Source organism: Sphingobacterium sp. R2 (assembly GCF_040760075.1).
In the GTDB taxonomy this organism is placed as follows: domain Bacteria; phylum Bacteroidota; class Bacteroidia; order Sphingobacteriales; family Sphingobacteriaceae; genus Sphingobacterium.
This window is the reverse complement of record NZ_CP142884.1, coordinates 2,537,544-2,768,229: the sequence shown is the minus strand read 5'-3', so window position 1 is coordinate 2,768,229 and position 230,686 is coordinate 2,537,544. Positions and strand designations below refer to the sequence as shown.

The window sequence follows — 230,686 nt, the reverse complement described above, 5'->3', positions numbered from 1 at the left end:
CCTTTCCATTCAATTTCGCCGACTGAATGTATTTGTTTCTTGCCGATGCATTCTTGCCGATAATAACAAAAGACTTACCATTAGGAAGCTGTATGCTCACCTTCTGGAAAAATGGAGATCCGATGCTGTAGGACGTCAAACCCGGTGTAACCGGATAGAAGCCCATTTGGGAAAAGACCACAAAAGCAGACATTCCACCACCGTCTTCATCTCCCGGCACCCCCATTAAATCGTTTCTAAACCATTCCCCGATCAGCTTGCGTATCCTTTTCTGTGTCATCCAAGGTTGTCCAGCATAGTTATATAGATAAGGAATATGCAAAGCCGGCTCGTTTGCCATCGAAAATTGTCCGACATTTCCCGTGTGATCTGGAAGCTGTGCATAAAAGTCAAACTTTGAACGCCCCAAAGGCTGCTGGAACATCTCATCAAGGTACTTGACAAAAGATTCGTTCCCACCCATCAGTTTGATCAGATCAGGAATATTATGCTGCACATCCCAGCGGTAGATCCAGGCATTGTTTTCACCGTAATATTCCCGTGCTCCCTGTCCGCCAGAAAACACATAATCAAAAGGCATGATAAAATTTCCTTTGTCATCTTTGGGATGGAAAAATTTGGTCTGTTCGTTGAAAAGATTTCTATAATTGAAAGATTGCTTCATAAAGAGATCATAATCAGCCTGAATACCCAATTCTTGAGCAAGCTGTGCCAAGCACCATAAATCGTAAGAGGTACCCAAGGTTACTGCGACCGGTTGTCTCCGTTCAAAACCGTTTACTTCTGGTATCGTTTCTTTCTCTCCTGGGTACAATGCTGGAATATAGCCTTTCTCCTTAAAAAATTCGTCTAATTTTCCTGCCGGTTTACCCGACCATGGAGCCAAAGTCTTTTCTGTAATTGCACCTTTTGCCGCCAGATAAGCTTTCTTGATATCAAAATTGCGCACTCCCTTGCGGTAAGCATCCAATAAAGTTGCTACGCCATGATTGGAATTCATCCGTCTACTGTCGCCGGTAATCTCGGGAAAAGTAGGCAACCAAGGCTGCTCCATTTGCTCGGACATCCGGACAAAAGAATTGAGGATCATGGATTCTGTGTTGGGATCCAAGAGTACCCGTAATGGGTGATGTGCCCGGTAAGAGTCCCAGATCCAGTCATCTGTAAAGAAAGGTTTACCTTCGTCCTGATGTACCTTTCCGTCGAACGCGCTGTAATAACGACCATCTTCAGAAATATTGACAGGGCGTTCGTAGCAACGGTATAAAGACGTATAAAAAACGTGCTTATTAGATTCATTTCCGTCTTCCACAGCAATTTTACCTAAGGCATCGTTCCATATTTTACGTCCTATATCAGCAAGCTTTTGCCGATCAAAATCGCTGATCTCACGCTTTAAATTGGCTTTCGCTTGCGCGACATCAATAAATGAAACACCATATTTCATGCGCAAGCTAGTGCCGGCCTGACGAAACTCCAATATCATACACGAATTCTTACCGGCAGCTTCGGTTGCATTTTCCAGTTGTTGGCCCTGCAGTCGCTTCACCGCAATCGGATTGGACTCGGGAATGGCATAAATATATACACGGGTACCATTTCCAATATCCTGTACCCCCGAAAGTCCCTTGCCATCCCATTGAAGTTTTCCCTGCTGCGAGTTGAACTGAAGATATTTTTTTGAGGTGTTGGGAAAAGTAAAGGTATAAAGTCCCGACTGGTGCGACAGCGCATAGTCTACCTGAATTTGCTCTTGATCCAAGAACACAGAATAGGCATACGGATGGATTTCCTCTTGATCGTAACTATAAAGTTGTACCGGTTTCAAACGATCGGGCAATTTAACCAGTGCACTAAGGTTGAAAGCCGATTTGCCACGATGGCTGGTGACGATCAGTGGCAAACCATATAGGCGATCTGACGTATAGTCTCCTCGCTCGGGATACACGCGCAAAAGGCTGTTTGGCAAGTGAACCGTTGGGTAGGTTGGTACCAATAAATGACTGATTTTCCCCATGTATGGATTGACATAGTCCACATAGTCTTTCGTCATTTTACCTTGGGAAAAACCTTTTAGCATACTGACCGAAAGAAGAGAACAGCAACAGATTGTGCGTAACAATGTATTGGTTTTACGTTTGATATTCTTCGTTAGCATTTTAAACAATTAAGTGTTCGATGGTTTAAGGGCGAAACAATTGTTCCGCCTTTAAAGTTAATTTTTTTTGGCAACATATCGTCTTCGTGCCCATCGATTATTTGCGGCCTATCGACAAACGACTATGTTCACTTTTAAATTGTCATGACATTTTAAATTCGAAAGGTGGGTATAAAAACAGAATTTTTATTGTAATCTATTGAAAAAACTATGTAATATTCAGCCAACCGATACAGATAAATGCTTATTTAATAATTTATTCGAAAAATTGAATGTGGATTTTATTTTAGTTTTATTCAACCTAATTTTGATAGCAATACAAACTAAAGACCAATTTGTTATGAATGTAAACCCTCCTAAGCATGTCATTTGCTTTAACCATCATTGTTGATGTTACTGATAAAAACTTAAAAAGGCAGCTCTTTGTGTTAAAAAAATCTGATCGCGAAAGTATATTAAAGGCTTTAAAGCACTCCAACTAATGGTCAATAAATTGATTATAACTAAGTAAAAAATACCGATACACCTTGTCCTTATTTAATTAAATGAGTATAATTGAAAAAAGTAAATTCCTTTAAAAGGTATATAGCTTGGAGGAAGTCGGCTTCACACTTCAAATATCATGAAAAACGATAAATATGCATCTCAAAACGACGAAAGCTTACTGATTGGGCTTGGAGAAGGCGATTTAGCGGCTTTCAACATTTTATATGATAAGTATTGGTCAGTACTGTTAGATGAATCGTATAAACGGCTTGAGGACCTAGCTTCCTGTGAGGAAATTGTACAAGACATATTTATCGACCTTTGGAAACACGGCTCTAAGAGAGACATCCACAATGTGGAAGCCTACCTTTTTACCTGCATGAAATACAAAGTTTTCGAAACATATAAAAAAAATAGACGAAGAACAGCACTTATTGAAGAAAATTCCTCATACTACCAAAAACAAAATAATACAGCGGGAGACCTGTACGACGAAAAGGATCTAAAATCTTTGATTGAACAATGGGTAGCCAATCTTCCACAAAAAAGAAAAGAAATCTTTAAAATGCGGTATCTGGACGGACTCACCACAAAAGAAATCAGCGATCTAACGGAAACATCCCAAAATACAGTCCAAAATCATCTTGGTGTGTCAATACACAAACTGAAGAAACTTGTTATCCAGCATTTCCTGACTCTTCTTTTAATTTTATTCAACTGTAAATAAGCAATTTACAAATAAAATAAGTTTTGCACTAGTACATATTCCCCCCTCAGGGACACTATTGTAGTGAACATTGTACTCATCCTATGCAATATCCTAACCAAGAGCTTGAAAAGCTCATTGACAAATACTTAAAGGGCGAAGCCAATTCGCAAGAGATCGACACCGTAGAGCGATTTTTCGATTCATTCTCATCACGGCCGAGTTTGCTCAAAACACTTCCTGAAGAAGTGCAGCACGCCTTAAAAAATCGTATCCATAGCGGTATCATGGCTAGATTATCGGTTGGAAAGAAACGCTCTTTCAGTTTATCCCAAATTGCCGCCGCCGCTGCCGTCTTGTGTATAGCATTTGCTGGCGTATATTTATACAAAACAAAAGCGCCCAACAATCAAGAGATCACCCTATCGGATGGACAACAGCGTCAAATTGTATTACAAGACGGAACAAAAGTTACACTCAATGCCTCCAGCAAAATAATATATCCTGCTTCATTCAAAGACTCAAGCACACGCGAAGTGACTTTAATCGGGGAAGCATTTTTTGATGTCAAAAAAGATCCTGCTAAACCTTTCCTTATTCATACACCGAGAATGGAAATTAGTGTCTTAGGGACTGCCTTCAATGTACGTGATTATGCGGGAGAAAATGAGGCCGAAACAGCTTTAGTGCGTGGAAAAGTATCGATCTGGAAAACAGGAGCCAACGCTCAGAAATTCATCTTAAAGCCCAAACAAAAATTTGTGATCACAAAAACAGCTGAATCTAAAGAGGCATCGCCCTCCAGCGTCCATCAATCTGCAGCATCTTCGATGTCTGTAGCTATACAGCCATTCGTTATCGCTGAAAACGATGGTTCTGCTTTAGAAACTGAATGGTTATTAAATCGTATGACAATCCAAGAAGAGAGATTACTTGATATCGCATTGAAACTGGAACGCATGTACGGGGTGGAGATCAAAATTACAAATCAAGCGATAGCCAGCAAACGCTACTCAGCGGTATTCGAAAACGAACAACTCGAAAATATTCTTAAAGCATTACAAACTGTCAACTACTTTCAAATTAAAAAAACGGGGAAAAATCAATTCGAATTATTTTAAAAATATCAACCTATATAACTCACATGATCAAAACAAAACCCAAATTTAGAAAAGAGTCGCGATTAGCGCTACTGCTCGTTTGCCTAAGCACCTTGCACGTACAAAGCTTTGCCTATTCGCAAACTGAAAAAATCGATGTTTCCATCCAGGGCGGAAAGCTGGAAGATGTTTTTCAAACAATCAACGCGAAGAGCAAATACAAAATGTTCTTTAGCAAATCGATCTTACCTGACGCCAAGGTCAATATTGTCGGGAAGAAAATCAGTGTGAAAGATATTCTTTCCCAATCGCTTGCCGGAAGCAACTTAACATGGGAACTATTGGACAACAATATTATCGCTGTAAAGGAAAAACAACAAAATCAACGACAAATAGCAGGACAAGTAGTCAACGAAAATGGAACGCCACTAGCAGGTGTCTCTGTGATCATTAAAGACTGGCAAAAAGCAGAATACCGCACCATGCAAACGAGTACAGCGACCGATGTTAATGGACAATGGGGACTGCGTATCCCGAATGACGATGTTATTATTACTTTTTCTTTTATAGGGTATCAAAAGGTCGAAATTCCAGCAAAACAGCTTATTGCGAGTCCTACACCGATCAAACTTAAGCCTGAAGAAGGTAGTTTGGAAGAAGTCGTTGTGATTGGCTATGGCACAACAACACGCAGACTGAATACCGGCTCGGTTGCCTCAATCACAGCGAAAGATATTACCTCGCAACCGGTAAGTAATCCACTCGCAGCCCTATCCGGAAGATTGTCCGGGGTATTAATCGCTCAAAACAACGGTGTACCTGGAAGTGCCGTTCAGATCCAGATCAGAAATCAGGCCTCACTAAGTGGTACGACCTCTGGATCCATTCCGCTGTACGTTATTGATGGGGTTCCATTTACCAACTTTAACGGCGGACAACCTGCTACGGACAACCTCAATTCCTTTGGAATATCGGCCTCTTCGGGGGGATTAAGTCCGTTCAGTATGATTAACCCCGCGGATATCGAGCGAATTGATGTGCTGAAAGATGCCGATGCCACCGCGATCTACGGTAGTCGGGGCGCCAATGGTGTGGTCTTGATTACAACAAAAAAGGGATCTGCAGGCCGCACCCGTATTGGTGTCAACTTCAATACGGGATTTACTGAGGTCAACCGCTTTATCCCCATGTTAAATCTAGAACAATATCTGACCTTAAGAAAAGAGGCTTTCGCCAATGCTGGCGTGACACCTACTACAGACAATGCCCCCGATCTTATGTTATGGGATCAAAACAAATCGACGGATTGGCAGAAAATGCTGATTGGAAATAAAGGCCATATCACCGACGTTCAAGCGAATATGTCTGGCGGAAACGAATCCACCCGCTTTTTCTTCAACTCCGGATATAGACGAGAAAGTACCGTATTTTATGGTGACAGTAAAAATAGCCGCTTTACCTCCCGCCTAAATCTGGATCACACCTCTTCTGACAAAAAGTTTAATGCCGCTTTATCGGTTAGCTATGCCAATGATAATTCCGATATGCCTTCGTCGGATGTGACATCACTCTACAATCTGGCGCCCAATTATCCCATTTATGGCGACAATGGAAAATACTACTGGTTACCACCAACGACATTTATTGATAATCCGATCGCCCTGCTCGAACGGAAGTACTTTGGCAATACCAATAACCTGATCTCCAATGCCAACTTGAGTTATAAAATCATACCTGGATTAACGGCAAAAGCAAATTTTGGTTATACCATTACCCAATTGAACCAAAATAATCAACGCCCAATCACGTCCTTAAATAATACCGTCACTAACCCGCTTGGTGCTTCCAGCTTCTCCAATACAAAGGCCGAAAATTGGATTATTGAGCCGACACTGGATTATGTGAAAAATATGGGTGAAGGTAAATTGACGGCATTGATCGGAACAAGCTTTCAACAGAACTCGTCCCGCTCACAGACCACTAATGGTACCAATTATTCAAACGATGCACTGTTAGGCTCGCTTGGAGCCGCAGGACAATTTTCCGCAAGTAACAACCTCGTTTATTATAAATATAATGCCGTATTCGGAAAAGTAAATTACGACTGGAAAGAGAAATATTTGTTTAACGGAACTTTCAGAAGGGACGGTTCATCTCGCTTCGGCCCTAAAAATAGATTCGGAAATTTCGGCGCAATTGGATTAGGTTGGGTTTTTGGAAAAGAGGACTTCGTGCAGGATAACCTGCAATTTTTAAGTTTTGGTAAGTTGAGAGCAAGCTATGGATCAACCGGTAACGACCAGATTTCAAATTACCTGTACCTCCCACTATACTCATCAGCAACGGCCTACCTTAACAATCCTTCCATGAACATGGGATCGCTTCCGAATGAATACATTAAATGGGAAACGACCAAAAAATTGGAGTTTGCAATCGATCTGGGTTTCTTAAATGATCGAATTTTGTTTACAGGAAACTTCTTCAGGAATCGCTCTTCCGACCAAATCACCGATTTAGTTTTGAGCACCCAAACAGGTTACAATAGTTACAAAGAAAACCTGCCAGCTTTGATCCAAAATACGGGTTTGGAATTGGAACTGAATACCACCAACGTAACCAATGAAAATTTTACATGGAAAACATCGGCAAACTTTACATTTTATAAAAATAAACTGGTCGAATTTCCTGGAATTGAAAACACCTTCTATGCAAGTAGTTTCTTGGTGGGTGAGCCGCTCAATATGATCCGTTTGTACCACTATCAAGGTGTCGATCCGGCAACAGGAAGAGCTTTATACGAAGATCGCAATGGTGATGGAGCAATTACGGGTGATGACCGCTATGTTGCTGACTTAGGTACGCCATTCTATGGTGGATTTAACAATACCTTTTCTTACAAAGGCTTTGAACTTGGCGTATTCTTTCAATTTAATCACCGGTTTGGCTTAACCAAAATCCTCAATTCAAGACCTGGGGCTTTGGTCAACCAAAACGATTACTGGCTGGACCGATGGACACCAACGAATACCAATACAACTATCCCGGGCGCTATTCTCCCAGCAACTCAAGGAGCTTCAGCGGATGGAGCTGCTTTAAGCAATTCTTATAATCTGTATACCAACTCCGACGCAGTCTATGGTGACGCTTCTTATATTAAATTAAGGTCGGTCAATTTATCTTACAACTTACCGAAAAGCTGGACTTCCAAACTGAAGATGTCCAATTGCAATGTCTTTATGCAAGGTCAAAACCTCTTTACCTGGGCCAAGAACAAATATGTTCTGGATACCGAAACAACCGTTCAAGGCGGGCCTCCGGGTTTAGGAACTGGAACGATTGCTCAAGTACTGCCACCATTGCGTACGATTGTATTTGGATTTAACTGTCAATTTTAAAACTAGAAATCATGAAATTAAACATCAATAACAATATATTATTATTCGCCATCACCAGTGCAACGCTGCTTGTTAGCTCCTGTTCAAAATTTGTGGAGTTGGGTGCTCCTCCAAATCAGGTGCTAGCGGGTGAAGCGTTCGCTACAGACGCTTCTGCAAATAGCGTGATCAGAGGGTTGTATACCACAACATTAAGCATTAATCTTCCTGGAACGTCAACGTTCTATACTGGGGTAGCAGCCGACGACCTTCAGTACAATTCGGCCGACCCCAATACCTCCGAATTCGCGAGTAATAATCTGCTGAATACAAATTATAATGTTGCCAACTTTTGGTACAATACCTATCAGCTTATCAAAAATGCGAATAACGCGATATCCGGTCTCGAAGCATCCACCTCCCTTACCCCAAGTGTAAAGGATCAACTCCTGGGAGAAGCAAAATTTTTTAGAGCTTATGCCTATTTCTATCTCGTCAATCTGTATGGTGATGTGCCGTTACAATTGCGCGATGACCTGCATGCATTTGAAGACGCTGTACTACCGCGGACGCCCGCACAGCAAGTGTACGATCAGATTATTGCAGATCTTAAAGATGCGGAGAGCAAAATGGCACCAACTTATGATGCTACTGCCAGTCCAAGAGGGCGCGCCAATAAGGCTGCCGCCAGCGCTTTACTGGCCAGAGTATATCTTTACCAAAAAGATTATCAAAATGCCGAATCTTATGCAACTAAAGTTTTGCAGTCAACCGATTACGGTATGCCCACACCTGATAAAAACTTTGTAAACTCGAGCAATGAGGTTATTCTTCAACTTGGCAATCAGACTGGAGTAACCACATTCGGTGCTAATTATATAACGACAGCTACAGTGACTCCGGGATACACCCTGCCAGATGCCGTATACAACAGTTTTGAAACCTTGCCAACACCTGATTTAAGAAAGATCAATTGGACAAGTTCAAAGACGGTATCCAATAAAACCTATTATGCCATAACCAAATATAAAGCGTCCTCAGGCGCAGGATCCGAATACCACGTTATGCTACGTTTAGCTGAACAATATCTTATCCGTGCAGAAGCTAGGGCCAAGCTCGGAAAATTAACAGAAGCACGGACGGATCTAGATGCCGTACGCAGTCGTGCGGGCCTTGCGGGACTTAACACAAGCTTAAACCAATCCCAGTTATTGTCTGCTATAGAGACCGAACGTCTCCATGAATTTTTTGGTGAGTTTGGCCATCGCTGGCTCGATCTTAAGCGCACCGACCGCGCTAACGCCGTATTGGCCCCAATCAAATCAAACTGGCAAACGACGGATGTCTTATTTCCGATTCCACAAGCGCAGATTTTAATCAATAGAAACTTGACACAAAATCCAGGATACGAAAATTAAGGAACTAAAAAATCATATATATAATGAAAAGAAAAATCTTGACGGCTGCTTTCGCGTTTGCGCTAACAGCAGCATTTGCCCAACAACCCACAAAAAACAAATACCAACACTATCTGCCTATTATAGAAAAAGGGACGATGGAGCAAAAGGATTCGCTCGCAAATGTATTAATGAGCGAGCTAAAGACTTATAAGTCTGAAGAAGACTACCGCACGACAATCAATATTCTGTGCGCTTTAGGCAAAGAAGATCTGCAAACATCGGTCGAGGCAGTGGCAAAGAAAAAATACCCAAAAGGATCACTAACCCGCGATGCCTTTATAACCAATGTTTTTTACACGGCCAATACACCATTGGCAAAAGAGAAAGCGTATAATGAACTTATAAAAAAGTGGCCGGTTAAGAACTTCAGTGAAGAGCCCCTCACCTACGATTACGTAGTGGCTACTTTAGCACAGAGTTTTGCCAACGACGGAAATGCACAAAAAGCTGTGCATTATTTAGGCGAACTGAAAGAACGATTCTGGCGCGGAAACGGCTATATCCCTGTGGGGCAAATTTTGTTGAGTGCGGGCGACACGGCAACTGCTGCACCGCTCTTAAAAACTGCTATGGATGATAGCTATTATTATTTAACGCTTCCAGAGAATGAAAAAGATAACAAAGCCCGTTTTGCAGGCATGGGCTATGCGAGCTCCATGTCGGCTTATGTCAATATCCTCGTTGCACAGAAAAAATATGCCGAAGCGCTCAATTATATAGAGAATGCTTTAAAAGTTGCTCCAGAACAAGCGGATGGACTTGCAATGGTCTATTACAAATCACTAATGGGTACTGGAAGAAAGCTCGAGGCCTATAATATTCTCACCAAATTATATGCTAAAGGACAGTTCGCCGTCGAAAATGATCTTAAGAAATTGTATACCGAGTTGAACGGTTCTGATCAAGGCTACGAACGTTTTAACGCTTCCCTAAAAACGGAATTAACGCAGAACATCCGCAATCATATCAAGGAAATGGCAGTCTTTAAACCCGCACCTGATTTTGAGTTGCTTAATATGAAAGGTGAGAAAGTCTCCTTGAGCAGCTTAAAAGGAAAAGTAGTGGTATTAGATTTTTGGGCAACCTGGTGTCAACCCTGTGTCCGCTCATTTCCAGGAATGAAAGCTGCACAAGAATCGTATGCAAATGATAAAGATGTTCAATTTCTATTCATGAATACCTGGGAACGCGATAAGAATTACAAAGAAAATGTGGTCTCCTTTATCACTAAAAACAATTATCCGTTTGAAGTGCTTTACGATGATCAAAAAGATCCGCAAACTGGAGAAGTCATGGCGGCGAAATTTGGTGTTAAAGGTATTCCGGCAAAATTTATCATCGACAAAGAAGGCAATATTCGTTACTTTTTGACAGGATCTACACCAAACGTAGACTATATCAAATTAGAAATGAAAGAACTTATTGAGGCGGCTAAGAAACCTTATAAGGGCTAAAAACAAGTCTGCCTCCACTGCGGGGGCAGACATCTTTTACGATCAATACTCTGGTGCTAGACGCCGGTATGTGAGCCATACAGCACATAAAATTGAGCCATCAGCAAAAATAGATCTCGCTCTGCTGCCTTATCTTTGTTGCTATACACTAAGCAGATGAGAATAAGAAAAAACAGCAATAAGTGGCTTCGATTTTTGAAAAGAATAATCCTAGGACTCGCCGTTTTCATCGCTTTCATCGGATTATACATTATGATGCATCCACAATTTGGCAAAAGGCCTTCGGGCGAAAGACTGCAGCGCATACAGCTATCTAAGCAATTTAAAAACGGAAAATTCCGTAATACGAGTCCAACGCCCATGCTCTCACAGCCTTGGACTGTAGCGCTATATGATTATTTTTTTAAGCGTTCGAACGAAACAAGTCCCCAATATAATATACCCACAGTACATGTCGACTGGAAGAAACTACTCGAGCAGTCTCATGGGCTTGTTTGGTTTGGCCACTCCTCCTACTTGCTACATGTAGATGGCAAAAATATCCTTGTAGACCCTGTCTTTAGCGGCAGCGCCTCTCCAATTCCCGGCAGTGTAAAGGCTTTTAAAGGCACGGATGTGTCGATTGTATCGGACCTACCGGCAATCGACTTCCTATTTATATCGCACGACCATTACGATCATATGGACTACAAAACACTAAAGGCATTGCAGCCCCGGGTTGGAAAGGTCATTGTTGGTCTTGGTGTCGGCGCTCACCTTGAATATTGGGGATATCGTCCTGAACAGATTATCGAAAAAGATTGGTGGGATGAGGTTGACCTGGGGGACGGTTTTCAGGTAACAGTCGCTCCAGCACGACATTTCTCAGGCCGTGGTATCTTTACGGCTAATACATTATGGGCTTCCTACGCGCTCAAGACGCCCACAAAGAAACTCTATTTAGGAGGGGACAGTGGGTATGATAGCCACTTTAAAGAAATCGGAAACCAATTGGGACCTTTTGACTTGGCTATCTTGGAAAATGGCCAATATGACCTCAGCTGGAAACATATCCACATGATGCCAGAAGAGGTTGTTCAAGCAGCACATGACCTCAAAGCTTCCGTACTATTTCCTGTTCATTCCTCCAAGTTTGTACTGGCCAATCACGCCTGGTATGAACCTTTAGAACGCATTTCCAAGGAAGCAATACGACAACAACAGCCTTTGCTTACCCCCATGATCGGTCAGGTCATTGACCTCGATCAGCCCCCTTTAACACCTAGCTATTGGTGGAAAAAATAGTACTAAACGACTGAATTGACAGTGGCTGGAGTGATCCCAAACTTTTCCTTGAAAGAGGCATAAAAATGAGAAAGGTTTTCGAAACCGAGATCAAGATAAAAATCAGCAGGCTTTTGACGCCTGCTTTTAATCAGATAATAGGCCTCGGAAAGACGCTTTTCCTGTAGCCATTTTCGGGGTGAAGTCTGAAATATCTTTTCAAAATCACGCTTAAAACTGGCCAAACTGCGTCCTGTCAGCTTGGCAAAGTTTTCAAGAGGTACATTGTACCTGTAATTTTTGACCATAAACTGTTCAAGATCTATCTTATGGGGCTCCGAAAAGTCAAACAGGAGCTCCTTAAGCTGCGGGTAACTCTCCAATAGTAAAGTAATTAATTCATAGATCTTGATCTGTTCCATTTGATGGCTCACACGGTCGCCTGCCTCGGCATAGGGCGTCAGTGATTCAAAATAACTTTTGATAAACAAGTTGCTTTCGAGTACACTGTTAGGCTCGCCCGCATACTTTCTATCCGAATTTAGATGATGATCCATCGCATACTGCTTCAGGCGATTGGCTTGCAAAACTACCGAAACAGATTTATAGATATCATTTTTCGCGGGATACTTAAAAGCTTTGGCCAATTGGTTTTTGCGCGCGACAACGATCTGTCCTTCAGTGGCGACCATTTTGCCTTTCTGATGGTCAAGATGCGTTTCACCGGAAATCTGAAAAAAAACGACGTGTTCGGGAATGAACTGTTCATGACCAAATACTTTCTCAAAATAACAGGAATACAAAAAAGCATTCCCAAAATCACTGTCTTTTATACTCATTTCTACTGATTTAAATCGGCTATATAAAAGGGTTCATACACATCCAATAGGAGCCTAAGCCTAAAGGTAGCAAATATTCAACACGTTTTAAAAAATACGATTGCCGAGAAGCTCAATTTTTATATCCTATAAAGCTCAAGACTAAAACAACCTCAATATTTAAACACGTTAAACTATATCCGAATAGATTGAGCCACTAGAAACATAGCTGCTTCTATTTCTTTGCAGCAAGCCGTTTGCGTATAATACTGACAAATTCGGGCGAGACCCCCAGATAGGATGCAATATAGTATTGCGGCACCCTTTGGGAAATAGTCGGGTATAGTTCAATAAATTCGAGGTATCGATCCGCTGCAGGTTTGGCCATCGTATGGATCAACCTGTTCTGCAAAACGGCTAGCCGGCGCTGAACCAGCATACGAAATACACGTTCAAATTTTGGAATAGTCTCTAATAATCTCTCTTTAGTATCCGGTGTCAGCATTAAAAATTCGCTGTCTTCCAATGTTTCCATATAGAGACTGGAAGGTGTATGATAATGAAAGGATGCAATATCGCTGATCCACCAGTCTTCCACCGCAAAGGCTAAGGTTACTTCAAAGCCATTTTCATCCAAGTAGTAGATCCGCACACAGCCTTTTTGCACATAACCTTCAAACTGACAGATTTCTCCCTCATTCAATAACATGGTCTTCTTGGGGACCTTTTTTGTTGTGAGTATACCCGTGAACTGCGCGATCTCTTCCGCGGTCAACGTAATGCACTTAGACACATTTTTTAGAATATTTTCGTATATCATTGTATTGTTTTTCGTGTAAAAGGCAGTCAGACATATTCACGTAATCAAACATCTTCATGTAATATATAACCTGCACCATAGATACTTTCGATGTGGAGTTTACGATCCATTTGCAACAACTTGCGAAGTCGGGAGATAAAAACTTCCAAACTTTTACCATTAAAGAAGTCTGTATTGCCCCAAAACTTTAAGAGTAAATCTTTTTTGCTGACCAACATATTTTTATTCAAAATCAAGTAATGCAGCAGTTCTGCTTCCCTTACGGTGAGCTTTTGCACCTTTTTCACTTCATTTCCCAGCGTAAACCGCTCCATATTGAGTCTCAAACTGCCAATCTCCAATTCTAGCTGTAAAACCGGATCTTTTTCGGAAGCAGAAGCTACTTTCAATAGATTGCGGATCTTGAGCAATATTTCATCCATATCGAAAGGTTTGGCTATATAATCAACGGCGCCTAAAGAAAGCCCCTTTAATCGGGAGTTGCGCTCGTGAAGTGCTGTCAAAAAGAAAATAGGCTGTCCCGGATTGCTAGCAATTATCCGTTGCGCAAGATCAAAACCGTTACCATCGGGCAGCTGGACATCGATGATCAGGAGTTTGACAGAAACACGCTGAAAATTTGCCCAGCCACCTTCAGCGGTACTTTCCCAAAACACCGTAAGTCCTTTGTAGCGCAGATAGCGCGAAAAAACCTCCCCCAAATCGGGTTCGTCTTCGATCAAAAGAATATCAATCTTGTCTTTTGCCATTGGATGCTGCATTGCCCATGTAAATATAAAAAATCGTACCCGCACTTGCCCGCTCTTCCATATGAATTGCCCATCCCAAACGGTCCAAACAGGATTTGATGTAATATAGTCCCAATCCAAGCCCCGGTTTATTTCCTGATAATCTTCCCCGATAAAATGCTGTAAATACTTTAGCCCGTTCATCAGGGCTTATACCAGAACCATTATCTGCTATTTTAAGACAGTATTGGTCTTCCGTGAACTGCCAGGTAAACCGAATGTACTTTTCATTACTGTCATTAAATTTGATGGCATTGGATACGAGGTTATCTAAGATCGAAAAATAATAATCTTCGTCTAGCTTCATTTCAATGTCAGACATTAATGCTTCGTATCGGAGTTCGATCTCATCATGATACCGCAAGCGAAGCTCATCCAGCAGCTGCTCTGTGAGCCCGTTCAGCGGAAGCTGAACGATCTTTGGCTGTCGTTCCTGTAAGGCCACAGATCCCATAACCTGTTCAAAATAAGCTTTGAGTCGTTTGGCTTGCCTTTCTACGATGCGCCCAATTTGTGCCACCTCCTTATCGTCTTTCCCTGTTTCACGATCGATCAAACTGTGTGCACTGATGAGGATTGTCGTCAGCGGGGTATTGAATTCATGGCGCATATGGTTCAGAAAACTTGTTTTGAGATCGGCAAGCTTGCGCTGGCTGATCCAATTGCTATAAGTCCGGTAACTAAGCAGAACAATGACCGCAATACAGGTCAAAGACAGCAAAAATACGGGTGCCATCTGTTGTACAATCCGCCAGCCCCGATTCTCATAATCTACATATAGGCTATAGGTAAACCGATAGGGACTTGGACTTTTATCACTCACAGACAGTTCAAATACCCGATTATTAACCCCCGTATTTTCTAGCCGACCAGCTATGGCGCCAGCAGGATTATCACGTACCGTTTCATACAACACTTTCCAAACCTTAGCTGTGGAATCGTAAACTTCCAATTTATCAAAATGAAACAGATAAACAAGATCTTTATCAAGTTGCTGTTGCTGTATGATCTGCTGAAAGATACTATCCAGTGATTGTTCTTGCCGCAAGTGTTTGAGAAAAGGTTCCATACATTGCTGAGCAAATTTAGCGGAATCAAATGTACCAGCAGGCACCTTGCTAGACCAAAGCGAAAGACAGGGCACCAATGAAGTCTGAAATATCGTATTCCCACCGGGGAATATCTTATCATCCATTACTGCAGCACCATAGGCATTCTGGATTTGTCCGAGCTGTCCGATCTGGTAATTTCGATCTTCAAGCTTATAGGTATTGAAGATCAGAAAACCGATCAGCAGGGTCAAGATCAGGAAGCTCATACCAAATGCCCAGGGATATATATTTCTATTGGCGCTGTTCATGGGTTAAAAATAACATCTATTTATTGATCCGTGATACCATTAGGCTTTTATTAGGCTTTCATTAGGTTTCTGTTAAACACAAGATACTTCTTGTTGCCTTATCTTTACAGCCTAACAAATTAGCAAATTATGTCCAAAATTTCCCAGACGCTACTCGGTCTATATTGCCTCCTGCTGGGCCACAGCCTGTTTGCGCAAACCAGTTTTTCGAAAAAAATACTTGAGCAGAGCCAGCTCGATTTTGTCAATCTAGGATTTGGTATGTTTATCCATTACGGGATGCCAACTTTTATGGAACAGGACTGGTCCGACCCCAATGCTGCTCTTGAATTGTTTAAATCACCCAAACTCAACGCAGACCAATGGGCCAAAGCGGCCAAATCGGCAAATATGAGTTATGGCTGCCTGACAACCAAGCATCACAGTGGTTTCCCGATCTGGAACACCAAAACTACAGATTATAATGTCATGAATACACCTTTACATCGTGATGTTGTTAAAGAGTTTACTGAAGCCTTTCGCAAAAATGGTCTTCGGGTAATGCTGTATTATTCGATCCTGGATATGCACCAAGGTATACGGCCGCACACCATTACCAAAGCCCATATCCAGCTGATCAAAGATCAGCTGACGGAATTGCTCACCCAATATGGAGAAATCGACGCTTTGGTGATTGATGGCTGGGATGCACCTTGGTCACGCATTTCGTACGACGATGTTCCTTTCGATGACATCTATTATCTTGTCAAATCACTCCAACCAAAATGTTTGTTGATGGATCTCAATTCGGCAAAATACCCCGGTGATGCGTTGTTTTACACCGATATCAAATCGTACGAACAAGGCGCGGGTCAATTTATCTCCAAGGAGCATAACAGATTGCCGGCAATGGCCTGTCTTCCCTTACAGCAAAATTGGTTCTGGAAAACATCGTTTCCGAACACCCCAGTTAAAAACGTCAATGAATTGGTCGAGAAATTTGTAATTCCGTACAACAACGCGTATTGCAACTTTATGCTCAATGTAGCACCAAATAGTGATGGTCTGATGGATCAAAATGCGCTAGAAGCCTTGAAAAAAATCGGCACATTATACAAAAATAAACCCAGCTACAGTTCATTACCAAGTTACCAGGCACCAATAGTCGACCACAATATGGCCAAACAAGTAGCTTCATACAGCAGCTGGAGCGACGATATGAATATCATGGATTTTGCCAACGACGATAACTTTGGCAGCGCCTGGGTCTCCAATCCTGCAGTCAAAGGTGAAGTATGGTATGAATTGGATTTTGAACGTAGTAAAGCTTTCAATAGTGTGGTTATTACCGAAGGAAAAGACAATCCTTCCCAGTATAACTTATCCTATCTAAAAGATGGAAAATGGCATCCTATCGCGGTTACAGCGGTACAACAGGGCCGCATCAAGATCTTCCGCTTTGATGAATTACTGGGACAAAAATTACGCTTCAGCATTAAACCTGAAAAAAGTCATGCGGTCGTGAACGAAATTGGCGTTTATCAGGAGCGTCGACAGCAATAGTAAAACCCGATAATGCTGATTTATATCAGTTTAATATTTTCACCGAACTCATTCAGGAAACGCTAATCATAAAGCCCCATGCCATACTGCAAGGGGCTTTATGATTAGCGAACGGATCAAATAATGCTTATTTACTCCAACCCGGATTCTGTGTCAGATTTCCGTTCAGCACAATCGCTGCAGACGGAATTGGGTAAAGGTATTGCTTGTTGTTGTCATCCCAAGTACGCTTCACAGCCTTAAACCATTCTAGATGATTGTCTGCAGTCATGGTCTGGAAATTGGTACTTTTGCCCCCGATAGCCACTTTGGCTACTCCTGCCGGGACAGTGATCGAAGGCGCAGATTTACTGCCGTCATAAAACACAACATCAGGCGTACCGTTATGATCGATATCGATCAATTTATCCAGCGCTGGAATATAAATACCTGTCCAAGGCAAATTGGCCATCAATGGTCCAAGTTTCCATCGCTTCAAATCATTGAAACGGAAGCCCTCCAGGGCTAATTCCACTTGTCTTTCACGACGGATTTCCAAAAGCACGGGACTATTGACTTCGGGGAAGAATGTATTTTTCAAGTAGGTATCCACTTTGGTCGGCAGTGTATTCGTTCCACTTGTTATTCCAGCCCTTGAACGTAATGCTCCAATAGTTTTCGACCAATCCGCATCATTGAAAGTACCTAGTTCCTGTTTCGCTTCAGCATAGTTTAATAATATTTCCGCATAACGCATTAAAGGAACTGCATTGGTATTGTAACCACCATTGTCGTAATAGGGATCGTCTAAAGTATACTTAATCGGTTGATATCCTGTATAGGTAAAACTTGCAAAATTTGGGGGAGCAGGCTGTCCATTACGGGAATATCCTGGCGTCCGGATCAACTGCGCCAAGCGCAAGTCGCGATTTTGACACTCCTCATAGAATTCCTCCGTCTGAAAGTTCGGTCTATCCGTATAAGGAGTACCGTCAACATTCAAAAAACTATTGATAAAAGGCCTTACTAAACTTAAACGTGGACCGTAGGTCGCTGAGGTCCACCACCAGTTGGCGTCGTTCAAAAGCGCAAGATCTTTACTGAAAGTTACGGCCAACATGACCTCTTTTGTCACTGGCGTATTACTGGTAAACAACTGTCGCTGTGATGTTTTAGGATCTGCGGAGATATTAAGGCCATAAGGCCCATTTTCCATTAAAATCTTGCCAGCGTCTACCGCCATGTGGAAGAATACTTCCGGCTGTGTAGCCAAATTGAGCTTTTGGTATTTACGAAATGTTCCTTCGAACAGCGCGATTCGGGTCTTCAAACCAAGTGCTGTCCATTTATTAACCGTACTACCGTCGCCCCCCGTATTTGTGATATTGGCGTAGGCAAAGTCTAAATCTTCCATGATGTGCTTCATGACCACTTCGCGCGAATCCCGTGGTGCTTTAAGAATATCCGTCTCATCAACAGCCAAAGGGTGATCTACCCAAGGCACATCGCCAAAACGAACTACCTTCTCATAATAGAACCAAGCTCTGAAAAAGCGGGCTAAGCCGATATAGTTATTTTTGATGGCATCGCTCAATTTCGGACTATTACATTTAGCTATCAATTGGTTGATATTGCGTAAAGTCGTCCACGACCAGCCCGAACTGATTTCTGCGCTATACGCACCACCGACCATAAAATCATTGAGGCTATTTACGGCCGAATAATCGGCCATTGCATCGCCCTTATATGCGTCACTTCCTGAAGTGATATTCCGATAGAAGGAGTTACTGTAATTTTTCAACCCACTTTCACTGCCAAAGATATCTTCTTCGGTTGCTCCTGCCTTTGGCAGCTCATTCAGTTCACAAGAACTGAATAAAAGTGCAACAACGGGTATATAAAACAATTTTTTCATGTTAATATAAAACTATAATCCAATAGATAAATTAAAACTGATGCTCTTCATGATCGGATAATTAAATCCGTCACCGGAGCCTGTTCCGATTTCCGGGTCCGATTTGCCCAAGTTGCCGACATCGAGATCCTTCGTCTTTTTGTAAAGCGGTGACCAGGTCCATAGGTTCTCACCCGATAGGCCTGCACGAAGGCTACTGATCTTTAATCGGTTTGTCACAGACTTAGGAAAGCTATACCCAATCTGTAAGTTTTTCATCCGAATATAGGCCACATTTTGTAAGTATCTCGTTTGGGGGGTGGTTTTAATAGACTCGTTATAACCGGCATAACGTGGGAAATAGCCATTCGGATTATCTGCTGTCCAATAATTATTGAGATGCCATTCCGGTAAATTGTTATAAGGTCTATTGTACTGTCCCCAGAAAATCGACTCATTGCTCGGATACCAGTTCTGCTTCCCTACGCCTTGGAAAAATGAAGAAAGGTAGATCCCCTTCCAATCCAAATTAAGGTTAAAGCTATAGATATACCGTGGATCGGCATTACCGATGACCGTTCTATCGCCATGGCTGTAGATCGTATTGTTTCCATAATCAATCACACCGTCGCCATTGAGATCCGTAAAACGGACATCCCCCGGATAGATCGTCCCATTGTTGGACGATTTGATCAGTTTTTGTTTTGCTGCTCCGTCAATCTCCGTCTGGTTCTGGAATAATCCCTGGGTTACATAACCCCAGATCTCACCAATCCGCTGTCCTTCGTAATAGGAACCGTCCTTAATTAAGCCTTCCTTATTCTCATAACGGTCTATATTGGATCTATAATCAGCCAAAGTACCCCTAACGGACCAATTGAAAGGACTACCGTTCAGATCGAATCTATCCTTATAAGTCAAGCTCAGCTCAAAACCTTTGGTAGTCATATCCGCATAGTTCCCTTTTGGTGACTCCGCTCCAAAAATATCCGGCATCGCCACACCAAGGGTATACATATTGAGGGTCTTGCGCTGATAGATATCTCCGGTAAAGGTTAATTTCCCATTTAACGAAGATAGATCGAGACCTAGATTGGCCGTGCGTGCAGTTTCCCAAGTTAAGTTATCCGGAATAACTTTAGGCACCGAGGTATAGGAAGGTTTCTGACCATTTATCACCCGGTCCATAATCTTGATTTCATAGATATCCAGATAGGAATAGGGATCCACATTACCATTACCCAAAGAACCATAGGAGGCCCTTAGCTTCAGATCAGACAGCGCCTTTTTATCCACCTGGAAGAAAGGCTCTTCCGATATACGCCAGCCTACGGATGCAGACGGGAACAATCCCCATCGTTGGTTTGTCGGAAATTTGGACGAACCATCATAGCGGCCATTAAATTCAAAAAGATAACGGTCTTTGAAGATATAATTGGCACGCATAAATACCCCGACATTGCGGTATTTATTATATCCCGCGGTTGCTGTGGTATTCTGCCCTACGGCCAGGTTGATATTTTCTACGTCGTCATTAAGCAGACCGGTCTTGGTGATATACGTTGAATGATAAGTCCGCTGCTCATAATTATAGCCGAGCAAACCTTTAAAGTAATGGTCACCTATTGTACGTTCATATTCACTGTAAAGATTTCCGAACAAGTAACGGTAGCGTTGGTCTACCTGATAAATATTATCATTCATGCTTGTTTCCAACCGCAGCATTTTTCCCTCCTGGGTACTATACGGGACAGGCACACGAACCCTTACTGAATTAAAATCACGATTTCTGAAAGTCAGATCCCCCTTTACGCGGAACGTATTGTTGAAAAACTTAGTCTCGAAAGAAGTAGTGTTGCGGAGATCCTGATTGGCCGTATTCGTACCATTCTTACCGTAGATAAAATCCCCTACTGTATAGGCTGCAGAAAAGCTCAAAGATCCATCAGGGTTAAAGATCGGCGAAGAAGGGTGCCCTTCATCGGCAATATTGCGCCAGATATTTCCACCTTCACCAGCAGTCGATGGGTCTCTATATTTGGCATAATTAAAATCGATGTTGTTGCTGATCCGCAACCAGTCGGTCACCTGAAGGCCGGCTTTTGCACGCGTATTATAGGTTTTATATTTATCGCTATTATAGCGGTACATACCGTTATAATCGTAAGCACGACCAGAAATGTAGTAATCCATTTTTTCGGAATTACCGCTGATAGAGAGGTTATGATCCTGGACAAAGGTATTGTCCTTGATCAACGTACCGTAATAATCTTCATTACCGTAGTAAACATAATTACCCTTATCATCTACCGTTACTTGCTCTGTAATTCCCTGTTCTTTTCTTCTCTTAAATTCTTCCAGCCAATCTGTTGTAAAGATCTGTGTCTTGTTGAGCTTGCTCGGAATCGAAGAATAATTGTTCCAGGCATTATAGGCTGTAAAGAAATGCGAAGCATATTCGTAGCCATCCGTCACAAATTTGGGTAAAGCGATCGGTTTCTGAAAAGAACCACTTCCTGAATAGCTAATAGAAGTTTTTCCGGACTTGGCACGTTTGGTTGTGACAAGTACAACACCAAACGTTCCCCGCGAACCATAGATTGCCGATGAAGCAGCATCCTTCAGTGTGGTTACACTTTCAATATCATTGGGATTGATCGCTGAAAGATCACCCTCAACACCATCGATAAGGACAAGTGCACTCCCCCCCTGACCAATGGAAGTTGTACCACGGATATTGAAACTTGGCGCCCGATTGGGTTTACCATCTGCCGGGGTTACATTTAAGTTGGGAATGACCCCTTGGAGCATCTGGCTTGCGTTGCCCAGCACGCGTCCCTCAAAAGCTTCTGCCCCCACCTGGTCTACAGCACCGGTCAGATTCACTTTTTTCTGCGTACCATAACCGACCACCACGACTTCTTCAAGCGCAGTGTCTTTGGATTCCATGGTGACGTCGATCTGTCCACCTGTCACACCGACGATTTTTTCACTGTAGCCTATGCCTGTCAATTTGAGTTTTTGCCCTACACTGGCTTCGATCACAAACTGACCTGCACCATTTGTTGAGGTGGTTTTTTGGGTAGTTAAATTGGTGACAGTAACTCCGGACAACACGATTCCATCTTTGCCTTTGACCACCCCTCTTACGGTCATCTGAACTGCAACATCTTGCGCTTCTTTAGCCAATTTGACATGATTACGCTCTACGTTAGCCCATGTGGGATAAGATAGACCCAATGCCATACTGATTAGTAATGTCTTCTGCATTTTTTGTCTGGTTTAGAATTTTGCACCAAAGTTGGTACTTTGACTTGGTTTATAATTTACGTTAATGTTAATAAATATTTAATTAATATCACCAATATCAACTGCTAAACAGATTATGCAGAGAAATATTTCACATAAATTTAGTTTTTAGGTAATACAAACGAAAAAGAACTGCCCATTTGCGAGCAGTTCTTACTGTTTATATCCATACCTTTCGGCCAGGAAAGTATATTGATTTAATTTTCTTGAATAAAAGCCAGGATATCTTTATTGATGGTTTCTGCTTCTGTCGTAGGCATTCCATGTGGAAAACCCGGATAGGTTATTAAAGTACCATTTTTTACAAGCTGTGCAGCCCTTTTACCTGTTATATCGATCGGTACGATCTGGTCATCCTCACCATGCAGGACAAGTACAGGAATTTCTAAGTTTTTCATTTCCTCAGTAAAGTCGGTTTCAGAAAACGCTTTGACACAATCATATTGAGCATTTATACCTCCCATCATTCCTTGTCGCCACCAGTTGTCCATTACGCCTTGTTTTACATCCGCCCCGTCCCGGTTATAGCCATAAAAAGCAAGGGTAAAGTCCTGAAAATATTGTTGCCTATGTTTGGCAGTATTCGCTCTTATTTCATCGAAGACTTCCATAGGTACACCGTCGGGGTTTGACGCACTCTTGGCCATCGTAGGTGTAACCGAACTGATCAAAACAGCTTTTGAAACACGCTTTGTACCATAATTGGTGAGGTAGCGAACAACTTCTCCTCCGCCCGTCGAATGGCCGATATGGATCGCATCCTTTAGATCTAACGCTTCCACCAATTGTGCAACGTCCGATGCGTAAGTATCCATCTCGTGCCCATCTGCCGTCTGTGTCGAACGCCCGTGCCCACGGCGATCATGCGCAATTACACGGTATCCGTTATGGAGGAAAAACATCAGCTGCGCATCCCAATCGTCACTGGATAAAGGCCAACCATGATGAAATACAATGGGTTGTCCTGTACCCCAGTCTTTATAATAAATTTCTGTTCCGTCTTTAATTTTTAATACTGCCATAATGCGTAATTTATTTATGTTCTTGTTTATATAATCTCTTACTGTTCCCGTAGCACCTGTACCAGATCTTCCGCTCCTCCGTCAAATTTTTGGCCATTAACAAAAAAGGTTGGCGTCCCATTCACCCCACTCATCATACCACTTTCAAAATCTCCTTCCACACGGTCTACTATTGACTCGTCGTTTAGATCCGATCTGAATTTGTCCATGTCTAATTCCAGCTGCTGGGCCATATCCAGTAGCCATTGGTCATTGAGTGAATTTTGATTTTCGAAAATAGCATCATGCATTTCCCAGAATTTACCCTGAAGCGCAGCTGCTTCGGCCGCCAGTGCCGCAGATTTGGCATAAGGATGCATTTCTGATAAGGGAAAATTGCGAAAGACAAACCGGATCTGACTTCCGAGTTCGGCCATCATCTCTTTTATAACGGGGTGAGCTTTTCCACAATGTGGACATTGATAGTCGCCGTATTCGACAATGGTGAGATCTGCCTGACCGTTGCCCAGTATATGATCAGCCTCGCTGACGTTTGGTTTTAATGACATAATTAATTCGTTTTAAGATTTTCCAACGCCTCGATTATACCGTCAGCACCTGGGTTGACAGCGGTTGGCGACAAGTAGCTCCAGGCAATGACACCTTCTTTATCGATTACAAAGAGCGCGCGTTTGCACTCACCCTCTTCTTCGTCGTAAACACCATACTGCTTAGCGACCTCACCTTTGCCTTCAAAATCAGCTAAGAGCGGAAAATGCAGCTTACGCGACTCTGCAAATGCCATGTGGCACCATTTACTGTCGACCGAGATACCCATGATCTCGGCATCATATTTCTTAAAATACTTATGCATTTCATTGTACAGGGCCATTTGATCGCTACAGACCGGACTCCAGTCTGCCGGATAAAATGCCAGTATCACATTACGTCCTTTAAATTCCGATAATTTAATTTTTTGATCCGGTGTTGCATACAAGGTAAAATCGGGTGCAACATCATTTTTTTGTAACATATCAACTTTTTTAGAATTCAACCATTTTTTGAGATACCAGTCTTGATAGTATTGATATCACTCCTAAATAAAGCACGCTAAAGCAAAAATTGTTTTAAAGAAAAAAAAACACCTCATCCCCGATATGGCTACAACATTCGTTGATCTGCCTACATCTGTCGTGCAGCGATTCACCACCTTTGTACTATTCTTTTATTTAAAAACAGAAACACATGAAATCACAAAAAGTATGGTTTGTCACCGGTGCCTCTAAGGGGTTAGGTCTCAATTTAGTTAAAGAGCTGCTTGCGCAAGATTACCTTGTCGTTGCCACATCGCGGACAAAAAAGGCGCTGGAAAATGAAATTGGTGAAGCGGAAAACTTTCTACCGCTGGAAGTAGACATTACGGATGACAAAGATGTTGCCCGCGCGGTACTTTCGGCCATTGATTATTTCGGAAGAATTGATGTGCTCGTCAATAATGCTGGCTATGGTCAGACCGGCGCACTTGAAGAACTGAGCGAATCAGAAACCCGCCGCAACTTTGAGGTCAATGTTTTTGGATCACTAAATGTCATCCGCCACATTGCGCCCCATATGCGCCGTCAGCAATCGGGACACATTTTCAATATAGCCTCGATCGGCGGTCTGGTTGGTAATTACCCAGCCTTTGGTGTATACTGTTCCACGAAATTCGCAGTAGCTGGTTTTAGCGAAGCCCTAGCGACCGAAATGAAACCTTTTGGTGTACATACAACTGTAGTTTACCCAGGATACTTCAGAACCGACTTTCTATCCGAAGGCTCCCTACAAACCGCAGCCAATCCAATTGCAGCGTACATTACCGCCCGCGAAAGCGAAGCCACACACCAACACGAGATTAATGGAAATCAGGTTAACGATCCACAGAGAGCCGCAACACTATTGATCGAGGTGAGCAAACTGCAAGAACCTCCTGTCCATTTACTGATGGGCCAGGATGCGTATGAACTGGCAAAAAATAAAATCAACATGTTGACAGCGGAGATTGAAAAGTGGAAAAGCTATACCGTATCAACCGGTTTTGACAAATCGGCCGAATAAGACATCGCACTTTGGGTATAAAAAGGAAATTAGTGCCAATAAAAAAAGAAAATAAGTAAATTTACACCTATGGAGAATACATTTCGCTTTCATTCCTTGTCGGAATTTCACAGCTTTTGCGGTCTGCCCAAACCAGAGCATCCGTTAATCAGCTTAGTGGACTATAGTCAGGTACATTACCCTGTAAATGACAAAAAATTGAATTGGATACAACATTTTTATTCGATCGGTTTAAAGAGAAATGTGAATGCCCGATTTAACTATGGTCAGCAGCACTATGACTTTGATTCGGGCGTTCTTTCCTTTGTATCACCCTTACAATTTTTAAAAGTGGAAATCAATCAGGAAGTAGAGGCGAAACCCAGTGGATGGATCCTGTTGATCCATCCCGATTTCCTGTGGAACAGCGAATTGGCAAAATATATTCACCAGTACGATTTCTTTCAATATCAAGTCAATGAAGCACTTTTTCTTTCCGACAAAGAAGAATCCGTAATCGTCGACATTCTACAGAATATTGAAAAGGAATATCAATCTAACATTGACAAATTCAGCCGCGAACTGATTCTAAAACAGGTTGAGCGCCTGCTTATTTATGCAGAGCGATTCTATGAGCGGCAATTTATTACCCGAAAGCGATCCACGCAGGAGCTGGTCACCAAATTTGAGCAGTTGCTCGCAGCACATTTCAAACAGGATATGCTACAACAACATGGGGTTCCAACGGTTGGCTTTCTGGCACAACAGCTCAATCTATCGCCAAACTATCTTGGCAGCCTGCTCCGCATCTATACACAACAAAACACCCAGCAGCATATTCAGCAAAAAATGATCGAGTATGCCAAATTGCGCTTGAGCACCAGCTCCCAGTCCATCAGTGAAATTGCCTATGAATTAGGTTTCGAGCATCCGCAGTCATTCAGCAAAGTCTTTAAAAAGAATACACAGCATAGTCCTCTGGAGTTTAGGCAATTTTTTCAATAAATTACTTCAATTTAATCTGCGTAATATCCCGCTACTCCAATGCCGATTGTCCAAAAGAATTTTGATTTTTCAAGATCCTCCAATAGCATATCCGCATTATCTTCGTATTCGCCATCGGCTTTGATTTCCTCAATCTCCTCCTGAACATCCTCTTCAGTAATCTGTCGCCAGACACCAACAGAGCTATTTAAAAATGTATAGCAGTATCCCGCTTCGGCATCATCAACCTCACCCTGGTTTTTATCCGTTAAGATCGTTACAAGTTCAGTCGCTTCCAGCTGAAATGGATTAACACCGTAGATACTGATCTCCGTTTTTTCCGGATTGGGTCCATTGATGCTTTCTATAAATTCCAATGTTCCCTGATCATTAAAATCAAGTCTCAATTCGAGTTCATCATAATAATATTGGTCGTCCAGCGCATCTGAAGGAGTACCAAGTACACTTTGAACTTCAGCACGGCCCGCACCGAGATTAACCGGACCAATACCTTCAATTTGAATCCCAACAAGTGGGACTAGTTCGATCTTTTTCATGTGTATTCAGTAATTTAAAACAGTGTACCTGCATGATTAACAATTTAAAACATGCTATCGTTTTATCTGAAGGAAATATACCTACAGCTTTATGGTGAAATAAATTAAATGATTCTATATGCCTTTTTTTTATAAAAGGTAATATAGGAATTTAAGCGAATAGGTAATACCTTTGGACCGACAAAATACCGTCTCACTATACAAATTAGATTTTGATGAAATCGAAAAAAGTAAATACCTGCGACCACTCCTGCCTTATGTGCCGTTATGTCTTACAAGACTGGCTCGGACAGATCGACCTTCATCGGAAGAATATCAAATTAAAAAAAGGTGAACAGTTTATCACCGAAGGGCAATCGGTTCAGGGTATTTATTTTGTCCAGTCTGGACTCGTCAAAGTCCATCGCAATCTCGGGGATAAAGAAACCATTGTACGATTTGCAAAAAAAGGAGATATCGTCGGTCATCGTGGGGTCAGTACCGAACAAAATGTGTACCCTATTTCTGCAACAACCCTGAAAGTGTCACAGCTCTGCTTCGTGGAGATGCCGTTCTTCCTGTCCACACTACGCATAAATCCTGAGCTGAGTTACCGGTTGATGTTGTTTTTTGCCGACGAACTACATCTTTCTGAACAAAAGATGACCCAACTGACCCAACTTCCTGTTAAAAATCGCCTTGCCTGGAGCCTATTGTTACTTCACCGTATTTTCAGCGAGGAACATAAGGATGGATATATTGGGTTATCCCTAAGCAAAAAAGACTTAGCATCCTACGTAGGCGCTACGTACGAGACCGTATATCGTACACTGAGCGAACTTATCGAATTAGGAGCCATCATGATGGACAAAAAAGATATTTTTATTAAAAACCTCCAGCTTCTACAGGATCTATCTGAAGAAAAATAGGGGAGCGAAACCGTCCATGACGGCTAACGACTCCCCAAATCATATATTCCCTTAAAAATACATCACCTTAAAATTTATACCCCATACCGACTCCCAACCTCCATTTACCATCAGCAGCACTCGTTTTTGCGGTATAGAATGCTGGCAACTGAATGGCAATATGTCGGAATACAGCTGTTAAACCAAATCCCAGAGAGGGCGTAATCCAGGAGTTCTTTGGCTTCCCCGGATCAACCTTATCTTCTTTCAGCTTTAAGCTAGGCAATAAACCGACCAATAGGCAGCTCTTGGGTGCGAATGTATATTTCAACGCTGGCCCCGTACAATTGATGTAGGCACCATGGTCAGCATATCCTGCCACAACAATTCCTTCAAATAGACTGCCTTTTACTATTTTTTCCTGACCATACATCTGACTGCTAATCATTAACAGCAAGCATACCGTCAACAGTTTTTTCATCTGATCCATAAAATTTAAGTTTGCGAAGTCGACACTTTTTCTTTTTGATGATACGTGTAATAAATGGCCATCCCAGTAAAGAGCAGTCCACCGACAATGTTCCCAGCCGTAACAATCAGCTGATTGCACAGCCACCAGTCGGAAATCGTTACTTTTGCTCCAAACATCATTCCTGCGGGAATCACAAACATATTGACCACAGCATGCTCATAACCTAAAGCAAAGAATATAAAGATCGGAATACCTGCCGCCAATATCTTTCCAAGCGTAGACTTCGATGTCATGGACATCACCACACCCATACACACCATCCAATTACATAGAATGGCTTTGACAAAAGCCGAAAACAAACCCGCAGCACCATGGGCGCTGTATCCAAGTGTTTTCTTTTCACTAATTAGCATCAGACTATGTTCGATGTTTCCAAGCTGGCTCAATTGACCAGTCTCCGTGCTCGCAGCCCAAAACAAAATCGCAAAGAGTACACTACCCAGTAAATTACCTAGAAAAACCCAGAAAAGATTTGAGACCATCGCTTTAAAATTGATCTTTCCTTCAAACCACGCCAATGGTACCAAGGAAAAACTTCCCGTCACCAGTTCGAGACCGAGGATGACAATAATCACAAATCCTACTGGAAAAACAAATGCACCAACTAAACCCAACCCGGTCTGGGAAGTAGCCAATAGGGCAAGAGTAACTGAAATTGCCAGTAAGGCACCTGACAGCGCTCCCCGTATCAAGAGGTCTTTGATCGGAAGCGAAGATTTGTAGATAGCGGTGTTCATCATCGCACTTGCTACCTCTTTGGGGCTGATATAATCCATCGTATTTTGTTTAATAAGATTTTCGATTAACTTTTTTTTACCTAAGCGGTCATTCCGATAAACACACTCCCGTTCTCCACCTTTACCGGATAGGTCTTTATTGCGCATTCTTCTCCCGAAAGACATTCACCTGTATCTAAGGCAAAGGTTTTTTTATGAAACGGACAAGCGACTTTAGGCGTTTCTCCCAAAGACCCCAGCATTCCGCGACTTAAAATCATCTGCCGCTTGTGCGGGCATTCATTCTGTGTAGCATACCACTCGTTGCGACGGGCGAAATAGAATAGTGCGACCTGCTCGTTGTTTAATTTAAGACAGACTCCACCGTTTTCAATGGCATCTTCTATCCGGCAAGCCTTCAGCCATTGCATGTCAATTTTCGTACTCATATGATTTCATTAAAAAGTTTAGCGATTCGCTATTTAATAAGTCCTAATGTTCCAATCGGCGGCTTTCTTCTGTCCGCGAAAACTTTCAAAGCGAACAGTATCGTCCTTCTCATCAGGTGCATTTACAAAATGAACAAAGCGTTTTCGAATTTCAGGATCTTCGACAGCTGCTTTCCATTCGCAGCGATAACTGTCGACGAGTAGCTGCATATCCTGCTCCCACGTATCACCCATCCCCAGACTATCCCCTACCACAACATTCCTGAGATAATCTATTCCGCCTTCCATTTTGTTGAGCCAGGTAGCCGTTCGTGTCAGCGGGTCTGCAGTGCGGATATAGAACATCAGAAAACGGTCTATATAACGAATACACGTTTCGCTATCAATATCCGATGCCAATAATAACGCGTGCTGCGGCTTACTACCGCCATTGCCGCAAACATAGAGGTTCCATCCTTTTTCGGTCGCAATGATTCCAAAATCCTTACTCTGAGCCTCGGCACACTCACGTATACAGCCGCTAACGGCTGATTTGATCTTATGTGGCGCGCGGAGCCCACGGTAACGTTCCTCTATCCTTATCGCAAAAGAAACGCTGTCGTGCAGCCCAAACCTACACCAGGTACTTCCAACGCAGCTTTTAACGGTCCGAAGCGCCTTACCATAAGCATGTCCACTCTCAAAACCTGCAGTAATGAGCTCTTCCCAGATAAAGGGCAAATCATTGAGATGTGCACCAAATAGGTCGATGCGCTGTCCACCAGTAATTTTTGTATACAGATTGTATTTCTTAGCCACCTCCCCGATTACAATCAGTTTATCGGGAGTAATTTCACCTCCTGGAATACGCGGAACAACTGAATACGTCCCGCCCTTCTGTAAGTTGGCCAGGTAACGGTCATTGCTGTCCTGAGCCACATCATTGCCCTTTCCCAAAATCATTTCATTCCAGAGACTGGCAAGCAAGGAAGAGATTAAAGGTTTACAGACTTCGCATCCATGCCCATGTCCCAGTGCATCCAACACCCGATCGTAACTTTTCAGTTCGTGGATCTTGATCAGGTCATAAAGTTCCTGGCGACTCAGGTCGAAATGCTCGCAGATGGTACTCCGAATATATTTTCCTTGCTGTTTCATGGTGTAGTTGACCAGGTCTTTGACCATAGGCACACAACCTCCACATCCCGACCCCGCTCTGGTACATTTCTTCACTGCATCCGCATTTTCACAATCTCTTGTGGCCACCGCGTTGCAGATTGCGGCTTTGGTGACACCTTCGCAACTGCAGATCAATGCATCATCCGGAAGAGCTTCCAGACCAGAAGAAGGCGCTTTACTGTCACGCTGTTGCCCAAAAAGGAGAAGTTCTGGGTGTTCTGCCAACGGCAAACTATTATTAACCGTCTGAAGCAACATGTTATAACTTGCAGCTTCTCCGACGAGTATCCCGCCCAGTAGGCGCGTGCCGTCTGTACTGATATTCAATCGCTTATAAATCCCCTTATTGCGATCCTCCAGTACGATCGTATGCGCATAAGGTTCGCTGATAAAAGGATCTCCGAAACTCGCTACATCAACTCCCATCAATTTTAGCTTGGTACTCATATCAAACCCCTTAAAGGATTTGATATCACCTACGATATGAGCCGCCGCAATTTCAGCCATCTCATAACCCGGTGCAACCAGTCCATAGACCATATCTTCCACCAAGGCACATTCGCCGATTGCATAAATCGCAGGATCCGAGGTCTGCATCTGTGCGTTAACTCGTATTCCGCCACGCTCGCCGACCGCAAGGCCTATTTTCTTGGCAAGCTCATCACGGGGACGTATACCAGCAGATATTACCAATAGATCTGTCTCCAGCGAGGTCCCGTCGTTAAAAGCGATTCCAGTGAGATGATGATCACCCAACAGCTGGCTTGTGGATTTTTGCAAGAAGCAAGTCAAACCCAATGCTGCTAACTTATGCTGCAAAAGTTTACTGGCATTATCGTCAATCTGACGGGGCATCAGACGCGGGGCAAATTCAATCACAGCCGTTTCTTTAAGACCAAGGTCTACCAATGCTTTAGCCGCTTCCAGTCCTAAAAGTCCCCCGCCCATAACTGCACCTGTCTTGACTTTAGCCGCATATGCTTTAATCAATTCCAGGTCTTCAATTGTACGGTAGAGGAATACACCTTCTTTGTCGATACCAGGTATTGGAGGAACAAAAGGTGCAGAACCTGTTGCAAAAACTAAATAATCATATTTCACGGTAATCCCCTTTAGAGATGCAACTTCTTTTTCTATAACATTTATACCGACAACGGGATCACCTAGATGGATTTCTATATTATTTTCAGTGTACCACTCATTTTTCAACAAAAAAAGTTCTGTAACTGAAGAATATTTAAAATAATCAGTCAAATGCACACGATCATAGGCTCGAATTTGCTCTTCCGAGAAGACAACGATATCTAAATCATTCGATTTCTGCTTTAATTTTTCACAAATCTTATTACCGACCATCCCATTTCCGACAATAACAACCTTTTTTTTATCCATGACCCTGCTTTTATTATATAATAATCAATTTCTAGTTTCAACAAGACTAATTTATGGAATAAAAAATTAAAAAATCAAAATAAATATGATTTTTATAACACTTTTTCATGAAAAACATATTAAAAATATATTAAAACATGATTTTTATCATATTTTTTATTATTTTTATAGATATAAACGGTTGAAAAATAAATAAAATGGAGAATTTAAAGCAAAAAACCCTATTTATAGTAGGATCCGGACCTGGAGATCCAGAATTATTGACAATAAAAGCTTATAAAGCGATAAAAAATGCTCAAGTACTCTTATATGACAACTTAATTAATAGGGAAATCCTACAAATAGCAGACAAAAACTGTAAAATACACTATGTTGGAAAACATCCTTATGGAAAATACGTCCCACAGCAGGATATAAATGAACTTATCTTATATTATTGTAGCAAATTCGAACGAGTGGTACGACTTAAGGGCGGAGATCCCTATCTTTTTGGACGTGGTTTTGAAGAATGGCTTACCGTACAACACCGATCTATTAACATCAGCTACATTCCGGGCATCAGCAGCATGCAAGGCGCTGGACTCAACGACATTCCGCTAACACACCGTGGTGTAAGTGAAGGGGTATGGGCATTGACGGGTATGAAAAAAGATGGAACACTTTCTGCCGATCTGCCGCTCGCCGTTCAAAGCAGATCGACCGTAGTCATTTATATGGGAATGCGTAAACTCGACGAAATCGCACGCACCTACGTACTATACGGAAAAGGGGAAACACCAGCTGCCATTATACAGCATGCAAGTTTGCCACAGCAAAAACAAGTATGCTGCAAAGTCAAAGATCTTGTCATGATAAGCAAAGTACATAACATGGGGCATCCGGCGATAATCGTCATCGGAGCGGTTGTAGACTTGCAGCATACATTGGCGGTAGCTGCCGAGCAACGGCACATCATCTAGCGCTATTGCTCTGTCAATTTCAGCACGTCATAACTTTACAAAAATAACGATGTCACATACCAGCAGATATATAATATATTTTAATCTTTATAATATACAGCTATAACGCTTTCTTTACAATAGGGTTGATCCAGTAATCTTCATGATTAGTATGGGAGAAATATTCCATCGGCGTTACGTGGCAATCTATGGTTTCATTGAGACCATTTTCTGTATACATAAACACTTCTTCTGAAGGGAGTACCATGCCGTTGATAATAGCGCCATAGTCCAGACAATGGAGATCGGATAGCAGCACATTGACATAATTTGACACTACCCATTGTTCCATTTCTTCCTTAGTCACCCGTTTTACGCGATCAGCCAAAAACTTGACTTCCTCCATGTCTTTTTCGACACTATCGACAAAAAATAGTTTCAAAAAGGCGTTATATTTATCAAATTCTTTATTTCGGATCGCTTCATTACGAAGAAACAACTTCTCGCCCATCTGCCCGTACTGATCGACATATTTTTTCAGCTCCATCTGCGCAAGCTCGCCGTCCGACCATTTCGCCAGTTCAGAAAGTGCATATACATCGGTACCATGGCCATCGCACTCATTGAGATACGCCCAGATATCACCTTCCACAACTTTAGGTTTACGATGATCCAGTACATTGTAGCCTTGCGCGATCCATGCTTCTATTTGTTCTCTTCTCATAGCTGTTGTTTTAAAATTAAACAACAGCGAAACTGTAATCGTTTTCCTTTTTTCTAACTGAGATTTCTGGATTTCAATTCTGCGTCCACAGCTTTTTCATTTTTACCAAAATATTTATAGGCAATTACAGCTAATAGCAGTGGGAAAATGGTTGGCCAGGTCAAGCCGGCAACGACCATGCTATACACAGCAATACCCACACAAAAGCCAATGATCGAAGCATTGATTACTTTAGTGGATTTGGATTTCTTTTTGAGAACCAACAACTCTTCATTGGTCAATTCATTTAATTTCTTTTCTTCCATGTGGTTTATTCGATCTTCTTAGGTTAGTCACGCGATCTCTTTGATGCGAATATAATTATTTTAACGGACAACTTTTACCTAAATTTTGTCAGTAAAAATGCAAAAATTTCAGTTTTTATGAAAAAATTTCAGCTTTTTCACACTGGTATTTTTTTTGCGATTATTCAGATACAGTCGGCCGGCTGATAATTTTAATAAGTTGTTTTCACTTAATTAAAAGGAGGTTTATCATGAAATTAGCAAAAAGAAACTGGAACAATTTATCGATGTTCTCGCCCATGTTTGATGATTTTAACCGTGAACTTTTAAACTGGGGCAACAAAAACTACTCGCCTACCAGCACCACGGTCCCCGCAGTAAACATCAAGGAAAATGGCGACAACTTTGAAGTTGAAGTGGCAGCACCAGGAATGGCCAAAGAAGATTTTAAGATTACGCTTGATGGCAATCTTCTAACCATTTCCTCCGCCAAGGAAGAACAGCATGAAGAACAAAAAGACAATTATACGCGTCGGGAATTCAGCTATCAATCTTTCCAACGGAGTTTCGAGCTGCAAAAAGATGTGGTGGATCAGGATAACATCGAGGCGCATTATGAAAATGGTATGCTCAAACTGACAATTCCTAAAAAAGAGGAAGCCAAACAAAAGGAACCTCGAACAATTTACATATCCTAAGTCCTATAATACCAACTAGTATGCTGTTGGTCTCCAGAACGGGGACCAACTTCTTTGTTTTCCAAACGTACCGAAATCATGAAAAGATTGAACAATTATAGCATCGAAGTGCATATTCCCTGTAAGGATAGTTATCTTAAGCTTGCTACTTTTGACCTTGGCAACTGCCCCAAAATTGCCGACGAACTCTTCAATGAATTGCTCGGTTCGACGGAACATACACCGAACAGATTGTTGCGTATCGACCTGTTACTCCATGAAGAAGCGGATATACAAATTCCGGTCCGATCCATCAATTGTACCTTGGACGAACTTGCAGACAACACCAAAGCGATTATCAAAAAAGCTTTTCGGGCATTGAATCTGGAATAGCACAGGTGAATTCAAACATATTTTTTACAATAAATTTGAAGGAAAACTTGATTTTCTTCCAAGCGATTTATAATTTGGCCACGGTTTTTTCCTGAAGAAATCACAGGAATCCGAACCGGCATTTTTTGAAAGCTATTATTCTATCTTAAAACATAAATTTTAGTTATTGGATCATGTTTACAAAATTACTAATTACAAACCAACGCCCACGTCTATCTTTCAGGCCTTTTTTTGCTGCACTTGTGGTGTTTGCAAACAGTTTTTATCTCTCAGCTCAGGTTGCTGCTCCCAGCAAATCAAGCTTCGAAGCAAGGTTGCTCAATATCGAAGCTCCCAGCAATGAACCATTTCGCTACAGCACCACGCTAACCAACGCAAGTAGCCAGACCCTTATTTACAACTTAGATGCACAGCTACCGCAAGGTTGGCAGATCAGCTACCGTGTAGACGGATCGCTGGTAACTTCCATTCAGATGCAACCGGGTAAAACGCAAGAAATCGGCATCGAAATTAGTTGCCCAATTACTGCTAAACCCGATAAATATAAAATTCCGCTCAAAGCAACTTCACCAATAGACAATTTCCAACTGGAATTGGAAGCTGTCGTAAAGGGTTCTTATGCGCTGGAGATGACTACACCTACCGGCAGGCTCAGTGACGAAGTCGTATCAGGCAGTAACAAAGAAATTGTTCTGCAACTTAAAAACACAGGAACACTTCCCCTCAACACCTTGGAATTGGGATCGCAACTGCCCACCCGCTGGGAAGCCACATTCACCCCGGCTACCATCAAGCAACTTGAAGCGGGGAAATCCGTTGATGTCAAAGTAGATCTTAAAGTTCCGGATAAAACAATCGCTGGTGACTATGCGGCTAAATTCGATGTCAAGTCCGCCAACAGCAATACAGATCTTTCGTTTCGCATTATTGTTAAAACTTCGCTACTCTCTGGCTGGATCGGACTATTGGTCATCTTCGTGGCAATAGGACTGATCTATTACCTCATCCGAAAATATGGAAGAAGATAAATCCTGATTTGATAATCCCAAAGACTCTCAACATGAAGGATCCTATTATTCAATTGTCAAGTTTGACAAAGAGCTATGGCAAAACGAAAGCAGTGGACGCTTTGGACCTAAAGATTTATCCGGGTGAAATCTTTGGACTTCTAGGTCCCAACGGAGCAGGTAAAACGACGAGTATCTTAATGATGCTCGGACTTACCGAGCCGAGCTCTGGTAAAGCCTACGTCTGCGGACATGATGCCACAAGAAATCCTATCGCTGTCAAAAGAAAGGTAGGCTACCTACCCGACAATGTGGGTTTTTATCCCGAAATGACCGCTTTGGAAAACTTAAGTTTTATCGCGGAACTCAATGGGCTAACAAGAGCTCAAGCGCGCATTAAGTCGCAGGAAATGCTCCAAACAGTGGGATTGGCAAACGAAATGCACAAAAAAACCGCAGCCTTTTCGCGTGGAATGAAACAGCGACTCGGCCTAGCGGAAGTGCTCATCAAAGCACCCGCCGTCGCTATCCTCGACGAACCAACTCTGGGTATTGACCCCAAAGGTGTGGACGAATTTTTGGAACTGATCAAACAGCTCAGCAGAGAGCAGAACCTGACCGTACTGCTCTCCTCGCACCATCTTCATCAAGTGCAACGTGTATGCGATCGAGTAGGTATCTTTGTCGGCGGTAAACTGCTGGTCGAAGGTTCCATCGACAGCCTGGCCAACAACCTCCAGCAGCAAGAAGGCGTCAGTACAGTTATCATGCTCGAAAAAAGTGGCGACAGTAAACGTTTTGAAGCGGCGCTCCAAGAACTCCCCGGGCTTCGGACTCTTTCTTTAGAAGGTGACAGTATTAAGCTGAAATCAGAAAAAGACAACACCGCCGAAGCCGTCCGCATCCTGGTACAGCATGGCGCTGCAATTGTCTCCGTACAGCGCAATGATTATGCGCTTGACCAAATCTATCATACGTATTTCGAAAATAGTAAATTATAAAAATGATGAATGTATTGATCAATAAGGAGGTTGCCACACATATCCGCAGCTGGCGCTTTATCGTGCTGATCCTGCTGATTGTACTGACATTTGGCGCATCCCTGTATGTTTCATCTTCAGGACTTAAAGAAGCTGTCGGTAATATGAAAGATCCCGACCAGTCATTCCTTTACCTCAAGCTGCTTACAACGACGGATAACTCGATCCCTCCATTCCATGTGTTTCTGAATTTTTTGGCTCCCCTATTGGGTATAGCCCTTGGCTTTGATGCCATTAATTCAGAGTATAACAGTGGTACTTTAACACGACTTGTGGCACAGCCCATCTACCGCGATAGCCTTTTAATTTCCAAGTTTCTTGCTCCACTGATTGTTGTGAGCACCCTGTTTACCGCACTCGTCTTGCTCATGATCGGGGGAGGACTACTTGGGACAGGTGTGCGGATAGAACCACAGGAACTCCTGCGCATCCTAGGATTCACCCTGATCAGCATACTATATGTTGCCTTTTGGCTCAGTCTGTCGATATTGCTTTCCATTCGTTTTAGGCAGCCGGCAACTTCAGCGTTGACAGCCATCGGCATCTGGCTGTTTTTTACAGTATTTTTTCCGATTTTGGTCAACTTGGCCATACGGCCATTTTTACCCAATCCCAATTACATTTCAGAGCAGGAATACCTGAGCTACAACGAGCTCATTCTTAACCTGCTCCGCCTTTCGCCCAGCCAGCTTTACACCGATGCCACTACGACCTTATTGATGCCATCGGTACGCAGCCTCGGCCCCATTGCCATGGAACAAATGGTTGGCGCCATTCCGGCACCACTTTCCTTTCGCGAGAGTTTCCTGATGGTATGGCCGCAGATCAGTGGGCTTACAGCAGCCATGATGATCTGCTTTGCTTGGTCCTATTTCATTTTTATGCGAAGAGAAATTCGGAATTAGGAAAGTTGATAATCGATTGAATATGTTTAAAAGCTGGATCTAGGCCGGTCAAATTGTCGTGCAATAGATTACAAAAAAATAAAGGTTGTCTGGAATAGCTCCAGCAACCTTTATGCATTTAAGCTGCCCCCTGTGCAGAGGACGCGCCGTAAAACAATGATCTGCTATAGACTGTTCGAATTTATGTATCGCTTGTGCTTTTTAATGCCCATGCTACCAGCACCGGTTGAAAAAATAAGCGTGCCAGACGTTTACCGTCCGTATCCAAACCAAATCCATCACGGCGATCGGTATATTGCGCAATGTTTCCAGGAAATACAGCCGTAAAAAAAGCAGCAGCAATTTTCCCAACCTTCGACCGCTGTTTAGCGGGCGCCAGTATCAGTGCTGCCCCCAGGGCAATTTCAGCGTAGCCAGAATATACAACGGTGTCGTCTTTGGAGATCGGCACCCAATCTGGTACTTGTGCCCGAAATTCTTTACGAGAAAATGTCAGGTGTCCAATTCCCGCCACCACTAAAAATGCACCTAAACCATACCGTGCAATTTTCTGCATTTGCGATTTATCCTTCATCTTTTAAATTTTTATAGAGTACAGCTTTCTTAGTGGAATTGTTTTTCGCTGCTGAAAAAAGAAGTATTCAGTCGAAGAAAAAAGCGGACTATCCGTTATAAGGAAATCCGCTTTAATAGATAGACATAGGGAAATCCGCCACATTGGGCAGCGTCTCCTATAGACCGAATCGATGTCAAGCAGTAAACAGTTCCCGTTACTCAATCGTTTTCAAAGAAATTAATTAAATGCAGTCGGCACTTCTTTAAAACCAAAAACAGCCTATCTGTAGAAGATAGGCTGCCTTTCGAATAGGAATACAAATCGATCAACCTATCCAGATCTGAACTGTTTTCGCTGATTGAAGGTTTTAAATAAATTCATCGTAATTCCTATTGATGTAAATTCTTTACTGGATCACACCACCCAGTGTTGGGTCTACCCCTACCCTAGCATTACTTAGGCCATTTTTAAATGCATCTATCGCATCCTGTCCGTTGGTAAAGCGCCAGTCTGTTTCCTTATTGATATTAAACCATACAAAACTTTTTATTTTTGGAAACTGCGTTTCCAGCTGCACAAACATATCGTTGATCCATGCGGCTTTATCACCGCCCGTCGAAGAACAGCCCATTTCAGCAATAAAAATAGGTTTGTTCGGGAAAGCAGTAGTTAACTTGTTATAAAGTGGACCAAAAACCTGCGCGAAGGACTGCCAGGTAGACCAGCTCTGAGAGGTCCCAAAATTGTATCCGTCCATACCGATCAAATCCACATAATCATCACCCGGGTAGTAGGATTCTACCGATTGCGGATTTTTATTGCCATTGGCATTATTAGGTGCCCAGGCCCAACGTGCATTTGTACCGCCTGCCGCGCGCACTTTATCGTGCACATAGCGAAAGGCTTTGATATACGTAGCTACGGGTACCACCTGATCATTCTGCATGCTCCAGGGATACCAGTCCCCATTAAATTCATGTGCAAATCGCAATACGACCGGCTTACCAAATTTGGCCAATGCTTCCCCATAGCGTTTGATGTCGTTATCGTATTTTCCGGACATCAATTCATCGAGGCCCATCATGGGTTCCCAGGTTACGTGTGGTACATAGCCCGCTGCGGAAGCTTGCTGGCAAAATGCCGAAGGAAATTCGCGACTACCATCCGCAGTCCAGCCATTAAACATCATGGCCATACTCGGATTCTTACCAAAGCCGTTGTAGAAAGACATCGGCGTCCCCGAGTCATCAAAGAATCCCCAGTAAAGCATGCTAGCATCAGTTTTTTGATTGACTTCGAGCGCAACAACATTCGATTTACCACCAAAAGTTAAATTAAAAGATGCTGTCCCCGCCTGTGCCGGGATACCACTTATTTTATACAGCAATGAACCATAGCCTTTTTCCAAACGCCCTTGCTGCAAAGTCGCCGTCAAGCCCAACACACCCGTTGAAGCAATGGACGCTCCATTTTCAAAGGCTGCCCCATTACCACCAGCATACGGAAGATACACCTCTGCCTCGTACGTAGTTCCTGCAACCGCAGCTTTTGACACTTGCATAAATGCCGCATCCAAAGACTGCACCTCAGCAGATCCGTTAATAATTTCGGCATTGTTTTTCGAGCAGCAGCACAGGTAAAAACAAAGTGTTATAAGCAATAAATAAGATTTTTTAGCCATCATTATGTTATAATTTTTATGCGTTAATTTTTATTTTACAAATAGAATGTCATCAAAATAGATTGTTTCATCCTGTGGAACATTCCAGTTATTCAATCGCCATCCAAATTTCCGGAAGGTCGTTCCTTTACTCCACATCGGTTTAGCGGCACCTTTGCCGATTGGAATTTTATAATAGGTCCATTCTTTTGTCACGATGATCCCCACTCCGGCAAAATCATTTCCATAGCCATCCGGCATTCCGTCACCCATTAGAGCCATTTGGATCCCTTCATTCCCAGCACCGGAAGTCGTTCCTTTCGCCCAGAACGTAATGTAGTTATAGCCTTTATCTTCAAAGCCAACCGTATTGACCAGTCCGCCGGGCGAGTAATTATTTGCTGCATATTTAATTGCCAACGAAGAGGTTCCCCGTTTAAAGACGCTGGTGGATATTGATTGACTAGATCCGTAATCGTCGCCATCTTTATTGGCTCCGATATTGGCACCATAAGTATCTGTAAACACCTGCAGGGCAAGATTTAAATTGACCAATTCAAATGCACTCTTTGTTGTTCCAAATGGTGTTACCAAATCGATCGTTGAGCGCGAGATGCCATCCATCTCAGGTACTTTTACCTGTAGACTATTTGCAGACTGTGCAAGGATAGGGATTGCCGTTTCGCTGTTGGAAAACTTCAAAGCGGTCACTTTGTCGAGATTCTGCCCAGCAATGGTGATGGTTGCGCCCGGCGTTACATTGATCTCCGATGTTGTATTTGCAGACGGAAACAGGCCTGCGATATTGATATCCACCACCGTAGTTGCCCGTTTTTGGTCCAAGGTATAACGGCTTGGATTGGCAATCTGTACCGCTACAACCAAATGTTTACCAAAATTATCCGGGTCTGTAATAACACTGTTGTCCACTTCCAGATAAAAGGTTGCAGACCCGTTCTCCGGCACATCCAGTCGATTGGGCAAGCGGTAGTTCTTGGTCGGAAGTACCTTGTAATCCGCACCAAGGGTCCCTTGCTTTAACAGCTGCTCTACGGTATCTGTATTCGCTTTAACGTCAACGCTGAAAGCGCCTTTGGCTGTCCCGGATAGGGATGCACCTAATAGGATCTTTGTTTTGTTGGATTGTTCATCGACGGTATAGTTCATTCCCGTTGGACTGATCCCATTGGATGATCCCGGGACGGGATAGATCGCATTTGATCCCATGGAAAAATTAACGCTCTGCGGCATGTAAATGAGCGAATCGCCATATTCCTTTGCCGAATCATCCTTTTGACAGGCCACCAGAGTCAAGGCCATGGCCCAGACACTGAATATCCTGTACATGTTATTTTTATAATTGAGTAGATTCATCTGTTCACTCCTCTTTTTATTTTTTCAACTAGTTAATAAACTTCCAACCTTGCTTGCTTGCTTGCTTGCTTTTCTATTACCAGCCTGGATTTTGGATTAGTGTCCCGCCGCTGATATGGATTTCCCCTTGCGGAAAAGGATAGAAGTTCATCTTTGGCGCTATGAAAACCCTATTTTGAACTTGTCTCGTTTCGTATTGCAGCGTACCAGAAGTTGTTTTTGTTACGGTAACACCATAGATCGGTTTATTCAATACGGTGGCGGCATCACCCCAACGGATCAAATCCCAATAGCGGTGATTTTCAAAGGCCAACTCCACTTGACGTTCGTGTTTGATCGCTGTACGCAACTCCGCTTTGCCGCTGACCTGCACCGCTGGCATATCGACACCCGGACGGGCTCTTAACTTATTAATTGCCTCGCGGGCAGTAATCCCCCAACCATTGGCTTGATCGGGGCCATAAGCTTCATTCATTGCCTCCGCATAGATCAGCAGCAGATCGCCGTAGCGGAACAGCGGCCAGTTGTGCGGATTGGTAGCGTTATTGACCAGATTGACATTGTCGTTAACAAATTTCTTCAGGTAATACCCCGTCCTACTCGCATTGGCACGTCTCCTATCATCCGTTCCGCCGGCTGTCTGATCGATCGTACGGTTGTTCCACTCACTTCCGTTCACCACGACCGTATAGCCGAGACGTGGATCCCGGTTATCATAAGGCTTACTCGCTGAATAGTTGTCCAGCTTTTCGTAGGCCGACACCAAATTCTCGCTCGGTGTGACTCCACTCAATCCGCCGGGTGTGGCAATCGGATAGTTTGCACGTTCCAGATCGTTGCTAGCCGTGTAGCGGATCGCCATAATGGTTTCGGCACTATTGAGCGTATTGTTGCCAAGAAAATAATTTCTATAATTGTTGTCCAGCGCATTTTTCCCACCCGCATCGTCCATGCGATCGGCAAACTGCAATGCCTCCGCAGCAGCCTTTGCCGCACGCTGCCATTTGGTGATATCGTTACCGGGATTATGCAGCGGACTGGCGGCATAGAGCAGCACACGCGCTTTCAGCATAAGCGCAGCCCCCTGATTAAAGCGGCCGTCCAGATTTGTAAATTGCGAGGTTTTCCAGTTTGGTTGCAGGTCTTTTACGTGGCTATCGACAGATGTCACGATATATTCGACGACCTCCTGAAACGAAGAAGCAGCAATAGCTGGCTTCTCATTCACGCTGAACGTTTTGGTCAATAAAGGCACGCCGCCATAGCGCTTGATCAGCTCAAAATAATAGTATGCCCGAAGCACGTGTGCTTCAGCTATTGACCAGCCCATGGAGGCTACATCGTTGAGATACTTGGTACGCGATTCTTGCGTGATGGTATCGCGGTTGACAGCAAGCAAAGCTTTGTAGTCACCCCCTTTTTTGTCGATGTATTCCAAAAAATAATTTGCGGCATAGATGCCCGAATAATACATATTGTAACGATCGTCGGGGTTATTAAACGCGCCCCAGTTGCCATTATTAAACAGGTAAACGTCTCCTATAGTATTGGTCTGCTGGGCTTCATCGGTAGCCGCAGCAAAGAGATTTCCGTCCAGTGCCGCAAATTCGTTTCGCTGGGACAGATAAGCATAGGGTGTATTGGCCAGCTGCATCAGACTTGTGTAGTTGCCATCGATGTTTTGCTCCGTGGGCTGCGTATCGAGACGCGTATCCAAAAACGACTTCCCACAGCCCGAGAGACTAAGCACTGCTATCGCAATTGCTATTTTGGTGGTTATATGATCACGTAAATACATGGGATAAACAATTAAAAGGTAAATGAAATTCCTAGATTATAAGATTTCAGCGCCGGATAGCCCGCAGGTGTCTCCGGGTCCATTTGGTATTTCCGGTAGAATGAAGACCAGACAAATGGGTTAACAGCGGTCAGGAACACCCTGAACTTCTGCAGGTGCAATTTCTCCGATACAGCGGATGGTAAGGTATACCCGACCTGCAGCGACCTCAACTTGAGGAAGTCTCCATTTTTCATCCAAAAGGTTGAATTGGTATAGTTGTTCGCATTGCTCTGCGTCGTTAACCGCGGAAACGTTGCGTTATTGCGGGTATCAATGCCTTCCGTTGGATAATAAGCCCAAGCATTTCCGGCAATGGGATAAATTGTCGTGTTTCCCACAAAAGGAACCACCTGATTGTAAGCGGCGCCCAATAAATTAATATCCATACCTGCTGCTCCTTGAAATAAAGCCGATAAATCAATGCCTTTGTACGCTAGGCCCAGGTTGAATGCATAATACCATTTAGGATAGGCCGGTTTGCCAATAGCGGTCACATCGCTTTGATCGACGAAGCCATTTTGATCCAGATCTTTGTATTTCAGATCCCCCGGTTGCACCGGACCAAAGCTTGGTTTGGCGAGTCCATCTTTTAGGCTGCCATCGGCGTTAAAATCCTCAAATTGGTAGAAGCCGTCTGCCACCAGCCCCATAGGTGTACCTATAGCACGCCCAGTTGTATTGGAGAAGGCGTTTTTATTGGGTATCTCGGCCTGATAAACGATCTTGTTTTTCGCATAGGTCGCCATCATACCTAGGTTCAGCTGCAGCGCCCCGATCTGCTCCTGATAACTCAGCCCCAGTTCAATCCCTTCATTGTTCACCTTACCAATATTCTGAAGCGGCAACATATCTGCGCCGGTATAGCCCAGGTAGCCCGCTATGAGGTTGTTTCGTGTAATGATGCCCGATCTGCGATCGCTAAACCAAGTCGCCTGAAAATCAAGATTTTTAAGTAGCCGCAAATCCAGTCCCAGTTCGTATTTCATGCTTTGCTCAGCGGTAATATCTGGCGTAGCCAGACGGCCTAATCCCAGTCCACCATTAAAAGACAGACTATTGTTGCCCGTTACACTGCCAGGGAGGAAACGATAATACTGCTGATAGAGGTATCTACCCTGCAGTGTCTGGTCGTTGCCGGTCTTTCCCGCGGCGATGCGCAGCTTGGCATAGTTGATCACCGGATTATCTTTGAGGAAATCCTCTTCCGATAGTACCCAGCTTAAAGATGCTGCAGGATACAATTTCCAGCGGTTTCCCGGTGCATAAGCATCCGATTCGCTGTATCCCCAGCCGAGTTCGGCGAAGTATTTCTCCTGATAAGCATAAGATGCCCTTCCAGAAATCTGCTGATAGTGGTAAGCAATTTTTGACGCATCCTCATTGGCATCGGGGATCATATCGCTTGCATAGTAATTGACCACGGCGTTAATATGATGTTTACCGAACTGCCTTTTATATCCAGCCGAAAGGTTGGACTGCCGCCAGGTCAACTGCCCATAAGGGGTGTTGGTTCCGAAAACTATCGGTGTATTCTGATCGGCGGTCGCCTGTTTACCTTCGTAATAACGGGCATAGGTAGCGGTTTTATTCTGGATCACACGCGACCAGGTGTTAAAAGAAACCGCCTGTTCAAGGTACAAGCCTTCTGTCAGGAAGCTCAGATCTTCGCGCAGGCTAAAGTTTCCCTGTAATGTACGGTCATGCGAAGCATACATACCCAGGGCATTCAGTTCCGCAACCGGATTATTTGGATAAAGTGCATTACCCGACCATTGTCCTGTCAGCGCATCGCGCACGGGATAGATATTATTGGGGTAAGTTGTTAGCCGCTTCCAAAAATTCTGCGCATTGTCGTAGGTGTTGTTGCTAAAGGGCTGGCTATAACTTTCGATACGCCCGCCCAGATCAATCTTTCCAGTAAAGATTTTAAAGAACTTCAGGTCCACATTCGAGCGTAGATTATACCTTTTGAGGCCTGTATTGCGGCTTGCTTCAGCGCCACCCGGGATATTAAAGAGTCCCGTTTGATCCATATAATCCAGGTAGAGGTTATATTTAGCCACCTCCTTCATGCCGCCCTGCATATTGACATAGGTATTGGTGTAGCGGCCGTTATCGCGCAGCGACTCGTTGAGCCAGTCTACATTGGTACCGGATCCATCTTTGTACTGCTGCAAGGCCTGATCGTTGTAGGCCGGAGACCACTGAAAGCGGTTGCCATTGAGCGCATAGGCATCGTTACTGATGGCCTGATTGTATAGATTGGCGTATTGATAAGCGTCGTAAGGCTTCCTGATCTTGACGGCCTGCTGAATGCCAGATATTACCTGCGCATCAATGCGAAACGTATCGGTATTGGCCCGTTTTGTCGTCACCCACAACACGCCATTGGCGCCTTTCATGCCAAATGTGGCTAGACTCACAGGATCTTTCAAGATGGTCACACTTGCGATCTCACCTGCGGCAAGGTATTGAAAATAGAACGATATATCCACCTGAAAACCATCCACGTAACAGACCAGGGCAGCCTGATCGTACGTTGCCCTTCCCCGCATTAGGAGTGTTGCCTGATCATACCCCGGCTGACCATTGGTTTGGCCTACCATCAGTCCGTTGAGCTGTCCATATAAGGTATTGGTTAAGTTTGCCACAGGTATCTTTTCCAGTTCCTGCCCACGTACTGTAGCATAATTTTTCACTTTTTGGCTGTCGGTAGAATCCGGAGCAATCCATTCGCCCGGTTGCTGCGCCATCAAGGACGTACTTCCCGACCACACGGCAAAAAGTAAGGCCGTAGCCTTTTTTATCATTGAATAGGTATTCATAGTTTAAAGTCTTCTAATAGGGTCAGTCTTATCAATTAATAGCCCGGATTCTGGATCAGATAACCTTTGTTTACCTCACCTTGTGGAAAAGGATTTAACAATTGCCTAGGATGCCAAAACCCATTATAACGTACCGCATTTCCAAAATTGGTATTTCCCGAAGGCAAAGCGTCACCACCGTTATTAAAAACCAGAAAACGGATCGGTCCACCGATGATGCCCTTGTCGATCTGGCTATCCTTCCAATGTTTCAGGTCGTTAAACCGGTATTTTTCCTGGATAAACTCAATCGCCCATTCCCGTTGGATAATTTTGCGCAGTTTATCTTTATTGGTCTCGGTAATAGCCGGCAGTCCTGCACGCTGATGGATTACATTAAGGCGGCTGAGTGCTGCGACAGGTTGCCCCATTTCGTTATACGCTTCTGCCGAACTTAAATAATATGCCGCCAGACGGAAAATCGGAAAGTCAAACCATTCACGGCGCCCTGCTTTATAATAAAACTTGGTCGGCTGTCCGGCACCAAAATGGTTGACATCCTTATAATGCTCGTTCATGTGCCAGATGGGATCGCCGGGGTTGTTGTCGGCCTGCATTTCCCAACCGTTGAAATCAGCGCGCATGCGTGGCTCCATCTCCTTAAACTTGGTGAGGTATTCCGAAAACGGAGCGGTTTGACCTACCCCTGGCCAGCTCTGCTCGGTGCCGTCTGCTTTGTAATAATTTTCCAGCATACTGCTCGATAGCACCGCTCCATTGGCCTGATAATGGTAGTTGACCACATTAAAAATATTGTATGGACCAGCACCACCAGAAGATGGAACTTGTTGTTTGAACGCTAAGATCACTTCCCGGTTGCTTGGTGTGGAGGTAGCTGTACCATAGTCAGCCAGCGGATTTCCCGTATTGATGATACGCAATCCCCCTGCCCCTTCGGCTTCTTTGATCAGGGCTTCACTGGCTTCGAGCGCAACATTCCAACGTTGTGGATCATTGTTGCCAAAGCAGATCAGCGCATTGTTTGCGCCCAACTGCAAATAAGGTGTTGCATTGTTGAACAAAGGCCGCGCCGCATAGAGCAAAGCTTTTGCTTTAATTGCCAATGCTGCCGACTTGGTCATCCTGCCCAGCGAATTATCTGCCCAGCGCGAAGGTAAGATGGCCGCAGACTGATCACACCAGCTTACAATACTATCCAATACATTTTTTATCGGCGCGCGCTGGATAGCCAGTTCTTCCAGATTGTTTAAGGAAGTCAGTGGAAAACTTTTGGAGATTATCGGTACCCCACCATACATGATAAACATTTGCGTATAGCGGTAAGCGACCAGCGCCTGCATTTCGGCCTGAACAATTTTCTTATCGGAGTCGCTCATATCAGGCACCCGGCCGATATTTTCCTTGACGAGGTACGCCTTGCGGATGGCCTGAAAATTGTCGGTGTAACCGTCGTTGCCATAACCACCGTTGGATCCCATGTCCTGGCTATTTGAATTGGGGGTAAAACCACCGCCAAGAATAGATACCGCCGCCACACTACCCGGGATCTGCACCCAGAAAGCCTGACTACCCGCCAGCTGATCATCGGTGCTCGGTGAATAATAACCGTTCCAGTTCAGCCCCTGACGCAGAGAGGCAAAATAAGCGCCTGCAATGGCATTGTAAGCGTTGGCGGACTGGTTAAAAATTGTATCCACCGTCGGGTTCCCCCGGGAGGGACCTGCAAAAAATCTTTTTGGCAAGATATACTGCTTCCCAAGATCACCATGGACATGGAAGCAAACAAAGCCTTTTGCCAATAGCGTTGTATTATATCGATCATATCTGTAAGTTTTAAAATGAAATGTTCACCCCCAGGTTGTATGTTCTCACAAGCGGGAATATATAGCCGTTGCTATTCTGACTAGTCGACTCGGGGTCTATCCCTTTCACGAGCTTGGTCCAGGTGACGAGGTTATTACCACTGGCATACACCCGCACGGCGCTTAGCCCGACACGCTGCAAGAGTTTGCTGTCGCGGACGGTATAGCCTACAGAAGCATTTTTCAAACGCAAAAAGTCTGTTGAGCGCAGCCAGAATGTACTCCTTATTTTCGAAGCCTGCGAAACCCCGTCAATAGCATTCAGTGCAGGGTACAAGATCTCCTGGCCACTTTCATATTTTTCCTGCGTCCATCTGCCATTATTGACTTCCTCGACAATACGATTGCCGCCGTAGTAGGTGTTACTGATATCATAAGAGCCTTTTGCAGTACCGATAAATAACGTATTTAAATCCCAGCCTTTGTAGGTGACACCCAAACGGAAGTTGTACGATATCAGCGGAAAAGAAGGATAGCCAATCGGGATCATATCGTTGTTATCGATAATACCATCGCCATTAATGTCCTTATAGCGTAAGTCGCCAACATCCACCAAATTGCTAAAGCTATTGTAAGGACGGTTGGCCAGTTCGGCAGCATTGTTGTAAAACCCATCCGCGACCAATCCCTTTGGCTGGCCAATCATGTATCCCGTTTGGTTCATCCAAGGATATGGGAAAGCCGCTTCGGCCATGTAATCTATTTTATTGCGTGCGTAGGAGAAATTTCCTTTTAAGAAGTAGGTAAAGTCTTCGCTTAACTTATCGTCCCAGCCCAATTCAAACTCCCAGCCGCTATTGCTTACCCGACCAACATTGGAGACCGGGGTACCGGCAACGCCCAGATTTGCTGGAATAATGCTCGGCTGAACGAGGATAGAGGACCGTTTTTCATTAAAATAAGTCCCTGAAAAGGACAATTTATCACGGAAAAATTTCAGGTCAAGCTGTACGTTGCTCTTTTTTGCCCGTTCCCAGGTGACCAGCGGATTTCCGACCGACGCTTCAATCGCTCCCGGAATATGCGGATTGGTTGCCGAGCCATCTGTGCTTCCAAAATAATAGCCATTGTTTTGATCCCCTAAATTCCATGAATTGGCCAAATAGAGGTAACGCATCCCACCGATCTGATCATTACCGACCTCACCATAGGAGGCCCTAATCTTGGCAAAGCTCAAAACGCTGTTGTCTTGCAAGAAAGACTCTTTGGAGATAATCCAGCCCGCAGAGAAAGCCGGAAAGAAGCCAAAACGCTTACCCGGAGCAAACTGTTCGGTCCCATTGTAGGCCATATTCACCTCGGCCAAATAGCGTTCGGCATAGTTATAGGTCGCCCGCCCAACTAAGCTCATCAAACCCGAAGGTGTATTAAAGGCTAGGTTGTTATCAATGTATTTTTGGGCATTCGCCAAGACGAGACCCGATACATTATGCTTTCCAAAGTCGCGGTTGTAGTCTACGCCAGCTTCATAATACATTTTTCTAAAACTGGAATTGAATAGGTAGTCGGTGAGACTGTTGTCGGTACTCACCATACCCCCGATGTAGACGATTTCTGTCGGATTTTGCGGATTTCGGTAAGCCGAATAAGTCGGTACACCTGGTGTGACGGTATATCCTTTTGCATAATTATCGTCATAGGCCACCGTAAAATGGGATTTAAGACCACGCGTCAGATAATCCATTTTATGCTTCAGCACCGTTTGCGCACTGAGGTTGGTTCCCTGTGTGACGCCGTAGCCGCGCGTTACAAGATTGAGCGGATTAATGACCTGGCTTGGGAAGCCCCCATTTCCTCCTCTGACCGTCCCGATGGGGTTCGTTGGGCTGCCATCGGCCCCAAGAAAGTTTAGTACGATTCGGCCATCAACGATTCCGGGCGAAATAAAAGGCCCATGTTTGAGGTCGAGCAATATCGCCTGATAACGAGACGCCAGGTCGGATCCCTGCACGTTACTAAAGTTGTCCGACTTCGGGTTGGCAATTTTATTCTTTAAAAATTGTCCGCTGATGTTGACACTGATATCCAGATTTTTGACGACCTCAATATCGAAATTATTACGGAATGTATACCGGGAGAATTTTGGATCCACATCTGCGCCGGCTATTTTTGTATAGTTCAGAATACTCGTCTGATCAAAATATCCGATCGAACTGGCATATTTAAATCGTTCGCTGCCTCCCGAAACATTTAAGTTGTATTGATTTTGACGTCCTGTGCCATTGAAGAGTTCTTTGTACCAATCGTGACTGGTGTAATACAGTGCCGGACTGTTTTGCAGCTGCTGCTTCTGTTGCTCGTTGAGTGGCATGGCTGCAATTTCTGCTGCTGTATAATCGCGGTTGTTTTTAAACTTCCAAAGCTCATCTTCCGAAAACAACATATTATTATACGAACCGTTCCCTGAAGCATCCAGTTTGCGGATCGATTCATTTCTGCTGGAAGCAAAGTCATGCGAATTGGTCATGCCCATGAGCGATGTTGCGCGCGTAAACCCCGTGTTGGCCGAGAAACTAAAAGCAGGTCTTCCCGAGCGGCCCCGCTTAGTGGTAACGATAATCACGCCATTGGCCCCACGGATACCGTATACCGCTGTCGCAGAGGCATCCTTTAAGATACTGACGTTCTCAATATCGTTGGCATCAATGGCGTTCAACATGGTAAATGGATTTTCCGCAGGCTGCTGCACACCGTCGATAACGACAAGCGGATTGGACCCATTCAAGGTCGATATTCCGCGGATGCGCAAAGTCGTTGCATTCTGCCCTGGTTCGCCGCTGTTCTGTATCCCAGTGATACCCGGCGCCATACCGACCAGCATATTACTGACATTGGCTACAGGCGTTTGTACAAGATCTTTTCCTGCTACCACACTGACAGAACCTGTCACGGTAGGTTGTTTCTGTTTACCATAGCCGACAACCACCACCTGCTCCATCTGAATATTATCTTTATACAATTGGATGTTGATGGCTTTCAGGTCGCCTACGACCCTACGTTGCGGCAAGTAACCGACGAACGTATAGATAAGCGTATCGGTGGGAAGTGCTTTTATCGAATAATCCCCCGTGACATTAGTCAGTGTCACATTATTCGAATTTTTGACGCTGACATTAACGCCAGTCAGCGGACGCCGCTGCTCATCCACCACATTTCCAGAAATGCGGATTTGCGCATGAGCCATGCAGGTGATGGACGCCATAAATATCCCTAAAAAGGCTACCTTTTTAGAAAAATGTACTGTCGAGCGTTCAAGACAAGTCGAATGACTGTCAGTGGACAAACAAATCATATTTATCAGTTCGTTTATAATTTTGAAATTATTTCCCTTACGGTAACCTGAGTGGTCAATCAATAAATTGGTTACAGCATAGCATCAAAATTAGGATATTGGCTATGCTTGAGGGATGAATTTTCGCAGAATATAGGGGGAAAAATGTTTCATTTCACCCGTTTTAAAGCTTCTGGCGGTGTTTTTCCTGATAGGCAGACGGTGTAATCCCGAATTCTTCACGAAATACCTTGGTGAAATATTTGGGATCTGTAAAGCCCACTTGGTAGGCAATTTCAGCGATCGACCACTGTCCGGTTTCGAGCATGTGCTGCGCCCGTTGCAAACGGATGCTGCGGATAAATTCCACTGGTGTTTTGCCGGTCAAGTCAAAAATCCGCCGGTACAAGGTCGCTCTGCCCAAAGCAAATGCCTCACCAAGTCCCTGCACGGAGAGGTTCGAATTGCCCATGTTAGCCTCTACGTAGGCCAGTACTTTTGTGATCCATTCATTATCGAGTGAAGACGTGTCCAGCTCACTGGCAGCTACTGAAACCTGCTTTTGATAAGTTTCCTTAAAGCGATCCTGCTGAGCGAGTAGATTTCTCATTTTTGAAATCAGCATTTCCATACGGAACGGCTTGGTGATATAATCGTTGGCTCCCATTTCGAGGGCATGGAGCTGCCGCTGTTCGGAATTGACCACAGTCAGCAGGATAAAAGGAATAAAAGCCGTCCGTTTGTCTGTCTTAATCTTCTGGCAGAGCTCCGCACCATTCATTTCGGGCATATTGAGATCGCTGACGATCAGATCGGGATGCTCAGCAAGGGCCTTCTGCCAACCTTCCTTTCCGTTTGAGGCCACGATAACCTGAAAATACGGCTGGAGAAATTCCTTCATGTAACTGCGGTAGTCGTCGTTGTCTTCCACCAACAGTACGGTTTTTTGCATCGAAAGAGCGGAGCCTATGTCTTCCGCTAGCACATCATCGGAAATGGCTTCATTCTGTTCTTGGATATCTTGCAACGGCAATTGCAGCACAAATGTACTTCCCTGTCCGACTTCGCTTTCAGCATGCAGGGTACCCTTATGCAGCTTGGCAAACTCCCGGCTGATGGCCAGTCCAATACCACTCCCCTGGTTGATCATATGTTTGGGCAGTTCGTTCTGAAAAAAACGTTCAAAGATCTTTTCCAACCTATCGGCAGCAATACCTATCCCCGTATCGCTGACGCGGATTTCGAGCCGATCACCCGACCGCGTATCGACGGAGAGTGTTACACTGCCTCCCTGAGGTGTAAATTTGAAGGCATTGTTCAACAGGTTGAAGAGTATGCGCTCCATTTTATCCGGATCCAGGGCTGCCCAAACATCCTCGCCTATGGTTTCGAAGGCAAACTGCACCTGACGTTTTTCAGCCAGATCGAGAAATGAATCGTAGACCTCTTTACAAAGCCCAAAAATCCGGAGGTTCTTTTTATGCAGATGCAACTCACCGAGCTCCAGTTTCCGGAAATCCAGCAGCTGATCAACGAAATTGAGCAGTCGCCGAGCATTTCGGTGGATCAATCGGAATTGCCGTTGTTCATTTTCGGGATAAGGCTGATCCAACAATTTTTCTACTGGTGTCAGGATCAAGGACAGCGGAGTTTTAAGCTCATGGCTAACATTGGTAAAAAAGTGGATCTTCATCGCATCCAGCTCCTGCCTACGCAGCTGCTCCTGTTCCTGCTGTTCTTGCTTAAATTTCAGGCGGGTACGGCTGATGATCCGATAACGCCCCCATACTAGTCCCAGTACGATGACTAAGCCATATAAACCATATGCCCAGGTACTCGCCCAAAAAGGAGGCATAATCTCAATATCCAGCTTGGCGTATACTGGATCGGCAGCACCACTTTCTTCGGCACGCACCACGAGCGTATATTTTCCGGGTGCTAATCCCGTAAAACTTATTTTTCGGCTGTTCCCATCCACGCTTACCCACTGGTCATGTAACCCCTGCATCCGGTAGCTGTAGTTTATTTTTCCGGCGTTGACAAAATTGAGCGCTGCAAATTGGATGGCAAACGCATTCTGATCGTATTTTAAAGCCAGTTTATGGGTGGTGGATATACTCTCCGACAGAATCAGGTTACCTTCATATTCCTCCCCCACGCGCACACTGTTATTGAACAACTGCAGATCAGTAAACAGCAACGGATAACGATGCCCCCGAATAGGGTCATTGGGCGGAAAGAACAGGTTAAACCCATTGCTGCCGCCAAAAATCAATTCACCCGCTTTTGTCACAAATGCAGCGTCGTCATTGAACACATTGCCCTGCAATCCATCCGTTTCGTCGTAATTCCGAAAGGATAATTTTAGTCCACCGTTTACATACTGCGGTGAAATCCTGGATAGGCCGTTGGGCGTACTTGCCCAGATGGTGTGCTGATGGTCCATGATCAGGCGCAAGATGGTCTGGTGGGGCAAGCCATCGGCTTTGTGGTATTTGAAAAACTTCTTCTGCTGCGGATCGTAAATCGATAGGCCATCCCGCGTGGCTATCCAAATGAATCCCTTTGCATCCTCGATGACATCCAGTACCGTGGTATTACACAAGCTATTTGCTGCACCTTGCTGATAGCTAAAATGCTGCAATAATTTTCGATTCCGATCATACAGTTCAATACCGGCCGAACCACCTACCCACAGGTTTCCCTTCCGGTCCTCCATGATGGCATTGACCGAAAAGTTAAAGGGATGATTGTAGCGGTAATCCACAAAACTATTCGTTGTCCGGTCTAGAAGCTGCAGTCCCTTGTTTAATGTCCCCACCCATAAGCGTTGTTCGCGATCTTCAAATATCTCCCAAACGTTATCTTCCGATAAACTTCCCGCACGCTTGCTATCGTGTCGATAGTAGGTAAAACGCTGGCCGTCGTAACTATTCAGGCCGCCGAAATAAGTACCGATCCACAGCTTATTATCGCGGTCTACATATAAGCTCGCAATAATATTGCTTGAAGGTCCGCTTCCGTTATCCGCTTGCAGATATTTTGTAAACGTTTTCGCTGCCCGATCGTAATAGAGTAAACCCCGCCCATTCGTACCGATCCATAGATTTCCGCGTTTATCCTCGGCAAAACAATTCACATCGTCAAAAGGTAAACTCTTTAGGTTATTCGGATCGTGACGGTATTGCGGAAACGAAGACTTTGTCTCGCTATAAGAATTAATTCCTGCTTTAAAGGTCCCCATCCAGATTGTTCCTGACGCATCCTTTAGCAACGACTGTATTGCATTTCCCGGCAAAATTTCTTTTGCACCAAAATCATTCGAGATATAGCTAATGGCTCTCTTTTGTTTATCAACGAGGTTAATTCCACCATGATCTGTAGCAATCCATATGTTGCCCCTATCGTCTTGCACGATGCCGTTAACGATATCGTTATTGAGTTGAAGCTGACCGACTTTTCGATCCAGTGTCAGCCATCTGTTATCTGCGGCAGAAAGCCAATAAACTGCATTCGCCTTGCCGGGCACATAGATCCAGGCATCATCCTGTGCATCGATGAAAAGTTGGTACCCTTGCTCGGCATTACTTGCGGGCACATGGAGCCTTCTAACCAATTGATTATCCGAATCCCGTCGTACGTCAACTGTTCCATCGGTATACACTATCCAGCTCTGCTGTCTGGAATCAAATGCAAGAGATGAGACCGCATTGCTGTAAAGCGGTCGGCTGCTGTTTTGCGAATTTAAGAGCTGCGACTTCTTCTCCCGGATGAGGTATTTATAAATCCCTTCACCCGGATAGATAAACCAGAAATTCCCACGGCTATCGGTAACGATTGTTTTGAACCACTCGTGCGGCAAACCGAGCTGGGCGAGCCAACGTTTTGGCCTGGATTCAAATTGTTCCTTGGCTGCATTGTATCTGTTCCAGCCCTTTGGTGTATAGATCCATAACGAATGGAGCGGTCCTTTGACTATTTTATCGATATAATTATCGTTAATACTGGTGCTATCCTGCTCGTTGTGAAGAAAAACCTTGAAGTCATAGCCGTCGAAGCGATTCAATCCTGAAGCCGTACCAAACCATATGAAACCATTTTGGTCTTCGGCCATAGCAATCACCCGACCATTGGAAAGACCGTTTTTGATGCCCCTATTGTTAAAGAAATAGCTTTTTTCCTGCGCATCCGCTTTTGTGCACAGCATAATTGTCGCCAGCGAAAACAAAAGGCGACAGTAAACCATTAAAAAAAAGGATCTTTGTTTCAATTCAGCCAATACTTTTGATAGGGGAAACGCTAATTAATTATTTTCCACATTAGGATTGTCAAAGATACGTTTATTCCCTTACATCGTATAAATTAAACTTTTTTTGGACAACGTGAATGGCTTTACCTCGGAAAGTCCGTTAATCGTCTACCTGTTGTGGATGTAACTGTTGGCCAACAACACTATTTATCAAGAATAAACCGACTTAAATTTATACCTGATTGGGTATAATTGTTACTAAATACAAATAAATATACCCGATTGGGTATACAAAGAAATTGCAAATAATAGCATAAAACAAAGTCTCTACCCAAAAGAACGGATCGAATGTTAGAAAAAAAAGAGCGAATCATAAACCATCGCCATGCGGATATAAATTGGTCGAATAATTGCTTTATCAAGCTGTGCATATTTGCATAAAACACAAAGTCGATCCAACATGAAAAAATATATTATCGTATTCAGCTTATCCTTACTTACGCTAAGCGTTTCAGCACAAAAGAAAAAGAAAAAAGAAGTACCGCCGCCAGTGGTAAACCCCATTCCCGAAGCACAAAGAGTAATCGAACAGGCGGGTAATTCGGAAAGAATGGAATCCGGCATGATAACCATGCCCATGCGGGCGGCCAATCAGGTGCGCATCAAAAAGACAGATGGGCAAGAACTGACGTTGGAGAACTTCGAAGAACTGTTGAATACCGATCTTTCCCAGATCCAAACCTTAGCGCTGAGTTCATCCATCTCAGGAAAGAAGCTCGACAGCGGCATCTTACAGAAGGTGATTGACGAAGGTAGTCAGCTGGAAGAATTGGAAATCAGCAACCTGACTATCATTCGCTTTCCTGAAATCAAAACTGTCCACCCCACGCTGAAAAGAATCACATTAAGCAAAAATGAGCTCAGCACACTGCCGGAAAACATTTCAAACCTGACAGCACTGGAAGAGTTCGACTGCAACAACCCCTTGACGACTTTGCCTTCATCCTTTGCACAACTCAAGAATTTAAAACAATTGGGGTTAAATGGTAATCTATTTACCGCTTTCCCCAAAGAAATTTTTAGTCTTGGCAAACTAAACTTCCTATCCCTTTCTGGCCATTATAAAAGTGAAACTAAGCTAAACGAACTGCCTGATTTATTTGAGCAGTTGCCCGAACTAAAACAAATCGGTATCGAAAACGCGGGGTTGACTACGCTACCAAAATCTATTGCTTCCCTTAAAAATTTAGAGAAGGCCAATTTTTCATTCAACCAGTTTACCAGCTTCCCTGCAGCCCTGCAAAACAATCCCAAACTGGTGTATGTACCGTTTACGAATAATCCCCTTCAATGGGAACCATTCTTGGCTTCTGTAAAAAAAATCAAGTGGAGCGGGCTTTTCTTCTTGAACGATACAGGATTGACAAAAAAACAGTATGAGCAGGTACAGCAGATCCTAAGCAAAACCAATGTTTATTATGATGAAATGAATGACTAAGTTCAATTCTAGCAAAGGAAGCAAACTCTATACAGATAGTTAGACAACCTCACTATCAACCACTTCAATAACAAAAGCAAAGAACGTTTATATTTACGAGGGATTCATAGAAGCTTGCTGTACAAATTTGGGTTTCACGCCAAAATGCTTTTTGAAGCTTGCTGAAAAATGCGCAGGATTGCTATAGCCTAGAAAGCGTGAAATTTCATTTATTGGCCGATCGCCCTTTGCAAGCAGGCGCTTCGCTTTTTGCATCCTACTCGCTGTGACATAGCCATAAATGGTTGTGCCGTAGCATAGCTTGAAATATTTTTTCAAATAGTTTTCATTCGTTCCCAATTCGACAGACAACTGTGCTAATGATGGTGGATCTGTTAATCTGCTCTCGACTATTTCTTTTGCTTTAGTCATCAGCTTTTTCATTTCAGGGCTGAGGTTATTGTCAATTGGAAGCGCAATGCCTTTAACCTTCTGCTGATCAAATGTCCGCGCCAATAGCTCCAGAATCTTACCAAAGCAATACAGTGATTTCCATTCTTTGTCCATCTCCGTATCCAGTAGTTCAGCAATAATTTGCTTCTGTTGCGCACTGATCAATCTAGACTCGTCAAACAGAATGTCCGTTTGTGACTTTTCCGCAAGGCGGCGCAACTTAATCCGTAAAGAGCTATCTACGGGCAAATAGGATTCGAATAAAGAAATCGGTATATTGATTTCAAAAAAGCTTTCCGCTGGGCGGCGATGCCATAAGCCAATAATCTGAGGTGCTGCAAACAGGTAACTCTGAACATATCCCGGTGAAGAACTCCCTAATAGTTCACCGTCCACGTAGTACTGCCGGTCACTATTTAACGCGAAAAAAACATGAATATACGGTACAGCATTGTCAATACAGAGATAGCCATCACTTGTAGATGTGAGTTCCGAATGCATCACATGCATACCCTGTGGCAGGACAATCTCGGAGACATTCATCCGTGAAGAATATTGCTTCATCGTTTTGTTGCGAAATTGGAAAGACTGATGGCTAAATGTGCGGATATCAAACGAGTAATGTGGCGGCGTGTCGGCCATTTCGTGCGCAACTTGCTCATCCAAAGACCATGATTCCTGCAGGTGTGCATTATTGAGAAGTACTTTTTCTAAACCATCCATAGCTAGGGTAAACTTTAAAATTCCCGAATTGCATATTTTTTCTCCGCCAAATATAAGTTTAATCATCGAATTTTGTCTGCTTATTAAGATTAAATTTAAATAAGATGCGAAAAATACCTATGCTTGTCGCAGCCATATGGAGTTTACAACTGCCCCTTAGCCATGCGCAAGAAAAACAGTTATTCAACGGAACAGTTTTGGATGAATACAATGCTCCCCTTGCCGGAGCTACAATTACAGTCCTTAAAACCAACCAGCATACCGCAACCGACCATCATGGACAATTTATATTGCCTACCTTAAGCAAAGGAACCTATGATATCCGAATTAATGCCATCGGTTACAAAACCATTAAACAGAAAGTATTGATCGATCCGACGCATCCCTTTACCATGACATTTCCTATGTTTCGTGCAGAGGAAGCGCTGCAAACGGTGGAAATTTACGGGCGCAAAGAAAAATCCTATCGAAACACACAGTCCTTTATCGGAAGTAAGACCGAAACCAAATTGCGCGACCTCCCGCAATCGGTTTCTTATGCGACCAAAGAGCTTATTGCCGACCAAGGGTTGATGCGTGTAGGCGAAATTGTTAAAAATTTCAGTGGTGTCAATCAGTTTACCTTTTACGACGATATTACGATCCGGGGTTTTCGGATCAATGGTGGGTCCAACACCCAGCTTGTCAACGGGATGCGTACCACAACAGGATTCTGGAAACAGCCGCTGGCCAATTACCTGGAACGGGTAGAAGTATTGAAAGGCCCATCGTCAGCCCTATTTGGGAATGCGAGCCCCGGCGGTATAGTCAATCGTGTCACAAAAAAGCCGCTTGACGAGGCACGCAAATCGCTGCAGTTCTCGGTGGGAAGCTTCAACAACCTCCGTGCCCTGGCGGACTTCACAGGGCCTATGACATCCGATAAAACGTTGCTTTACCGCCTCAACATCGGTTATGAAAACGCGCAGAGTTTTCGGGATCTGCAGTTTGACAAAAACTTGGTGCTGGCACCATCCTTTTCCTTCATTCCATCAGAAAACACCCGTATCAATTTTGATATGGTCTATAACGATTCCAAGTCGAGACTCGACCGCGGACAATCTGTCTTTGCCAACGGTGATCTGTATTCGACCCCTATCAGCCAATCCATGAGTACGGCCAATGATTTTCTGAACGAACAAACCTATATGGTCACTGCATCATTAAACCACCGTTTCACTGATAAATTGAGTTTCAATGCATCTTATATGAAAACAGGCTACGCCGAGGATCTATCAGAACACCGCTCGGCCAATGCATATGCTGTAGATGGCAAAGGAGCCAATATCGAAAATATGGTGGCAAGGCAGGTTTTCATCCGAAACAGAAAACGATTTGTCGATAACATCACCGCTTTCTTCAATTATAACGTTAACACAGGTGTGCTAGCGCACAAACTCATTGCGGGCTATGACTACGCGCAGGAGGTATTACCTGTGGGTGGTTCGCAGCTGACAGCAAGCGGTTACAGAAACAAAGATAACACAGGCAGCATTGCTAAATTTGATCCTAAAAAAATCAATGATTATTTACTTGACAAAAATGGCAACCCAGTGCCCAATGTATCTAGTTTTGAGCTCAGCAACCCCCTGAAAAGTCAACAGTTGCAGGACGAAAGCAAGTATTTTTTTGCACCGGCATCCACTACAGCAGTTGCTCCTACCTATTATCATCTGAATGCATTGTATCTACAGGATCAGCTCACTTTGGGTCCCCTTCAATTATTGCTGGGGTTACGGTATGAAAATTACAAGGATATTGCCAATTATAAAACAGATCAGGCCGAGAATGTACACCAAGATGTCCTTCTGCCACGCTTTGGCGCAGTATATACCATCAATCCGCAGATTAATCTATACGGAACCTACGTCAAAGGCTATAACCCACAAACGGCTTCGGCACTGGCAAATCCAAATGCAGGCGGGCCATTCGATCCGCTCGAAAATGATATGACCGAGTTTGGATTAAAAACTGCCTGGTTGGATGGAAAATTGCAGGCGAGTACAGCCATCTATCGGATCAACCAGAAGAACACCCTCTATCCTGCACCTACGGCCGCAAATGCTGAATTGATGGAACAGATCGGTAAGGAAAGATCCAAAGGGATCGAGTTTGACATTCAGGGTCAGATCCTTCCGTATTGGAGCATTATCGCTTCTTACGCTTACAACGATGCCAGAATTACCGAAGGCGGGAATAACGAAGAACTGAACAAACAAAAGCCTAATGCGCCTCGGAATACCGCGAATATCTGGACCAGATTTTCTATTCCCACCGGCATAGCCAAAGGCCTGGGAATCGGCGTCGGCGCCAACTACGTAGACAAGCGGAACCTGTCGCTTAACCTTAACCAAACAATACCCTCCTACAGTTTATTGAATGCTGCCTTGTACTATTCCATTGGTAAGGTGCGGCTGCAGGCCAACTTCAATAATATCACCAATAAAACCCATTGGGTAGGTGGTTACGATTACATCCGTCTATTTCCAGGTGCACCACGTAATTTCCTATTGACACTCGGCTATACCTTTTAAGGATGACTTTGAAAAAGACGATCTTGTTTTTACACCGCTGGATCGGACTATTGTCCGGTCTGGTGGTTTTTATTGTGAGCATTACAGGCGCTATCTATGTGTTTGAGAAGGAACTATTTGCCCTTTTTCATCCAAGTTATGTGACAGTAACGGAACAGAAAGGCGAGAAAACACTTCCCCTTTCCATCTTGAAGGCAAATGCACAGCGTGTCACCGATCATCCCATTACCCTTATCCGTGTGCCTGCTACAGATGATCAGCGACAAGTTTATCTATTTGAAGCCCTTAAGCGCCGTCCAAAGAACGATATCGTCGGCGTATTCATCAACAAAGAAATCCGCTATTGGGACCGTATTTTTGTAGACCCCTACAGCGGAAAGGTTTTAGGGAAAATAGATGTCGAAACTAATTTCTTTTGGATTGTCAGGCAGATCCATCAATTCTTATATCTGAGGCGCGATGTGGGCAGCACCATCGTAGGTACCAGCGTCTTGCTGTTTATCATTACGTTACTTTCGAGTATTTTCCTTTGGTGGCCCAAAAACCGTAAAGTTGCTGTTAAACGCCTCAAGATTAATTTTAGCGCTAAATGGAAACGCCTAAACTACGACCTTCACCAAGTATTAGGCTTTTACGCTTTCTTCGTTGCTATCGTCATTGCGGCCACAGGTTTAGTCTGGTCCTTCAAATGGTGGGAAACTGGTATTTACTGGTTGCTGGATGGTAAGCGGCCCAATAAGAAACACGAAGAGCCAAAAGCTCCAGAAAATACAATAGATGCCGCCAGTGAGGCCTCGTTAGATCTGATATGGTCTGATGTTGTGAAAAGTTATGGCGCGCATGAAGGTGCTTTGATCAATATCCCGCAAAATGCTTCAGTGGCCAATGTTACTGTCTATAAGAAAGGAAATACCTGGTGGTCGGCTTCCGATACCTATACCTATGATCTTCGTAGTGAAAAGTGCTCTTTCAAGCGGCTGCAAAATGATAAAACATTAGGCATGAAGTGGCGCGATTCCAACTATGATATCCATGTCGGAAAAATTGCCGGGCGTATAGGCATGTGGATCGCATTTGTGACCAGCTTAATCTGTGCCTCTCTGCCGGTAACAGGCTTTTATATCTGGTATGGTAGAAAGTTTAAGAAGAAGAAACAGCGTTGTTAAGTGCTCGGTGTATTATAATTTGAATAAACTTTTAGAACTCGCCGAACACTATCAGTTTAGGTCATTTTGGCACCTGAATATTTTGCAATGTAAAGTAGATTTCATAATCTTTTTATTCACGAACATTAGGTAAACAATATCAAATACTTTACCATGATTAAAAAGTAATATTTTTCTATGTCAATAGCCTTTTAATCTATTGCAGCATTATCAAAATAAATGAAATATCATTTTGATCGTAAAAAGTAATACATGAAATAATATAGGACAAATTAAAATTATGTCAAATATCCTATTTCTGAGCTCCTTTTTGTACTCAATAATGGTAAAAATTGACAAAAGAATTAGCATAACAAAAACTGGGAGAGCCACCTTATTATTAAACTGGTGTTCAACAATCCTTAAACATCGTTCATCTAAATTCTTAGCATTAATTTTAAAACTAATTATAATAATATATAAAATTGGAATCATTATACTTCCAATAGTTGGAAACTTTATCTTTTGCATATTTCTATTTTAAGGTCATCCATTTATCCATAGCCTTGTATCGAGCTTTAATCGCATTTTGATCTCCTTTTGAATCACCTAAATTTTTCCATTCATTAAGATTTGATACTAACCATACTTGCATATAAGTATATCCATTAGCTCTCATACATGCCCCCCATATATACTGTCCCGAATCAGAAGGATTATAAAGTATTTTTGATCCACTTATTCTGAATGGTAAACCTTTAACTTCCATAAATCCCCTTCCAGCTCTTTCTCCCGCCTTGGATTTTAGAGCAAATTGGAGATTATCTTTTAACACTAGTGGAAAATCAGCTTCATTACCCACGCTCGCATTACTAATTGAAAATAAAGCACTAATTCTTCCCAAAAAGCCTTGCTTCTTTAACTTTACTGCTTCAAAACCCGCATTATTTATTAATCCCCAAATATCATTGTTCGTGATTGGCTGATAAACTTGCTCAGCGATAGTAAATTTATACTTTAACATATTATTGTATATTGGAGCAGTAATTTTTAAATCATTTTCGTCAAGCTGAGTAATAATAGTTTCAAAACATAAACCGTATTTGTTATAATATAAAAATTCTATTGCCTTGTGCAAATCCGCTTCATTTAATCCTATAATTCTCGCTATAACATTAATTTTTAGTAACTTTTATCGTAATTTCATATGATTTTCATTTTATAGGAAACGCTGATATAACATCATTATGAATAGTTATTAACCTAATCTTCACTCCTTCATAAACTCCTTCAATTTTAAAATTAACGGGTGCACCTCTCTTTGTAAACATAGATCCAGCTTTTCCTGATTCCTGAATCCACTTGTTGTTCACTATAACATCTGATACTGCATGCATTATTTTACCGTGGCTCCACGTTACAGGAAACATAGTTTAACCCGTTAGCAAATCTATCACTGGTAACCAATGCCCGAAGTTAAAAAAGCAGCCTATTTTCCATATTGCCTTCTACCGTCAGAAAAATTGTATGTTTTTTTGAAAAATTTTTCCCATGGTATAACCAAAACGAATAAAAGAAATAGGGAAAAAAACACCCTAAGTTTTGCCTTCGCTAGACCATCTTTTTTATAAAAAAAATCATGCATTTCATTATAGACTAATTCAATATGAGAACCAACAGGATATTTTAAGCATTCTTCATTTGCCATTCTAACAGCATATAACTTCCCTTTATATTTGACATTGATTGATGAGCTTCCTTTTGAAGTTCGACAATATTGCTCTTCAACCAAAAAATTACGGGCCACGCTGCTCTCCATTTTAACATCTTCCCTATAAAAATAAATATTATACGCTACACCTATAGCAACTGCACCTATTAAGAATATTCTGATTTTTTTTGAATTCATACAATTTATCTTTCAAATCCTATAATTCGGGGGGCTAACTTCCATAATACCTGTTGAACTTGGGAGAACATTAAAGTACAAATCCAATTGTTCTAAAGCTTCCTCGCCACAACACTATTATGCATTATTCACTGTTTCAACTTCTGTGAATGTTGCATTATAATTACTACTCTGTTTACATTATTCCGCCAATTTGGTAAGATTACGTCTCTGAGTACTAAAATTCATCAGCTAGATCCACAACGTTCCAGCTATCAATTTAAGCAATCTTACCCCGTAATCGTACTGTTTGTACTATGTGTCTATTCATGTTTTTCCGTAATTTATTTCATGTCACAATTTTCTCTAACAAATTCAACCTGGTCAATTAAATCGATTATTTCTGAATTGAAAACTTTAAAATACGGTAATAATATAAATCTATCTTTAGACAAAAATTCAATAGTATGCGTAGACGTGTTAATACCATTTGATATGGAAAGAATGGAATCTTTTTCAATTCGATATTTAAATGCCACTTTCTTATTATAAGGAAGATATTCTATCAAGCCAGAATCTCGTCTGAAAGTAAATATCATAGAGATATCCTCTACTTTTCCACGCCATTGACCAACTAATCTGATATTTTTGGAAACTTGATTAGGTATTGAAGAACAAAACAAAACCCCGATTAGAAACACGAATATTATACCTTGCAATTTATATTTTGACATATTAATTTACTTTGAAATTCTCTTAACGAATAATACAAGCCGCACTATAGTATGTAGCATTTTCGCTAATCTTTATTTATATAGCGAATTGTTGTACAATACTAGGGTGATCAAACCGAATTAGAATATTTATTTAGATAGTTCCATGCGATAAATCCGTCATCCATTTTGTTCGTTGCGCTAATAATACGTTTAGCAACTGTATCCCAACCTACGTTAACAACACTATCAATATCATCATATCCTGGCTGAAATACCACTATCCATTTACTTGTATTTTCAATAAGTAGAGATAAAAGAGCATTCAACTCATCTCTATAAACAGCATCTTCTATATCATCAATTTCTTGTCTTAAACCTTCTCTAATAGTAAAGCATTCCCAAATTTCTGTATTAAATTCATTTGGCAAATAGTTTAATACAAAAGTTGGCACATCTGATTTCATAATTTTAAATGATTTATACAACGCCTCCTCAGGACCTTGAGGGTATGCAACCCCTCCCCATTCAAAAAAAGGTTGTTGAAAAGTTAAATTTTGAACATCACTTTCGTTTTTTAAAATGATAATTTCGAATCCTATATCCATGATTTTAAGTTTTAGCACATTCTCAGCGAAACGTCACTATTTCCGCTCTTTCAACTTATTCCTCCTATAAATCAATAATCCTGAGCATACATATACAATAAATACTAATATCAGTATGATTTGAGCACAATCATTCAGAAAAGCCAATTTATCCATCATATTTAGGTTTACTTTTAAGTTCAAATAAATTTTTGACAATCTTAACCGAAAAATAAATGATCAAAATTATATGAAGCAACAGACTCGCAGGGGTCAATTCTAATGCATTCCCTGATTCATACCTCACCACGGTATTCATTTCTGGATTATGCGCCCCAATTCCACCAAAGGGTATAGCTACTTTATAGTTATAGTCTCTCAAGCGAATCAGAGAATCGTAAGATCTAGCATAATGCAATGAATCGTAGTTTTCAATTTGTTTTTCGTCCATATATAGAAATGGCTTCAGTTCTTAAATTATTTAATAAAATTATTTGTACTATCCGGCTTTATTGATAATGGTCTAAAATTGAACGTATCTCGCCTTGCTTCAAGCTTACCCGTTTTGATGTATTTTCGTGAAGTTATGATAAATTGTCCTTCATTTACTACGTATCCTTCATCAATATAAGTTTGATAGGATTCACCAAAAGCAGGTACTTTATAACGTTCAATTATGATATGATTTTGATTTATAGTATAGATGCCCCATATATATGGGATTTTTCTATCATATGAATTATTGAAGTTATCTGTTGCTAAAAAATTGCTATCAACACTATTTATACCAGCACTTACTTCTGAACTGCCCCCGTCGAGGACAATACCATTTTGGTAAAGAACTATCGAATTATAAAGATTATTATCTTTTTTAACATAAAAATAGCCACTAAGCTTTATTTTTCCACTCGTGTTATTTTTCAAAATCAATGTTGGCGCTTGTCGATATACAGAACATCCCACTGCTAGGAAAACACTACCTATTAATAAATACTTTACCATACCGTAAAAGGATTAAGTGTGCGTTTCAGTTAATTTATCAATAAATTTCGAGCTTTAGAAACACTACTTACCAGTTACGCTCTTACACGGTAGGCAACTCCTTTATTCCATTTTGACTACCATCTACAAGATGTATCTCTTGTCTTCGTTTGATGCCAAATCTCGTTCCACTTGTAATATTTTCCTGAGTAGACAGTTAGCCCCCCAATAAACACTTTCATAATTAAAAAATTTCAGCTAATTTAAACTAAATATATAGGTAAGCAGAAAATAGTGCTAGACACATGAAAAACTTCGAAAGAATCGGAAACGAATACAAAATGAAACCCCAGCTAGGAACCTATGTGCCATTGATCGGCATTTTTTCCATTATAATGATAGTGGGATTCGTAAAACTTCCCGAATCCTCTTTTAAATGGTGGATGCTCGGTATTTTGGTCATCCTAATAATTTCCCTGCTGCGATCATACTTTATCATCGATATGGACAAAAGGGAAATGCGTGTACGTAAAGGTCTTGTAGGAAAGGAAGTAACTGTGCCGCTCGATCGCCTAGAAGGGTTTACCATCCACAAACTCAAACAATACGGTCTCATTACTATCAACGTGTCCCTCATAGCACGTTATCGCCACGAGAATGGTAAAGAAAAAAGGGTACAGCTTGCACAGAGTTACTTTACAAAGCCCATTCAGCGGATCTGTAATGAGATCGACGAAATTATCGGGGCGGATGATGGCCGGTAATATTCAAGATCGCTGCCATCACATCATCCCTTAAATTTCGGGCGATCGGAATTTTATATTCCCCCACATGTAACTGATTCCCTGCTATGATTGCTATCTTATTCCTATTGACCAGATAGGATCGGTGGCAAGCAATAAAGTGCTGTGCTGGCAGCATGCTTATCATTTGCTGTAGGCTGCAATAGGTCACTTCACGCGTACCTGAGGTATGCACAACCACGTAGTTGCCCATACTCTGTACAAACAAGATATCCTGAATAAAAATCTTTTTTAATTGTTTGTCCACCTTCAGAAAGATATGCGCCTCCTGTGGATTTGCCAACACCCCTGCCGAAGGAGCAGTGTTGCAGAGTACATCGAATGCCCGATTGGCCGCCTTAAAGAAGCGTTCAAAAGGCACAGGCTTTAACAGATAATCGACTACTTCCAATTCGTACCCGCGCAAAGCATACTTTTCGTAGGCCGACACCACGATAATCTTCGGCGGATTGCTTAAGCTCGCTATATAATCCAAACCCGAAATCTCGGGCATCTCAATATCAAGAAAGATCAGATCAAGGGGATGCAAACGCAGATATTGGCTCAATTCAATCGCATCTTCGCATTCCACAACGAGCTTCAAAAAATCTATTTTTGCTATATAAGATGCAATTCCCTTACGCGCAAAAGGCTCGTCGTCTACGATAGCACATTTGATTTCCATCATCATCACTTATAAATCTAGTTTTAATTCTGCCAAAAAACACGTTCCATCGGTATGCGTGTGCAAGGTATGCCGCTGTGGATAGCGCAGTGCCAACCTCTTTTTCAGGTTGGAAAGTCCAGCCCCCGATTCCGTTCGCTCGGTCCGCGGAATTGCTGACGCATCAGCAGCTGCCCCAGACAAACTATTTGAAATACTGAAATAGATTTTAGTTCCTTCACGCTTGAGGCAAATCGCGATCTCGTATGTTCCTCGCACATATTTAAAGGCATTCTCTATTAAAGGCTGAAACAGTAGAGGATAGATACTGACACCTGACCAATCCTTTTCAATGTCGGTATGCACATGCAATCTTGCCGTCAGCCGCTGCTGCTGAAACGCTATATACGATGTCAGAAATGCAAGTTCGTGCTCCATGGAGACCTCCTCATCCATCGTGTAAATCTGGTACCGCAACAGTTCCGAAAGCTGCTCAACACTTTTTTTTGCTGTTGTATTGGATTCGTCAATCTGAAAATAAACCGTATTGAGTGCATTGAACAGGAAATGTGGATGATATTGACTTTTCAGCAACTGCAATTCGGCATCTAACTTATCCGCTTTAATCTGTTCAACGTAGATGCGATTTTCGGCCATATTCCTGTCGCTGCGCTCGTTCCGCAAAAACATATAGTACAGCAGAAAGAGCGGTACATAAATCGCGTTGACCAAGATATAATCAATATAACCGTCACCCATATATACCCAACCGAGGCGCTCCGACACATACACGGTTGGATTCAACAGGCCCATTATCTGCACCACGGCAACGATATACTCTACCGTTACATTGGTTGTAACGGTAGGCTTTGCAGCAAATATTCTGCCCAGCCGCCGCCGCCACAAGAAGGTGATCACATAACAAAAAATCACCGAGATGAGCAGCCCGACTGAATGGATCTTAACACCGCCAGACCAAAACTCATTTTTCTTCGTTAAATCCGTCACCACACGAAGAATATTGAAAGAAGCGATTCCCCAAAGCGCCGGGCCTAGATAAGGTATGGGATGTACACTTAGTTTTGCAATGCTCGCTCTCATGATATCAATAATTAATCCGGTTACCTTCTTCTAAACGGTCGTTGCCACGCACGCTCTTTAGATTATCTTTCTTTCCGCGGTTTAATCGGTAGGAAAGATTGATCCCCACGGATCTACTGTCGTACAACTCCCGGTAGCTGCCTTCCATAGCGTCACTGCTAAAGGTTATTTGAGGCCTGTTTGTCCGGAAAAGGTCATTGCCATAAATATACAAAGTTAATTTATCTTGCAAGAAGGTTTTGCGTACTCCGGTATTCATAGACCACAGGGAAGCAATGGTAGCCTGCCCCTCGGCAGTAGCGCCATTCCAGAAACCGTTGAGGTCTAAACTGAGTTTAAAAGGCAGACTGATAGTATGCTGCACTTGCAAAGAAGGGACAAGCCGCCTATTTTGCTGCATATTGTTTCCTGTAAGCCATTCAAAACTGCTGTACATCAGGTTTCCATTCAGCTGGATGTTCCACTTTTTGACGGGAGAAATATTGGCGGCATTAAACCGCAGCCCCACCGCCGATGCATGTTTCAGGTTCATCGGCATCACAATAGTCCGCCCGTGTTCGTCCAGGTTGTAGCTCTTGCTGATCGCATTTTGCCGCTGGCTATAGCGGAGCCGCAGTGAATACGAATTTTTAAACAACCAGGTAAGCTCCATGTTGTTGGCAAATTCGGGTTTCAACGTTGGATTTCCCCGCTCGTACAAATAGGGGTCGTTGACCTCCACAAAAGGACTCAGGTCTTTGAAATTTGGACGATTGACCCGCCTATGGTAATTGACGGAAAGCTTTTGCGCTGCATCCAGTGCATAGGTGAGGGTAAGGTTGGGAAAGAAATTGCTATAGGACCTTTGCACGGTAAAAGCTGTATCTGGCTTATGTGCTGTAGTGCTCTTAAAGGCGGCATCCTCAAAACGTAGTCCTAGATCGATCTGAAAAGCGTCAGATGGGTTGTACCGCATTTGCATGAAAAGCGCTTTCAGCTGCTCTTTATGACCGAATGCATTGCTCAGCTCGGGGCGCACTTGCCAATGCTTATCAGCTGCCTGTTGAAATAATGAACGGGTATTCATGTCCACCTGCGTCAATTTTCCTCCAAAGGAAGCCGCCACATTTGGCCGGATGTCAAGCAGGTATTTCGATTGTATGGTTGTAATTGTAACCTTCCCCCCGTCTCACCGCGCAGCTGCTGCTGGGAGGTTATTGCTGATCCGTCAGTGCCAAATTTATCCAGCACTTGATCTTGGGTTTCCGCTTGTCTAAACTGCTGACGGTCAACATAATTTTCCCATTTGGAACCGGTAGCGAGCTGGAGCGTTACATGTGCGCCTGTGCTAAAATTCTTAAAGGTATGCTTTAAGATATTCGCGGTTGCTATGCTGGAATCTAATTGTGAAGCGCTGTAAAAAAATTGAGAGCGGACAGCTTCCTGTTTGGTCCGCTCATGATTGTTGATCAATACGTAGCCCCCTATTTTCACGTTGTCATTGGGCGTATAGTCGAGCGTGCCGTTGTAATAATGATTGTGGTACTTTCTTTTTCTTATGGCATCCATATCCAATCGTAAGGCATTGCTGCCCATTTCCGTCCCTCGGCTGATATACCGGGTGGAATTGACATCTATCAATTCGGTACCTTCCCCATACGAATACGTATGTGACGTTGTCCACTTGGACGTATTGGCGGTCACGGCGATATTTTGATAAGTCCGGCTATATTTCCCCTGTTCGGCATTGGTTGCTACCGATACACTTAGGCCATTGGCCTTACGAATGGCTTGTTTTAGATTGATAAACCGGGCTTCACCGTTGGCATCCAGGGTAGCATCTGGCTGTGTAATAAGTTCGACCACATCAAGCGATGAAGCGGGCATGGAGGCTAGAAAATTGATCAAATTTTCGCCATTCATAAAATTTGTCTTTCCATCCACCAGCAGCTGAATGCCGGCTTGCCCATTTAAACTGATCGTACCATTGGATAAGATAGTCACTCCGGGCATCCTGCGCAGCAACTCCAGCGCGCTCCCCGAAGAACCTGCACTCCCTTTGGTCACCTGATAAGTCAGCTTGCCGGGAGCAATTTTAAGGGGATTTACCCGTCGCGACACTTCAACCTCGCTCAGCCGTATTGACTTAATAGCGCTTGTATCCTGTAAACAAAAATTGGTCTCTCCATACGCCGCACCGCAAGCAAAGAGCACTGCGGCAAACTGCATATAAATAAATTTTGTGGTCATTATTCGTATTTCTTGATTTGATACGAATGTATTGCCCGAATTGCATTTACCTAACTAATTTATTCGAACGGTAAGATCGGCGTGATGAACGGCAAAAAGCCACGACGAGCGGCGCTCGCTTTTGAGTGGTATTACTAGCTTGCTCCTGTATTGCTACACCTTTAATTTCCTGTTTTGGGAGCCATCTCCATGGTATACTTATCGATTCCTTGACCAAAGCCATCCGGCAAAATATCAACAATGGAAAAGCCATTTTTTTCATAAAAGCCCGCCGTATGCTGAGACGTCTCAATTTTTAGCATTTTGTCGGGATACCTTTTCTTTAAAAGAGCTATTCTAAACGCTGTCAATAGCTTACCAATCCCTTTCCTATGGTATAAAACACTGACCATACCCCAAGCCAATCCAGCTTCATTATTTCTTTTATCAAAAAATATCCCACCGCAGGCAACAGGCCGGCCATCAATTAAAACGACGTAATAATCAGCTGGAATGACCTCATCCAAAAACTTGTCAAAAAGTTCCAGTTCGTCCGCAGCAAAAAATTTAGGCAGGTTACTGTGGAAGATTGCAAGACAATCTTCTCTGAAGTCCGGTGTATATGGAACGATTTGCATGAATCCCTTTTAGCTATGCGAATGTAATAAATAAACGCCTGAATTGCTAGGTTCAGGCGTTTTCGTTATTGGCTTTTATTTCCAGTTTTTGATAATTTCGCTTATCTTTTCAAAGGAGGTTTCTCCGCCGCCGGTACTTCGGTACACAATGGTTCCGTTAGGATCCACGAGGATCTTTGTTGGAAATCCAGTGACATTCAGACGCAGTACATAATTGTTGCTTCCTTTGTCGTTCAATATATGCGCCCAGTTGAGGTTGTGCTGTTCGATGGCTTTTCGCCAGCTGTCATTTTTATCGGACGCAATGCCCAGTACACGCAGTTGATCGGGATAGCTGTCTCTCAATTTTTTTAGATCGGGCACATCGGCCATACATGGACCACACCATGAGCCCCAAAAATCGATGAGGTAAAATCTTCCCTTCCAGCTGTTGGAGTCAAACACCTGTCCGTCATATGTATTCCTCGTGTTTATCTGGAATATGGACTTGCCTACATCATATTTACTTCCCGCTACACGGTTCTTTAAAATGGTATAGAACGGGGAGCTTTGGTACGCCTTCGCTACGGTAGGTAATAGCGCCTCCACCGTATCGATCGTCACAATCTCCCTGATCAGCATATCTTCCAGGTAATACAGGCCAGCTATTGACGAAATATTCTTCTTTAAAAAGTCCTTCAAGTATTTTTCGGCTTCGGAATCGATCCGTTCTTGTTCGGCTTCAAGACGTTTTTTGAGCGCTTCTTCTACTGTATCTTTTGCCAGTTTCAGTTCAATGTTTGCCGATTTATTCAACAAGGGGTGATAGCCCTTATTGAGTTTACTGATGACATCATTTTCTTTATCCCCACTCGGATATACTTCAGCAAAATCGGACAGCTTTCCTTTCAGTAATATTTTACCGCCCGGCATGGCGACAAACCAGATGGATTGGCTCTTAACAGGAATGTACCCTCGGTCGACACGCTTATAAAGCGATTCGGTCGGAAGCGTTAGGCGTATGATCAGCGGTACGGAAGTGGTATCCTGATAATATATCTGTCCATTTTTAGTGCTGCCCTTTTTAAAGACGACATCTGAGATCCCATTCCAGATGGTCATGTTGTAGGTACTGTCCTTCAGGTCGGCAATTTTGGAAGTGACTGTAAAGGTTTTGCGCTGTCCGAAGCTATATAGGCAGCACGCTATCAACAGGCTTATTGTGATTACTATATTTTTGAATTTCATGACGTAATGTATAATCGTATTTCACGTTTTAATAAGGATTCTGCTGGATCTGCCCCTTGCTGGCATCGATCTCCACACCGTTGATCGGTACGACCAAATGCTTACTTTCTAAGGTGTAAATTTTAGGTGTAGAGAGGTCGACTCCTGTTCTATTGACTTGGTAAAAGTCTCTCTTTACGGTAATATTATCCGCAGCATAGTCGTTGACACTAAATCGGCGTATATCGTACCATCGCATCACAAAAGGAAGTTCACGCCGTCTTTCAGCCAGCACCTGTTTAATCGCTTCATCCTTGTTAGCTGCCGTAAGTGCACTATAGGTGGACATCCGTTTTTGACGTAGGGTATTGACCGCCACTAAGGCATTCTGAACATCTCCCTGGCGGGCCAGCGCCTCGGCTTTATTAAGAAGCATCTCGGCTCTCGTCGGGCCTGAAACTAAGATGCTCCCGTCGGTAAACATGGTGTACCGATACGCAGCTGGTGTCACGACATTGAAACGTCGGCCGCCATTAGGAATCATCAGATGCTTGTAACGGAGGTCGTTGGTCTGATCGTACAGCGCTACCAGTGCGCTACTCGGCAAATACCATTGTTCACCGGTATATTGATAACGGCTGTAGTAAAGCTCGCTCCAATAGAGATATTTTGCGGCATTCCAGTCGTTTAATTGGCTGTACCGGAGCGTTGCCGCTGGATTGCTGTAGGAGACGCTTCTGCCCGGAAGTATGGTATTATAGTCCACTAAACTTACGGTAGCCGACTCCAGCGCCTTGTTTGATTCGGCTAAGCTCTTATCGTAGTCACCCGTAAATAAATAGTACCGGCTCATGAAAGCTGAAATAGCTTTCTGGCTCACCCGCCAGGTCTTTCGAGGGTCGACATCGGCTTCAGCCACTTTCTTTGCTGCTTCGATGTCTGCCAGAATGAAATCGTAAGTTTCCTGAAGTGTGGCCCGTTTTAGCGACTCTTCGTAATCGACGGTACGCTTTAACGGCAGTCCTAAACTATTCATATTCGCCGCAGCATAAGGCGCACAATAATTATTGACCAGGATCCAATAAGACATCGCGCGGATAAAATGGGCATCCGCTTTAACCCTTTGGCGACTGGCTTCATCACCGCTAACCAGGTCGATGTTTTTTAAAATGACATTTGCGGTGAAAATCTTTTTGAACTCTCCAGTCCACAGCTCGTCAGTAGCGAGGTTTTCAATACCCGCTGTAGCGGATACATAACGCTGAAGACTATTGACTGTAAAAGCCGTGACGTTGTTTTTATACAGCTCCTTGCTGATCTCCGTATCGTCGGTCGAATAAGTAGCCGTAAAGTTAGTTTCTTTCGAAAACTCTGTGGCATTATTGACCAAAGCTTCCAACTGCTCCACGGTTTTGATACTAGCCTGTTTCTTGGGCTCTTCGGATAGGTATTTTTTGCAGCTTGCGGTCATCAGTATGGCAGCGGCAAACCCGATATATAGGAACACTCTCATGTTTTTCTGTTATTAAAATTGAAAATTAATACCGAATGTATAGCTCTGTGCAGGTCGCATCGTACCTGGTAGCCAATCGGGATTGTACCCTTTAGCATTGGCACGCCAGATCAGGCCAAGGTCACGTGCCTGTACAAATAGGTTGACATGGTTTAATCGGATGGCTTCTGTCCACCGGTTAGACAACTTGTATCCCAAACTGAGTTCTTTCAACTCGATATAGGACGACTTTTCCACCTGGCTGCTTAGCGCCTCACTGTAGCGATCCCAAAGGTAGAGGTTAGGCTCATCAGGAAGTGCAAATCCTGGAATATTAGGATTCCCCGCCAGCACTTCATTCACATATTTGTTAACAAAAGTCTTATCAGACCCTACGAGTGCTGCATAGTTAAATACAGGATTACGGTATACACCACCCATCTTGCCCAATAGGATACACATGATGTTAAAGTCACCGAGTTGTAAAGTATTGGTCCAGCCCAGTGTATGTGGTGGTACGCTAGTACCCATATAATGCAGGAATGGAAGTCCCAAACCTCGATTGTACAACGACACATCATTGAAACTCTGCTGACTATTGTTCGGTCCGGCGACATGCGGTACACCATTGATCATACCGATGTAGTCAAAAGCATAAATAGAACCTACGGGGCGGCCTTCAACAAAAGCCCCATTGATCATTTGGTAAGTATACAATGAGGGGTTATAGAGCTGATCTATATTATTTGCGTTATAAGCATAATTGATATTCGTCTGATAAAGTATGTTTTTGCTTATTTCGACACGCGTACCCAGTGCAATTTCGAAGCCTTTATTGGTGATTTCGGCATTATTGAATTTTTGGATTTGCGTTCCAGTTGCTGTAGGCAATGCGATCTGCCCAATGATTCCAGAGCCCTTTTTGCGGTATAGGTCCAACGAACCAAATAGCAGGCCCTTATATAGGGAGAAGTCGACTCCAAGGTTGGTTGACGCTGTCTTTTCCCAACGTAGGCTAGGATTACCATTATCAGCAATGGTTGCGGTAATGGTGCCTGTTGATGTATTTAGACTGCCACCTACATTGAGTAATGTCGCTGTGGAGGTCGAATTTTCCATATTCCCATTTTTACCATAGGTCAGGCGCATTTCAAGTCGGTCTATACCTTCTTGCGAAGTCATAAATTTTTCCTTCGCGACATTCCATTTAGCTCCTATTGACCATAATGGTGACCACCGTAGTTTGGGATCGTCTGTGATGAAATTCGAGGCATCACTTCGTATACTTCCAGACACCGTATAGCGGCTCAGGTAGGTGTAAGCTGCATTTCCGTAGAGTGACACAAATTTGTTTTTTTGCCACTTAAACGTTGTATTACCTCCAGGAATCGTGGTCGGGTAACCTTCAAAATCGGTAAATTGGTCTACCGAACTACCATAGCCGTAAGGTGGTGTAGTCGCCTGAAGCTTGTCCTTGTAATAGCCGTACACGGTCGGATTGATGGTTCCGTTAGTCAAGTATTGCGACACTTCAATACCGGCAATGGCCGAGATCTGATGATCGGAACCGAACGTCCGGTCAAAGTTCAATTGGTTCCTAAAGACAAAACTTTGTATATCCTCCGCCCCCAATTCCTCGTCATTGGAGCCATCTTCATATTGTCTAATGCCACGTCTCAAAATTCCGCCTTTGGGGATATAAGCTTTACCTACGGTCTTTGTATCATCGTCATACTGCGTTTTTTTATTCACCAGACTGCGTACATAGAAGGTACTCTCATCATACATACGTTCCCGGTCTATCTTATTACGCTCGTATTGAAATTTGGTATCGAAGGTAAGCCCAGGAATGATCTTGAGGTTAAGTCCGGTCTGTATACGGGCATTGATGCGTTCGTCAGTAAACTCTCGGCCACGCACTTCCCGCAATAAGTTGTACGACCAGTCGGCATAAGTGAATTTTTCGGTCGGAATCAGACTAAGCTGTTCACGGTTGTAGGTTTTTAGATTGACCCCATAACTACCATCTTCGTTCAAGAGCAGTTCATAAGGCGATAATTGCGCGATCTCCTCAAGGGTAGCGCCTCCGTATTGCTGTTTTTTATATTGTAGGTTGGCGCCTAAGTTAAACTGCAAAAACGAGGTTATCTTAAAATCATTGTTGAAATTCAAATTAAACCGGTCATAACCGTTTTTCTGAAAGGCACCTTTGTTTTTTTCATAGAGAACAGAGGTGTAGTTCCGTACACGCTGATTGCCGGCCTGCAGATTGATATTGTATTGATTCAGCAGGGCATTTTGCGTGAGCAAATCCCGAAGCTGCCCGCGATTATCAATCTTGCTCAATCGGTCTAGCTCGGCGTTCATGTCGGCTGTAGACATTTTACCGTATTGATTGGCATATAATGCTTCCTGCGCTAATGTCAATGAGTTCGCTATGTCACCAAACGAATTCGCATAGGGATAAAAGGCCCAGTTGTTTTCATATGCCTTACGTTCGTAGGCAACATGATCGGCCGAATTGGCTTGTGTAAGGATGTAATTTAGGTCTGGTCTTCGGGCTATCCTAGAAAATGCACTCCCCTGGATACTAAGTTTATTGTCGGTTTTAGCTTTTTTGGTGACAATAACAATAACGCCATTGGCGGCACGTGCTCCCCAGATGGATGCCGCAGCGGCGTCTTTCAGTACAGTGACAGATTCGACGTCATTGGGATTGATATCCGAGAAGTTGCTACTCGATATCGGGAAGCCGTCGACCACGACCAGTGGTTTACTATCGGCATATAGGGTGCTATTGCCCCGGATCAGAAAGTCTACACTACCGTCTTCATTTTCCTTGGCTTGCATACCCGCTACTGTACCTTGCAGTGCACTGGAAAGGTTGGATGCAGGACGCATGGCCAATACCGATTGTCCGACCTGGCTAAAGGCTCCTGTAGCACGCTCTTTCGAAATCGTCTGATAACCTGTACTCACCGTGATATCGACACCTTCCAGTGTTGACAAACTTGCCGTAAGCTGGATTAGCCCCATGGATTCTTTGGCTTTGAGCGTGAGGGGATCATAACCCACGTAAGAAACCAAAATCATTGCATCTTTATCAGATACTTTTAGGCTGAACGTACCGTCTTTGCCTGTCTTTGTCATCACCTCGCTGTGGATTACGCGCACAGACGCATCGGATAGACTTTCACCCCGCTCATTGACCACTCTGCCGCTGATGACGATTTGCTGATTAGCGGCTATACTTTCAGCCTTTGGTTTCAATGCAATAATATCGGTATCAATTCGATACGTAATGTTGGTATTTTTGAAGAGCTGATTTAGGACGTCCACCAGCGGCGCGTCTTTTACGGTGAGGCTGAGACCATTGACTTTTTTGATTAGTGCAGCATCGCCAATAAAATCGTAACCACTTTGTTGACGGATTTTATTGATGATAAGTTCTAAAGAAGCATTTTTTTCCTTTAGCGTTATTTTCTGAGCAAAGCCACTTGCATATACCTGACACAGGCCAACTGTCAGCAGCACAAAAATAAGTTTCATCACGACGAGCGTTTTATAGAGGATATAGACAGGAGTCCCCCTCCATTTTTCAAGGTAAAAATTCATACATTTGAGTAATTTGGGTTAGATGCTATTGTTAGTTGTTGGAATTAATGATTGGGACCCAAAAATTGACCGGATGTGTTCGCAGCACATTCGGTTTTTTTTGTGACCCAATTTTTAGTTTTTCACTAGGGCGGGTGTTTCATGATGTTGGTTTTTCGATAGGTTTAGTTATTATTCTGTTGATCTAGGGGGTGACGGCGATTTTTCGTCCCGTTCGTTTAAATTTAACATCAGCCACGGCCTCCAATGCACGCAGTACGGCGGAAAGGTTGCGTGCTCGGGATACGGCCCCAATATAAGTCTTATTGGACGGCGTCTTCTCATAGGTAAATTCCACATCGTACCAGCGCGCTATCTTATTGAGGATGCTGCCTAAGGTTTCATTATCGAAATTAAAGTAGCCATTCTTCCAGGCTACCGCATGCTCGGTATTGCTCTGGGCAAGCTGGATCTGTTTCGTATCTTCCTTAACGGTACTTTGTTGACCAGGCTTTAGCAAAATCGACTTGCTATCATCAACATTATTTACTTTAACAGCACCTTCTAAAAGTGTGGTTACGGTGGCTTCGGATGTGTAAGCAGATAGATTGAAATGTGTCCCCAGTACCTCTATGGTTTGCTGTTGACTGCGTACTTTAAAGGGTTGTTTTTTATTGTGGGCGACTTCAAAATAGGCTTCACCTGTTAATTCCACCACGCGCTCCTTACCCTCAAATCTGGACGGGAATTTTAAGGAGGAATAGGCATTAAGCCATACCTTGGTACCGTCTGCCAGTACGATATTGTATGTTCCCGTCTTGGGGGTTTGTAGGGTACGAACTGTGGGCGCTTCGGATAAGTAAGAAGTAGGGTCACCCTGAAGCAATTCTGGACCGTCAGCATACCTGATCTGTGCCCCCACGATAATGGTATTCCGATGTTCACTTAACTGGATAGCGCTCCCATCACCGCTCAACAAAACAGCTTTATTACCTCCCGGCTGAATATCAGCCTGCTGCCAAACCGGATGCGCTATAGGTTCCTTAGCAGACTGTCTACTAGAGAAATAGCTAACACCCAATACTAAGATTAAAGACGCTGCAACTGCGCTTATTTTAAACAGCTGATTCTTCCTTCGTATCCGTTTGATATTAGTGTGGATATCGGCTTCTATTCTACTTTTCACCTCGTCTTGGACACGCTTTAAATCCTCCGGATCGACTGTATATCGGCTAGCCCTGAGCTGTTGAAGATGCCAGGTTTCTACCCATGATTTCTCTTCTTCAGAACAGGTGCCCAAACGGTAACGTTCAAGAATTTCTTTTGCGTTTTTACTCTCCATGATAACAAAGGTTAGTACATTGTTTTGTTATAGGTAGGTTAACGCGGAAAAAAGTAGTAGATGAAATTTAAAAAAAAGTAAAAAACAGTGAGGTTAATTTTGAACGCATGATTTTCAAGGCATTACTCACCTGCTTGCGAACCGTATTTAGTGAAACATTGCGTTGTTTTGCAATTTCTTCATAGCTTTTTTCTTCCTGACGGCTCAGGATAAATATCTCCCGCATCTTAGGTGGAAGATTCATGATTTCTTTTTCGATCTGCTGTTGCAATTCTTTTTCGAGGAGGTAGTTGTCGGTCGAGTATTCGCCCTGATCCAAAAAATATTGTAGTGCATCGGCATAGCCCTTTCTCACTTTCTGCTTGTCCATGTAGTCAAATAGCTGGAACCGCACAGCCGCATAGATGTAAGAAGAAAAACTCCTATTTATTGCTAACGGAGTCTTTGACCAGAGGGACACAAATACGTCCTGAAGAAGATCCTTTACCACCTCTTCATCGGCTATGATTTTGCGGGCATAAATAAATAACAGCGGAAAATATCGCTCATATAGGGCGCCAAACGCTTGTTCATCTTTTTCTAAAACAAGCGCAATCAACTCTTTATCCGATAAATCTGCGTAGCAATACATCTGTTATTCAGAACCTGAAATCAAACTTACATTAAAATTGACAAATTACAAATTCTCCCATTATGAATTCATGGGCTGCGAAAAAAGCCACATCTCCCGACGTGGCTTAAACTAAACATAAACATATGAACCACCACCTGATCTCGTGGTTTTAACATACTCTTAATTGATAGTCACATTAAATGTGAAGGTGGCCTGCACGGTTTTCGTACCCTCGTAGGTATATACCATGGCCTGCTTAACGGTATATTTCTTTCCTGCCGCCAGCACCGCCGGATATTGTCCGATCGAGAACGTCAGCGTACTGGCATTAAATTCCGAAAACAAACCCGCCGTGGCCCCCCATGTGGTGACAGCGCCGGCAGGCGTAAACCAATGCCCGTAGCCCGTAGCCGTCATGTTGGGATTTAAACTTCCATTTGGCTCTACCGCATAGAATTTAATTTTGCCGCTGCTCATCAAACCCGCCAGGTCTGCCGAAGCTATGGCAAAGGCTTCGCCCAGCTGAGCGGCGTTGACGCTTACTTGTGTACCCGAATAGTTCTTCGCATCGGCAGCAAAGCTGACATCATAACTGAGTGCAATATCTTTGGGCTGACTGCTCACCGCATTGTAACCGGTAGCGTTTGTGCCCTGAATTTTTATTTCGTAAGGCCATTGCTCATCATTGCTGTCGTTATCATCCCAGGCATGCGGCTGGTAAACCGATGGAGCGCCCGTGACGACAAACCAGAGGTTGCTGCAATTGGCCGGAACAGTAAAGGTTGCTGTATTCTCTGTACCCTCCATCCGATCACCGTATACCCGCGTACCATCTTTCAACAAGGCCACATAGCCGTAGCGCCATCCTGCACGGCTGGCATCCACCGCGTTGAACCCGGCAGCGTTTGGCACGCCTTTAAAAGCCACCGAAACCTTGGTTCCCACGGCAGGCACGTCCAGCGGAATCACATTATACCCCGTCGTACCCGGACAGCGATCGTAACTGACGCGGAGACTTCCATTGGACTGCCGCGTAAATTTGGTTGTCAGCTTACCGATATAATTTTTTCCATAATCCCTGATGCTGTTCAGGTCCCAGGTCACAAAGCGGGTTGCCGCATCGTAAATCTCATTGTTGAACTGCTTCACATCGATACCCGTGATACGCATGTAAGCCTGCACGGGATCTTCGGGTTTTAAAGCCTCGCGCCAGATACGGCCGATCATATCGATGCCATGTTTGCTGGTCCAGTACCAATGAATAAAATAGCTGGCATAGCGATATTTCTCGTGGTGAATATGGCGAAAGTAATTTTCGGTATAGACGGTAAAATCATGTCCGGAGAATGCTTGATCCGGATAGGTCTGAAAGGCCTGCCATTGCGCGGTCTGCTCCCAAAACCCATTCCCACTCGTTCCGCCATAGCCGTAACGAAAGCCATGGTCGCCTTTCAGATCAGCAAATACCTGGTACTGAAAACTGTGCCCGATCTCGTGCGCAATGACAGCACCCACTGGCTTACAGGTGGCCGGATTGATCCACAAGGCCCCGATCAGATCGTCGTAACCGCCACCATAGGCCATCCATTCGGTCGTGTAATGCACAAAAATCATCATCTTATACTTATCCAGATTCGATCGGTTGACCTTGCGTTCTGCAAACTTCAGGGTATTGACATTTAATGCGTAGAACTGCTCAGCTTTGGCCAAAAGATCATCAATATCTACCCGATATTCTTCGGGTACAGTGCTGGCATTGGGATCATTCTTTCCATAACTCGGTTCCCAAAAGACGATAAAATGCTCCGACTGGCGGCTACGCGAGTAGGACCATTTACTGTCCTTATTGTTGTAGTCCATCCCCGCAAATTCTTTGGGCTTATAGATCATCAGCGAATCTGTTCCTACGGGCTTGGGCGGGGTGGTCGTCTCCTCTTCGACAGGAGCTTCTACCTCTTTTTTGCTGCATCCCAGCGACACTAACACCAGTGCTGAGAACAGTGTCAGCAGCAGTCTATTCAATTTTATACTTTTCATCATTTGAACTATTTATAGGTAGAGATCAACTGTGTGTGATGGTCAAAAAACGGAAGCGCACGGTATAGGTACCGCTTCTGTAGTATTTGATGGTCGATACGGGATTGAGGTTACGTCCCAGACTGTTTGCCGTACCGACAATACGGTAATAAGAAATGGGATCGCCCGACCAAAATTGCGTGCCCACATACGTACCATTCATGATGGGGTATACCAAGCCCGAAACATTCGGGTAGCGATACACCAAGCCCGTATCAGTAACTTCCTCCGGATAGTAAGGCGACCAATTTTTAAATGTAGGCCGGTCGCCACGCTTGATGACCTCCCCTTTCTTGGGGTTGAATGCCTTGCCGTTTTTATCTTCCCATACGTAGATGATTTTGTTTTCCCCTTCTGGCTGGTGCTCTACGCTGATCGCATAGTCTGTATAGGGTAAAAAATTGGCCTCGGCACCGTAGTCCGAACTTGTGCACGACTTAAACAAAATATCCTCCTTTTTAGCACCGATGATATTAAAATCGAGGATATTCTTAAATTTTTTCTGTCCGGCAACATTGCTTACCTCCACATCGATCGTGTACTGCCCCGGGGTCACAAATTGGGTTGCCTGTGTAAAGCCTACCCGGCCTCCCGTCGCATTGAGCATCATCGGTGGATATTTAGCCTTCCCAATTTTCGCATTTAATTGATCGAGGGTGGTATCCCGCCAGGTGACCTCGGCAAGGTAGGTGGATATCTCATGCTCTTTAGCAAACTCTGTGGTCAACTCGCCCGTCTCCTTGTTTCGTACGGCCAGCAGATTCACGGTCAGCGGCGTGGTGCTTCCATTGGCCACAATGGCATCCGTGTATACCACAGCCCCCTGATTGACCTGCAGGTTCTCTACATTATAACGCAAATTTTCACTTAAATAACCGACTTGGTCACTCTTGCAGGAATTCAATACCAACACCGATAATCCCGCTATGCCTATGATAAAACTTCGTTTTTTCATCTGTTTTATTTTTTCATTTGTGACAGAACCACCCGGTTGATTCCGCATTGCTCCGGAATCAACCTAGCTGGGTTCATAATTTATTTGATCTTAATGTTGAATACAAAAACAGCATTCAAATCGCCTTTAGTTTTGGACTTGTACACCAGCGATTGGCGGACCGTATAGGTACTTCCCACTGTTGTTTGTCCCGGATACTGCAAAATATTAAAGGTCATTGTTGCGGTTGCCAGTTCCGATACAATGCGCGCATCTTTGCCCCACGAGCAGGTTTTGCCAGTGGCGTCAAACCAGTGTCCCGGTGCGTTGGCCGTACTGTTTGCATTTAGTGTACCATCGGGCTGCACGGCGTAGTAGGTGATATCTTTACCTACCAGCGTAGGTATTGCTCCGCTTTCCACGCCATAAAAGCGCGCTAAACGGGGAAGCAGTACGTCTACTGTGGTACCTGTATAACCCGCTGCATCATATTTGATGCTCAGGTCGTAATTAAAGGTGAGCGTAGAACCCGCTTCCACGATTTTAGGCCCTGTGAGGATACGTGGCGTAAAATCACCGATAAACGTATGGGTATTGGCCAATATATTCAGCGTGGTGCCCGAGGCTGTTTTTATGCCTGTTGTCTGACAGTATACCCGCATATCGGCCTGATCATCTTCTTTTACGGTAACGATACCGTCGGGACTGATCTGATCCGCTTCACCCCGTATTTTGACGTAGTATAAATTATAGACGGGACCCGAAGACCAAAGGGGTTTGGGTTGCTTTTGCCTATGGTAGACAAATCCACTTATATTTGATGCATTCTTGATTGCCGTATACGCTGTGCTGGCCGTTGCCAGATCGTAAGGCGCATCGTTGTAGATGTATGCCCTGACGGAATCTATTGGGATCTCGCTCAGAAACTGGTCAAAAGAATACTGCGCATTTTCATCCACAAACTTTACCGAGTCTGCCTTTTGCTTAAAATAGCGATTGACCGAATAATCCGACGGTGCCCAAAACGTTTTGGCCTTGTTAATTTCATCCTTCAGTTTAAAATGGTCTATCACCAGCAACAAGGTATCAAACATCCCAGCGGGATGAGCGGCCAGGTAGTCGTAAGTAGACAGATTGACTTCGGCTTTATGGAGACCGTCGTCCGTCAGATAAGCCGCTTTCTTGCAACCGATAACTGTCAGTCCAAAAGCCAGCAGCAACGCTAATCGATATAAGGTTTTCATTTTTTTTAAGTTTAGTGGTTTACATATTGACAGTGCCCCAGTATGGTGTCTGAATGAGTGCAGGATTGGCCGACAATAACGAAGGGTCAAATGGCCAAAAGTATTTCTTCGCATTAAACTGCGCCTGGTTCATTTTACTCTCCGGAAATTTATAGATGTTAAAATTCTTGTACAACCGCACCAGATCGTAATAGCGATGGCCTTCCAAAAACAGTTCGCGCGCTCGTTCACTAAAGATGGCCTCTTTAAGCGGTTCTTCGTTTTGATAGACCTGCAGTCCTGCTTGCGTCCGGATCTCATTCAAGATACTTTCAGCAGCACTGTTTTTGCCTGTAGCGGCCAGTCCCTCCGCCATCAGCAGCTTGATGTCTGAATACCGAAAAATGATGATGTTATTTTTAAATATGGCATTGTAATTTGAGGTGTTACCCGAGTACTTTACATTTGCATATTTTGTACACAGTGCATAGTTACCGCTATAAGCCACATCGAATACACTTTGAAAGCGCTTGTCGTTACTGTCTTTAAAAAGCGTTTTAAGGTAATCCTGACTGATTCTTAACATCGGATCTGTAAAATTCCGAAAATAAGGTCCCGCCAGTGAATAGTACCCTATCCCCCTATTGGTCCCTTCGTTTTCACCATTCTGGGCGATCTCGAAGATACCTTCATTGGATTTTCCCTGATAGATACCACGGTAGTTGAGGCTGTCCCGTCCCACAAACGAATATTCGCCGCTTTCCAGTACCGTTTTAGCCGCCGCGATACAGTCGGCATATTCGCCTCTCCAGGCACTCAGGTGCGCCTGTAGGGCAAGTGCTGCACCCGTATTTGCACGCGTTGCAAAATCATTTTGGTCGATATTGCTCCATTTCAATAACGTTAGTGCCTTGGTTAAATCTGCCTGACTCTGATCCAGCACATCGCTCTCTTTGCGGGCGGGCAGATTGACCGCATCGATCGGCGCTACAGATTCGGTTATGATGGGTACCGTACCCCATACCCGCGCCATATAGAAATAAGCAAATGCGCGCACAAAATAAGCTTCGCCGATGTAATAATCGCGTACCGACACGTCGTTAAAAACATTTTCGTCCATCTTGGGCAGCCTTTGGATCACCCGGTTGGCCTGGTCTATGACCTGATAAAAGATATCATAGCGCCGCAGCTGATACACGGGCCGCCAAGTTTCCAACGCCGGTACGGATATATTGAGCTGCATGTTTACAAGCGGATTAATATCGACATCGGTCGAAGAAGATATTTCGTCCGACAGCAGATCGCCATATACATAATAGGCCATCCCATTGCCCTGGTTTAGGGCCTTCCGCAGTAGCGCATACATGGCATTGGTTGCACTATTGGCATCTTCCTGCGTTTTCCAGAAGTTCTCATCTGTTGCCGAACTCACAGGCTCAATGTCCAGAAACTTGGAGCAGCCCGAAGCGAGATACATGAAAGCACTCAGCACTAAAAACAATATTTTTCTTTTCATCTCTAATTAATTTTAAGCCACCGTTATGCGATGGAACTGACACGATTAAAAGGTAACATCCAGGCCTATAGTCCATTTCTTAGGGATCGGATATCCGTTACCCGTTGAATAACCGTTGGCTTCCACCGCTTCAGGATCTGGCACCGTCGACCAAGACTTAACAGCCACATTATCCACCACCCCATACACGCGGAGCATTTTCAATTTAAGCTTCTTTATGATGGCCTGTGGGAACATATAGCTCAGCTGAATATTTTTGAGGCGTACAAAACTGGCATTCTCCACAAATGTGCTGTTGGCGATGTGCCAATTGTCGACCGTATTGTGAAACAGCGATGGGTATTTGGTCTGATCCCCATCTTTCATCCAGAAGTCGCTGGGGTTAAAATCGCCAGCAATGGCCGAATTGGTACCCCAGGTCGAATACAGGTTAGATGAACCCGCATCCTGCAATTTGTCCGACATATAACCGTTCCATAATGAGCGTCCAAACACAAAGCTCACGAGTGTGGACAAGCTAAAATTCTTATAAGAAAACTGGTTGATAAATCCGCCCACGAGGTCAGGATTCGGATTTCCCATATCAATTTTGTCGTTGTGGTCGATGGTGTAATCTCCATTCACATCCCGGCGGCGCGGATCGCCGGCCTGATATAAATTGCCCCTAAAATGCGTGAGTCTTTTTCCTGTCAAAGGATCTACAGGTACATCTGCAGTGGTCGCATATACGCCATCCACATCCCATACTTTAAACGGGAAAATAGGCTGACCTACGTTCAGTGCACGTTGCATCCATACCGGTCCCACCTGTATTTCCTGCCCACCGCCAGGGAGGCTGGTGACATAGTTTTTATTGTAAGCAATATTGAAATTGGTGGTCCACTGGAATTCCGACGACGGAGCCATATTACGTGAGATAAGCGTCATTTCTACCCCACTGTTTCTCACACTGATAAAATTATTGGAAACCGTGCTGTATCCTGAGGTCAATGGCATGTTCAGATCGTAAACCAGCTGTTTGGAGTCGCGCACATAAAAATCGGCCGTCACGGTAACGCGATCGTGCAGGAGGTTCATATCAAAACCGGCATTAAATTGCGGCGAGCGCTCCCATCGGATCGTCGGCGAGGTTGCTGCTGCGCCATAATTAGGCGCTACAGTAGGCTTGCCATTATAAGAGAGTACCGAACCACCAATACCATTTTCCAATACCGAGCCAGCGTATGAAGCATCAAAAGTCAGCCCCGTATAGCGTGCGTAGTATGAGCCCGGATCACGTCCGGTAACACCATAGCTACCCCGTATTTTGAAAAAGGATATTGCATTTTTCACCCCCTGGAAAAAGGGCTCTTGCGAAAGCACCCAGCCAGCAGAGATGGACGGGAAAATACCCCAGCGGTTGTCCTTGCTGTAACGCGACGAAGCATCCATCCGGTAACTGGCAGAAAGCAGGTACTTGTCTTTGTAATCGTACCCAAAACGACCGAATACCGATACACGCGAGCGCTCATTGATGGAAGTGGTGGCGTAAAGATCCGGTCCAGAAGGAATACCCGTTACGGTCTTTACATAATTCCCATTGTCGTTATAGCCATACATATAGTTTGCATTGGACGTATTGCGTTCAATACCGGTACCCAACACGGCACTAAAATTATGCGTATCGCGAATGCTCTTGATGTAGTTAAAATAGGTTTCCCATTCCCAGCGTTTATTCTGGTTCACCCAATTCTGAGCATAGTTTCTATTGCCTGTCAGCAGTTTGGGACGAAAAAGATCACGCGTATTGTTGTTGACATTGAACGAAAACTGCGAGCGCAGGGTCAAGCCATTGATCAGAAATTTCTTCAGCGTTCCGGCAAAGTTACCATTCAGGCTGATCGCGTTATCGCGGTCCATCATGCCATCGTAGCGCCCCGTATAGATCTGTTCGTCCACGTCCGTTATCTGATAGAAAGACGAAGGAAAGCCCCAGGTACTAAATGGATATTTGGTATCGTCCCCCGAGCCATGTTTTGCTTTTGTAAAACCTGCGAACAAGTTGGTCTCAAACTGAAAATTGTCTGTCGGATTGGCCTGCAACATGAGGCGCGGCGTCAGGTTTTCATTTTCATAGCCCATCATTACACCCTGCTCATAGTAGCGCTGTGCCGAGAAACGGTATAAAAACTTCTCCATAGTAGCACCAATACTCATATTGACATTGTTGATGTTGGCCGACTGCAGAAAAAGACCTTGCCAATCTGTATTATTGTTAAAGGCAGGGTTTAAACTATCCGTCAACATCGGACTGATCAAGCCATTGTTGAACCAGTCATACGATCCACCCTGATAAAGCAGATTCATCTTTAGCCTACGTTCGGCTGCTCCGACGGTGATGGGCTTCATGGCCGGACGGCTCGAAACCCCGTTGTATGCCGAGATCCTGATTTCGGGTTTACCCACTGCCGGACGTTTGGTTTTGATGATGATGACCCCATTTGCGGCACGGGCACCATAGATGGCCGATGCCGAGGCATCTTTTAAGATATCGACCGATTCGATATCGTTGGGATTGATAGCCTGCAAGGGGCTCGCATTTCCATAGGCCGCCTGTATATCGCTCACATCGTAAATAATATTGTCGATGACATACAAGGGAGCCTGCAGCTGGTTGTCTGCTAAGCCCAGGTTGCTGGTTCCGCGGATATTGACGATGTTATTGGTACCCGGTTCGCCCGATGTACTCAATACTGTCAGACCCGCCACACGTCCCTGCAACATGGCGTCGAAGGTAGCGTAAGGGGTATTTTCAAAATCCTTACCCTTCACGGTAGTGATGGCCCCCGTTGTTTTGCGCCGCTGCACATCCTGATAGCCCATTACAACGACCTCATCGAGCCCCGTCCCATCTTCTTTCATGGTGATCTGAATGGTGTTGTCGCCATCGCGCAGCTGTTTTTCTTGCCGCACATAGCCGAGGGAACTAAAAATCAAGGTTGGATTTGCCGATTTCAATTTTAAGGTAAATTTCCCATCAGCACTCGTTTTGGTTGCATTGCTGACGCCTTTCTCTAAAACACTGAGATCAGGCAGAGGGGTGCCTTTTTCGTCTTTAACGATCCCCGTGACCGTTCTCTGTTGTTGCGCATACAGCTGTTGACATAGCAACAGCAGCAACATCAAAATACCCGTTAGGCATTTTTTTGGAAGATTTTCATACATAGTCATAATTTCGTTAAGCAGATGTTCAGTTTAGCATACTGGCAATGACACATTAGATCCCTGGGACAAACGCGATCCTTTTCGCAAAAAGGATAGTAGCAGCATGTTAAAAAATTGATTAGTTCTTCTTTCTGTAACAAAAATAGTACTTCGAAATAGTGGATTTCGGTCAAATCTTACCCACTCGTTCTAACATTTTAACAAAAGAAAAAGCTGGGTTCCAAGGCGGTGTAGTTGGGGCAAACCGGGTATAAAAACAATGAATCCGTCTAACTAAGCGATGGATAGATACCTTCGTTAGTTAGACGGATAGGGTTGCAATTAGCAAAGCGCAGCGAAAATGAGGCCGCTGCTGAATACGATAGAATCAAATTGTCAGAAGCGGCTATAAAACCGGCTAATCGTATAAGTAATTTCGGTAGTTGCGCACATATATCTTTGGCGATATGCCCAATATACTGCGAAACACACGATTAAAATTGGTGATGCTATTGAAGCCCGAATCGTAGGCGATCAGCGAGATCGAATCGTGCCGACCCAGCCCCAACAATTTACAGGCTTCACGGATACGCAGTTCATTCAGGTAGGCGATGAATGTTTTTCCCGTGCAATTTTTAAAATAGCGGCAAAAGGCGTGTGGCGTCAGGTTTGCTTTTTCGGCGATTTCATCCAAACTGATATCTTCTTTAAAGTGCTCTTCCAAAAATTGACATAATTTCTCTATCCGGAACGGTTTGGAGATCTCTCTTTTGGGCAATTGTACACCCGAAAGCGGCTCCAGTTCGGTGAATACTTTGCTGAGCGTTTTTAATAAATAAAAGAAATTGACAAGCTGATCTAAGAAATCAGACTTTTGCAGGACTTCGATGTATTGAGATACCTCTGCATGAAGTTTGGGCGGAACCCTAAATCCGCGCTGGCATTTATGCACAAAATCGAGCAGGTTTCGGAGTTCGGGCATCGTCGCCATGGTAGACAACGCACCTTTGGTGCTAAAGAATAAAGAGATCGAGCGCACATGGTCGCCTGCAAAGAAACTTTTAAAAACATGGGCCTGGTTTGTTCCCAATAGAAAAATGTCTCCCGGCTGAAATTCATGTACATTATCGTCCACCAGTAGCTGGCCGATACCTTCCTTGATCCAGATTAATTGATATTCTTCATGACGATGCATGTATGGATAAAATTTATCCAGCACATCTTCTTGAATATAGATAGATTTGTCCTGAGGGGCAGGAACCTTAAATTGAACTGGCTTCATAACAAGTTAGATTAGTTAAATGTCAATATGACATTAAATATAAACAAGCCAATTCACTGTTGCAATACCTAAACCGAAAATGTTAAAATACGGTGATAATAGGTTATAATATGCACACAATAAAAATCACTATCGGCTTGCTACCCAGCCCCGAGCTCTTCGGCCAGCAATTGTAAGCTTTGGTTAGCTTCTTCAAATCGTTTCAGTTCAACCGCATAGGATTCAGTAACCGTTTCGAGCAAGGCAGTTCCTTCTCTAATGTCAAGGTACGCCATCACCGTATCTCCACCCCACATCCAGTCAAAAATAAGGGCATAACCATCCGAATCATGGCCTTCCAGCTGTTTTAAGAGAGCTAGCATCGGCAATATTTCATGATAGTTTTCACTGAAGTTCAGCACGGCAAATGTCCAATGTTGCCTTTCCTCATCATAATGCTCCTTCGCACCATAAAATCGGTCCTTGAGCAGATCATCGAAGACTTCACGAATACACGAATGTGAATAACTTGGGATATTTTCCAAAGCAGTTTTGCTGTACATCTGCCGGCTCTCCCACCATTGCGACCAATTATCATCTTTTTTTGGAGAAATCGGTTTTGAAGCAAAAAATGCATTCAATCTCGATTTTTCAATGTGAATGCTCATGTAAAGGCTATCCAATTCCATATTATCTTTCTACAACATTGTTAACTTTTTTAAACCCTACCGACCAGCCAGTTTTATCTTTCCATCATCACCAAAATCCGCGCTATCCACTACCCTTTTGAGATTGAGCTGCTTTATAGACAAGCCTTCCTGCAGGGGTATACCCGTGGTACTTATCTTAAATAAGGGATAAGATAGTGGCTTTTCAGCCCATTCCAACACAAAATGGTAGCCATCTACAATCTTCTGCTGATCGTCGGTTTTGAGGATTAAGATATTATGGAAAGTTTGCTCCGGTTTGGCAGGATCACTATTCGTTGATATACCCCGAGCTTTATAGGTGGCGATAAACTTATAATAGTGGTACTTCCCATTGACCGGATTAAATATTAATTCCCGACTATTATTTTCAGCAATCAGGTCCGAAAAAGACTGCTCAAAATTGTCCAGTAATTTGTAATTAAAATCGGTATTGAGCTTATTGGCGACCATGACATACGTCTTTGCATCTTTACCGGCGCTATTGCCCTGCGTTTGACTTTGTGCGTGCACCGAATAGCCATAGAAACAGGATAACAATACAATTATTAAATACTTCATACGCTAAAATATTAAATTTTGGGCAGTATTTGCCCAACTGATGATTAAATAGACATTTCTTCAACAATAGATACGTCCATTACAAACCTTCTTCATTCAGCCGACATCTCAAACCAACGCTTAAAATCAGCAGCATCATACCGACTAACCAATACATCTTCTTGCTGGGCGAAAGTATCTTTTAAGTCGATCGTCAGCACCCCATTGGCTGAAGGCTTGTATCCTTGTATAATACTCCGATTGACGATATAACGCCGGTACATCAGATAGTATTGATCGTGATCGAGCACTTTCATGAGGTTGTCGAGACTATAGTTGTGGGTATACTCACGGCTTCCGGTCAAGGTAAGCAGCCTTTTGTCATCTGCCGAACTTTTGATGAGCGCAACCCCATGCAGCGGCACATAATTATCTTCGTAACCATACTTTACTTTCAGACAGGAATCGAGGCTAACCACATCCGAAATATCGTCTGTCCTTTCGGTCTCCGCTTTCAGCTGCAGCTCTTCGTAGGTGACAATCATTTCCCGAAGGGCTGTTTTTTCCAGTTGCGCTTCTAAGTATTGATCTTTCACAAATCGGGCAAACCGCATCACATATATCACCATAAAGAGCAGATTCAAGATGAACATAAACAAAAACAGAAAACCAAATTGGTTCGACATGTAGCGCATAGCGCCCCGCCAACCTTCTTCGTTCAATGGTAAAAACACCAGTATGGCGAAAGTTACCGTAAGCAACGAAGACAATACCAATCCGTAGAGAACCTGCCTGATCAGCCTAGGCTTAAAGTCGGTCAGCCAAGAGAGTTTGCCATCCAGGTACTTGTTAAAAATATGCATACCGCTAAACACCGCCATCGCGATGCCTGCGGAAAGAAGCCAGTATAGATAAAATTTCGGTGCCGAATACCGCGCATCGAAAACAAGAAATGTGCCCGGCGAACAAAAAAAATTACCCAATATCATCGCCAAAAGTAGCTGGAGCCTAATCGGCAAATAATTGACATGGATCTCGGAATGAAAGGTTTCGATAAGCTTTTTAGTCTGCATAAAAATTGAGGAATTGGTTAAGGCAAACTAAAATAACTATTTTATCAAATAAAAAAACAAAACAGCCTAGCATTCTTCGGCAGCATTGCATAAATACGGCCTTATTTCTCTATAAAAATGCAATTCAGGCTACCATTCATCCTATAATTATATTTTTATACCGTGCTAAAAAACACTTCCTAGGCAACGCTAAAGCAAGATTTAAACATTTGTTCTATACCATTCATTCCGATACCAACATTTTACCTTGCCTTCGAGGAAATACCTTGCTAATTTTATGATAGCATAATTAATTATTGAATGAACACTTACAGCAATGCCATTTGGTTCAGGCCGAATGACCATGTATCCTAAAAAAAATAAGTTATGATCCGATCGTTGAACCAACTGGAAGATGCCATTCTTGCTTATGGCATACTGCAGGATAGCCCGAATGGGAATTATATACCAAGCGACGAAGCGATTGTCAGCGCCTGCGATGCACTGATACGCGATTCAGAACAGCTTTATATCAGTCATGCGAAATCGCGCATGGCCAAAGAATCTTTTCGCCGCTATTATACCAAATTCAGGCTGCTATTTGACAAGCTCTATCTGTACAAGGCCCAGCAGCCGGATGATACCATTAAAAAACTGCACGAGAGTATTAGCCAGAGCATTCAGCGCTTTAAAGAGCATATGAATTCGTCGGAAGAGCTGCCCGTATACCACCGACAGCTGCTCAAATCGGGCAGTCTCGCAAAACTTGCTCAATTATCGGTGCACTTACAGGCCAAGCAGCTCGACGAAAAATACCTTTTAGAAATCCAATATGGTCTAAATAGCCTGTTTGACGAGCATAAGCCGCCCAAGCTCCTGTACTACCATGTCGAATGGTTGGAAACTTTCCTGTCGGCGCTAGAAAGCCTTGCCCATGATAAACGTGTGAAGCATTACGCCAAACGTTTTATTGAGTTACTGATCCGCTACAACTTTAACTATCTCGGCTTATGCAACCGGTGGCATGAACAGCTCGAAGGGCAGATCGATGTGCTCCCCCGCTCGGAAAAGCTGTCTACACTGCTGCTTATGGAGAAAGAAATTACCCATTATCACCCCCTGCCGATGCTTTATTACGACATTGAGCAACCCCATCTCAAAACAATGATGAATGAATATATTTGGGCGGAACTGGATTATCTTGAAAAACTGTCGAAACTGGAATCGGTAGAAAATAATTACCGCCCCGGGATTCCCGCATCTTCCAATGGGATCCATACGACGCTGACAGGCGAGGGCCTTACCTGCCTATTCCACTATTGCAGTAAAGTGGGCCTGTTTAAAAATAAGCATAAAAGTGATGCAGCCGTTGGCGTAGCGCAGCATACCGTTACCGATCGCGGCAACCGCATCACGGCCAATCAGCTGGCTAAATTTAACAAATTTGAACATATACTCAGCCTCTATATCATCGAAGATAAGCTTAAAGAAATGCTGCATTGTATAAAAAAAGACATTGAAGAAGTGGAGCGAAGAAAATAATGGCCTTTTCAAAAAAACTTGGGGGATTCCACTTTATCCCCCTCCAGTGCCGGTCCCTCCTAAATAGCCTATTGTCCCCAAAAACAGTACGCTGCATCCTTTGCATGCGCTGTTCCCTCTGCTCTCCGTTGTGATAGAAGTAACACCATTATATCCCCAATTACCTCATCCACCATTGCCCCAGCTGCTTTAAAGGCGGTTTGCTTGGCGAAATCCTTCTATGTAAGATTGCTGCTTATTGTCTTTTCTTTGCTTTAAGACTTACACAGTATGCACCATGAAAGCGAAAAAGATTACTTATCAGATCATCGTCATTACATTGATGACACTTTGGATCCCGATCAGTCTGGACAAGTTTATCGACTATGAACTGTTCAAGTCTGCGATGATACAACAGCCGTTTAGCGACCGTCTGGGAATTTTACTTGCCCATACCTTACCTACAATGGAGCTTACGGTGGGTCTACTGTTTATCGTGCCCAAGATGAGAGTTTGGGCATTTGGACTCTCCGCATTGCTGATGGTCGTTTTTGTGGCCTATGTAAGCCTGGCAATTTTAAATGTATGGGGCAAAATCCCCTGCGGATGCGGCCTTGTATTCCATCACGTGGGCTGGACGGCGCACCTGTGGCTCAATATCGGATTTTTACTGATCAGCCTAATTGGCTTGTACCTGGAGTTATCCGTGTTTAAAAATTATGGTTCAAAAAATAGCCATAATAGCGATAGTGGGGGGCATCATCCCTTACGTATAGCGATAAATTTAGAAGATCAACATATCATAAAATTGAAAACCAGTGCTAGGTTAAAAAAAGAATAGTGTACCCGATTAACAGCGGAACTTGGATTCGAGGCTAATCCAGGTGAAGGGCGCGTCTGCCAAAAGACACTTATGGTGTTCCAGCGCTGCTGTCGATGGCTACGTACAGAAAACCGACGCAGCGAAGGAATAAAAAAGAAATTTAAAAAACTAAAGTAAAAAAACTCAAAAATTAAAGACATGAGAAAATCAGCTAATTTTATTAAAAAACACGGTTTGGCCGTATTTGCCATGGCACTTTTAGTAGGTTATGGAGGTTTTAGTTATGCAAAATCGATGTTTGCGACCAATTGGTATTTAATTCAGAATCAAGGACCAAATCCCGATGACGACACCATTGGTGCTGTAACGATGGATCCAAGCCAAGGCGGGGACTGTGAAAAAAAGACACACCCCGAGCGTTGTGCCATCCAGTTGCAAAATAACAATAACTTTAATCTAGACGGACTGCAGGTTTCAGCTGCTAAAGCCCTTCCCGGTGTATCCGAATTAGATCGCACAAACTACAAACCATAATTTAAATAAAAAAAAAACAGCCCCATATCTAACGATATGGGGCTATTTTTTTAGCGGGGAAATTGAGTAACTCTTGAATTAATAATAACGTTATTGGGTACCAAAAATGTATATTTCAAGTCTTTTGCTTTTAAGGTATACCCTTTACCTGCTAAGGTACGTTGAAGTTCAATATTTCGGTTCTCTATAAAATTAAAGCGCCTTAGATCGATCCATCGAAGTCCTCTTATCAACAATTGCTTACGCCTTTCTAGCAATACCAAATCCAACGCAGCGTTTTTTTCCAAACCTCTGTATTCTTTATAGGTGTTCTTTGCAAAACGTGTTTCCAACAACTCATTTAACTTATCCAAACCCAACTGTACCTGCCCTGCCCTGATCAGACATTCGGCATAAATCAAATACATTTCGTCGAGTGCCAAGCCCGTAAACACCCCTCCGAATCCCAAATATGAACCTTTAAAAGAATACAATCCATCCTGCTCCAATTTAAAAAATAAACTTCTTCGCAGATCGTTCTCTGCATATAATGTCATCAGCTCCATATTTATTCTACCTTTGGCAGGCACTATAGATTCGGTTGAATAGCCCTGGTCATTAAAAATAATCTCTGTATTTCCAACTCCATCACTAGGAAAAGTATAACGCTTGGAGGTTGAAAAATCCTCATACCTTAGTAATTTTTCCTTACCTCCAAAAACATCTTTCACTACTGCCAACGCTTGATTATACTCACCCATGGAAAGATAAATACGAGCCAACAATGCATTAGCTGTACGTTTTGATGGTTGATAAAAATCAGTAAATTCAGTACTCAACAATTGTTGTGTAGCCAGCAGATCGTCAAGGATACTGGCGTAAGTTTCAGCCACAGAACTACGTATTGATACTTCCTGTGGGTCGGCAGACTTGCGTAAGGGCACACCATAAGCCTTATGTTCCTCATCCCCTATGGGAGCTGCGAACTCGCTGGCCAGCTGGAAGTTGGCATTAGCCCGATGGAACAAAGCCTTTCCTTTAACCTGATCGTATACGCTCGCATTAGCGGCAGTACGTTCAATTTTAGCAAGCCCTTCCAAGATAATATTAGCTGATAAAATGCGCTTGTATCCATAGTTCCAATCCGGACATTCCGTCCCGATAAATCTATCATCTTCCCAGCGATAAGCATTTTTTTCACCAAAAGTCGTGAGCAGATCCCAAGCACTTTCACTTAAGGTAAATTCTTCTCCCGCCGCTGTACGCATAGCAGCGCTACTATTACCACTAAAAAGTGTTTCATCACCTAAGAGTAAGTTAAAATCATTCAAAGATTTGGGGATTACCTGCTTGCGGTCTCTCTTTATATCTAAAAAATCTGGATTGCAAGCACTGTTCAAGGCAACGAGCAATCCTAGTATAATTATTTTTTTCATTTTTTTACCATTCTAATTGAAAACCTACTGTATACGTCCGGGGGGTTGGATAAGCGGCAGCGACCGCATCTGGATCCACCCCCACCTTGTTTGCCCTGTATAGGATGCCAACATTACGGACATAGCCGAAAATATTTAATCTCGCCTTTTTGGCCATTGGCAGTTGATAAGATAACCGCACATCCGACAGACGGATAAAATCACCTTTTTCAATCATCAATTCCGAATTTGCATATAACGCATCTCGATACAGATCTACGGCAGCAGGTATTGCCGGAACACTGGTTATCAGTTCGTCACCCGGTGCTTGCCATCGGCTCAAGTAGTCCTGATGTCCGATTCCACTGTAAAAAAGCTTAAAATAGTCGATTGTGTTACGACGAAAATAAAAGCCATTTTTCCACTCCAAGTTGGCACTTAGTTCGAAATTTTTGTACGCGACCTGATGGCGCATAGATCCCTGATAAGGCGGGAAATTTGGACCTATAAACATAATATCATCCAAAGTCGCATTTGTTGCATACTTCATATAATTCTGATCACCATCCGGGGTTATAAGCTGGCCATTTTCAGCACTGATACCGTTAAACTTCCAAGCATACAGCGCATCGCGGCTATAGCTAACACGGGGTTGTGCATTGCTTACCATTTGTGCCATCGTTATAGCATCATTCGCCATATACTTAGTCACTTTGTTTTTCGTCATGCTCCAGAGAAGATTGATATCCCACCTGACTACACCCTGCAACGCTTTTACAGCAAGGGTGAGGTCAACGCCATTTGTACGGAGGTTAGCATAATTGATCCTATTATCAATATAGTAACTCGTTCCTTCGGGTGATATACCCGTACTGGGATCGAGATAATTCGGTCCGATCAGGTCTTTGCCCGACTTAACGTAGTAATCTACCGATCCTGACACCCGTTGCTTAAGCACAGAAAAATCGAGACCAACATTCAAGGTAGTCAGTTTCTCCCACCTCAGATTAGGGTTTCCGGCGCTTGTCAGCTTTGCATATGGTAAACCTGTCGTCAGGTTGGCACTACTGATCCGCATGGAGGGATATGCACTGATCGTATTATTCACATTTCCACTATAACCATAGGTTGTACGTAGGGTAAGTTTATCCAACCAGATCGCATGATCTTTCCATAGGGGCAACAACTGTTCGGACAGGCCAAGTGACCACAGCGGTACACCCCGCTGGTTAGTCTTCACGCCAAAAAGGTTCGAGGCATCCCAGCGGATACTTCCGCTAATACCATGCGTGCTGTTGAGCAGATAGGTTGCATTGGCAAAATAAGAGATAAAGCGATCCACGGTAAAACGTTCTTCAAACGGGGTTGCCGGGATCAAGCTTGCCCCATTAGGCCGCATTGCATACTGTTTGCTGTAATCGATGTTTGTTAGGTATGTTCCATTATCGGCATGATAACCATATAGACGGTACCCAATATCCCGGTTTAGTGTATTTTGGCTGACCTCTGCGCCAGCCAGCGCGACCAATTGATGATCCATACTCCATTGCCGCGTATAGTCTACCTGAATTCTTCCATTATGCCCAATAATCTCGCTGTTTTGCCCATCTTTGATTCCACCGAGTGGGACAACTCGTGTGCCATCTACCTGTGTAAACTGGTTGATCAGATTGCGAGCAAAATAACTATCAGCATCATAAAGATTCTGCTGCTTTACGGCCTGATGCTGGTAACGGTATTTTAAATTCACAGAAAAGCCACTTCCTATCTTATAATTGAACCCTGTACCGAGGGTAAGCTGCTTTGAAAAGGAACTAATATCGCGCCTATTGCGGTCTACAAGTGGGTTAAATGTCCAATCCAATAGTCCTTTACTTTCGGCACCGTCGCGATAGGCGTGGTTAAACTGATAATTTAGGCTTGCGGGCGTGCCGTCTATATTTTGTAAAAACACATAAGGAGACAACCCTGAGCCCGAAGCTGTGAGCTGCTGTAGTCTATAACCATTCTGCTGCTCCTTATCTGCCGCGTAACGCAAATACGTATTAACTGTCAATCGATTACCGATTTTTAAATCGTGATCGATGTTAAAGGTCAGTCTCTGGTCGCTATTGCCAATGATCGATTGTGGATTACGGTCGTAGCTGCCTGAGACAAAGTAGCTGCTCTGTTGGGCACCTCCCCTAGCCTGTATTGCATAGCGCTGGCTTAGCGCATTTCGGTACAATAATTTTTTGGCTTCCTGTCGTATGTCCTGCTGCTGCATACGCGCTTTGATCGTTCCAAAGTCTGCTATTGCGATGTCATTAGCATCGCGTTTAAACAAAAATCCGACATAATCGGGTATATAGAGCGATTCCATGTTGTAATAGTTTCCCTTGCCATACAGGTATTCTTCTACCTCCATCATATCCTTAGCAGGTAGAAACTGTCTACTGTAGAAAAGGTCAGGCTTTTGTGTGAGCTGCCAATTATTTTGGAAAGACAAGCTGAGCGGCGCACCGAGCCTTCCTTTTTTGCTCGTCAGGACGATTACCCCATTTCCCGCTTTTGCTCCCCAGATGGCCGCAGCCGCGGCATCTTTCAATACAGTAACACTTTCAATATCATTTGGATTGATTGCATTGATATCGCCCTCATAGGGAAAATTATCTAATATTACCAAAGGTTCGGTCGAAGATTGAATGGAACTTATTCCCCGCACGCGCAGTGCTTTGGGGAATTTATTTTCACCCACACTCAGACTGCGGTCAAACTGCAGACCACTGGTGACGCCTTCCAAGCGGTCCAGGATATTGCCGGCAGGATTACGCGTGAGCGTTTTCTGATCGACGGTCGCAAAAGATCCCGTCAGCATATTCTTATTCAGCGTGTAATAACCTGTATTGACAATCACCTCGTCCAATTGATTTTCGGCGTATCGCAACTGTATCGTTCCTAGATCCCGCGTCTTTCCTAGCGCTATCGACATTGGAGCGTAGCCCACCATCGTAATCCTGATCTGTTCACTTTTCTTTTTGTCGAAAGAGAAATAACCGGACGAATCCGTTTTGAGCTGTCTTTGATCAGGAAAAGTTGCTATGGTCGCTCCCGGTAGACTTGTACCATGACGACCTATCAGACGACCAAAATAGGTCTGTGCCAGCACAACCTGTGGTGCCACGACAAGAAATAAAATAATATAAATATATCGCATGGCACCTCCCTACTTATTAATAACTAAAACAGGAACGGGCTTTTTCTCTATTTCCACTTTCAGTCCATAGGCATCCAAAAAGGCTTTTAATTCTTGGGGCGTTAGTTTGGACTTGTTAAAATACCATCGCGGCAATTCATATGCATACGGAAAATCCTTTGGTAGCCCTATGCGGTTAAAAGCATTATCCACATCGATTTGATATCCATCTGTTTTGTTCAGCAACGCAGCTATGACAAGCGAGAGCTTATGTTCATTATCTTTTTCCTTGGACGGGTCATATTGTAGGTATTCGTCACCGGCACGTTTCTCGAGCGGACGGCTAAACAGCCTCTTGGTTTCCGAAATGGATTTGCTCGCGCTGATGACCGGATAGTTTATTGGCGGGGTCAGTCCGATGTGCACATTCCAACCTTTCGACTTTTTCAGATACTCGGCCCAATAGTGCTGCAGCAGAGCGAATCCCTTTTCCTTTCCCAAGGATTTTGGGATACGCATTTCATAACTGAACAAGTTTCTTTGAGACCAAGCCTCGTATAGCGAATCTTTAGCATAAGCGGACAATCCTTTCAATTCTTTGGGATCCAATGCGAAATATTTTCTATCACTATCGTTAAGATTATTTTTGATCGCGCCATTATCTATATTGTAAAATGGGAAGATCCTATTTTTAAAAATATCATAGAGCAAGTAATCAACTGTTAAGTTTATGCCATAGAAGACGAGACTGTCTTTAGTCTCCACAAGACCACTTATTTCACTCGCGTATTCTTCAACATACGCTCCGATTTTGAAATATTTTTTAGTGTAAACAACTTCTGTGGGAGCATTATCTTGAACAAAGAGAGATCGACTTGCATCTGGCAATTTTACATTCAATGCATTATATATTTTGGGCATACCACCATCCAACACATTTTTTAAATTCTCAACGGTGACATATTTTGCATAAGGCTTCGCAATTACCCGCCCGTCTTTGATCCATACCATGTGTGGAATGGAACGCTTGGGAAAATACTGCATCAAAAAAGTATCTGCATAGATTGTCTGATGGTTCCATTTAAACCGGTCCATCAAATGCTGGAATTTATTTATAGGTTCGTAATTAACAGGTAAAATCGTAATTTTTGTCGTGTCCAGATCGGGCAGGATTTCATGCAGATGCATAAGCGAACCCAGGCAGGGTCTACACCAGCTAGCCCAAAAATCAAGAATAATCAGCTTATCCCGATCGGCCTCCAGATTGCGCGTAAATGTTTTCTGACTGATCCAATCGATAAAATGGCTCTGATGCGCAAAGAATTCATCAGGTATACGATCACCGATATATAATGATTTGGCATTTGGGACAACCATTGGCCCATCGGCCCCGCTGTCCTTGCGGGGCGTCTGAGCCGATAAACTAAACATAGAAACTAAACATAAAAACAAGCATGTCAAAATGATGCGATAGGCACGCTTATAATCTGCAACAGATAAAAAGTATTTTAAAGCCCGCTGAGCGACTACTTTACTTGTCGCAAGCAAAGTGTCGAGATGCAACGCAAGAGGGCTACACATCGTCTTAAAAGATCTCAAAACAGACCTTTTAGGTTCCACTCTGTTGGTTGACACAGGATCTACTATTAATTTTTCAACCAATACCTGCTCAATAGGTAACCAATTCCCCCCTTTCTCCCAGCGTTGCTCGAATTTTCTTCGGGTGGGCTTCGGGTCTCCTTCGGATAAAATACGAGTAACGGCAAAGCAAAAGCCGAGGCCGACCGCATGAAAGGCGGGAATTGGGGCGAAGTTGGTCAGGAAAAAGTTCCTAGAAGGTGATACCTCTCCCCCTGGTCGGCTGGCCTTCGGCTCGGCTTTGGGATTTCTTCGGGGCATGGTCGAGACAGGCTTGGCATTTCTTCGACTCGGCTTCGGCAGGGCTTCGACAGCGCTTCGGGTAGGAGTCGAAGCGCAGTCGAACAACAGTCGAAGCGTTCCCGAAGAAGAGTCGACGTTGGTACGAAGCAGTGTCGAACGATCCTCAAACAAAAGCCGAAGGCTGCTCGAGCAAACAGTTGTTTTAATTTGATTCTGAATTTCACTATTAAAGCGCTTTTTTAGTCTAACATGCTTACGCAACAGTTGCGTAAATCGCGCTATAGCTGCACTTAAGCAGTGCTTCACAGGAACTTTAAATATATAGATTATACAGCCCATTACAAAGGCTAAAAACTTCAGGATATTCATTATTTAGTTTATTAGTGGTTACTTGGATAACCTACTGAAGAACTCGGCAATTTCTCTGCTCAATTCGATCTCTCTTTTAATGCGCACTTTAGCTTCTGCTGACAGTTGCATTTTACTAGGATCGATATGGCGATAACTGGCAACACAGTATGCGATCAATACACGGTACATGGCAGTTGCAAATTCCTGCATTTCCGCATCTTTAAGGGGTTTATTTTCCTCTAAACCAACATCGAGATACGTGCTCAACAGCTGCAATATATTAGCAGATATAGTCTCTAGCGCATAGTGATTCCAAAAAGATTCAATCTCCTTAATAGGGTCATAGTCATCCTTATGGACATCAAAAATTATCAAATCAAAAGCAAGTTGTAGCGCTAAAATCCCGTTCATTTTTCAGAAAATCTTCGTAACCGAAAGTACATAGCATCCCCTCTCCGATCGAAATCAGCTTTCTGTTGGGAGCCTGATGTTACTCAGTTCACATTAGTAATAATTAATTCATTAAGGAAGCCAGAACGCGTTTGAATGAGGGGTCACAAAGTGTATAATATTGGCGTTACGCATTCCATGGCAAGAGAAACCAAATCTAATTTGGCCAAACCAGCCGAGCTACTCGGGGGCTGTGATGATGTTCTTTGATCTTTGTTTTTTGTTCATAACTCGTTTTATTGGTAACGAGTCTTGTCGGTTAGTCGCCTAATGATAAATGTGGGACTGCACACCGTACCTGAAATAAAGTTTCTGACGCCTTACACACCACGGATTTACAGCAGTACCCACATCTATCTGTTATGCAAATATAGCATAAAAGTATAGACATGGGTGTTTAATCTGCTGTCTTGCGGTGTGGCGTCAGAAAATACAGGCACAAGACTCTTTGATTTAAACACCTAAACTATAGATGACTGATCTAATATTTTACTAAAACAAAGATAGCAAAATGGTTTTAAAAAATCAAATTATTACATATAAACATGATACATATTTTTCTTTACCAACTTGGACAATGGCAAAATCAGTTTTTATCTTTCCCATACAACTCTTCAGTATTAATGCTGTTAGACGTATAAGAATTCATTTCAATTTATCTGCTAGCCAGCTATCCAAAGGCATTGGAAAAAGTTCCAACTATATTGGCACAATGGAAAATGAACAGAATGAAGGAAGCTATAGTGACGAAGTTTTATCAGATATAATACTTTATATCAATAAATTTATAAGTGAAAACCCTAACTTAGAACTAGAGTTTAAAGGCAAAAATCATTATACAATTTATGATTTATATCCTTCAGAAGTAGTAAGCAACGAAAAAGTAGCTAAAAAGGTCGATTCTATTCCTCCTGGATCTGGTCCAACTATTACTTTAAATGCCATAATAGAAGCGACAGATTTTTTTAAAACTTCTCATACGTTAAAAGAAATTGTTGAAGAGTGTAATAGAGTTCAGAACAAGAATTGGGTTTCTCAAGATTTTACTCAGCCTTTGGAAAATGCAGTAAAAGGTAAAAATAAAAGACTGAAGGTAGTGCTTAAAGGCGACCTTAATACATACATCCTTATCAGTAAGCAGAAAAAGGATTAGTATCTTTGCGGTCAAAGAAATGGCCAATTTTATGCAAGCTGATCTTAAATTTGAAATAATTAATATCAATGCCATGCCCCGAATAGAGGTGGAGAAAATGCTCAATATTTTTCTTTTGAGGAAGAAAAGAGGCTATAATCAATTCGAGCTTTCTTTTCTTATGGGCCAACGCGACTTTTATGTTCGTGACGCAGAAGATCCCACCCATACCTTAATTTACTCCGTACCTTTTAATAATATATTTCGTGAGATTTTCGATTGTAGCATTGAGCAAATAGTTCCAGATATAACTCAAACAGATTACACAATTCAAATATCTGTAGCAAGGAATGAATCTGACTCGGTTGTTTATAAAGCTGAAAAACTCTTCAAAGATGGCCGAAAAATAGAACTTGTCGCTATCTTATCTGCTGAACCAAAAGATTTACTACTTGAATCCCCAAGTATAATTATAGAACAATCTGTTAGAGATTGGGTATTGCACCAAATCTCCACAGGATATTTTAGCGAACCTAAAAATGCCTTACAGATTCTCAAAGATTGTGAGAAAGAATTCGATGGTGCAGTACGTCCATTATTTCTTGCAAATTCTTTAAAAACTTGTAATGGAACCAAAGGAACTCCTAAGTTGACGAGCAAGAAAGATGAGAATGGGAGGTTTGTTTTCACATTGGGATAAAAACAGCCATTAATAAAATATTGAATAATTATGGATTTCGTTTATACAGAACAACAAGTACGAGATGTATCAGACTTTCTTCAACTTTATATGAAGAAAAATAACATACCATTTCTAACAGCAGATGAATGTGCCCAAGCTTTAGCTGATGCTAGTATTCTAACTAATACAAAAGGACCTAAAATGGGGTTCAATTTTAGAGAAATGCTTAGACAATGCCGAGATGGCGTGTTCAACAACCAAGTATCTGGAGCATATCAGAGGAAACCGGGTGCGAGATGGAAAATAAGTTATGTGGGTTAACAATCAACGTTAATGGTAGGAAAGTCGAACACCGCAGGAAGACAATTTATTTGTTTTAACGAATAAGATTTGTTTTCCAAAAAAAGTCTATCTATCTTAGAAGAAGCTATTTTTAAAAAGATATACAGCCTATAAATTTTAAACAGTTTTTCTACCGAAGAGCATAATTCAAAGTTCATTGTGCTATATAAATTGTCTTATGAGATTTAAGAATTTATGCCTAAAATTTTAATTACGGGAAACGGTTTCGATTTGAGTTTTGGTTTACCAACAGGATATTCTGATTTTATAAAAATCTGCAAGAAATTGAAGGAAAGTTCCAAATTTGATTGGAATGACCTTCGAGAGGATATTTCTATCTTAAAAATTTCAGATAGTGTCCCTAATTCATCTTTTCAGGATTTTGAAAGGTTCCAAAAACGGTTACAAGACAGTACGTGGTTTAACTATCTATCTAGAATATTCACTATTAATACGTGGATCGATTTCGAAAAATATATAGAAAAAGCATTATCAATTATTCAATCAAGTCTTAATGAAATTAAAAATGAAACCTTTCTAAAAAACGGGAGATATTTCAAATCAGATATTATCTACTATAAAGAAAACTTTCATAAGGAAAACTATGAAATCTATCTGACCCTATTAGACTTTAAAATCTTCTTAAATAATAGTTTTATGGTTCCTCAATTAAATCCTATTTTTTTGAGATCTATCGATGAATTCCATGTTGATTTTGAAAATGACATTTTGTTTTCATCTATATTAAATGATTTAAATACTTTCAGAAATATATTTCAGGAATATTTAAGAGAAATAGTAATACCATTATATGATTTATTAAAATCAGACGATAGGAGAATATTACTGCAAAAGATAACTCACCATTTTACTTTTAATTATACCCCAACTTTTTCTAAATTAGTATCAAACAAGCCAGGCACCTGTTTCCTTCATGGGGAATTAGAAGCTAACAACATTGTCTTAGGTATAAATGAATGGGAAAATATCTCCATTGACGGCCCAAATTTGATTCCATTTACGAAATACTTTCAGAAATTAAATTTTGGCATTGATCTTAAATTTATTAATGAAATAGAGGGACGAGATAAATTATATCAATTCTTTTTTTGGGGGCATTCTCTAGATAAATCTGATGCAATTTATATAAATGAAGTGTTCGATCGAATTGAAGCACTTGAAAAAAAACACTCAAAAGGCAAAATTATCATAGTTTATCATAGCGATTCTTCTCGATTTAGTATTATAAAAAATCTTATCGAAATTAGGGGAAGTAAAGATATAATGAAGAAACAACGCAGTGGAGAATTGCTATTTTTACAAAGTAGCTCGGAAGAACTAAAAAAGGAACTAAAACTAAATATTCCTGCCAGAAGCATAGAAAATATTCGCATTTATTAAATAGATAAGAAGTATGGAGAACTTTAATATTGGAGATGAAATCTACCACAAGTCAAACCCATCAGTAAAATGGGTGATTGAGCAAATTGATGGCAATGAAATACGATGCTTTACCCTATTAAATGACAGCTTAAAGCAAGTAAAAGAAACATTTCTAAAATCCTCAATTGAAAAATGTGGAGATGGTTCCATATTTATAACAAGTGGTCCGAGAAGAAATCATCAATGGTAGTGATCACGGAGGCAATTAGGACATAATCTGCTATTTTTTAGTATATTATTAAAATCTATAAATTCCACGGTTGCAGGAAAGTAAGAAATTGAAAAATGAAGTTTTTATAAACTTCTGAAATTAATTACATTTATTAATTAAATACAAACCCATCTATAATGTCAAAAAACTTTTCAATTGATGCTCGTACTCTCATACACTTGGGAAGAGAAAGTATAAAGGATCATACAACCGCATTACTTGAACTAGTAAAAAATTCTTACGACGCCGATGCTAACGTCGTCGAAATTGAAATCTATAAAAAGGAAACTCAAGATCTAATTAGGATTGCAGATGATGGTGAGGGAATGACGGAAAAGGACATAGATGATAAATGGCTTAGAATTGGCTATTCCCATAAAAAAAATGATAAACAAACATCGAAGAAAAACAGAAGAAAAACAGGTGAGAAAGGAATAGGTCGATTATCCGCTGACCGACTTGGAGAAGTTTTGGAGATTAAAACCATCTCAGAGGGAAATCATCCATATGGTCTAAAAATAGATTGGGAACTATTCAATCAAGACAACTTAGATCTATCGAAAATAGAATTAGAGGAAATTCAGAATCCATTATTAAGACTTCCTACTCAAAAAAAACAAGAGACAGGAACAGAGATGCTAATTTCTAAGTTAAGAACTGACTGGACAGATGAAAATATTCAGAACTTATATACAGAATTATCTATTTTAACATCTCCATTCAAGGAAGTTCAAGACTTCGAAATATACATAAAGAATGATATAGCTCCCGATTTCAATGGTAAGGTAGAACCATCTCCACAAGTTCATCCTGAAATCGAAATTGAACTTGATTATGATGGTGTATCGGAATCGATAGAATATATCATTAAAGATCGGTTTAATAGTGATAAACCATTGAAGTCATCTTCAACATGGCCTCAATTAATGCAAAAAGTGATAGATCCTTTTGATTATCCTTATTCACAAGCTTTAACTTGCGGTCCAGTTAAAATTAAACTTCTGCTCTATCCGAGAACGAAAGCCTTAGCGGAAGGCACAAAATTTACGTTGACAGAATTGAGAGAGTTTGTCAATAAGAATATTGGTATAAAAATCTATCGTGATAACATTAGTGTAAAACCGTATGGTTATTTAAATGTACAATACGGTGGTGACTGGTTGGGACTGGCAGAAAGACATTCTCGAAATCCTGCGGGGTTAGATAGAGAAGATTACAGGGTAGTCGCCAACCAATTGGTTGGCGCCATTTTCGTAGGTAGAGATACCAATCCAGACTTGACTGATAGTGCCTCTCGAGAAGGCTTGATCGAGAACGAGGCATTTTATGATCTCCGTGCTCTGACACTTGGAGCATTAGCATTGCTTGAAAATAGAAGATATCAAATCTATCAATCAAAAAAAGTTCAAGAAGTTGTAAAACCTACTCCCACAGAAAGTTCCGACATTTTCAAGAATAAGATTGAAACTGCGAAGAAAACTATAGAGTCTCTTAAGGAAATGAGCAAATCTTCAATTAAGGCAATTGAAATCGCCAAAAATGTTGAAGATTTTATAAAAGATGCAGAACAAGCATCAGTTTCCTTCGAAGAATTGCTGAAGCATACAAGGGTACTAGCCGGTTTAGCAACTTTAGGTATAGCTGCTGCTGTTTTCGGACACGAAACACAAAATGCTATTACTGAATTTAATGCTGCCGCTGAATTAGCCAACGAATATTTGGAATATTCTCCCGAAGATCTTGAGATAATAAGAAACGAATTAAATAAGGCCATAAAATTTGGAAACCAAGTTGCCGCTTGGGGTGCCTTTTCTTTAACAAGGGTTCAGAAGGAGAAGAGAAAGAAGGAAAATAAAAATGTTGATCAAATAATCTCTAATATTATCGGTGAACTTGAAGTGATTCTAAATAATGTAAGTATTGAACTTGAGTTAAAACTAGACTCAATTGTTGCTAAAGCTTATCCAATGGATATTGAATCCATATTAGTCAACATCTTAACAAATGCTTATACCGCTTGTTTGCAAAAGCCAGTTGGAAGCAGAAAAATAAAAATAGAGTCATACTATGAGGAACATAATAATCAAAAGGGATTTTATTTAAATATTGTAAACTCGGGCCCACCAATTGACGAAACATTGTATGAATGGATTTGGGAACCATTAAATACTTTAAAACAGGACTCTAAAAATAGAGAGACTGGGACTGGACTGGGGTTAACTATCGTTAAATCAATAGTTGATGATTTAAAAGGAAGCTGCACAGTAACCAACAATAAAACTTTCGGTGGTGCTGAGTTTAAAATTTGGTTTCCGTTAAAATAGAAATTATGCCTAAGATTGCCATTGTAGATGATCGAAAAGATTTAAGAGAAACACTAGAGAATAAGATCAAACTCTACTTAAGAAAACTGAAATTAAACTGGGAAGTTGTTGGAATAGCGCCTTTTTTAGAAAAGGATGATTATTTAAATTGGATTAGAGAAAATGATATTGCAGTGTTAATCCTCGATGAAAGACTACAGGAAGTACAAAATAACGGATTGAGTGTAAATTATAACGGAAGTCACCTTATAGAATGTTTACGAAAAACTCTACCGGATTTTCCTGTCTATGCGATAACAGGTTATGAAACTGATTCCGATCTTCAAGATAAATTCCCACTTTTTGATGAAATTTTAAGTAGAGATTCCTTCTTTAAAAGAGCTAATGAATATATCCTAAGATTTACTAGATCCGGTCAGAGGTTTCTAGACACTTATAATTCTCATTTAATTAAAATTTCAAAAATTTCAAATCTTATCGCTGTGGGAAAAGCTACGGAAGAAGATATCAAAGAATTAAATTCAATACAGGAATATTTAAATATTCCTTTTACATCCTATTATTATTTGGATCGAGAGGCATGGCTTAAAGATTATTTGGACAATATAGACGGTCTTAAAAAGATTAGTAATGAAATTCAAGATTTTATTTCAAAAAACAAACAATAATGTGGAAAAGAATACCTAAAGAAAAATCAATTCCGCCTACAATAGGTAAATATTCTGACTGGAAACCACTATTAGCGGTTGAAGGCTATCACCAATGTTTATACTGTACCATTTCTGAAAGTTCATTTGGAGGAATTAGAAATTTTCATGTCGAACATTATCGACCAAAAGGTATTCCACGATTTTCGCATTTAGAAAATGATTATTCAAACTTATATTATGCATGTGCCATTTGTAATACATTTAAATCTGATGATTGGCCAGATGATCCTGACGAAATGCTAACTAAGGCATGTTACCCAGATCCCTCAAAAGTCGATTATGCATTATTATTTGGGGTCGATGGCATAACGGGATTAGCAACAGGGAAAAATTTGACCGGCATATATTTAAGTAATAAGCTATATTTAAATCGCGCTCAGCTAATCATCGAAAGACGTAGTAGAATAGCTAAAAAGAGATATGAAGAATTAATAAATATAATCATTGAACAGAAAAAGGTACTTTTTAACCTAGCTAAATCAGGAAACAAAAATGCTTTAATCCTATTGGAGAATCTTGATCAAAAATTATCCCAAGTGGAAGCTATATTTCATTTAAAAGATTCTACGAATCCCTACAACTCAAACCAAACTAAAAAACTCACAAGCTAATTGCAAGATATTCGCTAACTTCGCATATGAAAAAAATATTCGCTTTTTTAGCATTTCTCGATCCAATCGAAGCGGACCGATTAATTGTATCGGCGTATATTTATGATAATGAAATACTTCCAGAAAACAATCAATTTATACATGAGTATATTATTACGGAAGCATTCGAAGAAGAATACAGGCTATTAGGTGAATTTCGAGAATTACTTGCAGAACAATTTAGTGAAATTACATTAGAAACAGTTATTAAGCTTTTCGAAAATGTTGTTTCTCCTGCAGATCGAATAGTTAATGGAGCGATCTACACCCCTATTAACATACGTGAATATATTGTTAACAAAGCATTTGAGAATCACGCTAATTTAGAAGAAGTTGTTGTTGGCGACATCGCATGTGGATGCGCAAGTTTCTTATACACAGCTGCCAGAGAATTAAAAACCCGTACAAACAGAACATATTTCCAGATCTTTAGCGAGAACCTCTATGGGCTGGATATTCAAGAGTACTCAGCAACAAGGGCTAGGCTTTTATTGACCCTTTTGGCACTTACTGAAGACGAAGATCCAGAAGAGTTTAATTTCAACCTCCATGTTGGCGATGCACTTACGTTCAACTGGGCAGATAATGTTCCTGGATTTGTCGGATTCGCCATTTTGTTGGGTAACCCACCTTATGTTCGTTACCGCAATATGGACGAACAAACACGCCTTAACCTAAGACATTGGGAAGTGGCTCAGGTAGGTCTTACTGATTTGTATATACCGTTTTTTCAAATCGGAATCGAAAACCTGCAGCCAAATGGTGTATTAGGTTTCATCACAATGAATAGCTTTTTTAAAAGCTTAAATGGAAGAGCTTTACGACAGTATTTCTCAGATCATCAACTTGATTTTATAATCGAAGATTTTGGAGCAGAACAAATCTTCAAATCAAAGAACACATATGTATGCATCTGCTTTATATATAATCGTCAAGCCGAAGCAATACGTTATGCAAGCATTACCGGAGAGACTCTGAATGAACCTAGAGAACATCATATACGGCCATATGTCACGTTAAATAACCGAAGTGGTTGGAACTTAAGAAATACAGCGACTGTAACTGCTATCGAGAATACCGGTCGACCGTTTGGAGAAATATACACTACGAGGCATGGCATCGCAACACTTAAAAATGACATCTACATCTTCTCCCCTGCTGATGAAGATGATAATTTCTTTTACTTACAGAACGGACAACGGTTCGAAATTGAACGTGGTATCTGTAAGGAAATCGTTAACTCGAATAAATTGAGCCGTGTAAAGGATATAAATTCTTTGAAAGAAAAGGTTATTTTTCCTTATGAACAAACGGGCAATCGAGTCACGATTATGCCAGAAGAAAAGATTCAAGATCTATATCCTAATGCATATCGTTATCTAAAATATAAAAGGAGTATTCTAGATGAGCGCGACAAAGGAGGAGCAAAAAAATATGACAATTGGTATGCCTATGGCCGGACACAGTCGTTAGAGAGAATGAGACATAAATTGTTCTTTCCAAAATTCTCTGATGTCACTCCATCTTTTCTAGTTGACCATGACGAAAACTTGATGTTTTATAATGGTTTGGCGCTCATAGGTGAGAGTGAACAGGATGTAGAAATCGCTCGTAAGATCATGGAATCAAAAGTGTTCTGGTATTACATAGAATCTACTAGTAAACCTTATTCCAATAAATACTATTCTTTGAATAGCACTTACATCAACAATTTCGGTGTATGTGATTTGTCGGAAGAGGAGCTTGATTTCCTCTTAAATGAGACAAACCAAGCTCATTTAGACGAGTTTTTTGGAGATAAATATGGTGTAACCATATAACGATAAATGATAATTTATGAAAAAAGTATTAATAACAGATTTAGACGACACTATTTGGAATTGGTTTAAAATGTGGTATGAATCGTCTAATAATTTTTATAACAATATAATTGAACATTTGGGTAAAGATCCTGAAAAACTTTATAAAGACTTCCGGGCTGTACATCAAAAATATCACACTAGTGAAGCTTCACATGAAATAGACGAAATTGAATCCTTAACAATTGACGATATAAATTTTATAAGAAATAAGGCATTTATAGGAAATAAAACTATCATGCACAAATATAACTCAGATAGAGTTCACAATCTGATGCTATATCCAAATGTCTTAGAAACATTAGAAGTTTTACGTTCAAAAAATATAAAAATAATTGGCTTTACAGAAAGCAATACTTTTCATACATTAAAAAGAATCAAACAACTAGGACTCGAGTCTTTCTTTGATTCTATCTATGCTCCGATCGATTTAGGGAAAAAAGACATGACAAAACGTTTTTACCAAAAAGATCAATATATTTCAAAATCCATTAAATTAAATGAGCTTCCAAAAGGTACAAAAAAACCCAATAAAGACGTATTATTAACAATATTAAAAGAAAATAATTTCACTGCGGAAGATGCTATTTATGTTGGGGATAAGCTTCAAAAAGACATTGCGATGGCAAATGATGCTAATGTTTTTTCTGTTCACGCTAAATACGGAGATATCCCTATTGACGAAAGTTATAAACTACTTCAAAAAGTATCGCATTGGTCAGAAGAAGATGTCCAATATGAAGCAAAAATAAAAAAACAAACAGAAGGAATAACTATTAAACCAAACTTGGAAATAACAAACTTCAATCAAATACTGAACCTATTTTAAAACATGGAAAATACGGAAAAACAGGATTCTCTAAATTTTATAACGATATGGTCTAAGTGTATTGACATCCAAATGCACTTTAATTCAATAAACTTAACAATAAAGAGTTTAGCAATTACAGGTTTTACATTTTTCATAGCAGGATTAGGATATTTGTATAAAGAAAAGGTTTATCTGGAAGAAATTAATATTCTGATGTGGTTTTCTCTTATGGGAGCACTTATCATTATTCTCTTCTATTTTATAGATAGATTTTGGTATCATCTATTCCTTAAAGCGACATCAACACATATCGATTTTCTTGAAAAGAATAATGAATTACCCTCAGCTCTAAAAGAAGCCTTAAAGGTAAGTGAACGAATAGGCATTGAAAGTAAGAAGCCAATTAATGGTGTTTTAATACTCAATTCGGAAAGAAAAACTAATATATTTTATTCAATACTTATAATACCTTTCATAGTAATTGCAACATATGCATTCTTTGAGCATGGGAAGTCAAAATCAAATGAAGAAATTACAGAATTAGAAAGTAAAATAGAATTAAATAGTTTAGAGATATCGAAATTAAAACGTCTATTTTTGGATTCTACAAAAATGCAAGTGAGGGACACTTCGAATAATAGTCTGCAAAAAGTTAATTGACCTAAGGATGATGAGATTGTATCAATAATTCTTTTAAATAGAGAGTATAAGCTATAATTCAGCACATTTGATGAGATGGTGTATATGTTTTCTTTAATCAAGCTAGCGGATCGTGTTCTTAAAACAGTGGAAACGGAATCGCATCAAAAGGAAGCATTGGAACTGGCATTGAAGACAATTAAATAACCTTAATAGAATAGCGAAATGAGTGTAGACAAATTGGATATGCAATCAGCAAATTTAGTGAATCAGAATATAGAAAAATTAGCGGAGTTGTTTCCGAACTGCGTGACTGAAAGTGGTACAGGAAAGGCTATAGACTTTGATTTATTACGACAAGAATTGAGTCATGCCGTTGTGGAAGGTAACAAAGAACGCTACCGTCTGGAGTGGCCAGGGAAGAAAGAAGCGATAGTAATTGCAAACTCGCCAACAACCAAGACACTTCGTCCTATTCGTGAAGATTCGGTAGATTTTGACAATACCGAAAACATCTATATTGAGGGCGACAATCTGGAAGTGCTTAAGCTATTACAGGAAAGTTACCTTGGTAAAATCAAAATGATTTACATAGACCCTCCATATAATACAGGAAAGGACTTCGTCTATAAAGACAACTTTGCTAAAGATACTCAGGAAGAGCTTTTTGAAAGTGGACAAAAGGATAAGTACAATCAGCGCTTAGTCGTTAACCCGGAAACAGCCGGACGTTACCATTCCAATTGGCTTAGTATGATGTACCCAAGGCTGAAATTGGCTCGAAATCTTCTTAAAGAGGACGGTGTAATTTTTATCTCTATCGATGATAATGAGGTGCATAATTCAAGAAAAATTTGTGACGAAATTTTTGGAGAAGGGAATTTTGTGGCAGAATTAGTATGGGAAAGAGCATATTCACCAAAAAACGATGCGAAGTTCATTTCGAATAGTCATGACTATATTTTAATGTATGCTAAGTCCGTTGATAGTTTCAAGATAGGTCGAATCGAAAGAACTGATGCAGCAAATGCTCGTTATAGAAATTTTGATAATGACCCCAGGGGAGTATGGAAACCTAGTGATATGTCTGTTAAAACCTATAATGCGGATAACGATTACCCAATAACCACTCCTTCTGGGCGGGTTGTAGAACCTCCAGCAGGGCGCTGCTGGAGGCTCTCGAAGAATGCGTTCTTCGAGAGACTCCGTGATAATAGAATTTGGTTTGGTACTGATGGAAATAGTGTGCCGTCAATAAAGCGTTTCTTGACAGATCTAAAGTTCGATGGTATGGCTCCAACTTCAATATTATTTTATAAAGATGTTGGGCATAGTCAAGAAGGAGCTAAAGAGGTGGTTTCACTCTTTGAAGGGAGAGGACATTTCGATGGCCCTAAACCTCAAAGATTAGTGAGTAGGCTTATAACATTAGCAAATACTGATAAAGATTCTATCATCCTCGACTTCTTCTCCGGCTCAGCCACCACTGCTCATTCGGTAATGAAAATGAATGCTGAAAAAAACGATGGTAAATGTAAATACATTATGGTCCAACTTCCTGAATCTACTGATGAAAAAAGTGAAGCTTACAATGCTGGATACAAAAACATCTGTGAGATAGGTAAAGAACGTATTCGTCTTGCCGCCAAGAAAATCAAAGAAGAAACTGGTGCAGAGATAGATTACGGATTTCGTGTGTACCGACTGGATGATAGTAATATGCAGGAAGTATATTATAAACCTCAAGAATATACGCAAGCGAATCTAGACTTGTTTGCAGATAATGTAAAATCTGACCGAACAGCAGATGACCTTCTGGCACAAGTCATGCTCGACTGGGGACTTCCATTGAGTTTGAAGATTGAACGATTGGAAATTGTAGGAAAGGAAGTTTTCCGCGTTGCTGAAGATTCATTATATGCATGTTTCGATAAAGGACTTGATGAGACATTTGCCAAAGAAATAGCAAAAGATAAACCTTTACGTGTGGTCTTTAGGGATAACGGATTTAAGGATGACACAGCGAAGGTCAATGTCAAGCAATTGCTGAAGCAATTGAGTCCAGAAACTGAAATGAAGGTGATCTAATGAAAAATGCAGCAGAATTAATTCAACAGCTCAATCACACCGATGAATGTAATTGGATAGAAGCTAAGCGCGGAAGTGCTATTGATCGATCCATATTGGAAAGCGTGTGTGCCTTCTCCAACGAACCAGGTCTGGGAGGTGGTTACATCTTGTTTGGTGTAGAAAAGGAAGAGTTATCTTTATTCCCAACTTACTATGCCTCTGGGGTAGAACAGTCAGATAAAATACAGCTTGACCTGAGCTCGCAGTGTGCGTCGATGTTTAACCAATCCATTCGCCCTATTATACATGTCGAATCTGTCGACGGAAAAAATGTTATCGTAGCTTATGTGCCAGAGCTTCCGAATGGACAGAAACCAATCTATTTTAAAAGTGAGAAGTTACCTCACGGAGCTTATCGCCGTATAGGATCTTCAGACCAACGCTGTACAGACGATGATCTGTTTGTATTCTTTAATAAAGAAGATAGTTTTGATAGTACTTTGGTAGGCGGTTCTTCTCTCGATGATATTAGTGAAGAAGCTCTTGCATTATATAGACAGCTTCGTAGTAAGGTAAATTCTTTTGCGGAAGAACTGCAGTACAATGACGAAGATTTACTCTATTCATTAGGGTGCATCCGAAAAGAAAAAGGAGAAATCCAACTGACATACGCAGGCTTACTGATTTTTGGAAAACGAGTAGCACATCGCCGGCTGTTGCCTATGGTCCGTGTGGATTATATACGGGTTCCGGGTAATGAATGGATGGAAGATCCCGAAAATAGGTTTACCACTATTGACATGCGTGGTTCGCTTTTAGAGATGGTGCAACGTGTCTTTAGTCAGATTACGGATGACCTTCCTAAAGGCTTTATTCTTCCTGAAGGCGAACTACAAGCCGAAAGTAATGGACTGCCTACTCGTGTCCTTCGTGAGGCTATTGTCAACGCATTGATCCATAGAACTTATCGGGAGAACCAACCTATACAGATTATCCGCTATGGTAACCGCATCGAGATTAAGAACCCTGGCTTTTCCTTAAAACCGGAGGATAATTTGGGAGAACCGGGCTCGAAGAGCCGAAACCCATTTATTGCAGCTGTATTCCATGAAACTAACTTGGCGGAGACCAAAGGTTCGGGAATACGTACGATGAGGGCTTTGATGGAAAAAGCAAACCTTTTACCGCCGACATTCGAAAGTGATCATGGTCGTAACCAATTTACCGTACGTTTACTTCTTCATCACTTTTTGGGAGTGGATGATGTACAATGGCTGTCGACTTTTGAAAATTATTCGCTAAATGAAGATCAGAAACGTGCGTTAATTTTTACTCGTGAAGTCGGTGCTATAGATAATTCTTCGTATAGACAGCTTAACGGTGTAGATATTCTCAAAGCCAGTAGTGATCTTAGGGATATGCGTATTAAAGAATTACTAATTCAAAAAGGTAAAGGTAGAGCTACCTATTATGTTGTCGGTAAAAACTTTATTGCCGGAGATGGAGCAGAAGATAGTAAACCACCTGTAAGCGTTAGTGCACCAGTTGATGATATTGAAATACAAATTCTCGAAGATAGTGAACCAGCTGTAGCTGATATTGAACCACCTGTAGCTGATAGTGAACTACCTCTAGCTGTTAGTGAACTACCTCGTAATGTTGAAGGTACAATATCTGAGGATATTTTAAAGCGCCTGCCTCAAGAACTGATAAATGAAATACCATTGTATAGAAAGCGAATACAAGACAAAACCTTGTTAGCAGATTTTATTTACCGACTTTGTGAGACAGATAGTTTTCAGCTACATGAGCTTTCTACAATACTCAACAAAACAGAAAAATACCTCTTGTCTAATTTTATAAAACCCCTTCGTGAGAAAGGAATACTGGAATACACAATCCCAGACATGCCAAATCATTTCAAACAGGCTTACCGTGCCGCCAAAAAATAAGCTGAAACATGAAATTACAATTTAAAGAACAGGACTTTCAGATTCAGGCGGCCAAAACCGTGGTCGATTGTTTTCAAGGACAACCGTTGAAAACGAATCGATTTACCCTTGAGCGGAGTCGAGAGCTTATCCGAAAAGCAAAACAGGCTGCCAGCGGTGCTATACAGACTTCGGCCTTTGACCATGAAATTCTAGAAGATATTGGTTATCGAAATAGCCTAATTCAGGTAGTAGATAATCAGATTCTCGAAAATATACAGGAGGTACAGCGGGGACAGGGACTGAGCAAAAGCCAAAGCATTGAACGTCCTAAAGGTGTGAAGCTTGGCTATAACCTGACCATAGAAATGGAAACGGGTACAGGTAAGACTTATACCTATATCCGTACCATGTATGAGCTAAACAGACATTATGGATGGAGTAAGTTTATTGTAATCGTGCCAAGCATTGCTATCCGTGAAGGTGTGTATAAATCGTTTCAGGTGACGCAGGATCATTTCCAAGAGCTGTACGGACATAAGATCAATCCATTTATCTATAATTCCGGTAGACCACAAGATATAGAGAGTTTTGCTTCCGACAACCGCATATCAGTTATGATTATTAACACGCAGGCCTTCAACGCTAGTGGTGCGGATGCACGGCGTATCTATATGGAGCTTGATCAATTCGGAACGCGTAAGCCTATCGATATCCTTGCGCAGACAAATCCAATCTTGATCATTGACGAACCTCAATCCGTAGATGGGGAAAAAACACTGAAAAGCATGCAAGATTTCAATCCGCTATTTACCTTACGCTATTCGGCTACGCACAAGGTAGAATATAATAAGGTATTTCGGCTAGATGCTCTCGATGCTTACCACCAAAAGTTGGTCAAAAAAATCCAGGTGAAAGGAATTAACCTAAAAGGTTCGACGGGCACAACGGGCTACCTCTATCTCGAACAAATTAGCCTGAGTACAACGAAGCCGCCATTTGCGGTAGTAGAGTTTGAAGAACGGTCAGGAGATGGAGTGAAAAAAGTTCGCAGAAAATTAGCCGAAGGTGCTAATCTTTACGAACTATCTGGTAACCTTCCCGTCTATAAAAATCATACTATTACAGAGGTAAACGGGTATCTCAATAAAATAGTCGTCAATGGTGAGGATATTTATCCCGGAGATATCGTGAACGACAAAGATGAATTGGCATTCCGCAGGGTACAAATTAGGGAAACGATCTTATCGCATCTTCAAAAAGAAAAACAACTTTTTGATAAGGGAATTAAAGTATTGAGCTTATTCTTCATCGATTCGGTGGAGAAATATCGTATATACGATGGCAATGGTGAAAAAGAACTTGGTGAATATGCCCAAATATTTGAGGAGGAATATAATAAGGTACGTAATGACTTTTTGGACCTATTCCAGCAAGATTATAATGACTACCTAAAAGATACCGATCCAAGTCAGGCACACAAAGGCTATATGCCACCCAACTATTTTGATTATCTACAGCGTGATGATGCAGGCAAGATACATGAGGGCTACTTCTCCATAGATAAGAAAGGAAAATCTATAGACCCATCACTAAAACGTGGCAAAGAAGATTCTGACGATATATCAGCTTACGATCTGATCATGAAGGACAAAGAGCGTTTACTCAGTTTTGAGGAACCCACGCGCTTTATTTTTTCCCACTCCGCATTGAAAGAAGGTTGGGATAATCCCAATGTCTTCCAGATATGCGCTCTAAAGAGTGCAGAAACCGGAAGCCAAACCAGGCGTAGACAAGAAGTTGGACGGGGTATGCGTTTGTGTGTGGATAAACGTGGAGTGCGCCAGGACTTTGAACTTATTGGTGAGCAAGTTCATGAGGTCAACAAACTAACCGTTGTTGCTTCGGAAAGCTATGAAGCCTTTGCTAAAGGCCTACAAACTGAGATAGCAGCTACACTGGCTGATCGTCTACAAAAAGCTGAAATAGAGTATTTCGTTGGTAAGGTGGTCATCAATGAACAAGGTGAATCGCGGCGATTGACTGAAGATGACGGAAAAAAGCTCAACAAACTACTTTATAAGCACGATGTGATTGATGTAGATGATAAGATTACCGCTGAAGGACAAGAACTGATTGAACAAGGCAAAATACCATTACCAGAGCAACTGGAGTCCTATCGAAAATCGATTATCCAATTGCTCCAATCAATTTATACAGGAGAGTCCTTCAAACCTGAAGACGAACGGCAGACGATCGTTTTGCAGACCAACCCGAATTTCAAAAAGAAAGAGTTTCAGGCGCTTTGGGATAAAATTAATCTCAAAACAGTCTACGAAGTTCGCTTTGATACAGAGAGATTAGTTTACGAAAGTAAAACACTGATAAACGCCAAATTGCATATTAGCACGCGAATGTATGAAGTGAAAACCGGAGAACTGGAAGATGGCACCAAAGAACAAATGGCGCAAGGATTATTAATCCGTGAATCAAAACGGCAATATATGAAGTTAGATAATAACTTGTATACAAACGCGCTGTATGACATTGTTGGTGAGATCGAGCAAAAAACAAATCTTACACGGCGTACCATAGTGGATATCCTTAAATCTATCCACGAGGAAAAATTTCTGATGCTCCGCCGAAACCCGGAGGAATTCATTGCGAAATGCAGCAAATTGATCAATGAGGCAAAGGCTAAGTTGATCATCAATAATATCGTGTATCATAAAATAGAGGATAGGCATGATGCGAAAACAGTATTTACAAATGATAAGTCTGCTTTGCGAAATTCGGATCTTCTGAAGAAACATATTTATGATTACCTGACTTCGGACTCTAAAATAGAAGCCGATTTTGCAGAAGCTTTGGAAAACAGCTTAGAAGTAGTTGTGTATGCTAAATTGCCCAAGAGTTTTTATATCTCTACGCCGGTATCAAATTACAGTCCGGACTGGGCAATCGTATTTGATAAAGGCAAGGTACGCCATATTTACTTTGTTGCTGAAACCAAGGGTTCTGATTCGGATATGGATTTGCGCGAAATCGAAAAGCTTAAGATTCATTGCGCCCAGGAACACTTTAAAGAGATCAGTGGCGGTGTTGTGAAATTCGATACAATAAGTAATTACGGTAAATTGTTGGACATAGTTCAGGTTATATAGCCTATGCAACTCATCGATAATATCAACAAACGCCTTGGTGACGACCTACGGCAACAGATTCAACGAGGAAGTAGGTTAAGCATAGCCGCCTCTTCTTTCTCTATCTATGCCTTTGAAGCGCTTCGCAATGAACTGGGCGAAATCGATGAGCTTCGCTTTATATTCAGTTCGCCTACATTCGTAGAAGAAAACTTAAAGAAAGAAGTCCCCAAGTTTTTCATCCCCCATCTACACAAAGAGGCTAACCTTTGTGGTGGAGAATTTGAACTTCGGCTCAAGAATCAGCTTAATCAACGTGCTATTGCACGGGAATGTTCAAAATGGGTAAAAGACAAGGTTCGGTTTAAGTCGAATCGGCATTTTCATCAACCCTTACATGGAATGATACATGTGAAGAACAGTGCAGAGAATTCAGTCAATTATGCCCATATTGGAGGCTTTACGACTGCCGATTTAGGATTTACACATAAAAAAGGCTTCCCTACCCTGATTCAAAAAACAAACTATCCAGATAGTGAAGCTTATCTGGAATGGTTTGATCAGGTGTGGAAAAACGAAGAAGATCTAAAAGAAGTAACCGAGCAAGTGCAAAGCTATTTTGAGACAGCTTATAAAGAGAACAGTCCCGAGTTTATCTATTTCATTACGCTATACAATATTTTTAATGATTTTCTTGAAGACCTTTCCTTGAATACATTGCCTAATGATCAAATTGGTTTTAAAGATACGTTAATATGGAGCAAGCTCTACAATTTTCAACGTGATGCTGTAATAGGTGCCATTAACAAGCTTGAAAAATATAGCGGCTGCATTTTAGCGGATAGTGTAGGCTTGGGCAAAACCTTCTCTGCTTTAGGGGTGATCAAATACTACGAAATGCGGAATAAGGATGTTCTGGTATTGTGTCCAAAAAAATTAGAAGCGAACTGGAATGTCTACCGTCATAATGACAAGAACAATTTTTTGGCAGCGGACCGCTTCCGGTATGATGTATTATTTCATACAGATCTCAGTCGCGACCAAGGTATGAGCAACGGTAGAAGTTTGGAAAATGTCAATTGGGGGAATTATGGTTTGGTGGTCATTGACGAATCTCATAATTTCAGAAATAACAATCCATATTCAGACCGGGAAAATCGATATCAGAAACTATTGCGTAAAGTGATTAAGGAAGGAATCGAGACAAAGGTCCTTATGTTGTCCGCAACACCTGTCAACAACCGTTTTGCGGACTTACGGAATCAATTAGCATTGGCGTACGAGGGGGAAGCCGCCATTATAGATCAAAAATTGGATACCAAAAGCTCCATAGAGCAGGTTTTCAGAAAAGCACAACAAGCTTTCAATACCTGGAGTAAATACGATACGACATATCGTACAACTGAAAATCTATTGGAGATGCTTGACTTTGATTTCTTCGAAATATTGGATTCATTAACCATCGCACGATCGAGAAAGCACATTACTACCTATTACGACATCAGTGCTATCGGTAAGTTTCCGAAGCGAAATGAGCCACTCGCAATTCAAAGCCCTTTAACGGAGGATGGACATATCACCTACGTGCAAATAGCAGAAAGTCTGACACTATTAAATCTTTCGGTCTACACGCCATTGAATTACATTCTCGACAGCAAGTTGGATTATTATCGATCCCTGTACGATAAGGAAGTTCGTGCGGGAGCGAGCAAATTATCACAAAAAGATCGGGACAATAGCTTACGTATTCTCATGCGTATTAACCTTTTAAAGCGGCTAGAGAGCTCTGTTGATTCATTCCGTATCACGCTTCAAGGTATTATCGGTTTAATTGAGAAAACACAAAAGACTATCAAAAATGGTGTAAAATTAGATGATGAAAGTATGCAGGCAAGAATTGAAGATGAAAATTTTGACTGGGACTCCGATTGGGGTGATGAGGAATACTTTATTGGTAAAAAAATCAAAGTCCATGTTGCCGACATAGATGTTTATCGTTGGCAAGAAGATTTGCAGGATGATCTAAAGCTACTACGCAGTATTTGGGATAGCATTGAGCTTGTCCGTGGAAATAACGATTACAAACTTCGTCAGCTTCTTGAATTATTAGAAGGAAAAATAAACCATCCTTTTAATGGTCAGAATAAAAAAGCGATTGTCTTTACCGCTTTTGCAGATACAGCAAATTATCTGTACGAGCATATTGAAACTCATTTTAAAAATAAATATGGCATCAATACAACGCTCATTACTGGATCGAGAAAAATCAGTTCAGCAAAAACTATACCTTCGGATTTGAATCCATTACTCACTTGCTTTTCTCCGATATCAAAAGGAAAATCTCAGTTATATCCACAGATAAATGAAGAGATTGACATTCTGATTGCAACAGACTGCATTTCGGAGGGACAAAACCTACAGGACTGTGATTATCTAGTCAACTATGACATTCATTGGAATCCAGTGCGTATCATTCAACGATTTGGCCGGATCGATCGTATTGGATCTAAAAATGATACGATAACACTTGTCAATTTTTGGCCAGATGTGACGCTGGACGCCTATATCAATCTAAAGCAAAAAGTAGAGAGCCGTATGCTGATTTCGAATATGTCCAGTACGGGAGATGACAACATCTTGAACGCTAGAGAGCAAGATCTAGAGTACAGAAAGATACAGCTTCAAAAGCTGAAAGATGAAGTAATTGATCTCGAAGATCTTCGAGAGGGCGTAGATATAACAGATCTTGGATTAAACGATTTTCGGGTGGATCTTTCCAATTATTTTAAACTGTATGGAACATTAGATCATATTCCCGAAGGACTACATGCTATTGTTCCTTCTGATGACATGTTGCCGGCAGGTACCATATTTGTCCTGAAGAATATAAATTCGTCGGTCAACATCAATAAAGCTAATCGTTTACATCCATACTACCTGGTATATATCTGTTCGGATGGACTACTTCATCTGAGGCACGTAGAATCTAAAAAGATACTCGATGCCATGCGCAAGCTATGCAAAGGTAAAACGGAACCGATAACCGATCTTTGTAAAGAATTGAATGAAGAGACAGATGAATACCACCGCATGGATGACTATTCAAGCTTATTAAAAGATTGTATCAGCTCCATTATCCAAGCAGAAGAAGAAAAAGAAATACATAGTCTATTCCGATCAGGCGGCACCACTACATTGATGGATAAAATAAAGGGATTGGAAGATTTTCAATTAATCACTTTTTTAATTGTCCGCTAATGGTCGATCTTTTTAATTTACCGATCAGTACAGCCTACGGGAAAATTATCCCAAAGAATTCTTTTGACCGCTTTATATCGAATAAGCAAAAACAGTGGTTTACAGAGTTGATCAGTAAAATTTCCTGGACACATAAATTGGCGCCTTCAACAATAAACCTGTCCGGTAAGTATTTCATGGAAATACAGATCATACATATTGAACTAAAACAGGAGAAGCGAATATCAGAATTGCTCGCTGTTATCAACAAAAGTGTTCCTTACGGCGTGATATTTGTCGTGCAATATGGTGACCGATTTTATTTATCCGCCTCAGCCAAACATCCACACCCTACTCGTATTGATTCTTCTGTCTTGGATTGGGAATTCTTTTCAGAATGGTTCTTGGCAGAAGATAGCAACTTCCAGTTGAATTTGAAAGAAAGCCTAGATGCTGTTTTCTTTGATTTTTGTAAGCAGCTATCTCCTTTTGTATCGAAAGAAGTGAATTCTATGACTGAACTTGTCGAAAGGAGTTTGAAACTCTTTAAAATTCGGAAAAAAATTAACATACTACGATCGGCTATATCTTCCTGCGAGCAGTTTAATAAAAAAGTCGAGTTGAATTTACAGCTTAAGAGGTTGGAAGATGAGATGACTGCGATGGTATTTTAATCTTAAGCGGTTAATTATTATTTTCATCCTATACAGGGGATCCTAACATTCAATTTCCAAACTTTATGATAAGCTGAGATTGGTTGCCTTTTTGATTTAATATTTTCTAGTGTCAAATTTTCTACCCAATCAATATCTGGATAGATTATTAGACAATCAATATTACTATCATCATAATCTGAAAGCTCCAGTTTTGCTCTTACCTGTTTCAGCCGAGCATATCCAGCAACCTGTCTAATATCGGCATGGACGTATCCGCCCGACTAACTACATGTCAGTTGATTTTTTGAAGTTCTGTGGAAAAAGTTCCTTTAAGTTTTTGTGGTTTATAGACATGATGTTTTCCAGCGTGTGCTTTAACAACTGGAACGGATTTACCTCGTGCTTTTTGCAGATAGCAAAGAACGAGTAGATCATTGCAGCCCGCTGTGCTGCTTCATGGCTTCCTGCAAAGAGATAGTTTTTTCGTCCCAGGGCAACAGGGCGAATAGTATTCTCGACAAGATTATTATCAATAAGTAGATTTCCATCATAGAGGTATGCTGATAGCGCATCCCATCTAGCGTATGCATAGGCCATTGCTTTTCCGATCTGGCTTTTAGGGAGCGTATTCTTTATCTCTTCAAAGATCCACTTGCCCAGATCATTGATTATAGGTAAGGATCCTTCCAGCCGTAGTTCCTTTATCTTTTCTGGGGAAAGATTATCCTGTTTTGCTTTTCGCTCGATAGCATATAGCTGCTGTATCATCAACAGCGCTTTTTCTGCTCTGGGTCTGTCATTCTCCAAAGCTTTTTCGAACTCGCGGCGCGCGTGTGCCCAGCAGGCCAGGTGTGTCACCTCTTTCTTTTTGGCATACTTTTCATAAACACCATATCCATCCGTCTGGAGATATCCTTTAAAGTTTCCAAGCATGGGCACGGCAGCAGCGCCACCACGGGTGGGACTATAATCAAATAGCACGATACCATCCAATGGAGCGTGATAGACCCAATAATAACCGGTATGGGCAGCTCCTTTTTTATCGCTGTCCAGTACTTTTATCGGTGTCTCATCAACCTGTAAATATCCCTGTGTTTTAGTCTGGAAGATAAGCTGCTCATAAAGGGGGGCTAGTTTTTCGAGTGCCTGTTTTGTCCAACCTTCGATCGTTGATGAGGGGATCTGTATGTTTTCCCTTGCGAAGATCTGCTTTTGGCGGTATAATGGGAGGTGATCCATATACTTATGTGTTAGGATCATAGCCAGCAGGCCTGCCCCGGGGATGCCTTTATCGATTACCCGCTCAGGAAGTTCTGCCATGGATACGTCAGATTTATCTTTGGCCGCATATTTATAACGGATATAACGTTTGATATAGAACTTTGCCGGTTCACACTCCAGCTCTTCGGTGATTTCTTTGCCGATACACACCATTTCAGACAGCTCGCCTTCTGGGTGGATCTCAATTTCTTCCACAGGAAGATGCGCGGGCAATTTCGCACGTCCTTTATGGTTAGGGCGTTTACGTAAGTATTCGATTTTTTCCTTGATTTCTTGCTCTTGCTGCTCTACTTCTGCACATGGAGCTTCAAATGGAAGCATCGTCTGATTGGGATCAGACTCAAAACGTTCGCGCTTCTGACCGAACTGCATACGTTTGTACACGGCAAGTTGCGCTTCCAGATAATCTATCTTTTCGTCTCGCTCGGAAAGAGCGTGGTCACGACTGGAAATGACCTTGAGAAGGTCTTCTTTCGAGAGATTTTCCAGCGCTGTTTCCATACCGTAAAGATACTGAAAAGATACTGAAAAGATACCTTTATTCCTATTTAAAGTGAATTTTTAAGGTAAATAGAATCGTCTTTTTTGAATACTTTTCACCACCTGTATCCCCTCAATCATCAATACCAGATCGCTCCAGGACAATTCTCCATTTTTTACGTTCGGCGGCATGAAGGTGCCGCTCTCCAGACGCTTATAATAAAGTACAAAGCCTCCTTTTTCCCAGTGCAGCAGCTTCATATGCGTACGGCTACGGTTCAAAAATACGAAAACCTCACCGCTGGTTGCCTGACGTTGCATCCCTGAACTGATCAGTCCGCAGAGCCCGTCGAATGATTTTCGCATGTCGCAAAAGCCGTCATAAAGGTAAAAACGGTGCGATGAACCAAGCGCAAACATCAGTATAGACGGATCAGCTGTGACACAAGGGCAACATCGTTTTCGATTTTGATACGCACACCATTGGGATAAATAATCTCAACATCGCTCTTTCCCCGCGCCTTATCAATTGTTATAAAGCTTCCGAGGCCTGCTGTGTCATTTTCTTTACTGCGCGAAAACCAATAATAAAAGGTCGCTTCGTTGATCCCATTTTCCGCGCAGTAAGCTTTCTTACTTTTTCCGCTCCGATGCCACTCTGCTATCATAGACAGCATACGCTCGCGCTTTTCTTCTAAATTGTTCATACAGCAAGCTAAAGCCTAATGCGATCTAAGGCAATATGTACTTCATAGGACGGATACCACGCTACGGTAAGATAAAGGTGAAGGCTATTCAGTTTATCAATGCTTCGTTGTATGAGCTGTTAGATGGAAAGGCGTGATTGTTTTTCTCCTAATCTTTCCCTAAAATATTTATACTTTTCCTTTTGGAACAGGCCCAAGCTTATTCTACGGGCATTATTATAAACCTATTCCCTAAACCTTTCTCTTAATTCTTAAAACTTTAATCTTCCCCAAGTAGCTAAAAAAAACAGTCTAATTGCCGTTTAAAAGAATACTGTACTCGAAGATATTAGGGTGTTATGACAAACGAAAAGATGTTCATGTTGCATGAACATCTTTTTTGAACAGTTATATGTCAAACAGATCAAACACCAAATAGTACCACAAACTTTCTGCGGACGTACTATTGGACTTAGTTACCAGTCCAGTTTCTAAGCACTGTCGGAGTTTTTATTGTTATTTGTCCATTATGATTTCTTTTAACATAAATTTTTAAAATCGAATTCATAGGCCTACTGACATTATCCCGCATCGCAGCTTTCCATTTGGAGGTACCGTCGCCAAAATAGTTCGTATTTTTTTCAGACAATTTCTTTTGCAGCGCTTTAGAATACGAAGATTTACTACCATATACTGGTTCTAGTTCCTCTAAGTCGCCTTTTTTTGATATTTTTACTTTGAATAGAAAAACACTATCTACATCATTTTTTGTCAGCTTAGGACGACTAACTGAACTTAGAATTTTTTCAAGTTCTTTCGTTTCTCCAACATACCTGGCAGAACGCGCCCATATGTTTTCTGTAAGATAATCTCTTGTACCCGAAGAAATGGTAGCACTAAATAATGATAGATGAAGTTTTTTTCTTTCTATAGTAATGGATTTTATCCTCTGAATCTTTTCTATTCCTAGACTGGCATTCCTACTAAACTCGTCCCATTGTAAATCCAATACTTCAATCGAAGGGTATGCTTTTTTTAGAAGCCATAAATCTCCTTCAAATGTCAGGTCAAAGTGCTCAGTCTTGGTGCCTAACGAATCATTCTTAAAATTTAATAAAATGTAATAAGGTTTTAAATCCTTATATCCTATAACAATTGAATTTATTGAATCATGTAATTTAAAAAATGTCTGGTTGGTGGCAATATCGAACTGTATATCATCAGTCCAAAAGGCTGGATCATCGTTACGACTAGTTTGAGCTATACTCGTGGAAGTACAATAGAAACATATTATAATTCCTAATAAGAATGAAGAGAATATTCGTGATGTTTCTTTTAGCATAACTGATTATTTAAAATATTTAATTGAATATCCTGGTCCCCAATAATAGAATCCATTGGGGCCATAAGGCCTTTTAAAGTTTTCTTCACTTGTAATATTGTACACCTCCGAATTGATACCTCCTTTTGCAGAATACGTTCCACTACTAGGATCATAAATACCTGCATGTACAATATCACCCGATTCGTCATAAATAGCAACAATATGGCTATCACTATCTTTGGAAGTTTGTGGTGTGTATAAAGTATTAATAATTGAGCTCAAATTTCCCTCATCAACAGAAGGTGTAGCGGGATTATCTAATATCCAATAATCTCCATCGGCAATAGCATATCCCAAGCAATTAGACATTTCATTGGATAATGGAGGTCGCCTTTCTCCAGTCACAGGATCTAAAACAGATATTACTTTGTATGCTTTTACTTTTTGGTCACCTGCATATAATTCGACTTCCTGCATTAACATATTATTGCCATAGTCATTATAAATAAACTTAACTGAGGACGTTGGTTCCGCTTTTATTTTTCCATTTTCTAATCTATTCCATGGATCACCGTCATTAGGGGCATTATATCCATCATAAGAATATCCACCACCACCTGTATCATTCATGGTAAAATGATGTCCAAAACCAGAGACATAAGCAATAAAATCATCTTTAAATTGTTCCCATCCCAATGAATTATCAATATATCCACTCCGGTATCCAAATACATCCACAGTATTTAGCCTAATGCTTCCTCCAGTCAAGTAATAGCCATTTGCGTCTTCAGAAATCTGCATTCCAAGAGAGGTAAAATAGTTTACTAGTGATTCCATATTAGAGTCACTAATTCCCGAACTATAATCATATCCTCCTAAAATAGAAAATAATTCATCTTGGGAAATGACTGATAGTTCACTTTCAAGTTGTTCAAAAGCCAATTTTAATTTTCTTTTCATAATTGACAATAGTTTAAATTTGTTATTATTACATTAAAAATAAAATTAATATTAGTAAAAATCAATATTAATTTCAATAAGTTAATATTGGGAAATATTTTTACCATATAACTATGTATTTCTTTAAGATTTTATTTTGAATGACCTATATATTTAAGATTATCGAAGAAACGCTCTATTAACCTTCTATCTTTTGTTACAATTTCTGCTGTACCTTTAGCTTCAAATCGAAAGTCTAATTGTGTACCGTAATTAGTTTTTAGACCATTAGGAAATGTCAGGATTACTAAGTAGCTTTCAACGATATCTCCTTCCACTGTGTTTATTTTAGTCGAAACCAAAGCAATATTATGAACTTTCGCTTCAATGAAGCCATATTCCATATAAGGATAATCTGCCATTTTTATAATAACTCTTTGGCCTACCGCGACTTTTCCTGCGCCTTGCACCGGTAAATATACCTTTCCTAAAACAGTATTCTCTTTTGGAACAATAGAAAATATAGGCTCTCCAGCCTGAACAAACTGATTATCGTTCCAAAACTTTAAAAATTGTGCGTGTCCAGGAATAGGCGATGTAATAAGAAATTGCCTTTCCCACACATTAATCTTATCTTTCAAATTATTATATGCTGTTAAAAGTTCCAAATCGAGTTGAAGTTCCCTCTCGCTCTTAACTATCCTATTTTGCTGGATTGAACTTTCTGTATTACTGATTTCTTCTCTAACTGATCCCGAATTGCGCATGGAACTTTTTAATTGGTCTTCTGCGCTTAGATGACTTGCAATTGATTGTTCATATTCTGCCTTACTAATTACCCCTTTAGCCAAAAGGATCGAATCCCGTTCAAGGAATTTGTCAGATATCTTTAGATTTTTATTGCTTAGATTTTCCTTTTCTTTTAATGTTTTGAGAGCCACACTTTGTTCGTATAGCAGTTTAGATAGGGAATGCTCTTGCTTGTCGTACAATTTGTGTTCCTGATAATCAGCCAATTGTTTCAAACTTGATAAAAACGATGAATAAGGAATTGTGAGGTCTCCCAAATTAAGGTTCTTAGGAAGCCCTTGGTAAATCTTATGAGCTTTTGACAGGGGAAGATGAATAGAATCTACATGCTTGCGGATATATTTAATTTGCTTTGGAGCGACAGGATTATCAATCCATCCCAAAATACTATCGGAAGTGATCCAATCTTGTGACCTTATATTATTTAACCGCAACCTACCACTTTGTGCAGCTACAATTTGAAGTGGAGCTTGAACTGTTGAAATTGTGACTTCTCCACCAACAATATCTGGATATTTAATAATGTATCCGAAAAAAAGAATCAAGGAAACAATACAACAAACTAATAGTGTAATGTTTCGAGCAAAGGTGTTGGGCATACGTTCAATGATATCCCTAACCTCTTCGGTTCGTTGAGGAAATACAAATTCCTTTTCTTCAATATTCATATCTAATTTGCCATTATTCTAACCTCGGTCTGACTGTCAACTAATTGAAAATATCGCCCTCTTCTTTCCATCAAACTTTGATGATTGCCAGATTCAATTACTTGTCCATCTTTCATTACAATAATCTGATCCGCCTTACGAATTGTACTTAACCGATGAGCCACTACTATTACTGTCTTGCCATGAAATATATCGTCAAGCGCAGCGGTAATTTTTTGTTCATTTATAGTATCTAATGCATTTGTCGCCTCATCAAAAAACAAGATATCAGGATCTTTGTAAAGAGCCCGAGCAATGAGTACACGTTGTTTTTGCCCGCCGCTCAATCCTCTACCATTCTCGCCCATCTTAGTTTGATAACCCAATGGCAGCTGTTCGATCTCATGGCCGATATTGGCCGTAGTAACTGCTTTGCGTAAACGTTCAATATCCAATTTTTCGTCATCCAAAATAATATTGTTAAGAATTGTATCATTAAAAATTTTACCATCTTGCATCACGACTCCGCATTTGTCACGCCACTGTCTCATACCTATATTATTGATATTCATCCCACCAATTAGGATATCGCCATAACTTGGCTTGTATAGTCTTAAAAGTAATTTCAGTAATGTCGATTTACCGGAACCACTATCCCCCACAACCGCTGTAACCTTACCTTCTGGAATGATAAGATTTATGTTCCGGAGTATTACAGGAGAGATCTGAGTGTACTGAAAAGAAACATTTTTAACAATTATATCACGTCCGAGAGCCAATTCAAGATCATTATTTCCAGTATCATCATCTTCTTCTTTCAAGGTTTGTATTTCGTTTAATCTTAAAAAACTAATTTGAGCGAATTGAAAAGAAACCATAAATATAATGAACTGCTGAACGGGACCGTTTAACATGCCGATAATAAATTGGGTTGAAATCATTACGCCAAAAGTAATGTCACCTGAGATAACTGCTTTAGCACAGAAGAATGTTATGAATAGATTTTTAACATTATCGATAAAACTTGCTCCAAGATTCTGAATATTATTTATACTCAACATTCGCAAGTTTACCTTAAAAAGTCTAGCCTGTATGCTTTCCCACTTCCAACGTTTAGCCTGCTCATAATTATTGATTTTTATATCCTGAATACCACCGATAGTTTCAACCCAATAACTTTGATTCTTAGCTGTCAATTCGAAATAGTCCCAATCTAGCTTTCTCCGCAATCTCAGAAATATCATGACCCAAAATATATATAATATACTTCCGCCAACAAAAATGTAAAATATAGCCGCGTTGTAAATAAGTAGAACAATACTAAAAATGAGAAATGTCAATGTGGAAAATACAAGATTTAGTGAATTATTCATAATGAACGTTCTAATACGTTCATGATCATTTGCCCTTTGCAGAATATCTCCTAACATTTTGTTTTCAAAGAATGAAACAGGAAGTTTCATCAACTTGATCAGGTAATCTGATATCAAAGCAATATTGATTCTTGAAGATAAATGCTGCAAAATCCAATCCCTAACAGCAGAGCTAAGAGTAATACTAATTATAAGTGCCAAATTGGCAATTAAAACAATATTAATAAAACTAATATCTTTCGTTTGTATCCCCACATCGATTACGGCTTTCGCAATAAACGGTAACAGTGCCTGCATCGCTGTAATCAGAAGCATGACAATCCCCAAATAAATAAAACTACGCTTATAGGGTAAAAAATATCCCATGAGATTCTCCAAGTTCCTCCCCCGTTCCGCTTTTTCTGCTACCTGCCGCTGTTTAAAATCAGCCTGTGGTTCCATCAGTAATGCTATGCCCGAATTTAAATTTTCGTTATGTTTAATCCATTTGTTTTCAAATTCATCTTGGCTATAACTAACTCTTCCTTTTGCAGGATCTGCTATATAAAATTTAGATTTACCATTATTTTTATATTTTGTATTGTAAAGTACAACAAAGTGGCTATTGTCCCAATGAATGATTATCGGAAAAGGAACTTTAAACAATAAATCAGAAATGCTACAATGGGCAGCAATAGTACGTATGCCTATGGACTCAGCTCCGTGTGAAATTCCTGCTAACGATACCCCTTCTTTTGTACTTCCACAAAGATCTCTTAAATATTGTAGAGAATAGTATTTACCATAATATTTGGCGACCATTTTCAAACATGCTGGCCCGCAATCCATCATATCAAGCTGTCTATCTATCGGAAAATTTTTCATATAGGGAAACAAAAATAATTACCTGAGGAATGTATCGAAGAGATACTTTTTTATATTTTTTTCAACAGAGATCGAATAATTTAATGTTTGATTGGCGATCCCAACGACTTTATCTATCCATTTAGAAAGCAAATCTATTTTTTGCCTATCATTAAAATACATCCTTCCATAATTATTAGCAATAGCAAGATGTATTTTCAATTCATTTGGGGATGGACTAATTCTTAGTTTCTCTAACATAGTTAACAATAATATTCCGACATTCTCTCTTTGACTATTTTGAAATTCTTTAGATACATTTTTTTGATGGACTCGATAATAAGTTAGGCATTCTGGAATATTCGCTCCTTTGTAAGTTTTTAGAATGTTACACCACAAAATATAATCCTCGATATGTTTATATTCACTTGAATAAGGAAATTCTTTTATAATATGAGCTCTAAACATCACAGACGGATGTGAAAATGGATTTTGAAAAAAAAGCATAAATTTAATCTCTGTGTTTGAAATTGGATATTCCTTAATGCTAATTATACATCCATTTTCATCAACGATGTAATGATAACTACCCACAATATCAATATCCTTATTTTTTTGAAGAAATTGCATTTGCTTACGAAGTCTATCTTTGTGCATCATATCGTCCGCATCCAGCCTAGCAATGTACTCTCCTCCTGCATTGCTTATACCTATATTAAGTGCTTTAACAATACCAAGATTCATCTTATTGTTTATCACCTTAATTCTCCTATCTGAGAAATCTTTAATTACTTCTAAGCTATCATCTGTGGACCCATCGTTAACTATTAATAATTCAAAATTACTATAAGATTGGTTAAGCACACTTTCTATTGCTTCTTTAAGATATTGTCTTCCGTTATAACAAGGAATAATTACTGTAATTAATGCGGCCGGATAATCATCTTTCGAACACTCATATTCTCTATGTGATAAATAGTCGTCATGATATATCGATTCGTATATTTTCCTTGTTTCGCAAACCATCTTTTTTGAAGAGAAGTAGTTTGATACATGCAAAAACGCTCGATCTGAATAATCCATTCTCGTTTGTTTGCTATCAATATAAGCCATAATATGGTTGGATAACATTTTTGTATCTATATAACATGAACTCTCACCATTAATTAATGGTATCTTCAAAGCGCATGATTCTGGAATAATTTCAGATAACCCGTCAACTTCGGAAGCAATCAGAGGTAATTTGAAAGCCATCATTTCCAAGGCTGTAAAACTACATTGTTCAACATAAGATGGTATTACTCCTATATCTGCCATCTGGTAAAACTCTCGTAAAGTTTGTCTATCCAAATTTCCGGTAAAAGTAATAGCGGACCAGTTACTTTTAACCATTGGGAGAATCTCATTGAAATTTCCGTCACCAGCAATTACTAACCTTATATGAGTATTATTTTTCATTAAGCCCGTGACCGATTCAATTAGTTCCTGTATTCCCTTTCTGCCAGTAACAGCTCCGGCAAATAAAATGAGTATTTCGTCTTCTCTAAAGCCATGCTTCATTCTCAATTTATATTTATCTGTAATATATTCTTCAATATTAGGAATGCCATTATAAATTACTTTAATTTTATTCTCAGGAATTCCACAAAGGTAAATTAAGGATCTTTTTGCTAGGTTGGTAACTGCAATAATTTTATCGAAAGAATTGTAGGCTACTACTTCTTTAATTATATTGTTGTCCAAGTATTTGGATGATTTTTTTTGAAATAGAAACCATTCGATTTTTTTAAATTGATAATAATTTGTTGAAATTAAATTTCTCCATGGAACACAATGGTTAGTTAAAACGGTTCGGCAATTTATATGCTTTCTGACCAGTTGAGCAAATTTTCCATGATTTACCCAATTAAAATGAAAAATAAGGTTCTTTTTGTTTCCAAATTGTTTTTTGAGAAATTCTACTATTTTTAGATCGTACTTAGAATGTAAAGTTGAGGCAATATCATGTTCTATAAAATAATAATCTATAGATCCCATTTTTTCTTTCTTAATAATTTTAACATCACTGGCTTTAAGAAAAATTACCGATAGATGGATAGTACTATAATTCTGGAGACTCATTAACAAAATTTCTCGATATGTGTTTATACCATTCGTTTTAAGTCCAAAGTAATCAACAAAACAGATATTTATCATAGCCTGATATTAATTTCTACTTTTCTTTATGATCCGAAGTAAAATCTCTATACACTTTTAAGGGGTGTATATAATTGGGAAATTGTAATTAATTAACGCTGTAATTTAGGTTATTTCAATTCTTACCCTTTTTGGTCAAAAGCAAATTTCAATTTTATTTATAAATAATCGATTAATACGTACTTTTACAGTAAAAAAACACACAGCAAGTTAATAAAAAAAACGATTAAATACATAAAAAACATGAACAACAATATCATTCGGAGTTTTTGGAAAGGAGGTCATCTTTCAAACTTAGAAAAACTTTCGATTGCATCATATATTAATAATGGACATACGTTTGAATTGTTTGTCTATGATGATATTCGAGAAGAAAATCTCCATAGTAAATTAATCATCAGAGATGCAAATGAGATATTGCATCAAAATCTTCTGTTTTTGGATAGCCGTTACTCATATGCTTCTTTTGCTGATTGGTTTAGGTTTAAAATGCTATTTGAACTTGGAGGTTGGTGGACTGACTTAGATTCAGTTTGCATAAAACCGTTAGATTTTACCAACGACTATTGTTTTTCAACTGAAGGAAATCCTAGATTCCCAATAATAAATTGTGGGAATATCAAAACTGTTAAGGAATCTGAATTTCTAGATGAATGTCTTTTTTATATTAATGATTTACGGAAGAATAAAAATCGAACTTGGGGTAAATATGGCATAATGCTTCTTAGAACTGTTTTAAAAAATTATGAAATAGACAAATACAAAAGTAGTCCCAATCACTTCTGTCCAATATTTTATAAAGATATATCCAAGTTAATAGATAGATATCCTCCAAAGATACCCAATGAATCATATGCGATTCATTTTTGGAATGGGATGTGGAATTTACGAAACTGGAACAAAAATTCTCCATATCCAACTTCTTCAATATTTGAAACTCTAAAATCAAAATATCTTAACGATAGCATTTAAATTAAAGATCTTGGTACAAGCAACATTTTATTAACAACTTACCTATGTGCTACGAAAAATTTTCAAGGGATGATATAACAGCTTTTCTTTAATTTCAGATTCCTGAATTTCAGGCCTATACCTCATTGTATTCAAATATAAATTATTATCATCTTTAATATAATACCTATTAATATCCTTTTTCATTACGTACTTACCTTTTCCTCCAAAATCACAAATTGACAAATCATTATTCTTTAGTATTGTTGGCAGAACAACTTCATGGTGCCCACACCATCCTTGAAGTAATTTTTCATGAATTAATCTCAATGCTCTATTCGATATTCTGTATATAGGATTAAACGATCTAATTTTTAATTCATTAGGTATCGATTTGTTTTTATAGGTGATCGCAAACCACCACATCCAAGAAGGTTGATCTACATAATCAATTAGATGGGAGCTAATGAAATCAGTCTTTCTCCTTTTAAACTTATCAAGAAACTCTCGCCAGTTTCCATTATAGAAAACGTCATCTTCAATATACCAATAATAGCAATAGTCATTTTTCTCACAAAAAAAGCTGAGCAGCCCAAAATGGTTACTACCGGGTAAAAGATTCGGAGTTAAAGATTTATATCCAAGTGAATACAATACCGAATCTGAAAATTTAAACACTGGTATGTTTTGATTTAAACTTGGAAAAACATCATCGTTATTATTATGTAAAAGAACAAAAAAGTCATAAGACGACGATTTAAATAAATCCTTATATTGATCCACCATTCCCATAGTTAAAGAATGGGAAGCAAGTAGTACTGCTATTTTGTTTTTATGTTTCATCAAGCGTTCTCCTTCTGTGAATTGGGTTCCACCCATATATCATGACTCTTTTAATAAAAAAGCTTCTTAAAGCATAGTGATCTCGTCTTGATGAAAGGGAGTGTAAATTAGATAACTCTTCTTTGTTTATTAGTCTTTCCCTATCCCCATCAAAAGGAATAAGATAGCATGGCAGGTTTTCATAATGCTTTAAAGCACAACAAAGCAATAAATCATCTTCAATTAATTTGGTTTCATGATAACCTAAAAGCCACTTATATCTTAAAACATTAAATAGATATCTTGTCTTAACAAAGTAAGCTCTGACGATGAAATCTACTTCTCTGAAATCTGCCGATGACGATACATCTTTTGGACGGTATAAATCGTCAGAGCTTAAAACGCGGCCAACTTGTCCAAGAACACCAAAATTTGGAAGTTTTTCCGCCGCTTCTAAAAAACTTTCAATACATTTTGTTCCAGGTAATACATCATCATCTATAAAAAATGTGTACGGTGATGTATAAAACCCCATGGGTATATATCGATTGAAGCCTCCTAAATTTACATTTGAAGAGAAAACTATATCAACCTTTTCTAAGATTTCAGGATTTAACCTATTTTCAGTTGACTTAAAATAATCATAAATAATAATTCGACATTTAACAGTTTGTGCTAATAACGCCTCGATAATTTTTTCGACATTTCTCGGTCTTTTGAAATTTATAATTACCGCATCGACCATATACTATTTTTTTGATTTAAAATTGATATTCCAAGTCCCGAAATACCTCGTTCAAGACTTATATCCATACTGGCAAGATCTCCATCCTTCAAAACTGGATTAACCACTTCAATTTTACTAAGATCAAAATTGTCATGGAAAAACAAGGACCAACGGGCGAGATCATGACAAGTAAGACCATTGGGATGCTCAGATAATAATATTTCCTTTAAGTAATTATATAAGACAATATTGTTTATCGCACTGCTGCCAATCCATAAGACCTGATTTTTCTTTCTTAAAGCTGCTAGACAATTCCGAACTTTTAATTCGTTTACTTTATATGGAGCTATTTCAATTAAAAAATATATAATGGAAAATTCTGTAGGCGTATTTAATTCAGTATTTTCTACCAAGTTTTCAATCTCATCAATCAAATAAATTAAAATATGTTTTAAATACTTTTGATGATAGCTAGATCTATTAACTGAAAATTTACACCGCTCTAGAAAATATAAATAATATCCCGCACCTTCGATCCCTCCTTTAACTAATTCAACCTGATGACCTCGTCGTTCAAACATAATCTTGTCGAGATTCTCAAGAATCAACCCCAATTCACCTTCTAAAAAATTATTTTTATACAAAAACATAAAAGCATATGCTATCCCAGGAAAGCCATACTTAAAGCTTAAAGAAGTATTTAAGTGAAATTTATAACAAATTTCTTCCAGTAAACTTTCTAAAACCCTCAATATCCCATCACTTCTTTTATATTTAGAATATAAAAAATAAAAAATTAATAATCCAGATTTACCAGAGTATAAACTATAATCATTACTATTTTTACATTTTAAAAGAGAGGTCCTGAACAATAAATCAAGTAAGTTATTAAAATCGGTTTGCATATAACTCCATTTTAATACGATATTATATTAAAATTTTAACTAAATAAAGATAATAAAATTAAATAATTCTGATCGGATCTTTTGTCTTAAGCAAACAAAATCTAATTTTTCAACTTACTAAAATAGAAAATGCTTTTCTAATACTTTGGAAAAACTAAGCTGATATTAAATATTTCCAAGGAAATCGATATGGTCATCCATTGCGACGATGTTGATATACAGCAGCTATCCTATTTCTTTGTATGGTATGCGGAGCTTCACATACCACACATGGTATTTGTCCACGGAAATCATGATCTTCCGTTTGAACTGGAACCGCAGTGATGTAAAAAATTGGTGCCGGAGGAATCCCGTGGCTAAACGATACTTCAGTTAAGATCAATGGCATCCAGATTATGGGCATCAGTGGTTTTCCTTTTTTTCAACAAATAGAATCGGAGGTATAAATTGATAAGATGGTATCGCACTATCCGCCATCGAGTATTTTGGAAAATGTTATGGCAGTGAGGAAGAGCATGAGTTTGTTTTAGAACGATCCCCTACGTGCCATATTTTTGGTCATAATCATTCGGGCTATGGTAAGATGAAGGTGAAGGCTGTTCAGTTTAGCAATGCTTCATTGTATGAGCTATTAAAAGAAAGGTGTGATTGACCATATAAAAAGCCACATCTCCCGGCGTGGCCTTAATAAACATATGATTCACTAGTGGTTTGTCTTTTATTACTGGCAAACCACCAGCTGTAAAATCCTATTGATACGAATTCATTGATTTATAAACCTTCCAGCTGTCACCCACGCGCTCCAAGCTAACAACATCAGTCTTGGTGAAATTCTTAAATTTCAAAGTCACTTTAGCCACCATATAGTCTGCCGATTCCTCGATGATATCTGTGCTTACTCTACAGTTTAGCTTTTCGCCTTTTTGCTTTTTCAAGGATTTAACCACTTCGCTACGGCTATTAGACTGCGCATTGGTAGCTTGGATCTTTTGATTAAAATCTTCGGCGAATAACTGCTCTACTCCTGCTGACTCGCCCTCTGTGGTTACCGCAACATAGTGCTCTAAAGCGAAATCTGCGGTGGAAAGGTTAATGTTAGCTTTTATTGCTTTTGCTCCAGGTCCTTCAGCTGCCATAGTGAAAGTGGATAATGTGATTAGATTTGCTGCTGCGAATGTTTTTACTAAAGTTTTTTATCGAAATGATTTGTTTTTTGATTGGTGATAAAGCTATCATGAGTGCCATTTTTAAGCACTCATGATGGTTCATAATGTCTTTTTTATAGTGTTAGTTCTGCTGTTCTTATTTGTTGACTCAAAACTACGACACAATAGGCCCCTAGCCTACGGGCTTAAGACCAACGATTAGGAAAACTAGGTGAATGGCGGAAATGCGGAGGCGGAAGGCCTTAGAATAACGCACTGAATTTTCGATAATCAGACTATAACAGCTATCTTTAATAGCAAAAGCTTCTACAAGTCCAAATGATTGAAATTGCCCATCAACAATATAAAGTATTCATCTATACCGATCATCAATATACAGTTGAATCCGCTGATAATCTCAGACGCTACAACCGGGTATATATCGATGATTCTTGCGATCGACATAGCAACGTATCTAACGTTGCCATTTTAGTAAAGCATGGTCAAGATGAAGTGGCTAGTGCTATTCTTTGTGATATAGGGGTTTTCACAGGATTGAGCGAATCCTCCTTTATAATCGAAGAGCGCATGCTTTATATTTGCGCGGGGAATAAACTTTACTACTTAAATATACCAGACTTAACGCTCAAATGGACAGGACAAGTAGATTACGTAACGAATTTCAGTGTTCAGAAATTAGAAGATGATTTGCTCGTTCATGGTGAAATCGAAATCACAAGAATAACAAAGCTCGGAGAAATAAAATGGCGATTTGGAGGACAGGATATCTGGATAAATACGAATGGCTTTCCTGTGATAACTTTACTGTATGACCGGATTAAACTGGTTGATTTCCAATCAAATTTTTATGCTATCGGATTTGATGGAAATACTATTTCTAAAAAAGCCGAGGATTATACAGCGACAGTCATCTATTCATATGATAAAATCATAGGGTCAGCAAAACTTGAAGCAGGGGATCTTTCCATGGGAGGCTTATATGGAGACTTTAACCCCAATCAAACATATTTGGCGCAGATTCAGCAGCACGCATGGGAATTTCTAAATACAAATGGTCAGAATCTAAATGAATGGCAGGCCTTAAGATTAAATATTCAACTCGAAAATGGACTGTTTTTATTAGCCACAGGAGGTCTAATGATAGAAGATAGTGAGGAATTTCCAGAAGAACCTAAAAAAATCCACCTAGCGGGAGTTGACACTAAAATAATTGAGGATTTTATTATCGAAAATCCTACAAGAGCTTTTGTAGAATATCCTTGGGAAGCAATATCAATTGAGAAAAAATTAGCTTTCGAAGATATGCTGTATAAAGAAATTGATTCATCAGGATCTATAGTCGATTATTTACGGAGCCATTCTACGAACACTATTTTAAAAGGAGCCACAGTTTCAGCCCTTTGCATAAATGTTAATTCATCTCAGGTTCTATTTGAAATACAAAGTAAAAAGATTGATCAACGCTTTGCATTAATAGCATTCAAGCAATCCGATCGAGATGGAACTCGTTTATTAAAAGGTATTAAATTATTTAATGATTTTGATGAATTCAAAGATCTCAAGATGTATCGAGACAGAAACGAATGGGAGAAATAAAATTGAAATGAAAAAGAAAGGCAGCTAATTTTGAAATAGCGGGTAACAATGGAATTTATACAAAAAAGCCACATCTCCCAATGTGGCTCTACAACATATATATTTATTTGAAATCGCTCCTATTTATACGAATTGATCGATTTGGATACTTTCCAGTCATTGCCCACACGCTCCAAGGTAACTAAATCTATTTTGGTGAAGTTCTCAAATTTTAGAGTCGCTTTAGCGACCATATAGTCAGCTGATTCTTCTAAGATGTCGGTGCTTACTGTACAGTTCAGCTTTTCGCCCTTTTGTTTTTTCAAAGATTTAACCACTTCGCTACGGCTGTTAGACTGCGCATTGGTAGCTTGGATCTTTTGATTGAAATCTTCGGCGAATAACTGTTCTACTCCTGCTGATTCTCCCTCCGTAGTTACCGCTACATAGTGCTCTAAAGCGAAATCTGCGGTAGAAAGGTTAACGTTTGCTTTTGTTGCTTTTGCTCCAGGTCCTTCAGCTGCCATAGCGAAAGTAGATATTGCGATTAGGGCTGCTGCTGCGAATGTTTTTACTAGCGTATTCATAATGTCTTTATTTTATTGTGTTAGTTCTGCTGTTCTTACTTGTTGACTCAAAACTACAAAACAATAGGCCCCCAGCCTACTTGCTTTAGACCAACGATCAGCAAAACTCGGTGAATGGCGGGAATGGGGAGGTGAAAGTTATCGTTCGAAATATCGCTTCAATTGATGCTGTGCAAAATAAATATCCTTTCCTATTGGAACAACTTTATCAAAACTATTGATCAGGGCTAATCAAGAGCATTAATGTTTAAATTGAAAAAACAACCGTACCGTGGAAAAATTCGATATTGTCAGATAGGATCTAACACCATGAATAGGTGTTTTAAATGGACTATAATTAGTCTTATACACCTAACATCATTTTGTAAAAATCATAATATAGTTTACCTCCTGCAATGTCCCCAAATTCTTTGGCCATTTGAATGTTCAATTCTACATTCTCATACAAATCTTCTTCAACCGCCCTTCTTTCATGAAAAATAGCGACATTAAAGATGGAATATAAAAAGGATTTATCATTTTGAGCACATTTAAAAAGTAGATTGTCATATCCAGATTCCAACACAACAATGGCCCCAGTAGTAGTATCAATTGCTAAATCATGACCATAAGCCTTTCCAAAGTATATAAAATTGCTAATTTCTTCTGCTTTTTCCTCAAAGGTGACCATTCCAATTTCTAAATGCGAACAGTCATAGTTTTCTACCAATTCAATAATTGGATATTGAGATACAATTGTTCGCTCTTTTGGCATAACGATATACGCTCTTTTTATATGCTCAATATATTCGTCTGACAAGCCTTGTTTTTTTAGTAGACTAGCATCGATATAAATATTTCTCAAACTTTCAACAAATTCGACTGCTTCCATTTGTTTATTTATCTTAAAATAGTTCTTGCAATGAAAAATAGCCCATCTTCAAGAATTAATATGCTTATGGACTTTGACTCTATTATTATTCAAAGAAGGTATATTTCAAATTAAATCGCTTTATTTCTTCATGTGATTGTTCATGCTATCTTCAATTCCTTTGATGCTTTTAAGAAGATCCGCCCATGTAAGACTTTCTCCTACTATCATATTTTCACGCATGGTTTTATAATCCGCCTCCCACTCTTTTATTACCTCGTCAGGCGGAAGGATACTTAACCTCCCTTTTCGATGGTTGGAATAGTCAATCCCCCGAAGTGATGTGACTGTTTTTCGATGCTGGACTATTGTGTTAAATAATTCTTCGTCTTTAATGGCTTCTGTTCCAAAATCAGTATTCATAATCTTATCTATATCATAGAAATGCCTAGTTAGCCTATCTGTCCTGATTTTGTCAATCGGTTTAGAGAACTCTTCATGTAATAAGAGAACCTTTTCTATAAAAGTCCGTGTAGGGATTACAACTTTAACATTAAAAGCTGCTTGAGCAAACCCGGAATCTTTATAATTATCATCTATAAAAGATAGGACCGATTGTGTCTCGAACGGTTCAGTTAGCGATCTGGCCCCCATTTCCAAGAGTACTCTTTGCTGGATATATGCGTGACCGACTGGCGCTATCGGTTGGTAATAAATTTCCAGCGTATTAGGATCGCTAGTATCGTCAACATAAGTATTATAACGAATTTCATAGAAATCCTTAAGAACTCCCAATTTTTCCAATTGAAGAATCAATTCCTCTCTAAACTCATTGATAATAAAACCTCCGGAGGCCTTTCTCAATTTTTTAATCTGGGTTTTTGAATCTAATTCGTCGAAACCTAGTAGGTGTCGGTCGATTATTAAATCGATATCTTCTGAAAAACGGTCTATCAACTGATACGCTTTGCTTAAAGACGTACCGCCTTTAAAAATAATAGACTCTGCATATCTTGTTGCAAAAACAGCCTTCAGAACAATACACACCCACCAATCTTTTTCAATAACAAAAGCTGGCAATCCCATTATATTGCTCAATTGATCCAATACAAGCCTCTTTTGTTCTGTCTTAAGATTTAACCACATAATTTTAGGATTGGTAAAGCTTAGTTATTTCTTTCTGGATCCATACTGGAGCATATTTCAACTGAGAATCAAGAATTTGTTTTTCTATCTTTTTGACTGAATGTTTGATCATGCTTAAGAATTCTTCAGAAAGTCCCTCTTGACCTTGTTCTTTAAAAGCTGAAACAACCAACTGTAATAAATCATCTTTTATCGCAAAGCTTTTGGGTACAGTACGTTTAAATTTGATTGTACGCTTACCTATTTTAATATCCCGCTGTGAACCATCTGTTAAATAAACGGCTTTTAGCGGCACCTGCGTAGTCAGCCCTAATAAATACAACGCTAATACACCTGTCGGAGCAATACGAGCTTTGTCTCGCCTTGCAATTTCTTTTGCAATTTCTTCAACACTAGGATATATTGTACCCAATAAAGGGTCCTTTTTAGGTTTAATATAAATACCATGAGCCAATCTTTCAATAAGTCCATCATTCTCCAGGCGGAAAAGTGTCAACCTGATATTCTCTGGTGTCCCATAATTCTTAAAATCATTTGCGAAAAAAAATTCGCCGCGAGAAGACTTAAAAATCTTCTTTTCTATCTTATTTCTAGATGTTTCTGACATTAAAAATCATTTAATCTGTAACAAATTTAGTAAATATTTGTTACAAAAAAACAATCTATCGTATAGTATTTACCTTCGATTGCGCCAAATTAAGTGGACTATCAACAGATTTACACTTTTAAAACAACTTACCTAATTGTGGCTATATCAAACATGCCATTTCCCCCTCTAGTTTTTCCCCCCTAGTTTTATTGAACCATCCAATAACAATCAATTTGCCCTGTAACACCACCTATGTTATAGTGCAAATTGATTGTTACTAAATTCAACGGTAAAAGCAAATTTAGCGTTACTAACGTTTGGGATGTTGCGATACTATCGTGGTGCCATAAAAAAGATAGGAGAAAATAGTTTTTCACAGAGCTTATCATCCGAAAAAACATGCATATCCATCATGATTTATTTCATCCAACAATAATTGCAGATTAGTACACTCGGGTTTCGGTTCATAAGCCTCCTATTTGCCCGATCCTCGCATCCAATAGAGTTTCCAAATTTTAGCTGCTTTCACAAAGCGAAGCTTTGCAAACGGTAATTCTAAAATATTCGTTGGATCATTCCATTGTGGTCTAATTTCAAACATTAAAGCCGTTTTCCCATCCCTCCAATAATCAAAATCCAATTTTTTGCGCACTTCTGCATCTTTTGGTCTTTTGGAATCTATAAAGCTTTTCAACTGAATTTCAATCATTGAAAGAAGTTCTTTTTTATCCATCATTACAAATTTAAAACTATCGACTTATTCTTCATCTCATACCAATCATCTAACATACTTTTTTGAACTAAAACCTTGATCGGCAATCACGAATAATGCACATTGCATGACAAAACAAAAAAGCCACATCTCTCGATATGGCTCTACAACATATATATTTATTTGAGATGGCTCCTATTTATATGAATTTATTGATGGGGCTTTCAATTATGCTAATATTCCAAATAGCAATACTTGTCACGACATTATCAAAACAAAAAATGAACAGTTCAGACAATAAAGCGACCTAAGGCTTGATATATTCTTGATAACTCTTTTTGATATACAGGATAATATCATAGTCGGACATGTATTTCGCGGTGTCAATATTCGGACGGTACAACTGCATGAAAGTTTGTAGAGAATCACCTTTAAGGCCCGTCAAATTTTGAACCTTACGCTTCGAAAAGGTATTATCGAGATACCGCTCTTCTTCTTCCTTTATCAATTTCTGTTGGAGCTTGGATTGGGGGGTACGATTTTTCCCTAACATAGAAATAACAGAAAGGACATCAACACTTATCAGCGAGGCGGTACTATTACTAGCTTGATTAGGGTGTCCCGGGACATTTGAAGAATAATTTTTGCGGATGAAAATGTCTTTAAACTTGGGTTTGCTATAATTGAAGGTCCTGGCAAATTCTTCCCGAAACTTTAAGGAATCAGCCTTATAATTTCTTAAAGAATTGATCTTGACTTCATCCAACAAGATTGTTGCCTGCTCCATATATATGACCAAATGATCAAGATTGCTATTATCAACTATATATTTAACTTCACGATATCCAATTGAAGAGAAGGTGATTGTATCGCCAAGCTTAACACCTGACACTATAAATTTGCCATAGCCATCGGAATAGGTGCTGCGTGAAGCTACTTTGACCGAAACACCTATAAGAAAATCACCTGAATGCTTATCTTTAGTCGTACCTTTCAGATCTTGTGCAGAAGATAAGTTCGTGATAAAGAGCAATAGAAATAACACCTGTAGTCCATTCACTTTCAATTAGTTTTACAATAAAAATATCATAAAACTAAGCATTTAGCAATGTTATTAACTGTTTTTAACGCATGTCGCTTTGGTAATAACCTCAGGCTAACCAAATAAAAAGCCAGATAAAAAGAGGAAACGATAAGAAATATAAAAATTACTGTACAAATAAACGCTAAGAGAAAAGGTATGATGAGAATCAGGCCCTTTTGACGTAAAAAAGCCACATCTCCCGACGTGGCTTCACAACTTATATATTTGTAAGGTATGGCTCCTATTTATACGAATTGATCGATTTGGATACTTTCCAGTCATTGCCCACACGCTCCAAGGTAACTAAATCTGCTTTGGTGGAGTTTTCAAATTTCAAAGTCACTTTAGCAACCATATAGTCTGCCGATTCTTCTAAAATGTCTGTGCTTACTGTACAGTTCAGCTTCTCGCCTTTTTGCTTTTTCAATAGTTTAACCACTTCGCTACGGCTGTTAGATTGTACATTGGAAGCTTGGATCTTTTGATTGAAATCTTCAGCGAATAATTGCTCTACGCCTGTTGATTCGCCCTCCGTCTTTACTGCAACATAGTGATCCAAAGCCAAGTCTGCTGTAGAAAGGTTAACGTTTGTTTTTGTTGCTTTTGCTCCAGGTCCTTCAGCCGCCATAGCGAAAGTTGATACTGCGATTAAAGCTGCTGCTGTGAATGTTTTACTAATGCTTTCATAATGTCTTTATTTTATTGTATTAGTTTTTTTATCTGTTCTTATTTGTTGACTCAAAACTACGACACAATAGGACCCTAGCCTACGGCCTTTAGACCAACGATCTGGAAAACTCGGTGAATGGCGAGAATGAGAAGGTAAAAATAAATTCGCATGACTTGTAATAATTTAAAGAAATGCGGCCAGTAGGTCTACCAGCCCTATTTTCTTTAAATCACCGGATAACCTACGTTATACGAATTGTTGTTGGCATTGATTTGAATTGTCTGAAATGATAGAAGCCGGTCAGACTTACCAAAGTTGTCGATTGATGGTGCTACAAATGTAGATAGTATTAGTTTTACAAAATCGCCGTCCGGAACAGCTGTAAGCACTGCCGTATCCTCATTGAAATGAGCCTTAGTTGTTGCACCAGTAAAATTCGAATTGATCGGCTTTCCTGCATCGATGTTAAATACACTTCGCAATTTAAACTTATAGTATACATCATCAATTGCTCCCGAACCCATTCCTTCTGATACAGGCATAATTATAAAATCAACAATCGCTAATGTCGCGCCAATTGTGATCATTCCTGATGTTTTAGCTAATAACATGATATGAATTGTTCCGTTCGAAGTCCTCTCTTCCTGTTTAGCCATCAAACTTTTGATTCGGGCAATATTTATGCGGGCTATCACATGGCCATCTGACGATAGATAACTTGAGCTCAATAACTCCTGTCTTTTCCGTTGAAATGAAATGCGACTTTGAGTAGGACTCACCACCGTTCGAGCTCTTGCATACATAACAGCAGTAATTGAATTCCCTTCATAAAATTTAATCCGCGATTGGGGCTCAACCAGAGAATAGGAATTAGAGTTGTTGTTACGGATACTCACATTCCCTAAATATCCAGCATCTGTGGTAAAATTTCCGTCAAACTTGATATCGGAAAACTCCACATCTATCTTCTGATCTTCGTGCGCTTGGAAGTTGTTACTATCAATAGCCAACCCCATGTAATTTGTTGCCGCTCCGAATTTAAAGTACAAATGGGCTTTGTAGGTTTTAATCTCAGGTTGATTATTACCCTCGAAATAATTTCCAGAAATTTTTCCGCCGGCTATTGGTCCGGAATACAAAAAAACTCCACCACTTTCAAATACGTTATCTACAATCCTAGCAACATTTACTGTAGGTTTTCCGTCGATATTTTTAAACCAGATTCCGGATATACAGCCCTCACACATATTATCTTTAAAAGTAAAGTTAAAGCATCGATCAGCATCAACTATCCGTTCAACCTGTTCAAATATATTACCCGTAATCGTAACAGATTGTAAATACCCGTTTTTATAAGCGTCTGTGTCATTGGGTCTCTTTTCTTTATAAGATTTGATAACATGTTTAACCCTAAAAAAAGAACATTTGGTTATAAATACATTATAAATCCGATCCCCATCTACAAATGTTCCGGAGAAAGGTGTCCCATCTATTATGTTTCCAATATCCGCGCCGGCATTTCTTACAACCAAATTATCGATAAAAACCTTGCCTGTGTACAAATTTCCTGTTGAACCGGGATTTAATAACGAAGACTGTGATGTTATCCAGCCGTCATTGACATTATTGGTTAAATGTACCGATCCGCCTTTGCCACTAATCCGATGTGAAGGATATCTTTGTAATGTTGCATCTGGCAGCCCCAAATAGGAATCTACGAGTAATTGGCAGGTAATTTCTATACTCCTATAACCTGAATTAAAAATTTGCTGTATAAAAGGGGTGGCATCGGTATCTAATCCGGCTTTTGCACCAAAGTAAAGCGGGTTAACCGCTTCTAGAAATCTATGTTCTAACTTAATTCCTGCAGCAGCAATGATGCTCCCTCCATCATCGGGATCTGTTGTTGATGACAGATAGTAATTAATCGGACATGGCGTATCTCCAGCTTGATAATAGCCTAGAAGCTGTACACCTGAATAGGTTCCATTTGTTAATGCTGGAATTTCAGCTGCAGATAATGCTCGCATATCTGCCATAGTGTTTTTGATAAGAAATTGATTTGCCATAATGTTGTTGTTTTTAAATCTTACACAAACTTAGACCTCATTCAAGTGCTATTTGAGTGAAAAGTATCCAATGTAAGCGGTAGAATACAACTACCGAAAAGTTGTGCGGATGGGCGACCATAAAACACAAAAAAAGGTACTGTTTTAAATTCCAAATATTTAGACAAAAAAGTATTTTTGTATTCTAAAGAAGTTCAGCTTCTGAACTATCTAGTGTAGTCTCGGTTTTCGGATCGGGACTACTTACTTTATAATTTTCTATAAACACGGTATCATTTTTCCAAAGTGTATACATTAAGATTAATAATTTTCTCTGTACGGCAACCTGTCCGACCATTTTTGACGGCTCTTTCTGGATGATTCTCGTGTAAGCTTCCTTTAGCACAGAATTGTGCCTACAAGCTACCATAGCCGGAAAATACAGCGCATTCCTGATATACCTGTTCCCCTTTTTCGAGATCCTGATTTTTCCTTTTACAGATGTCCCAGATTCCCGCTGAACAACATCGTATCCAGCATAGCTGACAAGTTGTTTGGTGCTACGGAACTGTTCAAAACCCATTGTTTCGGCAAGAATGGTAACCATGGTGATCATTCCGATCCCCTTTATCGTTGCAAGCTTCTCAATTTTTCTATGGAGATCCACATCTGACTTTACCAATCTGTTAATTTCCTTGATACATCTGGCAATCTCCTTATCTATATCAGAAATAAGTTTTTTATTACTTTTTAATATAAAGTTCTGGATATCGTGCGAACAGTCCTTACTATGTTTGATGTTCCCCAATGCAGTTTTCTGCTCTTGCAGCTGAACATGGTATCTGGTCAGATTTCTCAGCTGTAATAAGACCGCTGGAGGCGGACTCCATGCTTTATGAGCCCTTTCTACACCGAATTGACTCAGGATCCTGGCATCAATGGCATCCGTCTTGGTTTTGATATTGAGGCTCGAAAAATAGTGCTTTGACGTATTGGGGAGAACAACATGTACCCTTTTCTTAATCTTGTGCAAATGGTGGGCAAGGTTCTCATAATACACTCCGGTAGCCTCCATGAAAAAACAAGCGCTGCACCTGGCGCAATAACTCCTTTCACCCAACGCAGAAACTGGTTGAATCCTTTGGTATCATTACTGAAATCCAATGTCTTGGAGAACGTTAATACTCCATCATCTGAACGCTGACACAGACATGCTGTAAATGTCGCTTTTGAGATATCTATCCCAATGCATTGTTTGCTAATAGCCATAGCGAAGAATTTAATCGTATCGACTTAATTCTCCTTCGTCTATCCTTTTGTTTTATCCAGGCTCAAAATAGCGGCCTTAAGTACTGTTCAGACTCCTGAGAATATAATCGTGTGGACAATTCCTTTTTTACGGTATAACTATATGTTTACCTGGCCACATCTCGTCTCACACGAAAAGCCAATACATTTTGCATAACAACAATATAATGACCTTTTTGTAATTCTCAGTAAATATAAAAGCCACATCTTTCGACGTGGCTTATAAACTAAACTTAAACATATGATTCACTAGTGGTTTGTCATTTATTTGCCGCAAACCACCAGTTGTAAAATTCTATTTATACGAATTGATTGATTTGGATACTTTCCAATCATTGCCCACACGCTCCAAGGTAACTAGATCAGTCTTGGTGAAGTTCTCAAATTTCAAAGTGACTTTAGCCACCATATAGTCTGCTGATTCTTCTAAGATGTCGGTGCTTACTATACAGTTAAGCTTTTCTCCTTTTTGTTTTTTCAAGGAATTAATCACTTCACTACGGCTATTAGATTGCGCATTGGTAGCTTGGATCTTTTGATTGAAATCTTCTGCGAATAACTGCTCTACTCCTGCTGATTCTCCCTCCGTAGTTACCGCAACATAGTGCTCTAAAGCGAAGTCTGCTCTAGAAAGGTTAAAGTTTGCTTTTGTTGCTTTTGCTCCAGGTCCATCAGCTGCCATAGCAAATGTGGATACGGCAATTAAAGCTGCTGCTGTGAATGTTTTTACTAGCGTTTTCATAATGTCTTTATTTTATAGTGTTAGTTTATCTGTTCTTATTTGTTGACTCAAAACTACAACACAATAGGCCCCTAGCCTAGGGGTTTTAGACTAACGATCGGGAAAACTCGGTGAGTGGCGGAAATGGATAGGTGAAGCGAGTTGTATTTCAGAATAATTTTGCCCATATTCATCTTATATATTAAACGAAAATGTCAGGCAACCTAACCTTTAAAACAGTAAAAATCCTGTACTTTATACTGATGATTGCATATACTAACTCAGTTTATAGCCAAAACATCTTACGGTATACTAGAGACAAAGATTTCACAATTGAAACACTTCCAAATGTCCCAGTAGCAAAAATGGAGAAGGAAACGGTCTTTTATACTTCGAATGGTTCAGAAAAAATAAAAACCACTTATATGTTTAACAAGCACAACCGAGTTGTATCCGAATCCAGACACAATGAGACTAGACAACAAACGTTTTTTTTCGAAAACAAATATCTAAACGATACCGTACTCATGGAAAGAAGAATGGAAGTTAAGCATCCGCTCCTCCCTCTAAAAGTAGAAACCTTATATTATACTAGAGATAGTAAAGGGAATATAACAAAGCAAATTACCCTAAATGATCTTGGGGAATGTACCTGGCAAATAGAGATTGCATACAACGAACAGGGAGATCCTATTCATTATATGGAAAATGATGGTAAGTTTGGTTTTACAAAAGCCGAATATGATTACACAAATGATTTAGTAATAAGCACGCAGTATGATCAACAAGGAACCGCGGTTAAAACAGAAAAAGGATATATCAGCAAAAACGGCAAAATAAGCGATGATAATGTCTATGATACGTACGGTAACTTTCTATCTTCACCTACAGTATTCTATGAATATAAATATGACAAATACGGTAATTGGATATCTGCAACACGATTTCAAAAAAAAGGTAAAGAAAAAAAATCATTGGAAAAGAGAAAAATAACATATTCCAAAATTTAACAAAACTATTTCAAACCGGCTGTTGTTCTTACTATACAAAACGGCTACAAGCTACCTTTCGAAAGAAAGGTTCAACATAAAAATTGGCGTCGTACAGTGAAATCCAATTGTCGTTAAAAACATTGGATGACGAAACAAAAAAGAGGAAACGATAGGAAACATAAAAATTACTGTACAAATGAACGCTAAGAGAAAGGGTCTGATGAGAATCAGGCCCTTTTGACGTAAAAAAAACATAATTTTAGCGGTAGCTTTAAATGAAGATATGATTCATTAGTGATCTGTTGTCTATTAGGAGCAAACCATTAGTTGTAGAGTTCTATTTATACGAATTGACCGATTTGGATACTTTCCGGTCGTCTTGATTACCAAAATTTCACCGAAATACAGCATCCATATACTTGGAGGGCAAAATCGAGACTGCACCACGTGAATCTAGCGTAATGTAGAATTTAATTATACTCTCTCCTGTCACACCCGAAAAAAAAGTGGCAGGATGCCATGTATTTTTGCGATCCCCAAATATTTGTAAGGCTATATCGGAGAAAACAGATTGTTTGCCTACTATCAACTTTAAATCTTCAAGCGGCCTGTTTAAACCTTTTTCTATCCGCCCTTGCAATACGATAATAGAATCAGCCAAATTCGAGATACCCCTCTCGCGGAGCTTTTTGGAAATTTGCATTCCTAAATCCTCATATGATCCATTGAATCGAGCAGCCATCCCGTTCGCCACCACATCCGACTGCTCACCAGTATAGTATTTAATCAAATAAATAATAGAATCTTTATATATAGTTTGCCCTATGGCCCAATGTGTGGGAAAATTAAATTTCTGATTTCCTAACAATTGATCTAATGAAACTTTTGGCGAGGTAAAATGAATTCTTCCATATTTATTCTTTATATCTAAAGAATCACCTTTAAAAGTCATATCATAAAAAGAGTTATCCTTAGGATTGTCACGAATCCAGATAATTGGAGGATTGCTACACGCGAAAGGAGTAGATATTTGTGTCACCTCTGGATGGAGCATAAATATATGGTTATTTGTTGTATCCGCTATCGAAAAGCGCATTGACACTAATAATTTATTGGCACCAGGTTGATACGTAATTTCTTGTGCTTTAACAGAAATAGAATATAAAAAAAGAATATAAATTAAATATTTCATCCCATTGCTTGTTAAATAGTACATATCATGTGTATATTATACAATGATACGCAAAAAATTAAAGCCACATCGCTCGACATGGCCTTAAATAAACATATTGAAAAAAAATCAAATTCTAATTCACCCGCCACCCTCTACAAATTCCAAAATGTCTCCCGGCTGGCATTCTAATACTTTACAGATTACTTCCAATGTGCTAAATCTTATCGCCTTGGCTTTTCCAGTTTTTAATATTGAAAGATTTGAAAGTGAAAGATCAACTTTCTCTGATAGTTCGTTCAATGACATTTTTCTCTTAGCCATCATGACATCTAAATTTACAATTATCGGCATCTTATACGGTTAAATCGTTTTCATTTTGCAATTCAATTCCTCTGCTAAAAATAACAGATATCACATATATTATCGCAGCCATTAAAATAAACGCTCGGCTATCGGTCCAGAATTGATTTAAATTTCCGACTTCGTAGCTTTTTCTTAGAATTCTGCCCACAGTTTCTTGTGCAACATAACTTAACAGGCCGATTGAAAATGTTAAATAACTGATCTGTGTAATCTGTTTGGAAACCAAATTATTGAAAGGTTTATTCAGATCCAATTTGTGCATCATTTCGACCACCAGATAGAATAAATATGCTTTCAATACTACAATGACAATGATAAAAGCATAGATTGTGTAAAAAGACATTTGGCTCTGCCTGTACATCGCTGACAAATCAAGTGTTTGGTAGAATTTTCCAACAAATTCCGGTTTGAAAATACTGAAAATGAAATTAACAATAATAGCTCCCGCTTCAATAGATAATCCAACAAATATGATCCAGGCGATTACGAGTAATCCTTTAAAAACGATGTTGTTCATTTTTTTCATAATTGATAAGCTTTATATTTAATGCAATAATAATAAATATTTAGCGATTATCACTAATTATTTATTTTTTATTATTAAAAAAGACACTTATAATGTTTGATATATCAGGAAGACGAAAGTAAAACTTACTGTATAAGCAAAAGGTTACATAAAGATTCTGAATAATATCATGCTATTTCGACATTAAAAAAGCCATATCTCTCGACATGGCTCCACAACATATATATTTATTTAAGATGGCTCCTATTTATACGAATTGATTGATTTGGATACTTTCCAGTCATTGCCCACACGTTCCAAAGTAACCAGATCAGTCTTGGTGAAGTTTTCAAATTTCAAGGTTACTTTAGCGATCATAAAGTCAGCTGATTCTTCTAAGATGTCGGTGCTTACTGTACAGTTTAGCTTCTCTCCTTTTTGCTTTTTCAATAATTTGACAACTCCGCTACGGCTGTTAGATCCTGTATTGGAAGCTTGGATCTTTTGATTAAAATCAGCTGCAAATAACTGCTCTACGCCTGCTGATTCGCCCTCCGTAGTTACCGCTACATAGTGCCCTAAAGCGAAATCTGCGGTAGAAAGGTTAACGTTTGCTTTTGACGATTTTGCTCTAGGTCCTTCAGCTGCCATAGCGAAAGTAGATACTGCGATTAAAGCTGCTGCTGCGAATGTTTTTACTAATGCTTTCATAATGTCTTTATTTTATTGTGTTAGTTCTGTTGTTCTTATTTGTTGACTCAAAACTACGACACAATAGGCCCCTGGCCTACTCGCTTTAGGCTAAAAGTCGGGAAAACTCGGTGAATGGCGGGAATGGAGAGGTGAAATAAAATAAGAGCATTTTTTACACCTAAACAAAAAACAGGAGTAATTTTTTGTTATTTTTACACTCGTAGCACACACAGAAGTAAAATTTACACTCGAAGAAATGAATAAATTTGACCGAAAAAATCCCTATAACGATTTACCATTATTGCCACCAACCAAGGATATCGAAACAAAAAAAATTCTTCGGAAAACTATTTCTGCAGGTCGTGTGCTGGCCCAACTAAATGGTACTTTATTAAATTTACCAAATCCGACGCTATTTCTTGATACAATTTACTTACAAGAAGCAAAAGCAAGTTCGGAAGTTGAAAATATCATTACAACAAATGATGAATTATACAGATCATTTGTTGCTGACAAGAAAATTGAAAATTTATCAACAAAAGAAGTTTTAAGTTATAAAAAAGCGCTATGGCTAGGTCTTGAAGAACTCAAAGCTAAACCTTTTATTACTACAAACCTTTGCATTAAAATAGTTCAATGTATTAAACAAAATAATGCATCCATTCGGGTTACACCAGGAACAACGCTAAGCAACAATCGTGGTGAAATTATCTACACACCGCCAAGTGGAGAAACAATCATTAGAGAGAAACTCGCTAATTTAGAAAAATTCATCAATGAAGAAAGCAACATTGATCCATTGATCAAAATGGCATTATTACATTACCAGTTTGAAGCAATCCACCCTTTTGTAGATGGAAATGGTAGAACTGGAAGAATTCTACTTTTGCTCTACTTAAAACTTTCCGGACTGTTAGAAGTTCCAGCAATTTATCTAAGCGAATACATCATTCAGAATAAAAATGATTATTATACCAAACTCAGGGGAGTAACAGAAAATGAAAATTGGGAAGATTACATCTTATATATGTTAGATATGATCGAACAAACAGCATCAAAGGGTCTCAAACGATTATATCTAATCACCCAAGCGATAGAGGAAATGAGTATTAACATCAAAACGAAACTTCCTAAAATGTATTCAAAAGATTTAGTTGAGATATTATTTAGATTACCTTATACAAAACGTCAAAATTTGATTGACGACAATTTAGGAAATGCGAAAACTGTTGGAAATTATCTAATCGCATTGGAGCAGAATGGAATTCTTGAATCCGTAAAAGTCGGAAAGGAAAAACTGTACTTAAATCAAAAACTGTTGAAAATTCTTGAAAATCAGTAAACTGCAAAAGCCACATCTCCCGACGTGGCCTTAATAAATAGGTGATTCACTAGTGATCTACCTTATTTTACTGGCAAACCACCAGTTATTGGATACTATTTATACGAATTGATCGATTGGCATACTTTCCAGTCATTACCCACCCGCTCCAAGGTAACGAGATCAGTCTTGGTGAAATTCTCAAATTTCAAGGTTACTTTAGCGACCATAAAGTCAGCTGATTCTTCTAAGATGTCGGTGCTCACTGTACAGTTCAGTTTCTCTCCTTTTTGCTTTTTCAATAATTTAACCACTCCGCTACGGCTGTTAGACTGTGCATTGGAAGATTGGATCTTTTGATTGAAATCTTCAGCGAATAACTGCTCTACGCCTGCTGATTCGCCCTCCGTGGTTACCGCAACATAGTGTTCGAGTGCCAAGTCTGCTGTGAAAAGGTTAACGTTTGATTTTGCTGTTTTTGAACCTGGTCCTTCAGCTGCCATTGTGAAAGTAGATACTGCGATTAAAGCTGCTGCTGCGAATGTTTTTACTAATGCTTTCATAATGTCTTTATTTTATTGTGTTAGTTCTTTTCTTATTTGTTGACTCAAAACTACGACACAATAGGCCCCTGGCCTACTCGCTTTAGACTAACGATCTGGAAAACTCGGTGAGTGGCGGGAATGGGGAGGTGAAGCGAGTTGTATTTCAGAATAATATTGCCCATATTCTTCCTATATATTAAACGACAATGTCAGGCAAACTAACCTTTAAAACAGTAAAAATCCTGTCCCTTATGCTTATGATTGCATATACTAACTCAGTTTATAGCCGAAACATCTTACGGTATACCAGAGACAAAGATTTCACAATTGAAACACTTCCATCATTGGAAAAGAGAAAAATAACATATTCAAGATTTAACATAACTATTTCAGAACGACTATTGTTCTTACTATACAAAACGGCTACAAGCTATCTTTCGAAAGAAAGGTTCAACATAAAAATTGGCGTCGTACAGTGAAAATCCAATAGGATGCAAAAACACATCGGATGACGAGACAAAAAAGAGGAAACGATAGGAAACATAAAAATTACTGTACAAATAAACGCTAAAAGAAAGGGTCTGATGAGAATCAAGCCCTTTTGACGTAAAAAAGCCACGTCTCACGGCGTGGCTATACAACACTTTATATTTTTATTACAGTTCGAATTCTGTCTGGAACATTCCGTTTGTCGACGCATATGCACCGCCAAAAGAAATAGGAACGCCATACACATCCGTAGTATAGACTCCACCATTTATAATGAAGTTCTGAAATTCATCAAACCCTTTAACCGTACGGACAGCATCTTGGCCACTTCCTCCTATGATACAGATCGTGATCTGAGCTTCGGATAGAATCTTTTTTGTATTTGCATCTAAGGATACAGAACCATTTACTATACCTGCTGTAAACGCCGCGCGCACAGCTACAGATAACTCACTGTAATTTACTGATGATTCTACTAGAATTATTCCTTTGCGCCCATAGTTAACTGAATTAACATACACCGGATTCTTTGCTAAAAATCCCTGTCTGGTTGGCTCATCTTTAAAAATATTTCCGTCATCTGGTATATCCATTGATACATTAAAATAAGTCTGGCTAAAATCACAGACTAACGCAGAGGTTTGCAGAATTTTGCCGCTGGCGACTGATGCACTCATTGAAAAAACAGAGGCGATATTTATATTAGCTCCAAAAGCAAGCTTAGCTTCTTTATAGTAATCTATCTGTTTCATTTTGTATGTAAAGACCTGTGATTGTCTTCCGCTGAAATCTTTATCTCCGATAGCATCAATAACCGCATTATTTAGACCTGAACGAGTTGGAGAAATCTCCTTCGACCGTACTGGCAGTGAAAATGAAGCCGTAACCTTCGGCTTTAATAAACTGGTATAACCTACAGGTTCATACAAACCGCTATTGATTGATTGTGCACTAAGTACTGAGCCTAAAAATATGTAATTGGGGGCTAATGTTGCTATCTCATAAAATTGTTCGACATTAGCAGTACTTGCAGAAGCACGAAGTTTAGAATTTGCTGAAGCAGTTATATCAATTTCTTTCCCATCTTTAATGGTATAAACTTTATCCCATTGACCTTTGTCTTTTTTGGCAACCCTTTCTTGGGTTACATGAGCTGTATCAAGATGATTTGCTCCTTCCTTATTACATGAATAAAGGAGAATTGGTACAGCATAAATTAATTTAAAAATCTGTTTCATAATTATATATTTAATTTAATAGATAGTAATAAAAAATGGACTTGACCTTAAGTTATAATTTAATTGATAATCTGTTGCTTCCCAATATCGTCTGGGTTCATCCGGCATGGGTTCGGGGCCATTACTTTCATAAGAGGAGAATTCGGTTCCCACAACCAGTCTGTTTGAAAGATTAATATTTCTTATTTTTAAGAGATCGGAACTACTCTCGCAATCCATCAAAATTTCAGGCCAATTGTTTTGATTGGGCGTATAGATACATTTATTCTCATTTTTTTGCACCTCAAAATAGATGTCAGTGTAGGGATAAGCAGGTTTAGTCTTTTCTCTATCCTTAAAGAAATTTAAAACAATATTGGCGCTAGAACGATAATTGTTGCTCGATGCATCCGGTTCATAGACACTATTCTCTCTGTTTACTTTTACATACAAGGGCTCTACAAATGACGTATTTACAAATTCTGTTTCAACCAATTGATGTGTATTTGCATCTGAAAATGAACACGCAATAGGAACACCAAAACTTGTTTCGGTAAACTTTGAGTTATAGATCAAATTCAGAAAATAAGAATACCCTTTAAAAGTCTGTACCGTATAATCGCTATCCGCTCCCATAATAAGGACTTTAAACGATGTCTCGTCAAAAAATTTCCTTTCCTCTGTTGTTAAAGTTTCTGTTTTGTTATAGAAGATTCTGTCAAATTCTTTTCTTATACACGTTTCGGCAAACTGATACTCCTTATCTGTTTCGATAACTAGTATTCCCATTCTGCCATAAGTAACTGAGTTGACATAAACAGGTGGTTCACCAGAAGTACCTTGGATTGGCTGATCTGCTAGTGGTGCTATATCCATATTTACGGTGAAACTACCCTGAAAGAATTTCACATAAAGTCCGGTAGACTGCAATATTTTGTGAGATTCCGTAGTGCTGTTCTCACTCTTCGAGGAGAACAATCTTTGTGTATTGACGTCGGTACCAAATGCCTCTTTGATCTCATCATAAAAAGTAAAACGCCTATATTGAAACATAAATTTTTCGTTCTGATTAAAACTTCCACCAACAGCCATTTCTTTGACGTAATCATCCAGCTTAGAGTATGTCGGATTTGTAATGATGCGGCTTGTCGGCTTAGGGGTAGTGTGAGTCAAGCTCATTGAAACTGTTATCGGTGTTCTATTCGCTAGGAAAATAGGATTATAGACCTGTTTGGATATACTATTCCCTTCCAAAATCGCCCCTGGAAAAATAAAATTTTTTCCCTGATACAACATCGCTTCAGTACTTTTTACCGTATGTCTTTTTGAGAAAAAAGCTTCGTCCTCAGGTGTCATCCCTGCTATAGTCGCTTTCTTTACAAAAAGAGTGTTACTTTGGTTATTTTTAACATTTGATTCAGAACGGCTACTGTATTCCCGTGCCATAACTTTATATAAAGAATCGCCTTGATAAGCATATGACGAGTCTATTTTGATTTGATATGGCTTGCGTACACTCGCATTCGGCACCTTACTATTCTCGGTATGAATGGATAGATTATCCTTGTTGCATGATGCAATTATGAAAAATATAAGTGCACCACAAAAGGTTCTGAAAACTTTCATGATTAAAAAATAGGTTAAATAAGAAACAAAAAAATGATTAATATGAATTATAAAAAATTTGGTGATTCTTTAAATAAGCGGCCTTATAAGAGATAGGATCTCCGTAATTGTTTACATCCAACGTTGTATCAATATAATTTATTAGTTGCTGCAATAGTGGTCCGGCACTGAAATCTAAATCAGTGTGCCGCCCTCCAAGGAAAGCAACATGATAATTGCAGTTTGCGAGAACAGCTCTTTGTTTATCAGCAAGCTTGTTCCCTTTAAGCTGAGCGGATAACGCTTCTTTGACCAACGTACTAGCTAAGTCCGATTCGACGATAACAACGGCTTTTCTTCCGAAAGAAAGTGTATTGATATAAATGAGGTCATTTATATCGTATTTATTGAGAAGCTCTTTATTTGTGTTAAAAGTCCCTTCGGCAGGTAAGTCCATATCCACTGTAAAAGCAATCTTTTCCATATTTATAGCCAGTAATGTCCGTGGTTTCTTTGCCGTTTCGGTGATGGAGAACCAACTTGCCAGATCAATCTGCTGTCCAAAATAAAAAGAAACATCATTGTAGCCATTCAATTCTTTTATATCAAATGAAAAGCGCCTGTTATCCGAGCGTTTCCCTTGTAGAGCCTCTTCAATTGCTTTGTAAAATGATGTCTTTTCGGTTTTTATGACTTTACTCTTAACATTTAAGCCACCAAAATTGACGATAATATTATCTAATATGACATTCAGAACCGGGGGAATCGGAGAATTGATTGTATGCTGTTCTAATACTGCTCCGACATATAATTCTTCAGGTGATTTAACCGTTATGACGGTTGACTTCTGGTCTTGACCCAAGGCAATCTTTGGAAATCCGGTTCCTAAAAAGAGAAGTAGTGTGATGTATTTAATCATTATTTGGTAGTATTATATAGTAAGTCAATTTTCAGCCAAATAAAATCTGTATTCTCAGCATTTTTAGACAACAGGTGATCATAAGATTTTAGATTATATTCTTGCCCTATCAAAAAATTCTGTGATGACTGAGTAATACTTTTCTTTGAATAAAAGCTCATGCTGAGCACAAAATCTGTTTTGTTCTTTTTCGCACCGATTAGCTTCCACGATGATTCGTCGCTATCCTGGAGATAAAGATCATCCTTCTCCCATTTTGACTTGTAGCGCTCTGTAATACCATATTGTTTAATGAGGATTGTGGAGTCCTTTTCAACGATAATTTCTTTAGGTATTGACAGATCAACACGATCACCAAAGTACTTTTTTATTTCTGATTCCGCCAGAGAAGACGCTAAACTTGAGGAGGTGATTTTTTGAAAATCAAGCATCTCTTTTGAATCAAGCTTCAACTTCAAATCATTCATCTCTATTGGTGGATCTACTGGTGGCTTCACAACACCATTTTCCTTTTTACAGGCGGTAAGCAGTAGAAGAGACGCCATAGCATAAATAATAAAATACTTTACATTACTTTTCATATATATTATTCTATTTTAATAAAATTACTATAAATTATATTTAATTAAAACAACCTACACTGAAAGCAAACATACTACATATTAGATAAAAAACAACATAAAGAGAAATTAACTACACAAAAGTGTTTAAACCGAAGTAAATTAAGCTTCAACACATAAATAATTTCACAATAGTTATCCATTGCATCAAATAACGACAAGAAAATATAATTACTGATAAAATATCAAAGAGAGTAAAAAACTACTTTACATACAAAAGTTGAGGTAAAGCATCTAATTGACGTCAATCCTTTTTGACGTAAAAAAGCCACATCTGCCGACGTGGCCTTAATAAACATATGATTCACTAATGGTTTGTCTTTAATTATTGGCAAACCACCAGTTATTGAATACTACTTATACGAATTAATTGATTTAGATACTTTCCAATCATTGCCTGCTCGTTCCAAAGTAACTAAATCTGTTTTGGTGAAGTTTTCAAATTTCAAGGTTACTTTAGCCACCATATAGTCTGACGATTTCTCGATGATATCAGTGCTTACTGTACAGTTCAGTTTTTCGCCTTTTTGCTTTTTCAATAGTTTAATTAAAGCTTCACGGCCGTGGGTTTGTGCATTTGTAGCTTGGATCTTTTGATTAAAATCTTCAGCGAATAATTGCTCTACGCCTGTTGATTCGCCCTCCGTCTTTACTGCGACATAGTGATCCAAAGCCAAGTCTGCTGTTGAAAGGTTAACGTTTGCTTTTGTTGCTTTTGCTCTTGGTCCTTCAGCTGCCATAGCGAAAGTTGATACTGCGATTAGGGCTGCTGCTGCGAATGTTTTTACTAGCGTTTTTTATCGAAATGATTTGTTTTTTGATTGGTGATAAAGCTATCATAAGTGCCATATTTAAGCACTCATGATGGTTCATAATGTCTTTATTTATTGTGTTAGTTCTGTTATTCTTATTTGTTGACTCAAAACTACAACACAATAGGCCCCTAGCCTACTTGCTTTAGACCAACGATCAGGAAAACTCGGTGAATGGCGGGAATAGGAAGGTAAGTCTGATTCGTATCAGATTCGAACCACGTTCGAATCATCAATAGCTAATGTACAGACACCCAGCTTAACATGTTCAGTCTCTTAACGGGAAAAAACTGTTCAGAGAATAGTCAACAATCGAATCCTATCTTTCGAAATCCGAAGGCTTTACAAAGCAGGTACGAATACAACCCCTAAAAATGATGTTAAACTCATCCCTAATGAGCAGTTTTTATTAATTAATGCCTGAAGCAGTACGGAAATACGTGAGTTTGCGCTAGAGCAATTACCGACAGACGATATTTTGCCGCAAATTTATTTAAATTAGGCTATCAATTTAATGTCACCAATCATGAAAGATCATCAACATATATCAATCGATAAACGAATGGGAGCACCTTATTTTGAAATTTTAGGCATGAATGGAATGATTCGAGATCATTCATCAATTTAGCTATAAGCAACTTTGCTGAAGCTTGTAAATGGGTGGAAAAACTCGATTATAGACGTAATAATAAAAGCAATGAACTGATCGTGTTTGATGAGTTATGCGGAACTTGCAGTACAAAACATGCGCTATTGAAAAGATTAGCCGATGAAAATGGGGAAAGCAGCCTGAGGCTTGTATTAGGCATTTTTACCATAAATAGTAAAAATACTCCTGCGATAAAAGGCCTTCTATCCAACTATGATTTAAAATATATTCCAGAAGCTCACAATTATCTGAGAAATAATAATCACATCTTGGACTTTACTGGAATTGGTGTAAATGTACACGAATTTGAGCTGGATCTTTTAGAGGAAATCGAAATCACCCCTGACCAAATTAATGAATTTAAAGTGCAATATCACAGAAATTACTTACTACGCTGGATCGAGATCAATAAGATTCCATACACTTTAGATGAGCTTTGGGAAATAAGGGAGCAATGTATTGAAGCTATAGCACAGAAATAAAAGATTATTAAGTTCATATCTATAACTAAGCTAATTATACCATCTATTTGTTAGTGCCATTTTGCGTTTAAATAAAACCTACCGCATATAGAGGATAGCGACACTATTCCGGATGAGTTTAAAAAATTCTGGAATATAGAACAAGAAAGCGCATTGCAAAACTTAATCAAAACTGAGAAACTCTTAAAAGAAGATACCGAAAGGCTAATTGAGAACTACCTTTTCACAGAGCGTGAGTCACTTCGTAAAGAAGTTCTTTCTCTTCGTGACGACCGAAGACCTAGCGTTCTAAAATCCAAAGCGATTGGTGATCGTATCTTAAATAAGATTCTTGGGTTTGTGGATACTTTTGTGAATGGGATAACGGGAACTTGACAAAAGTAAATTGTGCATTATTATTTATCCTCTAAAATATGAAACAAACACATTTATTTCATTATATTTGAAACAAACATATTTATTTCACAAATAATGAAACAGTTTATTTTAATGAGTGATATTATTGGAAGTAGCAATCATAATCAGGAACTTCTAATTGAGCGATTCAAACAATGTACTTCTTACATTAATAAAAAATATATTGATCATTTGATTTCGCCTTTAACAATAACATTGGGAGATGAGTTTCAAGGCATTATAGCAAATTTAAAAAGTTCTATCGATGTTATTATTGATCTCGAAGAATTTATTATAAATAATAATTTTTCACTAAAACTACGCTATGTATTGATATATGGTGAGATAGAAACAAATATAAATAATCACATAGCGTTCGAAATGCTTGGTAAAGGTTTAACAAAAGCCAGGAAACTATTAAACAATAATAAATCAAAAGAAGAAAGGTTTTACATAGACATAGATAATGCAAATTGTAATACAATAATCAACAATTCATTTGAAATTTATCAAAACATCGTTGATAAATGGAAATTAGAGAAAGATTATCAGCTAATATCAAGCTTTTTGAAAAATTATGATTATAAGATAGTGGCTGAACATCTTAATAAAAATAGATCATTAATATGGAAAAGAGAGAAAACATTAAATATATCATCATACTTCGCCGTTAAAGAAATATTAAATGTAGCTAAAAACTTAAATTATGAATACTGTTTGTAAAATATTACTAATAATCACCATCGAAATTTTCATAACCTTTATATTTTGGGTTATTGCTCCCAAAAATAAAAAAAACAATCTAATTGATATAAAATCTATCTTAAAAGGTCTATTGGAAAGGGCATTCCTCACCTATAGCCTAATCGCCGGATTTCCACATAGTCTAACTTTATTCGGCGCCCTAAAACTCGGCACGAGATTAAAAAGTCCTGACAATGAAAAAACGGAGGAAGGAAGAAAGGAAGAGAAAGACTATAATGACTATTATTTACTAGGGAATTTCATTTCAGTAACATTAAGTATGATATATTATAAAATAATAGTATAGATTATGCATTGAAGTCTCTTTTATCAAAATAAACACTGTATCGTAAAGTGTGTAAGTTAAAGATGTATTTTTGGATGATATCAGAATACCATCGGATCTGACTTACTATATGCCGAAGGAAGAATAGTCCCATATTGACTAACTAATTGAATCGTTATTCGTAATTATCAAGATTTTGTGGCTTACATATCAAAAAACGGGATTCTGTCAATCATCTCTTTTGATCATGATCTGGGATTAAATGTTGACAGCACAGAAGCGTAGTCGGGTTAGGATGCTGTGAAGTATATTTTTGATTTAATTATTGCAGGAACATCCGGTTTTGCCTCAGGTATTATCTCACTCGCAAAACCCTGTAGGCAAAACAAACATCCTATCCTATTTGCACAATTTTATTAAAAGCATCGATAGAGGTTAACAAAACTTTTAGAGCTCAAATAGAAAGCCCCTGCATTATGATTAAAAAATTAAAATGTCAGATAGGATCTTGAGTCATCAAAAAATACAATCACTTAAGATTTATATTAACGCCTATCCAATATGAGAACAGGCGTTTAAATTATATCTTCAGTCGAAGTGTATTAATACAAGTTATGTACAGCGTCTGAATTCCAAAGTCCTAATCGATTTAATCTTGCATGGTTTTGTCCTTCTACAAGCTGTGAAGCATACCTTACATTGGGTGGTACTGTCATCAATAAAGCATAGCCATTCTTGATCATATTCTCGTTGACAAAAACATCATGAAGATAAGCATAAGCCAAAGTCCTCCCGTAACGATCAAGTGAATCCACATCATATTCCAACCGAATATTCTTATCGAGAATCAAACTGTCTAGATACCTTTTGGAGACGATTCCAAATGGATGTTTCTTTTTATGGAAGGCGTTTCTATCCTCAGGTGCATCTATACCGATCAGTCTAATTTTCACTTTATTCCCCTGACGGTTCCTAACCCAAAATGTGTCGCCGTCTACAACTTTGTAAACCCTGACCTCCTCAATATACGGAAGATTGGTCTTCTCCAAAAAACCTACCGATCTAAACGTGCGTTCGGCATGTGAACAGCTCATCAAAAACACAATTAGAAAGAACAGGGCAATTACGCCCAGTTTGATCATTATATTTACCCATTTTTTCATGTGGCCTATAGTGTTTTAAGAAACTGTTCAAACTCTTGGTAAAACTCCTGTTTGGTATTGACAGCCTGAACAACTTTGACATTGGGCGAACCGCTATCTTTCAGCCATTTTTCCCAAACAACCTTAATAATCTGAAAATCTGTCGGCTGTTCCTTTGCAACACCATATTTATCCAGAGATCGATCAACTAACTCAGCAATAAATATATTGACATCTTTTAAGTTGAAATCTGTCTTATTAAGCGCATAGGCCGAATCAGCTTTAATAAATGCAGCCAGATCAGATTTTCTACTTGCTTTAAAGTCCTGGCGGATCTTAGCAATTAATGCAGGGTCTAAGCGATAGCCCTTTCCCTTATTGGCATTCTCAAGGTAACCATCAGTCAAAAGCAAAACGACATTGTTGTTTTTTTTGTCAACAAGTATATTGTTATCACTTTGTATGCGCTTTGGGGAAGCATCTACCAGGGAGACTTTTACTGTTTCATTGAAGTAATTCCAGACATCGGCGCCCGTCTGATTTTTTAAGGAATAGTCGTATACCCGTTTCACTTCGTCAGAAAACTGCTGTTCGTCAGCTTTCAATCCTTGGCGAATGTATTTGACCCGATCCATTTGGTTGTTTTCAAATCGATTAAAATCAATGGTCATTTTCTTAGGCTCAAATGATGTTCCGTTCAATATCCCTCGGTTGATAAAGTCAATTTTATAAATATCGGCTTGCCCTGAACGACGGGTATTCAAAGTCAGCAGATCACTGCTATGGCCAATTAAACTGCTGATCAGAACCGTGTCATGGATCGGTTTGGGATAAAGCGCCATATTGATCCGGTTGGAGAGATCTGGAGCAATAATAATATTATAGTCTTTGAGCGTCACTTGATTATTGGGCAGCTCCTCCTCTTTGGAGGAACCGTCATTCATACAAGCAACAAAAAATGGTAAAATGGCTAATGGCAAGATGTTAGTTACTTTCATTGGGTGATGGATTAGTTGTTAAAAGCTGTAAGGTCTTCTAAAAGTTCATGTTTGATATCAGATTGCAATCCTAGATTCGACAACCAAGCCTCACATTCCCCTACGGCTTCACGGGTTTTATTTTCGGCTTTAAGAATGGCGTATACTTCATATAAATATTTGCTCCATCCTTCCATATAGATATTGACCCTATTTTCCATCTCGGCTTTGGAAATAGGCAACTTATCATTGTCAATCTGGCTCTTATAAATCTGTCCGATATTGCTAATGCGCTCTTTGAAGGTCAATAATTGATGCTGTAAGCTTCCTACTCGCTCGTTCTGTTGAATGGGCAGCTGCTGCACCTGTGTTATCTTCTCTTCTTTGTTGACCTGCAATGCAAAGAGTTCTGACTGCAATGCATCGTTATCGAGCTGGATCGTATTGATCTGCTCTTGGTATTCTTCGATTTCAGCCTGATGGCTCTGTACGATATGTTTGGTTTTCTGTTGTTGGAAGGACAGATTACGCTCGTTGATCTGAGCCAATAGTTTTTCAAAGAAGAAACCAAATAGAAAAACGCCCAAAGCTCCGAGTATAAATACCAGCCAAAAATTACTGTCCCGGAATACGGTTGACAAGGTAAGATGCTGGTCTGTCTGATTGGTCAACAGCTCGATGTCATTGATGTTTTTTGATACCTTAAAAGCAATAAAAATATCGACAACGACGATGAGAATAATTCCCAAGTTGTCAATAAAGCCACCTTTAATTTTCTGCCAGATACTCCTATTGGATGTTTCTACTTTTTCTTTTGAATCAAATAGGTCTTTAAACACTTTATACATCCCTAATGCCAAGGGAATGGCGACAAAAAGAAAAAGGAATAGTATACCACCCAATCCCTTCTGCCCTATTTTGGAGATCGCATGTGGATTGAATACTTCAGGTGATTCAATATTGGCAGCTCCCATCAAAATCATTTTATTGATATCTTCTTTCGAAAAAACAAAGATGTAGGCTACCGAAGAATAGAATACAAAGATATAGAGGGCAAGCAGCAATGTAGTTGCTATCAGTATGGCCATCACAGGTTTATTGACACTGGGTTTTACAAACTCCACTTCAAGCTCCCTAATCTTTTGCTTCAGTGCTACGATCTTGCTTTCTAAAAATGGTATCTTGGTATTATTGCTGGAGCTGATCTGCAGACGCTTCTCTTCAATTTTTGTTGTCAAGATGTTGATATCCGAATCCAGGTTCTGCTGATCGAAGGTTGTATTGGTTTTGATCTTTTCGACTACCTGTTCGGTCTTAAATTCCATATTGGTCGTACTCACCTTTTGCTGTTCGTCAATACGGACTTTCAAGCGCTCCTTCTTCTCGGCAATGACTTCAATTTCATTGATAAAATTGGAGTAAAGACTGTCCATCGCCTGGTGAAGTATCTGATGATCCCCATTGTTTTCTTTGGCCCGATTATACCCGCTCTGTTTGACTAAATCTTTATCAAAAGCGCCGACCTCCGAAGCTATAATATTATCCAGCACGTCTTTAAACTCTTTTAAGGACTGCTGCTGAAAATTAAGATCTCTGTCCGATGACACCTTGTATCTCGAGGTTTGATTTTCTAATTTCGTCTGCATGGGTATTTCTAGTTTTTCAGATGAGATGATATCTTCCAAAGATTCACCATTATTGATTCGTATGGCCCTCGTGCGGATTCCATGAAAAGTTTCTGTAAGCTCCGAAATGGTCTTCGGGTAATTGGTCACGATGACGCTAACATGGTTGTTACTTTTGGAGTTGTTGCTCCAATTATAGGATCCTGTTATGGCTACGCTCTGATCGATCACGCAGAACTTTTGATTCATAATTCTCCAGCCGACATTCTTGACCTTGGTTACTTCAGCCCCCTGCTTTTCTAAAAGTGAAAAATCAAGCTTTTCATTATCGGGCTGATCGGAGATAATAATAGAAACTTTAACGTGACGATCAAGGCATCCCTGAACTGTGGCAAACAATTCATTATCGGTAAACCAGGCCATTGCTATCAGAACTTCGGATCGAGCTTTAGAAAGTTCTTGCCTAACACGTTCGTAGATGACTCTGCTATCGGAGAGTGTATCTTGGATCAGTTGATCTGTGTTCATAGTGTTTTTCAGTTAAATACGGTTAATTGACTTTTCTGCTATTTGTTGCTTTATCGATTCAAAACTATCAAAAACCGTAACCGAGATTCTACGGTTTCCCGTAAAGACGCCTCAGGAGGTACATCAGATAAAAAAATCTTTAAAACCTAAGGTAATCCAGATAAGAAGGAGAGAATTTCTTGAGAATTTTGATACCTTTAGAAAAATAAAAACCAACAATATATTCATCGGTATGAGCGCAAATGTTCCTATTGTTCGGCAAGTATCCCAGTCTGCTATACTAATCATCATCTTGGTGTGGGCTGTTTTTATAGCATTTTTTACAATTCTATTCCAAAAACATGGAATTTTCATAGGTGTGGTTTTATTTTCTGGGTTATTTATTTTGTTGCAACAGCTTATTCCCTCAAGCCATAACAAAGGAATGAAGGCTATCAAACAGAAGGATTTCAAAGCGGCTTTAGAACATTTTGAGCTGAGTCTTGATTTTTTTACTAGAAACGCATGGGTAGACAAGTATCGTGCATTGACGATGTTGAGTGCCTCAAAAATGTGTTATCGGGAAATGGCACTTTGTAATATCGCATTCTGTTATGTGCAGGTCGGGCAAGCCGAAAAAGCAAAAGCGCTCTACGAAGAAATTCTGAAACAATATCCTGACAATGGGATCGCTTACTATGCACTAAACTCAATAAATACCTTTTCAAATCCGGCTGATTAAAAGTATTGCATTCAGATAGGCCGCTTATAAGCCTAGCCTTCACATATAATCATGAAACAAATAAAGGCTATCCTACGATAGCCTTTTCTCATCATCTTATTGGTTAAAATATGGCATTAAATATCTTGAATGCAGTAGATATCGTTTTCAGCAAATATTCCTACCTCTTTATTTATCTTGCTTTCACAAAGGTAGCACGATACCCTCAAGAGTCTTTACGGAAAACCGTAATGGAAAAAGTTATATCAGCTCAGCATCTCTACAGTGTGCAATTAGCTGGGCATTGTTGGTGAAACCATAAGATTCTTTCATCAGATTAAGGCGCTTCTCGATTGTGCTCAGGCTGGAAGCTTTAGCACCTAACTGTTTGAGTATTTCAGGCATCTGATATTGTGGAATACCTTGATATAATAAATTAACAATCTGTAAGTCAAGCTGGGAGAATTCAAATGCATTTAGATCTTGGACAGCCTTCTTATTATCTGCAGATTGATATGTTCTACCTTGATACACCATCTGGAGGGCTTCTTTTAGATGCTCTCTTCCGCGGCGTGCCTTCAAAACATAACCATCAATTTGTTTTTCCTTGAACATTTCATGGATTACTGTCGTGATTTCTTGCACGGTCATTACAACAACTTTAATATCCTGCTGAATAGCTTTAACTGCTTTAATCAGCGAAAGTCCATCCTGAATCTCCTGATCAGAACCATCATCCTTAAAATTAATGTCGGTAATAAGTAGGTCATATGGTTCTCCGGCACGGATAGCATTCTTAATCCAAGCGAAGGCATGATCACAATAATAAACATATTCGGGATCAACTACTCCCAAGTCTCGCAGTGTTACTTGTACTGCAAAATTTTCTGTATCGTGGTCTTCGGCAATAAGTACTTTTTTAAACATACAACAATCATCTTTATATTAATGGGATATTGACAGTAATGCTGAGCCCTTCTCCCGGTTCACTGACAAAGATAACTCCGCCACCTAGACTTTCAATACGGGAAACCGTATTCGCCATACCTTTTCCCTGAGGTCTTTCTGCTGGTAGGCCAACACCATTATCTTTATAAAAAATTTTAAGCTGTTGGTCAGATTTTTCAATGCGCACGACGACCCGCTCGGCCCCACTATGCTTTTTCATATTGACCATAAACTCTTGTAGTATATGTTTTATTTCTTCTCTAATGCGCTTACTGACATCGGACCATTGCTCAGCATCAATTCCAACGATCGATATACGACGACTGTTCGAGCCATAGGGCTTAAGTAATGTAGAAATTTGCTCATTATATGGAACTTCAACGGTAGGCCGTTGCTCAACGTTATGTGAGATATCCCGCGATTGGTTGTAAATAATTTCTAATTTATCAAGCAGCACTTCACGATCCAGATCATCTCGATATTCAACTTCCGTCATCACATGATAAATGTCGTTTGCTACAACATCATGTACCTTCTTTGAAAGATGAAGCTGCGTTTCTTTAACCCGATTCTGTGCTTCCAGTTCAAGACGTTGCTTGCGTCGTTTGTACCAAAGCGCCCCTCCACCAACAGCTAGTAGGAGTAAAAAGATACTTGCGCCGGTAATGGCGCGCTGTCTAACTAGGCGGTTCTGCTTTTCGGCATTTTCTTTTTCCAGCCGCAGGTTATCGGCTTTATTTTTTTCAACTTCATAACGGATCAGCGCAAATTGGTTTTTGGCGGCTGCTCGGGCCTGTTGGATGCTGTCAGAGATAAGTTTATACTGATTAAAATACAATGTCACGGAATCTGGACTAATGACTTTAATTAATCGTTCTATAGCTTTAATCTGATCATCACCACTATTAATTTGTTTTGCAATCGAGAATTGCTTTCTAGCGTAATATAGAGAGGAATCTAGCTTCCTATCTTGGTAATAATCAGAAAGCCATGCATAACTCGAGTTTTCCCCCCACAAATCCGATTCTTTTTCTCTTATAAGCAGTGCTTTTCGGAGTTCAGGTACGGGATTATAATCTTTTGATCTTTTCCATTTGGCAATAGCTAAATTAGATAATACTCGGGCGTATGATTTGGGATCACTCTTGACCTTTTGAATAACTTTTTGATAGATTTTTACTGCAGAATCAAAATCATCTAACTGCATGTAACTTAATGCCAAATTATTTAAAAAAATGTTAGTGTTTAATGAGTCGTCTGAAAAGATTATTGCAAGATCAAAAAATTCTAATGCACTTTTGTAGTCCTGCAAACTATGAGATGACATAGCTAGATTATTATAATTAGTACTAAGATAAATACGGTTATTAGGTTTGTTTTTGTCCAAATATTTAAGTGCTTCCAATGATGTTTCTTGTGCACCGAATAAATCTCCTTTTTCTCGTTGTGTGATCGCCATATTTACCAAGCATTTTGCAACGCCCAAGCTATCTTTATTGTCTAAAAAGGTTTGCTTTGCTTTTTCGAATAGATAAAATGAAGAGTCCGATTTTCCAGCATCAAGAAGGTCATAAGCTAATTCATAATAAGAATTAACTTTTTTCATACTAGCGTTTTGTTCGGTACGAACACAAGAAAAAAATGAAAACGCTATTAGGAGATATAGATACTTCACATCAGGCTAAATTTATTCGAAAATATTAAAAATCTAATCATTAAGCAACAGATTAATCATAAAAAAGGCAGCGAGATGCTGCCTTTTCAATATTTAAATTAATTATTTTCTAGGGGGGCGAACTGTGCCGCCATCTCCCCCGTTATCTCCTGGATCTACAGGCGGCGTTGCGTCTGCTGTTTGCACTGTTGGTGCGCCAGTGTTCGGTTGTGAATTAGAAGGTTGACCGATTCCAAATAAAAAATATAATATTAAACTCCACATAACTCAAAAAATTAAAAGTCAAAAACTTGGTAGGTCCCGTGCACCATGCACGGGATTGCTACAAATGTTTTCAGAAGGCCTTCTGAATTTTTTGGGAAGTAAGAGTGTCAATCGCGGGAGGCAGAAGCTGCTTCCCAAACCGGCTAAAGACTACCGCGAGATCTTCTCATTGTGAAATCAGATTAGTATCTTAGTTTATATTTTAATCGATCCATCATCTGACTTCGAGAACAAAGTTATGTCCGTTAAAACCCTTTTTATCAAATGATTCCGATAGGTCCGAAAGGTCCGATAAAATGCTAAAGATTCTATGAATTCCGATGTATAAAGAATGGATTGACTTACGGGATTCCGTAAATTCCGTTGTAGAATTAGCTTAATTTTGATGCCATGCCAACGACATTTGCCAAATTTAAAGAAGAGGTTCTTGCCCTATATGAGGCAAAGAAAAACAACCATGAGCTGGATGATTTATTAGTTAATCCTTCTCCCGCCAAGCTAAGAGATTATTGCTTAGTTAGATTATCCGAAGGTTTACCGCCCGAGGATATCGAAATTTTACAAAAGTTCTTTGATCCATATAAAAAAGAAAAGAACTTGGAAGAAGCAATAGCGAAATATAATACTGGGTCATTAAAGGCATTGCAGAAATTTGCCCTTAACATTACGCAAGATCCTGAAGACCGAGTTGTGAAACTACTCGCAATACTCGTAGACTACCAGCCGAGGCCATTCCGATACAGCTATGATAACTCAACATTACATGAGCCTAAAGATACATCGCCAATAGATGAAGATAAAAGCTCATCAATGACTGATAAACTAGATGCCCCCTCAATCCCTATCACCGATAAAGATCCAACACCGGAAGGTTCACAAATGAGTTCTACATTGACGGATGAAAAAAAAGAACTTCAGGATAAGCCGGAAGAAGAAAAAGCTGAAGAATTAATAGACGATCTAGACGTTCAAAACAACTCAAATGAAATGGGGCAAAATCGGGAAATTATTGACAGATTTAAATATCCCCGACCATTTTTCAAAAAAAACAAACTTATATTGAGGTTTTCAGGTGTAGCACTTTTGGTATTGGCAATATTAACTATCGTGCGTTTTCTGACGCCTGAAGAGTGCATGTGCTGGAATGGAGAAAAATATATTGAGATAGATTGTCAGAGTAAGTCACAGCCTTATCAAGTAATAGGCTTAGATAAAAACAAACTTGAGGGATTTGTGAAAATAACAAGACCAGATACCCTAGGTCCCAAGGATGTAGGAAGAGTATGGTATTCAAAAATCAATCATGAGGTGGAATTTTTTACTGGACCGGGTTATCATCCCACAGAATTCGGACGTTCCCTAAAAGCGGCCACCATGCGGATTTTAGATAGCTATGCAGGAGCAAACGCCAAAGGCGATCAAAACAAGAAATATGGTATTATACAAAAACAATAACCTTTCGTTATTTAAATCCAAATTTCCAAACGTAAAAAAAGGCCAGATCTCGCGAACTGGCCTTTAAAATAAACTTAAACATATGATTCACTAATGGTTTGTAGTCTGCCTGAGCTGACAAACCACTAGTTATTGGATACTACTTATACGAATTGATCGATTTGGATACTTTCCAGTCATTGCCCACACGCTCCAAAGTAACCAGATCAGTCTTGGTGAAGTTCTCAAATTTCAAAGTCACTTTAGCGACTATATAGTCTGCCGATTCCTCGATGATAGCTGTGCTTACTGCACAGTTCAAGTGCTCTCCTTTTTGCTTTTTCAATAGCTTGACCACTTCGCTACGGCTATGATTTTGCGCGTTGAATGCTTGGATCTTTTGATTGAAATCAGCTGCAAATAATCGTTCTACACTTGAAGATTCGCCCTCTGTAGTTACTGCAACATAGTGCTCTAAAGCGAAATCTGCAGTAGAAAGGTTAATGTTTACTTTTGTTGCTTTTGCGCCAGGTCCTTCAGCTGCCATTGCAAAAGTTGATACGGCGATTAAAGCTGCTGCTGCGAATGTTTTTGCTAGAGTTTTCATAATGTCTTTATTTTGTTGTGTTAGTTCTGTTGTTCTTATTTGTTGATTCAAAACTACAACACAATACGCCCCTAGCCTATGGTCATTAGACCAACGATCGGGAAAACTCGGTGAATGACGGGAATGTAGAGGTGAATATACAAATAGATTATTTCGTATACTCCATTTTAGAGTAAATCCGATCGATGGTATTGAATCTTCTTACAATACAAAGCGGCTACATGCTAAATTTCGAAAGAAAGTTCAACATAAAAATTGGCGTCGTACAGTAAAAATCCAATAATCTTTATAATCATTGGATGACGAAACAAAAAAGAGGAAACGAAAGGAAACATAAAAATTACTGTACAAATAAACGCTAAGAGAACGGGGTCTGATTAGCATCAGGCCCTTTTCACGTAAAAAAGCCACATCTCGCGATATGGCTTCACAACATATATATCGTGTTATTGAAAGTATTCAATAACACGATAACTACCATCTTGATATTTATCGAGCAGTTCTTTTAAATAATACTTGTGCTGTACTCCAGTCAAGACAACTATTTTTTTTCCACTATACTGATTAGCGTGTTTGATGATATTAATAGCCATTGTATTATTTCTTAAATCCCAAAAATTACACCAAAGCTGATAACCATCTCGGTAAGAAATCTTTTGACCATTTGGCTTTACTACATATTTCTCTTCAAAAATTACTTCGGAATTAGCTATTTTGGGAATCTCATGATGTTGAAGAGTTTGTCTATATCTGTTTAAAGTTTCAAAAGCGACTGAATTCAATGTCTTTATATCTGTTTTTGAAAAGTTTAACAGCGCATTATTCGCTTCTTTATATTTCTCATAGATGGCTTTATTTTTGTCACTTAACTTACCGACAAGATACAAGCTATCGATAAGCTTTACGGTAAGGTAATCAGCCGGCACCATCCCCCTATCTATTCGGTACTGATTTCTACCCTCAAATTCGAATGGCAAATTGCGTGTCTCAGGATATTTTTTAAGATATCTTAATGTAGCAGTCTGCTCGTTGGAAGTTAGACGGATTTCCTTTGCGTAATCTTTCATTTGTTCGCTATCATTTTCTTGCAAAAGTATATCTGGTCTGATCTTATCTATAATTTCAAATAGCATACCCGGGTTCAAAATAGCCGAGGAATCATGCACAGTTCCAATGATATAGAGTTCTGTCTTAATCGAGGTTTGAGCTTGTGCAAAGTTTAAAAACAAAACTGATAGACTTGCAAAAAGATATTTCATTATAAAATTGATATTTAGGCGTTGTTAAAAGTGATACTCCAAATATAAGAAAATCAGTATACGGGAGAAAATTCGCATCCATTCAACGAACAGAGAGATTATCCAAATATTCCCTCTCCGACAGGTGGCCGGCGGAACTTCGAGCACTTCTTCATACACGGTCAAATTCAAATTCAAAAGTTATGCTCGTGTGGAGAATTTTTTGAACAATCTTAAAAATATAATTACTTTTAAAGACATATATAAACCTTGTATGTTGTATAAAAACGAAATTCTAATAAAAAATGGAGTTTAATAACAACTGTGTCATAGGACGCAATGGATTCTTAAATAATTAAAATATATCATGCGCAAAATAATGATCTTATTTATTTTCTTAGCCGTATCAGCCTTTCAGCTTATTGCTACCTGCTTTGCTCAAATCAAATATGTTGTATTTAATCAAGACAAACTAACCGATTCATTGAATGGGCATTTATTCTGCAAAAGAACATATGCAGAAATCGGATCCGACAGTACCAATTTCCCAGATTTGACTATTTATAATTTTCTGTTCAAAAAAAACATAATTACTGATGGTTCAAATCAAAAAGTATTTCAGAATTTTATAAGCTTTGAGCGTGAAGGGAAAAATTTGCCCGTTGATATCTTAGTTACAATAACGCCGCTAACTAGGGCTAAATTTGAGCTAAAAAATATCTCGAAAGCCGTCGCTAACAACGAGATAAACATAATTACTTTGGATAGCCTGTTGCGAACCACAGCAAAAGATATATTTTATGCAACTTATGCACCTTTAGGTATTTTTTCAGAGACGCCATCACTCAACTTGAAAAGAACGGATTATAAAATCGTGATAAAGCAAAAAAATGAATATTTTCTAGTTGACAACGAGACCTTAACTGAATCCTATTTTATTGGTAATGGCTATATGGAGCCTTATAGAACCAATGCAGCGGGAATATATCCGCAGAGTAAGAATTTTTCAAAACAAAATTATCTCTCTACTGAAAAGTTAAATACGATAAAAGGGGGAATAATAAAAGATACTACCATAAATTTAAATAATCAAGGCCGAACTATAGCTATAGATAGATTTTGGATAAATGAACCTTACATTCCTTTTACAAAAAGTGCCGGTTTAAATAAAGGTAATGATTGGTATGCAGTAGAAGGAATTGGAGATTTTGAGTTCCATTGGGACAATGGTATATTAAACGGCAATTTTTTGGACTATTTTAAAAAAGCCAAGTTAAATTATATGCCCGATAAACAGCTCAATACAAAACTGAACCTTTGGTATAAAACAAAGAAAATTAATGGGATACCATTCGAAGCATTTTTTGAAGACAAAGGTTTGAACAACACAAATTTGAAATCGATATTATAGCTAGCAATACCAATTTTTCATTGACGTACACCTTGGAAATTCAATTGTCTTTTAAAGCATTGGATGACGAAACAAAAAGAAGAACCGTTAGGAAATATAAAAATTAATGTACAAAATAAACGATAAGTGAAAGGACCTGATGAGAATCAGGCCCTTTTGACGTAAAAAAGCCACATCTCTCGACGTGGCTTTACAACATTTATATACTTGTAAGGGATGGCTCTTATTTATACGAATTGATCGATTTGGATACTTTCCAGTCATTCCCCGCACGCTCAAAGGTAACTAAATCTGTTTTGGTGAAGTTCTCAAATTTCAACGTTACTTTAGCCACCATATAGTCTGCCGATTCCTCGAGGATATCTGTGCTTACTGCACAATTCAACTTCTCTCCTTTTTGCTTTTTCAATAGTTTGACAACTCCGATACGGCTGTTAGATTGTGTATTGGAAGCTTGGATCTTTTGATTAAAATCTTCAGCGAATAACTGCTCTACCCCTGCTGATTCGCCCGCCGTAGTTACCGCAACATAGTGCGCTAAAGCGAAGTCTGCTGTAGAAAGGTTAACATTTGTTTTTGTTGCTTTTGCTCCAGGTCCTTCAGCTGCCATAGCGAAAGTGGATACGGCGATTAAAGCTGCTGCTGCGAATATTTTTACTGATGCTTTCATAATGTAGTTATTTTATTGTGTTAGTTTTTTTTATCTTTTCTTATTTGTTGATTCAAAACTACAATGCAATAGGCCCCTAACCTATCGGCTTTAGACTAATGACCAGGAAAACTCGGTGAATGGCGGGAATGGGGAGGTGAAAGTTTACGAATATAGAACAGTTCTGATTGTACCATACTTCAGCATCAACAGTATCACAGACCTTTAAGGTCTGGATTATGCTGGCTTCTTTTCCAATCGGGATCTTAGACCGATCATAAAAAAAGCCAACATACCAAATAAAACGGTTATCCAGGGCGTAAACTGTACGCCCTTCGACACAATGATCAAACCACCTACGGTGGTTCCTAGCGTTACGCCTAAGTTGCCAAATGATGTAGCCAAACTATTGGCAAATTCCATCGCCTCTGGTGCAGATGAAATCATATAAGTAGAGGCATTTAAGAAACTTGGAGAATATAGAAAACCCCATAATACGATTACCAGAATTGTAGCCATAGTATTGCCTCCCGAAAAATGCAGGAGTATAGGAACTATTATAGTCCCCGAAAGAAAAAAAACAGTTGTGTGTGTTATGTTCTTGTTTAATAGTTTACCGGCTGTCCAATTAGCAAATACACCGATAATACCGAATACAAACAGCATATAGCTGACCATGGTTCCGCCCATATCTTTGGCTTTATTTAGATAATCGGCAAAGTAACTATAAGTGGAAAACCAAGCCGCAATCATAAAGAAATTCATTAATGTACTTACAATGAACATCGGTTTTTTCAATATTTTTAATTGACTTCCATAAGATTTTTTTGCTCTCACAGGCATTGCCGGCAATACAAAGTGAATAGCCAATAATGCCACAATGCTGATGATAGCCTGTACTATAAACGAATATTCCCAAGAAAAAATGTTGGCAATATAAGTAGCGAACGGAACAGTTGTTACCATTGCAATGGCAACACCGCTGAACACGATAGTCATCAATTCATTTTCGTTCCGTTTATTACCCTGCGAAACCGCTACGGATAAAGCTGTAGCGATATAAATAGGCTGTAAAAATGCTGGTAATATCCTTAAAAGCATTAATAGCCAAAATGGTGGTGAAAATGACGATACAATTCCTGTTAACAGAAAAATAAAAATTGCTATCATCATCACTTTCTTTCGGTCAAATCCTGATAACAACAAGGTCATAAAAGGTCCAGTAAGCGCAATCGCTAACGCAAATCCTCCCAACAGATAGCCAGCCTTATCAATGCCGATTTGGTAATGCTCCGCTATTTGCGGAAAAATACCAATGATACCAAATTCAGTTGTTATAATAGCTAAAAAGCCTAATGCTCCTGTGTATGCGTACTTCTTCATCTTAAAATATTATTTTTCTAAACTTTTGGTTATAAATTCAGCAATTTCTTTCGTTGCTAATTGTGTTTCAGGCAAAAGAATTCCCATATGCATAAAGCCATGAACCATGTCTTTATATAAACTTTTTTCAACGGATACTTCTGAATTTTTCATATTTTGGGCTAATTTCTCGCCCTCATCTCTTAATGGATCATGTTGCGCTAAAATGACCAGAGTTTCTGGAGTTTCTTTGAAATCTTTGATTAAAACTGGAACAGCTAAAGGATTGGTCTTGTCTTCTTTGGATTTTAAATACCAATTCCAGGCCTGTAATCCCCACGCTCTAGTTAAGATTGGACCATTTTTATAATTTATCCAGGAAGCTGTACTTAATGAGTTATCAGAGGCAGGATAAATTAAAACCTGAAATTTTAATTGACTTCCTAATTCGAGAGATAAGGCTGTTGCCAACGCTCCGCCCGCACTGTCGCCAATGACACCGATTTTTTGAACATCAATTCCAAGATTTTTTGCATTATTGATTAACCATGCTGTAGCATCTTTACAATCGTTTAGTCCTGCAGGAAAAGGATTTTCAGGTGCGAGACGGTAATCGACAAAAAGGAGGATTGCTTCCGTTTCATTACTCAATTTTCGAGCGATTGCATCATGAGTTTCATAACCACCAGAAATAAACCATCCTCCATGAATGTAGATAATGGCAGAAGAATTTGATGTTTTGCCTTTAGGGCGGTATAATCTCACAGGAATTTGGTGATTTTTTGAAGGGATATTAAATTCCTCAATGCTGAAAACAGCTTCTTTCGGTCCACTTAATTGTTGAGCCATCGCATCATAACTTTTCCGGCTTATATCTAAAGGGTTTTTGCCTTGAAATACCTGTATTTTTTCTAAATGACTTAAGATTTCTTTAATTTTTGGTGTCAGTTGCATAATCGTTTCCTTTTTGATTGTGCTAGTGGTCTTACATGAAATAGTTCCCAGAATTAGTATCGATAATAAAATTTTTCTCATGTTTATTGATTTTGATGGAACAAAATTAATTTGAAACAATAAATTTGCATAGTATACAGCTAATTGTATGGTACTAACAAATTTGTAAGTAATGGGAAAAAGAAAAGAAAATTCGACTAATTTGATGAATGAGAGTTATATCATGGAAAGCTGTGATCTGACTTATGCCATTTGCAAAATTGGTGGTCGTTGGAAACTGCTTATTCTTTGCAAATTAGAAAATGGGAAATTGCGTTTCAGCGAATTACGCAATCAGATTAATGGAATTACTGAACGAATGCTTACACTCCAATTACGTGAAATGGAAAAGGATGGCTTGGTAAAACGTACCGTTTATGCAGAAGTACCTCCAAGAGTGGATTATGAGTTGACAGAAATTGCCAAAGAACTGGTTCCTATATGGGCAAAATTGAGTAAATGGGGAGCAAAACATAAAGTTCTAGTAAGTGAAAGCCCCATTTAACAGTAAAGTTAAACCAGCCGTTTCGGGTATCCGTAAAAGAGAACAGCAAAGGATGCTGCGAATGTTTACTAGACCCACCTGTACTTCACGAACAGCATAAGTTTCTTAAATTAAAACTACAATTATTAAAAATAATAAAACTATTTTAAGCTGGCTATTGTTCTTCCAATACAAAGCGGCTACAAGCAGCCTTTCGAAAGAAAGGTCCAACATAAAAATTGGCGTCGTACAGTGAAAATCCAATAGTCTTTAAAAACATTGGATGACGAAACAAAAAAGAGGAAACGATAGGAAACATAAAAATTACTGTACAAATAAACGCTAAGAGAAAGGGTCTGATGAGAATCAGGCCCTTTTGACGTAAAAAAGCCACATCTCTCGATATAGCTTTACAAAATAAAGTGACCATTAGGCTGCTCTATTTTTTATTACTGCTCACAGAATCTATAGTTTTTTTGATCAGAGAGCCTTTTTAGATATAATCTTCTTTCGCCATAATAGGTATCAATCCGATTAATTACAGCGATTGGGGAATCAATAGCCATCCTCAGATAGACAGTATCATTCCGCACAAAATTATGCGTATCGTTAAAAACAAGAATATCTTGTAACCCGCTATTATCTCCACAATTTTTCCAAATGGAATTTATTAAACTCTTGTTTTTACAAGAATAAAGAAAAACGCTTAAGCCCAAAATAACAAGGAGAGATTTTAGTTTCATCGTAAAACTACTTTGTATACTATATACAATGGCAATAATAAGTAATTTTTCTAAACTATTTTAATCTCCGCTTTGCAGAAAAGTTTTCTGAAATTGGGCTATATAGCTTTATTCCTTTGGAATCTCTTCAAAATAAGTCCTCATAAATACAAAGGAAAATTACTGCCAATGTTGTGCCACAGGTCAGACTGCGGCACAACATAAATGTTAGTCATTTTTTGCTACGAAAAGATCATCAGCCCCCTCATTGATAGGGATATACAATCTTTCCCAGCTTTTTGAATGAACCATTTGCCAGCTATGCCCAGTACCTTTCAAATCTTCAGCCAAAAGAATTGTTCCGGGTTTGATTAAAAAAGTTGAGCCATCGCTGACTTTAAATCTGATTTTACCTTTCAGCGTAACCACATATTGTCTTCTTGGAGCTGGATGAGCATTTTTTTCCCATTCTTCTGTCTTATTGCTCGTCCAAAATGTACTCGTATTGGCGTGTTTCAGTGTTGGAATAAAGCCTTTTTGAAACGAGCAGGTTCCATCCGGGTTGTTGATTAACCGTACCGCAGGCATTTCACCTTCGGCTTCCACTTTGACCTCTTTAATTTTTCCACGGCCTTCTTGTGCTTTCACGGCGGTTAAGCTTGATGCTGCCAATACGCAAGCAATAGCTAATTTGGATATCATTTTCATTTTGTAATGGTTGAAATTATTATTTTGTTGTTTTAATTTTAGAATTCATAAACCGTATCGTGCACCACCATCCGTTCAAAATAGGGTTTGTATTTAGCGACAAGGGCGAGGTGTCCCGGTAGTTTACCATAAGCCTCTAGTTCCTCCAATGTCGCAAATTCCATGGATGCATTGTAGGTAAACGAGTTGTCCAATACCGCTCTTGGGGAAGAAGCAGCTGGCTTACCATAACGTACATTTTTGACATAAGGAAGCTTTTTAAGACCTTCAAAAAACTGTTTAAACTCTTCTACCTGTTCAGCAGACAAGTCAGGTTTTAGCCAAAAAAGCAAATAGTGGAAATACACTTTTTTTGTTTTCGCTTTTTTCTCTTTTGCTATCAAAGAGGTTGCCGCAAAGCTCATGACACCGGCGGTACCTAGTGTAAGGATAAAATCTTTTCTTTTCATGTTATTGCTATTTAATTAAAATCAATTCGATATTTAAGCACAAATGCCCACTTGTGATCTGTTACCACAGCTTGATCCGCAGCATTTAAATTATAGATCGGACGATTTTGCGCATCAAAAGTCAGCCGGCTGCTATTACCGTGCATCAGTAGCGAAATACCTGCGTCATAAATTAGACTTTTGTCTTTCAATGCCTTGTATTCCCCTACTTGTACAGAAACCGCTGGCTGCAGCTGTAAATTATGTTTGGATGGATTGAAATAAGGGAGTGTACCGCCGACCTGTGCGTAAAATGTATTTCCCGTGCCAGCATTTGGCAAGCTATTTCCCGCACCATTCAGGCTTGCATTGGCCGCATCGATACCTGTCGCAGGGTTGTTTGTACCTGCAAAGCGAAGATAGTTGGGACCATAATCGCTGTGCATAGCCATACCGTAGGCACTAATCGAAGTTCCTTTCTCTTTGTCGAGTGGCGCATCGTAGATAATATCCGCCGCAAAATTGCGCATATCGTCATTTTTGGTCATCTGCTGTTCATCCAGGTGCCAAAGGGCATTGTGCATATACTCAAATCCAGCCCCTATGCTGAGCACATCTTTTTTACCGAGGTACGTACCCGAATTGAATGGCGTTTCGTTACTCTCTTTATCGTGAAAAGCGTAGCGGAAGTAGCCTGACACATCTTTGCGTGCTTCATTTTTGCTGAAGGTGGCTTTATTTAATTTTGGATCAGCACTGGCGGCGGAATATGGATCTGCCAGCACCACCCTATAGTCAAATTTGCCAAGTTGTCCTTTTGCATAAATGCTCATTTCACGCACGACCATATCGGTAGCTCCAGTGTTGGATGTCGCATACAAAGGCAAATCGTAAAGCAGTGTATTGAGTGGCCCTGTTGTAAATCGGGAAAGACCGCGCCAAGTGGAACGACCACCACCGATGGCAAGTTTTGGGTTAAAGCTATATTCGGCATAGGCATCCAATAGATCCATATACGTATTCGTCTTGCTATTGACGTTTACATTGGTCGGCCCCATCTGTAATACAAACAGTAAATTCTCAGTAGGCTTGTAAGTCATCTTTGCCCTAATACGCCGCAAAGAGAGATCAGATACATTCGATACAGACTCATTGTTTACCAAACTCCCCGGATTGAGCTGACTATATCTCGCCCACAGCTCGGCGTACCCGCTGAAGCTGATATAACGTGTATGCTCCTTATTTAAGAAATGAGTAAGTTTTGGATTTCCAAAATCATTGGTTTGCGCCTCGGTGAGCTCTGCGCTACCGAGTCCCAAACTGAGGAACAATGCCAAGGTAAGCTGTTTTCTATTCATGATTCAACCTAATTTTGTTTTTTTGATAAGTCAAAATTAGGCTGAATATGGAGGTGATATTATTAGAAAACCATTAGAATTTCTAGCTTATTCAAGCTCCTTTGGATAGGCAAGTTTAAGTTCGACTATAAATACGGTCCCTACATGGAGCGTTGAATTAACCGCTACGGTACCCTGATGCATCTCAATAATCCGCTGAACAATCGAGAGGCCGATGCCATGTCCCTCTTTTGAAGGCGTACCCGCCACACGGTAAAACAAATCAAAGATATGCGGGATATCCTTGCTGTCTATTCCGATACCATTATCTTTTACCTGTACCTGTGCTATGGTATTATTTCTGGAGAGCAATACCTGAGCAGAATGATTGGCACTATATTTACAGGCATTCTCGATCAGATTAGCAAAGGCCACTTTCAAGAGGTAGGCATTTGCAGAAACCCAGATTTCTTCTTCGTCGATTGCTGCATCTGCATCAAAAGAGATGCTCACGCGATAGTCTTTATTTTTCTCTAAGACGACTATTTTCGCTTCCAGCAGTATTTCGTCGAGTCTGATTTCTTCAAAATTTACCTGCGAACTATCGTAGTTTGCCCGGGCAAAATCCAGCAAGGCTGTCGAAAGTACCGTAGCCTCTTTCGCATCGAGCAATGCCCTATCAATAGAGGTAAAATACTCATCCACATTGGTATTCAGTTGCTGCGCCAATTCCAGGTCGGCGATCATAGCAGCCAAAGGTGTTCTAAACTCGTGGGAAATAATGGCGACAAAATGGCGCTGGTTATTGAAAGATTTTTCCAACCGATTGAACGTATTGTTGAATGTTTCGATAAGTTCTGAGAGTTCGTCTTTCGCATTACTATAGCTGACACGTGTGCTCAAGTTATGTTCGGATACATCCTTTATCTGATGTATAATGTAATTGATTGGCTTCAGAATATAGCGTGCAAATAGGAATGAGGAGAAAAAAATGAAAAACAGGGCAACAATATAGATCGTTATCAAAATATTTTTTAGCCGTTCCATATGCGCAAAGCCTGTGACATCATACGCATGTCCGATTAAGAAAAATGGCTTGCCCTCAAATTTATAGTTCAAGCCCATATACAATTCTTTACCTTGTTCCCAAGTTAAAAAATTAGACCTTTTGATCGATTCTAATCTAACATTTGGATACGCTTGCTCACCGATGTCGGCAAAAACCACCTTATCCTGCTGATCGAAAACCGTTATCTGCGCTTCATTGATCAGTTTCTTGTTTTGTTCGTGAATTTTTCTGATCTGATTTTCCTGTACTTTAGCATCAAAAATAAATTCTGCGCGCCAGATGATCTTATAGCGCAGCCGGTCCACAAATTCTTCCTTTCGATTTAGTTCAGAAAAGAAATAAACCGCATACGCAAATAGAAACAAGATGATAGCCGACGAGAACGTAAATACCAAGGAGGTTCTATTGACAATCTTCATTCTTTATTCGATAAAACAAATCCATGTCCGGATTTCGTATGAATCAATTTTGGTGAAAAATCGCGGTCTATTTTTTTACGTAAATAATTGATATATACGTCTATATAATTCGTTCCAGTATCAAAGTTTTTGCTCCAGACATTACGTGCTATCTCATCCTTACTGAGCATGGTTTCCTTATGCTTCAAAAAGAAGTGGAGGAGATCAAACTCTTTGGGAGTCAGCTTGATAAGCTGTCCCTGACTGCGGACCTGCTTACTCCGCAGATCAATACTGATACGATCATAAGTCAGCAGCCCTCGGATCTCTTCTTCACTGATTTCACGATGGCGCTTAAGCAAGACGGCGATACGTGCAAAAAGTTCGCGTATTTCAAAAGGTTTCACCATATAATCATCGGCTCCCGCGTCAAAACCAGATATTTTTTCATCGATACTGCCCAATGCCGTGAGCATGATGATCGGAATTCTGGGGTAAGCCGCACGCATCTGTTTACTGAGCGCTATGCCATTCATTCTTGGTAACATGATGTCTATGAGAAGTAAATCATAGTCAACAGATTTGGCTTCTTTGATCGCTGATTCCGCATCACCAAAAACATTGACCAGGTAGCCCTGACTTGTTAATCCTTTTTTCACACTCGAAGCAACGCGTTCATTGTCTTCTACGACCATTATTTTCACCATTCTAGCATACTTGTATGTATCTATCGATACTATTGGACAAAGTTAGTTATTTTTCAAAATGGCAGGACAATTCTGTTTCAACTTAATAAAGATAACAGCAGTATAATCAAAATCCTATTCACTGCTCATATCGCGCAGCCTCCATGAACTTTAGAAGACGGTCAGTAAAAAAACGTAAATTTGCCGTTATCGCAATTGCTAAAATGGCATGGTTACCACGCGTGCTTTATATTTACCTTTTTTAATCTCAAATAAAACTGCATACCCACCAGCGCCATCGCCATTAACAGCAGTAATGTATAAAATATCATTTGAGTCATCATAGTAGCATGTAGCAAACTCGTTGTTTACATTAAATAGGCTTTCAATTTCCTTTTCTGGGATCTGAATAAATCTTCCCTTTATAGTAGCTTGAATAGAGGTGTAATGGCTTGTAGGGATCTCGCCATCTGTTCCCCAGACTTGCTGCCCCCTAAATTTGTCTAAAACGGTCTGCTCACCATATTGAGTCGATGAAAAATCACTTTTATTTTTCTCGTAATCGAAACGATCTGAATTTATTTGCACGGATATATCTTTTGACACAAATTTTGTTGTGCCTTCATCAAAAAATATGTTAGGGATTTGCTTATAGGATGCTATATATTTAATTCTTGAATGGTGTATATACCCAGTGATGCTCTTGTTATGGTTGTCGGTATAATCTACAATTACCCAGTCGCCGAACTTTTCATCAGCAAATGCATATACAATTTCATCAGCAGCAATTTTTGAAACGACCGCACTATTAACTGTAGCTCGCTTCCTCAAATTTACATAGCCGTCTTTGTCAATGATTTTCGCAAATTGAGCCGAGGCCGATTGGCATACTGTGAGAAAAAGTAGTACTAAAAAATATCTCGTATTCATTTAATATAAAAAAGCTTTTGATGATATAATACTGTATTCATTTTTTTTTCAATTTATCAAAAAATAATTTACTTCAAAAAAACTATTTGGAAACGGCTACAAGCTACCTTTCAAATGGAAGGTTCAACATAAAAATTGGCGTCGTACGTGAAAATCCAATAGGTTTTAAAAACATTGGATCACGAAACAAAAAAGAGGAAACGACAGGAAAAATAAAAATTACTGTGCAAAAAAACGGTAACAGAAAGGGTCTGATGAGAATCAGGCCCTTTTGACGTAATAATCCACATCGACCTTGACGCAAGATTAGGGATAATTGAGCTAATCTTTGCCCACTGGCCGCGCAACTTCCAGAATAACAGTAAAAGGATAAAAGAACATAAAATGCATTTAGCTAATACCAATAAGAATTGTTCAAATTAAATAGTGACCATCTCATCTTATCTGTGAAATGGCCTTCTATCTATATAAATATATGGTTTCTATTTTAATGTAAATACCGTGGCTACAGCGCGTTCACCTTCATGGTCAAACTTCCCATTGTCAGAAGGGTAGTTAACCACTCCTTCACCTTTCACCCAGGCGGTGGAGGAACCTCCGCCATCATAGTTTAACGCTGAAGTACAGCCCAAAGCGGCCATTAACTCGCCCAGCTGGGGTATCGTCAGTCCCTGCGATTGTGATGAGCGGCCATCGATAACTGCTACAATAAGCTTACTGTCCTTGGTAAGCCCAATTGCTGTGCGGGGATGTCTACTGGTATTGAAATCTACGTTCAACTGCTCCAGTACTTGACCATCCTGCATCAATAGTGGGCCGCCAGCCAATGCAGCTGTAGCGTTCAGGGTACCCCAACCTCCCGCAGGCTTTGGCACAATCTGATAGCTTTGCCCGGTAAAGGTAAATGCACCATTTTCACATTAGCTATTAAATCCATATACCGTCTGGTTGATCACCTGGCCATCGTATTTGAAAAACACGGTTGATCCGCCTGTACTGGTATTAAAGTAACTGCCGTTAAATGCAACCAAAGCTCCCTTAGCCGTGGCGGCGGCACTTGTTTTTAGAAATCCGGTCTTCACATAGGGAATTTCCAACTGCATGCCTTTCTTCAGATCGATCTCAAATACATTGACATATTGTTTGGAGTCAAATATCCGCGGAAATTGGTAATACTTCCACACAACACCATCCGCAACAGTTTTTGTATTCCAGGTTGCCGTATTGATAATATCCGCCAAGTTTTGTTCCTGGGGAATACTGTAATCATAGGGCAGCTGCGTTCCGCCCTCATTTTTCTTGCATGAAATAACAAGAAAAAGCAGCATTAAGCTATATATAAAATTTCTTTTCATCTGTTTTCTACTTTATTTCGCCGATCCACTTTAATTTTAATGGAAACGCTTTTTCAACTGTTTTCTGGTCAATAGTACATACGGCCGATTCCATATTGCGGTAAAAGATGACCTTATTTTCTCCTGGCTGCAATCTTGCAGCACTTACATTGCCCGCCCCCCAGCTATAGGGCCAGTTGACAAAAAAATGTTGCGGCAGGGTTTCCCTGACATACTGAAAGGTCTTTCCTTTTTGCTCCGCCAATAGCATCTTGTCCCTTCCGATCAGTACCAAAGATTTTCCCTGGATATACCCAGTATTGATTTGGCTCCAGTTCAATGTGTCTGGCAGCTTCAACCATTCCTGAATAGGCTGTTCATCCAGTACCTGATAATTCTTTTTTGAAACTTTACGGCAATAGCCATCAAAGAGAATGTACCATGTGGTGGACTCATCGATATATACTGGCGGATTAAACTCTGAGATGCCTTTCAGAAAAGGAAACAGCTTTTCCACAGGACTGACACTATAGCTGCTGTTTGCGGCATCCGTTGTATAGACGATATCCTGTGTAAGATAATAGGTGCTGTCTTTTTTTGCCCATACGGCTTCAGGTGTTAGCCAGGTTCCTTTTAATGTAAAAAAATGATTGTCATCGTATGCGTTAAATATTCCGGCATAATCAAGACGGTCCTCCTTTTTGGGCTGAATAGCGCCTTCAATAAAAAACTTCGCTGTCACCCCATCGTACTTTTGCAGGCGGGCAGCGACAGCAATCGCATGCCAATGGTTGGAAACTACATTTACCGTATCTCCCGGCTGAATGATTTGCTCGCCAGCGTTATTTTTAAGGCGCCTGCTAAAAATATAATTCTGCACGGTCGTCTTGGAGTTTTCCTCCTTAAAGATCAATGCCGCAGGTACCCCTTTGCTGACCAACTGCAGCGCCATGGAAGAAGCTTCACAGATCTTCGACCCATGTGCTCCACATCCTCCCGAAACGATGATAGCATCCATCGGCCGGATACGGTAGAGCTGAACAGCAACATCCACTCGCTGGGTAAGCACTACCGGATCGGCTGAACCTAATAAAAGCAAGATATTCTTGTGCTCTGCCCCATAGCTATTGCCCCATAAAAGAAGGATAAAAATAAATAAGCAGCTTAATTTCTTCATCTTATTTCACTTTTGCACCCATCCAGTTGGACGAGCGTGGATTATTATTAATATCTTTTTGTATACGATTGTCGTCCAATGCCGGCTTGTATTTCTTGGCAAGCTCCAGTAATCCGGAAGAGCTTAAGCCGTTACTCATGGAGGGATTTCCGGCACCGATAGGTAGATAATCTGCATTCAGCATAGTCGAAGGTTCAAAACTTACTTTTGGATCAATGCTTCCATCAGCGCCATACACCGCTTTCGTAACAACAGTGTGCTGGATTAATGGAACGACAGCGATGTTATCTGAATAAGCATCAACATCAGATGAGCTTCCCGCCTGGATATTGCCCGATACGATTGAATTGATCAAAGTCAGGTTGTTGACATTGCTGCGGCGATAGACACCACCGCCGGGACCAACAACGGCATTCTTGGTAATGGTTGTACTGATCACATCTGCCTGACAGTTATCATACAGCATTAGTCCGCCGCCGCCGTTGGCTGATGTGCTCGAATTTTCAGCCAGCAGGCAATTAACGAATACACCTTTTGATTTTTCACGCAGATAAACACCTGCGCCATAGGATGTATTTGAATTTCCGATCACCTCACAATTATAGAGTGTAATCGCCGCATTTGGATAGGCATGTAAGCCCCCTGCGGTGCCTTTGGCACTATTATGATTAAACTGACTATCGTAGGCAATCAGTGACCCGTCAGCGATCCATAGTCCGCCGCCGTTATTTCCACTGTTGCTATTATTGTTGATACGGCAGTTTTCTAACCTGAGCTGGGCCCCTGAAAACGCATATATGCCAGCAGCAAAACCAGCAGTCCCCTTATCTGCAGTCGCTTTATTGTCAACCACATCCACATTTTTGAGCAAGACTTTAGCCATACCGATCAACATACCGCCACCTTGGCCACGGCTGAATTTTACGTTGTCAATCGTTGTACTGGCACTACGGTCGGTGGCATTCCCCCCTTTGATGCTGATATTTTCCAACATAACCTGATTTTCAGGATCCGTGTTTGCCGTCACTGTGACCGTGTGAAACACCGATTTTCCACTGGAAAGCTTGCCTTGAAAGATGGTTTTATACAAAACTGGATTGGGCTGATCTCCAGGTTTGGCGTTGGCCGCATATCCGCCGATAAGGCTTACATTTTTTGCGATCTCTATGGTTTTGTCTGATTCCTCATTTACATCGCCATTGCGAATGGTTTTGCTTGGAACATAGATTCCCTCGGCCAAGAATAGGGTACTGCCTGTCGTTGCTTTTTCGAGTGCCTGATCGAGATCTGTAGCACTGCTCCACGAACTGCCATCCCCCTTACCCGCAGGAGTAACATAAAAAACGGGAACTTTTCCGGATTCTTGCAAGACCAAGATCTCCTGCGATAGATTATCGTTCAGCTTGAGCAGCAAAGTCGCTGAACGTTCGTCTTCCGAATTTTTCGAAACAGAAAACCGGATCTTATTTTTCCCCTTGGGATACACTGTACTATCCAGTTTGATCCAATCTTTGTCGCTACTTACGGTAATCGTTGCATTTGCCAAGATGTCCAACTGATAGGTATCGGCTCTACTGCCTACCTCCATATAATCCCGATCGACCAGGAGCAGCTGCTCACTTTCGATTTTATCTTTTTTACAGCTCTGTATGCCTAAGGCAAACAAAAGAACCATAAAAATATATAACGATTTTTTCATTATCATCAATGTTTTTTGAACCTACTTATTGTTTTGTATTGCTGTAATTTTGCTGCAGCTGACGGTAACATTCCATCAGCTGGGCTGTGGTTTCATAATGACACTCAAACATGAATACACCTTTATATTTAATTTTTTCAAGTGCCGCCAATATGGTATTCCAGCCATTCTGCCCTTTACCATTACAAGGCAGGTAGTGACTTTCCTTCGTTCCATCCCCATCCGCGACGTGCAGCGTCTTGACGCGTGGTCCAAACGCCAAAAGCAGTCGCTCGGGATGCGCAATATGGTTCATATCCACGGCAATGCCGACCTGATGAGGAAAGCGGGCGAAAAGTTCCTGACATTCTTCCACGGTCCGCAGTAGGGGTCGTTCCCGCTCCCCTACCGTCAACGAAGGCCCGAGCATATTTTCGATGACAAGTTGCCCCCCTGCCCCCGATACCGCCGTGTACAACTCATTGACAGAACGTACCAGCTGATCCTTGCGGGGCTCGCGTCTGTTCGGCTCTAGGTAGTAGGATGGGTGAAACAGAATCACCTGCGGATGAAGACGGTAAAGACCTTCCAGTAGCTGCAAGTGCATACGCATCACCTGCTGCCGCTGCTGTTCGTCCAGCGTAGAAATATCTATTTTGGCGGAAAAGGGCATATGGATAGACCATACCTTCACCGCGGCTTTTTTCAGTACAATGGCCAACGAATCGCATTTAAGCAACCATTCAGCCTGCGGGATTTTTAAACTGAGATCTGCATTGACAAAGCTTCCGAGACCTGCTATCTCTATATAATCCATACCAATTGCTTTGTCTTCTTTTAGCTTTTCCAATGTTATCTTCCGGATATCAAGGGAGTAGCCAACGGCATAATCAGGCCGATCTTGTTTTTGGCAGTAGGTATATCTGGGGATCAAAAGATAACAAAAGATCGAAATAAAAATAAGTTGTTTCATGTTATCTGTATAATTTCTCCCATTCAGGATTTTGTTTCAAATTTGGGTTTAACTTGATATCTTCGATTGGGATCGGTGCATAGTAATCACGTTTTTCATCAAACTTACCCCGTTGATAAAATGGATCAAGTGACCCCTTATTGGCATTCTGTGTATTCAAAACTGGATCATAAAGTGTCCGCTGATTGATATTGATCAATGTGGTCACGGTACCCGGTGCACCCGATGTGTTACCTGTATGGACATACACATCCGCCTTGCCATCCCCTGTGAAATCATAAGCTCCGATACCGGGGAAATAAACCCCGACAATAGGCTGATTCAGTTTGGATCCGGCTTTCCAGCGCATTAAGTCATCCCAGCGCTGTCCTTCGTTGAACAATTCGATCCGTCTTTCGCGTCGTATTTCCAAAAGAACTCCCCTGAATGCACCAGCATCGACATTGGGATACATGGCCAGCAGATAAGGGTCAGGATTAGCATTCGCTTCAGCGAGGGATAGCATCGGCATCCCCGCGCGGCTACGTAGCTTATTGACCGTCAGGTCGAGGTCGCTTTGACTGATCCTCCCAAGTTCGGCTTTTGCTTCGGCATTGATCAGCAGTGCCTCTGCATAACGAAATAAGATGACATCAAAATAAGAGGCCGATACGCCCCATTGCAATTTATCCGGCAACGCCTTGATCAGACGGTAGCCTGTCGTGGTGATCGTCAAGTTGACAGGCTCATTCGCTGTTTCGCCGTTAGCACGGAAGTCTGGCCCCGCTGTTGTCTGTGTCAGCCTTGGATCTCTATTTTGCATTTCCTGATAGAATTCCATGGTCTTATAACCCGATCTATCTGTAAAGCGGCTTCCATCCTTCATCAGATAGCTATTGATCATATCTTTGGCGATACCGTACGCCCCCGAAGTTGCTGAGGTAAAAGAATAGCCAAGGCCATGCACACGCATGCCCAGTTCAAAATCAATGGCAAGGATAGTCTCCACCTGATCCTGATTATTTCGGGCAAACAGATTCCGATAGGCTTGATCCGCACCGCCCTGACTGTACAAGGTATAGGCCCCGGTATTCATCAGTTCGGCCGATGCACTAACAGCCTCATTCAGGAATTTTTCATATCCCGCGATCTGATGGTATTTTCTAAACGTTCCTTCAAAGAGTGCCACCCTGGCTTTCAGAAGCAGCGCCGTGTATTTAGTGATCAAGTTAAGCTGTTTTTCAGCTGGTATATTTTCGATCGCATAGTCCAGATCGGCCATAATGGAATCCATCACCAGCTGCCGTGAGTCCCTGGCCTTGAAAAGGTCTTCATCTTTGGCACTCAGCACCTTTCCATACCAAGGCACGTCACCAAAAGTTTTCACCTTATCGTAATAAAAATTTGCTCTAAAAAAACGGGCTATGCCGCCGTATTTCTTTTGTGCCGCAGCGTCGGGAACTTTATGGTAGTTGGCCAGAAAGTAATTGATCTTGCGCAACTGGCTCCAGGACCAACCGCCCGAACCACTTCCCACGGGGACAGTTCGATTGCCCTTGATCCGATCGGCCACCGTGAGGGGGATCATATTGTCCGAACTACCATCATTAGTATACCAAGATTCATTCGGCAAAAAAGTGTAAAAATCATTGGTGGCAACCTCCAGATCCTTTGCTGTATTGAAAAAATACGGTGCTTCCACCTGGTCCTCCGAAGGACGGTCCAAATAATCTTTCTGACAAGCTGCCAGCGAAAGTAAGATCAACAGACCAAGTAATTTATAGGTATTTGTTCTAAGTGTCATTATCATTGCGATGTCAAGTATTAAAGCGTAAGCATTAAACCAAAAGAATACGTTTTACCCATGGGGTAGTCCCGCAGTAGCCCTCGCTCTGAGGAATCTGCAGGATCATTGGCACTTGCGGGCGAATTATAATTGATCATTGCACCAGCCTGTTCGGGATCTATATACTTCGTCAGATTCCCAAAGTTCCAGGTCAACAGATTCTCGCCGCTAAAGTAAAACCGTAATTTTTCGACTTTATAGCGCCGTGTCCATTGCTGTGGCAAGGTGTAACCCAACGTAAAATTTTTCATTCGTAGGAACCCAACATTGGTCAGGTAATAATCGTTCAATTCGTAAAGTGACCTTCCACTCTGTAAGGATGAATATCCCCGATAGATCTGTGGATACTTGTTCCCTTTATTGTCCGGCGTCCATGCATTATCGACCAAGTCTTTACGGACAAAAGAAAGATAGGGCCGCTGATAGGATCCCCAGTATAAATCTCCTGTCGGGTACCAGTCCTGTTTGGCAACACCAGCAAAGGCTGCCGAAAGATCAAAATTATTCCAGGAAGCACCCATATTGACACCAAATGGAAATTTCGGCATGGCATTGCCAATTGGTTTAATATCACCATGGTTGGCAAGCGTATTATCTCCTTTGTCGATGCGTCCATCACCATTGAGATCCACATATTTCACATCGCCGCCGCGCAACATATTCCATTCACTGTTTTGCGATACACTCAGAATATCGTTATATACTTTAGAGAGGGACAATTGCGGATCTTGGAAACTATTCTGATAGCTCAATGCCTCCGCATCAGACTGAAACTGTCCGTCGATATGGTATCCCCAGATCTGCCCCAGCACCTGTCCTTCGTAATAGGAGCTCAACAAGCCTTGTGGATTATTATATTTCGTGATGATGCCTTTAAAATTAGTGGTATTCACGGCAATGTTGAAGCGCAAAGCTGAGCCGGCAAGGTCAAACTTATCCTGATAGGTTATCCCAACCTCAAAACCCTTATTACGCAAAGCCGCGTAGTTTTCGCGCGGTTCATTAGCTCCAAATACCGCTGGAAGTGGTTGGCCCGGAAGATACATGCCTTCAACATCCTTCTGATACCAGTCAAAATTAACATTGAGCTTGTTCTGAATCAGCCCAAGATCAACACCAAAGTCAATGCTTTTGGTCCGTTCCCAGGTGACGACATTGGGTAAAGGTGCCGGCGTACTGGCCCCGATAAGACGGGTACCCCCATTTAGCCAAGCTAACTGCTGCACGGTCATCAATTCCTTAAAGGTATTGACCCCTACAGTCTGGTTGCCGAGTTTGCCATACGACGCTCTGAGCTTTAAGGTGGGTATACTGCCTTTGATCGATTCCCAAAAATGCTCACGGTCCAGCTGCCAACCCAATGAGACGGAGGGAAAAAATCCCCATCGGCTCCCGCTTGGAAACCGTGATGAGCCATCATACCGTGAATTTATTTCCAGCAGGTACTTATTATTGTAGGCATAATTAAAACGGCCAAATACGCCCTGAATAGCCCAATTTTCAGCTGTTCCGCTCAGGCTATACATGGAAGTCCCCAGCGCCAAGTTAGATAGATCTTCGATCAGCAGGTCGTCCATGGCCCCGGCAATACGGTCCCGGTCAAAGGATTCCTGATTGTAGCCTACCAATACTTTGAACTGATGTTTTTGCGCCACATTTTTTTCGTAGGTCGCAAACAGGTTCATCGCATTATACTTGTCTTTCCAGCGGTATTCTGTCAGACGGTTAAGCCCTGCAGTCGCATAATTGAGTTTATTGCCAGAATAATAACTGAAGGGGTTAAGGCGTGTGCTCCGTGAAAAGTTTTCGATACGGTTGCTATAATCAAAATTTACCTGAAGGCCTTTCAATGGCTTGAGCAGCACACGGAAGGTATTGGTAAATTCTTCACTATTGCGCAGCTCCCAGCTCTTTCCTGATTCGAGTCCTGCATTCGCACCTTGACCACCAGTACCTACACCTATATCTGTTGGAATACCGTCTACAAAATTGGGGTAAAAAGGCATCAAATAATACCACGTAGTCGTACTCCAAAGTCCCCCTAGACCATTCGCATATCCACCATATTCTTTATCCTTTTCGTTGATGAACTGTGTATTGTTCGAAATTTCCAACCAGCTGTTGGGTGTGAATACCAAATTGGATTTCATATTCTGACGGTCCATATTGGAATCGTCATTGATATTATTGATTGTTTCTCTTTTGAACATACGTCCCGAAAGATAGGCTTTGAGCTTTTCGCTACCTCCAGAAATGGCAATATTATGGAAATTGGAAGGCTGATATTTTTTAAATAGGTAATCCCACCAATTGGTTTTATAGAAAAACTTGTAAGTTCCATCCGCCTGTTTCTCATGAAAGGGCGCAATCTCACCCGCAGCCACCATTTTGATCGCTTCCCAGTCCATTGGATTGTACCGTGTATAAGAACTGCCATTATACCCATATAGCGCAGCATCTACCGTTTTCCCATAAACATAGGGATCGGAAATATAATCGGTACGTGAGGCCGGTGTCGTCCAAGCAAAATTGTTAACATAATCCACCTTCACTGTTCCTACCTTACCTTTTTTGGTGGTTACTAAGATGACACCAAAAGCACCACGAGCGCCATAAATAGCCGCAGAGGCGGCATCTTTCAGTACAGAAACACTTTCAATGTCATTAGGATTAACGCGGGTAATATTCCCCTCAATCCCATCAATCAATACCAGCGGGCCGCCCTCATTAATGGAATTAAATCCGCGCACATTGATATCAGGTGCCTTGGATGGATCGCCGTTATTGAGCTGGATGTTTAAACCGGGCATAAGTCCCTGAAGCGTACCTGCTATATTCGCACTTGGACGCAACGCGATATCATCGGCATTGACCTGCGACACAGCCCCCGTCAGATTTGCCTTTTTCTGCACGCCATACCCCACGACCACAACTTCTTCCATTGCGTTGACTGAGGGCTTCATGGTTACATTCAATGTTGATTGCTGTGCTAGCGCTATTTCAAGCGGCTCATAACCAACCATGGTAAAGACAAGTATGCCATTACGGCTGTCTACCTGAATTTGAAAACTACCATCCGCACGACTTAAGCTTTTCTCCTTTTTGCCTTTTTCACTAATCGTAACATTATCCAAAGGCCGGCCCTGATCATCTTTAATAAATCCTTTGATCGGGTAACGCTGCGGAGTTTCCGTAACCGATGTTTGGCGAGCAGACTGTTCCACTCTTTTGTTCAGAACTATATTATTATCTGCTTTCACATAAGATAACTGAAGCTGAGTCAACAGATCATTCAGTGCTTGCTCAAATGAGATATTATGGTAGCTCACACTAATACGGTCGTCTTTTGCAATAAGCGACTCGTTGTAAAAAATATTGTATCCACTTTGCTTCTGCAGTTCTTTCAAGACCGCACTCACCTTTACATTGGTCCGCTTCAGATGGACGGTCTGGCCAAAAGAAAATGCATGCAGCTGCAAATTGGCAGCAAATAAGAGAGGAATTGCTATAGACAATTTCATAGAAATTGGTATTTTCTGGGATCGCACCTGCCACAATTGCGGCAATGCGATCAATTTTTTTTTAGTAAATTGCATTCGGTTGAGATAAAATTTCACGGTTTTATTAGTCATCCATGTCGAGAAAAAGACAGAACTTTCAGGGGCGTTGGCGCGCTCCTGATTGTTATATATGCTTCCCTTCTCATTAGCGTTAGTTTAGCACATATATCCTCCTTCCTTTACGTTCGAAATGTACACCACCGGCGAAAGAAATTGTTTTCAATAGTTTATCGATATTCTCATAGCGGGAAATTGTCCCGGAGAAGTGCTGTCCCTGCAACTGATCTTGGTAACTGATCTCAACATCATACCAGCGTGCCACCTCTTCCATGACCGCCTCTATGGATGCATTATCAAAAGCAAAATTTCCATTTTTCCAAGCGAGACTATAGAAGGGATCTACTTGCTCTTTTTTCACACGCTTGCTATTTTGATCGAAAATGACCTGATCATTGGGTGTAAGCAACTGTTCTTTTAAGGTAGCATCGGCAAAAGAAAGCTTGACTTTTCCTTCTACCAATGTGGTAACGATGTGATCCCCAAAACTCCTAATGTTAAAATGTGTTCCAAGAACCTCAAGTGTCTGTGCTCCACTTTGCACGATAAAAGGTACCCGTTTGCCTTTGTTATCCATTTTAGCCACTTCAAAATAGGCTTCACCTTCAAGCTGCACCAACCGCAACTTTGCATCAAATTTTACAGGATATTTGATCTTACTTCCTGCATTGAGCTGCACAAGACTTCCGTCGGCCATCTTTAATGAATATTCTCCACCTCTAGGGGTTACAATCGTATTGTAGACGATATTATTTATTGATGTCAGGTTGTCTTTGAGACTATAACTGATTTGACCTTCATTATCCTTAGTAATCAAATATTCTCCGTGGTCAAGGACCGTATCCGCACGGAGCAAACTGAGGTCGATCTGTTTTCCATTTTCAAGGATGATTATGGCTTTATCAGAACCCGGTACGATCGACACCTTAGACAGCTGCTCTTTCGGCAGCCTATCCCCGGTATAAAAGTTGTAGTAGCCCCATAGCACGGCACCGCAGAACGCAAGAAAGACTGCCGCAACCTGCCACCAACTTCTTCTGAGATTAAAATGACCATCTGTAGTCTTTTGGAGAGTAGATGCCGCTGTTGTAATTCGGGGATCAGCCATTATATTTTCCAACATCCGATGTGGGTCAGGGTACGTTGCGGGCTGTGCGTCATACGAATTCTCCCGCCAGACTTTCTCCCAAGCCTGAAGAAATACGGGATCATCCATTAATCCTACAAGCAGATCCTGTTCTTCTTTGCTGGCTTGATCAGCAAGATATTTACGTATTAATTGGCTGTATTGTTCAATTTGGTTCATTCCTTTCGATCGATTTCACCTACATAATCGCGCGAACCCGAAAAAAGTACCAATGCAAAAGATTATTTTTAGAAAAGGATTATAGATGCCATTTTTTTTTAGTCCCCCGGGGATTGCTAAATGGGCTAATAAAAAATCGATGCACAAGTTGAGGTTCTTATAAAAAAAAGATAGACAGGATTTTGTCCAGCTTGAACCGCACAAATTTCGAGGCGAGGCTGAGGTGATTGCGCACCGTATTTTTGGAGAGCCCTTCCTCATCGGCAATTTCCTGATAAGATTGATCCTCAAATTTGCTCCTTCGGTAAATTGCCTGTTGCTGTGGCGGCAATTGTTCAATAATGGATTCCAGGATGACCTGCAGCTCCTTGCCTTCCAGTTCATCCTGCAGCGAAAAGGAATTTTCAAGCCAGGTATGCTCAAGCGACTGTAGATAATTGGACCGGACCAGCGATTTACGGAAATTGGATATGGCCATTCTTTTTGAAATAGCAAATAGAAAAGGAAAAATGGCTTCCGGACCGGAAAGCTGCATTCTTTTTAAGTAAAATTCGATAAAAACTTCCTGTGTCACTTCCTCTGCATCACTATCATTTTTACAGAGCTGCCGGACTTTAAAATAGATAATCGGCTGATAATAATTAAAAACGACACCAAAAACTGACTGATCTCCAGCTTTTAATAAGACAAAATCGTCCATTGATATGGAAATATTTTTCAGCCCAGCTATCATGAATTTGGTAAATTTAATTGATGCAAATTAACGTAACAGATGTTAATTTCATATAAAATTAACATTAATATCTATAATTTCGAGTTTGCCTGCCTATAAAATCAATAAATCGTACAGCTCGATTGATATTACCAATGCACAATCTCATTGCGAAATACCGCATTTTGAACCTTACATAATTGAACAATCTCAATCGTATATTTATGGTAACTGCATCTGCAGAAACGCTCTCACCAATCTTTTAAACATTACTATTTTCTTTAGTATAACTATAAAATGAATGATAATTTTAATAGATTTGACCTAAAGGTCAATTATCATGAGGAATAGTACAAAGATCACAAATGCAAGCATAGAATCCGCGGGTTTACCAAAGGATGCTAAGCAAGCCATTGCTGAATATATATGGAATGGATTTGATGCTAAAGCCACAGCAGTATCCATCGAAATCAAGAGTAATGAACTTGGCCATATCGAACAGTTTAGTATCAGCGATAATGGAGAAGGTATAACACCGGATACATTAGACTATTCATTTGGCAACTTTCTGGATTCACTCAAGAAAGCGCAACCCAAACGTACTTCCTATACACGGGGCAAAAAGGGAAAAGGGCGATTCTCATTTTCCCTTTTTGCCACCCGTGCCACTTGGCATACTGTGGTAGCGCAGCATCAGGGCCTGATGGCGTACACAATAACCATAGACAGAGATAATAAAGAAACATACGATAGCTCCGAATTGCTGCCATCCCAGTCGGAGCATACAGGAACCACTGTGTTACTCGAAGGATTATTTGGCCTAAATGCTATGACATTCGAATCGGAGGATTTTAAAGATTTTCTAGCACAGGAATTTGGCTGGTTCTTGTATCTAAATAAGGATCTGGGTTACAATATCACCATAAATGGTAATCCGATCGTCTATCAGCAGCTGATTCAGGAGACTGATGAAACCTCAGTTACGATATATAGTCCCCAAGAGAATTCGTTCGTATTTAAGATTAATTATATCCGATGGAAATATTCCATTGGGGACCGTTACTACTATTATTTCCTGAACAGTCATAAAGTGGAGGTAACGAAACTGCTGAGTAGTTTTAACAATAATGCTATTGAATTTCATCATTCGGTTTACGTAGAGTCTGATTTTTTTGACAGTTTCGAAATGTCAGATATGACGCTATCTACTGAAGGAAACTTATTCAGCGAGAAAGAACAACAAGTAGTGTATCGCAAGCTCTTAGCTGAATTACGTGATATGCTGGAAAGAAAACAGAAGAAATATGTCCGCGAAAAAGCCGTGGATCTCAAATTAGAAGAACTCGCACAGAAGAATCTTTTACCCCACTACGGGCATGCTGATGCTGATAGCGGTCGTAAGGCCACCTTGCTCCAGCTGGTGCAAGAGCTTTATATTGCCAATCCACGTGCTTTTGTCGGTATCAAAGATGATTTAATTAGGACATACTTAGGCTTCTTGGATCTCTTGCTACAAACAGATCGTAAAGCACAGATATTACCTATCATTGAGCAGGCTATCCCCCTATCGGATAAAGAACGGGAAAGGATAGGAATGATATTACGATAGCGGCATGAATACATTGTAGTAAACTTCTCATTTTCTTCCAATATGACTTGTCAAGAACTCCTCAAAATTTACAGTAAGATGTGCTATCTTTATCCTCAACTGCTCTCAATATTCGTTTTCGGCATCTTTACATCACAGTCTATTGCTCAGGAAAAGCTAAAAGTCAATTATAAACACCTAACCTATCTCCCTAAAAATTACCATACAGATACGTCCACACATCCATTGGTTATCTATCTTCACGGAGGATCTCAAAAGGGCGATGATCTTGAAAAATTAAAGATCTATGGTTTACCTTATTTAGTAGATCAAGGAAAGGAATTTGATTTTGTAATGGTTGCACCACAATGTCCGGAGGGTAGATATTGGTCTACGGAAAATTGGTTCGACTCGCTTTACAATGAAATAACCTCAAACTACCGCATCGACAAGAGTCGTGTTTATGTGACTGGAATAAGTATGGGTGGATATGGAACCTACGCTGCAGCATTGGATCATCCCGAAAAAATTGCGGCAATTGTCCCATTGTGTGGAGGGGTAAATGATAGCGATACTACTCGCATTTGCATGCTCAGAGACATCCCCATCCTGACCTATCACGGAACGGCGGATGATCAAATCTCCATACATGAAACAGAAAGGATAGTCGAATCTCTAGAGGAATGCAATGGTGAAATTATTTTCCACCGTCTTACAGGAAAAGGTCACAGCATCCAGTACCTCTATGAAACTGAGCCCTGGATTTATGAATGGTTGTTGATGCACCGCAAAGCGATAAATAACGAATAACTTTACATTATAGGTTAGAATAATGTTTTTTGGAAAGGCTAACTAGGGATAATGTGCTATTATAACACGATCAGAAAATTTGGAGAATTAGGAGGTAAATTCCATTACAAAGGGCCCAATGAATATATTAGGCCCTTCATGTTATAAAGCTATTTCTATCAACTTAAATATGAACTTTAAATTCAGCTAGATAAATACATTCTTTGCAAGTTCGAAGAGGTGTGCTTCCGATTCGTAAAAATGCATCATGTAACCTGCTGTGTTGGGAAAAAGGATAAGATCTCCAATTTCCGGATATTTCTGCAGCTTAATTTGTCGTTTGAGAATCAACTCTTGTTCGAGACAATAACTCCCGACAAGATATGCATAACAGGGCTCATCTGAATCATCGACTTGCTGTTTGGGTAGATGCAGAGGATCCAATAAAAAGTCGGCACTCGAACTACGCAACTGTGTACGGTTCATTTCCAACCCCACAAGCAGACGACCCTCGCTATCTTTCTTGCGAAAGGCCACCTTTGCCAACGTACAACCTACTTGATCCAACAATGAACGGCCAGGTTCCATGCGTAATTCCAGCCTCCGATCTGTAAAGAGTCGGTGTATTGGGAGCCCATAGATGCTGGAATGGGCTGTGAGAATATGCTCTAATAATTTTTCCTTATGGATCTCATTGAAATATGGATATACAGTAGGTTCGCCATAAAGCTTATCCTCGATCTTGACCATACCTAAGGCATCATTCTGGTAAGTAAGTTCAGGTCGATTGCCGAGTACGGCTTCACGTAATGCTGTATGAAAGGATAACCATTCTTGGTGCGATTTAAGATAATTCATCAGGATACCTCCGCCAATATCGAGCGATCGCGTGTGTATTCCTAAGTCATGCAATGCATCAATCACCTGTACTGACTGTTCAATGGCAGCAACACGTTCGTCAATTGAATAGCCATTAAGATGAAAATGCAGCCCGTTGTATTTGAGGTGAGGATAGATTTCTGCCAAACCTTCAATGCGTTCTGCAACACTATCGATAGCAAAGCCAAAACGTGTTGGTAATCGTTGGCCATTGACATGAAATCCTCCTACACGTATGTTAATTAGCAAGGTTTTTCCAAACATTGCGGCAACATCCTGTGCTAATTCCAACTCATCTTCGTTATCCAACACAACGGTGACATTATGCTTTAATGCCAATTCAAAGAGCTGTCGATTTTTGACTGCAGCAGTCAGCACGAGTTGCTCACTGGCTATTCCTGCGTCAAGGCATTGCTGAAGTTCCCTAAAGCTTGCGGTATCCACACCTTGGCCGGCATCCGCCACGGCTTGAGCAAGTTGCAGGCATTTATTTGCTTTACGGGCGAAGAATATCTTGTGAATGACATTATACTTATTTAGTACAGTCTGGTAAGCATGTATATTTTCATTTAGAGGCTTAAAGTGATGTATATTGACTGGTGATCCGTATTGTTCAATTCGTTCAAAAAGTTCTTTCGGCTCTTTGGTAAGATGATTTACCCAAGGATGCAGAATGGGTGTTAAGGGAAAAAATGTTGTGTTCATGCTGTATTTCTATAATGTTCGGATTGTATCGTCTACCCAATAACAGGAGGTATCGTTTTTTGTTCGTGACAAGCTGTCGTTGTCGAAGAATACGCCTTCGGTATTCGCGCCATAGCAGTAAATGGGTACCCTGGCTAAGGTATTGCACTTGCCGCGCTTGTCCATGGACAAAGTACCAGGGAAATAAGCTTCATTTTGATGGGGACAAATTAGCCCTTGGCTCAAAAGTGTATCATATAAAGCAGCATTATGCTGATGTAAGGAGGGTCTGCCTATGCGTGCATCGATTAAGGTATTAAAAGATGTAGCTTTTCCATTTTCGTCACAAACGACGAAAACACTCCCCACTTCTTGCCATCGAATGGTCGGCTTTTTTAATGGCAAGAAACGGATGATACCCGCTCTTGCCAAGGCTAATATTTTTTCCATATTGGCAATTGGCGGACCATAGCTTACGCGGTTGAAAGCACCGAAATAATACTGATCCAACTGCTGCTGCGAATTGCCGGTAAACCCTACGGAAGAATATAATTCAGCAATAGATGGACATATCTCAGACCAGACCGAAGCAGCCGCCATTAATGGGCTATTCTGTTCACCTCGTTGTGCCTCCTCAATATTCTCCTCAATATAACGCAATATTTCTTCTTCACTCGTTAAGTTGGGTTTTAAAAGCTTGTGCAATGTAAAACGGTGTTGTAAAGGAATCGCATTTATTAAATTTTGTAGACGTTCGAGGTCGTTCTCGTTGAATTGGACAGCATAATAACGGAGTTGGATTTCCTGCTCGATTATTGGGAGCATATCTTTCTCAAAATCAATTTTCGTAGGCTGTTGCATCCATAATTTAAACTTCGAAGCATTTAATAAATATAGCGGACGTTTTTCTTGATACTGTGGACCACGACAAAGTATAGGTAGGGAAGTTCTTGAAAATGAATAGATCAATGGTTCCTTTCCTGAAGGACAATAATCTCCGTTATCATCAAAGGTGCCGCCGCGTCCTTCAGTAAGAGCCAATGCAATGTCGATGAAAGTAAGTCCCATGCCGGTAATACCTACTTGGGCATCAGAAGTAATATCATCATATTTTGACACCGGATATGGACTTCTGATAAAATTTGCCACTGGGACTTCAGATTCAGTGATTAGCGGCGTGTTATTGTAACAATGTCCTGTAGCGAGCAATATACTTGCAACATCCCAACTACCCGTGTTGGTTTCAATCCTTGCCTTAGAATGCTGTTCCGCTATTGCCACAACGGGTTCTGCGATAAGCTGAAGTTGGACATTTGCGGGGAGCTGCCGCATCGTCTCCTTAGTTACCCACTGCAAATAATAGCCCACCAAAGCTCTCGAAGCAAAGTCAGTTGGCTGGACATCTATATCTATACACTTCACCTTACTGAGCCACTCCATAAAACTTTGTTGATCTTCTTTCTGACTATACTTATCATGAAAAGCATTCAAATGGCCAATACAGTAATTAATTAACAGGTAATCAGGTTGGTGTATGCTATAGTTTGGGCCGCATCCAAATAGCTCATCGTTGTTGAACCATAGCACTTTATAGGATTTTGTAGCTCGGTCTATACGCACACGGTTAACGAAATGATTGAGGCCATACAAGCCCTTCGGCCCACCCCCAACAATGGCAATTGTATTATCCCCGTGTTGCTGCAATTTTTTTTGCTCTCGTTCTTGATAATAGGAATATAGGTCTTGTTGTGGATTAATGTGTTGCGTATTCCAAATCATACCAATACTTCTTTAAATGTCTGCTGTACCCATTCCTCATTGTATATGGTATCGAGATAGCGCTCGCCACTATCAGGGAAAAGTAGCACTACTGAAGAGTTTTTCGGGATCTGTTTTTTTAATTTATGGAGTGCGGCTACTAGCGCTCCAGAAGAACCACCGATGAGCATACCTTCGCGTTCGCGCAATAATTGACAACCTTTTACAGCTTCAAGATCTGAAACTAATGTATAATGATCGATCTGATGTTTTTGCAAAAATGCAGAGGGATGGCTTGCTCCCATTCCCGGAATATTTCTAGCGTTCGGCTTATTTTCAAATAGAATGCTACCCACTGCGTCAACGGCAATCAACTTGGTGGTAGCAGATGCTTTCTCAATCGCGTCGGCAATGCCACGGATCGTACCACATGTACTGGTGGCAACCAGCATATAATCGGGGGCGGCATTGAGTTGACTGGTTACTTCACGAAATATACCTTCATGCGCAATATGCACATTTGGATTACCGTACTGATTCGTCCAATAACTATTGGGAACTTTATCCAAAAGGTCCTGCACTTTTTTTAGACGGTTGCCGAGGTAACCCTGATTCTCATCTTTTTCATTTACCTCGACGATGTTTGCACCGAAAGCATTCAAAAGTTTCCTTGCGTGCTGGTTAATATGCGGGTCTACAACAATGTAAGAATCGAGGCAAAGCAACTTACAGAGCCGCGCTAGTGCAATACCCATATTTCCAGAAGAAGATTCAATAATAGTCGTTTCGTTATTAATATAACCTTTTCGAATGGCTTCAACTAAAATGTTTGTAGCCGACCTATCTTTTACACTACCACTCGGATTACCCATTTCCATCTTCGCATAGATTTGCATACCCAAGCTGGAGCTGAGTGAACATAGCGATGTTAATTGCGTATTTCCTATTCCCAATGCCAGGGTACTTATTCCCTTTACGTCACTTATTTGTAAGCCCATAGTTTTATATCTTCAGTTTTACCCTTAATGGTGACCATACGCTCCAAAAAAAATGCCGCATGCGGTATGAAATCAATATACAGGTAAGTATATTGTGCAAAGGGAGGTTTATACGGAGACCGACAGGTATTTGACCGTGTAGATGGGGTATTACCCTCGCGCTCCAAATTCACTAGGTCAGTCTTGATGATTGTTCAAATTTAAAAATTGATGAGAATCAGGCTGGAATTAGCAAGAGAATACAGAAAACTGAATAGAGAACCAGAATTTCAGAAGGAAACTTCAGCCGTTTCCGAAGGTCTTAATCCGTACAAAAAGGCAATGCTAAATATTTACATCGACAAATATTTACGGTAGCATACAAACCTCAGGCCGCAGACCAGCGATTAGGGAACTCCTTTAATGATGTGTATGGAAAGTTGAATTTATTCTTAATCAGATCATCCGCGATCCAATAGGATCTTTCCCTCCTCACTGATCCGATCCGGCGTCCAAATAGGCTCCCAAACGAGATTGATAACTATGGCTTTATTTGGAAATTGCTGTTGCAATGTGTTTTCAACACCTTGAACGATAGAGTCACCCATTGGGCAATATGCAGAAGATAATGTCATGGTTACGACAATGCAACTCGGATCAGTTAAATCAAGATGATAAATTAAACCCATATCTACGATATTGATTCCCAGTTCGGGATCCATCACAAGCATCAATGCCTGAACAGCTTTTAACTCCTCAAAGGCCTCGGGTTTTGTTAGATCAATTTTCATATTATCTTTCATTCATTATACAAACGGGTGCATACTTTATTTATAGTGTTCTTCGATGAAAAACTACTTTAACGATATTAAGAACATATACAACGGCTAGTGCTACCCAAGTCCAGGCAGCACAATACAGTAGCCACTTTAATTTAAAGGCCACAGCAATGGCCATAACAAAAAGTGCCAATAGGTAAAGGTAATATTGTATCGAAAGCAGCCGCTGACTATAAAGTTCCTTAGGCATAGGTATTTTTTTGGTTCCATTGAGATCTTTATAGTGCCAGTTCCAGATCATAAACGGCAGGGTCTTAAAAGTCATTCCCAAAATAAGGCCTGTTATCCATCCAAGAAATAACCATACGAAATATAAATTAACCCAACTACCAAACTGCTGCTGCACAACCATAGGCAATGTGAAGAAAGCGAAAAGTAAACTCAAAAAGGAAATGAAACTATGTTTCATTGTAATATCCAAAATGTTACGTGCACGGTGTATATAACAGTCTACAACAAAAACAGCCCAGCATATAACTCCCAATAACACAATTACTCCAAAAATAAGAGATCTTAATCCCACAGGATGGGTATAGCCGTCCAATAAAAAAAGGACCAAGCCAAGGTTTATCAAAATGATCGAAACATAGAGCCACTTTGTTTTGGCAGATCGCCCCAAAAGAAACATGGGCAGCATCTTTGCCCCTGCTCCCAGGATCAGTTGCAAAAACCAGCCAACAATACCAACGTGGGCATGTAGCTTTAGAATATCCAGGTGACTTTTAGTTAGAAAGCCATGAAATAAATTAATGGCAAGCAAAAGGCCTAAGGTTGTGGTAAAACAAAGCCAAAAGGCCGATAGCGTAAAGTAAAGGCGTAGTTCAAATAGGTGCTCCACATCTTTAGTAGTCATCCACAGCGTATAGAAGTATAGGTAGGAGCTGAAGGTAATCAATAAACCTCCAAGACACATGAGTAAACCGATCTTGAAATGCCAGAAACTATAAATCAACAAGCAGGTTCCCAATGTCAATAGGATATAAGTGGAAAATGCCAATCGGGAAGAGCTAAGCGGACGTTCGAAAATAACTGGCACCAGCTGATAAGCCGCCCCATAAATGACCATCGTCCCCCACCCAAGTGCTAGACTGTGGACAATAGCCAGCACTTTAGGTTGAAAATGGTGTCCAAAGAGCCCCCTTCCGGTAATGACGATCAGGACCGTGAAAATTAGAAAAAAAATGCCTGAAGTGATAAAAAATGGCAATACGACATATTGTTCAGGTGCTTTATGAATAGAAATATTTGCCATTTTATTTTACGGGATAAATTAACAGATGGACCTCTCCAGGGTGTCGATCATAGATGAAAATACGATAAGATAAATGATCAAGTTCTTCCAGCAGATGGAGCGGAATCTTGCGGTGTTTTATATAAGCCACATCATCGGCTTTCAGTTGGGTAAGGGCCTCAAGAATTAATTCCATCGGCTGTGGCATAGGAAGTTCGCTGACATCCAATGTAACCAGATGAAGCGGAGAAAGGCTCGCTAATTTCTGCTCAAAAAGTTCCTTCGGCACAAATGAAATATAATCGTCCTCAGCAGGCTGAACGGACAGAGCTGTATCATTTTTATAAAAGTAACTTCTGAATTCGCCTTCCGCCCATTCGTGGGTATAGCTTGGTACCTTGCGATCTTCCATTCGCCTGATCAATGGAGTGGGGACAAATGAATTGCTGATGCAAAGAATCCCGCCTGCGGCGAGTGAGCGATACAACTGAAAAATATCTTTTAACGGATCTTGACCCACTTCCAAGAGGGGTCTCACATCTAATATAACCGTCACTGCTGCTTCATCCATCCAACTTGGCCTTTCTACTGCATCGAATAAATTTATGGTTTTCTCGGCTTCATCTGACATCCAAACAAAGCCGAGCGGTACCAGCGCAGCTCGAAAATCTGCAACCGAACATCCGCCAATTTTTGCTGCTTCGCCTATGGAGACCCGAGGGGCCAATATTCGACGCAAGACCGGAATCCGGATCTTGCGCAAGGGTTTGGCAATAGCGGCAATGGCTTCAATGCTCAAGACATTATAGCTGATGAGTTCTGAAATTTTGGTATGCTGGTTTATCCGCATGGCTTTTCTAGTTTTTAATTCACTTGAACACCGTAGCTCGCGAGCAACTTTGGAAATAAAATATTATTCTCCAGATGGATATGCTGCAGAAGATCGGATTCAAATGATTCAATCTGTGAAAATAATGACGTGTAAGAATTACAGGCATTGGCTGGCAATGTATAGTTTTCGGTAATTTTGCGCAGCTGCTGAAGTTCCTTTCCTGAATCCTCGTGTTCTGAAATCAAAAATTGAATGAGCTGATCCACCTGTTTGCTGGTCAATTCTTGTTCATTCTTGATTGCCGGAAAGAGTAGCTTCTCCTCTTTATCCAAATGATGATAGAGTTCATCAAGAAAAGCATCGAGTTCTTTGGACAAGCTGATCAGCTCGGGATGTTGCTGTGCATGCACATCGGCCACTTTATGTGCGAGTTCTTGGATAATCGGTCCTTTCTCTCGGACATACCGATGGTGGACATTCTTAATGTAATCACTTAAAAAATCGATATCCCAATCTTTAAAATTTAACGACGGGCCGGATATAGGAAGATCTTCGGATTGATTAAGCCGTCTGCGCAATTCGATTTCATCAAGACCGATACTGTGAGCAGCCTCCTTAAGCGTCTGCTTGCCACCGCAACAGAAATCTACTCCGAGCTGTTTTAAAACTTGGGCCTTGCGGATATCCGTGGCCGCAATATTGCCAACGGTTTCTAGTGTTTCGCTTTCCAGCGGTTTGCCAAGGCGAACCTGCCAGTATTCAGGGCCCGATTCCAGATAATTCCAAATGATATCCTTTCCACGTTCACCCAGCAACTGATAATAGAGCGGCTTGGGATCATGATCGTTTTTGATAATAAATGACTCACCTGAATCCAGGGCATCGAAATGATCAAATATGGTCGGGTGTTTGAGTCGAGGTTCAATATTGAAAACCTCCAATAAGGGTGATTTAATCATGATGATAGTATTAAATGGTAAATAAATTATTATAAATCCTTTTTCTTAAAATAGCGAATAGATAGCCATAAGGGAATGATGCACCAAAGCAACATGACCAGCAGCGTGACCGTAATTCCAATTGAATTGCCGAAAAAATCTCGAAATATCGCTCCTGTATAGCCCATCATCGCGGAGAGATCTACCTGTAATAAAATAAGGATGCGACTGATATCGATGGGATTGAGCATGGACAGAGCAACCATTCCATGTTCGATGGGATAATCTGCAAACTGAAATAAGATGAATAGTACCAATGCGTCAAAAAGCAGCGTAAAATAAAGCCAAAGCAAAATTGATAATCCTATCCCCTTCGATTTATCCCTGATCAATACAGATGTCCACATCGCTATGGAAACGAAAATTAAGGAAAGTACCAGCCCGCAACCAACCAAAGTAATACCCGAATAGCTAAATGCATAGATAAAAGTTGGTATGCCGACGCCGATAAAAAAAGCTAAACTAAGTGCACCTGCCAGACCCACATACAGGCTGCCCCAAATGCTTTTTCGCTGTAAAGGCTGACTGACAAGGCAATTAATAAACTCGGAACTCTGGTAGATATAGATGCCAGAAAAAACGATGCTCATCAACGGAACTACAAACAAAACAATATTCAGTAGACTGAGTAATCCCTTTTCATAATTGTTCTCCATGGTGTAGACCGTCATGGAAAGCACAAAGAGTAATATGGTGTAGCATAAAATGGTCTTATTACACAAGAGATCCACAAAAACATATCGTATAATTTTATTCATCTTTTTTTAATTAGGCAGGTCACGGTTCTGCATCAAATAAGCGATTGCTTTGGATAGTTTTTCAGTACCTGTATCTTCTTTTAATTGCTGCAGGCTCTTATGAAACTTCAGCTCTCCTTCCTGCAAAAAGACAATCTGTGAGACAAACTCATCGAGATCACTAAGTACATGGGAACTGATGATGATCAGTTTACCGCGTCCGATTTCTTTCTTGATTTTACCCTTGAGAATTTCGGTAGACAGAGGATCTAACCCCGCCGTGGGTTCATCCAGGATGAGTACTTTGGGGTCAAACATAAATGCGATACAGGCACTTACTTTTTGTCTTGTACCACCGGAAAGTGTCGCCATACGTTTTTCCAATAGCTTGTCCACGCCGAAAGCCTGATAAAGATCCGAATCCGTCTGGGGCTGTTTGCGGATATCTTTGATCATATCCAATACCTGCTTGATGGACATGTTCTCAGGATATTGACCTATCTGCGGCATATAGCCGATATGGTTCCGATAAACCCATTGCTGTCCAATGTCTTGTCCTTCAAACGTGATCCGTCCGGCACTCGGCATCACCATCCCCAGGATAGACTTGATCAAGGTGGTCTTACCACTGCCATTGGGGCCTATTAGGGCGACGCATTCGCCACCGTTCAACGTCAGATCGATGCCTTTTAATGCCTTGAATTTGCCAAAGCTTTTCGTTAACTGTTGGATACTAATCATACTTTTATTGATTTCATGCGAGGCTTATCATCTTTAAGCCCCTCGGGTGTTAGACTTGGTAATAGCTTTTCAGTCCGGTCAAACAGCATAGCCATAAAACTTCGAAAAAGTAACATCGCCGAAGGATAGCGCTCAACCATCATCGAGAATAGGCTTACGGGGCGAAAAGGAATATCCCCAAATCCGTCTCGGTCCAGATCATATCCCTCATATTTGTCCCAATAGTTATGCACAAAACTATTGAGTGTAAGCGTGCCATTGGTAGCAACATCAAAGGTATTCTGAAAAAAATTATTGTCTTTAAGCACATTGTCCATACAGCTCGACTGGATCTTGAGCCCCCATCCGTTGCTCTTAAAATTGTTATGTTCAATATGGATTCGGTTCGATCCTTCCATAAAAATACCGGTGGTATTGCGGCTAAACTGATTGTTGATGATCTGACTATCGGAAATATCTTTGAGCAACAATCCATAGGCGGCATCGCCCCAATTTTCTTCGAAATTATTGTTTTCCATATGGACATGTTTGGTATACATAACAGCTACACCAGCACCATTGCTGCGAAAGGTGTTTGAGATGTAGCTGTTCTCATGGGAAAACATAAAATGGAGACCATAGCGCAGATTTTTTTCAGAAAGATTGCCCTCTACCCGAGTATGCGTCACAAACTCAAGATAAATACCGTCCCTGTGTCCAGACACTTTATTATTTTCAATACTTAGACTATCCGATTTCCAAGCATGAATACCGTTACCGATCAGCTGCTCCGCTGTACCAAAAGCTTTGAGAGTATTGCCCCGTATTTCGACATTTTTCGCATTTTGGGCATAGATCCCAAAAAAATTATCCACGAGCTCATTATCAAGTATTTTAATCTGTTCTGTATTATAAATCTTAATCCCGGCAATATCATTCATAGATGAATGTCCGGAATGCTGAATCGAAAAACCCTGAACTGTAACACCTGGCGATTTAATCGAGAGCGGTTCATATTTTTTCTCCCCGTCAAGCACAGGCTTTCCCAATCCTTTTAGGTAGATGGCCTTATCAATAACGATATTTCCCTCCTTGTAGACGCCCGCCGACACTAAAATGGTATCACCAGATTGCGCCTGTGCCAAGCCAGCCTGAATTGTGCTGAAAGGCTGCCCCTTTCCTATCTTAATGGTATTCGCCGAAATGGGCGAACTTACGATCCAAAGACAGGTAATTGCATACCAAAGCGCTAAAGCTAGATTCTTCATCATTATTTATTTATTTCCACAGATCATTCCAAGTCATCACGGTGCCACCAATCTCGGCTTTGACCTTATCCAGCTCACCTCGTTTTTCAAATACAGCAATATTGCCGCGCATCGGACTTTTCAAGGACTCACTTTTGAGATAATAGGCGTCTGCTGCCGGTATGAGATTATGGCTAACATAATCAGACAGATAATAAACCGCAATCTCTTCTTTTTTGACCGAGTTCCCATTGACAAAGGCAATCATACATTGAACGTCATCAAAATTGAAGACCCGACCCTTCTTTGTCTGTAGCTGCGTGCCAAAACGCACGTCCGTTATTGTCATCTTACAGTGGGCACATTGCTCGCTGCCGTATTTAATAGGCTTGGGTTTATTGTTGCCCTGACAGGCCTGCAAACTAAATAGAACCAGCAATATACTGCTGCAGATCAACGCGAATAGTTTATAGTTTCTCATATGATTTTAGTTTTAGGGTTTTATTGTTTTGCCATTCTCTCACGGTACAATAGGCCAAGATAATTCCACAGAGTATAAAGATCCATCCCCCAATATCCGGGATTGAATAGGCACCAAAATTTAAAAGCTGTTTGTATCCGATCAGTGGGGGTTGGTAAGACATTCCCGGAACTTTTATCGGTGCATTTGGATCGAGCTGATGACCATAGTTATATTCCCAGATATAAAAGTCAACCAAGGCCGCAATTCCAAAAAGCAGAAAACAAAAGAATAAGCCATACAGCAGTTTTCTATTCCGCAACAACCCTATGAATAAAAACGCCAGTGCAAAAAATAAGATGATATAAGGTAAAACCGTAAATTCTATAAAATCTTCCGCATGCAGCGTTTTCATCCCGATGTAATGGTTGAGCCCGTTGATAATGTCGACCTGTCCCGCCAATTTGTTGCTATAGATCTGTAACTCTAAGCCTTCTGGGTATTGCGCTGCGTCAAGCTCAATACGCCAGATAGGCAGGAAGATGACCGCTACCAGGGCCAGACCACTTAGGATCAATAGAATCCGATGTACTGCTGACATGTGACTTGTAGTTTTCATCATCATAGGTTGCATTAATTGGTTTTCTCTTGCGGTTGGTTAGTTCCTAAACTATAAATCAGCGGAACGTTGTTTTCTTTTTTTGATATGCGGATATAACCCTGCATCTCTTGATGTAGCGCACTACAAAAATCAGTACAGTAGAAAGGAAACACACCTACTCTATCCGGAATCCATTTCAACGTCTGTGTCTCTCCTGGCATAATGAGCAATTCACCATTCTTTGCACCTTTGACAGCAAAACCATGTGGCATATCCCAGTCCTGTTCAATGTTGGTCACATGGAAATAGACTTCATCGCCAAGCTGTACGCCCTCAATATTATCCGGCATGAAGTGTGAACGGATGGATGTCAGGTATACATGTATCTGATTACCTTTACGCTCGACGCGTGCATCTTTATCTCCTTTGGCGACATATGGGCTGGTGTTTTCTTCAATTTTAAAGATTTTCACACTTTTATCTTTTACCTTCTCAGCCTTAATGGCTTGCGCATAATGCGGTTCCCCAATCGTCGGAAAGTCTAACAACAACTGCATTTTGTCTCCCGAGATATCAAACAATTGGGCGCTCTGCGCCAACTCAGGTCCAGTAGGAAGAAAGCGGTCTTTCGTGATTTTATTATACGCAATAACATATTTGCCGTCTGGATTTTTGGTATCTCCTCCCGGTATCATCAAATGACCTGTTGAGTAAAATGTTGGTGTTCGGTCTAGCACCTTTAAATCTTTAATATTCCATTTGACCAATTCGGAGGACACAAAGAATGAGGTAATTGCATTTCCTTTACCATCGAATTCCGTATGTAGTGGGCCTAAACCAGGCTTTTGTACTTCACCATACAGTGCAGATTCGTATTTTATAATTGGGATCCCACCGAATTTACCTTCAAATTGTTTTTCCTGGATTGCTTTCTGCATTTTAGCAAATGAAAATACAGGTATGACAGCAGCCAATTTACCCGATCCTACGATGTATTCTCCGGTAGGATCAACATCGACACCATGCGGAGATTTAGGACAAGGAATATAGTAGCATAGCCCCTCCAGTTCCTCCGCCTTCAATACGACAGTTTCTGTGTTGAATGTTGTCTTCGCAGTATGGGACTTCTCGTCGTAAGTGTTATGGGCATACTTCAAACCAGTTACCTTTCTCCCCCTTCCGGCTTTCAAATATTCTTCGGCTTTTTTCCAGTTGACGGCTAATATAAAGTCCTTATCATTTTTGGAGGCATTAACTTCCAGCAATGTATTTGCCTGTTCAGTATTGTAGGTGGAGAAGAAAAACCAGCCATGAGAAGTCCCTTTACCGGCTCGGCTCAGGTCATAGTTTACACCGGGTGTCTCAATCTGAAAAGCTAATTCCATGTTGCCATTATCCTTGCTTACGCTGACAAAACTCAATGTTCCGCGAAAATTCTTTTTGAAGGTATTGATAGGTACATCGCCAGACTCGCCGTCAAGCGGTACCGAAAATCGGGTTCCTGCGACAACATATTCGGTGTTTTCAGTTATATAAGGTGAGGAGTGGTTTCCACCGCTATTCGGGAGCTCGAGGACTTCTGCCGTACGAAAAGTTGTCAGATCGATCCGAGCAATACGGGGGGTATTGTTAGCATTGACAAATACCCAACGACCGTCGTAGTTTCCATCTGTTTTGGAAAGCTGCACATGGTGTAAATCATCCCAGGGTACATTGCCATGGGACGTTTCGAGCATCGGTTTAGTCTCTTCACTAAAGCCCCAGCCCTTTTCAGGGTCTAGTGAAAAAACGGGGATTACACGCAGTAATCTGCCGGATGGAAGCCCGTAAACGGAGAGCTGTCCACTAAATCCCCCAGATACAAAATTGTAAAATTCATCGTATTTCCCTGGGGCAACATACACCTTCTCCGCGGCATCGCCACTCACGGCGGATCCCGCTCCTTTGGGTTTACAGGCATGGAAAGTCGACAACATTGCGCTCGCCATTAAGCTCGTCAATATGTATTTTGTAAAAGTCATTCTATTCTTATTTTAAGGTTAATACCTATGCAGCTTTGTTGATTCTTATTCAGCTCTATTATTTTACGCCATCATTTTGTCGCATAAACTCCAATACCTTTCGGGCTTCCTCATCCGTTAGATTCTGGTTGGGCATTCGGACCATACATAATTCAAGTTGTGCCTGTAATTCAGGATCCTTATCGATCATCGGATCAGGGTTCGTGATAAAATTCATGATCCACTGTGGCTTTCTCCGTTGTGTCACGCCTTTCCACCCGGGGCCTACCAGCTTTTCGTCGGTAAGCTTATGACAGGAAGCACATTTTAAATCAACAATCATTTTTCCGGCTGCGGCCATTGGCGCATCCAAATGTTCGCCGATTTCAACCTGGTCAAATTTTCCCTCACCTCGGTGTGGATCATATCCACTGGCGTCATTTGCCGTAGCTCCAGTTTCGTTCGCACTGTTGGCAACTGTTTTTTTCTCGCCATTGTTTGATGAACAGGAGTAGATAAATAATCCCATCAAACAGCATACAATTAGCTTTCTCATCTTATTTTGGTTTTGTGTTCAAACTTGATTGTGTTTTACGTAATCCAAAGGTATAGGGGAAGGTTGTAGCTATTTTATGAGGCAAATCATAAAGTGCTTCAGTTTCAAAAAAACCACCGATAAAAAGACATAAAACACTATATATAAAGCCATTAAAGCGAAATTGATTTTAATCACTCATTCCTGTGACCAACATCAACATCTATTTTTCGATGTTGCTATATCTTTATTCCGTATAGTTAATTTTAACTAATGTCGAACGATGATTCCAAGCGTAATACTTCTCGAAAAGGGAGCGAGCAGCATACATGCCGATGTTGGTGAAATACTTTTCCGCGAGGACAGCATGGCGTTATTTTATTATCAGGTATTAAATGGACGAGTTCGTCTTTCTAATTTCTTGTCCGACGGCCGAGAAGTCCTCCATAACGTGATCTGCGCCAACGAGGGATTTGGTGAAGTGGCCATATTAGACAACGGACTGAATACAGTAACAGCAATTGCAGACAGTTCATGTACTTTGTTGAAGATCAGTTCAAAAAGATTCTTCGAAATCATGCATGAATACGGTCATCTACATCATGTAATTTCACAAAAGATCGCCCGTGAGCTGCACTTTAAACTATTCATGATCAAATTAATTTACAATCGCTCACCTGAAGAAATCCTGTCCAATCTGATTCACAAATTAAATGAAAGCAAAAGACTCGTTTGTCAGGAATGCAACCGACTTATGCTTACGCGCCAACAATTGGCTAATATGACTGGACTACGAGTAGAAACAATCATCCGGACAATGAAGCAAATGGAAAAGGATGATAAATTAAACATTGTCCGCGGAAAAGTCTTTGTTCCCGCCGATGGCATAGATTGAACGCTGAAACAACCATACCGCGTTCTGAAAAAATCAACATATGAATAAAATAATGAACTATTTAAGTATTAAGAAATGGATTGTCATTACCCTATTCAATTTGCTTATCGTCGGTATTTTGGGATTGATTATGCGTTTAAAATTTTTATTTCCCATTCCCTGGATCGACCAGAAAAACATCATGCACGCACATTCGCATTTTGCATTTTCAGGCTGGGTATCCCAAGCGCTGATGATCTTTCTCGTGATGGCCGTTCTGGAAATAAAAGTCAATCAAATTTTATGTAGAAAATATCAGCATATCCTATTGGCCAATTGCTCAGTTTCTGCAGGTATGCTTATTTCCTTTTTATATACTGGTTATAGTATATATTCAATTATATGGTCATTCTTATCAATCCTTGTCTCTTATTGGTTTTGCGCTCAATTATTCAGGGATCTTAAATCATCTATGCTTCCTCCAGCTCTTTCGATTTTAATAAAGGCGGCCCTATTTTTCAATATATTTAGTTCATTTGGAACCTATTTTCTCGCCTATCTCAAAGCGACCCACCAAATGGATCCATTAAAACAACTTGCATCGGTCTATTTCTATCTTCATTTTCAGTACAATGGCTGGTTTTTCTTCGCTTGTGTCGCCCTACTTGCTGGCTGGCTGTATAAACATGGTGGTAAAATACCCATGAGCCCGCGTTTCTCGCTCACCTATGCCATGACTGTTATACCTACCTATTTCCTATCCGTGCTATGGTGGAAGAATCTACCTCTTTGGTTGTATATCATTATCGTTATGACAGTCGGATTGCAATTTGTTCTTTGGGTAACCTTAGCAAAAAGAGTCGTCAGACTGATCCGAAACAATGCTTCACTTCGCTTAAACCAAGACACAGCAAAGATTTGGTTATGTGTCCTAGCGGCTATTTTCCTCAAGCTGTTATTACAGGGTCTGTCCGTCATACCTGCGCTGAGTCAACAAGCTTATGGCTTTCGGCCAATTGTCATTGCTTATCTGCACCTCGTTCTTTTGGTGATCATTACCCTCTTTTTAATTGGTTATGCTTTTCAGATTTGTCTGCTAAAAATCGAAAAAGGCGTTCACTACGGTATTTACGGTCTACTTATTGGAATATTTTTGAATGAATTTGTATTAATGTTACAGGGGATAGGTGGATTTCTGCATTATCCTATCGCTGGAACACATCATGTGCTAGCATTCGCAGCTGTTGTTATTGTTGTAAGCCTCTACAGGATAATGCGAACCCAATTGCGCAAATAATGCAAATGGCATAAGCTTCATGGGCCGGTAAATGCCCCAAATTAACGAGTTTAGTATTCATGAAGTTCTTCAATTTCAACATCAATTTAATAACCGTATAATTTTCTGATGATTAGAGGATGCCTGTACGCAATGCAAAGGTTAGTTTATCCCATTTTTTTTAAGGACTTAACAACTTCGCTACGGCTTTGACTGTAGCTATGGTAAGCCTGATTTTTGCTGACAATCGCATTAACTTCCTGAGAAAAATAAATATCGACTGAGTCGCTGCGAATAATAGATCGTCTCTCGCGAATACTGATCGTTCACCTCACGCAATTTTCTTGTTCTTACTTTTATTAGGAGAGAATTAAAATATGCTCAAAGGGCATACATTATTTAACAAAAAAACTTAAAAACAATGAAAAAGTTAGTGATGAGTGTGATAGCCATAGCTACGCTATCAACTGCAGCTTTCGCCAGCACAGATGCAAACGCACCCAAAGAAAACGTCAATGTAAAAAGAACTGCTTACAAGGTAGCCAAAACCAATGTAGATGCTAAAACCACTGCCAAAACAAAAGATGACAATTCGAGGTTGATTAGATGTGTCTACGTATTAAACGTATACAATAGTAGTGGCGAAGTGGTAGCTACGCATACTTCAGAAACGTATGTAGAAAACTCATGTTCAGGATTCTTCGGAAATTGCAAAACGATCTACAGGCATATGCTAGCCAATGGCGAACTATAGTCTGAGAATTATTTCGTTCGGATTATAAGATTTTATCTAACCTTAGAATCCGTTATGGGATGTCAAATGGGCTGTGCCCCGGCAATGTAAATAAAAAACCACATCAGAAAGGGGCAGTCCTTCAGGACAGCCCCCTTTTTAACTAAAAAACATCTAACAGTTTTGCATTCTAACCTTTATGCAAACTATTACAATATCTGTACCTCCAATAGCTTTAACCATCCAGTGCTGGTCATATCACCGTTCACCGCAAGCCGTATCCCAGGCTGATTATCATTTGTGGTATCTACGATAGCGACAGCCCAGGTATAGTTCCCCGTTGGAAGATCAACAATAGCTTTCAATTCGTAGGTCATCGGGTTATTTTTAAGCCAGGTCGAAGGTTCTCCTTGATCATCTACAAAAACTTTTTTCACCCTGTTTTCTTCATCCAGGAGTGCAAAAGCAACTTTATATTTATAATTCCACTGGGGAATATTATTAGGGAAATATCCCCAGCCCATATTCCGCCAGCGGTGGTTAATTGTCATTTCTGTCCCCGAATTGACTTTCTCCGGTAAGTAAACACGATCAGGATATAAACGATAGCCACCTTCAGAAATAAAACGCTGGCATAAGGTAAAAGATTTGGTGAACCAGCTTTCAATTTCACCGATCCGGAAATCCATCATGTTTACCGCAGCTTCCAAGGAACTGTCAAATTCGCCCTGCCGAACATCTTCGGGATGGTCTTGCCTAAATTTACCGCTGGGATCAGTCCAATAACGGTGGGTACCTGTGGTTATCCAACCGCCCTCCATAATAACGGGACGTTTAAAATTCCACACCTTAGCAAAATTCTTCTCCCAGCTTTGGTAATAGTCTGTCATTCCAAAGGCATCTTGACGCAGACTGTAGCCTTTATTGATCATTTTATTCAATAACTTCTCCGAATTGGGGTTCGCAGCTCCACTACCCGACGGGTCACCAACCAGACGATGATAATTAATCAGTAAGGGTACTTTTGTAAAATTCTTGGAATACACATCAGAAATCCAGTCAACAACTTCTTCTTTAATGACTTCAATATTTTGACCAGATGGCTTATTAGGATCTTCATAAATTACACTATGCCCTTCCCCCCACAAACCGAGTCCATAGGCATCGACAAAAGAGGTTTTATTTAAATCGTTAAAATCCTTCGCTAGTTCTTCAATCACCTTGCTATAATATTTCCTAAAAATAGGATCTTGCAGTACTGGTGTTTTTCTATCGGGAAAAGAAGGATTAGCCAAATAATACTTAGCGCCTGCATCGAAAACAAACTGCGGCGTATTTGCACCTTGGTCGCGACCGTCGACAACGATACGAAACGCGATGGGTAATCCTTTATCTTGTGCTCCTTTGATCATTTTGTAGATTGCTGTGCTAGGATCTCTCCAGGCATACACGCCATCTGCAGGATTAAAGGTTCGCCAGCTGGTACGGATATAACAGGCAGATGCATAATCAATCGCTTTGACCGTTTTACCCAAATCGGGCACATAAAATTGGGTATCCCAATAAGAAGGGTTTCCCGAAGCCGAAGCGTACATCACCCAACCGTTTAATGGATTACGAAACATAGAGCTCCTGTTGTAACTGGGTTTTACCAAGGTTCCGGATATATCTTTTTCGATATCAGCATCATTTTTCTTGCATGAAAATGCTAGAAAGCAAAGCATGACAAGACATGCTTTGAGATAGGCTTTTTTATAGGTTATATTTTTCACTTTTAGAAATGTTGAGGTTAACTTGTATTTTTTACCCGATCTCTTATCGTTTTAGTGCCACAATAGTCATATTTCTTAAATCTAGGATCAACACATTTGTGGTGGCGGGAATGGTGAAATATGAATCGCGATTACCTTTTACCGTCCCCCCTCCCATTTCGGTTACTTTTCCCAAAGTGAGAGACAAAGTTTGCGCGACGCCGTCGGACGTAGGCGGAGCACTAAATGCGTAGGCCAGATTTTTGTTGTTACTGTTATCTCCGGTCACAATAAACTTAGTAGTACCAACTTTACCACCAGTATAGACCAAAATTTGCGGATCGGCCAAACTTACCTGACAATTCATTTTAACAGGCGTTCCCCAACCATTAATACTCCCATGCATCCATAAATCCGTCACGGTGGTCGTATAAGGTTGATCTCCTGTCCATATCACCGTTTTTGCGGAAAGTGCTTTCGCCGGCGAATAGATCGTAGCGGTAGCTTTCTGCATATTGACCACGACACGGTACTCACCAGCAGTTTCTATTTTCCAGGAGAATACTGTTTCTCTCATCTTTATCCCGACCGCATTACCATCGTTTATTGCTGCGCTCCCATCGGCAGTAACCACATAATTCGTCTCTCCATTAAATTCGACCGGAATTTCAAGTTCGCCCGGCTGCAAATTCAATACATAAGCATATTGATCTAAATTTTCCAATGTTTTTGGCAGCTCCACCTTAGTTCCGCCAACGGCGCTACCGCTCAAGAACACTTTATCGGCATCAAAAACAACCGTCTTGATTGGATTTACTGTAATTCTTGCCGTCCTCACCTCAGGTGCTTCAAAAGTACCGCCGCCCTCCCATTGAGCAACTACCCTAAACTCCAGCGTAAAGCTCTTGTTTGTTGGTATACCCCACTTTTCATTGGCCCAATTTTGCAATTGTTCGGAAGTAAAGCTTCTGCTAAATACATTGTCGTCTTCATAGTTAAATATGGCCGTACCCGTACCGAAATTGTTTCCCACCACATCCAACATAGTGCTGTAGCTGACCAAATGATCATCTGACTGTACTCTGGCGGGTTTCCAATTGAATGCGACAATATCTTTGGTCATATTGACCTCGTCAAGCGTAATAATCTCAGCAGAAGGCTGAAGTTCCATTGTCTCATTGACTTTGGGTATATCCTGTATTTCCTGTTTGCAGGATAACTGGCAAAGCACCATGCATAAGAGAAATAAGGTTTTGTATAAATAATTGATAATTTTCATTGATTTATATTTTTGCTAACATTCGGATAGAATCATGCGCTTGACTCGCGCAAATACTTTTTTCATCAGATGGAAAGCTACCGAAAATACGATTAGGATTCGGACAGCCTCCCATAAACATTAATTATAACCCGGGTTCTGAGGGAATGGCGCTCCTGTATTAGCATCCCTAATCACCTGCGGAATTGGCCACAGGATATTGTTATCCGTTATTTTATCCTTTATCGCATTATTATATTTTTTAACACGCTCCACTAGGCTATTGGTACGCACCAAAGTAAAGCGTCTGCTTTCTTCCCCGACTAATTCACGAATACGCTCATCGAGTAGGAAATCCATATTCATCTCAGCGCCCGTAATTTCAGATGCTCCCGCCCTTTTCCGGACCTCATTAACAGCTTGCGCAGCTTTATCAGGCATATTTTGCCCCAAATAGGATTCGGCAAGCAACAGATAGGTTTCAGCCAAACGAAATTTCATACGGTCTTTATAACTACCCGATAGACTTAGATTTTCTGGCCGTCCATAAAAGAATTTTGTAATTGCCGGAAATAAGCTTTTTGTCGTAAACCAAGTTTGCTCAGTAATATTGGCCTTTTTGCCATAAAGTGAGGTCTCGTTTGCGTTGTTATAATACCAGTTGCGTTTTATATTATGGCCTGAATTGCGGATATCATTTGCTTCAAAAATACCGGCCACGTTGCCTGTCGCATTAGTACCCGTGGTGCCAACCCACCATTTCATCGGAACCAGTTGTGCGATACCACGACCGCCCAAGGTATCTGCCAAAACAAATCCTGTAATGGTCGAGTAATTTGGTATCCAAGCCCTACGGGTCCAGTCATCTGAGTTGGTTCCACCACCGATTGTATTGAATTGAAATTGCAATACCCAGATACTTTCTTTGTTACCACTTTTTCTATTTTGATTATTTTCCAAAAATAAATCGCTGAATACATCACCCGGTTTACCGCTATTCACCCCATATCTACTTTTCATAAGGTTATAATAACCACTATTGATAACAGCCAACGCTGCCTTTTCCGCTTCGGAATGATTGCCCTGCAACAGATAAATTTCGCTTAGCAAATGGCTTGCGGCCCATTTGGTCAGCTTACCTTCTTTAACACCGTCCGGATTCGTAGGCAGATTATCCACCGCAAATTTTAGGTCGTCTATCATATGTCCGATGACTTCAGCTTTGGGTGTACGGGTAAAATTAAGCTGAAAATCATATAGAATGGTTTCTACATAAGGTACATCACCATAAAGGTAAATCAAGGTACGATAAGCATAAGCCCGAAAGAAGCGAGCTTCGGCTTGGAAACGTGCTTTATCTTCCGGTGTATCCCAATTGGTGTTTTTCTCGGAATAAACCAGCATTAAGTTAGCAGATGAAATAAGGTTATATGCCCAATTCCAGTAAGTACCCACAAACCGCTCTGACGCGGTAAGCGTGAGGTTAGCAAAAGCCATCAAAGAACCATCACTATTAATTGCGTCGGCGATATCTGTTGATACTTGTAAGGCTTCGTATGGACAGGCGCCATTGTGAATAAAGGCCCCACCTTCACCATAGGTATTGTATTCAGAACGCGTGAGTGCGTATAAACCTGCACTTCCCACTTCGAAACCGTAGGTACTGGTATACGTATTGGATGGTGCCAGTTCAGTTTTTAGCTCTTCTTCCAGGAACTTTTTACAGCCTCCTAAAGTGAACAATACGATAAGCCCTAAACTTGTTGTGATAATATTTTTTATTTTCATGTCCTATTCGATTAGAAATTTATATTTAAGCCAAACATATAAGAACGTGCCGTTGGATAAGAGGCCATCCAGCTATTGTCATAATTGAGCACCTCTCTGATATTTGAAATCGTATTCAGATTGTTGATACTGGCGTTTATATCAATACCACTTACTCCTACCTTTTTAGCAATTTTTTGCGGTAATTTATAGCCGAAGGTGATATTTTTCACCTGCACATAGCTCACCTTTTTATAGTACCCGTGCCCCAATGGATTGAGATAGCCCGGTGAAACAATCGTCGCATTAGAATTCTCAGGTGTCCAATAATTTGCATCGTGTACATAGTTAGTAATTCCGAAAGTCCAGGCCCCCAAATTGGCCATGTGATCGTCACGCCAAACACCAAAGACACCAGTGATTAAAGCAGATGCATAAAAATTATTGTAAGAGAATCGGTTGGCCAGAGAAGCTGTGTAGCGTGGATTTTTAGACCCGATGACCACTCTGTCGCTGGTCTCTATCTTGCCGTTACCATCGCGATCATATAGCTTGGCGGCCCCAGGAGCTGCCCCGTCAACAGTAATGGTTTCTCCATTTTGCCATACACCGATCATTTTATAATCGTAGAATACTCGCAAGGGTTGACCAATAAACCAATTATTAGCAATATCATCTATACCATCCCCTCTTAACTCCACGATTTTGTCTCGATTTAGAGAAAATACAGCAGTCGTATTCCATTGGAAATTTTCGCCTTTAACATTCGCCGAATTTAAAGTGACCTCAATCCCTTTATTTTGAGTTGCACCAATATTGTCCCAAATTCGATTGTACCCATTCATAATAGGTACGGTACGGGTCATCAACAGATCTTTCGTTTTAGAAAGATAGGCATCAATAGTTCCGCCAAACCTGTTGTTAAACAGTTGAAAGTCCAGCCCAAGATTTGTCGAATAGGTCGTTTCCCATTTCAGATTAGGGTTCCCCACACCATCACCAGCCAAATATGCTGTAGTCACCGCAGCGCCATCATCGCCCCAGATATATTTTACATTGGAATATAGGCGGTCTAAAGTGCGATAGGGTGTAATCGCCTGGTTACCGTTGGCCCCATAAGAAAGGCGGATTTTCAGCATGTCCAGCCATTTGACATTATCTTTCAGAAAACGTTCTTCCCCAATTTGCCATGCCGCTGCTGCCACAGGAAAGAATGCATATTTATTGTTGATACCAAATACCGAGGCTCCGTCTGTACGTCCGGTCAAGGTTAATAAATACTTCCCTTTGTAGGCGTAATTTATCCGACCCATATACGACAGCATGGCCGACTCCGACAACGAAGCACTGTTGGAAACAAGACGGCTGGCCGAACCGATCATAAAGTATTCGGTGTCATCGGTTACAAAACCAGCTCCGCTTTGTCCCGTCGACCAGCTTTTTGTTTTTTGCATACTGAATAAGCCGGTTACATCAAAACGATGATCGCCGATCTGCCGCTCATATTTAAGCAAGTTCTCCCAGGTATAATCGTTATAATTAGAATTGTTGATGGAAGCGCTTCCTCCGGCTTGTGTACCCTGATCCCTGCCTTCAAAGGTGTTGCGCCCGTAATAAGTTCCTGTAAATCCATTCCGATAATTATAGCCAAAATTTGATCGTAAGGAAAGACCTTCTATAGGCAACAAAATATTGGCATATCCCGAAAGAAAGAAATTGTTATTATATCTATCCTGAATCGCATTGACGTTACGCATCGGATTGACGATCAATGAGTACTCCATAGGTTCAGGAACATACTTACCAGATTCGTCCTTATAACTACCATAAGGACTTTGCTTAATGGCATGCTCCAAATTTGGTGTAACGCCACCGTCACTTTTTCGGGTATATTGCAACCCTATACCAGTTGTTAGCCATTTATTAAAAGTCTGATCCACATTTGTGGTTATATTTAAACGTGACAACTTGGAATTATACACTACACCTTCTTGATCTAAAGCGGCAAGGGCAGCCATATATTTTGTGTTTTCAGTACCCCCGGAAATGCTCAATTGATGATCCATGGTCAAAGCTTTCCGAAAGACGTAATCTTGCCAATTATTGGTAATGCCTTTCGCATAATTGCCGCGCTCTGTTACGCTAATAATATCCCCGGCGATAGGATCTAATAGCGCTCCAGTATAGCCTTGCCTAATTCGGGCAATGTCTTGTTGGAAGCGGATATATTCATTTGGTCCCATGACATTGATACGCTGCATAGGCTCGGCCATGCCGATCAAACCTTTATAGTTTACTTGCGCTCTACCTAGCGCTCCCCTTTTGGTCTGTATCAAAATAACACCATTTGCTGCTCGAGAACCGTAAATAGCCGATGCGGAAGCATCTTTTAGGATAGAAAGGTTTTCAACGTTATTGGGATCAATATCTGCCAAGGATCCGCTGTAGGGAATACCATCCAAGATAATGAGTGGACTATTATTGGCCGATATTGAATTTTCGCCCCTTATCAACAAGCTTTGTGATGCGCCTGGCGCAGCTTCACCGGTTGTAATGGAGAAACCGGCCACCTGTCCCACCAAGCGATCCATCAGATTGGAGGTTGATACCATACCTAGCTGCTCTTTTCCGACGACAGCTAAGCCTCCTGTTAGATCTTTTTTCTTGGCTGTACCATAACCGACCACAACGACCTGATCCAGCACATTAGTTCCAGACATTTTCACATGAATGACTCCTGATGGATTGACTTTTATTTCCTGGCTATTGAAACCAATATAGGTAAATAGTAGCGTAGCCGTGGGAGCCGCCTGGATAGTAAAATTTCCATTTGAATCGGTCTGTACACCATTTCTCGCTCCCTTAATCATGACCGAAACACCTTTAAGTGCTTCTCCCGCATCGTTAGTCACCTGACCCTTGACTTGCATTTGATCTGCTGCTTGCGAATAAGCGTAATTGGATGCCACCGCCAATAGGGTAGCACTCATTATCCAGCTCCTGAGCCAGATATGTATCTTTTGTATCATTGATTTATAATGGTTAGTTTAAAATTACTTGTGTTCTTTACTGTCCCTTTCTCGTAGAGAACATATATTTGAAATAATTATGCTTCAATAGGCTTGGACTAATTTAACTTCCGCAACGCTTCGATTTCCGACCTATTGACGAAATACAATATTCCAAAAAGTAATGTCATTGGTTTTTGTAAAGTTGGGATTACCCTGCGCGAGCCTGATCACGTGGTCGGGAATAATTTTCATACACATATTTTCCTTTTTAAAATTGGTTAAGACAAAACTATACTGATCACCAATTCATAGGGTTCGTTTTTGTACGAAAATGGTTTGATTTTGTACAAAAGGCAAAAACAGGTGTTTTTGCCTTAAACAAATAAGATTGCGAGCAATTGCATTACTAATTTTTTATTGCCATTACATGATCTAGAACTACCGTATCACTTCGTTGCACATCAATAGCTTCACCCTGCCCTTTATACAGGATGTCTCTGAAACTGGCCTGGGAAATACCGCTGGCTTTTATAGGTTGATGACTGATGACATTCCGCACAAACAAACCTTTCACATGCTCGGCATACTCAACGACTAGGCCTTGCTTTGCCAAGGGACTGATGACCATATTGTCAATAAAAACATCGCTTATCCGGAGTTTACCTACAGGCATAATCCGAATAGAACGGTGTGAAATTGAATAAAAGTCCTGCCAATTCTGGAGATAAATAGTCGAAATATTGTCGATTTCACCCCTGTATATCGAACCACTGACCACATTGACATTTTCTTCTCCAGCGCCCACTCCAGTATCTGTCAAACCGATGTTAATAAAATCGTCTCCACTTCTTCCTCTACAATTTGCAATAAGAATATTTTTACAGCCAAAACGTATGCCCATCCCATCTTGGTTTAAGATCTGTTGGTCAGTTCCATCCACATTCACGGCTTGCCTTACGTTAAAAGTAATATCGCTTATCTTACCATTTGTACAGCGCTCTAGTACCAATCCATGCCCATGATAATCTTTCAATGTAATGCCACTAACCTCAAAAACATCGGTATAAGCCAATATAATGGCGTGATTACGCCAACCACCCTTTTGATTCATGCCGGGTTTGCCAGCATCAGTGCCATAAGATTGGTCAAATCTGCTGGGATTTAGCGATAGTGTTTTATTATGATCTCCGGTAGCTCTTGGATGATCAGCTCCTTCTAGAAGGACATTACCTTTTCCAATGATCTTGATGTTTTTTAATGGAGATATAGTATTGATTCCCAGTCCTGCATTCGCAGAACGAATAAAATTATCCCGACATTTATCAGAAAGCTTAATGGTACAGTTATTCAATTCAAGTTCAAAATCACCAGGAAGTAAAATGGCCTGATCAATGAGCCAAATACTTTTTTTAGCTATGGCGTCATACTTCGGTATGACTACTTTTCCGGTACTATTTTTTGCCGCATTTATAGCCCTCTGTATTCGCTCAGACTGCGTTCCAGTTTTATAATTATTAGGGCTGATATACATTTCATCTACCGCTTGGTTGAGAGCTGCTGTCAACTGCAACACATTACATAAGCAAATAAAATAGCTCAAGAGAAGAACTCTTCTAAAAATTATTATTTTCATCATCGTTAGAATTGGTTGTTTTTTATTTATTCCCGCTGGAAAATTTCTTCTTAAAATCTGAAGGACTTAGTTCAAACTGCTTTTTAAAACAGACACTAAAGTATTTGGCATTGTTAAACCCGGTCTGATAAGCAACTTCCGCAATGGTCAAATCTGATTTCTCCAACAGATAAGCGCTTCTTTTCAAGCGCATATTCAGAATAAACTCTTTGATCGACATGCCCACAATATCGTTTATCTTTTGATATAGAATGGTTCTGCCCACGTTCATGTCAGCCACAAAGTCCTCTACGGAATAACTGGCGTTAGCAATGTTTTCTTCAATGACCTGAATGGCCTTAACTAATAGCTCCTCGTCCATCGAGGTGACGGTAACATTGGACGGATCCACTTGAAAATGTTTGCTGTATTTTTCTTTTAATTCCTGCTGGTTTCTTAAAATGGTTTCTGTTTGTTGCAACAGATAGTCAATATGAAAAGGTTTATCAATAAATACATTTGCACCAAATTCCAATGCTTTTATTTTATGCTGATTGTCATCTCCGGTACCCGAAATCATAATAATGGGAATATGGCTAGTCTTGAAGTTTTGCCTCAGGCTACGACAAACATCCAGACCGCTCCGATTAGGCATGATTAGATCGGTAATAATGAGCTGCGGATAGATTTTTTCAGCTTTTATTAACCCCTCTTCTCCGTCACTTGCCGCATATACATTATATTTTTCAGCCAGACGTTGTTCCAAATAACCCCGGAGTTGTTGGTCATCTTCAATAAGCAGGATATTATCTGTTTTTTTTATGGAGATAGCCCCGGTTTCGGGCGTTGCAATATCCTGTGTGATAATATCGTCAATTTCAGAAACGGTGTAATCGTATACGTTAGGTTGCATGTCGCCTGCCCTGGCCTGTTTTCTTAAAGGTAGGGAAATGGTAAATGAAATTTTATCGGTCTTATTGACCATCCATATTTTACCCTCAAGCACCTCTACCAGTTCTTTCACTATGGCAAGTCCAAGTCCTGAACTTTCTTCAAAAGTTGGCCGATGAGAAGATAGGCGATTGAAAGAAGTGTAAAGCGTCGCTATCTGTTCTTCCGAAAAACAATCGCCGGTATTTATAACTTCAATGGAGATGTATTCGATTTCTGTCGGATCTAAGGAAGAAAACCGTTCTTTTTCTTCGGGCGTGGCGTTATAGATACGTACGCCCACATAACCATTATCGGGTGTATATTTTAGGGCATTTGAGAACAAATTAGTCAATATTTTTTCGATAACATCATAATCAAAGGCAACATATAAATTGTCCTTGTACGCGGAAATATGGGTTTCAACACCTTTTTTATTGGCGTAGAGCTCAAATAGGCTAAATATATCCCTTACAAAATTGATAAAATCACCAACCTGCGGATTGAGCGTAATTTTTTGGCTCTCAATTTCCCGAAAACGCAGCAATTGGCTAATCATGCGTTGTATTCTGGTGACATTCCGCTCTATTAAATCCATGTAAACCAAAGCAGTATCATTGGCCACAATAGTCTCTTTGAGTTGCTTAAGCGGCTGTAATACCAAGGTTAGTGGTGTTTTTAGATCGTGCGAAATATTGGTAAAAAAGTCGATACGTGCCTGATTCAGCTCTTGCATATTGTGTTCTCTTAAACGCTCAAGTGCCAACCGCTCCTTAAAAACTCTTTTATCACTATAATATCGCATAATAAAAAACAGCAATGCAAATGCAAAAGCTGCATAGAAACAATAGGCCCACCAGGACAAGAAAAATGGGGGATCGACGTGGATGTATAATCGTGA

188 protein-coding genes and 1 pseudogene (2 of these 189 only partly in view) are annotated in these 230,686 nt (G+C 40.5%); 55 read left to right on the top strand and 134 right to left on the bottom strand.

The genetic code is table 11. From position 1 onward, the window contains the following. Positions 1-2,158: the 5' portion of a GH92 family glycosyl hydrolase gene (locus VXM68_RS11485; protein WP_367208804.1), read on the bottom strand. Its footprint begins 104 nt before the window's first position; only the first 2,158 of its 2,262 coding nucleotides appear in the window; the start codon lies at positions 2,156-2,158; its stop codon lies off the left edge, out of view. A 622-nt stretch (positions 2,159-2,780) separates the two neighbouring features. Here VXM68_RS11485 and VXM68_RS11480 point away from each other — a divergent pair. From VXM68_RS11480 to VXM68_RS11455, 6 genes are all read left to right on the top strand, one after another. After that, positions 2,781-3,371, top strand: coding sequence for an RNA polymerase sigma factor (locus tag VXM68_RS11480; protein ID WP_367208803.1), 591 nt, complete (start codon positions 2,781-2,783; stop codon positions 3,369-3,371). 83 nt (positions 3,372-3,454) lie between these two features. Continuing rightward, positions 3,455-4,471 (top strand): FecR domain-containing protein, encoded by a 1,017-nt coding sequence (locus VXM68_RS11475; RefSeq protein WP_312332651.1) that lies wholly within the window; start codon positions 3,455-3,457, stop codon positions 4,469-4,471. A gap of 23 nt (positions 4,472-4,494) precedes the next feature. Beyond that, positions 4,495-7,845: a SusC/RagA family TonB-linked outer membrane protein gene (locus VXM68_RS11470; RefSeq protein ID WP_367208802.1), complete on the top strand. Its 3,351-nt coding sequence runs from the start codon at positions 4,495-4,497 to the stop codon at positions 7,843-7,845. A gap of 11 nt (positions 7,846-7,856) precedes the next feature. Beyond that, positions 7,857-9,242, top strand: coding sequence for a RagB/SusD family nutrient uptake outer membrane protein (locus VXM68_RS11465; protein WP_367208801.1), 1,386 nt, complete (start codon positions 7,857-7,859; stop codon positions 9,240-9,242). Positions 9,243-9,265: 23 nt separating this feature from the next. Continuing rightward, the gene (locus VXM68_RS11460; protein ID WP_367208800.1) at positions 9,266-10,738 is read left to right on the top strand and encodes a redoxin domain-containing protein; all 1,473 of its coding nucleotides are present in this window, start codon (positions 9,266-9,268) and stop codon (positions 10,736-10,738) included. 156 nt (positions 10,739-10,894) lie between these two features. Then, entirely contained in the window at positions 10,895-12,022 is a 1,128-nt protein-coding gene (locus VXM68_RS11455; RefSeq protein ID WP_294186829.1) for an MBL fold metallo-hydrolase, read from the top strand. 2 nt (positions 12,023-12,024) lie between these two features. On the opposite strand, the gene VXM68_RS11450 is transcribed toward VXM68_RS11455, so the two are convergent. From VXM68_RS11450 to VXM68_RS11435, 4 genes are all read right to left on the bottom strand, one after another. Next, positions 12,025-12,840 carry a helix-turn-helix domain-containing protein gene (locus VXM68_RS11450; RefSeq protein WP_367208799.1) on the bottom strand — a complete coding sequence of 272 codons (816 nt, stop codon included), beginning with the start codon at positions 12,838-12,840 and terminating at the stop codon, positions 12,025-12,027. 214 nt (positions 12,841-13,054) lie between these two features. Further along, on the bottom strand, positions 13,055-13,639 hold the full coding sequence (locus VXM68_RS11445) for a Crp/Fnr family transcriptional regulator (RefSeq protein WP_293953414.1): 585 nt from the start codon (positions 13,637-13,639) through the stop codon (positions 13,055-13,057). A 44-nt stretch (positions 13,640-13,683) separates the two neighbouring features. Further along, positions 13,684-14,388, bottom strand: coding sequence for a response regulator transcription factor (locus VXM68_RS11440; RefSeq protein WP_367208798.1), 705 nt, complete (start codon positions 14,386-14,388; stop codon positions 13,684-13,686). Then, complete coding sequence (locus tag VXM68_RS11435; RefSeq protein WP_367208797.1) at positions 14,369-15,787, bottom strand: sensor histidine kinase; 1,419 nt, start codon at positions 15,785-15,787, stop codon at positions 14,369-14,371. The genes VXM68_RS11440 and VXM68_RS11435 overlap by 20 nt, the downstream gene beginning before the upstream one ends. 129 nt (positions 15,788-15,916) lie before the next feature. Here VXM68_RS11435 and VXM68_RS11430 point away from each other — a divergent pair, with 129 nt between their 5' ends. After that, a complete protein-coding gene (locus VXM68_RS11430) occupies positions 15,917-17,329 on the top strand; it encodes an alpha-L-fucosidase (protein WP_367208796.1) in 1,413 nt (470 codons plus the stop codon). A 127-nt stretch (positions 17,330-17,456) separates the two neighbouring features. On the opposite strand, the gene VXM68_RS11425 is transcribed toward VXM68_RS11430, so the two are convergent. The 5 genes from VXM68_RS11425 to VXM68_RS11405 form a co-directional block, all read right to left on the bottom strand. Beyond that, positions 17,457-19,223 carry a RagB/SusD family nutrient uptake outer membrane protein gene (locus VXM68_RS11425; protein WP_367208795.1) on the bottom strand — a complete coding sequence of 589 codons (1,767 nt, stop codon included), beginning with the start codon at positions 19,221-19,223 and terminating at the stop codon, positions 17,457-17,459. Positions 19,224-19,235: 12 nt separating this feature from the next. Then, positions 19,236-22,472 carry a SusC/RagA family TonB-linked outer membrane protein gene (locus tag VXM68_RS11420; protein WP_367208794.1) on the bottom strand — a complete coding sequence of 1,079 codons (3,237 nt, stop codon included), beginning with the start codon at positions 22,470-22,472 and terminating at the stop codon, positions 19,236-19,238. Positions 22,473-22,708: 236 nt separating this feature from the next. After that, on the bottom strand, positions 22,709-23,533 hold the full coding sequence (locus VXM68_RS11415; protein ID WP_293953403.1) for an alpha/beta hydrolase: 825 nt from the start codon (positions 23,531-23,533) through the stop codon (positions 22,709-22,711). A gap of 38 nt (positions 23,534-23,571) precedes the next feature. Beyond that, positions 23,572-24,081 (bottom strand): DsbA family protein, encoded by a 510-nt coding sequence (locus tag VXM68_RS11410; protein WP_367208793.1) that lies wholly within the window; start codon positions 24,079-24,081, stop codon positions 23,572-23,574. A 2-nt stretch (positions 24,082-24,083) separates the two neighbouring features. Continuing rightward, a complete protein-coding gene (locus VXM68_RS11405) occupies positions 24,084-24,545 on the bottom strand; it encodes a redoxin domain-containing protein (RefSeq protein ID WP_367208792.1) in 462 nt (153 codons plus the stop codon). Between the two features lie 212 nt (positions 24,546-24,757). On the opposite strand from VXM68_RS11405, the gene VXM68_RS11400 reads away from it, so the two are divergent. Together VXM68_RS11400 and VXM68_RS11395 are read left to right on the top strand one after the other, a co-directional pair. Continuing rightward, positions 24,758-25,609 (top strand): oxidoreductase, encoded by an 852-nt coding sequence (locus tag VXM68_RS11400; protein WP_367208791.1) that lies wholly within the window; start codon positions 24,758-24,760, stop codon positions 25,607-25,609. Between the two features lie 69 nt (positions 25,610-25,678). Then, positions 25,679-26,593: a helix-turn-helix domain-containing protein gene (locus VXM68_RS11395; RefSeq protein ID WP_367208790.1), complete on the top strand. Its 915-nt coding sequence runs from the start codon at positions 25,679-25,681 to the stop codon at positions 26,591-26,593. Between the two features lie 11 nt (positions 26,594-26,604). Here the strand turns inward: VXM68_RS11395 and VXM68_RS11390 are convergent, their stop codons facing one another. Further along, complete coding sequence (locus VXM68_RS11390) at positions 26,605-27,129, bottom strand: hypothetical protein (protein ID WP_293937596.1); 525 nt, start codon at positions 27,127-27,129, stop codon at positions 26,605-26,607. A gap of 215 nt (positions 27,130-27,344) precedes the next feature. Between VXM68_RS11390 and VXM68_RS11385 the strand changes: the two genes are divergently transcribed. Next, positions 27,345-28,037 carry a Crp/Fnr family transcriptional regulator gene (locus tag VXM68_RS11385; protein ID WP_367208789.1) on the top strand — a complete coding sequence of 231 codons (693 nt, stop codon included), beginning with the start codon at positions 27,345-27,347 and terminating at the stop codon, positions 28,035-28,037. A 67-nt stretch (positions 28,038-28,104) separates the two neighbouring features. Here VXM68_RS11385 and VXM68_RS11380 read toward each other — a convergent pair whose 3' ends face one another. Genes VXM68_RS11380 through nirB form a run of 4 tightly spaced genes read right to left on the bottom strand, consistent with a single transcriptional unit; the run spans position 28,105 to position 32,263 of the window. Then, positions 28,105-28,497: a hypothetical protein gene (locus VXM68_RS11380; RefSeq protein WP_312363436.1), complete on the bottom strand. Its 393-nt coding sequence runs from the start codon at positions 28,495-28,497 to the stop codon at positions 28,105-28,107. 14 nt (positions 28,498-28,511) lie between these two features. Continuing rightward, a complete protein-coding gene (locus VXM68_RS11375) occupies positions 28,512-29,324 on the bottom strand; it encodes a formate/nitrite transporter family protein (protein WP_209579006.1) in 813 nt (270 codons plus the stop codon). Between the two features lie 41 nt (positions 29,325-29,365). Continuing rightward, the gene (gene nirD / locus VXM68_RS11370) at positions 29,366-29,713 is read right to left on the bottom strand and encodes a nitrite reductase small subunit NirD (protein ID WP_293953381.1); all 348 of its coding nucleotides are present in this window, start codon (positions 29,711-29,713) and stop codon (positions 29,366-29,368) included. A 33-nt stretch (positions 29,714-29,746) separates the two neighbouring features. Next, positions 29,747-32,263, bottom strand: coding sequence for a nitrite reductase large subunit NirB (gene nirB / locus VXM68_RS11365; protein ID WP_367208788.1), 2,517 nt, complete (start codon positions 32,261-32,263; stop codon positions 29,747-29,749). Positions 32,264-32,460: 197 nt separating this feature from the next. Here nirB and cobA point away from each other — a divergent pair, with 197 nt between their 5' ends. Further along, complete coding sequence (cobA, locus tag VXM68_RS11360) at positions 32,461-33,222, top strand: uroporphyrinogen-III C-methyltransferase (protein WP_293953377.1); 762 nt, start codon at positions 32,461-32,463, stop codon at positions 33,220-33,222. Positions 33,223-33,322: 100 nt separating this feature from the next. On the opposite strand, the gene VXM68_RS11355 is transcribed toward cobA, so the two are convergent. Next, entirely contained in the window at positions 33,323-33,925 is a 603-nt protein-coding gene (locus tag VXM68_RS11355; RefSeq protein WP_367208787.1) for a hypothetical protein, read from the bottom strand. Between the two features lie 53 nt (positions 33,926-33,978). After that, the gene (locus VXM68_RS11350) at positions 33,979-34,230 is read right to left on the bottom strand and encodes a hypothetical protein (protein WP_367208786.1); all 252 of its coding nucleotides are present in this window, start codon (positions 34,228-34,230) and stop codon (positions 33,979-33,981) included. Positions 34,231-34,460: 230 nt separating this feature from the next. Between VXM68_RS11350 and VXM68_RS11345 the strand changes: the two genes are divergently transcribed. From VXM68_RS11345 to VXM68_RS11325, 5 genes are all read left to right on the top strand, one after another. Next, positions 34,461-34,907: an Hsp20/alpha crystallin family protein gene (locus tag VXM68_RS11345; protein WP_293937581.1), complete on the top strand. Its 447-nt coding sequence runs from the start codon at positions 34,461-34,463 to the stop codon at positions 34,905-34,907. A 78-nt stretch (positions 34,908-34,985) separates the two neighbouring features. Further along, positions 34,986-35,279, top strand: a complete 294-nt coding sequence (locus VXM68_RS11340; protein WP_293953370.1) for a hypothetical protein — start codon at positions 34,986-34,988, stop codon at positions 35,277-35,279. A 173-nt stretch (positions 35,280-35,452) separates the two neighbouring features. Beyond that, the gene (locus VXM68_RS11335) at positions 35,453-36,307 is read left to right on the top strand and encodes an NEW3 domain-containing protein (RefSeq protein WP_294186856.1); all 855 of its coding nucleotides are present in this window, start codon (positions 35,453-35,455) and stop codon (positions 36,305-36,307) included. 8 nt (positions 36,308-36,315) lie between these two features. Further along, positions 36,316-37,287 carry an ABC transporter ATP-binding protein gene (locus tag VXM68_RS11330; RefSeq protein WP_367208784.1) on the top strand — a complete coding sequence of 324 codons (972 nt, stop codon included), beginning with the start codon at positions 36,316-36,318 and terminating at the stop codon, positions 37,285-37,287. Positions 37,288-37,289: 2 nt separating this feature from the next. Then, a complete protein-coding gene (locus tag VXM68_RS11325) occupies positions 37,290-38,231 on the top strand; it encodes an ABC transporter permease subunit (protein ID WP_293953364.1) in 942 nt (313 codons plus the stop codon). 181 nt (positions 38,232-38,412) lie between these two features. Here the strand turns inward: VXM68_RS11325 and VXM68_RS11320 are convergent, their stop codons facing one another. From VXM68_RS11320 to VXM68_RS11285, 8 genes are all read right to left on the bottom strand, one after another. Continuing rightward, positions 38,413-38,805, bottom strand: a complete 393-nt coding sequence (locus VXM68_RS11320; protein ID WP_293937567.1) for a hypothetical protein — start codon at positions 38,803-38,805, stop codon at positions 38,413-38,415. Between the two features lie 388 nt (positions 38,806-39,193). After that, the gene (locus VXM68_RS11315; RefSeq protein WP_367208783.1) at positions 39,194-40,471 is read right to left on the bottom strand and encodes a glycoside hydrolase family 26 protein; all 1,278 of its coding nucleotides are present in this window, start codon (positions 40,469-40,471) and stop codon (positions 39,194-39,196) included. A 27-nt stretch (positions 40,472-40,498) separates the two neighbouring features. Then, entirely contained in the window at positions 40,499-41,821 is a 1,323-nt protein-coding gene (locus VXM68_RS11310) for a DUF1735 domain-containing protein (protein WP_367208782.1), read from the bottom strand. A 76-nt stretch (positions 41,822-41,897) separates the two neighbouring features. Then, on the bottom strand, positions 41,898-43,619 hold the full coding sequence (locus VXM68_RS11305) for a RagB/SusD family nutrient uptake outer membrane protein (RefSeq protein WP_367208781.1): 1,722 nt from the start codon (positions 43,617-43,619) through the stop codon (positions 41,898-41,900). Between the two features lie 11 nt (positions 43,620-43,630). Then, positions 43,631-46,486: a SusC/RagA family TonB-linked outer membrane protein gene (locus VXM68_RS11300; RefSeq protein ID WP_367208780.1), complete on the bottom strand. Its 2,856-nt coding sequence runs from the start codon at positions 46,484-46,486 to the stop codon at positions 43,631-43,633. Between the two features lie 35 nt (positions 46,487-46,521). Beyond that, positions 46,522-48,285, bottom strand: a complete 1,764-nt coding sequence (locus VXM68_RS11295) for a RagB/SusD family nutrient uptake outer membrane protein (RefSeq protein WP_367208779.1) — start codon at positions 48,283-48,285, stop codon at positions 46,522-46,524. Between the two features lie 34 nt (positions 48,286-48,319). Continuing rightward, positions 48,320-51,631, bottom strand: coding sequence for a SusC/RagA family TonB-linked outer membrane protein (locus VXM68_RS11290; protein WP_367208778.1), 3,312 nt, complete (start codon positions 51,629-51,631; stop codon positions 48,320-48,322). Between the two features lie 172 nt (positions 51,632-51,803). After that, entirely contained in the window at positions 51,804-55,826 is a 4,023-nt protein-coding gene (locus tag VXM68_RS11285; protein ID WP_367208777.1) for a two-component regulator propeller domain-containing protein, read from the bottom strand. 502 nt (positions 55,827-56,328) lie between these two features. Between VXM68_RS11285 and VXM68_RS11280 the strand changes: the two genes are divergently transcribed. Beyond that, on the top strand, positions 56,329-57,366 hold the full coding sequence (locus VXM68_RS11280) for a leucine-rich repeat domain-containing protein (protein WP_367208776.1): 1,038 nt from the start codon (positions 56,329-56,331) through the stop codon (positions 57,364-57,366). Positions 57,367-57,459: 93 nt separating this feature from the next. On the opposite strand, the gene VXM68_RS11275 is transcribed toward VXM68_RS11280, so the two are convergent. Continuing rightward, positions 57,460-58,587, bottom strand: a complete 1,128-nt coding sequence (locus tag VXM68_RS11275; protein WP_367208775.1) for a helix-turn-helix transcriptional regulator — start codon at positions 58,585-58,587, stop codon at positions 57,460-57,462. Between the two features lie 38 nt (positions 58,588-58,625). Between VXM68_RS11275 and VXM68_RS11270 the strand changes: the two genes are divergently transcribed. Beyond that, the gene (locus VXM68_RS11270; RefSeq protein WP_367208774.1) at positions 58,626-61,094 is read left to right on the top strand and encodes a TonB-dependent siderophore receptor; all 2,469 of its coding nucleotides are present in this window, start codon (positions 58,626-58,628) and stop codon (positions 61,092-61,094) included. 2 nt (positions 61,095-61,096) lie between these two features. After that, on the top strand, positions 61,097-62,260 hold the full coding sequence (locus VXM68_RS11265) for a PepSY-associated TM helix domain-containing protein (RefSeq protein WP_367208773.1): 1,164 nt from the start codon (positions 61,097-61,099) through the stop codon (positions 62,258-62,260). Positions 62,261-62,774: 514 nt separating this feature from the next. On the opposite strand, the gene VXM68_RS11260 is transcribed toward VXM68_RS11265, so the two are convergent. From VXM68_RS11260 to VXM68_RS11230, 7 genes are all read right to left on the bottom strand, one after another. Then, entirely contained in the window at positions 62,775-63,398 is a 624-nt protein-coding gene (locus VXM68_RS11260) for a MafI family immunity protein (protein ID WP_367211299.1), read from the bottom strand. Positions 63,399-63,453: 55 nt separating this feature from the next. Next, entirely contained in the window at positions 63,454-63,669 is a 216-nt protein-coding gene (locus tag VXM68_RS11255; protein ID WP_367113691.1) for an EndoU domain-containing protein, read from the bottom strand. 59 nt (positions 63,670-63,728) lie between these two features. Next, positions 63,729-64,148 carry a hypothetical protein gene (locus tag VXM68_RS11250; protein ID WP_367208772.1) on the bottom strand — a complete coding sequence of 140 codons (420 nt, stop codon included), beginning with the start codon at positions 64,146-64,148 and terminating at the stop codon, positions 63,729-63,731. A gap of 323 nt (positions 64,149-64,471) precedes the next feature. Continuing rightward, positions 64,472-64,861, bottom strand: coding sequence for a hypothetical protein (locus VXM68_RS11245; RefSeq protein WP_307187238.1), 390 nt, complete (start codon positions 64,859-64,861; stop codon positions 64,472-64,474). Positions 64,862-64,971: 110 nt separating this feature from the next. Beyond that, positions 64,972-65,448 (bottom strand): hypothetical protein, encoded by a 477-nt coding sequence (locus tag VXM68_RS11240; RefSeq protein WP_367208771.1) that lies wholly within the window; start codon positions 65,446-65,448, stop codon positions 64,972-64,974. Positions 65,449-65,596: 148 nt separating this feature from the next. Further along, a complete protein-coding gene (locus VXM68_RS11235) occupies positions 65,597-65,878 on the bottom strand; it encodes a hypothetical protein (RefSeq protein ID WP_367208770.1) in 282 nt (93 codons plus the stop codon). Between the two features lie 26 nt (positions 65,879-65,904). Continuing rightward, positions 65,905-66,429 (bottom strand): hypothetical protein, encoded by a 525-nt coding sequence (locus tag VXM68_RS11230; protein ID WP_367208769.1) that lies wholly within the window; start codon positions 66,427-66,429, stop codon positions 65,905-65,907. A 284-nt stretch (positions 66,430-66,713) separates the two neighbouring features. Here VXM68_RS11230 and VXM68_RS11225 point away from each other — a divergent pair, with 284 nt between their 5' ends. Next, positions 66,714-67,172, top strand: coding sequence for a hypothetical protein (locus VXM68_RS11225; RefSeq protein ID WP_367208768.1), 459 nt, complete (start codon positions 66,714-66,716; stop codon positions 67,170-67,172). Here VXM68_RS11225 and VXM68_RS11220 read toward each other — a convergent pair. From VXM68_RS11220 to VXM68_RS11130, 19 genes are all read right to left on the bottom strand, one after another. After that, a complete protein-coding gene (locus VXM68_RS11220; RefSeq protein ID WP_367208767.1) occupies positions 67,147-67,881 on the bottom strand; it encodes a LytR/AlgR family response regulator transcription factor in 735 nt (244 codons plus the stop codon). The two genes, VXM68_RS11225 and VXM68_RS11220, sit on opposite strands and share 26 nt — an antisense overlap. 3 nt (positions 67,882-67,884) lie before the next feature. Further along, positions 67,885-68,955, bottom strand: coding sequence for a sensor histidine kinase (locus VXM68_RS11215; protein ID WP_367208766.1), 1,071 nt, complete (start codon positions 68,953-68,955; stop codon positions 67,885-67,887). Positions 68,956-68,959: 4 nt separating this feature from the next. Continuing rightward, complete coding sequence (locus VXM68_RS11210) at positions 68,960-70,060, bottom strand: outer membrane beta-barrel family protein (RefSeq protein ID WP_367208765.1); 1,101 nt, start codon at positions 70,058-70,060, stop codon at positions 68,960-68,962. After that, a complete protein-coding gene (locus VXM68_RS11205) occupies positions 70,033-71,163 on the bottom strand; it encodes a hypothetical protein (RefSeq protein WP_367208764.1) in 1,131 nt (376 codons plus the stop codon). Before VXM68_RS11205 ends, VXM68_RS11210 begins: the two co-directional genes overlap by 28 nt. Positions 71,164-71,345: 182 nt before the next feature. Continuing rightward, positions 71,346-71,801 (bottom strand): GNAT family N-acetyltransferase, encoded by a 456-nt coding sequence (locus tag VXM68_RS11200; RefSeq protein ID WP_294186906.1) that lies wholly within the window; start codon positions 71,799-71,801, stop codon positions 71,346-71,348. Positions 71,802-71,876: 75 nt separating this feature from the next. Beyond that, positions 71,877-73,028: a thioredoxin-like domain-containing protein gene (locus VXM68_RS11195; RefSeq protein WP_367208763.1), complete on the bottom strand. Its 1,152-nt coding sequence runs from the start codon at positions 73,026-73,028 to the stop codon at positions 71,877-71,879. 28 nt (positions 73,029-73,056) lie between these two features. Continuing rightward, positions 73,057-74,520, bottom strand: a complete 1,464-nt coding sequence (locus VXM68_RS11190; protein WP_367208762.1) for a RagB/SusD family nutrient uptake outer membrane protein — start codon at positions 74,518-74,520, stop codon at positions 73,057-73,059. A gap of 12 nt (positions 74,521-74,532) precedes the next feature. Then, a complete protein-coding gene (locus VXM68_RS11185) occupies positions 74,533-78,114 on the bottom strand; it encodes a SusC/RagA family TonB-linked outer membrane protein (RefSeq protein ID WP_367208761.1) in 3,582 nt (1,193 codons plus the stop codon). 184 nt (positions 78,115-78,298) lie between these two features. Continuing rightward, a complete protein-coding gene (locus VXM68_RS11180; RefSeq protein WP_367208760.1) occupies positions 78,299-79,435 on the bottom strand; it encodes a FecR family protein in 1,137 nt (378 codons plus the stop codon). Between the two features lie 67 nt (positions 79,436-79,502). Then, complete coding sequence (locus VXM68_RS11175; RefSeq protein WP_294186915.1) at positions 79,503-80,066, bottom strand: RNA polymerase sigma factor; 564 nt, start codon at positions 80,064-80,066, stop codon at positions 79,503-79,505. A 162-nt stretch (positions 80,067-80,228) separates the two neighbouring features. After that, the gene (locus tag VXM68_RS11170) at positions 80,229-82,088 is read right to left on the bottom strand and encodes a DUF4859 domain-containing protein (RefSeq protein WP_367208759.1); all 1,860 of its coding nucleotides are present in this window, start codon (positions 82,086-82,088) and stop codon (positions 80,229-80,231) included. A 22-nt stretch (positions 82,089-82,110) separates the two neighbouring features. Beyond that, positions 82,111-83,079, bottom strand: coding sequence for a hypothetical protein (locus VXM68_RS11165; RefSeq protein WP_293955585.1), 969 nt, complete (start codon positions 83,077-83,079; stop codon positions 82,111-82,113). Between the two features lie 80 nt (positions 83,080-83,159). Continuing rightward, positions 83,160-84,302 carry a DUF4859 domain-containing protein gene (locus VXM68_RS11160; protein WP_294186920.1) on the bottom strand — a complete coding sequence of 381 codons (1,143 nt, stop codon included), beginning with the start codon at positions 84,300-84,302 and terminating at the stop codon, positions 83,160-83,162. A gap of 19 nt (positions 84,303-84,321) precedes the next feature. Then, positions 84,322-85,797 (bottom strand): RagB/SusD family nutrient uptake outer membrane protein, encoded by a 1,476-nt coding sequence (locus VXM68_RS11155; RefSeq protein ID WP_367208758.1) that lies wholly within the window; start codon positions 85,795-85,797, stop codon positions 84,322-84,324. Between the two features lie 45 nt (positions 85,798-85,842). Beyond that, positions 85,843-89,001, bottom strand: coding sequence for a SusC/RagA family TonB-linked outer membrane protein (locus tag VXM68_RS11150; protein WP_293955588.1), 3,159 nt, complete (start codon positions 88,999-89,001; stop codon positions 85,843-85,845). 397 nt (positions 89,002-89,398) lie between these two features. Continuing rightward, positions 89,399-90,262: an AraC family transcriptional regulator gene (locus VXM68_RS11145; protein WP_293955589.1), complete on the bottom strand. Its 864-nt coding sequence runs from the start codon at positions 90,260-90,262 to the stop codon at positions 89,399-89,401. A 140-nt stretch (positions 90,263-90,402) separates the two neighbouring features. After that, complete coding sequence (locus VXM68_RS11140) at positions 90,403-90,909, bottom strand: hypothetical protein (protein ID WP_367208757.1); 507 nt, start codon at positions 90,907-90,909, stop codon at positions 90,403-90,405. A gap of 57 nt (positions 90,910-90,966) precedes the next feature. Then, a complete protein-coding gene (locus VXM68_RS11135) occupies positions 90,967-91,509 on the bottom strand; it encodes a hypothetical protein (protein WP_367211288.1) in 543 nt (180 codons plus the stop codon). A gap of 92 nt (positions 91,510-91,601) precedes the next feature. Beyond that, positions 91,602-92,561 carry a LytTR family transcriptional regulator DNA-binding domain-containing protein gene (locus VXM68_RS11130; protein ID WP_367211287.1) on the bottom strand — a complete coding sequence of 320 codons (960 nt, stop codon included), beginning with the start codon at positions 92,559-92,561 and terminating at the stop codon, positions 91,602-91,604. A 366-nt stretch (positions 92,562-92,927) separates the two neighbouring features. On the opposite strand from VXM68_RS11130, the gene VXM68_RS11125 reads away from it, so the two are divergent. The 3 genes from VXM68_RS11125 to VXM68_RS11115 all read left to right on the top strand — a co-directional run bounded on the left by VXM68_RS11125 (position 92,928) and on the right by VXM68_RS11115 (position 95,418). Then, the gene (locus tag VXM68_RS11125) at positions 92,928-94,082 is read left to right on the top strand and encodes a hypothetical protein (protein WP_367211286.1); all 1,155 of its coding nucleotides are present in this window, start codon (positions 92,928-92,930) and stop codon (positions 94,080-94,082) included. 277 nt (positions 94,083-94,359) lie between these two features. Continuing rightward, positions 94,360-94,902, top strand: coding sequence for a MauE/DoxX family redox-associated membrane protein (locus tag VXM68_RS11120; protein ID WP_367211285.1), 543 nt, complete (start codon positions 94,360-94,362; stop codon positions 94,900-94,902). Positions 94,903-95,082: 180 nt separating this feature from the next. After that, positions 95,083-95,418, top strand: coding sequence for a hypothetical protein (locus tag VXM68_RS11115; protein ID WP_367211284.1), 336 nt, complete (start codon positions 95,083-95,085; stop codon positions 95,416-95,418). A gap of 50 nt (positions 95,419-95,468) precedes the next feature. Here the strand turns inward: VXM68_RS11115 and VXM68_RS11110 are convergent, their stop codons facing one another. The 4 genes from VXM68_RS11110 to VXM68_RS11095 form a co-directional block, all read right to left on the bottom strand. Next, complete coding sequence (locus VXM68_RS11110) at positions 95,469-96,833, bottom strand: RagB/SusD family nutrient uptake outer membrane protein (protein ID WP_367211283.1); 1,365 nt, start codon at positions 96,831-96,833, stop codon at positions 95,469-95,471. A 4-nt stretch (positions 96,834-96,837) separates the two neighbouring features. Continuing rightward, complete coding sequence (locus VXM68_RS11105) at positions 96,838-100,008, bottom strand: SusC/RagA family TonB-linked outer membrane protein (protein WP_367211282.1); 3,171 nt, start codon at positions 100,006-100,008, stop codon at positions 96,838-96,840. A 9-nt stretch (positions 100,009-100,017) separates the two neighbouring features. Next, entirely contained in the window at positions 100,018-102,174 is a 2,157-nt protein-coding gene (locus tag VXM68_RS11100) for a TlpA family protein disulfide reductase (RefSeq protein ID WP_367211281.1), read from the bottom strand. An 81-nt stretch (positions 102,175-102,255) separates the two neighbouring features. Continuing rightward, on the bottom strand, positions 102,256-102,630 hold the full coding sequence (locus VXM68_RS11095; RefSeq protein WP_367211280.1) for a hypothetical protein: 375 nt from the start codon (positions 102,628-102,630) through the stop codon (positions 102,256-102,258). 550 nt (positions 102,631-103,180) lie between these two features. Here VXM68_RS11095 and VXM68_RS11090 point away from each other — a divergent pair. The 16 genes from VXM68_RS11090 (at position 103,181) to VXM68_RS11015 (ending at position 124,527) form a co-directional block, all read left to right on the top strand. Then, entirely contained in the window at positions 103,181-103,822 is a 642-nt protein-coding gene (locus VXM68_RS11090; protein ID WP_367211279.1) for a hypothetical protein, read from the top strand. A gap of 19 nt (positions 103,823-103,841) precedes the next feature. Continuing rightward, positions 103,842-104,501, top strand: coding sequence for a hypothetical protein (locus tag VXM68_RS11085; protein ID WP_367211278.1), 660 nt, complete (start codon positions 103,842-103,844; stop codon positions 104,499-104,501). Between the two features lie 30 nt (positions 104,502-104,531). Then, complete coding sequence (locus tag VXM68_RS11080; protein ID WP_367211277.1) at positions 104,532-104,804, top strand: hypothetical protein; 273 nt, start codon at positions 104,532-104,534, stop codon at positions 104,802-104,804. Positions 104,805-105,020: 216 nt separating this feature from the next. Continuing rightward, entirely contained in the window at positions 105,021-106,226 is a 1,206-nt protein-coding gene (locus tag VXM68_RS11075) for an AbiH family protein (protein WP_367211276.1), read from the top strand. 13 nt (positions 106,227-106,239) lie between these two features. Continuing rightward, the gene (locus tag VXM68_RS11070; protein WP_367211275.1) at positions 106,240-106,458 is read left to right on the top strand and encodes a hypothetical protein; all 219 of its coding nucleotides are present in this window, start codon (positions 106,240-106,242) and stop codon (positions 106,456-106,458) included. Positions 106,459-106,616: 158 nt separating this feature from the next. Next, entirely contained in the window at positions 106,617-108,803 is a 2,187-nt protein-coding gene (locus VXM68_RS11065) for an ATP-binding protein (RefSeq protein WP_367211274.1), read from the top strand. A 5-nt stretch (positions 108,804-108,808) separates the two neighbouring features. Beyond that, positions 108,809-109,471: a hypothetical protein gene (locus VXM68_RS11060; protein ID WP_367211273.1), complete on the top strand. Its 663-nt coding sequence runs from the start codon at positions 108,809-108,811 to the stop codon at positions 109,469-109,471. Next, positions 109,471-110,124 carry an HNH endonuclease gene (locus tag VXM68_RS11055; RefSeq protein WP_367211272.1) on the top strand — a complete coding sequence of 218 codons (654 nt, stop codon included), beginning with the start codon at positions 109,471-109,473 and terminating at the stop codon, positions 110,122-110,124. The genes VXM68_RS11060 and VXM68_RS11055 overlap by 1 nt, the downstream gene beginning before the upstream one ends. A 26-nt stretch (positions 110,125-110,150) precedes the next feature. Next, on the top strand, positions 110,151-111,983 hold the full coding sequence (locus tag VXM68_RS11050; RefSeq protein ID WP_367211271.1) for an N-6 DNA methylase: 1,833 nt from the start codon (positions 110,151-110,153) through the stop codon (positions 111,981-111,983). A gap of 16 nt (positions 111,984-111,999) precedes the next feature. Further along, entirely contained in the window at positions 112,000-112,851 is an 852-nt protein-coding gene (locus VXM68_RS11045) for an HAD family hydrolase (protein ID WP_367211270.1), read from the top strand. A 3-nt stretch (positions 112,852-112,854) separates the two neighbouring features. Beyond that, positions 112,855-113,493: a hypothetical protein gene (locus VXM68_RS11040; protein WP_367211269.1), complete on the top strand. Its 639-nt coding sequence runs from the start codon at positions 112,855-112,857 to the stop codon at positions 113,491-113,493. A gap of 204 nt (positions 113,494-113,697) precedes the next feature. Continuing rightward, positions 113,698-115,560: a site-specific DNA-methyltransferase gene (locus tag VXM68_RS11035; RefSeq protein WP_367211268.1), complete on the top strand. Its 1,863-nt coding sequence runs from the start codon at positions 113,698-113,700 to the stop codon at positions 115,558-115,560. Then, entirely contained in the window at positions 115,560-117,494 is a 1,935-nt protein-coding gene (locus tag VXM68_RS11030) for an ATP-binding protein (protein WP_367211267.1), read from the top strand. Before VXM68_RS11035 ends, VXM68_RS11030 begins: the two co-directional genes overlap by 1 nt. 8 nt (positions 117,495-117,502) lie before the next feature. Then, entirely contained in the window at positions 117,503-120,637 is a 3,135-nt protein-coding gene (locus VXM68_RS11025) for a type III restriction-modification system endonuclease (protein WP_367211266.1), read from the top strand. 3 nt (positions 120,638-120,640) lie between these two features. After that, positions 120,641-123,874 carry a helicase-related protein gene (locus VXM68_RS11020; RefSeq protein WP_367211265.1) on the top strand — a complete coding sequence of 1,078 codons (3,234 nt, stop codon included), beginning with the start codon at positions 120,641-120,643 and terminating at the stop codon, positions 123,872-123,874. Continuing rightward, entirely contained in the window at positions 123,874-124,527 is a 654-nt protein-coding gene (locus VXM68_RS11015) for a DUF4391 domain-containing protein (RefSeq protein ID WP_367211264.1), read from the top strand. The genes VXM68_RS11020 and VXM68_RS11015 overlap by 1 nt, the downstream gene beginning before the upstream one ends. Positions 124,528-124,794: 267 nt before the next feature. Here the strand turns inward: VXM68_RS11015 and VXM68_RS11010 are convergent, their stop codons facing one another. The 8 genes from VXM68_RS11010 to VXM68_RS10975 form a co-directional block, all read right to left on the bottom strand. Then, on the bottom strand, positions 124,795-126,291 hold the full coding sequence (locus VXM68_RS11010) for an IS66 family transposase (protein WP_367211263.1): 1,497 nt from the start codon (positions 126,289-126,291) through the stop codon (positions 124,795-124,797). 60 nt (positions 126,292-126,351) lie between these two features. Next, complete coding sequence (gene tnpB / locus VXM68_RS11005) at positions 126,352-126,690, bottom strand: IS66 family insertion sequence element accessory protein TnpB (RefSeq protein ID WP_367211262.1); 339 nt, start codon at positions 126,688-126,690, stop codon at positions 126,352-126,354. Further along, positions 126,690-126,977, bottom strand: coding sequence for an IS66 family insertion sequence element accessory protein TnpB (locus VXM68_RS11000; protein ID WP_237242131.1), 288 nt, complete (start codon positions 126,975-126,977; stop codon positions 126,690-126,692). Before VXM68_RS11000 ends, tnpB begins: the two co-directional genes overlap by 1 nt. Before the next feature lie 451 nt (positions 126,978-127,428). Then, on the bottom strand, positions 127,429-128,298 hold the full coding sequence (locus VXM68_RS10995; protein WP_367211261.1) for a hypothetical protein: 870 nt from the start codon (positions 128,296-128,298) through the stop codon (positions 127,429-127,431). 6 nt (positions 128,299-128,304) lie between these two features. Continuing rightward, complete coding sequence (locus VXM68_RS10990; RefSeq protein WP_312748035.1) at positions 128,305-129,240, bottom strand: hypothetical protein; 936 nt, start codon at positions 129,238-129,240, stop codon at positions 128,305-128,307. Between the two features lie 131 nt (positions 129,241-129,371). Then, entirely contained in the window at positions 129,372-130,697 is a 1,326-nt protein-coding gene (locus VXM68_RS10985) for an HlyD family efflux transporter periplasmic adaptor subunit (RefSeq protein WP_367211260.1), read from the bottom strand. Between the two features lie 2 nt (positions 130,698-130,699). Beyond that, positions 130,700-132,913: a peptidase domain-containing ABC transporter gene (locus tag VXM68_RS10980; RefSeq protein ID WP_367211259.1), complete on the bottom strand. Its 2,214-nt coding sequence runs from the start codon at positions 132,911-132,913 to the stop codon at positions 130,700-130,702. Between the two features lie 18 nt (positions 132,914-132,931). Beyond that, a complete protein-coding gene (locus VXM68_RS10975; protein WP_367211258.1) occupies positions 132,932-135,088 on the bottom strand; it encodes a glycosyltransferase in 2,157 nt (718 codons plus the stop codon). A gap of 243 nt (positions 135,089-135,331) precedes the next feature. Between VXM68_RS10975 and VXM68_RS10970 the strand changes: the two genes are divergently transcribed. Beyond that, on the top strand, positions 135,332-136,060 hold the full coding sequence (locus VXM68_RS10970) for a glycosyltransferase (protein WP_367211257.1): 729 nt from the start codon (positions 135,332-135,334) through the stop codon (positions 136,058-136,060). A gap of 42 nt (positions 136,061-136,102) precedes the next feature. On the opposite strand, the gene VXM68_RS10965 is transcribed toward VXM68_RS10970, so the two are convergent. The 4 genes from VXM68_RS10965 to VXM68_RS10950 all read right to left on the bottom strand — a co-directional run bounded on the left by VXM68_RS10965 (position 136,103) and on the right by VXM68_RS10950 (position 139,629). Further along, on the bottom strand, positions 136,103-136,918 hold the full coding sequence (locus tag VXM68_RS10965; protein WP_367211256.1) for a hypothetical protein: 816 nt from the start codon (positions 136,916-136,918) through the stop codon (positions 136,103-136,105). Further along, complete coding sequence (locus VXM68_RS10960) at positions 136,872-137,606, bottom strand: glycosyltransferase (RefSeq protein WP_367211255.1); 735 nt, start codon at positions 137,604-137,606, stop codon at positions 136,872-136,874. Before VXM68_RS10960 ends, VXM68_RS10965 begins: the two co-directional genes overlap by 47 nt. Further along, on the bottom strand, positions 137,591-138,493 hold the full coding sequence (locus tag VXM68_RS10955; protein ID WP_367211254.1) for a lanthionine synthetase LanC family protein: 903 nt from the start codon (positions 138,491-138,493) through the stop codon (positions 137,591-137,593). Before VXM68_RS10955 ends, VXM68_RS10960 begins: the two co-directional genes overlap by 16 nt. Before the next feature lie 749 nt (positions 138,494-139,242). Then, complete coding sequence (locus VXM68_RS10950) at positions 139,243-139,629, bottom strand: nuclear transport factor 2 family protein (protein WP_367211253.1); 387 nt, start codon at positions 139,627-139,629, stop codon at positions 139,243-139,245. Positions 139,630-139,977: 348 nt separating this feature from the next. On the opposite strand from VXM68_RS10950, the gene VXM68_RS10945 reads away from it, so the two are divergent. Then, positions 139,978-141,255: a hypothetical protein gene (locus VXM68_RS10945; protein WP_367211252.1), complete on the top strand. Its 1,278-nt coding sequence runs from the start codon at positions 139,978-139,980 to the stop codon at positions 141,253-141,255. Between the two features lie 119 nt (positions 141,256-141,374). Here the strand turns inward: VXM68_RS10945 and VXM68_RS10940 are convergent, their stop codons facing one another. From VXM68_RS10940 to VXM68_RS10895, 10 genes and pseudogenes are all read right to left on the bottom strand, one after another. Then, positions 141,375-141,821, bottom strand: a complete 447-nt coding sequence (locus tag VXM68_RS10940) for a hypothetical protein (RefSeq protein ID WP_367211251.1) — start codon at positions 141,819-141,821, stop codon at positions 141,375-141,377. A 343-nt stretch (positions 141,822-142,164) separates the two neighbouring features. Beyond that, positions 142,165-142,692: a hypothetical protein gene (locus VXM68_RS10935; RefSeq protein ID WP_367211250.1), complete on the bottom strand. Its 528-nt coding sequence runs from the start codon at positions 142,690-142,692 to the stop codon at positions 142,165-142,167. Between the two features lie 120 nt (positions 142,693-142,812). Beyond that, complete coding sequence (locus VXM68_RS10930; protein WP_367211249.1) at positions 142,813-143,817, bottom strand: nucleotidyl transferase AbiEii/AbiGii toxin family protein; 1,005 nt, start codon at positions 143,815-143,817, stop codon at positions 142,813-142,815. Between the two features lie 4 nt (positions 143,818-143,821). Beyond that, on the bottom strand, positions 143,822-144,424 hold the full coding sequence (locus VXM68_RS10925) for a DUF6088 family protein (RefSeq protein WP_312365562.1): 603 nt from the start codon (positions 144,422-144,424) through the stop codon (positions 143,822-143,824). A gap of 367 nt (positions 144,425-144,791) precedes the next feature. After that, positions 144,792-145,115, bottom strand: a pseudogene (locus VXM68_RS10920) (DUF3024 domain-containing protein). Positions 145,116-145,425: 310 nt separating this feature from the next. Continuing rightward, positions 145,426-146,178: a carboxypeptidase-like regulatory domain-containing protein gene (locus VXM68_RS10915; protein WP_294185848.1), complete on the bottom strand. Its 753-nt coding sequence runs from the start codon at positions 146,176-146,178 to the stop codon at positions 145,426-145,428. Positions 146,179-146,443: 265 nt separating this feature from the next. Continuing rightward, the gene (locus VXM68_RS10910) at positions 146,444-146,830 is read right to left on the bottom strand and encodes a nuclear transport factor 2 family protein (protein ID WP_367211248.1); all 387 of its coding nucleotides are present in this window, start codon (positions 146,828-146,830) and stop codon (positions 146,444-146,446) included. Positions 146,831-147,096: 266 nt separating this feature from the next. Beyond that, entirely contained in the window at positions 147,097-148,941 is a 1,845-nt protein-coding gene (locus VXM68_RS10905) for a hypothetical protein (RefSeq protein WP_367211247.1), read from the bottom strand. Between the two features lie 184 nt (positions 148,942-149,125). Continuing rightward, positions 149,126-150,040: an IS110 family transposase gene (locus VXM68_RS10900; RefSeq protein WP_367211246.1), complete on the bottom strand. Its 915-nt coding sequence runs from the start codon at positions 150,038-150,040 to the stop codon at positions 149,126-149,128. A 483-nt stretch (positions 150,041-150,523) separates the two neighbouring features. Further along, positions 150,524-150,970 (bottom strand): nuclear transport factor 2 family protein, encoded by a 447-nt coding sequence (locus VXM68_RS10895; protein WP_294185844.1) that lies wholly within the window; start codon positions 150,968-150,970, stop codon positions 150,524-150,526. A 506-nt stretch (positions 150,971-151,476) separates the two neighbouring features. Here VXM68_RS10895 and VXM68_RS10890 point away from each other — a divergent pair. After that, entirely contained in the window at positions 151,477-151,959 is a 483-nt protein-coding gene (locus tag VXM68_RS10890) for a hypothetical protein (protein ID WP_294185843.1), read from the top strand. A 376-nt stretch (positions 151,960-152,335) separates the two neighbouring features. On the opposite strand, the gene VXM68_RS10885 is transcribed toward VXM68_RS10890, so the two are convergent. The 4 genes from VXM68_RS10885 to VXM68_RS10870 all read right to left on the bottom strand — a co-directional run bounded on the left by VXM68_RS10885 (position 152,336) and on the right by VXM68_RS10870 (position 154,694). Then, positions 152,336-153,133, bottom strand: a complete 798-nt coding sequence (locus tag VXM68_RS10885; protein ID WP_294185842.1) for a hypothetical protein — start codon at positions 153,131-153,133, stop codon at positions 152,336-152,338. 120 nt (positions 153,134-153,253) lie between these two features. Then, complete coding sequence (locus VXM68_RS10880; protein ID WP_293955630.1) at positions 153,254-153,466, bottom strand: helix-turn-helix transcriptional regulator; 213 nt, start codon at positions 153,464-153,466, stop codon at positions 153,254-153,256. A 1-nt stretch (position 153,467) separates the two neighbouring features. Then, positions 153,468-154,004 (bottom strand): DUF2975 domain-containing protein, encoded by a 537-nt coding sequence (locus VXM68_RS10875; protein ID WP_293955631.1) that lies wholly within the window; start codon positions 154,002-154,004, stop codon positions 153,468-153,470. Positions 154,005-154,247: 243 nt separating this feature from the next. Next, positions 154,248-154,694 (bottom strand): hypothetical protein, encoded by a 447-nt coding sequence (locus VXM68_RS10870; RefSeq protein WP_367211245.1) that lies wholly within the window; start codon positions 154,692-154,694, stop codon positions 154,248-154,250. 238 nt (positions 154,695-154,932) lie between these two features. Between VXM68_RS10870 and VXM68_RS10865 the strand changes: the two genes are divergently transcribed. Continuing rightward, complete coding sequence (locus VXM68_RS10865) at positions 154,933-156,018, top strand: Fic/DOC family N-terminal domain-containing protein (RefSeq protein ID WP_294185840.1); 1,086 nt, start codon at positions 154,933-154,935, stop codon at positions 156,016-156,018. 95 nt (positions 156,019-156,113) lie between these two features. On the opposite strand, the gene VXM68_RS10860 is transcribed toward VXM68_RS10865, so the two are convergent. From VXM68_RS10860 to VXM68_RS10835, 6 genes are all read right to left on the bottom strand, one after another. After that, the gene (locus tag VXM68_RS10860; RefSeq protein ID WP_312365185.1) at positions 156,114-156,560 is read right to left on the bottom strand and encodes a nuclear transport factor 2 family protein; all 447 of its coding nucleotides are present in this window, start codon (positions 156,558-156,560) and stop codon (positions 156,114-156,116) included. A gap of 638 nt (positions 156,561-157,198) precedes the next feature. Further along, the gene (locus tag VXM68_RS10855; protein WP_367211244.1) at positions 157,199-158,269 is read right to left on the bottom strand and encodes a thiol-activated cytolysin family protein; all 1,071 of its coding nucleotides are present in this window, start codon (positions 158,267-158,269) and stop codon (positions 157,199-157,201) included. A gap of 15 nt (positions 158,270-158,284) precedes the next feature. Then, a complete protein-coding gene (locus VXM68_RS10850) occupies positions 158,285-159,874 on the bottom strand; it encodes a thiol-activated cytolysin family protein (RefSeq protein ID WP_367211243.1) in 1,590 nt (529 codons plus the stop codon). A gap of 37 nt (positions 159,875-159,911) precedes the next feature. Next, positions 159,912-160,772: a thiol-activated cytolysin family protein gene (locus VXM68_RS10845; protein WP_367211242.1), complete on the bottom strand. Its 861-nt coding sequence runs from the start codon at positions 160,770-160,772 to the stop codon at positions 159,912-159,914. Continuing rightward, a complete protein-coding gene (locus tag VXM68_RS10840; protein ID WP_367211241.1) occupies positions 160,772-161,353 on the bottom strand; it encodes a hypothetical protein in 582 nt (193 codons plus the stop codon). The genes VXM68_RS10845 and VXM68_RS10840 overlap by 1 nt, the downstream gene beginning before the upstream one ends. Before the next feature lie 392 nt (positions 161,354-161,745). Continuing rightward, positions 161,746-162,132, bottom strand: coding sequence for a nuclear transport factor 2 family protein (locus VXM68_RS10835; RefSeq protein WP_367211240.1), 387 nt, complete (start codon positions 162,130-162,132; stop codon positions 161,746-161,748). Positions 162,133-162,864: 732 nt separating this feature from the next. On the opposite strand from VXM68_RS10835, the gene VXM68_RS10830 reads away from it, so the two are divergent. The 3 genes from VXM68_RS10830 to VXM68_RS10820 all read left to right on the top strand — a co-directional run bounded on the left by VXM68_RS10830 (position 162,865) and on the right by VXM68_RS10820 (position 164,454). Beyond that, positions 162,865-163,335 (top strand): hypothetical protein, encoded by a 471-nt coding sequence (locus VXM68_RS10830; RefSeq protein ID WP_367211239.1) that lies wholly within the window; start codon positions 162,865-162,867, stop codon positions 163,333-163,335. 87 nt (positions 163,336-163,422) lie between these two features. Further along, entirely contained in the window at positions 163,423-163,710 is a 288-nt protein-coding gene (locus VXM68_RS10825) for a hypothetical protein (protein WP_367211298.1), read from the top strand. A gap of 96 nt (positions 163,711-163,806) precedes the next feature. Next, a complete protein-coding gene (locus tag VXM68_RS10820; protein WP_367211238.1) occupies positions 163,807-164,454 on the top strand; it encodes a SatD family protein in 648 nt (215 codons plus the stop codon). A gap of 909 nt (positions 164,455-165,363) precedes the next feature. Here VXM68_RS10820 and VXM68_RS10815 read toward each other — a convergent pair. The 3 genes from VXM68_RS10815 to VXM68_RS10805 are packed head-to-tail and all read right to left on the bottom strand — an operon-like array spanning position 165,364 to position 169,033. After that, the gene (locus VXM68_RS10815; protein ID WP_312365020.1) at positions 165,364-165,924 is read right to left on the bottom strand and encodes a thermonuclease family protein; all 561 of its coding nucleotides are present in this window, start codon (positions 165,922-165,924) and stop codon (positions 165,364-165,366) included. Between the two features lie 5 nt (positions 165,925-165,929). Beyond that, positions 165,930-166,901, bottom strand: a complete 972-nt coding sequence (locus VXM68_RS10810) for a hypothetical protein (RefSeq protein WP_294185831.1) — start codon at positions 166,899-166,901, stop codon at positions 165,930-165,932. Between the two features lie 11 nt (positions 166,902-166,912). After that, positions 166,913-169,033 (bottom strand): phospholipase D-like domain-containing protein, encoded by a 2,121-nt coding sequence (locus VXM68_RS10805; protein ID WP_367211237.1) that lies wholly within the window; start codon positions 169,031-169,033, stop codon positions 166,913-166,915. Between the two features lie 232 nt (positions 169,034-169,265). On the opposite strand from VXM68_RS10805, the gene VXM68_RS10800 reads away from it, so the two are divergent. Then, on the top strand, positions 169,266-169,754 hold the full coding sequence (locus tag VXM68_RS10800; protein WP_367211236.1) for a tol-pal system YbgF family protein: 489 nt from the start codon (positions 169,266-169,268) through the stop codon (positions 169,752-169,754). A gap of 240 nt (positions 169,755-169,994) precedes the next feature. Here VXM68_RS10800 and VXM68_RS10795 read toward each other — a convergent pair whose 3' ends face one another. The 3 genes from VXM68_RS10795 to VXM68_RS10785 all read right to left on the bottom strand — a co-directional run bounded on the left by VXM68_RS10795 (position 169,995) and on the right by VXM68_RS10785 (position 172,620). Next, positions 169,995-170,660 carry a response regulator gene (locus tag VXM68_RS10795; RefSeq protein ID WP_367211235.1) on the bottom strand — a complete coding sequence of 222 codons (666 nt, stop codon included), beginning with the start codon at positions 170,658-170,660 and terminating at the stop codon, positions 169,995-169,997. Positions 170,661-170,673: 13 nt separating this feature from the next. Beyond that, entirely contained in the window at positions 170,674-172,287 is a 1,614-nt protein-coding gene (locus VXM68_RS10790; protein WP_367211234.1) for an ATP-binding protein, read from the bottom strand. Between the two features lie 171 nt (positions 172,288-172,458). Further along, positions 172,459-172,620 carry a hypothetical protein gene (locus tag VXM68_RS10785; RefSeq protein WP_367211233.1) on the bottom strand — a complete coding sequence of 54 codons (162 nt, stop codon included), beginning with the start codon at positions 172,618-172,620 and terminating at the stop codon, positions 172,459-172,461. 390 nt (positions 172,621-173,010) lie between these two features. On the opposite strand from VXM68_RS10785, the gene VXM68_RS10780 reads away from it, so the two are divergent. Further along, complete coding sequence (locus VXM68_RS10780; RefSeq protein WP_367211232.1) at positions 173,011-174,075, top strand: hypothetical protein; 1,065 nt, start codon at positions 173,011-173,013, stop codon at positions 174,073-174,075. 139 nt (positions 174,076-174,214) lie between these two features. Here VXM68_RS10780 and VXM68_RS10775 read toward each other — a convergent pair whose 3' ends face one another. Both VXM68_RS10775 and VXM68_RS10770 read right to left on the bottom strand, forming a co-directional pair. After that, entirely contained in the window at positions 174,215-174,661 is a 447-nt protein-coding gene (locus VXM68_RS10775) for a nuclear transport factor 2 family protein (protein ID WP_367211231.1), read from the bottom strand. A gap of 446 nt (positions 174,662-175,107) precedes the next feature. After that, on the bottom strand, positions 175,108-175,920 hold the full coding sequence (locus tag VXM68_RS10770) for a hypothetical protein (protein ID WP_293936877.1): 813 nt from the start codon (positions 175,918-175,920) through the stop codon (positions 175,108-175,110). Positions 175,921-176,278: 358 nt separating this feature from the next. Here VXM68_RS10770 and VXM68_RS10765 point away from each other — a divergent pair, with 358 nt between their 5' ends. Next, complete coding sequence (locus tag VXM68_RS10765; protein ID WP_367211230.1) at positions 176,279-177,310, top strand: hypothetical protein; 1,032 nt, start codon at positions 176,279-176,281, stop codon at positions 177,308-177,310. 223 nt (positions 177,311-177,533) lie between these two features. On the opposite strand, the gene VXM68_RS10760 is transcribed toward VXM68_RS10765, so the two are convergent. From VXM68_RS10760 to VXM68_RS10750, 3 genes are all read right to left on the bottom strand, one after another. After that, entirely contained in the window at positions 177,534-177,980 is a 447-nt protein-coding gene (locus VXM68_RS10760) for a hypothetical protein (RefSeq protein ID WP_367211229.1), read from the bottom strand. A 216-nt stretch (positions 177,981-178,196) separates the two neighbouring features. Beyond that, positions 178,197-179,342: an MFS transporter gene (locus tag VXM68_RS10755; protein ID WP_367211228.1), complete on the bottom strand. Its 1,146-nt coding sequence runs from the start codon at positions 179,340-179,342 to the stop codon at positions 178,197-178,199. Positions 179,343-179,351: 9 nt separating this feature from the next. After that, a complete protein-coding gene (locus VXM68_RS10750) occupies positions 179,352-180,356 on the bottom strand; it encodes an alpha/beta hydrolase (RefSeq protein WP_367211227.1) in 1,005 nt (334 codons plus the stop codon). Between the two features lie 91 nt (positions 180,357-180,447). On the opposite strand from VXM68_RS10750, the gene VXM68_RS10745 reads away from it, so the two are divergent. After that, positions 180,448-180,819, top strand: coding sequence for a helix-turn-helix domain-containing protein (locus tag VXM68_RS10745; RefSeq protein ID WP_293936889.1), 372 nt, complete (start codon positions 180,448-180,450; stop codon positions 180,817-180,819). A gap of 929 nt (positions 180,820-181,748) precedes the next feature. On the opposite strand, the gene VXM68_RS10740 is transcribed toward VXM68_RS10745, so the two are convergent. The 15 genes from VXM68_RS10740 to VXM68_RS10670 form a co-directional block, all read right to left on the bottom strand. Continuing rightward, on the bottom strand, positions 181,749-182,228 hold the full coding sequence (locus VXM68_RS10740) for a hypothetical protein (RefSeq protein ID WP_312332218.1): 480 nt from the start codon (positions 182,226-182,228) through the stop codon (positions 181,749-181,751). 38 nt (positions 182,229-182,266) lie between these two features. Next, positions 182,267-182,677 carry a Dabb family protein gene (locus VXM68_RS10735; RefSeq protein WP_293955653.1) on the bottom strand — a complete coding sequence of 137 codons (411 nt, stop codon included), beginning with the start codon at positions 182,675-182,677 and terminating at the stop codon, positions 182,267-182,269. An 11-nt stretch (positions 182,678-182,688) separates the two neighbouring features. Further along, complete coding sequence (locus VXM68_RS10730; protein WP_293955654.1) at positions 182,689-184,014, bottom strand: hypothetical protein; 1,326 nt, start codon at positions 184,012-184,014, stop codon at positions 182,689-182,691. A gap of 87 nt (positions 184,015-184,101) precedes the next feature. Then, a complete protein-coding gene (locus tag VXM68_RS10725) occupies positions 184,102-185,481 on the bottom strand; it encodes an ATP-binding protein (RefSeq protein ID WP_367211226.1) in 1,380 nt (459 codons plus the stop codon). Next, positions 185,478-186,167, bottom strand: coding sequence for a response regulator transcription factor (locus VXM68_RS10720; RefSeq protein ID WP_293955656.1), 690 nt, complete (start codon positions 186,165-186,167; stop codon positions 185,478-185,480). The genes VXM68_RS10725 and VXM68_RS10720 overlap by 4 nt, the downstream gene beginning before the upstream one ends. A gap of 198 nt (positions 186,168-186,365) precedes the next feature. Next, positions 186,366-187,076, bottom strand: a complete 711-nt coding sequence (locus VXM68_RS10715) for a hypothetical protein (protein ID WP_293955657.1) — start codon at positions 187,074-187,076, stop codon at positions 186,366-186,368. 482 nt (positions 187,077-187,558) lie between these two features. After that, entirely contained in the window at positions 187,559-187,951 is a 393-nt protein-coding gene (locus VXM68_RS10710) for a phosphodiester glycosidase family protein (RefSeq protein WP_367211225.1), read from the bottom strand. A gap of 45 nt (positions 187,952-187,996) precedes the next feature. Beyond that, a complete protein-coding gene (locus tag VXM68_RS10705) occupies positions 187,997-188,431 on the bottom strand; it encodes a hypothetical protein (RefSeq protein WP_367211224.1) in 435 nt (144 codons plus the stop codon). Positions 188,432-188,438: 7 nt separating this feature from the next. Then, positions 188,439-189,587 carry a YdcF family protein gene (locus VXM68_RS10700; RefSeq protein WP_367211223.1) on the bottom strand — a complete coding sequence of 383 codons (1,149 nt, stop codon included), beginning with the start codon at positions 189,585-189,587 and terminating at the stop codon, positions 188,439-188,441. Position 189,588: 1 nt separating this feature from the next. Further along, positions 189,589-191,286, bottom strand: a complete 1,698-nt coding sequence (locus VXM68_RS10695; protein WP_367211222.1) for a right-handed parallel beta-helix repeat-containing protein — start codon at positions 191,284-191,286, stop codon at positions 189,589-189,591. A 25-nt stretch (positions 191,287-191,311) separates the two neighbouring features. Next, the gene (locus VXM68_RS10690) at positions 191,312-192,238 is read right to left on the bottom strand and encodes a sugar phosphate isomerase/epimerase family protein (protein WP_367211221.1); all 927 of its coding nucleotides are present in this window, start codon (positions 192,236-192,238) and stop codon (positions 191,312-191,314) included. Position 192,239: 1 nt separating this feature from the next. Continuing rightward, positions 192,240-194,021 carry a RagB/SusD family nutrient uptake outer membrane protein gene (locus VXM68_RS10685; RefSeq protein ID WP_367211220.1) on the bottom strand — a complete coding sequence of 594 codons (1,782 nt, stop codon included), beginning with the start codon at positions 194,019-194,021 and terminating at the stop codon, positions 192,240-192,242. A 20-nt stretch (positions 194,022-194,041) separates the two neighbouring features. After that, positions 194,042-197,584 carry a TonB-dependent receptor gene (locus VXM68_RS10680; RefSeq protein WP_293955663.1) on the bottom strand — a complete coding sequence of 1,181 codons (3,543 nt, stop codon included), beginning with the start codon at positions 197,582-197,584 and terminating at the stop codon, positions 194,042-194,044. 190 nt (positions 197,585-197,774) lie between these two features. Then, the gene (locus VXM68_RS10675; RefSeq protein ID WP_293955664.1) at positions 197,775-198,986 is read right to left on the bottom strand and encodes a FecR domain-containing protein; all 1,212 of its coding nucleotides are present in this window, start codon (positions 198,984-198,986) and stop codon (positions 197,775-197,777) included. 157 nt (positions 198,987-199,143) lie between these two features. Then, positions 199,144-199,686, bottom strand: coding sequence for an RNA polymerase sigma factor (locus VXM68_RS10670; RefSeq protein WP_367211219.1), 543 nt, complete (start codon positions 199,684-199,686; stop codon positions 199,144-199,146). A gap of 352 nt (positions 199,687-200,038) precedes the next feature. On the opposite strand from VXM68_RS10670, the gene VXM68_RS10665 reads away from it, so the two are divergent. Further along, the gene (locus VXM68_RS10665; protein ID WP_367211218.1) at positions 200,039-201,307 is read left to right on the top strand and encodes an ATP-binding protein; all 1,269 of its coding nucleotides are present in this window, start codon (positions 200,039-200,041) and stop codon (positions 201,305-201,307) included. Between the two features lie 78 nt (positions 201,308-201,385). Beyond that, positions 201,386-202,096 (top strand): prolyl oligopeptidase family serine peptidase, encoded by a 711-nt coding sequence (locus VXM68_RS10660; protein WP_367211217.1) that lies wholly within the window; start codon positions 201,386-201,388, stop codon positions 202,094-202,096. A 186-nt stretch (positions 202,097-202,282) separates the two neighbouring features. Here VXM68_RS10660 and VXM68_RS10655 read toward each other — a convergent pair whose 3' ends face one another. From VXM68_RS10655 to VXM68_RS10590, 14 genes are all read right to left on the bottom strand, one after another. Then, entirely contained in the window at positions 202,283-203,659 is a 1,377-nt protein-coding gene (locus tag VXM68_RS10655) for an alanine racemase (RefSeq protein ID WP_367211216.1), read from the bottom strand. 9 nt (positions 203,660-203,668) lie between these two features. After that, positions 203,669-205,417 (bottom strand): FAD/NAD(P)-binding protein, encoded by a 1,749-nt coding sequence (locus VXM68_RS10650; RefSeq protein WP_293955669.1) that lies wholly within the window; start codon positions 205,415-205,417, stop codon positions 203,669-203,671. Next, complete coding sequence (gene sbnA / locus VXM68_RS10645; RefSeq protein ID WP_293955670.1) at positions 205,414-206,394, bottom strand: 2,3-diaminopropionate biosynthesis protein SbnA; 981 nt, start codon at positions 206,392-206,394, stop codon at positions 205,414-205,416. The genes VXM68_RS10650 and sbnA overlap by 4 nt, the downstream gene beginning before the upstream one ends. 440 nt (positions 206,395-206,834) lie before the next feature. Further along, entirely contained in the window at positions 206,835-207,164 is a 330-nt protein-coding gene (locus tag VXM68_RS10640) for a metal-sulfur cluster assembly factor (RefSeq protein ID WP_293885470.1), read from the bottom strand. Positions 207,165-207,204: 40 nt separating this feature from the next. Further along, positions 207,205-208,464 carry a hypothetical protein gene (locus VXM68_RS10635; RefSeq protein WP_367211215.1) on the bottom strand — a complete coding sequence of 420 codons (1,260 nt, stop codon included), beginning with the start codon at positions 208,462-208,464 and terminating at the stop codon, positions 207,205-207,207. 1 nt (position 208,465) lies between these two features. Beyond that, positions 208,466-209,293: a DUF2249 domain-containing protein gene (locus tag VXM68_RS10630; protein WP_293955672.1), complete on the bottom strand. Its 828-nt coding sequence runs from the start codon at positions 209,291-209,293 to the stop codon at positions 208,466-208,468. A gap of 14 nt (positions 209,294-209,307) precedes the next feature. Continuing rightward, positions 209,308-210,234 carry an iron-sulfur cluster repair di-iron protein gene (ric, locus tag VXM68_RS10625; RefSeq protein ID WP_293955673.1) on the bottom strand — a complete coding sequence of 309 codons (927 nt, stop codon included), beginning with the start codon at positions 210,232-210,234 and terminating at the stop codon, positions 209,308-209,310. Between the two features lie 29 nt (positions 210,235-210,263). Next, the gene (locus VXM68_RS10620) at positions 210,264-211,031 is read right to left on the bottom strand and encodes an ABC transporter permease subunit (RefSeq protein WP_367211214.1); all 768 of its coding nucleotides are present in this window, start codon (positions 211,029-211,031) and stop codon (positions 210,264-210,266) included. A 6-nt stretch (positions 211,032-211,037) separates the two neighbouring features. After that, positions 211,038-211,751: an ATP-binding cassette domain-containing protein gene (locus tag VXM68_RS10615; protein ID WP_293955675.1), complete on the bottom strand. Its 714-nt coding sequence runs from the start codon at positions 211,749-211,751 to the stop codon at positions 211,038-211,040. Continuing rightward, the gene (locus tag VXM68_RS10610) at positions 211,748-213,001 is read right to left on the bottom strand and encodes a nitrous oxide reductase family maturation protein NosD (RefSeq protein ID WP_293955676.1); all 1,254 of its coding nucleotides are present in this window, start codon (positions 212,999-213,001) and stop codon (positions 211,748-211,750) included. The genes VXM68_RS10615 and VXM68_RS10610 overlap by 4 nt, the downstream gene beginning before the upstream one ends. A 7-nt stretch (positions 213,002-213,008) precedes the next feature. After that, on the bottom strand, positions 213,009-213,458 hold the full coding sequence (locus VXM68_RS10605) for a nitrous oxide reductase accessory protein NosL (protein ID WP_293955677.1): 450 nt from the start codon (positions 213,456-213,458) through the stop codon (positions 213,009-213,011). Next, positions 213,445-214,038, bottom strand: coding sequence for a hypothetical protein (locus VXM68_RS10600; protein WP_293955678.1), 594 nt, complete (start codon positions 214,036-214,038; stop codon positions 213,445-213,447). The genes VXM68_RS10605 and VXM68_RS10600 overlap by 14 nt, the downstream gene beginning before the upstream one ends. Before the next feature lie 32 nt (positions 214,039-214,070). Then, on the bottom strand, positions 214,071-216,059 hold the full coding sequence (gene nosZ / locus VXM68_RS10595; RefSeq protein ID WP_367211213.1) for a Sec-dependent nitrous-oxide reductase: 1,989 nt from the start codon (positions 216,057-216,059) through the stop codon (positions 214,071-214,073). Positions 216,060-216,117: 58 nt separating this feature from the next. Beyond that, positions 216,118-216,594, bottom strand: a complete 477-nt coding sequence (locus VXM68_RS10590) for a c-type cytochrome (protein ID WP_293955680.1) — start codon at positions 216,592-216,594, stop codon at positions 216,118-216,120. Positions 216,595-216,856: 262 nt separating this feature from the next. On the opposite strand from VXM68_RS10590, the gene VXM68_RS10585 reads away from it, so the two are divergent. The 3 genes from VXM68_RS10585 to VXM68_RS10575 all read left to right on the top strand — a co-directional run bounded on the left by VXM68_RS10585 (position 216,857) and on the right by VXM68_RS10575 (position 219,477). Then, a complete protein-coding gene (locus tag VXM68_RS10585; protein ID WP_293955681.1) occupies positions 216,857-217,468 on the top strand; it encodes a Crp/Fnr family transcriptional regulator in 612 nt (203 codons plus the stop codon). 40 nt (positions 217,469-217,508) lie between these two features. Continuing rightward, positions 217,509-218,744 (top strand): hypothetical protein, encoded by a 1,236-nt coding sequence (locus VXM68_RS10580; protein ID WP_293955682.1) that lies wholly within the window; start codon positions 217,509-217,511, stop codon positions 218,742-218,744. Between the two features lie 400 nt (positions 218,745-219,144). Further along, positions 219,145-219,477, top strand: coding sequence for a hypothetical protein (locus VXM68_RS10575; RefSeq protein ID WP_293955683.1), 333 nt, complete (start codon positions 219,145-219,147; stop codon positions 219,475-219,477). 188 nt (positions 219,478-219,665) lie between these two features. Here VXM68_RS10575 and VXM68_RS10570 read toward each other — a convergent pair whose 3' ends face one another. From VXM68_RS10570 to VXM68_RS10545, 6 genes are all read right to left on the bottom strand, one after another. Continuing rightward, complete coding sequence (locus VXM68_RS10570; protein ID WP_293955684.1) at positions 219,666-221,228, bottom strand: DUF4832 domain-containing protein; 1,563 nt, start codon at positions 221,226-221,228, stop codon at positions 219,666-219,668. Between the two features lie 43 nt (positions 221,229-221,271). Beyond that, a complete protein-coding gene (locus VXM68_RS10565; RefSeq protein ID WP_294347505.1) occupies positions 221,272-222,486 on the bottom strand; it encodes a SusE domain-containing protein in 1,215 nt (404 codons plus the stop codon). A gap of 120 nt (positions 222,487-222,606) precedes the next feature. After that, complete coding sequence (locus tag VXM68_RS10560) at positions 222,607-224,253, bottom strand: RagB/SusD family nutrient uptake outer membrane protein (RefSeq protein ID WP_293955686.1); 1,647 nt, start codon at positions 224,251-224,253, stop codon at positions 222,607-222,609. An 11-nt stretch (positions 224,254-224,264) separates the two neighbouring features. Beyond that, complete coding sequence (locus VXM68_RS10555; RefSeq protein WP_293955687.1) at positions 224,265-227,261, bottom strand: TonB-dependent receptor; 2,997 nt, start codon at positions 227,259-227,261, stop codon at positions 224,265-224,267. A gap of 388 nt (positions 227,262-227,649) precedes the next feature. Continuing rightward, on the bottom strand, positions 227,650-228,879 hold the full coding sequence (locus tag VXM68_RS10550) for a glycosyl hydrolase family 28 protein (RefSeq protein WP_367211212.1): 1,230 nt from the start codon (positions 228,877-228,879) through the stop codon (positions 227,650-227,652). A 19-nt stretch (positions 228,880-228,898) separates the two neighbouring features. Then, positions 228,899-230,686: the 3' portion of a hybrid sensor histidine kinase/response regulator transcription factor gene (locus VXM68_RS10545; RefSeq protein WP_294347511.1), read on the bottom strand. 2,277 nt of this gene lie beyond the right edge of the window; the window shows 1,788 of its 4,065 coding nt (coding positions 2,278-4,065); its start codon lies beyond the right edge, outside the window; its stop codon occupies positions 228,899-228,901.

Excerpts from the sequence above, each read along its gene's own strand:
- VXM68_RS11190 (WP_367208762.1), bottom strand. The coding sequence starts at position 74,520 with ATGAGAGTGTTCCTATATATCGGGTTTGCCGCTGCCATACTGATGACC.
- VXM68_RS10885 (WP_294185842.1), bottom strand. The coding sequence starts at position 153,133 with ATGAAATATTTAATTTATATTCTTTTTTTATATTCTATTTCTGTTAAA.
- VXM68_RS10725 (WP_367211226.1), bottom strand. The coding sequence starts at position 185,481 with ATGAAGATTGTCAATAGAACCTCCTTGGTATTTACGTTCTCGTCGGCT.
- VXM68_RS11040 (WP_367211269.1), top strand. The coding sequence starts at position 112,855 with ATGGAAAATACGGAAAAACAGGATTCTCTAAATTTTATAACGATATGG.
- VXM68_RS11230 (WP_367208769.1), bottom strand. The coding sequence starts at position 66,429 with ATGGTAAAGTATTTATTAATAGGTAGTGTTTTCCTAGCAGTGGGATGT.
- VXM68_RS11110 (WP_367211283.1), bottom strand. The coding sequence starts at position 96,833 with ATGAAAAAAATAATTATACTAGGATTGCTCGTTGCCTTGAACAGTGCT.
- VXM68_RS10560 (WP_293955686.1), bottom strand. The coding sequence starts at position 224,253 with ATGAAAATAAAAAATATTATCACAACAAGTTTAGGGCTTATCGTATTG.
- VXM68_RS10675 (WP_293955664.1), bottom strand. The coding sequence starts at position 198,986 with ATGAACCAAATTGAACAATACAGCCAATTAATACGTAAATATCTTGCT.
- VXM68_RS10940 (WP_367211251.1), bottom strand. The coding sequence starts at position 141,821 with ATGAATACGCTAGTAAAAACATTCGCAGCAGCAGCCCTAATCGCAATA.
- VXM68_RS10760 (WP_367211229.1), bottom strand. The coding sequence starts at position 177,980 with ATGAAAGCATCAGTAAAAATATTCGCAGCAGCAGCTTTAATCGCCGTA.
- VXM68_RS11160 (WP_294186920.1), bottom strand. The coding sequence starts at position 84,302 with ATGAAAACCTTATATCGATTAGCGTTGCTGCTGGCTTTTGGACTGACA.
- tnpB (WP_367211262.1), bottom strand. The coding sequence starts at position 126,690 with ATGTTTGCGCTTGGTTCATCGCACCGTTTTTACCTTTATGACGGCTTT.
- VXM68_RS11345 (WP_293937581.1), top strand. The coding sequence starts at position 34,461 with ATGAAATTAGCAAAAAGAAACTGGAACAATTTATCGATGTTCTCGCCC.
- VXM68_RS10715 (WP_293955657.1), bottom strand. The coding sequence starts at position 187,076 with ATGAATACGAGATATTTTTTAGTACTACTTTTTCTCACAGTATGCCAA.
- VXM68_RS11070 (WP_367211275.1), top strand. The coding sequence starts at position 106,240 with ATGGAGAACTTTAATATTGGAGATGAAATCTACCACAAGTCAAACCCA.
- VXM68_RS10955 (WP_367211254.1), bottom strand. The coding sequence starts at position 138,493 with ATGCAAACCGATTTTAATAACTTACTTGATTTATTGTTCAGGACCTCT.
- VXM68_RS10615 (WP_293955675.1), bottom strand. The coding sequence starts at position 211,751 with ATGATTAGTATCCAACAGTTAACGAAAAGCTTTGGCAAATTCAAGGCA.
- VXM68_RS11165 (WP_293955585.1), bottom strand. The coding sequence starts at position 83,079 with ATGAAAAAACGAAGTTTTATCATAGGCATAGCGGGATTATCGGTGTTG.
- VXM68_RS11180 (WP_367208760.1), bottom strand. The coding sequence starts at position 79,435 with ATGGAGAGTAAAAACGCAAAAGAAATTCTTGAACGTTACCGTTTGGGC.
- VXM68_RS10740 (WP_312332218.1), bottom strand. The coding sequence starts at position 182,228 with ATGAAAATGATATCCAAATTAGCTATTGCTTGCGTATTGGCAGCATCA.
- VXM68_RS10650 (WP_293955669.1), bottom strand. The coding sequence starts at position 205,417 with ATGATTTGGAATACGCAACACATTAATCCACAACAAGACCTATATTCC.
- VXM68_RS11060 (WP_367211273.1), top strand. The coding sequence starts at position 108,809 with ATGCCTAAGATTGCCATTGTAGATGATCGAAAAGATTTAAGAGAAACA.
- VXM68_RS11255 (WP_367113691.1), bottom strand. The coding sequence starts at position 63,669 with ATGTTTCCTGTAACGTGGAGCCACGGTAAAATAATGCATGCAGTATCA.
- VXM68_RS11355 (WP_367208787.1), bottom strand. The coding sequence starts at position 33,925 with ATGAGAAGAGAACAAATAGAAGCATGGATCGCGCAAGGCTACAATGTA.
- VXM68_RS11080 (WP_367211277.1), top strand. The coding sequence starts at position 104,532 with ATGGATTTCGTTTATACAGAACAACAAGTACGAGATGTATCAGACTTT.
- VXM68_RS11350 (WP_367208786.1), bottom strand. The coding sequence starts at position 34,230 with ATGGAAGAAAAGAAATTAAATGAATTGACCAATGAAGAGTTGTTGGTT.
- VXM68_RS11460 (WP_367208800.1), top strand. The coding sequence starts at position 9,266 with ATGAAAAGAAAAATCTTGACGGCTGCTTTCGCGTTTGCGCTAACAGCA.
- VXM68_RS11000 (WP_237242131.1), bottom strand. The coding sequence starts at position 126,977 with ATGAACAATTTAGAAGAAAAGCGCGAGCGTATGCTGTCTATGATAGCA.
- VXM68_RS11075 (WP_367211276.1), top strand. The coding sequence starts at position 105,021 with ATGCCTAAAATTTTAATTACGGGAAACGGTTTCGATTTGAGTTTTGGT.
- VXM68_RS10860 (WP_312365185.1), bottom strand. The coding sequence starts at position 156,560 with ATGAAAGCATTAGTAAAAACATTCGCAGCAGCAGCTTTAATCGCAGTA.
- VXM68_RS10850 (WP_367211243.1), bottom strand. The coding sequence starts at position 159,874 with ATGAAAGTTTTCAGAACCTTTTGTGGTGCACTTATATTTTTCATAATT.
- VXM68_RS10585 (WP_293955681.1), top strand. The coding sequence starts at position 216,857 with ATGATTCCAAGCGTAATACTTCTCGAAAAGGGAGCGAGCAGCATACAT.
- VXM68_RS10990 (WP_312748035.1), bottom strand. The coding sequence starts at position 129,240 with ATGAAAAGAAAATTAAAATTGGCTTTTGAACAACTTGAAAGTGAACTA.
- VXM68_RS10790 (WP_367211234.1), bottom strand. The coding sequence starts at position 172,287 with ATGAAAAAAGTTAATTCTTATTATGAATTAGCTTATGACCTTCTTGAT.
- VXM68_RS10935 (WP_367211250.1), bottom strand. The coding sequence starts at position 142,692 with ATGGAAGCAGTCGAATTTGTTGAAAGTTTGAGAAATATTTATATCGAT.
- VXM68_RS11115 (WP_367211284.1), top strand. The coding sequence starts at position 95,083 with ATGAGAAAATCAGCTAATTTTATTAAAAAACACGGTTTGGCCGTATTT.
- VXM68_RS11390 (WP_293937596.1), bottom strand. The coding sequence starts at position 27,129 with ATGAAAAAGATCGAACTAGTCCCACTTGTTGGGATTCAAATTGAAGGT.
- VXM68_RS11085 (WP_367211278.1), top strand. The coding sequence starts at position 103,842 with ATGGCCAATTTTATGCAAGCTGATCTTAAATTTGAAATAATTAATATC.
- VXM68_RS11175 (WP_294186915.1), bottom strand. The coding sequence starts at position 80,066 with ATGTATTGCTACGCAGATTTATCGGATAAAGAGTTGATTGCGCTTGTT.
- VXM68_RS10895 (WP_294185844.1), bottom strand. The coding sequence starts at position 150,970 with ATGAAAACGCTAGTAAAAACATTCACAGCAGCAGCTTTAATTGCCGTA.
- VXM68_RS10550 (WP_367211212.1), bottom strand. The coding sequence starts at position 228,879 with ATGATGAAAATAATAATTTTTAGAAGAGTTCTTCTCTTGAGCTATTTT.
- VXM68_RS10910 (WP_367211248.1), bottom strand. The coding sequence starts at position 146,830 with ATGGCGGCTGAAGGACCTGGAGCAAAAGCAACAAAAACAAACGTTAAC.
- VXM68_RS11465 (WP_367208801.1), top strand. The coding sequence starts at position 7,857 with ATGAAATTAAACATCAATAACAATATATTATTATTCGCCATCACCAGT.
- VXM68_RS11140 (WP_367208757.1), bottom strand. The coding sequence starts at position 90,909 with ATGAGCATTCACATTGAAAAATCGAGATTGAATGCATTTTTTGCTTCA.
- VXM68_RS10635 (WP_367211215.1), bottom strand. The coding sequence starts at position 208,464 with ATGGCAAATATTTCTATTCATAAAGCACCTGAACAATATGTCGTATTG.
- VXM68_RS11205 (WP_367208764.1), bottom strand. The coding sequence starts at position 71,163 with ATGCAGTTTGCCGCAGTGCTCTTTGCTTGCGGTGCGGCGTATGGAGAG.
- VXM68_RS11055 (WP_367211272.1), top strand. The coding sequence starts at position 109,471 with ATGTGGAAAAGAATACCTAAAGAAAAATCAATTCCGCCTACAATAGGT.
- VXM68_RS11455 (WP_294186829.1), top strand. The coding sequence starts at position 10,895 with ATGAGAATAAGAAAAAACAGCAATAAGTGGCTTCGATTTTTGAAAAGA.
- VXM68_RS10950 (WP_367211253.1), bottom strand. The coding sequence starts at position 139,629 with ATGGCAGCTGAAGGACCTGGAGCAAAAGCAATAAAAGCTAACATTAAC.
- VXM68_RS11285 (WP_367208777.1), bottom strand. The coding sequence starts at position 55,826 with ATGCTGTGCACAAAAGCGGATGCGCAGGAAAAAAGCTATTTCTTTAAC.
- VXM68_RS11435 (WP_367208797.1), bottom strand. The coding sequence starts at position 15,787 with ATGAACAGCGCCAATAGAAATATATATCCCTGGGCATTTGGTATGAGC.
- VXM68_RS11095 (WP_367211280.1), bottom strand. The coding sequence starts at position 102,630 with ATGAACGGGATTTTAGCGCTACAACTTGCTTTTGATTTGATAATTTTT.
- VXM68_RS11025 (WP_367211266.1), top strand. The coding sequence starts at position 117,503 with ATGAAATTACAATTTAAAGAACAGGACTTTCAGATTCAGGCGGCCAAA.
- VXM68_RS10980 (WP_367211259.1), bottom strand. The coding sequence starts at position 132,913 with ATGAAAAATTTTCCGATAGATAGACAGCTTGATATGATGGATTGCGGG.
- VXM68_RS10590 (WP_293955680.1), bottom strand. The coding sequence starts at position 216,594 with ATGAGAAAGCTAATTGTATGCTGTTTGATGGGATTATTTATCTACTCC.
- VXM68_RS11420 (WP_367208794.1), bottom strand. The coding sequence starts at position 22,472 with ATGCAGAAGACATTACTAATCAGTATGGCATTGGGTCTATCTTATCCC.
- VXM68_RS10720 (WP_293955656.1), bottom strand. The coding sequence starts at position 186,167 with ATGGTGAAAATAATGGTCGTAGAAGACAATGAACGCGTTGCTTCGAGT.
- VXM68_RS10985 (WP_367211260.1), bottom strand. The coding sequence starts at position 130,697 with ATGAATATTGAAGAAAAGGAATTTGTATTTCCTCAACGAACCGAAGAG.
- VXM68_RS11480 (WP_367208803.1), top strand. The coding sequence starts at position 2,781 with ATGAAAAACGATAAATATGCATCTCAAAACGACGAAAGCTTACTGATT.
- VXM68_RS11225 (WP_367208768.1), top strand. The coding sequence starts at position 66,714 with ATGAAAAACTTCGAAAGAATCGGAAACGAATACAAAATGAAACCCCAG.
- VXM68_RS11105 (WP_367211282.1), bottom strand. The coding sequence starts at position 100,008 with ATGCGATATATTTATATTATTTTATTTCTTGTCGTGGCACCACAGGTT.
- VXM68_RS10750 (WP_367211227.1), bottom strand. The coding sequence starts at position 180,356 with ATGAGAAAAATTTTATTATCGATACTAATTCTGGGAACTATTTCATGT.
- VXM68_RS10865 (WP_294185840.1), top strand. The coding sequence starts at position 154,933 with ATGAATAAATTTGACCGAAAAAATCCCTATAACGATTTACCATTATTG.
- VXM68_RS11415 (WP_293953403.1), bottom strand. The coding sequence starts at position 23,533 with ATGGCAGTATTAAAAATTAAAGACGGAACAGAAATTTATTATAAAGAC.
- VXM68_RS11135 (WP_367211288.1), bottom strand. The coding sequence starts at position 91,509 with ATGAAGTATTTAATAATTGTATTGTTATCCTGTTTCTATGGCTATTCG.
- VXM68_RS10845 (WP_367211242.1), bottom strand. The coding sequence starts at position 160,772 with ATGATTAAATACATCACACTACTTCTCTTTTTAGGAACCGGATTTCCA.
- VXM68_RS10820 (WP_367211238.1), top strand. The coding sequence starts at position 163,807 with ATGAAACAGTTTATTTTAATGAGTGATATTATTGGAAGTAGCAATCAT.
- VXM68_RS10730 (WP_293955654.1), bottom strand. The coding sequence starts at position 184,014 with ATGAATAGAAAACAGCTTACCTTGGCATTGTTCCTCAGTTTGGGACTC.
- VXM68_RS11265 (WP_367208773.1), top strand. The coding sequence starts at position 61,097 with ATGACTTTGAAAAAGACGATCTTGTTTTTACACCGCTGGATCGGACTA.
- VXM68_RS10695 (WP_367211222.1), bottom strand. The coding sequence starts at position 191,286 with ATGAAAAAATCGTTATATATTTTTATGGTTCTTTTGTTTGCCTTAGGC.
- VXM68_RS11440 (WP_367208798.1), bottom strand. The coding sequence starts at position 14,388 with ATGGCAAAAGACAAGATTGATATTCTTTTGATCGAAGACGAACCCGAT.
- nirD (WP_293953381.1), bottom strand. The coding sequence starts at position 29,713 with ATGAGTACGAAAATTGACATGCAATGGCTGAAGGCTTGCCGGATAGAA.
- VXM68_RS11045 (WP_367211270.1), top strand. The coding sequence starts at position 112,000 with ATGAAAAAAGTATTAATAACAGATTTAGACGACACTATTTGGAATTGG.
- VXM68_RS11280 (WP_367208776.1), top strand. The coding sequence starts at position 56,329 with ATGAAAAAATATATTATCGTATTCAGCTTATCCTTACTTACGCTAAGC.
- VXM68_RS11305 (WP_367208781.1), bottom strand. The coding sequence starts at position 43,619 with ATGTATTTACGTGATCATATAACCACCAAAATAGCAATTGCGATAGCA.
- VXM68_RS10620 (WP_367211214.1), bottom strand. The coding sequence starts at position 211,031 with ATGAATAAAATTATACGATATGTTTTTGTGGATCTCTTGTGTAATAAG.
- VXM68_RS11325 (WP_293953364.1), top strand. The coding sequence starts at position 37,290 with ATGATGAATGTATTGATCAATAAGGAGGTTGCCACACATATCCGCAGC.
- VXM68_RS10745 (WP_293936889.1), top strand. The coding sequence starts at position 180,448 with ATGGGAAAAAGAAAAGAAAATTCGACTAATTTGATGAATGAGAGTTAT.
- VXM68_RS11235 (WP_367208770.1), bottom strand. The coding sequence starts at position 65,878 with ATGGACGAAAAACAAATTGAAAACTACGATTCATTGCATTATGCTAGA.
- VXM68_RS11395 (WP_367208790.1), top strand. The coding sequence starts at position 25,679 with ATGGAGAATACATTTCGCTTTCATTCCTTGTCGGAATTTCACAGCTTT.
- VXM68_RS11020 (WP_367211265.1), top strand. The coding sequence starts at position 120,641 with ATGCAACTCATCGATAATATCAACAAACGCCTTGGTGACGACCTACGG.
- VXM68_RS10610 (WP_293955676.1), bottom strand. The coding sequence starts at position 213,001 with ATGATGAAGAATCTAGCTTTAGCGCTTTGGTATGCAATTACCTGTCTT.
- VXM68_RS11170 (WP_367208759.1), bottom strand. The coding sequence starts at position 82,088 with ATGATGAAAAGTATAAAATTGAATAGACTGCTGCTGACACTGTTCTCA.
- VXM68_RS10965 (WP_367211256.1), bottom strand. The coding sequence starts at position 136,918 with ATGGGTGGAACCCAATTCACAGAAGGAGAACGCTTGATGAAACATAAA.
- cobA (WP_293953377.1), top strand. The coding sequence starts at position 32,461 with ATGGAGAATTTAAAGCAAAAAACCCTATTTATAGTAGGATCCGGACCT.
- VXM68_RS10795 (WP_367211235.1), bottom strand. The coding sequence starts at position 170,660 with ATGTTTAAAAAAGTACTTATTGCCGAAGACCACGATACAGAAAATTTT.
- VXM68_RS10995 (WP_367211261.1), bottom strand. The coding sequence starts at position 128,298 with ATGCTAAAAGAAACATCACGAATATTCTCTTCATTCTTATTAGGAATT.
- VXM68_RS10555 (WP_293955687.1), bottom strand. The coding sequence starts at position 227,261 with ATGATACAAAAGATACATATCTGGCTCAGGAGCTGGATAATGAGTGCT.
- VXM68_RS10840 (WP_367211241.1), bottom strand. The coding sequence starts at position 161,353 with ATGAAAAGTAATGTAAAGTATTTTATTATTTATGCTATGGCGTCTCTT.
- VXM68_RS10810 (WP_294185831.1), bottom strand. The coding sequence starts at position 166,901 with ATGAAAGTAACTAACATCTTGCCATTAGCCATTTTACCATTTTTTGTT.
- VXM68_RS11300 (WP_367208780.1), bottom strand. The coding sequence starts at position 46,486 with ATGAATACCTATTCAATGATAAAAAAGGCTACGGCCTTACTTTTTGCC.
- VXM68_RS10655 (WP_367211216.1), bottom strand. The coding sequence starts at position 203,659 with ATGAACACAACATTTTTTCCCTTAACACCCATTCTGCATCCTTGGGTA.
- VXM68_RS10975 (WP_367211258.1), bottom strand. The coding sequence starts at position 135,088 with ATGATAAATATCTGTTTTGTTGATTACTTTGGACTTAAAACGAATGGT.
- VXM68_RS10890 (WP_294185843.1), top strand. The coding sequence starts at position 151,477 with ATGGAAAGAAGAATGGAAGTTAAGCATCCGCTCCTCCCTCTAAAAGTA.
- VXM68_RS10690 (WP_367211221.1), bottom strand. The coding sequence starts at position 192,238 with ATGAAACAACTTATTTTTATTTCGATCTTTTGTTATCTTTTGATCCCC.
- VXM68_RS10575 (WP_293955683.1), top strand. The coding sequence starts at position 219,145 with ATGAAAAAGTTAGTGATGAGTGTGATAGCCATAGCTACGCTATCAACT.
- VXM68_RS11250 (WP_367208772.1), bottom strand. The coding sequence starts at position 64,148 with ATGAATTCAAAAAAAATCAGAATATTCTTAATAGGTGCAGTTGCTATA.
- VXM68_RS11275 (WP_367208775.1), bottom strand. The coding sequence starts at position 58,587 with ATGATTAAACTTATATTTGGCGGAGAAAAAATATGCAATTCGGGAATT.
- VXM68_RS10805 (WP_367211237.1), bottom strand. The coding sequence starts at position 169,033 with ATGAACACAGATCAACTGATCCAAGATACACTCTCCGATAGCAGAGTC.
- VXM68_RS11400 (WP_367208791.1), top strand. The coding sequence starts at position 24,758 with ATGAAATCACAAAAAGTATGGTTTGTCACCGGTGCCTCTAAGGGGTTA.
- VXM68_RS10870 (WP_367211245.1), bottom strand. The coding sequence starts at position 154,694 with ATGAAAGCATTAGTAAAAACATTCGCAGCAGCAGCTTTAATCGCAGTA.
- VXM68_RS10775 (WP_367211231.1), bottom strand. The coding sequence starts at position 174,661 with ATGAAAACTCTAGCAAAAACATTCGCAGCAGCAGCTTTAATCGCCGTA.
- VXM68_RS11195 (WP_367208763.1), bottom strand. The coding sequence starts at position 73,028 with ATGAAATTCAAAAATATAGTAATCACAATAAGCCTGTTGATAGCGTGC.
- VXM68_RS11245 (WP_307187238.1), bottom strand. The coding sequence starts at position 64,861 with ATGTCAAAATATAAATTGCAAGGTATAATATTCGTGTTTCTAATCGGG.
- VXM68_RS10700 (WP_367211223.1), bottom strand. The coding sequence starts at position 189,587 with ATGAAGAAATTAAGCTGCTTATTTATTTTTATCCTTCTTTTATGGGGC.
- VXM68_RS10685 (WP_367211220.1), bottom strand. The coding sequence starts at position 194,021 with ATGACACTTAGAACAAATACCTATAAATTACTTGGTCTGTTGATCTTA.
- VXM68_RS10770 (WP_293936877.1), bottom strand. The coding sequence starts at position 175,920 with ATGAAATATCTTTTTGCAAGTCTATCAGTTTTGTTTTTAAACTTTGCA.
- VXM68_RS10600 (WP_293955678.1), bottom strand. The coding sequence starts at position 214,038 with ATGTCAGCAGTACATCGGATTCTATTGATCCTAAGTGGTCTGGCCCTG.
- VXM68_RS11315 (WP_367208783.1), bottom strand. The coding sequence starts at position 40,471 with ATGATGGCTAAAAAATCTTATTTATTGCTTATAACACTTTGTTTTTAC.
- VXM68_RS10960 (WP_367211255.1), bottom strand. The coding sequence starts at position 137,606 with ATGGTCGATGCGGTAATTATAAATTTCAAAAGACCGAGAAATGTCGAA.
- VXM68_RS11035 (WP_367211268.1), top strand. The coding sequence starts at position 113,698 with ATGAGTGTAGACAAATTGGATATGCAATCAGCAAATTTAGTGAATCAG.
- nirB (WP_367208788.1), bottom strand. The coding sequence starts at position 32,263 with ATGGATAAAAAAAAGGTTGTTATTGTCGGAAATGGGATGGTCGGTAAT.
- VXM68_RS10780 (WP_367211232.1), top strand. The coding sequence starts at position 173,011 with ATGCCAACGACATTTGCCAAATTTAAAGAAGAGGTTCTTGCCCTATAT.
- VXM68_RS11120 (WP_367211285.1), top strand. The coding sequence starts at position 94,360 with ATGAAAGCGAAAAAGATTACTTATCAGATCATCGTCATTACATTGATG.
- VXM68_RS11015 (WP_367211264.1), top strand. The coding sequence starts at position 123,874 with ATGGTCGATCTTTTTAATTTACCGATCAGTACAGCCTACGGGAAAATT.
- VXM68_RS11220 (WP_367208767.1), bottom strand. The coding sequence starts at position 67,881 with ATGATGATGGAAATCAAATGTGCTATCGTAGACGACGAGCCTTTTGCG.
- VXM68_RS11145 (WP_293955589.1), bottom strand. The coding sequence starts at position 90,262 with ATGAAGCCAGTTCAATTTAAGGTTCCTGCCCCTCAGGACAAATCTATC.
- VXM68_RS11470 (WP_367208802.1), top strand. The coding sequence starts at position 4,495 with ATGATCAAAACAAAACCCAAATTTAGAAAAGAGTCGCGATTAGCGCTA.
- VXM68_RS11385 (WP_367208789.1), top strand. The coding sequence starts at position 27,345 with ATGAAATCGAAAAAAGTAAATACCTGCGACCACTCCTGCCTTATGTGC.
- VXM68_RS10905 (WP_367211247.1), bottom strand. The coding sequence starts at position 148,941 with ATGGCAAATCAATTTCTTATCAAAAACACTATGGCAGATATGCGAGCA.
- VXM68_RS11200 (WP_294186906.1), bottom strand. The coding sequence starts at position 71,801 with ATGCAAATCGTTCCATATACACCGGACTTCAGAGAAGATTGTCTTGCA.
- VXM68_RS10945 (WP_367211252.1), top strand. The coding sequence starts at position 139,978 with ATGATTGAAATTGCCCATCAACAATATAAAGTATTCATCTATACCGAT.
- VXM68_RS11130 (WP_367211287.1), bottom strand. The coding sequence starts at position 92,561 with ATGCAGACTAAAAAGCTTATCGAAACCTTTCATTCCGAGATCCATGTC.
- VXM68_RS11090 (WP_367211279.1), top strand. The coding sequence starts at position 103,181 with ATGGTTTTAAAAAATCAAATTATTACATATAAACATGATACATATTTT.
- VXM68_RS11335 (WP_294186856.1), top strand. The coding sequence starts at position 35,453 with ATGTTTACAAAATTACTAATTACAAACCAACGCCCACGTCTATCTTTC.
- VXM68_RS11380 (WP_312363436.1), bottom strand. The coding sequence starts at position 28,497 with ATGAAAAAACTGTTGACGGTATGCTTGCTGTTAATGATTAGCAGTCAG.
- VXM68_RS11155 (WP_367208758.1), bottom strand. The coding sequence starts at position 85,797 with ATGAAAAGAAAAATATTGTTTTTAGTGCTGAGTGCTTTCATGTATCTC.
- VXM68_RS10605 (WP_293955677.1), bottom strand. The coding sequence starts at position 213,458 with ATGAGAAACTATAAACTATTCGCGTTGATCTGCAGCAGTATATTGCTG.
- VXM68_RS10800 (WP_367211236.1), top strand. The coding sequence starts at position 169,266 with ATGAGCGCAAATGTTCCTATTGTTCGGCAAGTATCCCAGTCTGCTATA.
- VXM68_RS11475 (WP_312332651.1), top strand. The coding sequence starts at position 3,455 with ATGCAATATCCTAACCAAGAGCTTGAAAAGCTCATTGACAAATACTTA.
- sbnA (WP_293955670.1), bottom strand. The coding sequence starts at position 206,394 with ATGGGCTTACAAATAAGTGACGTAAAGGGAATAAGTACCCTGGCATTG.
- VXM68_RS10665 (WP_367211218.1), top strand. The coding sequence starts at position 200,039 with ATGAGGAATAGTACAAAGATCACAAATGCAAGCATAGAATCCGCGGGT.
- VXM68_RS11125 (WP_367211286.1), top strand. The coding sequence starts at position 92,928 with ATGATCCGATCGTTGAACCAACTGGAAGATGCCATTCTTGCTTATGGC.
- VXM68_RS10880 (WP_293955630.1), bottom strand. The coding sequence starts at position 153,466 with ATGCCGATAATTGTAAATTTAGATGTCATGATGGCTAAGAGAAAAATG.
- VXM68_RS10735 (WP_293955653.1), bottom strand. The coding sequence starts at position 182,677 with ATGAAAAGAAAAGATTTTATCCTTACACTAGGTACCGCCGGTGTCATG.
- VXM68_RS11030 (WP_367211267.1), top strand. The coding sequence starts at position 115,560 with ATGAAAAATGCAGCAGAATTAATTCAACAGCTCAATCACACCGATGAA.
- VXM68_RS11410 (WP_367208793.1), bottom strand. The coding sequence starts at position 24,081 with ATGTCATTAAAACCAAACGTCAGCGAGGCTGATCATATACTGGGCAAC.
- VXM68_RS10835 (WP_367211240.1), bottom strand. The coding sequence starts at position 162,132 with ATGGCAGCTGAAGGACCAAGAGCAAAAGCAACAAAAGCAAACGTTAAC.
- VXM68_RS10925 (WP_312365562.1), bottom strand. The coding sequence starts at position 144,424 with ATGTCAGAAACATCTAGAAATAAGATAGAAAAGAAGATTTTTAAGTCT.
- VXM68_RS10565 (WP_294347505.1), bottom strand. The coding sequence starts at position 222,486 with ATGAAAATTATCAATTATTTATACAAAACCTTATTTCTCTTATGCATG.
- nosZ (WP_367211213.1), bottom strand. The coding sequence starts at position 216,059 with ATGACTTTTACAAAATACATATTGACGAGCTTAATGGCGAGCGCAATG.
- VXM68_RS10765 (WP_367211230.1), top strand. The coding sequence starts at position 176,279 with ATGATCTTATTTATTTTCTTAGCCGTATCAGCCTTTCAGCTTATTGCT.
- VXM68_RS10680 (WP_293955663.1), bottom strand. The coding sequence starts at position 197,584 with ATGAAATTGTCTATAGCAATTCCTCTCTTATTTGCTGCCAATTTGCAG.
- VXM68_RS11270 (WP_367208774.1), top strand. The coding sequence starts at position 58,626 with ATGCGAAAAATACCTATGCTTGTCGCAGCCATATGGAGTTTACAACTG.
- VXM68_RS11240 (WP_367208771.1), bottom strand. The coding sequence starts at position 65,448 with ATGGATATAGGATTCGAAATTATCATTTTAAAAAACGAAAGTGATGTT.
- VXM68_RS11430 (WP_367208796.1), top strand. The coding sequence starts at position 15,917 with ATGTCCAAAATTTCCCAGACGCTACTCGGTCTATATTGCCTCCTGCTG.
- VXM68_RS10930 (WP_367211249.1), bottom strand. The coding sequence starts at position 143,817 with ATGTGGTTAAATCTTAAGACAGAACAAAAGAGGCTTGTATTGGATCAA.
- VXM68_RS11010 (WP_367211263.1), bottom strand. The coding sequence starts at position 126,291 with ATGGAAACAGCGCTGGAAAATCTCTCGAAAGAAGACCTTCTCAAGGTC.
- VXM68_RS10855 (WP_367211244.1), bottom strand. The coding sequence starts at position 158,269 with ATGAAACAGATTTTTAAATTAATTTATGCTGTACCAATTCTCCTTTAT.
- VXM68_RS10660 (WP_367211217.1), top strand. The coding sequence starts at position 201,386 with ATGTGCTATCTTTATCCTCAACTGCTCTCAATATTCGTTTTCGGCATC.
- VXM68_RS11310 (WP_367208782.1), bottom strand. The coding sequence starts at position 41,821 with ATGAATCTACTCAATTATAAAAATAACATGTACAGGATATTCAGTGTC.
- VXM68_RS10785 (WP_367211233.1), bottom strand. The coding sequence starts at position 172,620 with ATGTGGAGTTTAATATTATATTTTTTATTTGGAATCGGTCAACCTTCT.
- VXM68_RS10705 (WP_367211224.1), bottom strand. The coding sequence starts at position 188,431 with ATGAAAAGAAATTTTATATATAGCTTAATGCTGCTTTTTCTTGTTATT.
- VXM68_RS10670 (WP_367211219.1), bottom strand. The coding sequence starts at position 199,686 with ATGGACGATTTTGTCTTATTAAAAGCTGGAGATCAGTCAGTTTTTGGT.
- VXM68_RS11425 (WP_367208795.1), bottom strand. The coding sequence starts at position 19,223 with ATGAAAAAATTGTTTTATATACCCGTTGTTGCACTTTTATTCAGTTCT.
- VXM68_RS10580 (WP_293955682.1), top strand. The coding sequence starts at position 217,509 with ATGAATAAAATAATGAACTATTTAAGTATTAAGAAATGGATTGTCATT.
- VXM68_RS10755 (WP_367211228.1), bottom strand. The coding sequence starts at position 179,342 with ATGAAGAAGTACGCATACACAGGAGCATTAGGCTTTTTAGCTATTATA.
- VXM68_RS11450 (WP_367208799.1), bottom strand. The coding sequence starts at position 12,840 with ATGAGTATAAAAGACAGTGATTTTGGGAATGCTTTTTTGTATTCCTGT.
- VXM68_RS11405 (WP_367208792.1), bottom strand. The coding sequence starts at position 24,545 with ATGTTACAAAAAAATGATGTTGCACCCGATTTTACCTTGTATGCAACA.
- VXM68_RS10815 (WP_312365020.1), bottom strand. The coding sequence starts at position 165,924 with ATGAAAAAATGGGTAAATATAATGATCAAACTGGGCGTAATTGCCCTG.
- VXM68_RS11150 (WP_293955588.1), bottom strand. The coding sequence starts at position 89,001 with ATGTATGAAAATCTTCCAAAAAAATGCCTAACGGGTATTTTGATGTTG.
- VXM68_RS11375 (WP_209579006.1), bottom strand. The coding sequence starts at position 29,324 with ATGGATTATATCAGCCCCAAAGAGGTAGCAAGTGCGATGATGAACACC.
- VXM68_RS11065 (WP_367211274.1), top strand. The coding sequence starts at position 106,617 with ATGTCAAAAAACTTTTCAATTGATGCTCGTACTCTCATACACTTGGGA.
- ric (WP_293955673.1), bottom strand. The coding sequence starts at position 210,234 with ATGATTAAATCACCCTTATTGGAGGTTTTCAATATTGAACCTCGACTC.
- VXM68_RS10875 (WP_293955631.1), bottom strand. The coding sequence starts at position 154,004 with ATGAAAAAAATGAACAACATCGTTTTTAAAGGATTACTCGTAATCGCC.
- VXM68_RS11185 (WP_367208761.1), bottom strand. The coding sequence starts at position 78,114 with ATGAATTTTTACCTTGAAAAATGGAGGGGGACTCCTGTCTATATCCTC.
- VXM68_RS10630 (WP_293955672.1), bottom strand. The coding sequence starts at position 209,293 with ATGCGGATAAACCAGCATACCAAAATTTCAGAACTCATCAGCTATAAT.
- VXM68_RS10640 (WP_293885470.1), bottom strand. The coding sequence starts at position 207,164 with ATGAAAATTGATCTAACAAAACCCGAGGCCTTTGAGGAGTTAAAAGCT.
- VXM68_RS11445 (WP_293953414.1), bottom strand. The coding sequence starts at position 13,639 with ATGATATACGAAAATATTCTAAAAAATGTGTCTAAGTGCATTACGTTG.
- VXM68_RS11050 (WP_367211271.1), top strand. The coding sequence starts at position 110,151 with ATGAAAAAAATATTCGCTTTTTTAGCATTTCTCGATCCAATCGAAGCG.
- VXM68_RS10970 (WP_367211257.1), top strand. The coding sequence starts at position 135,332 with ATGAACAACAATATCATTCGGAGTTTTTGGAAAGGAGGTCATCTTTCA.
- VXM68_RS11340 (WP_293953370.1), top strand. The coding sequence starts at position 34,986 with ATGAAAAGATTGAACAATTATAGCATCGAAGTGCATATTCCCTGTAAG.
- VXM68_RS11320 (WP_293937567.1), bottom strand. The coding sequence starts at position 38,805 with ATGAAGGATAAATCGCAAATGCAGAAAATTGCACGGTATGGTTTAGGT.
- VXM68_RS11215 (WP_367208766.1), bottom strand. The coding sequence starts at position 68,955 with ATGAGAGCGAGCATTGCAAAACTAAGTGTACATCCCATACCTTATCTA.